This window comes from Bacteroidota bacterium (genome assembly GCA_016714535.1).
Lineage (GTDB): Bacteria > Bacteroidota > Bacteroidia > AKYH767-A > OLB10 > JADKFV01.
The window spans coordinates 1-208,841 of sequence record JADKDR010000012.1; the positions used below are offsets into that span (position 1 = coordinate 1).

At 39.0% G+C, this 208,841-nt stretch carries 155 protein-coding genes, 3 tRNA genes and 24 pseudogenes; 87 read left to right on the top strand and 95 right to left on the bottom strand.

Annotated elements, in window-relative coordinates; genetic code table 11:
- Nucleotides 1-1,182: 1,182 nt before the first annotated feature.
- From IPO27_14740 to IPO27_14750, 3 genes are all read right to left on the bottom strand, one after another.
- Nucleotides 1,183-1,323 carry a hypothetical protein gene (locus IPO27_14740; GenBank protein MBK8847723.1) on the bottom strand — a complete coding sequence of 47 codons (141 nt, stop codon included), beginning with the start codon at nt 1,321-1,323 and terminating at the stop codon, nt 1,183-1,185.
- Nucleotides 1,324-1,723: 400 nt separating this feature from the next.
- Nucleotides 1,724-1,864: a hypothetical protein gene (locus IPO27_14745; GenBank protein MBK8847724.1), complete on the bottom strand. Its 141-nt coding sequence runs from the start codon at nt 1,862-1,864 to the stop codon at nt 1,724-1,726.
- 141 nt (nt 1,865-2,005) lie between these two features.
- Nucleotides 2,006-2,170: a hypothetical protein gene (locus tag IPO27_14750; protein MBK8847725.1), complete on the bottom strand. Its 165-nt coding sequence runs from the start codon at nt 2,168-2,170 to the stop codon at nt 2,006-2,008.
- A gap of 413 nt (nt 2,171-2,583) precedes the next feature.
- Here IPO27_14750 and IPO27_14755 point away from each other — a divergent pair.
- Nucleotides 2,584-4,425: pseudogene (locus IPO27_14755) on the top strand (1-deoxy-D-xylulose-5-phosphate synthase).
- 165 nt (nt 4,426-4,590) lie between these two features.
- Here IPO27_14755 and IPO27_14760 read toward each other — a convergent pair.
- The gene (locus IPO27_14760) at nt 4,591-4,734 is read right to left on the bottom strand and encodes a twin-arginine translocase TatA/TatE family subunit (protein ID MBK8847726.1); all 144 of its coding nucleotides are present in this window, start codon (nt 4,732-4,734) and stop codon (nt 4,591-4,593) included.
- A 290-nt stretch (nt 4,735-5,024) separates the two neighbouring features.
- Nucleotides 5,025-8,047 (bottom strand): annotated as a pseudogene (gene secDF / locus IPO27_14765) (protein translocase subunit SecDF).
- A gap of 578 nt (nt 8,048-8,625) precedes the next feature.
- Between secDF and IPO27_14770 the strand changes: the two are divergent.
- The 3 genes from IPO27_14770 (at nt 8,626) to IPO27_14780 (ending at nt 12,865) form a co-directional block, all read left to right on the top strand.
- Nucleotides 8,626-10,278: a T9SS type A sorting domain-containing protein gene (locus tag IPO27_14770; GenBank protein MBK8847727.1), complete on the top strand. Its 1,653-nt coding sequence runs from the start codon at nt 8,626-8,628 to the stop codon at nt 10,276-10,278.
- 554 nt (nt 10,279-10,832) lie between these two features.
- Entirely contained in the window at nt 10,833-11,234 is a 402-nt protein-coding gene (locus IPO27_14775; GenBank protein MBK8847728.1) for a T9SS type A sorting domain-containing protein, read from the top strand.
- Nucleotides 11,235-11,968: 734 nt separating this feature from the next.
- Nucleotides 11,969-12,865 (top strand): 3-hydroxybutyryl-CoA dehydrogenase, encoded by an 897-nt coding sequence (locus IPO27_14780; GenBank protein ID MBK8847729.1) that lies wholly within the window; start codon nt 11,969-11,971, stop codon nt 12,863-12,865.
- 239 nt (nt 12,866-13,104) lie between these two features.
- Here IPO27_14780 and IPO27_14785 read toward each other — a convergent pair whose 3' ends face one another.
- From IPO27_14785 to IPO27_14805, 5 genes are all read right to left on the bottom strand, one after another.
- Nucleotides 13,105-14,127, bottom strand: a complete 1,023-nt coding sequence (locus tag IPO27_14785; GenBank protein ID MBK8847730.1) for a metal-dependent hydrolase — start codon at nt 14,125-14,127, stop codon at nt 13,105-13,107.
- A 381-nt stretch (nt 14,128-14,508) separates the two neighbouring features.
- The gene (gene efp, locus IPO27_14790; protein MBK8847731.1) at nt 14,509-15,069 is read right to left on the bottom strand and encodes an elongation factor P; all 561 of its coding nucleotides are present in this window, start codon (nt 15,067-15,069) and stop codon (nt 14,509-14,511) included.
- 102 nt (nt 15,070-15,171) lie between these two features.
- On the bottom strand, nt 15,172-15,621 hold the full coding sequence (locus IPO27_14795; GenBank protein MBK8847732.1) for a 50S ribosomal protein L9: 450 nt from the start codon (nt 15,619-15,621) through the stop codon (nt 15,172-15,174).
- Between the two features lie 31 nt (nt 15,622-15,652).
- Nucleotides 15,653-15,946 carry a 30S ribosomal protein S18 gene (locus IPO27_14800; protein MBK8847733.1) on the bottom strand — a complete coding sequence of 98 codons (294 nt, stop codon included), beginning with the start codon at nt 15,944-15,946 and terminating at the stop codon, nt 15,653-15,655.
- Between the two features lie 5 nt (nt 15,947-15,951).
- On the bottom strand, nt 15,952-16,317 hold the full coding sequence (locus tag IPO27_14805; protein MBK8847734.1) for a 30S ribosomal protein S6: 366 nt from the start codon (nt 16,315-16,317) through the stop codon (nt 15,952-15,954).
- A 374-nt stretch (nt 16,318-16,691) separates the two neighbouring features.
- Here IPO27_14805 and IPO27_14810 point away from each other — a divergent pair, with 374 nt between their 5' ends.
- Nucleotides 16,692-17,642 (top strand): mucoidy inhibitor MuiA family protein, encoded by a 951-nt coding sequence (locus IPO27_14810; protein ID MBK8847735.1) that lies wholly within the window; start codon nt 16,692-16,694, stop codon nt 17,640-17,642.
- Nucleotides 17,643-17,664: 22 nt separating this feature from the next.
- On the top strand, nt 17,665-18,363 hold the full coding sequence (locus tag IPO27_14815; protein ID MBK8847736.1) for a DUF4139 domain-containing protein: 699 nt from the start codon (nt 17,665-17,667) through the stop codon (nt 18,361-18,363).
- A 54-nt stretch (nt 18,364-18,417) separates the two neighbouring features.
- Here IPO27_14815 and IPO27_14820 read toward each other — a convergent pair.
- From IPO27_14820 to IPO27_14830, 3 genes are all read right to left on the bottom strand, one after another.
- A tRNA-Asp gene (locus tag IPO27_14820) sits at nt 18,418-18,491 on the bottom strand.
- Nucleotides 18,492-18,679: 188 nt separating this feature from the next.
- Nucleotides 18,680-20,308, bottom strand: a complete 1,629-nt coding sequence (locus tag IPO27_14825) for a hypothetical protein (protein ID MBK8847737.1) — start codon at nt 20,306-20,308, stop codon at nt 18,680-18,682.
- Between the two features lie 8 nt (nt 20,309-20,316).
- Nucleotides 20,317-21,660: a hypothetical protein gene (locus IPO27_14830; GenBank protein ID MBK8847738.1), complete on the bottom strand. Its 1,344-nt coding sequence runs from the start codon at nt 21,658-21,660 to the stop codon at nt 20,317-20,319.
- Nucleotides 21,661-22,231: 571 nt separating this feature from the next.
- Between IPO27_14830 and IPO27_14835 the strand changes: the two genes are divergently transcribed.
- From IPO27_14835 to IPO27_14855, 5 genes are all read left to right on the top strand, one after another.
- Entirely contained in the window at nt 22,232-22,777 is a 546-nt protein-coding gene (locus tag IPO27_14835; protein MBK8847739.1) for a sigma-70 family RNA polymerase sigma factor, read from the top strand.
- On the top strand, nt 22,774-23,346 hold the full coding sequence (locus tag IPO27_14840) for a hypothetical protein (protein MBK8847740.1): 573 nt from the start codon (nt 22,774-22,776) through the stop codon (nt 23,344-23,346). The genes IPO27_14835 and IPO27_14840 overlap by 4 nt, the downstream gene beginning before the upstream one ends.
- A gap of 6 nt (nt 23,347-23,352) precedes the next feature.
- Nucleotides 23,353-23,838, top strand: a complete 486-nt coding sequence (locus IPO27_14845) for a hypothetical protein (GenBank protein ID MBK8847741.1) — start codon at nt 23,353-23,355, stop codon at nt 23,836-23,838.
- 108 nt (nt 23,839-23,946) lie between these two features.
- Nucleotides 23,947-24,204: a hypothetical protein gene (locus IPO27_14850; GenBank protein ID MBK8847742.1), complete on the top strand. Its 258-nt coding sequence runs from the start codon at nt 23,947-23,949 to the stop codon at nt 24,202-24,204.
- Nucleotides 24,205-24,211: 7 nt separating this feature from the next.
- A complete protein-coding gene (locus IPO27_14855; protein MBK8847743.1) occupies nt 24,212-24,940 on the top strand; it encodes an SOS response-associated peptidase in 729 nt (242 codons plus the stop codon).
- A 6-nt stretch (nt 24,941-24,946) separates the two neighbouring features.
- Here IPO27_14855 and IPO27_14860 read toward each other — a convergent pair whose 3' ends face one another.
- From IPO27_14860 to IPO27_14870, 3 genes are all read right to left on the bottom strand, one after another.
- On the bottom strand, nt 24,947-25,303 hold the full coding sequence (locus IPO27_14860) for a TM2 domain-containing protein (protein MBK8847744.1): 357 nt from the start codon (nt 25,301-25,303) through the stop codon (nt 24,947-24,949).
- Nucleotide 25,304: 1 nt separating this feature from the next.
- On the bottom strand, nt 25,305-25,598 hold the full coding sequence (locus IPO27_14865; protein MBK8847745.1) for a DUF2752 domain-containing protein: 294 nt from the start codon (nt 25,596-25,598) through the stop codon (nt 25,305-25,307).
- Between the two features lie 67 nt (nt 25,599-25,665).
- Complete coding sequence (locus tag IPO27_14870; protein ID MBK8847746.1) at nt 25,666-26,547, bottom strand: bifunctional 5,10-methylene-tetrahydrofolate dehydrogenase/5,10-methylene-tetrahydrofolate cyclohydrolase; 882 nt, start codon at nt 26,545-26,547, stop codon at nt 25,666-25,668.
- An 89-nt stretch (nt 26,548-26,636) separates the two neighbouring features.
- On the opposite strand from IPO27_14870, the gene IPO27_14875 reads away from it, so the two are divergent.
- The gene (locus IPO27_14875) at nt 26,637-27,290 is read left to right on the top strand and encodes an ABC transporter ATP-binding protein (protein MBK8847747.1); all 654 of its coding nucleotides are present in this window, start codon (nt 26,637-26,639) and stop codon (nt 27,288-27,290) included.
- A gap of 34 nt (nt 27,291-27,324) precedes the next feature.
- Here IPO27_14875 and IPO27_14880 read toward each other — a convergent pair whose 3' ends face one another.
- Together IPO27_14880 and IPO27_14885 are read right to left on the bottom strand one after the other, a co-directional pair.
- Nucleotides 27,325-29,634, bottom strand: coding sequence for a patatin-like phospholipase family protein (locus IPO27_14880; protein MBK8847748.1), 2,310 nt, complete (start codon nt 29,632-29,634; stop codon nt 27,325-27,327).
- A 245-nt stretch (nt 29,635-29,879) separates the two neighbouring features.
- Nucleotides 29,880-30,512 carry a metallophosphatase domain-containing protein gene (locus tag IPO27_14885; GenBank protein MBK8847749.1) on the bottom strand — a complete coding sequence of 211 codons (633 nt, stop codon included), beginning with the start codon at nt 30,510-30,512 and terminating at the stop codon, nt 29,880-29,882.
- Nucleotides 30,513-30,601: 89 nt separating this feature from the next.
- Here IPO27_14885 and IPO27_14890 point away from each other — a divergent pair, with 89 nt between their 5' ends.
- On the top strand, nt 30,602-31,843 hold the full coding sequence (locus tag IPO27_14890) for a DUF1015 domain-containing protein (GenBank protein ID MBK8847750.1): 1,242 nt from the start codon (nt 30,602-30,604) through the stop codon (nt 31,841-31,843).
- An 83-nt stretch (nt 31,844-31,926) separates the two neighbouring features.
- On the opposite strand, the gene IPO27_14895 is transcribed toward IPO27_14890, so the two are convergent.
- Nucleotides 31,927-34,476, bottom strand: coding sequence for a T9SS type A sorting domain-containing protein (locus IPO27_14895; GenBank protein MBK8847751.1), 2,550 nt, complete (start codon nt 34,474-34,476; stop codon nt 31,927-31,929).
- A gap of 141 nt (nt 34,477-34,617) precedes the next feature.
- The gene (gene ffh, locus IPO27_14900; GenBank protein MBK8847752.1) at nt 34,618-35,946 is read right to left on the bottom strand and encodes a signal recognition particle protein; all 1,329 of its coding nucleotides are present in this window, start codon (nt 35,944-35,946) and stop codon (nt 34,618-34,620) included.
- A gap of 204 nt (nt 35,947-36,150) precedes the next feature.
- On the opposite strand from ffh, the gene IPO27_14905 reads away from it, so the two are divergent.
- The gene (locus IPO27_14905; protein MBK8847753.1) at nt 36,151-37,224 is read left to right on the top strand and encodes an Mrp/NBP35 family ATP-binding protein; all 1,074 of its coding nucleotides are present in this window, start codon (nt 36,151-36,153) and stop codon (nt 37,222-37,224) included.
- Nucleotides 37,225-37,298: 74 nt separating this feature from the next.
- Complete coding sequence (locus IPO27_14910) at nt 37,299-37,496, top strand: hypothetical protein (GenBank protein ID MBK8847754.1); 198 nt, start codon at nt 37,299-37,301, stop codon at nt 37,494-37,496.
- Between the two features lie 64 nt (nt 37,497-37,560).
- On the opposite strand, the gene IPO27_14915 is transcribed toward IPO27_14910, so the two are convergent.
- From IPO27_14915 to IPO27_14935, 5 genes are all read right to left on the bottom strand, one after another.
- Nucleotides 37,561-38,562 carry a PorV/PorQ family protein gene (locus tag IPO27_14915; GenBank protein ID MBK8847755.1) on the bottom strand — a complete coding sequence of 334 codons (1,002 nt, stop codon included), beginning with the start codon at nt 38,560-38,562 and terminating at the stop codon, nt 37,561-37,563.
- A gap of 101 nt (nt 38,563-38,663) precedes the next feature.
- Complete coding sequence (locus tag IPO27_14920; protein ID MBK8847756.1) at nt 38,664-42,713, bottom strand: hypothetical protein; 4,050 nt, start codon at nt 42,711-42,713, stop codon at nt 38,664-38,666.
- Nucleotides 42,714-42,735: 22 nt separating this feature from the next.
- Entirely contained in the window at nt 42,736-45,786 is a 3,051-nt protein-coding gene (locus tag IPO27_14925; protein ID MBK8847757.1) for a hypothetical protein, read from the bottom strand.
- Nucleotides 45,787-45,830: 44 nt separating this feature from the next.
- Nucleotides 45,831-46,397, bottom strand: coding sequence for a carboxypeptidase-like regulatory domain-containing protein (locus IPO27_14930; GenBank protein MBK8847758.1), 567 nt, complete (start codon nt 46,395-46,397; stop codon nt 45,831-45,833).
- Nucleotides 46,398-46,554: 157 nt separating this feature from the next.
- Nucleotides 46,555-46,992 (bottom strand): hypothetical protein, encoded by a 438-nt coding sequence (locus IPO27_14935; protein ID MBK8847759.1) that lies wholly within the window; start codon nt 46,990-46,992, stop codon nt 46,555-46,557.
- A 479-nt stretch (nt 46,993-47,471) separates the two neighbouring features.
- On the opposite strand from IPO27_14935, the gene smc reads away from it, so the two are divergent.
- A complete protein-coding gene (gene smc, locus IPO27_14940; protein ID MBK8847760.1) occupies nt 47,472-51,029 on the top strand; it encodes a chromosome segregation protein SMC in 3,558 nt (1,185 codons plus the stop codon).
- A gap of 85 nt (nt 51,030-51,114) precedes the next feature.
- Here smc and IPO27_14945 read toward each other — a convergent pair whose 3' ends face one another.
- Nucleotides 51,115-52,839 (bottom strand): M3 family oligoendopeptidase, encoded by a 1,725-nt coding sequence (locus IPO27_14945; protein MBK8847761.1) that lies wholly within the window; start codon nt 52,837-52,839, stop codon nt 51,115-51,117.
- 400 nt (nt 52,840-53,239) lie between these two features.
- Between IPO27_14945 and IPO27_14950 the strand changes: the two are divergent.
- Together IPO27_14950 and IPO27_14955 are read left to right on the top strand one after the other, a co-directional pair.
- Nucleotides 53,240-55,464 (top strand): annotated as a pseudogene (locus IPO27_14950) (transglycosylase domain-containing protein).
- 114 nt (nt 55,465-55,578) lie between these two features.
- Entirely contained in the window at nt 55,579-56,355 is a 777-nt protein-coding gene (locus tag IPO27_14955) for an alpha/beta fold hydrolase (GenBank protein MBK8847762.1), read from the top strand.
- Here IPO27_14955 and IPO27_14960 read toward each other — a convergent pair.
- The 5 genes from IPO27_14960 to IPO27_14980 all read right to left on the bottom strand — a co-directional run bounded on the left by IPO27_14960 (nt 56,347) and on the right by IPO27_14980 (nt 62,403).
- Nucleotides 56,347-58,503 carry a S9 family peptidase gene (locus IPO27_14960; protein MBK8847763.1) on the bottom strand — a complete coding sequence of 719 codons (2,157 nt, stop codon included), beginning with the start codon at nt 58,501-58,503 and terminating at the stop codon, nt 56,347-56,349. The genes IPO27_14955 and IPO27_14960 overlap by 9 nt on opposite strands.
- A 380-nt stretch (nt 58,504-58,883) precedes the next feature.
- Entirely contained in the window at nt 58,884-60,533 is a 1,650-nt protein-coding gene (locus IPO27_14965; protein MBK8847764.1) for a tetratricopeptide repeat protein, read from the bottom strand.
- A complete protein-coding gene (locus IPO27_14970; protein ID MBK8847765.1) occupies nt 60,530-60,994 on the bottom strand; it encodes a RecX family transcriptional regulator in 465 nt (154 codons plus the stop codon). The genes IPO27_14965 and IPO27_14970 overlap by 4 nt, the downstream gene beginning before the upstream one ends.
- A 4-nt stretch (nt 60,995-60,998) precedes the next feature.
- Nucleotides 60,999-61,403, bottom strand: coding sequence for a rhodanese-like domain-containing protein (locus IPO27_14975; protein ID MBK8847766.1), 405 nt, complete (start codon nt 61,401-61,403; stop codon nt 60,999-61,001).
- A 7-nt stretch (nt 61,404-61,410) separates the two neighbouring features.
- Nucleotides 61,411-62,403 (bottom strand): NAD(P)H-dependent glycerol-3-phosphate dehydrogenase, encoded by a 993-nt coding sequence (locus IPO27_14980; protein ID MBK8847767.1) that lies wholly within the window; start codon nt 62,401-62,403, stop codon nt 61,411-61,413.
- Between the two features lie 388 nt (nt 62,404-62,791).
- On the opposite strand from IPO27_14980, the gene IPO27_14985 reads away from it, so the two are divergent.
- From IPO27_14985 to IPO27_15000, 4 genes and pseudogenes are all read left to right on the top strand, one after another.
- The gene (locus tag IPO27_14985; GenBank protein MBK8847768.1) at nt 62,792-63,976 is read left to right on the top strand and encodes a T9SS type A sorting domain-containing protein; all 1,185 of its coding nucleotides are present in this window, start codon (nt 62,792-62,794) and stop codon (nt 63,974-63,976) included.
- Between the two features lie 56 nt (nt 63,977-64,032).
- Nucleotides 64,033-65,163, top strand: coding sequence for a hypothetical protein (locus IPO27_14990; protein MBK8847769.1), 1,131 nt, complete (start codon nt 64,033-64,035; stop codon nt 65,161-65,163).
- Nucleotides 65,132-65,536, top strand: coding sequence for a T9SS type A sorting domain-containing protein (locus IPO27_14995; GenBank protein ID MBK8847770.1), 405 nt, complete (start codon nt 65,132-65,134; stop codon nt 65,534-65,536). Before IPO27_14990 ends, IPO27_14995 begins: the two co-directional genes overlap by 32 nt.
- Nucleotides 65,537-65,690: 154 nt before the next feature.
- A pseudogene (locus IPO27_15000) lies at nt 65,691-66,979 on the top strand (aminopeptidase P N-terminal domain-containing protein).
- A gap of 23 nt (nt 66,980-67,002) precedes the next feature.
- Here the strand turns inward: IPO27_15000 and IPO27_15005 are convergent.
- On the bottom strand, nt 67,003-68,277 hold the full coding sequence (locus tag IPO27_15005; GenBank protein ID MBK8847771.1) for an HlyC/CorC family transporter: 1,275 nt from the start codon (nt 68,275-68,277) through the stop codon (nt 67,003-67,005).
- 419 nt (nt 68,278-68,696) lie between these two features.
- Here IPO27_15005 and IPO27_15010 point away from each other — a divergent pair, with 419 nt between their 5' ends.
- Together IPO27_15010 and IPO27_15015 are read left to right on the top strand one after the other, a co-directional pair.
- Nucleotides 68,697-68,954, top strand: a complete 258-nt coding sequence (locus IPO27_15010; protein MBK8847772.1) for a hypothetical protein — start codon at nt 68,697-68,699, stop codon at nt 68,952-68,954.
- 122 nt (nt 68,955-69,076) lie between these two features.
- Nucleotides 69,077-70,312: a 3-deoxy-D-manno-octulosonic acid transferase gene (locus tag IPO27_15015; protein MBK8847773.1), complete on the top strand. Its 1,236-nt coding sequence runs from the start codon at nt 69,077-69,079 to the stop codon at nt 70,310-70,312.
- 39 nt (nt 70,313-70,351) lie between these two features.
- Here the strand turns inward: IPO27_15015 and IPO27_15020 are convergent, their stop codons facing one another.
- From IPO27_15020 to IPO27_15030, 3 genes are all read right to left on the bottom strand, one after another.
- On the bottom strand, nt 70,352-70,789 hold the full coding sequence (locus IPO27_15020) for a hypothetical protein (GenBank protein ID MBK8847774.1): 438 nt from the start codon (nt 70,787-70,789) through the stop codon (nt 70,352-70,354).
- Nucleotides 70,790-70,791: 2 nt separating this feature from the next.
- The gene (locus IPO27_15025) at nt 70,792-70,944 is read right to left on the bottom strand and encodes a DUF5606 domain-containing protein (GenBank protein ID MBK8847775.1); all 153 of its coding nucleotides are present in this window, start codon (nt 70,942-70,944) and stop codon (nt 70,792-70,794) included.
- 121 nt (nt 70,945-71,065) lie between these two features.
- Complete coding sequence (locus IPO27_15030; GenBank protein MBK8847776.1) at nt 71,066-72,046, bottom strand: CPBP family intramembrane metalloprotease; 981 nt, start codon at nt 72,044-72,046, stop codon at nt 71,066-71,068.
- Between the two features lie 327 nt (nt 72,047-72,373).
- On the opposite strand from IPO27_15030, the gene gcvT reads away from it, so the two are divergent.
- The 13 genes from gcvT (at nt 72,374) to IPO27_15095 (ending at nt 90,204) form a co-directional block, all read left to right on the top strand.
- Entirely contained in the window at nt 72,374-73,456 is a 1,083-nt protein-coding gene (gene gcvT / locus IPO27_15035; GenBank protein ID MBK8847777.1) for a glycine cleavage system aminomethyltransferase GcvT, read from the top strand.
- Between the two features lie 24 nt (nt 73,457-73,480).
- Nucleotides 73,481-74,197 carry a 2-phosphosulfolactate phosphatase gene (locus tag IPO27_15040; protein ID MBK8847778.1) on the top strand — a complete coding sequence of 239 codons (717 nt, stop codon included), beginning with the start codon at nt 73,481-73,483 and terminating at the stop codon, nt 74,195-74,197.
- 247 nt (nt 74,198-74,444) lie between these two features.
- Nucleotides 74,445-75,653 (top strand): type IX secretion system outer membrane channel protein PorV, encoded by a 1,209-nt coding sequence (gene porV, locus IPO27_15045; protein MBK8847779.1) that lies wholly within the window; start codon nt 74,445-74,447, stop codon nt 75,651-75,653.
- A gap of 185 nt (nt 75,654-75,838) precedes the next feature.
- Nucleotides 75,839-76,633 carry a hypothetical protein gene (locus IPO27_15050; protein ID MBK8847780.1) on the top strand — a complete coding sequence of 265 codons (795 nt, stop codon included), beginning with the start codon at nt 75,839-75,841 and terminating at the stop codon, nt 76,631-76,633.
- Nucleotides 76,634-76,645: 12 nt separating this feature from the next.
- Complete coding sequence (locus tag IPO27_15055) at nt 76,646-77,614, top strand: hypothetical protein (protein ID MBK8847781.1); 969 nt, start codon at nt 76,646-76,648, stop codon at nt 77,612-77,614.
- Nucleotides 77,611-79,356 (top strand): T9SS type A sorting domain-containing protein, encoded by a 1,746-nt coding sequence (locus IPO27_15060; GenBank protein ID MBK8847782.1) that lies wholly within the window; start codon nt 77,611-77,613, stop codon nt 79,354-79,356. Before IPO27_15055 ends, IPO27_15060 begins: the two co-directional genes overlap by 4 nt.
- 394 nt (nt 79,357-79,750) lie before the next feature.
- The gene (locus IPO27_15065) at nt 79,751-81,391 is read left to right on the top strand and encodes a hypothetical protein (protein MBK8847783.1); all 1,641 of its coding nucleotides are present in this window, start codon (nt 79,751-79,753) and stop codon (nt 81,389-81,391) included.
- A complete protein-coding gene (locus IPO27_15070) occupies nt 81,392-81,886 on the top strand; it encodes a gliding motility lipoprotein GldH (GenBank protein MBK8847784.1) in 495 nt (164 codons plus the stop codon). It abuts the gene before it with no gap.
- 369 nt (nt 81,887-82,255) lie between these two features.
- Complete coding sequence (locus IPO27_15075; protein ID MBK8847785.1) at nt 82,256-85,798, top strand: T9SS type A sorting domain-containing protein; 3,543 nt, start codon at nt 82,256-82,258, stop codon at nt 85,796-85,798.
- Nucleotides 85,799-86,607: 809 nt separating this feature from the next.
- Nucleotides 86,608-87,435: a TIGR01777 family protein gene (locus IPO27_15080; protein ID MBK8847786.1), complete on the top strand. Its 828-nt coding sequence runs from the start codon at nt 86,608-86,610 to the stop codon at nt 87,433-87,435.
- Nucleotides 87,436-87,583: 148 nt separating this feature from the next.
- Nucleotides 87,584-88,891, top strand: coding sequence for a deoxyribodipyrimidine photo-lyase (locus tag IPO27_15085; GenBank protein MBK8847787.1), 1,308 nt, complete (start codon nt 87,584-87,586; stop codon nt 88,889-88,891).
- A gap of 263 nt (nt 88,892-89,154) precedes the next feature.
- Entirely contained in the window at nt 89,155-89,781 is a 627-nt protein-coding gene (locus IPO27_15090) for a deoxynucleoside kinase (protein ID MBK8847788.1), read from the top strand.
- A 12-nt stretch (nt 89,782-89,793) separates the two neighbouring features.
- The gene (locus IPO27_15095) at nt 89,794-90,204 is read left to right on the top strand and encodes an OsmC family protein (protein ID MBK8847789.1); all 411 of its coding nucleotides are present in this window, start codon (nt 89,794-89,796) and stop codon (nt 90,202-90,204) included.
- Nucleotides 90,205-90,274: 70 nt separating this feature from the next.
- On the opposite strand, the gene IPO27_15100 is transcribed toward IPO27_15095, so the two are convergent.
- Complete coding sequence (locus IPO27_15100) at nt 90,275-91,264, bottom strand: hypothetical protein (protein ID MBK8847790.1); 990 nt, start codon at nt 91,262-91,264, stop codon at nt 90,275-90,277.
- 84 nt (nt 91,265-91,348) lie between these two features.
- Between IPO27_15100 and IPO27_15105 the strand changes: the two genes are divergently transcribed.
- Genes IPO27_15105 through IPO27_15115 form a run of 3 tightly spaced genes read left to right on the top strand, consistent with a single transcriptional unit; the run spans nt 91,349 to nt 93,332 of the window.
- Nucleotides 91,349-91,654 carry a (2Fe-2S) ferredoxin domain-containing protein gene (locus IPO27_15105; GenBank protein ID MBK8847791.1) on the top strand — a complete coding sequence of 102 codons (306 nt, stop codon included), beginning with the start codon at nt 91,349-91,351 and terminating at the stop codon, nt 91,652-91,654.
- On the top strand, nt 91,651-92,988 hold the full coding sequence (locus IPO27_15110; protein MBK8847792.1) for a dihydroorotase: 1,338 nt from the start codon (nt 91,651-91,653) through the stop codon (nt 92,986-92,988). Before IPO27_15105 ends, IPO27_15110 begins: the two co-directional genes overlap by 4 nt.
- Nucleotides 92,989-92,990: 2 nt before the next feature.
- The gene (locus IPO27_15115; GenBank protein ID MBK8847793.1) at nt 92,991-93,332 is read left to right on the top strand and encodes a DUF4296 domain-containing protein; all 342 of its coding nucleotides are present in this window, start codon (nt 92,991-92,993) and stop codon (nt 93,330-93,332) included.
- A gap of 105 nt (nt 93,333-93,437) precedes the next feature.
- Here the strand turns inward: IPO27_15115 and IPO27_15120 are convergent, their stop codons facing one another.
- On the bottom strand, nt 93,438-94,823 hold the full coding sequence (locus IPO27_15120) for a T9SS type A sorting domain-containing protein (GenBank protein MBK8847794.1): 1,386 nt from the start codon (nt 94,821-94,823) through the stop codon (nt 93,438-93,440).
- 9 nt (nt 94,824-94,832) lie between these two features.
- Nucleotides 94,833-95,537, bottom strand: coding sequence for a hypothetical protein (locus IPO27_15125; GenBank protein ID MBK8847795.1), 705 nt, complete (start codon nt 95,535-95,537; stop codon nt 94,833-94,835).
- A gap of 130 nt (nt 95,538-95,667) precedes the next feature.
- Between IPO27_15125 and nadB the strand changes: the two genes are divergently transcribed.
- The 10 genes from nadB (at nt 95,668) to IPO27_15175 (ending at nt 107,041) form a co-directional block, all read left to right on the top strand.
- On the top strand, nt 95,668-97,239 hold the full coding sequence (gene nadB, locus IPO27_15130) for an L-aspartate oxidase (protein ID MBK8847796.1): 1,572 nt from the start codon (nt 95,668-95,670) through the stop codon (nt 97,237-97,239).
- A gap of 71 nt (nt 97,240-97,310) precedes the next feature.
- Nucleotides 97,311-98,231, top strand: coding sequence for an acyl transferase (locus IPO27_15135; GenBank protein MBK8847797.1), 921 nt, complete (start codon nt 97,311-97,313; stop codon nt 98,229-98,231).
- Between the two features lie 85 nt (nt 98,232-98,316).
- Nucleotides 98,317-99,564, top strand: coding sequence for an ATP-dependent Clp protease ATP-binding subunit ClpX (clpX, locus tag IPO27_15140; GenBank protein MBK8847798.1), 1,248 nt, complete (start codon nt 98,317-98,319; stop codon nt 99,562-99,564).
- A 180-nt stretch (nt 99,565-99,744) separates the two neighbouring features.
- Complete coding sequence (locus IPO27_15145; GenBank protein MBK8847799.1) at nt 99,745-100,350, top strand: hypothetical protein; 606 nt, start codon at nt 99,745-99,747, stop codon at nt 100,348-100,350.
- Nucleotides 100,351-100,360: 10 nt separating this feature from the next.
- The gene (locus IPO27_15150) at nt 100,361-100,684 is read left to right on the top strand and encodes a YbjQ family protein (protein ID MBK8847800.1); all 324 of its coding nucleotides are present in this window, start codon (nt 100,361-100,363) and stop codon (nt 100,682-100,684) included.
- 12 nt (nt 100,685-100,696) lie between these two features.
- Complete coding sequence (locus IPO27_15155; GenBank protein ID MBK8847801.1) at nt 100,697-101,482, top strand: hypothetical protein; 786 nt, start codon at nt 100,697-100,699, stop codon at nt 101,480-101,482.
- A gap of 18 nt (nt 101,483-101,500) precedes the next feature.
- A complete protein-coding gene (gene kynU, locus IPO27_15160; GenBank protein MBK8847802.1) occupies nt 101,501-102,766 on the top strand; it encodes a kynureninase in 1,266 nt (421 codons plus the stop codon).
- Nucleotides 102,767-102,816: 50 nt separating this feature from the next.
- Complete coding sequence (locus IPO27_15165; protein MBK8847803.1) at nt 102,817-103,758, top strand: flippase-like domain-containing protein; 942 nt, start codon at nt 102,817-102,819, stop codon at nt 103,756-103,758.
- On the top strand, nt 103,758-104,891 hold the full coding sequence (locus IPO27_15170; GenBank protein MBK8847804.1) for a glycosyltransferase: 1,134 nt from the start codon (nt 103,758-103,760) through the stop codon (nt 104,889-104,891). The genes IPO27_15165 and IPO27_15170 overlap by 1 nt, the downstream gene beginning before the upstream one ends.
- Nucleotides 104,888-107,041, top strand: coding sequence for a hypothetical protein (locus IPO27_15175; GenBank protein MBK8847805.1), 2,154 nt, complete (start codon nt 104,888-104,890; stop codon nt 107,039-107,041). The genes IPO27_15170 and IPO27_15175 overlap by 4 nt, the downstream gene beginning before the upstream one ends.
- 45 nt (nt 107,042-107,086) lie before the next feature.
- Here IPO27_15175 and IPO27_15180 read toward each other — a convergent pair whose 3' ends face one another.
- Nucleotides 107,087-107,839, bottom strand: coding sequence for a response regulator transcription factor (locus tag IPO27_15180; protein MBK8847806.1), 753 nt, complete (start codon nt 107,837-107,839; stop codon nt 107,087-107,089).
- Between the two features lie 139 nt (nt 107,840-107,978).
- On the opposite strand from IPO27_15180, the gene IPO27_15185 reads away from it, so the two are divergent.
- Entirely contained in the window at nt 107,979-109,181 is a 1,203-nt protein-coding gene (locus IPO27_15185; GenBank protein ID MBK8847807.1) for a histidine kinase, read from the top strand.
- 39 nt (nt 109,182-109,220) lie between these two features.
- Here the strand turns inward: IPO27_15185 and IPO27_15190 are convergent.
- Nucleotides 109,221-110,124 (bottom strand): annotated as a pseudogene (locus IPO27_15190) (SDR family oxidoreductase).
- A gap of 70 nt (nt 110,125-110,194) precedes the next feature.
- Complete coding sequence (locus tag IPO27_15195) at nt 110,195-113,077, bottom strand: histidine kinase (GenBank protein MBK8847808.1); 2,883 nt, start codon at nt 113,075-113,077, stop codon at nt 110,195-110,197.
- Nucleotides 113,078-113,727: 650 nt separating this feature from the next.
- Between IPO27_15195 and IPO27_15200 the strand changes: the two genes are divergently transcribed.
- The gene (locus tag IPO27_15200) at nt 113,728-116,043 is read left to right on the top strand and encodes a polysaccharide biosynthesis tyrosine autokinase (protein ID MBK8847809.1); all 2,316 of its coding nucleotides are present in this window, start codon (nt 113,728-113,730) and stop codon (nt 116,041-116,043) included.
- A gap of 106 nt (nt 116,044-116,149) precedes the next feature.
- Here the strand turns inward: IPO27_15200 and IPO27_15205 are convergent, their stop codons facing one another.
- Nucleotides 116,150-116,866 (bottom strand): NRDE family protein, encoded by a 717-nt coding sequence (locus IPO27_15205; protein ID MBK8847810.1) that lies wholly within the window; start codon nt 116,864-116,866, stop codon nt 116,150-116,152.
- A 348-nt stretch (nt 116,867-117,214) separates the two neighbouring features.
- On the opposite strand from IPO27_15205, the pseudogene IPO27_15210 reads away from it, so the two are divergent.
- The 5 genes and pseudogenes from IPO27_15210 to IPO27_15230 all read left to right on the top strand — a co-directional run bounded on the left by IPO27_15210 (nt 117,215) and on the right by IPO27_15230 (nt 121,515).
- Nucleotides 117,215-118,728 (top strand): annotated as a pseudogene (locus tag IPO27_15210) (GH3 auxin-responsive promoter family protein).
- A 132-nt stretch (nt 118,729-118,860) separates the two neighbouring features.
- A complete protein-coding gene (locus tag IPO27_15215) occupies nt 118,861-119,190 on the top strand; it encodes a winged helix-turn-helix transcriptional regulator (protein ID MBK8847811.1) in 330 nt (109 codons plus the stop codon).
- Nucleotides 119,191-119,246: 56 nt separating this feature from the next.
- On the top strand, nt 119,247-120,089 hold the full coding sequence (locus IPO27_15220; protein MBK8847812.1) for an arsenite methyltransferase: 843 nt from the start codon (nt 119,247-119,249) through the stop codon (nt 120,087-120,089).
- 14 nt (nt 120,090-120,103) lie between these two features.
- The gene (locus IPO27_15225) at nt 120,104-120,868 is read left to right on the top strand and encodes a metallophosphoesterase family protein (GenBank protein MBK8847813.1); all 765 of its coding nucleotides are present in this window, start codon (nt 120,104-120,106) and stop codon (nt 120,866-120,868) included.
- Between the two features lie 2 nt (nt 120,869-120,870).
- A complete protein-coding gene (locus tag IPO27_15230; protein ID MBK8847814.1) occupies nt 120,871-121,515 on the top strand; it encodes an aquaporin in 645 nt (214 codons plus the stop codon).
- Here the strand turns inward: IPO27_15230 and IPO27_15235 are convergent.
- Nucleotides 121,512-122,078 (bottom strand): adenylate kinase, encoded by a 567-nt coding sequence (locus IPO27_15235; GenBank protein ID MBK8847815.1) that lies wholly within the window; start codon nt 122,076-122,078, stop codon nt 121,512-121,514. The genes IPO27_15230 and IPO27_15235 overlap by 4 nt on opposite strands.
- A gap of 616 nt (nt 122,079-122,694) precedes the next feature.
- Here IPO27_15235 and IPO27_15240 point away from each other — a divergent pair.
- Nucleotides 122,695-122,892 (top strand): DUF2132 domain-containing protein, encoded by a 198-nt coding sequence (locus tag IPO27_15240; protein MBK8847816.1) that lies wholly within the window; start codon nt 122,695-122,697, stop codon nt 122,890-122,892.
- Nucleotides 122,893-123,614: 722 nt separating this feature from the next.
- Here IPO27_15240 and IPO27_15245 read toward each other — a convergent pair.
- From IPO27_15245 to IPO27_15290, 10 genes are all read right to left on the bottom strand, one after another.
- A tRNA-Asn gene (locus IPO27_15245) sits at nt 123,615-123,688 on the bottom strand.
- 198 nt (nt 123,689-123,886) lie between these two features.
- Nucleotides 123,887-124,825, bottom strand: a complete 939-nt coding sequence (locus IPO27_15250; GenBank protein ID MBK8847817.1) for a sulfotransferase — start codon at nt 124,823-124,825, stop codon at nt 123,887-123,889.
- 64 nt (nt 124,826-124,889) lie between these two features.
- The gene (locus IPO27_15255; protein ID MBK8847818.1) at nt 124,890-125,726 is read right to left on the bottom strand and encodes a sulfotransferase domain-containing protein; all 837 of its coding nucleotides are present in this window, start codon (nt 125,724-125,726) and stop codon (nt 124,890-124,892) included.
- Between the two features lie 156 nt (nt 125,727-125,882).
- Nucleotides 125,883-127,136 (bottom strand): glycosyltransferase family 4 protein, encoded by a 1,254-nt coding sequence (locus IPO27_15260; protein MBK8847819.1) that lies wholly within the window; start codon nt 127,134-127,136, stop codon nt 125,883-125,885.
- Entirely contained in the window at nt 127,133-127,483 is a 351-nt protein-coding gene (locus IPO27_15265) for a hypothetical protein (protein ID MBK8847820.1), read from the bottom strand. Before IPO27_15265 ends, IPO27_15260 begins: the two co-directional genes overlap by 4 nt.
- Before the next feature lie 25 nt (nt 127,484-127,508).
- The gene (locus IPO27_15270; protein MBK8847821.1) at nt 127,509-128,573 is read right to left on the bottom strand and encodes an O-antigen ligase family protein; all 1,065 of its coding nucleotides are present in this window, start codon (nt 128,571-128,573) and stop codon (nt 127,509-127,511) included.
- Between the two features lie 3 nt (nt 128,574-128,576).
- Nucleotides 128,577-128,918 (bottom strand): hypothetical protein, encoded by a 342-nt coding sequence (locus IPO27_15275; GenBank protein MBK8847822.1) that lies wholly within the window; start codon nt 128,916-128,918, stop codon nt 128,577-128,579.
- 57 nt (nt 128,919-128,975) lie between these two features.
- Entirely contained in the window at nt 128,976-129,491 is a 516-nt protein-coding gene (locus IPO27_15280; GenBank protein MBK8847823.1) for a sulfotransferase domain-containing protein, read from the bottom strand.
- A gap of 123 nt (nt 129,492-129,614) precedes the next feature.
- Nucleotides 129,615-132,359: a 2-oxoglutarate dehydrogenase E1 component gene (locus IPO27_15285; protein MBK8847824.1), complete on the bottom strand. Its 2,745-nt coding sequence runs from the start codon at nt 132,357-132,359 to the stop codon at nt 129,615-129,617.
- Nucleotides 132,360-132,473: 114 nt separating this feature from the next.
- Nucleotides 132,474-136,856, bottom strand: coding sequence for a T9SS type A sorting domain-containing protein (locus IPO27_15290; GenBank protein MBK8847825.1), 4,383 nt, complete (start codon nt 136,854-136,856; stop codon nt 132,474-132,476).
- A gap of 274 nt (nt 136,857-137,130) precedes the next feature.
- On the opposite strand from IPO27_15290, the gene IPO27_15295 reads away from it, so the two are divergent.
- From IPO27_15295 to IPO27_15340, 10 genes are all read left to right on the top strand, one after another.
- Nucleotides 137,131-137,367, top strand: a complete 237-nt coding sequence (locus IPO27_15295; GenBank protein MBK8847826.1) for an acyl carrier protein — start codon at nt 137,131-137,133, stop codon at nt 137,365-137,367.
- Between the two features lie 58 nt (nt 137,368-137,425).
- Nucleotides 137,426-138,679 (top strand): beta-ketoacyl-ACP synthase II, encoded by a 1,254-nt coding sequence (gene fabF / locus IPO27_15300; GenBank protein ID MBK8847827.1) that lies wholly within the window; start codon nt 137,426-137,428, stop codon nt 138,677-138,679.
- 83 nt (nt 138,680-138,762) lie between these two features.
- Complete coding sequence (locus IPO27_15305; GenBank protein MBK8847828.1) at nt 138,763-140,982, top strand: T9SS type A sorting domain-containing protein; 2,220 nt, start codon at nt 138,763-138,765, stop codon at nt 140,980-140,982.
- 78 nt (nt 140,983-141,060) lie between these two features.
- The gene (locus IPO27_15310; GenBank protein MBK8847829.1) at nt 141,061-141,486 is read left to right on the top strand and encodes a hypothetical protein; all 426 of its coding nucleotides are present in this window, start codon (nt 141,061-141,063) and stop codon (nt 141,484-141,486) included.
- Nucleotides 141,487-141,490: 4 nt separating this feature from the next.
- Nucleotides 141,491-142,978 (top strand): hypothetical protein, encoded by a 1,488-nt coding sequence (locus IPO27_15315; protein MBK8847830.1) that lies wholly within the window; start codon nt 141,491-141,493, stop codon nt 142,976-142,978.
- Entirely contained in the window at nt 142,975-144,537 is a 1,563-nt protein-coding gene (locus IPO27_15320) for a glycosyltransferase family 39 protein (protein ID MBK8847831.1), read from the top strand. Before IPO27_15315 ends, IPO27_15320 begins: the two co-directional genes overlap by 4 nt.
- A 92-nt stretch (nt 144,538-144,629) precedes the next feature.
- On the top strand, nt 144,630-146,762 hold the full coding sequence (locus IPO27_15325; protein MBK8847832.1) for a M3 family metallopeptidase: 2,133 nt from the start codon (nt 144,630-144,632) through the stop codon (nt 146,760-146,762).
- Nucleotides 146,763-147,089: 327 nt separating this feature from the next.
- The gene (locus tag IPO27_15330; protein ID MBK8847833.1) at nt 147,090-147,518 is read left to right on the top strand and encodes a hotdog fold thioesterase; all 429 of its coding nucleotides are present in this window, start codon (nt 147,090-147,092) and stop codon (nt 147,516-147,518) included.
- A gap of 12 nt (nt 147,519-147,530) precedes the next feature.
- On the top strand, nt 147,531-148,283 hold the full coding sequence (locus IPO27_15335) for a 1-acyl-sn-glycerol-3-phosphate acyltransferase (GenBank protein ID MBK8847834.1): 753 nt from the start codon (nt 147,531-147,533) through the stop codon (nt 148,281-148,283).
- Nucleotides 148,284-148,411: 128 nt separating this feature from the next.
- Nucleotides 148,412-149,629: a phosphoglycerate kinase gene (locus IPO27_15340; protein MBK8847835.1), complete on the top strand. Its 1,218-nt coding sequence runs from the start codon at nt 148,412-148,414 to the stop codon at nt 149,627-149,629.
- Nucleotides 149,630-149,662: 33 nt separating this feature from the next.
- On the opposite strand, the gene IPO27_15345 is transcribed toward IPO27_15340, so the two are convergent.
- From IPO27_15345 to IPO27_15370, 6 genes are all read right to left on the bottom strand, one after another.
- Nucleotides 149,663-150,547, bottom strand: coding sequence for a PKD domain-containing protein (locus IPO27_15345; GenBank protein MBK8847836.1), 885 nt, complete (start codon nt 150,545-150,547; stop codon nt 149,663-149,665).
- On the bottom strand, nt 150,523-150,921 hold the full coding sequence (locus IPO27_15350; GenBank protein ID MBK8847837.1) for a hypothetical protein: 399 nt from the start codon (nt 150,919-150,921) through the stop codon (nt 150,523-150,525). Before IPO27_15350 ends, IPO27_15345 begins: the two co-directional genes overlap by 25 nt.
- A 35-nt stretch (nt 150,922-150,956) precedes the next feature.
- Nucleotides 150,957-152,891 (bottom strand): OmpA family protein, encoded by a 1,935-nt coding sequence (locus IPO27_15355; GenBank protein MBK8847838.1) that lies wholly within the window; start codon nt 152,889-152,891, stop codon nt 150,957-150,959.
- A gap of 5 nt (nt 152,892-152,896) precedes the next feature.
- Nucleotides 152,897-153,880: a PorP/SprF family type IX secretion system membrane protein gene (locus IPO27_15360; protein MBK8847839.1), complete on the bottom strand. Its 984-nt coding sequence runs from the start codon at nt 153,878-153,880 to the stop codon at nt 152,897-152,899.
- Nucleotides 153,881-153,912: 32 nt separating this feature from the next.
- Nucleotides 153,913-155,808 (bottom strand): gliding motility-associated C-terminal domain-containing protein, encoded by a 1,896-nt coding sequence (locus IPO27_15365; GenBank protein ID MBK8847840.1) that lies wholly within the window; start codon nt 155,806-155,808, stop codon nt 153,913-153,915.
- A 183-nt stretch (nt 155,809-155,991) separates the two neighbouring features.
- A complete protein-coding gene (locus IPO27_15370; GenBank protein MBK8847841.1) occupies nt 155,992-156,606 on the bottom strand; it encodes a fumarylacetoacetate hydrolase family protein in 615 nt (204 codons plus the stop codon).
- 117 nt (nt 156,607-156,723) lie between these two features.
- On the opposite strand from IPO27_15370, the gene IPO27_15375 reads away from it, so the two are divergent.
- Together IPO27_15375 and IPO27_15380 are read left to right on the top strand one after the other, a co-directional pair.
- Entirely contained in the window at nt 156,724-157,194 is a 471-nt protein-coding gene (locus tag IPO27_15375) for a DUF4293 family protein (GenBank protein ID MBK8847842.1), read from the top strand.
- An 820-nt stretch (nt 157,195-158,014) separates the two neighbouring features.
- The gene (locus IPO27_15380) at nt 158,015-158,413 is read left to right on the top strand and encodes a response regulator (GenBank protein MBK8847843.1); all 399 of its coding nucleotides are present in this window, start codon (nt 158,015-158,017) and stop codon (nt 158,411-158,413) included.
- A gap of 18 nt (nt 158,414-158,431) precedes the next feature.
- Here IPO27_15380 and IPO27_15385 read toward each other — a convergent pair whose 3' ends face one another.
- The 5 genes and pseudogenes from IPO27_15385 to IPO27_15405 form a co-directional block, all read right to left on the bottom strand.
- Nucleotides 158,432-158,782 carry a DUF3276 family protein gene (locus tag IPO27_15385; protein ID MBK8847844.1) on the bottom strand — a complete coding sequence of 117 codons (351 nt, stop codon included), beginning with the start codon at nt 158,780-158,782 and terminating at the stop codon, nt 158,432-158,434.
- A 308-nt stretch (nt 158,783-159,090) separates the two neighbouring features.
- Nucleotides 159,091-159,971: pseudogene (locus IPO27_15390) on the bottom strand (flavin reductase family protein).
- 18 nt (nt 159,972-159,989) lie between these two features.
- On the bottom strand, nt 159,990-160,931 hold the full coding sequence (locus tag IPO27_15395) for an NAD-dependent epimerase/dehydratase family protein (protein ID MBK8847845.1): 942 nt from the start codon (nt 160,929-160,931) through the stop codon (nt 159,990-159,992).
- Nucleotides 160,932-160,951: 20 nt separating this feature from the next.
- Complete coding sequence (gene rfbA / locus IPO27_15400; protein MBK8847846.1) at nt 160,952-161,815, bottom strand: glucose-1-phosphate thymidylyltransferase RfbA; 864 nt, start codon at nt 161,813-161,815, stop codon at nt 160,952-160,954.
- A gap of 95 nt (nt 161,816-161,910) precedes the next feature.
- The gene (locus IPO27_15405) at nt 161,911-162,633 is read right to left on the bottom strand and encodes a DUF4197 domain-containing protein (GenBank protein ID MBK8847847.1); all 723 of its coding nucleotides are present in this window, start codon (nt 162,631-162,633) and stop codon (nt 161,911-161,913) included.
- Between the two features lie 119 nt (nt 162,634-162,752).
- Here IPO27_15405 and IPO27_15410 point away from each other — a divergent pair, with 119 nt between their 5' ends.
- From IPO27_15410 to IPO27_15455, 10 genes are all read left to right on the top strand, one after another.
- Nucleotides 162,753-163,265, top strand: coding sequence for a DUF2480 family protein (locus IPO27_15410; protein MBK8847848.1), 513 nt, complete (start codon nt 162,753-162,755; stop codon nt 163,263-163,265).
- 979 nt (nt 163,266-164,244) lie between these two features.
- A complete protein-coding gene (locus IPO27_15415) occupies nt 164,245-168,633 on the top strand; it encodes a hypothetical protein (GenBank protein ID MBK8847849.1) in 4,389 nt (1,462 codons plus the stop codon).
- Nucleotides 168,608-170,032 (top strand): hypothetical protein, encoded by a 1,425-nt coding sequence (locus IPO27_15420; protein MBK8847850.1) that lies wholly within the window; start codon nt 168,608-168,610, stop codon nt 170,030-170,032. Before IPO27_15415 ends, IPO27_15420 begins: the two co-directional genes overlap by 26 nt.
- Complete coding sequence (locus IPO27_15425) at nt 169,986-170,390, top strand: hypothetical protein (GenBank protein ID MBK8847851.1); 405 nt, start codon at nt 169,986-169,988, stop codon at nt 170,388-170,390. The genes IPO27_15420 and IPO27_15425 overlap by 47 nt, the downstream gene beginning before the upstream one ends.
- Nucleotides 170,344-170,661, top strand: coding sequence for a hypothetical protein (locus tag IPO27_15430; GenBank protein ID MBK8847852.1), 318 nt, complete (start codon nt 170,344-170,346; stop codon nt 170,659-170,661). Before IPO27_15425 ends, IPO27_15430 begins: the two co-directional genes overlap by 47 nt.
- A gap of 60 nt (nt 170,662-170,721) precedes the next feature.
- Complete coding sequence (locus IPO27_15435; GenBank protein MBK8847853.1) at nt 170,722-171,414, top strand: hypothetical protein; 693 nt, start codon at nt 170,722-170,724, stop codon at nt 171,412-171,414.
- A complete protein-coding gene (locus IPO27_15440) occupies nt 171,399-172,085 on the top strand; it encodes a T9SS type A sorting domain-containing protein (GenBank protein MBK8847854.1) in 687 nt (228 codons plus the stop codon). Before IPO27_15435 ends, IPO27_15440 begins: the two co-directional genes overlap by 16 nt.
- A 171-nt stretch (nt 172,086-172,256) precedes the next feature.
- Complete coding sequence (locus IPO27_15445) at nt 172,257-173,555, top strand: T9SS type A sorting domain-containing protein (protein ID MBK8847855.1); 1,299 nt, start codon at nt 172,257-172,259, stop codon at nt 173,553-173,555.
- 428 nt (nt 173,556-173,983) lie between these two features.
- On the top strand, nt 173,984-175,204 hold the full coding sequence (locus tag IPO27_15450; GenBank protein ID MBK8847856.1) for a hypothetical protein: 1,221 nt from the start codon (nt 173,984-173,986) through the stop codon (nt 175,202-175,204).
- Nucleotides 175,201-175,473: a T9SS type A sorting domain-containing protein gene (locus IPO27_15455; GenBank protein ID MBK8847857.1), complete on the top strand. Its 273-nt coding sequence runs from the start codon at nt 175,201-175,203 to the stop codon at nt 175,471-175,473. Before IPO27_15450 ends, IPO27_15455 begins: the two co-directional genes overlap by 4 nt.
- Nucleotides 175,474-176,009: 536 nt before the next feature.
- Here IPO27_15455 and tatC read toward each other — a convergent pair.
- Nucleotides 176,010-176,834, bottom strand: coding sequence for a twin-arginine translocase subunit TatC (gene tatC, locus IPO27_15460; GenBank protein MBK8847858.1), 825 nt, complete (start codon nt 176,832-176,834; stop codon nt 176,010-176,012).
- 78 nt (nt 176,835-176,912) lie between these two features.
- On the opposite strand from tatC, the gene IPO27_15465 reads away from it, so the two are divergent.
- The 4 genes and pseudogenes from IPO27_15465 (at nt 176,913) to IPO27_15480 (ending at nt 180,961) form a co-directional block, all read left to right on the top strand.
- The gene (locus IPO27_15465; GenBank protein ID MBK8847859.1) at nt 176,913-177,920 is read left to right on the top strand and encodes a flippase-like domain-containing protein; all 1,008 of its coding nucleotides are present in this window, start codon (nt 176,913-176,915) and stop codon (nt 177,918-177,920) included.
- A gap of 81 nt (nt 177,921-178,001) precedes the next feature.
- Complete coding sequence (locus IPO27_15470; protein MBK8847860.1) at nt 178,002-179,282, top strand: aminotransferase class I/II-fold pyridoxal phosphate-dependent enzyme; 1,281 nt, start codon at nt 178,002-178,004, stop codon at nt 179,280-179,282.
- 33 nt (nt 179,283-179,315) lie between these two features.
- Nucleotides 179,316-180,399, top strand: a pseudogene (locus tag IPO27_15475) (NTP transferase domain-containing protein).
- 145 nt (nt 180,400-180,544) lie between these two features.
- On the top strand, nt 180,545-180,961 hold the full coding sequence (locus IPO27_15480; protein MBK8847861.1) for a hypothetical protein: 417 nt from the start codon (nt 180,545-180,547) through the stop codon (nt 180,959-180,961).
- Nucleotides 180,962-180,963: 2 nt separating this feature from the next.
- Here the strand turns inward: IPO27_15480 and IPO27_15485 are convergent, their stop codons facing one another.
- Entirely contained in the window at nt 180,964-181,815 is an 852-nt protein-coding gene (locus tag IPO27_15485; protein MBK8847862.1) for a class I SAM-dependent methyltransferase, read from the bottom strand.
- A 129-nt stretch (nt 181,816-181,944) separates the two neighbouring features.
- On the opposite strand from IPO27_15485, the gene IPO27_15490 reads away from it, so the two are divergent.
- The gene (locus IPO27_15490; GenBank protein MBK8847863.1) at nt 181,945-185,313 is read left to right on the top strand and encodes a hypothetical protein; all 3,369 of its coding nucleotides are present in this window, start codon (nt 181,945-181,947) and stop codon (nt 185,311-185,313) included.
- Between the two features lie 87 nt (nt 185,314-185,400).
- Here the strand turns inward: IPO27_15490 and IPO27_15495 are convergent, their stop codons facing one another.
- Complete coding sequence (locus tag IPO27_15495) at nt 185,401-185,976, bottom strand: nicotinate-nucleotide adenylyltransferase (protein MBK8847864.1); 576 nt, start codon at nt 185,974-185,976, stop codon at nt 185,401-185,403.
- A gap of 2 nt (nt 185,977-185,978) precedes the next feature.
- Complete coding sequence (gene gmk, locus IPO27_15500; protein MBK8847865.1) at nt 185,979-186,539, bottom strand: guanylate kinase; 561 nt, start codon at nt 186,537-186,539, stop codon at nt 185,979-185,981.
- 155 nt (nt 186,540-186,694) lie between these two features.
- Between gmk and IPO27_15505 the strand changes: the two genes are divergently transcribed.
- Nucleotides 186,695-187,651: an NAD-dependent epimerase/dehydratase family protein gene (locus IPO27_15505; GenBank protein MBK8847866.1), complete on the top strand. Its 957-nt coding sequence runs from the start codon at nt 186,695-186,697 to the stop codon at nt 187,649-187,651.
- A 107-nt stretch (nt 187,652-187,758) separates the two neighbouring features.
- Nucleotides 187,759-188,490, top strand: coding sequence for a capsular biosynthesis protein (locus IPO27_15510; GenBank protein MBK8847867.1), 732 nt, complete (start codon nt 187,759-187,761; stop codon nt 188,488-188,490).
- Nucleotides 188,491-188,815: 325 nt separating this feature from the next.
- On the opposite strand, the gene IPO27_15515 is transcribed toward IPO27_15510, so the two are convergent.
- The 27 genes and pseudogenes from IPO27_15515 to IPO27_15645 form a co-directional block, all read right to left on the bottom strand.
- Entirely contained in the window at nt 188,816-190,165 is a 1,350-nt protein-coding gene (locus tag IPO27_15515; protein MBK8847868.1) for an FAD-dependent monooxygenase, read from the bottom strand.
- Between the two features lie 14 nt (nt 190,166-190,179).
- Nucleotides 190,180-190,923 (bottom strand): 23S rRNA (guanosine(2251)-2'-O)-methyltransferase RlmB, encoded by a 744-nt coding sequence (gene rlmB, locus IPO27_15520; GenBank protein MBK8847869.1) that lies wholly within the window; start codon nt 190,921-190,923, stop codon nt 190,180-190,182.
- A gap of 30 nt (nt 190,924-190,953) precedes the next feature.
- On the bottom strand, nt 190,954-192,207 hold the full coding sequence (locus IPO27_15525; GenBank protein ID MBK8847870.1) for a GWxTD domain-containing protein: 1,254 nt from the start codon (nt 192,205-192,207) through the stop codon (nt 190,954-190,956).
- A 75-nt stretch (nt 192,208-192,282) separates the two neighbouring features.
- Nucleotides 192,283-193,281 carry a tRNA dihydrouridine synthase DusB gene (gene dusB / locus IPO27_15530; GenBank protein MBK8847871.1) on the bottom strand — a complete coding sequence of 333 codons (999 nt, stop codon included), beginning with the start codon at nt 193,279-193,281 and terminating at the stop codon, nt 192,283-192,285.
- A 95-nt stretch (nt 193,282-193,376) separates the two neighbouring features.
- On the bottom strand, nt 193,377-194,429 hold the full coding sequence (locus tag IPO27_15535) for a T9SS type A sorting domain-containing protein (protein ID MBK8847872.1): 1,053 nt from the start codon (nt 194,427-194,429) through the stop codon (nt 193,377-193,379).
- Between the two features lie 127 nt (nt 194,430-194,556).
- Nucleotides 194,557-194,632: transfer RNA gene (locus IPO27_15540), tRNA-Phe, on the bottom strand.
- Between the two features lie 230 nt (nt 194,633-194,862).
- The gene (locus IPO27_15545) at nt 194,863-196,158 is read right to left on the bottom strand and encodes a T9SS type A sorting domain-containing protein (GenBank protein ID MBK8847873.1); all 1,296 of its coding nucleotides are present in this window, start codon (nt 196,156-196,158) and stop codon (nt 194,863-194,865) included.
- 359 nt (nt 196,159-196,517) lie between these two features.
- A pseudogene (locus IPO27_15550) lies at nt 196,518-196,922 on the bottom strand (hypothetical protein).
- A 318-nt stretch (nt 196,923-197,240) separates the two neighbouring features.
- Nucleotides 197,241-197,672, bottom strand: a pseudogene (locus tag IPO27_15555) (SprB repeat-containing protein).
- Between the two features lie 36 nt (nt 197,673-197,708).
- A pseudogene (locus IPO27_15560) lies at nt 197,709-197,858 on the bottom strand (SprB repeat-containing protein).
- 69 nt (nt 197,859-197,927) lie between these two features.
- Nucleotides 197,928-198,527: pseudogene (locus tag IPO27_15565) on the bottom strand (adhesin).
- 114 nt (nt 198,528-198,641) lie between these two features.
- Nucleotides 198,642-199,184: pseudogene (locus IPO27_15570) on the bottom strand (SprB repeat-containing protein).
- Nucleotides 199,185-199,343: 159 nt separating this feature from the next.
- Nucleotides 199,344-199,715, bottom strand: a pseudogene (locus tag IPO27_15575) (SprB repeat-containing protein).
- A gap of 129 nt (nt 199,716-199,844) precedes the next feature.
- Nucleotides 199,845-200,192, bottom strand: a pseudogene (locus tag IPO27_15580) (SprB repeat-containing protein).
- A 111-nt stretch (nt 200,193-200,303) separates the two neighbouring features.
- Nucleotides 200,304-200,645, bottom strand: a pseudogene (locus IPO27_15585) (SprB repeat-containing protein).
- Nucleotides 200,646-200,762: 117 nt separating this feature from the next.
- A pseudogene (locus tag IPO27_15590) lies at nt 200,763-200,855 on the bottom strand (hypothetical protein).
- Between the two features lie 123 nt (nt 200,856-200,978).
- Nucleotides 200,979-201,122, bottom strand: a pseudogene (locus IPO27_15595) (SprB repeat-containing protein).
- A gap of 174 nt (nt 201,123-201,296) precedes the next feature.
- Nucleotides 201,297-201,608: pseudogene (locus IPO27_15600) on the bottom strand (SprB repeat-containing protein).
- A gap of 105 nt (nt 201,609-201,713) precedes the next feature.
- Nucleotides 201,714-201,869: pseudogene (locus tag IPO27_15605) on the bottom strand (SprB repeat-containing protein).
- Between the two features lie 300 nt (nt 201,870-202,169).
- Nucleotides 202,170-202,826, bottom strand: a pseudogene (locus IPO27_15610) (SprB repeat-containing protein).
- Between the two features lie 93 nt (nt 202,827-202,919).
- Nucleotides 202,920-203,210: pseudogene (locus tag IPO27_15615) on the bottom strand (SprB repeat-containing protein).
- 233 nt (nt 203,211-203,443) lie between these two features.
- Nucleotides 203,444-204,235, bottom strand: coding sequence for a SprB repeat-containing protein (locus IPO27_15620; GenBank protein MBK8847874.1), 792 nt, complete (start codon nt 204,233-204,235; stop codon nt 203,444-203,446).
- Nucleotides 204,236-204,583: pseudogene (locus IPO27_15625) on the bottom strand (SprB repeat-containing protein).
- A gap of 114 nt (nt 204,584-204,697) precedes the next feature.
- Nucleotides 204,698-205,000 (bottom strand): annotated as a pseudogene (locus IPO27_15630) (SprB repeat-containing protein).
- Complete coding sequence (locus tag IPO27_15635) at nt 204,952-205,677, bottom strand: SprB repeat-containing protein (protein MBK8847875.1); 726 nt, start codon at nt 205,675-205,677, stop codon at nt 204,952-204,954. Before IPO27_15635 ends, IPO27_15630 begins: the two are co-directional and overlap by 49 nt.
- 272 nt (nt 205,678-205,949) lie before the next feature.
- Entirely contained in the window at nt 205,950-207,236 is a 1,287-nt protein-coding gene (locus tag IPO27_15640) for a hypothetical protein (GenBank protein MBK8847876.1), read from the bottom strand.
- 1,068 nt (nt 207,237-208,304) lie between these two features.
- On the bottom strand, nt 208,305-208,841 hold a 537-nt coding region (locus IPO27_15645; protein ID MBK8847877.1), incomplete at its 5' end, for a hypothetical protein.

The window sequence follows — 208,841 nt, forward strand, 5'->3', positions numbered from 1 at the left end:
TTCCAAGGCATGGCGATTTGATTAAAGCAACAAATAATTTTGAGCCGCAATCTTTCAACTTACTTATGTCTCCGACCCTTTCGCATTGGCATGGCGAAGTGCTGGATAAATACCCATTCATTCATCTTACACTTTCCGGGCACACATGGAATGCAGTTTGGCATTGAAATACCGGGGAATAAAATGGAGTCCGTGCAATATGTTTACGGGCAATGGGCGGCATACTCGAAAGAAAACCAACACTTGTATGTTAACAGGGGCTTGGATTTATTGGTTATCCGGGCCGTGTAGGCATTATGCCTGAAAGTTACAGTATTTGAACTTGTAGCAACCTCCTAATCTGCAGCATATTCTTTTAATGTAAACAAGCATATTCTAATTTGAATAAAATGCAAATGCATTTTATAATGTTATCCAGTATGCTATTAGATTTTCTCTCTTATAAAATAAAAATACAATCTGAAACACCAGAAAATCTTTTGCGTGAAGGTATATACACCCTGTTAACAACCCTTGCATTTTTCAACATGTCAAACATGCAAATTACAAAGAAAAAATCCTACTCGCATAGAGTGTCACCCCTTTGGGTATTTAACCATATAGGTAAAGTCTTTCTTTATGGTTTCGTTCGGATTAATTTTAAAACCCATTTTAGTTCGTTGTTTTCCAGGATTAACCACTGCATCTGACTTAATAAGATTGACAACAATATCGCTGGTGCTGCTAATTGGATATTGGTCGTATATATAGTAACCGTAACAGGAGTATTGACCATCGACTTTACACTGATTTCAATGGAGGTTTCGCGTTTACAATATTTTATTAAAAACTTCTTACTGCTGAATTCTTTCAACTTGGTACGTTTTACCACAAACCGCTTGTCAATACCTAAACTTCAATGACGAGTGTATCTTCCTGTGATTTTGGATTTAACATTACGTTGTGCTCAGGAAAACTGTTGTTTAAATATACATTGGCTTTACCGGGCAGCAAATCAAGCGATTCGAAATTGAGAATATTTGCCCGAGGAGAATATTATTATCAACTTTGGAACGCAACGATATTCAAATTTACATCGAGGGTAAATGTTTCTACATCAGCATAAACTCAGATGATTCGTTGGCAATGGTTACCGGAGTACTTGAATTACATAATCGCTTGCTGCAAGGCTTGATACGGTGGTCATGTGTACGTAGCATCTGCATTGGTAAGCAGCTGCCGTTGTTTCGATTTTTCATCTTCTTTGTCTTTATACAAAATTTGATTACCTTGAGTATTGCCATCATACGTTGTTTTGTGTTGCATAATACCCTGCGGCTTCATTGCTTTTATAATCGCCATCTTCCTTCACACTAAACGCGAGCAGTAATTCCAGTTGCTTGATTTAAAATCCACTTGCTAAATACGGGCACCTCGCCACAGCGAGGGCTTCCACTGGCAAGCGTAAGTTTGACGTTGCTCCAGTTTCGCCTGTATACTGATTGATAATGGCCTTAAACTTCAAGCTTAATTGTTCATATCGCTGTGTTTTTATATCATATACGGATACCAACTTACACCGGATACAATGTATGAAAGCTCAAACTGTCCATTAGCTTTTGCTTTAGACTCAATAGTAAGTACAATATTACCTTCAGGCTTTTATTTCCTTGTCCCAACTCCGATATCTGCATATTTAGTTTTTCATAATCTTCTGATTTAACTTATCAACTTAGCGCTATAGTCAAGATTTTTGCGTTCTTAAGCGAAAACGTTCGGTGTAAACATCCATCACATTGTCAAGCTGATCTGCCTCCACCAGTTCTCCACCAATCTTCGATTTGCCACGCACATTTAGCTCCTCATCATTCATGTTTGTTTTCAAGCTGACACTAACTCCTAATTGCTCCTGTGGTGCTTTACACTATCTTGGAAGTAACTTTACTGCGGCGGTATTCTTTTCACCACTCAAAAGTTTTTTTGAAAAAGTACATTCATCAAATTTACTTCTGGCGGAAAAGTAAGGCTAATGCTCTCTTACCCTGTCTCGTAAGCAGGTCCCTGACACCACAATGCGATTGATGCCCGGCTGTACTGTGGCATTAAACTTCCTAACTACTAATGCTCCGCTCGAGTAAATTTTTACGGATAACACTTCGCTTGTGCTTACCTTTATTTCACTTTGCGACATACTGACAAAACAAAAAAGATTACAAATTAAAATCAGAAGAAAATTTTTATTACTCATATAGAATTTTGTTTAAAAGAGAAGTTAACGCAAAGTAGCGGAATAAATTATGATTGCAAAATAAATGCATTTAAACAGGGCAGGTAACACATGTTTAAAAGACATCAATCAAAATTAAAATCCTGAAAAGTAGCTGCACAAAAATGCATAATAAACTGTTAACCTATATTGTTGGTAACAGGAAACACGTTCAATTAAAAAAATCACAGTATTTATTTATTAAATTAACTTTGTGGCTTCGCCATAAATTTAGAATAAGAAAACGAAAAAACCATGGCTCAACAAGTAGTACCCGGAGCGTTTGCTAAGCACCATTCAATATCCCGAAGATTTGCGCAAACTAAAAAGCAGATCAATTGGAGCGGGTTGCACAAAGAGTTACGCAATTTTATCATCGACATTGTTCGGTTAATGGAGGCCATTTTGGCGCCAGCGCGGTGTGGTGGAACTAACCGTTGCCTTGCACTATGTTTTTAATACTCCCAACGACCAATTGGTTTGGGATGTAGGGCATCAGGCTTATGGCCATAAAATACTTACCGGCAGACGCGATCAATTTCACCAACGGGCTGTATGAAAGGCATCAGTGGATTTCCAAAACGCAGCGTGAAAGTGAGTTTGATACTTTTTGGTGTAGGGCATTCATCACATCCATAAGTGCGGCTTTGGGTAGCCCGTTGCTTCGCGTTTAAAGGAGATAAAAAAAAGCAGCATATGGCCATCATTGGTGATGGAGCAATGACCGCAGGTCTTGCTTTTGAAGGACTTAATCATGCCGGGTAGAAAACTCCAACTTGCTGGTAGTACTCAACGATAATTGTATGAGCATTGATCTAATGTGGGTGCATTAAAGAATACCTTACCGATATTACGACTTCTGAAACCTATAACAAAAAGTTAAAGATGAAGTATGGAAGCTTTTGGGTAAAATTTCAAAATTCGGACCCAAATGCGCAATCCGTAGTTGCCAAAGTTGAAAATGCCATAAAAAGTTCTTTGCTTAAGCAAAGTAGCATTCGAATCGTTGCGCTTCCGCTACTTTAATCCTATTGATTGGACATGATGTAAATCACCTGGTGAAGGTGATGAACGATTTGAAAAAAATTCCCGGGCCAAAATTTTGCATTGTGTTACCGTAAAAGGTAAAGGCTATTCCCTTGCCGAACAAGATCAAACAAAATGGCACGCACCCGGATTGTTTGATAAGATTACCGGAGAAATTTTTAAGCCTGTAGTTAATAAGCCAAAGCCACCTAAATATCAAGATGTTTTTGGACACACCATAGTTGAATTGGCTGAACGTAATAGTAAGATTGTAGGAGTTACGCCTGCCATGCCTTCGGGTCATCACTTAATATTATGATGAAAGCAATACCAGATCGTGCTTTTGATGTAGGTATAGCCGAGCAACATGCAGTTACTTTTAGTGCAGGCATGGCCACACAGGGGCTCATTCCATTTTGTAATATTTATTCATCGTTTATGCAACGTGCTTATGATCAGGTGGTGCATGATGTGGCATTACAAAAACTGAATGTGTAGGTATTTTGCCTTGACCGTGGCGGCCTTGCTGGTGCCGAGGGCCTACTCATCACGGTTCGTTCGACCTGGCTTACATGCGTTGCATTTAAACATGATAGTAGGTGCTCCAATGAACGAGCAGGAACTACTGCAATCTAATGTACACTGCTCAGCATGATAATATGGGGGCTTTTGTTATCCGATATCCGCGTGGCAATGGTGTGATGGTAGATTGGCGTAACCCGTTCAAGCAATTAAAGTAGGTACAGGACGTAAATTACGTGGTGGCGAACAAGTTGCAATATTAAGCACAGGGGCATCCCGGTAATTTTGTAGTGGAAGCTTGCGACTTGCTTGCTAAAGAAAATATCTACCCCGCACATTTACGACATGCGCTTTGTTAAGCCTCTCGATAGTGTTTTGTTGCACGAAGTTTTAGTAACTTCAAGGAAGTTATAACTATTGAAGATGGATGTATTCAGGGTGGTTTTGGCAGTGCTGTTGCCGAGTTTATGATTGATAATAATTACGCTACCAATATTACCCGCCTTGGTATTCCCGATAGCTTTGTTGAACATGGTGAGCAAAGCGAGCTATATAATGAATGTGGTTTTGATGCAAAAGCAATAATCAAAACAGTACGTCAAAAAGCATCTGTGAAGGTAAAAAAGTACTAATTGCAATTTATTGTTTTTCGCTTGAAGGCTCTCCTGCCTGATTCAAGTTTTTAATTTCTTCAGCAATAACTTCTTTGCCTCCGGGCACGGGCAAATCGGGACGTTTATTGTCACTCAACTGCGCCCCTTAGTTCGATATCGGATTTTACTTCATTCATTGCATTTTTAAAAGTGCATTGCATTGCCCATACCACGCATAAGACCTGGTAGTTTATCACTTCCAAAAAAGAGCAAGGCAAAAAATATAACCACAAGCAATTCGCCTCCTCCAAGGCTATCGAGAAATAATATGACTGAGAGTAACTTCATTGTGGCAAAATTAGAATTAATATGTTGTGATTAATAACGAATAATATGCAAGTGCTCGTGTTTCAAAATTGCTATAACCATAAAACATATAATCAAACCTAAGAAGAACTTGTTTTTTGCTCTCACATCTAATTGATATTTGAGCATGACCCACTAAAGAATTTTACGGATTATTTTCTTTCAAGAACAGCGAAATAAAAGGCGATTAGAAGTTTTCAAAAAATAGAGAATAAACAAAAAAGCCCCGAAATAAATTTCAGGGCTCATCAATTATATCGTAAGAAACCAGATTACTTTCTAACCGGAATAGGCTCTAACTCCTTCTTGCCTTCTAAATCAATTACAATTGGTGTAGCTATACAGATAGATGAATACGTTCCCACAATAATTCCCAATAATAATGAGAACGAAAATGCGCGTATTGTTTCGCCACCAAATAAAAATATAGCTGCCAATACGAAGAAAATTGTAAGAGAAGTATTAATTGTTCTTCGTATCGTTGCGTTCAAAGCTTTGTTTATTACCAATGATATTTCGCCCTTCTTATGAATGCAAGATATTCACGAATACGGTCGAATACAACCACCGTATCGTTAATAGAATATCCCATAACGGTAAGAATAGATGCGATAAATGCCTGATCAATATCCATAGAGAAAGGCATAATATTTCGGAATAAAGAAAACACTCCAAGAATAAATAATGCATCGTGTGCCAAGGCAATAATGGCACCTGCAGCAAATTGCCATTTGCGGAAACGAGCAAGGATGTAAAGGAATATTACCAACAATCCAAATATTAATGCCAACACAGCTTCCTTTTTAATATCATCAGCCACGGTAGGCCTACCTTTTGTGAACCTAAAATCTGATCTTTATTAATTTTCAAACTTTCTATCAGCTTTTGTTCAACCTGATTATCGGCTTCAGCTTCTTTACTATCAATTAAATAGGCTGTGGTGATTTTAAATGTCTTTGCATTTTCGAGTGTCTTTACTTCGGGAGTTTTTCCAAAGGCTGTTGTTAAGGATGATCTTATTTCTTCAGCATTACGTTCTTCTTTAAATTCAACACGATAGGCACGGCCTCCACTAAAGTCAACTCCCTTATTAAATCCAACTGTAAAAATTGAAATCAAACCAGCAAGTATAAATGCACCTGACACTAAATAGTAAATTTTGCGTTTGCTTACGAAATCAATGTTCACATTGCTCAACCAGTTTTCGGTCCACTTCGTTGAAAACCTAATTACTTTATTCTTGCTCAACATCCATTCAAATATTAATCGAGAAATAAATATTGATGTGAATAAGGAAGTGATAATACCTATGATAAGCGTGGTTGCAAAACCTTGTATAGGTCCGGTACCAAAAATTGCGAGTACAATAGCTGTGAGAATTGTAGTTACGTTGCTATCAATAATAGCGGACATGGCATTTTTGAAACCATCGTTGATGGCTAACCTAACCCCCTTGCCGTCAATCAATTCTTCGCGTATTCGTTCATATATAAGAACGTTGGCATCAACAGCCATACCCAGGGTAAGCACAATTCCGGCAATACCTGGTAAGGTAAGTACTGCATCGATAGGATGTCATTACTCCAAATAAAAACAGGATATTGACAAACAATGCCAGATCGGCAACAGCCAGCATTGCTATAATAAAATACCATGAACAGCAATACCAATATAAGGGCTATAACAAATGACCATAGTCCGGAGCTAATTGCTTTTTCGCCTAAAGATGGCCCCAACAACAGCCTCCTCAATAATGCGGCAAGGTGCAGGCAATTTTCCAGCTTGTAATATATTAGCCATATCAGCAGCTTCCATGTCGGTAAAATCACCGGTTATTTGTGAATTTCCATTGGGAATTTCTCCCTGCACGGTAGGATAAGAATATACTTGCTCATCAAGCACAATTGCGACTTGCTTGCCAATATTTTCCGAGGTCATGCGCTTCCATTTTTGTGCACCCTCAGGATTCATTTGCATGGTTATTTCTGGCTTATTGGTCAATACACTGCGATCGCCACGTGCACTGGAAACTGCGCCTCCATCTAACGGTGCTCTACCATCACGGCTGGCAACTTTTATGGCTACTAATTCGCGTATTGTTTCATCATTTGGAAAAGGAGATTTTGCACTCCATAAAAACTTTAAGTCACCTTTTAACAAAGTCTTTATTTCGGGCCTTGAAAATATGGCATTCACTTCGGCCGTATCACGAATACTGGCAAAACCAACGCGTGAATTTTTGTAGACTGCATCTTGATCTTCTTTTGTTTTCACTTGAAAATCGGAAGGCGTCAACACACTAAACAATGGATACTCCTTCTTGAATTGCTCTGGAGTCATGGTTCCTTTATCTGCTGTAGAGGTATCATTCTTGGCGCTGTCGGTAGCCACAGGTTTATTTATTTCATTTAATAATGCATTAGCAGCTGAGTCCTTGGTTTCAACTTGAGTTGCAGCAATGCTGGCCGATGCAGCACTATCTGGCTGGGTTATCGGATTGCTTCCGCTTTAGCAAGCGAATCGCGATCGTTCAAGGTTTTAAGAGTCTTGTTAACTTCAATAATTTGCGAAACAATGTCACCAAATTGATACGTGGGCCAAAACTCGAGTTGTGCAGTTCCTTGCAATAACTTACGAACACGCTCTTTATCTTTTACACCGGGCAATTCAACCAAAATACGTCCATTTGCTGCTTGTTGCACATTGGGCTGGGTTACTCCAAATTTATCAATACGTGTGCGGATAATATTATAGGAGCGCTTTACCGCATCATCAACCTCACCACGTATCACTGCAAGTACTTCGTCATTGGTGCTTTTGTAGTTTACTTTACTTTGCAAGTCAGCGGTGCTAAATATGGCTGCAAGTTTATTGTTTGGGTTTATTTTGGTAAATTCCTGACCGAACAAGGTTACCAAATCAGTTTGCGAGTTGGTTTGTTGTTTTAATGCATTTTCAAGGGCTAAATTAAAATCCTTATCCGTGTTGTAGTTGGATAACCCACGAATTACATCGGCTGAATTTAACTCAAGCGTTACATTCTTACCTCCTTTAAGATCTAGCCACAGTTGTTGCTCACGCTCCTTGCACTCGCGATAGGTGTACATTAAGCAAGGAGGAATACCTTTTGGTTTTTCATAGAGTCGAGGTAGCGGGCTTCCTTATCCGCATCACCTGCCGCATAGCCACGGGCATCGGATTCCACCTTTTTGGTCATCCAGGTGTAGCTTAGTTGAAACAAGCATACTACAGCCACTATGATTGCCAGTATCTTGATTGCGCCTTTATTTTGCATCAGTAAAAAATGATTAAATAGTTTCCTAAAATTTTTAAGCGCGCAAATATAGAATTTTGATTTTAGATACAGCAAAATGGCAAAGTTTTAGTTTGGTGCTTTTTAGTGAGGATTTGGGTGGAGTTTGGAACCAGCCTTTTTCAGGGCAAGTGTGTTTGACTTGAAGATTAGCAAGGCCTCTTCATTGGGTTGATTGACTTGAAATAATAAAGCTGTGATAAAAGAAATTCAAACAATTTGGAGATAAACATAAAAATTAATTTTCTATTAATTCATATAACCACAAGCGGTTAAATTTTTAAGTCGATTAACAAAAAAAAATAATGAATGCTCTAAAAATATCTTACATTATATACCAGCGGTTTTAAAATTATTTACCATCACGAAAAACAGTATGTATCCCCATGCAAATGCTTTTATGCCTTTTTACACAGGAAATTGCATAACAGCAAATTATACGCTAGGGGAGCTATTGTATTTATATCGCAAAAAATTAGTGAGGGAGAATAATAAGAGAAATTGTAGATAATCGCATTTTATTGGAACCAATATAGTTTTTACTGCATTACAATTCAGAATTGAACCAGAATTTTGTTTATGATGTTCAAATTGACACTAACAATAACATTTGGGCATCATTGTTTTATGGTGCATTTTATAAATATGATGGTAACAATTGGGAAGAATTTTATTCTTTGAATGGTACAGATACCATAGGCGGCATACTAAATTTAATTGATAATAATACCTTCAACACATCAGCCAATGTAACCCAACAAGCTTTTGCTGCCGTGCGCTTGGCCAACCCATTTGGATTGCCTACAATATTTGGAAACAATCAAAATATTACCAACAATACCATTAAAAGGGTTAGGCGTGGTGTTGTAACTACCAATTGGGATAATATCAACATTGCAGAAAACAGCATTAACCTTACCAATAGTGATATAGTTGCAAACCCTACTTTAGATTATATAGGTATAAATGCGAGCAGCTGCGCTAACCTTAGTATAGAACGCAACTATATTTACAAAGATGGTCCTAGCCCCACCCTCGCACTTGACGACCGTGTACTGGGCATTAACGAACAAAGTATTACGAATTGCAATATAACGAGCAACCTGCTTACACGCATGGGCAGTGCCATCCGTTTTTTTAACACTCAACAATTAAACACCGTACACTGCAACCAAATGGACACTTGCCGGCTTGGGGTGCGCTTTGATGCCAGTAGCATTGGCGATCAGGGCAGTGCAGCAGCAGCACAGGATAATGCGTGGTATTTTCCTTTAACAGGTTTTTTTGCTTTTCAAAGAGATAATTTAAGCCCAAATGCAAATTGGTTTTTTAGATCAGGACCAATTGTTTTACCTTATAAACCAAATGGACTTCAAATGATTCCGTCCAATTTTGTATCCGTCTCGACAGGTAATGTAACCAATGATTGCGATGTCCTCTGTCCCGGTTGCCCTCATCAGCGGATGGCAGATATAGTAACTGAAAATGGTGATTTTGCTAACCTAACAATGGATGAAAAATATTTGTTTAAAAAAGAAGTTTATCAAATTCTTGATGCCGACAGTAATTATATGTATGGAGGCTATACAAGTGATGTAGTGTTGCAAGACTTTTATGATAGCGCAGCTACTACCAATCTTGCCATGTTTGGTTTTGTTAATTCATTTATACAAGATTCACTTAATGTATTTGCTTCGGTAATTGTGAGTTGGATTAGTCCAATTAATCACTTCGAAGAAAATGAGAAAAAGGTTAATGAAATCTATCTAAATACATGGGGAATGAGTGTTTATAAATATACTCAACAGCAACAAGAAATACTTGAATTGATTGCTGCTGAAAACTCTGTTAGTGGTGGTACTGCCGTATATACTGCGCGTGTTATGTTGGGTTGGGATATGGCTGATTTCTCAGGCAATACTGCACGTAAGAGCAATGTCATTAGTAATCAATTGCTACAATTGACAGGCGATTTTTATTTACTTCCTAATCCGGCTGATGATAATACACAAATTTTTATAATTAAGGGTGATGACATTATAAGCGTAATAAAAGTGTATAATGCAATTGGAGAATGTATTTTCAATTTGTCAACTGACCAATCGAACGTTTTGCTTCCGACAAAACATTTTTCTAATGGAATTTATATAATTTCAGTTGAGTCAACGGGGCAGATAAAAGCTACTAAGAAACTAATTGTAAATCATAATTAATTTCGTATTAATTATGAAAACACTAATATGCGCAATTGCATGTCTATTTTGTTTGCATGTAAAGGGACAAAATCTTGTATTTAATCCAACCTTAGATGATACAATGAGTTGTCAAACATAGTATAATATAAAAATGGCCTACATTACCATGTTTGGGTTGGTATGAATCATGGTTAACTTCTGATTATTTTAGTGCTACCTATACTAAATGGTGTGGTAGTACGCCATTGGAATTTAATGTTGATACCAGCTTCCACACTCCAGGTCATGGTTATGCTGGATTTACCACGTTTCAAGATAATCCTTTTCACCTTTATCGAGAATTTGTAAGTGGCAACTTAATTGATAGTTTAAAAAGCAGGACATTTATATGAAGTAAGTTTTTATACTTCCGCTTCAAATAGATCGCAATATTTTACGGACAGAATTGGAGTTTTTTTTCTCATGATAGCATATTTATAGATACTTCATACTATTTTAATATCATTCCTCAAATAGAAAGCACGGCTGGTGTAATACTAAAAGATACTATAAACTGGGTAAAAATTTCAGGGATGTTTACTGCACAAGGCGGAGAGCGATATTTATGTATTGGTAACTTTAAAGACTCTGCTGACACCAAGGTAGATAGCAACTATAATACTAACGGTTCCTTTAATTTTGCTTACTATTTAGTAGATAACGTCTCAGTTATAGACTGCACCGCCATTGCCCTAAACGAGCTACCAGAGTTACAAATAAACGCGTGGTACAATGCCATAGATAAAGCAATTAAAATAAATACCACAGAAAATAATCTTAGCTTTACGCTAATAAATGCGATGGGCAAAGTAGTAATGCAAGATAACCTAGTACAAAATGAAATAAGTGTAGCAACATTGTCACGGGGAGTGTATATGTTGGTTGTGGAGGATAAGCGTTATAGGAAACGGGTTTTTAAAGTGGGGATTTATTGATTTTAAAAATAAATACAATGTTTAATCAAATAAATACAAGTGCAGTTGGTGGTAGCGCCATCCGCTTTTTTAATGCCCAAATGGTTACTCTAAAATGCATATGAAATAATAAAGCTGCTGTGGTGGATTTGATAATTCAGATTCAATTTATACGAGCTTTGTTATGTAATGGTTCTATTCTTGAACTTTTATGTTGCTGTAATATTCAACCAGAAAAATGGAAGAGCAAAAAATATTCACGAAAGGGAGAACGACTATTTCAACTGCACTTGAACTGATTTTGATTTTATACAAGGCGTTATGAAATAAATATAAAACGTCATCTGTAGATAGCTACTTGAATTATGTTCTCAATGATTAATGCTTGGCAGAATTTCAGTCAACTCATTTGGACAAAAAACGAGTTTTTTTGGAACGACTATCTACCCGAAGCAGCAAATGTATATCACTAACCCCGATTGCAATGGAAATCCTTTTTTTTCATTTTCGAACACAATAAAAAAGATTGTAATGAAAAGCGGGACGGAACCGTTATTAGCACCTTGAATATCGCAGTTTCTAAACTACAGTAGCATGGAAAAAGTAGAATTTTGTCAATTTTATGGTTTAACCAGCGGATACAAAAGAAAATACGTCCGAACTTGGCTACAGTATTAATAATCTCACTTGCAATTCGGATTAATTTATTTCATTTGCGCCTTCAATTTTTTGAGGAAAAGATTTTTAGAAATAATATGAGACACATTGAAGTAATTGGTTCGGGAACGATGGGTAACGGAATAGCGCAGGTATTTGCCCAGTACGACTATAAAGTATCGCTTATAGATATTAATCAAAACGCCCTTGATAAGGCCATAGCTACTATAACAGCCAATCTTGACAGGATGATTGCCAAGCAAACTCTAACTGAAGAAGTGAAGGCCATGGCATTAAATAATATTACCACACATACAGATTTATCGAAGGGCGTAATCAACGCAGACCTTGCGATTGAAGCGGTTTCTGAAAGGGTTGATATTAAGATAAAGGTATTTGAAGATCTTGATAAACATTGCAAACCTGAGTGTATATTAGCATCAAACACTTCATCAATAAGTATTTCGATGATTGGTGCAGCTACTAAGCGTGGCGATAAAGTAATTGGAATGCACTTTATGAATCCGGTTCCGGTAATGAAATTGGTTGAAGTAATCCGTGGTTATTTAACTTCGGACAGCGTGGCAGGTGCGATAAATGAGTTATCGGTGCGAATTGGTAAAATACCAACCGAAGTAAACGATTATCCGGGTTTTATTAGCAATCGTGTTTTGATACCGATGATAAACGAAGCCATATTTGCCTTGCATGAGCGTGTGTCTAATGTTCGCGATATAGATACGGTAATGAAGTTTGGGATGAACCATCCAATGGGTCCATTGCAGTTGGCTGATTTTATCGGCTTAGATGTAGTATTAAATATCCTCTATGTATTATATGATGGGTTTAAAAATCCGAAATATGCTCCTTGTCCGCTTTTGGTAAATATGGTACGAGCAGGGCATTTAGGAAAAAAATCCGGCCACGGGTTTTATCAATATAAAGAAGGCAGCAAGGACCTTGTGGTGGCTGATGCTTTCAGGAGATGGTTGTAAGGGATAGTGTTGTGATTGTTGGCTGGTTGTAAATATTAATTGACATTCATTTTTTTTCAAAATAAGCACACACTCATAGATTAAAATATATTCGTTGTCATTCGATTCATCAATTTGTAAGAAGATAAATTGTTTGGAGTAAAAGCATTTACCTTAAATGATTTTATCGTCTCATTTAATGTAACATTGCTCCGAAGAGGGATGTGAGTATATAATTACAGATGTGCGTAAAATAGTAATCAATAGTAAAATATTCTTCGCCATAATTTTGCAAAGGCTTCTTTGAAATTAATTTCACCTTCGGAAGGCTCATGCGAAATTACTTCTACTTTATTGTCGCCATGTTTTATAAGTGTAAAGTAAAAACGGAATGCATCGAGTGGTTGCTTTTTATCATAATCAAAACGGCCCCATTTTACCAAATATAAACGTGCTGTGGTATCATTCACATGTTCGAAGATATACTGGCCTTGAGAAAACCACATTAAGGTTGAAAGTTCGGGGCAAGTGAATTTTTCTTTTAAATGTTGATTGGTTGGGAACGAAACAAATTCCACATTCTTGTCCTTATCCCATACTGAATATTCGCCAACATGCAGCGAATCGCGGTTATAAGCAATGCCTGCCCAAAGCATCCCATTAAAGATGGAAGGTGTTGTCCTAAGCGTAGTATAGGCCACATGGTTATTCTGTAACGAAGCAGACATGGCAGTATATGCAGCCTTTTTGCAGCCTATAACCATCACCATATATGTTGCACTTACAATAAATGAAGCAATTGCAATTTTTCTACGGACAGCGCTTTCTCTTCGTTTAAACAAGCAGATGATAAGTAATACCATAAATGGAATGGTGTACAAAGGGTCAATGATAGAAATGGTATTGAGCCCAACAAGGTAACGCGAGAACGGGAGAAAGAACTGTGTGCCATAGGTAGTGCAGCAATCGAGCATGGTATGAGTAACCAATGCCAACGCCCATAATGTGTAAAAGGCCCAATAGCTATGCTTACGTTTGAAAATTATGTGAGTGAGGTATGCCAGTGGGAATGCTGCAAGTATGAGTGGAAACAATGCATGCGAATAGGAACGATGAATCTCGAAGTATTCGACACTATTTTTTAAGTGTAACGTGAACAGCACATCAAGGTCGGGCAGGGTGCCGCCAATAGCACCAATCAACTGGGCACGATTTCCGATCTTGCGGCCCATAGTTAATTCGCCAATGCCTGCACCAAGCACTATTTGTGTGAGTGAATCCATATTTACTTAGCGATCATGTTGATCATTTTTCTTTTAAAGTTTTAAATTTCGAGGAAACTTGGTCTTATATTATTCGCAAAATTATAATTTGACCTTACCTCCCCTTACCATTAGTGATGTAGTTAATTTCTACAGAAACCCTTCTATCAATTTATTGCACCTTATAAAAACAATTGCTACTGAAAACCAAATTAAAACCAAGCATGTGCTATTAATGCTATTCAGTTATGCTTAGTAAGTATATGCTTAGTGTTACGATTTAACACTAAATTCAGGTTTATCAAACAAGTTAATCAGTGTACTGTTGAATATGAAATGTCGGCAAATGATATAAAAAAACCGGCTAAAGCCGGTTTTAAATATTGTCGATTCAATTCAAAATTACTTTACACGTTCCATGTACGACCCTGTGCGGGTATCAACACGAATAGTTTCGCCTTCGTTTACAAACAAAGGCACACTTACAATGGCCCCTGTTTCGAGTGTAGCAGGTTTAAGGGTGTTGGTTGCGGTATCTCCTTTTACTCCTGGCTCGCAATAAGTTATGGCAAGAGTTACAAAATTGGGCGCTTCGCCTATGATTGGCAAGTCGCTTTCGAAAGCCACCTTAACCTTATCGCCTTCTTTCATAAATTGCATACCATCGCCAAAATATTCTTTTGGCACCGGCACTTGTTCAAAGTTTTCGGGATCCATACAAATCAAACTTCCATTTTCCTCGTATAAGTAATCCATTTCTTTAAATTCAACCCGGGCTATATCCACCTCTTCGCCACTGCGGAAACGGTTTTCAAGGTTTTTGCCGGATTTCATATTGCGCATTTTACCCTGATAAAATGCTCGCAAATTTCCTGGTGTACGATGTTGCCATTCGGTAACTATGCACAATTCGCCATTATACCTGAGTATGGTGCCTACGTTTACGTCTGATGTTGTTGCCATTTTAATTCCTTATTTTTTGAAATTCTGCATTCGTTAGTACTTTTTCCTGATAGTCGGTTACTTAAACCAAACTCAGGGTATACTGAATGGTGAACTTAAGAATTACTCTTGTTCTATTACATCAAAATTTATTGGCCCCTTAACATCGCGATGCAATACTAACTCTGCAGTATAGCTTCCTAATGTTTTTACATGCTCAGCTGGCATTGAGATTTGCTTGCGATCGATAGAATATCCAAGCTTTTTCAAAATATCAGCTAAATGTTGTGAGGTTACACTACCAAACAACTTGCCTTTTTCTCCGGCCTTCATTGGTATGGTAAGTGTTATTGCACCTATCGCATCTAAAATAGCTTGAGCATCGTTACGAAGCTTGGCAATTTTATGTGCGCGTTGTTTTACCGTTTCTGCATGTACCTTCTTATTTGTTTCGCTGGCTATTATTGCATATCCCTGAGGAATAAGGTAATTGAGGCCATAGCCATTCTTTACTTTTACCACATCATTGGCAAAGCCAAGATTTTTTACATCTGATTTTAAAATTACTTCCATTGGTCTTTGGTTTTGTACGTTTAGTAAAGAATTATTTTAACAAGTCGGCTACATAAGGCATCAAAGCTAAGTGGCGTGCACGTTTTACGGCCTGCCCAACTTTACGCTGATACTTAAGTGAAGTACCTGTTAACCTGCGTGGCAATACTTTGCCCTGCTCGTTTACAAAGCGAAGTAAGAAACTTGCATCTTTGTAGTCAATGTACTTGATACCTAATTTTTTAAAACGGCAATATTTCTTGCGTTGCATGTCTACTGCCGGAGGATTCAAATAACGAATCTCTGAATTGCTCGGTGGAGCTTGTGTTGGTGTTGAGTTTTCCATCGCGATTAAGAATTAACGGTTTCACTTTCTGCCTTCTTTAGTTCGGCATTCTTTCTTTTCTTTTCGTTGTAAGCAATTGCATGCTTATCCAACACAACTGTGAGAAAACGCATTACTCTCTCATCGCGCTTATATTCTAACTCTAACTTTTTAATTGCCTCTCCGGGGCTCTTAAACTCGATTAAATGATAGAATCCCGTATTCTTTTTCTGAATAGGGTAAGCTAATTTGCGTAATCCCCAATTGTTTTCAAAAACAACCTCGGCACCTTGATCGGTGAGGATTTTCTTAAATTTTTGAACCGTATCGCTCAATTGCTCCTGTGAGAGTACAGGGTTGAGAATCATTACGGTTTCATACTGTTTTGTCATTTTTTTTTAATTAGCTTTAAAAAATTGAGGCGCAAAGATAATATCTTTTTCTTTCCAAAAACAAGAAAAATAACAATGTTGCAAACGGCCTCTCCTGAATAAGCTTTTGCCCCTGCTTATGTGCTCCAATGCCTCTATAGTCCTGCAAAACAGAAGACTGCCTTCCTGCCTGTTACCCTAAAAAACAAAGCATGAGTCACTCTTAAGGTCATCAAAGCATTTTTTGGAATGGCATTTACCATCTAAAAATATGAAATCGTAATAGCCTCAGTTGCATACCTTTAAATATACTAAAATTTTATTTTCCTAATTTCCCTTATGGAATAAATTGAAGCTCGGCATCTCCTATTCAACAAATCAAAAATTTTAATTTTATGAAAAAACTAATTTTAATGGCAGGTCTTTTTGTGACCATGCAGGCGATGGCCAACGAGAAAAAGGTAAAATCAGACGTAACCAATGTAACCGTGTTTACACAAGGGGCACAGGTTTTTAGAAAAGCTAACATTACAGCAACACCCGGAGTTACTAACTATGTATTTAATGGACTGTCAAAATTTATAAATCCACTTAGTATACAAGCCGGAGGCAGCGGCAACTTCACCATACTCGAAGTAAAACATAGCATTGCCTACCCGCAACCTGCAGCAAAAAAAGAAACCAAGTTGCCACAAAATATACTTAAGGATATAACTTCGATTGAAGATTCAATTACAGAAATAAACTTTAGTGTGGCCGAGGTAGCGGAGCAAAAGAATGCACTACTCCTTGAAAAAGATATGATTATAAAAAACAAGCTTGCAAAAGGTGAGGGCAAAAGCGATTCGCTGCCGGTGTTGAAGCAAGCAATGGAATACTTCCGTATAAAACTTACTGACATAAATGCTCAGCTAGCAACTATAAACCGGTCCGAATGGAAACATCAAAAACTACTTACTCGCTTAAACGAGCGCTTACAGGAGCTGCGCACATATAGAAATAGCGAGGAGCCAACTATAGTATATGAGCCCGAACATCAGGTTGTAGTTACCATTAGTGCAGAGGCTGCAACACCTGGCACTTTAACGATAAACTATATGGTTCAAGGGGCTGGTTGGGTTCCATTATATGATTTGAGAAGCACATCGGCCGGAGCCCCCATGCAGCTTACCTATAAGGCTAATGTGTATCAAAGTTCTGGCGAATTATGGGATAATGTAAAGCTTAAACTAAGTACTTCAAATCCAAACAAAGGCAACCTAAAGCCCGAGTTACCTACCTGGTATGTTGACTACTTTAATACGCAACCTGCGAAATTAAAATCACCTCAAGGGGCGCGAACTTAGCCAACTTAACTCAGTAAATGAAGTGCGCATCTTAGACAAGAAAACTAGCGAAGACATGGATGAATTAAGTGCAGCCCAATCATCGGCAAATTATTCGCAACTAATTGAAACTATGACGAATGTTGAATTTAATATTAACCTTAACTACACCATTCCATCGGACGGAGTTAACCACCTGGTGGCAATCAAGTCAGATGAGTTACCAGCTAAATACTACCACTACCTGGTGCCTAAGTTGGAGAGCGAAGCATTTCTAATTGCAAAAATTGCAGGCTGGGAATCGCTAAGTTTGTTACCAGGTACAGCCAATGTTTTTTACGAAGGAACGTATGTAGGCCAAACCGTTTTAAACCCATCGGTTATAAATGATACACTTCAACTTGCTCTGGGCAGAGATAATGGCCTGGTTATAACAAGAACAAAACAACCTTCTAAGCAAAATTCTAATTTCCTTGCAGGCACAATAACCAAAACGGTAGGATATGAGTTGCGAATAAAAAGCAACAAATCGAAACTGATAAATCTGGTAATTGAAGATCAGATACCTGTAACCAATAATAAGGAAATTAAGATTGAATTATTGGAAGCTCAAAAAGCAAATCATGAGCTAAGTACAGGATTATTGAGCTGGACCATTGACTTGAAACCGCGCGAATGGCAATCGCTCAAGTATAGCTATAACATATCCTTTGATAAAAATAAGCCTGTAAGCTTAAACTGAAACTGGAAAGATAATTAATGATAAAAGGAAGCCTCGGCTTCCTTTTGTTTTTTGCGGTCGGGACGGGACTCGAACCCGCGACCCCATGCGTGACAGGCATGTATTCTAACCAACTGAACTACCCGACCGTCTGATTTTTTTCAAAATCGAGGCGCAAAAGTACTTATCTTTTTGATTTCTACAATTTTTTATCAAAAAAAACGGAATTCTATGGCTTTGCCTGATGGATTACTGAGGTAAACAATCAATCATTTATAATCAATGGCCAGAGGGCAGGCTTTATCATGAAACCAAAAATAAAACTTCAGCTTTATACTTACTCAATTTTAAGAATGGTGGCCTTTTTAAGTTGTTCAAATTCTACTTCAACCGCGTAGGTACCGGCACTTAATCTAACCTGGTCAATCAGAAATTTATTGCTTCCTTTAAGTAGTTGTATTTTCTTTTTCCAAATTGTTCGGGTAGAACCTACTTCATATAAGGTTGCTACCGCCTCCCCTGCATTAATTGCGTTAAATTGAAATGTAAAATAATCGGCAGCCGGATTGGGATAAACGATAAGATCGTATATGGTATTAGTTACAGGTAAATCGTTTATTTTGGTTGCCGAAGGATCTACCCAAACCCGGTACACCGTGCTTACTGCTGAACTCACCCATACTCCGGTTTTACTGATATTGGGTGCCGGACTTTTAATACCGCCTGCTATATATCCAACCAGTGTATTGCCCGAAAGGGCATTTAATTTTATCACTCCATTATCATACATATCAACACCATCTGCCGGAATAAAATGGGCATTGGTACCAAGCAATGCAGGCATGCGCACGCCAAAAGCGGACTCAACCATACTGCTGTCGGATTTACGAACTACCTTGCTAATGGTATTTACAAAAGGCACCATGGTGTCAATAACTGGTTGCGAGGTAATACTATCGAGGTAGTACAAACTCATGCCACCAAAAAATACGTTATGCATGTCGTTGTTCACAGCATCGTATACAGGCATAGTTGCTGTATGATACTGATTCAGATTTTGATTAAAATTAGGTATCAATTGCCAACTGCCGGCACTGTCAATATTAATGCAATCTAAAAAAGGCAGGTCGGCTTCATATCTGAAAACTCCTGTAAAGGCTGTATGGCCTGGTTTACCATTGGGAAATATCTGTGGTACCAGATTATAATCTCTGCGGTGAAAATTAAGCGAATCGTAAACAGTAGTATAATTGGCTATTCCCAAATAATTGTTGGTGTCTATAATTTCAAAACTGCGAATTTGATTCGTATAATGTTGCACATAAAATCCGGAAGAATCATTCTCTGAATAATAACCATCGAACCGATGTCCAAATACAATTGAAAAGCGGTTATCGCGCAACATCATTTGCCCGCCTGTTACGGCCATAACGGTGTCGGTATAGGTTTTAAACAAAGCTTCGGCACTGGTCTGCGAAATCACATCACTTATTAAGCGGTTTAGATTAACAGCAGTAAGCAAAGGAAAGGTAATATAATCGAAACTAGCCGAGCCGAAGCCATACCCTCCTGAAATGTACAAGATGCTATCGCGTTGCAGAAACTGATAAGATGATGCGGTTAAATGGTCGTAAAGGGCTGAGTTATAAGCGGCAACAGATTGGCTATAGACCACATCATTTTTATAATCAATAACATAAATATTCTGATTTGCTCCGGCCAATGGAAATCCATTGGCGGGTTGAAAACCATGCAATCCATTAACTCTCCCTCCTATCAATATCCAATATCCATTATGATGTGAAACTGCACCCGAATGCCATGCCGGCATTACGGTTATTGGAGCGGTATCTATTTGTATGGCAAAAGATGACTGCGCATAAACCACCGGGCTATTGCAAATAAAAAAGGTGGTTAAAAAAAAACAAGGCACTAAAAATGCCTTGTTAAATAATGTTATTCGCATATAACTAGTTACTGCTTAGGTTTAAGTAATTGTTGTGTTTGATCTGTTTCTTGCGAGGCCGTATTTTCGTCATCTTCATTTATCAACTGCTTGTCGGCAGTTGTTCCGGGATGTGGGCCATTACCCCCTTGCTTGGGTGGCGAAGGAACCTGATTAGTAGGCTTAGACGTTCCCGACTTGGGAGCCTGTTGCTTTTGAATTACTGCATCTCCCGATGTACCAAGAATGGTTTTCATAGCTGTGCGTATCATGTCAAGTGAATCGCGAAGCTGCTGATTATCTGTTGTAAGCTTTACGGTTTTCTCTCTTTCTTGTTTTAAGGTTTTGCTAAGGGTGATTAATAAATCTCCATTTTCATCCCCTTTAATCATGTCACGATATTTAGCAAGGTCCTTGGTGGCAAAGATGGTGCTATCTACCCGTGCCTTTTGTATCGACACTTCGTTTTGCAATACGGCAATCTGTGCTTCGTATCCCTTCTTCATAGCCTCCAAATCATTGTCTTCGCCTTTCATGGCATCAATGGTCTTGCGCAACATGTTGTTATCCTCTTTTAGCTTGTTGATTTGAGTTTTCAATTGAATAATAGACTCTGCCAATGCCGAAATATCTACGTCATCGGTATTACCTCCACTGGTTTGCTGATTCGAATTTTGGGCTTTTGTTTCAGTAGCTGTATGTGTTGCCTGATAGGAATTATTATTCGTAAAAAAGTACAAAAAATCTACTTTGCCTTTAGTGGTTTGTCCTATCACCACACCTACCTTACCTGAGGCATAGGTATTATCATTTAAAGTCTGTACAAAAGTATTGTTTATGAGCAGATCGAAATTGCTATTAGAAGTTCTAATTTCAATCAGGTTGGGCATACCAACTTCAACAATTGCAGAATGCTTAAGCCATCCACCATTTTTAGGGTCACCGGTAAGAAGTTTGTAGGTGCTTCCATCTAGGCGCCTAACCCGATATTCTTTGAACTTATTAAGTTCAAACAAATAACAACCCTTGTTGCTCGGTTGCGAATTAAATATTAACCCAATTGCGGTTTCATCGGTTCCAGATTTTTCTATTTTGAGGGACGTGACTAAACGATACGTTTCGTAGCCGGTTTCATAATTTGAAACTACTGCATACGGAGAAACCATAATCTTACGATTAAGGATGTATTCTCCATCCTGTATCACAAATAAATTTTCATTGTTAGAAACGGTTGACCAGTAACTATTACTGGATGTTTCGAAATTTTCTGATACAATCAACTTATCAAACTTTTCATTTACAAGCTGAGCATTTGCCGTATTGTGCCACATCCAAGCACCAAGGATTACTGCACATTGATAAATTCTCTTCATTCCTTTTAGGTTTTTACAAACAACATTCAATTAATTTAATATTTAAGGAGAAGGGAGGGTAATGGGGGAGCAATATAGAATTAATTTTTGAAACAACAAGTCAATAGGCTATAATTGGTTCAAAGTTATAAACAAGTGTAGCGGTTTTTCTACGCATTGATAATTCTACTGCTTACCTGTAAGTATGTTAGTAACCCATGCACCTCGGGGTTATATATTAAGTAAAAATCATGCCAATGCATTTTTGCTTCCATTTCTTTTACCACATAAAGCATAACCTTGACCATCAACAGTTGCCTTTACAAGATTTTCAACAGATAAATGCAATGTTTACAACAGCTTATAGTATTGGTGAGGCAATTAAATCCTAAAAAATTTATTCATCTGTAATGCGAAGGCGACTAAACGCTAAAAAAAATAAAATCTATCAATTACCCAAGAGTAGCTGCAACTAAAAACATATACGGTGTTAGTTACAACAGCTGGCAAATAATAAATTCTTAAAAAAACCAACAACAAGGCATTGCATTTTAATCTGAATTTCCTTTAATTTACCATTCCAATTAACCTAATGAATAACCCTGATACCATTTCCGAAGAAGCTTTTGTGCATCAACTACGCGAAGGAAACCGCGAAGCATATGAGCATTTATACAAACATTATAGTGCGATGTTGTTTGGCATTATTTTGCGAATTGTAAAGGATGAAGAAGATGCCCAAAACCTCTTACAGGATTGCTTTGTTAAAGTATGGCGCAACATGAGCATATATGATCAAACCAAAGGAAGATTTGCAACCTGGCTTATTAATATTGCCCGCAACACATCTATCGATTTTACCCGCTCGGCTTATTCTATAAAGAAAACGCAAAACAAAAGCATCGAAAATTACGCAATTCAGGAAATGAAGTTTTTACAAACTACCCACGAAGATGCCATAGGTGTAAAAAAAATGGTGCATGGTTTACAACCTGAACACAAGCAAATGATAGCGTTAATGTATTTTGAAGGATATACTCAACAAGAAATATCGGATGAATTTAGCATACCCCTTGGTACGGTAAAAACACGAACGCGTGCTGCCATGCAGGAACTGCGTAAAATTTTTAATTCATGAGAAAGAAAACAGAGATTACAAAAAAGGAAATTGGAGATTGGATAGACAATTCATCGGCCGAAGAAGTGAATGCAGTAGAAAATATACTTGTCGATTTTGCAAGCACCTATGCCGAAAAGGTACCTGAAGATTCAGGCAAAAAAATACTGGCAAACCTTGAAACGCTAATTGCCATGCAACAAAATTATGTGAAACCCAAGGCCGGTCAGTATCCATGGTTAACCTCGGATGCCAATTTGCTAGTTTGGGAAGAACTGGTGAAAGAAATAAAACCACCAACTGATTTTGATAATATCCATTTGCATAAACTTTTATCTGATGATAAACGCGATTTGTTCGTAGCCTGGGTAAAACAAGAAGTCCCCGAAGAAGTACATCACGATTTAAACGAAAGCTTCATCATACTTGAAGGATCATGCAACTGCAACATCACAGATACAATAGGAGTTAGTCGGAAAGTACATATGCGCGAAGGAGATTATATTGCTTTTGGTCTTGGCGAGAATCATGATATTTTGATTACCACAACCAAACCTGTAAAAGCCATTTTACAATGGGCCAAAGTTTAAATAAGCATGAGCGAAAAAGATTCTATATATGAAAATTTGAAAGCTGCCACCACCGACACGCTTGATACAATTTCTGCAGGTATCGAATCATCCATCGAATCGTTTAAAAAAACAATAAACAACATTCCCGATTTTGCACAAATGGGTCGTGAAAAGATGTATGACTTTACAAATCATCTGCTCAACTTTAGCCCATTAATTGAAAAAGCGGGTTACCAAACCACCGGAGTAACCGTTAATATCGGGTTGCCACCGAAGATAATTTTTCATCTACGCAAATTTGCCGACCTTAATGATTATGAAATAGAAACTATTCTAAAAGAAAACAGCGATAAAGAAATATTGGTAATGATGATACGTGCCATAGAAGCAGCCGATAAGTTTCAACAAAAAATTACTACTGGTAATTTTAAGGTTGCCGAAATAAATATCGAAGTATCCATTCCACCAGCAGTTGAAGTAACGCTTAAGAACATGGATTTGAAACAGTAAACTTATCAGATGAAAAATCTTTTATTAGTTGTTACCATACTTTTAGTGGGTACTTGCCGCAAAGCCATCGACTGCAAGCATTTTGACGAGAATAAAATTCCTACTTGCATTCAAAATAAAATAACTGAATATAAAAGTAAGGCAAAAAAAAATCCTCCAGTAAGCATATATCAATATTGTTATAATGGAAAAAAAGTTTTCTACGTAACATCTTACTGTTGCGATATTCCATCGGAATTGCTGGATGATAACTGTAACACCCTTTGCTATCCGGATGGAGGCATAACAGGTAATGGCGATGGTAAATGCACTGATTTTTTCGACAAGCGAAGCGATGAACATTTGGTTTGGAGAGATAACAGGTAAGTAATTTATGTGCTATAATATCAGCTATCTGGAAGCACGTGCAGAACGCGTAAAAAAACATTACGGAGTACAACATAAGTTGCCGTTACTTATAGAAAACGTATATCATATTAGTGGATTCGCGCATCCCCAGGTGCCGGTAATTACTAGCGAAGAACCACACTTGTTGCAAGCAATGCAATGGGGTCTTATTCCTAACTGGTGTAAAGATGAGGAACAGGCAATGCAAATTCGTGATCAAACATTAAATGCAAAATCAGAAACGATATTTGAGAAGCCATCCTTTCGCGCTGTAGCGCGAAAGCGTTGTTTAATTGTGGTTACAGGATTTTATGAGTGGCACACTTTAAATAAGCACAAGTACCCTTTTTATATTCACCTTAAAAATCGTGAGTTCTTTTCGCTTGGTGGCATCTATGATACATGGCTAAATAAGAATACAGGTGAGGTCATTAACTCATTTGCCATTATTACTGTTGCCGCAAACCCGCTGATGGCTCAGATACACAATACCATGAAACGGATGCCCTTTATTGTTCCTATTGCGAAGGAACAGGAATGGCTACAAAGCGATTTATCGAAAGATGATATAAAGGCTATGATGCTTTCTTACAATGAGCAAGAAATGGAAGCTCACACAATAAGCAAAAGAATTACTGATCGTAGTCAGTCAAATAATACTCCTGAAGTTATGGAACCGGCTATTTATCCGGAACTTGCTATGTTTGGTTGGTAGTTAAAATTAAGCACTCATTTTAGTAATGCTTAGAACTTCCATTGCTGTTTTTTGATTGTACTCGTTGGCAAGTTTCTTATAATTTACAAGGTCTATGATGGTGCCTATTAAACAAAGGCCACCAGTAAGCAGATATAATATTCCCATTCCAATTTGATTGGTTATAAAGCGCTGAATACCTGCAACGGCAAACAACCCAACAAGGGTACAAATCAAAATTGTTTGCGAGTCTTTTCGTTTACTTCCATACATTGACATAAATGTTCTAAGTTGATTATCACTCAGGTCTTTGGTGTATTCATTCAAAAATAAAATCTCTTCAGGCTCTATGCCTGGAAGCATCATCATAAAGTTTCGTTCCATATTAAGTTGATTTAAGTTTGTTACTGTTAAAAATATTGGTGGATAATGATTTGATACGCCAAAGTAAAATTATTGTTGCGGGAATTCCTAATTTATGATATTGCCATGATGCATGAAAATCAAATCGTAAGGCACACCCAATGCTTCGACCAATACCGCAACCAGGGCAATAGTGAATTAGCAGCCATTGCGAAGGGCAAATGGGGTAATAGGTATCAGGAGGATTAATGGCCAAAAAAATAATAGCTGTAACCCAACTTATTAATTCGAAGTTATTAGCTATGACTTGCTTCAATGCTTTCCTTTCTTTTAATGCCTTTAAAAAAATCAACTTCTGACTACAATGTTAAGCATTGATAATATTAACTGAACACTTCTTTGATTGCCGCGCTATACGTATTCTGCAATAAACCTACTATGGTCATAAGCCCTACTCCACCGGGCACTGGAGTAATGTAACTACATTTATCCTTTACATTTTCGAAATCTACATCGCCTGCAAGTCGGTAACCTTTGGTATTGGTTGTGTCTGTAACACGGGTAATCCCTACATCAATAACAACTGCGCCTTCCTTTATCATATCTGCCTTTACATAATATGGTTGACCAAGCGCTGCAATTACAATATCGGCTTGCTGAACAAAGTGCGTAATATTTTTACTTCCGCTATGGCAAAGTGTTACAGTACAATTGCCGGGCGATGCTTTGCGCGACATAAGTACGCTCATTGGGCCTCCTACAATATTACTACGACCAAGTATTACGCAATGCTTGCCCTGTGTATCAATTTTATAGTAGTCAAGCAATAGAAGAATGCCCTTGGGTGTAGCAGGTAAATAACAAGGCTGTTGCTGCATCATACGACCGTTGTTTATTGGATGAAATCCATCTACATCTTTTGCAGGCTGAATAGCCTCGGTTACCTGTTGCACATTAATCTGCTTTGGCAATGGCATCTGAACAATAAATCCATCAATGGCCGGATTGTTATTTAATCCATCTATATGTTTAAGCAATTCGGATTGTGTAACATCTGCTGATAAGCGAATGAGGGTAGACTCAAATCCTATTTCATTGCAGGTTTTAATTTTGTTACCTACATATGCCTCCGAAGCTCCATCATTGCCGGCAATAATGGCGGCCAGGTGTGGTGCCTTCTTGCCAGAAGCAACGTGTGCGGCAACCTTAGCTTTTATTTCCTGTTTATAAAATGAGGAGGCTATTTTTCCATCTAATAATTGCATTGTCTTTTTTTTACAAATGTATTTATTCATAATTCAAATCGCTAACAAACGTCTTTCGTTAAATAAAAAAAATCTATGTTTGCCACATGTTGCTTAAGGTAATAGATATTACAAAATCTTACGGTGCCGTTAAGGTACTACAAGGTGTAAGTATGCAAATGCAAGCTGGCGAAGTGGTTGCACTAACGGGTGCTTCGGGTGCGGGAAAAACAACATTGCTGCAAATTACCGGAACGCTTGACCTTCCCGATAGTGGTAAAATACTATTTAACGACAAAAATATTCTGGACTACTCTTCTACTCAGCAATCGCGATATCGCAATTGCGATATTGGTTTCGTATTTCAATTTCATAACCTGCTACCGGAATTTAGTGCACTAGAAAATATTTGCATACCAGCATTTATATCGCAACAAAAAAAACATGTGGTAGAGAAACGTGCTCAGGATTTACTCAATTATTTTGGGCTGGCACATCGTGCAGAAAATAAGCCCTCCCAACTATCAGGTGGCGAACAACAACGCATAGCCTTTGCACGGGCATTAATTAATAATCCAAAACTTATATTGGCCGATGAACCTACCGGCAACCTTGATAGTGCCAATGCCAACGAAATGCATCAGCTTATTTTTAAACTTCGTAAAGACTTTGGTCAATCTTTTCTGATTGTAACACACAACCAAACATTGGCACAAATGGCCGACCGCAGCCTGCACATGGTAGATGGAAAAATAGTGGAATAATTACTTTGGCAAAACGTATATTATTACAGTTATACTAATCTATCACCCTTCTATTAAACAAGATATACCCAACATGAAACATGAATGTAGTGGGCTTTGGTTCGTTGGCATAATAATTAAAACCTATACTGATTGGGCATAAAGGCGTATTGTAAACAAGGTAGGCGGCACCAATCAAATAGCGCTTATTAAAGGGAATACCATAGGTGGCTTTTAAATCATTGGCTCCACGCAATATTTCCTGAAAGGGCTGAAAAATATATCCCTCAATACGAAAATCAAAACTGCGATTGATGCTAAATACATTTTTAATTCCCAATCCAACGTAATTGTGTGCTCTGAATTTATTAAGGAAGATGGTTTTACTTTCTTGAGTAGGTTCAAACACCGGTGCAGATAAAATACTTGCCGTATAATTTGCAAAAAACTGTTGGCTACTTAGCATCAATTCGCTATAAATGCCAAGGCTGTAATAGCGCTGTTGAAAAAAATAATTATCCCATACCACACGCGCACGCACCCACGAGTTAAACTGTGACGAGGTATCGCGCACTATGGCTGACGTGCCAAGTACCGTTAACTCACGGCCCTGTACCTGCTTTATCGAAAAAATGAAATTGCTGCCACGGTTAGCATACATTTTACGATTGAGCTGATTGCGCTCAAATTGAACACCATAAATGGTGCCTACAAAAGTTGTTTGGTCTGCGGTATCAGCTGTGCTAAACTGTTGCGACTGAAAATATTTATTATCGATTGAAAAAAATGCAGCATTACCAATAACCTTTACCCTGTTGCGAATAGGAATAGAGAAATCAACACCTGTTTTTTGTTCATCTGTTATCAGATAGCTTGGCTTTACATCTTCAAAGAAAGAACTGCTGCTCCTGAAATAATCCCACCTGCCAATAGAGTAATAAGGCTCTATATAAAAATTATACCGCCCCGGATTGGCAACTCGCAGCGATGCATAGGCAGCATTATACAGTTTACCAAAATATACGTTTCCATTTATGGAGAGAGCCTGTCTTCCTAAAAAATTATATTGAACACCAACAAAACCTTCGTTTACCGGACGTGATGAAAAGTTTCCGCCAAAATCTACTATCAAGTCTTTTTCTCTGCGAACTTGTAACTGCAATGTATAGGTGCTATCATCAAGATTCCTTTTTAAAAAGGGAAAAACATATTTTATATTTTGATCTTGTGCGAGCCTAAAAAAACCAACCTTAATTTTATCTAAACTTACAGGGCCCTTTGATGGCTTAACAACCGATTTGATATAAAACGCCTGATCGACATTTACACCTGAAGTTTTAACTTCGGTTATAATAAAAGGTTTGAGCGCCTTATGAAATTGAGAGCGATTCAGTTTTCGCTCGTCAGGCACCAGACATCGGGGAATACGAGCTGCAATGCTGTCAATCATGCGTAAGGTTTGCACATAGCCAGAATCAATAGCTGCCTTTACTTTTGTAAAATCAAAAACATCCATAAACTGCACATTGCTCTGAACTAAAAAATCCTGCTTGCGTTGCACATTATAGTAGGTGGTTTGAGTGAGCATGGTTCGCGTTTGCGAAATGATATTATCCTCAAAAGGAATTTCGATGGGGCCTGCAGCGCTGCTTCCAATAACTACATCAGGCATGAACTCGTTAAGCATTACATCAACCGGAAAATTATTATACATTCCTCCATCAAACATTATTTTACCATCCGCATTCACACTTGAAAAATAAAATGGAAATGCCATAGATGCACGCACAGCAAGACCAAGGTCGCCATCTTTAAACACAACCTGCGATTTCGATTTTATATCGCTCGCCACACATCTGAATGGCACAAAGAGGCTATCAAAATTATAACCGGCCGCAGCTATTGGCTTGGCATAATACTGTATTAAACCAAAATCAACTGCTGCTGAGTTGACTATGCTTGATGGTACGCGTGCCCGTAATACGGAATCGATTCCAATTTTTAACGTAATCCACGATGCATTGGGATTTTGTTTCAAAAAAGTATAAACCATTTCCTCAGGAAAAATACCTTCGCCAGCATTGGCAAATTCTTCACTGGTAACAATAGCTTCTATTTCGTACCCACTATAGCCACAGGCATAAAGGCTTCCTACCAAGGCCCCGCCCGATGTCCCTGTAATGTAGTCGATGGGAATATTATTTTCCTCCAGCGCTTTTATCACCCCAATATGTGCGAAAGCACGTACGCCTCCTCCGCTAAGCACCAAGCCAACCTTTTGCGCATTTGCCTGATTATCATCTACCATAAACAAAGCAACAATTGCAAGGCAAACTTTGTAACTGAGGGTATATACTTTGTTCATGAGGCTTTTATGATACTAAGGTCAGCAAATATAAGCTTAGAATGTATTTAAAATATATTGCTTAACAGAATAAACCACCTAACGTCATATGCCAGCACTTATTGAACATAAATCTAAATAAATTAAGGAAAAGGCGATTATCAATTTGGACTTTTAAAAACAGAATGCAAAAAAATTTGAAATGGCTAAAGCAATTTTTCACAGGTAACTCTTTTCCTGTAAATTTTTGAACTAGCTGATACCATTTATACCCCTTCAAAATCAAAAGTCAAAGGTTCATTCTGTATGATATAGTCTTCATTTAAAATGCAGGCATTTATATACGTAACACCCTCTAGTATTCGAATACCATAACTCTCGTGTATGTGGCCAAAAATGTGGAACTTTGGTTTAATTTTCTCAACTGTTGTTTTCAGATTTTCGCAGCCAACATCAATACCCATTGCAAGGCGATCAAGCATTCCGGCTGGAGGTCCGTGGGTTATTAGTATATCCGTATCAGGTGGTATTAAATTCCAGTGCCGTTGTATATCTTCTCCACGTTGCCTGTTAAAAGCCCAATCGTGAAACCATGGTTGAATAGGTGATCCATGAATTTTAATTCCTTCTATAGTTACTGATTGGTCAAAAAGATAAATCAGATTTTGTGGAAGTAGATCTTCTATAACTTCGGGATTTTGCTCAAACAAAAAATCGTGATTACCGGCAATAAATATTTTGTATTTGAAATCTAGCTCCGTATACCATTTTAAAAAATCAATCACTTCTGACCTGTACCCTCTTTTGGTAAGGTCTCCTGCATGTATAATGGCATCCCCCTGAGGCAATACAAGCTTTTCATGCTGACCATGGGTATCACTTATTACAACAAATTTCATAGGTTATTAAGCGGGTTTCGGTAAAAGTATAAACAATATTTTATCCTAAAAATAAATTATGCTTTTCTTTGTCCGAAAATATTAATTCAATGGCAATATTAAAACCATTCAGGGCTGTGCGCCCACGTCCTGAATTTGCAGCAAATGTGGCTTCGCGACCTTATGATGTGTTAAATGAGATGGAAGCAAAAACCGAAGCTGGTGACAATGCACTTTCGTTCTACCATGTAATTAAACCCGAAATAGATTGCCCCGATGATATGGATCACTATGCGCCTGAAGTGTATGCGAAAGGCAAAGAAAATTTTGATCGAATGTTGAACGAGGGAGTCTTTCTTCAGGAAGAAAAACCATGTATTTATATCTACCGCCAAACGATGATGGGACGCGAACAATATGGCATAGTTGGATTAGCCAGCATCGAAGATTATTTTAATGACATTGTTAAGAAACATGAGCTAACCCGACCCGAAAAAGAGGAAGACAGAAAGAATCATGTGCGCGTGGGCCAAATGCATTCAGAACCGGTTTTTTACGCCATCAGGCAAGTAGCAGCACTTGATCATATGGTGAAGCGCGCTACAGAAAAAAATCCTGTGTATGATTTTATTGCTGATGATGCCATTGGCCATACCGTGTGGGTGGTAGATGATGATTTACTCATATCTGATATTGTTGAAGCTTTTGCCGCCATTCCATATACCTACGTAGCCGATGGGCATCACCGCACTGCTGCTGCTGCTTTGGTGGGGCGTGAGCTTGCCAAGGCAAACTCAACTCATACAGGAAACGAGGCTTATAATTTTTTCCTGGCTGTGCATTTCCCCGACAATCAATTAAGTATAATTGATTACAACCGAGTGGTTAAGGATTTGAATAGTCTAACTACCGCACAATTTTTAGAGAAGCTTAATCATGGTTTTAATGTTGAAAACATGGGTAATGAAATTTATAAACCACAAAAATTGCATGAGTTAAGCTTATACTGCGAAGGTATATGGTATAGGTTGACAGCGCGGTTGGGCACTTATAATGATAGCGACCCTATTGGTGTTCTCGATGTTACGATATTATCTGAGCAAGTATTGTCACCATTGCTTGGCATTCATGATTTACGTACGGATAAGCGTATTGATTTTGTTGGAGGAATCAGAGGTCTTGGTGAATTAAAAAAACGTGTGGATAGTGGAGAAATGAAAGCCGCTTTTGCCTTATATCCTGTAAGCATGAAACAGTTGATGGACATTGCAGATTCAGGAAAAATAATGCCTCCCAAAACCACGTGGTTTGAACCAAAACTGCGAAGTGGCTTACTGATACATAAGTTTTGAAAAAAATAAAAGTGATTAATTAAAATCATCAGGCATCAATATGCTTAATAATTTTTGTTGATTAGATTTAACAACGGGTAGTGCTATTCGATTTTTGCTACGCGCTGCTTGAATACTTTGTTTGCAGTTTCAATGACAACCGTATACATTCCCGGAGCACATGAACGCAAATCTATTTCCGATGATTGATTTAGAAAAGGAGTATAACAAATTTTACCTTCTGCACTTAATACTTTTACTATCATATTAGTCTGGTGTAAAGCAGTTGATTTAATGAAAACAAAATCATGCGTAATAGCAGGATAAATTAAAAAACCGGAAGAAGTATTCTCATCTATAGCAGTACATGATGAAACAAAAATAGTTCCTGCTGCACTTGCATTGCATCCATTAATATCTGTATAGGTGTAGTTAATACTGTTAATGCCAAACTGCGCCTGTGCCGGGTCAAATACATTGTTGTTAACCCCCGGGCCTGCATATACTCCGCCTTGAGGCAAACCACCAAACAGTGTAAAAGGAGAAGCATAATTACAAACAGTATCGTTTATACCACAGGTTACTAATGGTAACGATTGTAAATGAACCACCACCGGCATAATAGGCGAATAACATTGTGTAGCGGCATCGTAAGAAGCAACAAAGAAAGTGTCGTCAGTTGTAAGAAATGGCGTTATAAAACTTAAGCCGCTATCAACCGGATTATTCGTGTACGGAAAATTGAACCAGTATACCGGCATAGTGGATGTAACGGTAAGGGTATATGTCCCCTGCCCGCAAGCAACAAACGGCTGCACAACGGGGCTTAAAACTTGAGGAGTAATTTTGACAATTTTTCCAAAATAACCACACGCATAAAGCTCGCCCTTATGCAAGGTTAAGGTGGTTAATTCATCACCAATATTAAAGTCGGTGTAAGTCCAGGTATCTCCACCATCAGCGGTGCGTAACAGGTTAGCATTGCTTAAATCGCTTTGCAAGTAATAGCCAACCTGCTCATCCATAAAAGCAAATTGCTCTACCGGAGCACCCCATCCATCATAAATTTCTGTCCAGGTTTGTCCGGCATCATACGTCCGATATATATATTCGCCATCGTTACCACATAGCCCATACATACCATTAAAAAAATGCAAGCCGGTAATTCGCGCATTATTATTAGTAAACGTTTGAACCCATGTTTGCCCTCCATCAATTGATCGAAGTACCCTTCCTGAATCAGCTGCTACATACATTGTATCAGCATTGACCATAAAAATTTTAGTCAACAAATGGTTCACACCACTGCTAACTATATTCCAGGTGTCTCCGCCATTTGTACTTCTGCGTATCAAACCAGCAGCACCACATAGCAGGCCAAGTTGATTATTAATAAATTGAATATCGTATTGATATAAACTGTTTTGTCCGTTTTTAGATGACCAGGTATTTCCTGAATTAGTAGTTTTAATAACCGTACCCAGATCGCCAATGGCTATCCCGGTAGAGTCATTAATAAAGTGCATGGCTTTAATTTGCTTTGAAGTGCCGGTGGTAAGCGTAGTCCAGGTAGCTCCCAAATCGGTTGACTTATTAATAAAGCCGGTTGAAGAGCAAACGTAAATCGTACTATCTCCTACAAACTGCATATCGTATAAGTAATTATAAAAGCCACTGCTAATGCTATTCCACGTTGCTCCTCCATCGGTAGTCTTCATAAACTTGCCTGCTGAAGCAGCAAGGTATCCAATATCTTTATTTCCTGGCGAGAAGGCCAGTTGAACACCATTATACACCGTTGCCACTATTTGCGAAGTCCATGTTGCCCCACCATCCACTGTTTTCGACACCTGTACATCGAAACTTGAACTTGCAACATAGCCCGTATCTTTACTAGTAAAATACACATCGCGCCTAAACCATGGGAGCGCGTGAGCGATTGTTGTCCATGTATTACCACCATCATTAGTTTTATAAGCATCTGTATTGGCACTAGTTGTAATAAAACCATTAAGGCTATCTGCAAAATGCATGGCTGTTATAGTTGGGTTTCCAGGAAGATTTTGTTTAGTCCAGGTATCGCCACCATCGTTAGTTATGCTAACTTGTGAATTAGCAATCATTGCAATTCCCCTGTTAGAAGTTATAAATTGTAAGCTGTAAATATATCCTGTACCACCACTTGCTTTGCCCGACCATGTTGCTCCACCATCTGTAGTTTTATAAATGGTACCGCCCGGCCACCCGGCAGTAAAACCGGTATTTGCATCTATAAAACATACTTGATACAAAGCCTGTTGCGGGCCGGGTGTAACAAATACTTCAAACCAGGTTTGCCCGGCATCTTGTGTTTTGTATACACGTCCATAACTTGCCCCAAAACCACATGCAAAGCCAACATTACCTGTAACAAAATTAATGTGGTACAAATCAAAATACTTGATTCGATTATTAAACCAGGTCTGCCCACCATCGTATGTTCGCAAGAAGGTACCACCTTCTCCTACACAATATACTGTATCGTCACTTACTACTTGCAAGCCCACTATATGGTTTCCTTGCGGCAATGGGTTTATCCAATTTATATCCATGCATTGTGATAGTGCAACCGTAGTGTTAAACAATAAAATTATCAGAACAAAAAATTTTCTCATGTTGATTTATTATTCTACAAAAGTAAAATCATCTGCAAGCAATTAAAACTAATTAAATTGCATTAATAAAAATATTATCAACCTGGATAAATTAGAGGATACTTGTTTTTTCAGAATGGAAAATGAGGGACTATAATAAGTCTACCTGCGTGGTTTCATATTCTGTGCCATTCCCTTCATGTTGCCAGTAGTAAAGGCTTTCATCATTTTCCTGGTTTCTTCAAATTGCTTGAGCAATTTGTTTACTTCAGCAATATCGTTTCCACTACCACCTGCTATTCGTTTTCTACGGCTGCCACTTATTTGATCGGGGTTCTCGCGCTCGTAAGGGGTCATCGACTTAATGATGGCCTCAATTTTATCAAATGCTTTGTTATCAATTTCCACATCCTTCAAGGCCTTGCCCATTCCAGGAATCATGCCAACCAAATCCTTCATGTTGCCCATTTTTTTAATCTGCTGCAATTGTTGAACAAAGTCGTTAAAGTTAAACTTGTCCTTAGCTATTTTCTTTTGCAACTCGGCTGCTTCCTTGGCATCAAACTGCTCTTGGGCACGTTCAACCAACGAAACAATATCGCCCATTCCCAAAATGCGGTCGGCCATACGCGAAGGATAAAACACATCGAGGGCTTCCATTTTTTCACCGGTACCCACAAACTTAATAGGCTTATCCACCACCGTTCGTATAGATAGGGCTGCACCTCCGCGGGTATCGCCATCCAATTTGGTCAACACCACTCCATCAAAATTAAGTATGTCGTTAAAAGCCTTGGCGGTATTCACAGCATCTTGCCCGGTCATTGCGTCTACAACAAATAATGTTTCGGTGGGCTTTATCGCTTGCTTAATGCGTGCAATTTCATCCATCATTTGGGTGTCAATTGCTAAACGACCTGCTGTATCAATTACAACTACGTTCTTGTTTAACTCCCTGGCTTTTGCAATACCTTCTAGGGCTATTTTAACCGGATCGTTTGTGTCTCGGTTACTATATACGTCTACACCAATTTGTTCGCCAAGTACGGTAAGCTGGTCAATTGCAGCAGGGCGATATACATCACATGCCACAAGCAATGGCTGTTTCTGCTTCTTTGTTTTCAGATAATACGCCAGCTTGCCGCTCAAGGTAGTCTTACCCGAACCTTGCAATCCGCTCATCAGAATTATACATGGATTGGATTTCAAATCAATATCTGAATGCTCACCACCCATTAATTGCGCTAGCTCATCGTGTACAATTTTAACCATCAACTGAGAGGGAGAAACAGCAAGCATTACATTTTGCCCCATTGCCTTTTGCTTTACCCTATCTGTAAAATCTTTGGCAACTTTATAATTAACATCAGCATCGAGCAACGCTTTCCGAACTTCCTTTACGGTTTCGGCTATATTTATTTCTGAAATTTTTCCCTGACCCTTAAGTACTTTAAAGGCCCGGTCTAATTTATCGGAGCGATTCTCAAACATGGAATATTATCTATTTTAGAAAATGAATTAAAGAGGCGCAAAAATATAAATTGAGCCCGACTTTCATGCATTTAAAGCCGGATTGAAAATTCTAATTTCAGACTGGCAAAATTCCCTTAGGAATTAGGTGACAACATTTACGCTTTATTACTTGTTATTAGTAATTGAGGCTTTACTTTCGTGCAAAATTTAAAAACAGCCAACGTGATAAAAGAAGAAGAAGTATGGGATGCCCTAAGGCAGGTAGATGACCCTGATTTAAAAAAGGATTTGGTCACCCTTGGTATGGTGAAAGACCTTAAAATTGAAGGCAAGAAAGTTTCATTTACCGTAGTGCTTACTACTCCGGCATGTCCCATGAAAGACTTGATTCGAAATGCATGTATTAACGCAATTGTGCATTTGGTAGACAAAGAGGCCCTGGTTGATGTGCTAATGACGGCAAATACCACCGGAAAATCTGAATCGACCGAAGAAAGTTTAAAAGATGTAAAAAACATAATTGCCATTGCCAGCGGCAAGGGCGGAGTTGGAAAGAGCACCGTAGCCACTAACCTGGCTATAGCTTTGGCACAAACAGGTGCTAAGGTTGGATTAATTGATGCCGATATATTTGGACCTAGCATACCAATTATGTTTGGTATGGAGCATGAGGTTCCGGCCGTGGTCGAAAAGAATGGCAAACAACTTATGGTGCCTGCCGAAAAATATGGAGTAAAATTATTATCCATTGGATTTATTGCCGACCCTAATCAGGCAGTAGTTTGGCGCGGCCCTATGGCATCGCGTGCATTAAAACAGCTAATTACAGATGCTGATTGGGGCGAATTGGATTATCTGCTGGTTGATTTGCCTCCAGGCACAAGTGATATCCATCTTACACTTGTTGGATCGGTGCCGCTAACCGGTGCTGTTATAGTAAGCACTCCGCAGCAAGTAGCGATCGCCGATGCACGAAAAGCAATTGCCATGTTTCGTATTCCTTCTATTAACGTACCTATTATTGGCCTTGTGCAAAACATGGCCTATTTTACTCCGGCTGAATTGCCTGACAATAAATATTACTTGTTTGGAAAAGACGGGGGAATCGCACTAGCCAAAGAATTATCTATTCCTTTTGCTGGCGAAATTCCAATTGTGCAAAGCATTTGCGATGGCGGAGACAAAGGCACTCCTCTAATTTTGGATGACACACATCCTGCTTCGCTTGCATTTTATACCATTGCCGGAAATATTGCACAACAAATAGCTATACGTAATGCACGTATACTTAATTAATATCTAATTCCACCATTACTTGGCACAAAATTTTCATTGCCGGCATTGTAATAAAAAAACAATTAATAACTTATATGAAGGAGGACAACGAAGGCGAGAATTTTTACGAAATGCGATATGATTTTGAAGCAAAAATGAACATCATGGTCGAACATATTCAAGAGTATATTGATAAAGGGTTTTCCAATGAGCGTATTTCACGATTAATGGAAATGGAAAATGAAGAACTGGAAAAAATTATTTCCACTCATAACTTACGCGAGCCGAATTAAAAAATAAAGGCACAAAAAAAAAGCTTCTCGGTTGAGAAGCTTTTTTTTTGATGTTCGATAAACGCTATAGATTTAAACGTGCTCCAATAGAGTGTGTACCCTGAAATGCGCTGATGGTTGCTCTGTAGCCATAATCCAGGCCAAGGCTTTTTCCACCTTTTCCAAAAGGCACTTCAAAAGATACTCCTGCATTTAAACCAGTTAATGCGGTAGTACGTAATTCGCTATCAGTAATATCATCTTCATAGCAATAACCTGCGCGTAGCATAAACAAACTTTTGAATGCATACTCTAAACCTAACGCATATTGATTGCGGCTAAATGAATTGCCGGTAAAGTTAGCTGCAGCAGTCAATCGGTGCATTTCGGCAAGTTTGAAATCATATGATGCTCCAATATTTAGCAAAGAGGGCAATTCAAAATTGGCTGACTTTTGTTGCAAACTGATTTGAGCACCGGTGTTTAATGTTCCCTTAATTGCCAAACCATCACCTGAATATTTCATAGGGGCCGAAACATTCTTAAGTGCTATACCAAATTTCAAATTATCCTTGTCAGCATTAAACCCGGTAACGTATTGAATACCTGCATCGAAGGCAAATCCCTGAGCTTTTACGTTGGCAATCTGTTGTGAAATAACTTTTAAGCAAACACCTCCATAAATACGATTCGAAAACTCCTTGGAATAAGACAATCCAAGATTGAAGAATTGTGGCGAGAAGGTTCCAATACCACCCTCAGGTAAATCGGTTGTTGTAATTGGAATATCACCAAAGTTCATCGACATAACCGAAACACCAATTACACCACTTTGTCCTACATGCTGCGCAAGGCCAAATTGATTTATGTTGATTTCGGAATTCTTTAACCATTGGGTATGATTAAATTGAATTTCGGTCTTCTTCACAAATGCTAATCCGGCTACGTTCCAAAATTGGGCCTCTAAACCACGAACACCTGCAGAGTTTGCACCACACCACCCGGCAGAACGCGCAAATGGGTTAATGAGCAACTCCGAAGCACCGGAAGACCCGGCACGGTCTGGGTTGCCCGCCACAGCTACCATTGAAATTGCTGATAATCCAATTACCGCAATTCGCTTTATACTTAATTTCAATATCCTTTTCATAACTTTTACTTTTTAATAATTGTGGTTATAATTACTTTTTAGAATGTGTCAATATCAACAGGACGCATAATTAACATGGATTTTAATACTCGTGATCCTACACCTTCTATATCTACATGTATAAGATAAATTCCGCTTGCAACCGGCACTCCTTTTGTGTTTTTCAAATCCCAATCTATTGAAGTATCCAGATTATCATTTGCTTTTGATAATCCACCCTGACTAACATCAGGAGAAACAGCACGCTTAAACTTACGGATGATAACACCACTTGTATTCATTATGGTAACTACGCAGTTTGAGGGAAGATTGGTAATCTTTACTGTATTGTCCAATTGGTTTTTCTCATAGGAAGAATAACCATAATATGGATTAGGAACTACGTTAAGCAAATCTAAAGCCGACTTAGCAGTCTCTTCATCATTGGTAGTAATTTGCAATCCATCGGTTGAGAACTTATAGTATGGATTTTGTCCATTCTTATGCTCACCACCAACAACAGTACCATATCCTGTAAAAGTAGTGGCATTTGCAACCGCTGTAAATGTGCTGCCAGAAGCCAATTTTGCGGAATTGTACTCAATAGAATCTACCCGTACTTCATAAACAGTACCCGGAGTTAACGCTTCTCCTGCCTTCATTTCGTTGCGGGTATCGTATGTTTTATAGGTTTTTGAAACATTAATCTTTACAGTTATGTCTCCGGCATTTAAAGAGTTACCTTTTGCAAGCATAGGTAGTCCTACCCACATACAATCTTTAAATACACCACGCTTATTAGCAGCATTTGCCGAAGCAAGTAACTTATACATTACTCTACCATGATCATAGCGTGGCACATCGGTATTTTTATTTCCATTATGTCCAAAGATGTATATATAATGCATGTTTCCAATTACAGGTTTGCCATTTGCATCATACTTGCTCGAAGTTGGATTCCATTTCATGTCATTATCTAATGCAGAGTTTTCACTGTATGCAATATTCAAACGCTCACCGGTTTCAAGATTTACTGCATACCCAGGGAACCATCCCATACCTGTAGGTGCCACAAAGTTTCCATCATTTGGATTATCGCTAGAAGTGTTCGATGATGTTTTATTTCCATTTTTGTCTATACTAGGATCTTTACGCAAATTCATTTTCTCAGTTACCGCAGCATCATTCATTTCAAGCACAGGACAACGAGTCCATTTGCTTTGGTCGCTTGTCAAAACAAGTTGGGTAGATGCAAGGAAATCAATGCTGGTAAAATTATTTACAAGAGAAGAGTTTGAATAACGTGGTGCGAAATCAGTATCAGAACGGTTACAAACCATAAATGGAGCGAATTTTCCACCTAGTATACCTTCAAATACGCCATCATCATCAATGCCAAGGTATGGTGCCTCGTTCGATAAAATCCAGTTATCTTCATCAACACCACCATTTACATCTGCAAGGAAGTCTAACCATTTTGGACCACCGTAAGAAATGGTAGAAGATAAAATCGGGCTTGTCATTTCTGTTACTACCTTATCTAACTTGGCAACCGGACGAATGTCTGCTGTCAATCCAAACTCGGATATTACCTGCTCATTAGCATAACCATAAGTATACTCAGATTTAATGGTATCTGCCATAGAAGCTTCTTTTAATCCCCAGTTTGAAACATTCTCGGTAACACCATCAAAACGTAATTCAAATGTCCCTGGTTTAACACGCACCGGGTCGAATACTGAAATGTTTATTGGACTGGCATTCTTAGAATATACAGGGAAATAGCTTCGGTAATCTTCGGAAGTAACGGCTTCGTTTATAGAAGAAGAAGTCATAGATAGCATAAGACCTCCATTACCTTGACCTTCGATACGTTGCATTTCGCTACGATCACCATATTGAGAATTAAAAACTGTTCCTCCATTTTGCACTTGAGGCTTGTGAGGAATAGCAGTGTAGGTTCTTACATTTAAGCGACCAGCCAAGTATGGTTTTTGTTGCGTAGTATTGGGTGATGGAACGGGAGTATGCATAAATGGAAGGTAGTTATTATAAGCATAAGCTATAACCACATAATAATAAGTTTTGTAGTTGGTCATAAATCCTTCGCCACCACCAAACAAATCTTTCCTCACCCTGAATACGTGTTTAATTCCTTTATCCTCGCCATTTACCATTTCCAAATCTTCCCAATCATTTAATGCCCCATTCCAGGTATGATTAACTATTTGAGCAACACCATTTTTTACATCTACCTGAGCAAGCAAGCGCGCTCTGTCAGGATTATTTAAATCTACCGGATCGTAGGTTACATCTTCAGCGGCAAGTTGATATATTAAATATCCTTCAAACCTAAACTTACGTTGCTCCTCGGTTAGAGTAAGTGTGTAGGAAGAATCCCAATTTGTATTCACGGTGTCTCCATTTACAACGATTACCCCTGGTACCGAAACTGTTAGTGGAATTTCCTTTGGAATAGTAACATCCACTTCATTATAAAATTCGGTTAAAGGCGATGCATAATTTTCAAGCGTTAAAATTATTTCACGATCCAACTCACGTATTGCTACATCGGGAGCGCGAGGTCCATCAATAACCTTAAAACAATTATCAAACACAGCTTGTGCTTTAAAATCAGCCAGCTTCATTAACGCTACCGACTGCAATTGACCACCGCTTGCGGCTTTAGCCCAAACAGCACCTATAGTAATATAGTTTACAGCACCAGGCAACAGCGTAAACTCTCCGGCAGACTGTAAAAATCTGCGGTCGCCAGGAGGATTTGCAGCATCATGTTCTGACCAAGGGTAAAATTGGTTGTTTGTTTTAGAAAGATCGGTATCCCAAGAGAACATATAATCGGTTGGTTCGTTTGCGGGATTAAAGCCGTCTTCTCCATAAGTCATGATCTGCCCGTTACCCCATGCACCCGTCAGGTAGTTATAGTGATGTTGTGGTCCATCAGGATTTCCATTAGGTGTAGCATTTACGTTATTGTAATACATGTATTTAGACATGATAATTTGCTCACCTGGTTCATCAACCTGACCATCGTTATCGTTATCAATTCCATCACCTCCATCCGCAAGGGGCCCCTGAAAAAAGTCAACTCCTATAGATGGAGGATTAGCACCGTAAGCACCGGCACCTTCATCATCGTTATCAGAGTTGTAAACAAAACCCAATCCCAAATCAATATCGCAACCGACATAGTCATCCTGATATTGTCCCAAATCCGGGTCAACCCAATATCCAAAATAGGTGCTATCTAAAGACAATGAACCACGATTGATAATTTTATATTTACAGAAGGTCATGTTGTTGATTTCATCATTTGTTCTAAAAGCAAATGCCTGACATTGAATTTCAAGACCTATTGGGCTTGCACTTAATGTGGCAGTGTGATCATTACCCACATCATTTATTACCCACCAAATTGTTTGATCACCAAAAAGGAAATCATTACATCCACCATTGGCATCAACTGTGTCATTAAAATTATAGTAAGGATAATCGCCTTCGGCAACACTATACTCTCCATTGCCATTGGCATCGTAAAATGGAGCAAGAAACAATTCCTCATTAAATGCCTGATCACCATTTCCAGGCCAGTCTTTAATGGTATTTGTAGCATTCGCAGGATTAGCTATTGTGGCCAATACTTCTTCTTTAGATATTTTCCAAAATCTATCGTAAAAGGCACAACGTTGTGGCGTTATTGATGCATTTGATTTATCAACAGCACCAGGCCAGAAATCCAAACCTGTTTGACGATACGTTTGAGCTGCAACCTTAATATTGCCGCTGGCATCCAAACCACCTACCCATACTGAGCTGGCATAAATGGAGTGCTTACCTGAGTTGATAGGAATTTCGTAACGAGGCTGAGCTGCAAATGGATCCCACCACTGATCGCCTCCTGTAGTAAAACCGCAACGAACATTATTTATTTCCATATCTATTTTGGCAGTGGGGGTTAAGCATCCTGCAACAACTTTCTGATTAAGCCCCCCTGAGGCCATTTTCTTGCCTCCAACATTTTCTTTACCATAACTTACAAATGCAATAAGCATTGTAAGCATTGTTAAGTGATAAAATTTATTTTTCATTTATGTTAATTTGTTATTGTTATTAAAATGTGAATTCAACGCCTAAACGAATCCTTCTAGGAAGACTATAATTAGCGGGGTTATTAGCCATTACACGATACATTTCGGTATAGGCATCCGGGTTAGGCTTGGTTGCTACAAGCTGCTGTCCTATAGCCGAATTCAAGAAACCATCATCTTCAGGGTTTCCGGTAAATCTGTAAACATTTACAATGTTATCCGTATTAAATAAGTTCAGAATTTGAGCATAAACCATTAATCCAAACGCTCCTTTTTTCTCTCCTTTATCAAACATAAACTGTTTATCTACACGTAGATCTACACGATTTTGCCAAGGCAATCTTGATCCATTGATACTGCCTCTCAACTGCGAAGAACCTGCCTGTTGCAAGCCAATATTATCAACCTCGGTGCGGATATTACGTAACTGAGAATATGGTGTACCAGAACCTGCATTGAAAATAAAATTGAAGCCAGCATTAGCAAAAAATTGCTTGCCAAACCATATTGGGCCGTTGTAGTCAGTGCCGCTGCCATAGTGGTAATCAAATACCGTAACTAATGTATGGCGTTGATCAAAGTCAAGTGGAGCAATTGAGCGAAGGTTTGGTTGACCTAAGTTAATCAATTCCAAACCAGAACGATCTCCCGAACCTGTACCATCAGCAAATTGAAGCGTATAGCTAACATTCATACGAACATTTCCGGTTCTGCGTAAATCATAAGTAAGCACTAATCCCTTGGCTGTACCAAAATCGAAATTGTCATAGGTTACATAGTTATTAGGATATGCAAAAGCTATGTTACGTAACTGAATCATATCCTTAAACTCGCGATAGAATGCCGAAATAGAAAGTGAAGAACTGCGGCTTAACGCTTGTTTAAATCCTAATTCATAATCGATGGTTTTTTCAGGCTTTAAATTCGGATTATTGATGGTACCACCTAATAAATCAAAATAATCGCGTGGAGTAACCCTCCAACGATCGGGTGGGCGTTGTGTTAAGATATCATAATGTGCAAAGAATAATGCCATATCGCTAATAGGGAATGAAAATGCGATACGAGGCATAAACGTAATTTGCGGATCATAATCTTTAAAAGATGATGATGTATTAAATGATCCGCTACGGATATCATCGCTTGGGTTTACTAAATATGGAGCAACCGTTCCGGTAGTTGTGGCATTACTCAATACACGTGGGTCAGATAATAAGTTACCTTCGGCATCATACCAATCTTCGCCATTACGGTAACCTACCACATTGTTTTCACTTGGATTCTTTACATCTGCAACATATACAACATAGTCATCGCCTATATTTGAAGGGCGGTTTGCAATGTTTAACTGACCTGCAGTTTTTGTTTCATATAATACAAATTTATCTTTTAATACCTTTTGGTTTGCATCAAAGCGATCTACACGAACACCAATATTAAAAATCAAATCATTAACCGCAAATTTGTCCTGGATATAACCGGCCATATAGATAGGTGCAAACGGTGCATTTTCGCGAGTGAAATTCCCATCTTCATCTACTTTATTAAAGTAGTCATTAAATGATGGTCTGCTGGTTAACTTCTTACCAGTGTAGCTGTAACCTGCATAGTCTACTAAGCCGGCTTGTAATAATTCTTCTGCGTTAAAATAGTCAATCTTAAATGTTTCGGGGCCGTAAGAATCAATGTCAATATACGCATCATTAGAAAGTCCTAACGCCTCGCGTATATTTTCGTAGAAACCTACCTTACCATCATCCACATATCGCACAGGGAATGTCCAGGTATCTGTTCCCACATCATAAGATGCACCCGGATCATTCTGAAAACGATTTACACGGTTTTTCAAATTTTGCAATCCGCGCATTCTGTTCCACAAGCCAATAGGCGCTGTGGCATAAAATGCATCAGTCCGTTGCTCATACTCAAACCCTAATTGAATATTGTGATTTTTAATATCGGCTGAGCCTGTGGCTGTTAAACGCAACGATGTATTATCATCAATGCGATAGCTGTTAGGTTCACGGCCTGTATTCCATGCAAGTGCATAAACCGGGTCGGCACGGGTACCATTTATTAATGCTCCATCGTTAATTAATTGCACAAAATTGCGAGGGTTGCCAAACAAGTCATAATATTGTTGAGTATACGCCTGAATATCAGGATTTATATCACCCGCGGCAAAGGTGATAGAATCATCTATAAATGATGTGGTTCCGTTTACTGAAACCGTATCATATTGGTCATCAGGCGTGCCATTTGGATCAAACACGTAACTGTCAACTGTTCCAGTACCAAGTCTTCTGTATGATTTGAACTGACCTAGGTATCCATATTCAAATAAGTTGTCGCGATGCGATTCGTCTTCTCTAACTTCTTTTGATTTGGAGTAATCGGCCTGCAAAACATAAAATGCATTTTTGATAACTGACGAGCTGCTTTCTTTAGTTTCAGCATTACCTCCAAGTCTGTGTAATAAACGAACAAATCCACGATAAGCAGTACGAGTAATCTGTGGATTGTTATAAGGGTTGAACAAAGCATAGGAGTATGTAAACTCATTGAAGCGCTGGTATTCCCCACTTCCACCTACTGTTATGGTGAAATTTTTTGCAGGTTGAATATCAATTTTTCCATTTAAACGAACCGCACGATTTTTTACATTTTGAAACGCTTTAATAGGTTCGAGATCAGAAAGACGAACATCTTCTGCACGCCTAATAAAACCATTACCATTTGGATTAGCAGCAATTGGATTTTTCCTTAAATCATCTAATACATCATCCTTAACTTTGTAAAATCCGATAGCCGAAGGACTTGGGTCCTTATCAGCCTGAAACTCACCAGCCACAAAGAAACCCACTATTGGGCGTTTTGTACCATCATCTGATTTTTTTGAATAGATAGGACCACTTACATTTAAACCCACCAGGTTATTATTGTAGGGGTCGGTTAATGCAGATGAATAAATCTCCAATCCTCCTGAAAATTTCCTTGAAGGCCCACGGGTGGTGATACTAATGATACCACCGGTAGCATCGCCATATTGGGCAGGCACACCGCCTGTTACCACAGTAATTTGTTCTATACCGCTTTGAGGTAATCCTGTTGATCCTCTTACACGTATACCATCGATGAAGTAATCGGTGGCATTACCCTGGAACCACGTACATTTATATCATCTCCTTCTTTCTTTTGAAACACCCCGGCAGTAGTAGTGGCTAACGATTTGACATCACGCACCGGAGCTGCTTTGATATCTTGTGCCGTAATTGTAGCCTGGGTAGAAGGGTTACCTTTATCAATTACAGGAACCTTGTACTCTGTAATGGTTACGGCATTGATATCTACCGCACCCTTGCCCATCTTGATATCGGTAAAAGTAATTTTACCCGATGATACTACCACTCCGTTTATCTGTGCGCTTTGATAGCCCACATACGAAGCTTTAATGGAGTACTTTCCGGGGTTTAAAGGCTTGATGGTATAATTACCATCAAAGTCGGTTTGCGAACTTCCGGCAAGGTTTCCATTTAGTTCGGCAACCACGCTGGCAAATGGCAGTGGCTCATTTGTAGTAGCATCTACTACTTTTCCCTTTATCGAACCTTCGTTAAGCTGGGCATGTACCGCAGCAAAAGATCCCATAAAAATTAGCAAGATAAGGTACAGTTTTCGCATCATAGCGTTTGAATTATTTGGTTTGAATTATTGTTCGAAAGAGATTAATTTTATGTTAAAACTTGCGCTAATGTAATCAGATTAAAAATTAACTTCCAAATGTTTTTTGCATTATGACGTAATTTTTACTTTGTCAAATAAGCAATACCGCTCTGAAATGCTACGCGCGTAAGCATTTTGGGGCTGAAAGTATTTCATAATGGAGAATCATTGTTCGTAAGTCGTGACCATTGTTAATTACATTTTGTGAAGTTTCATTTATAATAGATTCTACACTATCAGCTAACTCATAGGCAAGATGAGTTTGAGTTTCATGTTGATGTTGAGCAGCACGAAACATGCCTTCTTCTTCAAGATTATGATAGGTTGTTGTTAGGCTTTCGAGTGAACTAATGGTTGGAGTTGCAGCTTTTCTGGCCGGTCTGGTTACTTGTTTTGTCATTTTAACTCGAGGCTGTTTAAGCGCTTGAGGCTTGGGGAGCTCCTTTTCGATTTCCGCCTTGCGTTTTAATGCTTCGCTTTGCTGAATATTATATTGCCTGTATATATAATAAACAGCCAACGCAACCAGAGCAATTATGGTTTTAAAGTTTTCCATTAAGATACTAATTTGAGGACTTTCGTAATTTGAGGTTCGAAAGGTAATTTCTTTTTGTTAAACCGAGCAATTTTTTTTCTATATCATTTATTTTTTTGAAGGCTCGGAGACTGTTTAACCTTTACACTTATCTTAGGAAAGCTTCTTTTACAAGCAATAGCTGTGCACTATATTTAGCTCCATTGTCCTTTGGCAATGGAGCCAGCCCTTTGTGATACATAATTTTTATAATCAGAAAATTCACAATCGTAAAATAATCAGATAAAACCTAAACCGGCTTATAATCTTAAAACAGATAATAACTTACAGGTTTTTGTTAATTAATTTTTACTCATGTTGAATTGCATAAAACTAACTTTGCCGGTTCTTACAAAAACTGACTTTCTATTTTGCTAAAAACTGATATAAAATTTCATCAGTTTCAAAACCTTAACGTTGAATAGCAGAAAATAGAACAGTCCTATACCTTACATATTAGTATGAAATTAAACACTTTAGAAATTAAAGGCTTCAAAAGTTTTGGAGACAAATGCACCATCCATTTCGATAAAGGAGTAACTGCCATAGTTGGACCAAACGGTTCAGGAAAATCGAATGTAGTAGATGCCATGCGTTGGGTACTAGGCGAGCAAAAAACCCGAATGCTGCGAAGCGAAAAAATGGATAATATTATTTTCAATGGAACCCGCACTCGCAACCCGGCTAATCTGGCCGAGGTTTCCTTAACTTTTGAAAATACCAAAAATGTATTGGCTGTAGAATATAGCACTGTAACCATCACACGAAAATTGTACCGCGATGGCGAAAGCGAATATTATCTTAACAATGTGCAATGTCGCTTGAAAGATATTACCGATTTGTTTTTAGATACAGGCATTGGCCCTGATTCGTATTCGATTATCGAATTGAAGATGGTTGATGAAATATTGAATGACAAGCACAACACCATCAGCCAACTGCTTGAAGAAGCTGCCGGAGTATCAAAGTATAAAATCCGCAAAAAACAAACCCTAGCCAAGCTTAACGAAACCGACAATGATCTGAATCGTGTAAACGATTTGATGTTTGAAATAGAAAAAAGCCTGAAGCAATTGGAACAACAAGCCAAGAAGGCTGAAAAATTTGAAAGGTTAAAAGGTGAATACAAAGATTACAGCATAGCACTTTCTTTATTTACGATAAAGAACTATAAACAAACATTTATAGAGCTGCAACAAAACGAGACCACCTACCAAGACGAAAAAACTAAACTTGCTGCTCAAATTGATACCCTGGAAGCAGCATTGCAACAAAGGAAAACAGAAGCTATCGAAAAAGAGCGTACACTGAGCACCTCACAAAAGCAGTTTAATGAAAAAATTGTAGAGGTTAACCAAGCCGAGAATAGCAAAAACAGCATTCAGGATAAATTGAATAATCTGCTGCAACGTGCCAATATCTTGCAAACACAAAACCGTGAAGATGAATCGGCAATCATGTATCTTGAAAATGAAATTGCGACTCTACATGATAAGAAAATTGCCGCTGACGAAAAACTAATAACTCAAAAGGCGGAGTTAGAAAAGTTGAAAACAAATGTCGATGAATTGCGACAACAGTTTGCCCTATCGCAAGAGGATCTCAAAGAATTGAACGAGAAAATTTTTAAGACCCGTCAGGATTTAAATGCACATGAAACACGCATAGCTGTAAACCAGGCAAGATTCACCTCGCTAAACGATGAGCTCTTGCGTATCAATCAGCAAAATCAGCTTAGCTTGCAAAAGCTTACCGATGTAGAAGGCGAATTCACTTCTCAACAATCGCAAAAAACGTCTCTTGAACAAAAGGTGTTACAACTTAAAGAGCAAAAGAAAAATGCTGAGCAACTGCAAAAACAGAGTCAGGATGAGTTGAAGGAATTGAATGCAAAATTGCTGGATCAATCGAGAGCAGCCGATAAAAAGCAAAACGAATACAACATCACTAAAAACCTGCTAGAACAAATGGATGGCTATCCGGCCTCTATCAAGTATCTTAAAACCCAACACGAAAAATCGAAACGGGCACCGCTGCTTAGCGATATCATAAGTTGTAAAGAAAATTATAAAATAGCCATTGAAAATTACCTCGAGCCTTATTTGAATTATTTTGTTGCCGACTATACAAATGATGCCATTGAGGCATTAAATATGTTGAAAGAATCTTCAAATGGAAGGGCTCATTTTTTTGTGTTAGATAATTTTGCTAATGAAGCCATTGTAGTTCCAACCTGCCCTGCAGGTTGCTTGCGCGCACTGGATTTAGTAGAGTTTGAATCTAAGTATGAAAACATATTCCGCTATCTTCTTGGTCACGTTTTTATTTTAGAAGAAAATGTATCGATAACTGAAGTAGAAAATTCATCTGAAAAAAGGGTGGTGTATCTATTACAAAATGGAAGTCTTGTAAAGCAACGTTACTCCTATAATGGAGGATCGGTAGGATTGTTTGACGGAAAACGTACCGGTAAACTTAAGAACCTGCAAGACATGGAAACATTGCTGCAGAAAATGCATACAGCCATTGACGAATTACAAAAAGAAGTTAGGAGCAAAGAAACAAGTGTAACACAAAATACTAATGAACTGCGCGAAGTATCTATTGCATTGAGTGCTGCCGAAGTAGATTATTCAAAAGTATCTGCTACAGTTACATCATTATCTAACAATAAAAACTTTTTGCAATCGGGCATCGACTCATTTACCAAGACCATAGAAAAACTGGAAAGTGAAATACGTGTGTTGACTGCCTCTGATGATGGTGCCGAAAACACCAATTCATTTAGTGATGAGATAAGAAAGGCACTCAACGAGATGATGGATAGCCAAAAACTGCAACAAGAAAAAGTTACGAGTTTGCAACATCAATCATCCGAAGCTTCGCAAAATTTTAACCAACACAATATACTATGTATACAACAACAGAACCTTTGCGAAAATCTTGGCCGCGATAGTGAGATAAAAAAGAATCAGCTGGAAGGTGTAAACAAACGGAAAGAAAGTAACACCCTTGAATTTAATAGCACGCAGGAGTTGTCATCACAATTGAAAATGGAACTTGAAGTACAGACAGAAGCATTGGTAGCATTATTGGCAGAAAAGAACGTGATGGAACAAGGACTTGGCGAGCAAGAGAATGCATACTTCGGTTGGAAGTCTACGATAGATGGAGATGAAAAACAGGTACATGAATTACGAAAGCAAAAGGAAGATAAAGATCATCGCGTACAACAAGTGCATGATAAAATTAATGAACTTAAGCTTTCGCTTAATTCGCTAAAAGAAAGACTTAGTTTAGAATTTGAAGCCAATCTGAATGAGCTGCTCGAAATGGATCCTGATGAACAGTTGGAGGAAGTAGAATTGATAGCGAAAGTTGAAAAAATAAAAAAGCAGATTTCTGATTTTGGTCCGGTTAATCCGATGGCTTTGGAACAGTTTAAAGAAATTAAGGAGCGTCATGATTTTATTTTAAAAGAACAAGAAGATTTGCGCAATGCCAAAATTTCGTTGTTAAATACCATTGCTGAAATAGATCAAAGTGCACATGAAAAATATACAGAAGCATTCACAAAAGTGCGCGAAAATTTCATAACCGTTTTCCGTAGCCTGTTTCGCGAAGAAGATAAGTGTGACCTAATACTTACCGACCCTGCTAATCCGCTTGAGTCGGATGTGACCATCATAGCACAGCCAAAAGGTAAAAAGCCTTTGACTATACAGCAATTATCGGGTGGAGAAAAAACGCTTACAGCCACTGCATTGTTGTTTGGTATTTATTTATTGAAACCTGCACCGTTTTGTATTTTCGATGAAGTAGATGCCCCGCTTGATGATAATAACATAGACAAGTTCATTAATATCATTAAAAAGTTTAGTGACGACACGCAGTTCATTATTATTACACACAATAAAAAAACAATGACTGCAACCGATGTAATTTATGGCATTACCATGATTGATCAGGGCATTACACAAGTTGTGCCGGTTGATATAAGAGAATTTGAAGAAGTGTAATCGAAATATTTGTAATATAGTTATTGTTACTAAATACGATTAACATGATACCCACTGAAAATTCAGTGGGTGTTTTTTTTTCAATCTATGAGGCTTGCTCAATTTTTGAAATCTCAGATTTTACAAACTCGCATAGCTCACTAATATAAGTTGCGCTAAAATCAAATTGTACACCAGCCGTTTTATAAATCTCTTTTATACCTGATGTATAACCTAACCTAAGTGCATCAAGATATTGCTTTATGGCTTGCTGTGGATTTGCCTTATAGTTGCGCCAAACAGCTATTGCACCCAACTGTGCCATGCCATACTCGATGTAATAAAAAGGCACTTCGTAAATGTGTAACTGCTTTTGCCAAAGATAACTTCGTGCATCTGCATAGTTTGCCCAATCTACTACCTTGCTGCTAAACTCGCTATGCAGTTGTGTCCAGTATATTTTACGCTCAGCAGCTGTGTGCTCAGGGTTGGTATATATCCAATGTTGAAATTTATCTACACAGGCAATCCAGGGTAAAATGGTGAGCACATCTTCGAGGTGTTGCAAGCGGGCGCGCTTTAAGTCTTCCTTGTTTTCAAAAAAACAATCCCAATGTTCCATGCTTATAAGCTCCATGCTCATGCTTGCAAGCTCTGCTACTTCGCTCGGAAAATTTTTAAAATCAATTTGCTGCAAGGGGTGAGTTACAATGGAATGCACTGCATGTCCCCCCTCGTGCACTATGGTTACCAAATCGCGTAGCAATCCCGAAGCATTCATAAAAATAAATGGCACTCCGGTTTCATACAAGGGATAGTTGTAACCTCCGGGAGCTTTGCCAATGCGCGAATCAAGATCGATGCGGTTCATGCTTTTTAGTTGACTCATGCAATCGCCCAGGTAAGTATCTGTTTTATAAAAACATGCAATAGCCTTATCCATCATTTCGGTTCCCGTTTTAAATGGCTTGAGTGGCGTATCGCCATCTATATCTACATCCAAATCATATGGAAGCAGTTGCTCGTAATTCAAAATTTGTTTTCTGTGATCATCGTATTTTTTAACAATGGGCATGATGCTCTTGCTTATGGCCTCGTGCATTTGCATGCAATCGCTTACGGTATAATCAAAGCGGCACATGGCGGCAAATTTATAATCGCGAAAATTATCGAAGCCTGCATTGTGCGCTATTTGAGTACGCACTTTTATAAGTTCATCAAATAGCTGATCTAACTTTGTTGCATCTTGCAATCTGCGGGCAATTATTTTTTCATACACCAACTTTCTTTCTTCGCGGTTTTTACTTTTTAAAAGTACTGATGCCTGTTGCAAGGTAAGTTCCTTGTCGTTATAATGAATAGTCATGGCACCGGCTATGGCTCCATATTTTTGTTCCTTTTGTTGCATATCGGCAATGAGCGGTATGTTCTCATCGCGATAGATTTGGATGGCACGTTGTGCACTGCGAATGCTATTTTGAAAACGCGAATCATTCAGCTCATTTAAAAAAGGTGACTGAATAAATTTAATATTCAGCTTATTGTTGTAAGGCGAAATCTTGGGATCTAACTCGGTAATAAAAAAGGTGTATGCCTCTTCATAGGTTTTATTATCGGTATAGCATGTCATGCGAATGTATCGCCAGGCAAGGTTTTCGGCAATTACGGTTTCGAGCTCGCTACGGTTGGTAAGCCATAGCAAAAAATCAGAAAGCGAATTTATTTGGCGTTGTTCGAGGTCGATAAAGTAGTGCTCGATGTCGCTCCATGTTTTTATTTCGAGCGAGTTAGAAACAAATGTGCGAGCGGGTGGTGCTATGTTTATTGGCATAATTTTTTTTTTGGCAAAGGTAATTTTCAATTCTTAAAATTTTTAATTAATCATATGCGCTTTACAATGCTAAACGAAGAAGACGCGAAGCCACGTAAAGTAAACTAAAAGAGAAAGATCTGAATTGAATTCCCCTTGTGAACCTTTGAAAATTCCTTTGAGAACCTTTGTGGTACAACATTTTAATTTTGTAAATGTATTGGGCACAAAGTTGCACAAAGAAGACACAAAAGGCTCAAAGTTTTACTCACTTTATGAAACACTACTAAAAATATTTTTTTTGGTCATGACTTTTTCCAATTCATGAATCACAACTTGAAATGTGAATGGAATATAGAAACAAGAATTTTGCTAAACCAATTATTCAAAATCTTACTTTTGTCCATCTCAATTAAATTAAATGCAAACTTCGCTTCGCAAACGTTTCCGTATTTTCACCTTATTGTTTTGGTTTTTTGTTTTTGCTCCCATCGTAGCATTGGTTGCACTGCTTGCATTGATAGGTAACGGCTACTATGGCAAACTTCCCGATTTTAAAGATTTGGAAAACCCCGACATCAATCTAAGTTCGGAAATTGTAAGTGCCGATAATGTGGTGCTTGGCAAATACTATTATCAAAACCGCAGCAATATAAAGTACAGCGACTTGTCGCCCAATTTGGTAAAGGCCTTGAAATGTACCGAAGATGTGCGTTTCGAAGAACATAGCGGTGTGGATATAAAAGGACTTTTCCGCGTATTGTTTAAGACCGTAATCTTAAGGCAAGATGCCGGAGGTGGCAGCACGCTATCGCAACAGTTGGCAAAAAATCTTTTTCCCCGAACGCGGAATCATGGTTTTGCACTGATTATTCAAAAGATGAAAGAATGGATTACTGCCACGCGCCTCGAGCGAAATTATACCAAGGAAGAAATTATTGCCATGTATTTTAATACCGTAGAATTTGGTAATAATGCATATGGGATAAAATCAGCCTCACGCACTTATTATGATAAAACTCCGGCACAACTTTCTATTTCCGAATCGGCCCTATTAGTTGGCATGTTGCAAGCACCATCGCGCTACAATCCGCGTATGAATGAAAAAGCAGCTATGCAAAGGCGTAATGTTGTACTTGCACAAATGCACAAGTACCAGGCTATTGATCAACTTCAAAAAGATTCGCTGCAAAAAACGAAACTCCTAATTAAGTTTACCAAGGATGATCATAATGCCGGACTGGCTACCTACTTCCGCGAGGAGATACGTGCCGAATTACAAAAGTGGTGTAACGATCACAAGAAGGCAGATGGCAGTGCTTATAATTTGTATCGTGATGGATTGCGTATTTATACCACCATTGACTCTCGTATGCAAAAGTATGCCGAAGAAGCAATGCGAGAGCATATGATAGTTTTGCAAAAACAATTCTATGATCACTGGAAAGGGCGCGAACCATGGTATGATTATCCCGAAACTATTATAGATGCTATGCGCAAATCGGAACGATGGGCAAGTATGAAAGAGGAGGGCATGAGCGACAAAGAAGCAGAAGCAGAATTTAAGAAGAAGGTGCCTATGACAATCTTTACCTGGAAAGGTGATCGCGACACTGTATTGAGTCCGTTAGATTCCATTAAGTATTTTAAAAAATATTGCAGTGTGGATTTATGGCCGTTACTCCACAAACCGGAGAGATAAAAGCATGGGTAGGCGGCAATGACTATCGATACTTTAAATATGATCATGTAAAAGAAGGAAAGCGTCAGGTTGGAAGTACGTTTAAACCTTTTCTGTATGCCATAGCCATGCAGGAACATTACTCGCCATGCTATAAAGTTCCTAATGAAAAAATAACCATACATCTTGAAACTGGCGAAGATTGGACACCAGATAATAGTGATAACAAATATGGAGGAATGCTTACCCTTAAAGAGGCGCTTGCAAACTCAGTAAACACGGTGTCGGCTTATTTGATTAAACAATTTGGTCCCAATGCTGTGGTTGAAATGGCGCGAAAGATGGGAGTAACCAGCAAACTTGATGCAGTGCCTTCCATTGCTCTGGGTTCGGCTGACTTATCGGTGTATGAAATGACAGGAGCCTACGCAACCTTTGCCAACAAAGGGGTTCATACCGAGCCGGTGTACATTACACGAATCGAAGACAAAAATGGAGTGGTGCTGGAAGAACGTATTCCGAAAAAAATTGAAGCTATAAGTGAAGAAACAGCATACCTGATGCTTAACCTGATGCAGGGCGTAGTGCAATATGGCACCGGAACAAGGCTTAGAGGAAAATACAATTTGACCAATGCAATTGCCGGTAAAACCGGAACCACACAAAATAACAGCGATGGCTGGTTCATTGGCATAGTTCCCAACCTGGTTGCTGGTTGTTGGGTAGGTGCAGAAGACCGTGTGGTTCGTTTCCGCAGCACCAACCTCGGGCAAGGCGCCAATATGGCTTTGCCGATTTGGGGTTTGTTTATGCAAAAATGTTATGCTGATACAGAACTTGCAATTTCAAAAGAAAATTTTGAGCTACCATCATCTCCATTAACCACAGAACTTGATTGCAGCAAATATGATGACAATAAATCGGTCAATGACAAAACCGATGAATTCGGTTTTTTAACTTGTTAACCATAACCCTATTAGTTAACAATTTTTTAATTCCGGCTGGCAACATATTAGTATTTCTGAAAAATAGAATACGCTAGTTGTTTCCAACTAAACAAAATACTTAACTACACCCCAATGATTTTACATACGAAAATCGAAGGCACCGGCAAGCCAATTGTAATACTTCATGGATTGTTTGGTATGCTTGATAACTGGAATGGTATTGCGCGGCAATTGTCCACCAAAGGCATTGCTTGCATACTGATGGACCTGCGTAATCATGGACATTCGCCATGGAGCGATGAGTTTAACTACCATGTCATGTGTGAAGATGTTTTGGAAACCATAGCACACCTTGAATTAAATTCATATGTGCTTGCAGGACATAGTATGGGCGGTAAAGTGGCCTTGCAAGTTGCAGCATGTAAACCTGCAGGTTTACTGGGCCTTTGCGTTATGGACATAGCACCACGTTATTATGCACCTCATCACGAACATATTATTAATGCCTTGTACAGGGCAGATGTGCACAAGATAAAATCGCGCAAAGAAGCAGAATCAAACATGAAACCCTTTATTGCCGATAACGCAACGTTGCAATTTCTTTTAAAAAATCTGCATTGGAAAGATCACAATACATTAGCCTGGCGTTTCAACCTGGATGCAATAGCACGTAATATTGAAGAAGTTGGAAAATCTTTTTCTTTAGAAAATAAAATGGACACCCCTACTCTTTTTATGCGTGGCGAAAATTCTTCGTATATCAATAAGCAAGACGAAGAACATATACAGCAACTGTTTACAACTGTAAAACTGGTTACCATATCTCATGCCGGACACTGGCTACATGCCGACCAGCCTGAAGTTGTTATAAATACATTGGAAGCTTTTGTAAACGAATGTTTACTTTAGATACGTATCAAAGTAATCGGTTATCTTTTGAAACAAATGTGCACGGTCTTTTCCTGTTACATTATGTAAGTGGCCGGGATAAGCCATGTAGTCCACTTGCTTACCGGCATCAATACAAGCTTTTAAAAAATTGAGCGAATGTTGCCACACTACCACATCATCATTTGTACCATGTATGAGCAGCAGTTTTCCCGACAAATTCTTTGCTTGCTTTGTTAGGTCAGCATTTTCGAAACCTTCCTTATTTTGTTCAGGCGTATCCATGTATCTTTCGGTGTACATAACTTCGTAATATTTCCAGTCGATAACAGGCCCACCAGCAACACCTGCTTTAAAAACTCCTGGATGCTTTGTCATAAGCGAGGTTGACATAAAGCCTCCGTAACTCCAGCCAAAAACACCAATACGGGAGGCATCTATGTATGGTAACGTTTTCAGGTATTCCACTCCTCTCAACTGATCATCAAGTTCTATTGTGCCCACCTGCCTGAAAATGGCCTGCTCAAAGTCGAGCCCGCGATTGTCGCTGCCACGATTGTCAAGAGTAAATATTACATAACCCTGCTGTGCCATATACCGAAACCATAAATCACCACCACCGTTCCATGTATCATTTATCATTTGTGCATGAGGGCCACCATATACATAAACGATAGCCGGCAACTTTGCAAGGCGCTCAGTACTTAACCCCGGTGGTAAGTACATACGGCAATATAAACTGGTACCATCGGTTGCATTTAAGGTAAACAACTTCATCTCGCCTAAGGCATATTCCTGCAAAGGATTTTCGGCAGTAAGTAACGATTGTTTTGTTTCACCTTTATCATTGATAATGGAAATGACGCGGGGCACCGTAATACTTTGAAAATTATCAATAAAGTATTTTCCATCGCTGCTCATTTGTGCGGTATGAGTGCCTCCGGTTTGTGTTAGCTGTGTTATCTTACCTGTTGCCAATTCAACACTACACAGATGTCGTGTAACAGGGCTTTCAATAGTTGCCATAAAAAATAATCTTTCGCCTCGGGCACTAAAGCCCAACACATCGGTTACTTCCCACTGCCCCGTGGTTAACTGCTTTACCAATACACCTTGTGTATTGTAAAGGTATAGGTGCTTATAGCGACTGCGGGCACTTTGCCAGATAAACTGTTCGGGGTTTCCCTTTACAAACATTACCGGATTCAATGGCTCTACATATTTTGTATCGGCCTCCTCGAACAAAGTTTTTACTAAGGTTCCATCCTTTGCATTGTAACATTGCAGCATCATGTGATTCTGATCGCGATTGAGAACAGCTACATAAATAAATTTTTCATCGGGACTCCATGCAATATTCGTAAGGTACTGATCTTTGGGCTCACCAGTTTGTAAGGTTACTTTACCGCCTTCGAGAGGATCATATACAACTACCGATACATGGTGGCTGGCATCGCCAGCCATAGGATAACGTATAAGCGATGACGCTGCAGGACGCTGCTTAAGATCTACCAGCGGGTATTGGGTAACCATGTTTTCGTCCATGCGGTAATAAGCGAGGTAAGTGCCATTTGGCGACCAAAAGGTACCTTTGCTTATTCCAAACTCATTGCGGTGTACCGATTGCCCATTAACCACACCTTCGTTATCGATGGTGAGGGTGATTTGATTGGCACCATCCTGCATATACAAATTATTTTGCAGCGTATAGGCTATTTTTCCAGTTACACTGCGATCAATATTCTCTGCTTTTTCGGGTAACTTGTTTTCCTCTATGATACTAATCTGCTTTGTGGCCAGATCAAATCCATACTTAATTTTCTTGTATTCAAATTCAAAGTGAGTTTCATCAGTAAAAGTAAGTGAAGGAAATTTTGCTAATGTATCGGCACCGGAAGCACGCATGGCCGTACTCAATTCAATCAGGTTGCAAACCGGTGATTGCCCTTCGCGATCGACCAAGCCTTCGAGTAAGGTTTCTACATTGTCTCTTTTTTCTACATAAAAATATTTTGCACTATTGGGAATCCAGTTTAATTGTTGCAATCTCTTTGGTGCAAGGGTTGTGCGTTGCTTAAGCACCGCATCTTCCAATGTAAATAATTTATCCTGCCCATTTACCTTGGTGACGAGAGCAAAAATCGCCAAGACAATAATTACGTTTTTCATAAAATAATAATAAAGCTATAAGAGTTAATTCTAAAATTGAAAAATAAAATATGAGGTAAATGTATGGAAAATAAAATTTCATACAACCTCCATCGCCTATCTCCCCTTTGTTTCTAATTAGCTGCATTTATTAAGGCCCCAACATTGTTAAATTAATTACATGCAATAACCAGACTAAAGGTTGAAAGACCTAAAAGTCATGATCATCGTTTTAATGATATGTAATGATTGTAATTTTCAAAATATAATGAAAGCACCACCTCCCGCTTAAGTTTGAATTTGCAAACAAAATAATTTTTTGAAACCACTAAACTCCTACTTCGTGATACACTTCTTCAAAGTGGCGCCTTAAGTATGTTTATCGAAAAACCAAAAGATGATTACTTCTTATTTTGCATCAATTCTTTCAGCATTGATATATTTCGAAGTGCCGGTTCGTACTCGGGATTGATGGAAAGTATGCGGTTGCAATAGTCCAAAGCCTGCACATACTGTCCCTGCTGTGCCAACAAGGCAGCAAGGTCATTGAGTGCTTCAATATTATTGGGGCTATGTTGTACCGACTCTTGTAAATAGCCGACTGCCTCTGGCAATTTATTTTGCTCAATTCGAATTGTAGCAAGGTTATAATATGCCATGCTGTTAGTGCTATCTATCTGCAACTCTTCAATTAAGAGTTTTTCTGATTGAACATATTCTTTCTGATTAATAAAAAGTCGCGCAAGGTTATTACGAACTTCCGGAATTTTTATATTTAAAGAAAGTGATTGTCGGTAAGCGCTCATAGAACCTGATACATCTCCCTTTGCTTGTAAGCAAACCCCAAAACCCTTCCATGCAAATGATGACGTAGGAGAGTTGGTAGTTGCATTGGTATAAAAATCCAGCTCCGATTTAAAAGCTTCGGTATACTTACTATTTAGAAGGCAAAAAAATATCAGCACTCCGAGCGCTCCATATTGCCAATAAGATTTGTTCCAATAATTCTGAATCAGTGCAGCTGAACAAATTAATAATCCCATTAACGGTAGGTATAAACGATGATTAAGAAAAATCATTTCGTATGAAAACGTATTGGGTATAAGTGCAGGCAGCCCGGCACAAAAAAACCACGTAGCGCCAATCATTAATTGCTTTGAGAAAAACCTGTTTCTATAAATAAGGTAAAGCAGGATAATCATAAATAATGCGCCAACAACCGCCATGCTTGCACTAAACACTGGCAATACACTAAGCTGCACAGGCAACATGGCCTGTGCCATAAACATTGGAATAGCGGGAATATTTTTAAAAACTAACTTACAAAGCACTGCATAGGGCAAGGCAACATCTGTTGCCATAACCTGGTTGCGAGCTATAAAGTAGATTGCACTTGTAACTAAAACAATTGCCGCAAGAATAATTATTTGACTTTTGCTTTTCGAAAAGAACAAAGTTAGAGCAACCAAAACGGGTATAAAAAACAAAGTGCTTTCTTTAGTAAGTAATGCGGCAAAAAATGAACAACTAAAAATGAACAACTTGATTTTGGAGGATGTCTGCAAATAGTCAAATAAACTAAGGATAGCTGCCACCATAAACAAAGCCAGAAGACTATCGTTACGTCCGGGTATCCATGCTACCGCCTCAGCCAAGAGCGGGTGTGCTGTGAAAAGTAACGCAATCATTAATGCCATACTTTTATCGAAGCTCAATCGTACAAGCAACAAGTAAAATAGCAAACATGCGGCAATGTGAAAAAGTAAGTTGCTAAAACGAAAGGCAATTGGCGAATCGAAAAAGCTATCGAAATAAAATGTGAGTGAAAGCAAAGGCCTATAATAGGAATCTTGCTTTGCACCTGCGCCAAATGCTCCCTGCGAAAATAAATCGGCTATGGGTGTTTTGCTCTGCGACACTTGTTTGGCCGACTCTATTAACGATACATCATCGTAGTAGATATAATCAAAGCGGAAGGTGCGAGCATACAATAAAGAGGCAAGCAAGGGGATGAACAGCCAACTAAATTTATGACTGAGTGCGGCTTTCAATTTTTGTCTTCTTTAATAAGGTTCCAGATTAATTCAGGCTCAAAGCCTTTGGCAGTAAGCGATTTGCTGATACGATCGTTTTGTATGAAATAATCCAACTCCTGCAATTGATTTCGTTCCTTTCTAATTAATGCCTGCAAGGTCTCCAAATATTCGGCTTGATCTAATGCAGCAAGGGCTTTGCTAATGCAATAATCCGAAATTTCTTTTGCCTGTAAGGCATGTCGTATTTTTAGTCGTCCCCATTTTTTCTGCCTGAATTTGCCATTGGCAAATTCACCAGCAAATCGTTCTTCGTTTAAGAAATTTTCACTGATAAGTTGTACCATCATTTCTTCAAGTGCCTGCCCACGTGCTCCTAAGGCGAGCAATTTGGTGCGCACTTCCTGGTGGCACCGCTCCTGATACGCGCAATACCTGGAAATTTTTTTATACGTGGATGCTAATTCTCCTTGTTGCATAAACTTATTTCTCCATCGGCATTTTATTTTCTATCCAGCTATCGTAACCATCGGTAAGGTTATACACTTTATTAAATTTATTTTTTACGAGCAATTCGGCAGCTTCGGAACTACGGCCTCCTGCTTTACAATATACCAATATGGTTTTTGACTTGTCAAGTTTTTCAATTTGCTTATTGAAATCGTCATCATAAAAATTGATATTGATGGCATGCAACAAATGACCTTTGGCAAATTCTTCAGGCGTGCGCACATCAAGTATTACCGTAAGGGTATCTTGCATTTGTTGAGCAAACATTTCCGGATTTACATTGTATAAAGCCTGCGTTTGTTCTGTTTGCGCACAACCCACATGTGCGGCTACAAATAGCAACATGAGCAGTTTTACTATCTTCTTTAAATTCTTCATTTTATAATTAGTTAAGGTGATTGGTTAGCAATTTCATTTCTACACGTGGCGCTATTTTTTCGTAACATACACGATATACTGCCTCGCAAATCGGAATAGCAACATTATACTTTTTATTAATCTCCATAATGCATTTTACAGCATAGTATCCTTCGGCAATCATATTCATTTCGAGTTGAGCAAATTTTACAGGATAGCCTTTGCCCAACATGGCACCAAACATACGATTACGGCTGAATTGCGAATAGGCTGTTACCAGCAAATCTCCAAGATAGGCACTATCATTGATATCGCGGGTAATGGGGTGCACAGCTTGAATAAACCTTTGCATTTCGCGCACCGCATTTGATATTAATACCGCCTGAAAATTATCGCCATATCCCAGCCCATGAAATATTCCGGCAGCTATGGAATAAATATTTTTGAGTACAGCTGCATACTCGGTGCCATATATATCATCGCTTAGTGTGGTGCGTATATAACGGCATGCAAGTAAATCAGCCATGCGCACGGCATTTTCTTTATGCTGACAGGCAACTGTTAGGTATGAAAGTTTTTCGAGTGCAACTTCCTCTGCATGACAAGGACCGGTAAGCACTCCAATGTTTTGCGGCTTTACCTGGTAATGTTGTAGCAACATATCGCCAACTATGAGGTTATGCTCGGGCACTATACCTTTTATAGCACTGAACACCACTTTGTTTTCAAAGTCCTTTGATGTTAATGGCTTAAGGGCAGTCATTAAAAATGCCGATGGAATATTCAGTATTACCATGTCTGACGATGACAACACCGTAGCTATGTCATTGGTAGGGATCACCTTTTCAAGATTGATTTCAACATCGGTAAGGTAATTTGGATTGTGCTTATACTTGTGTATAAACTGCACCGTGTCTGCACTGCGAACCCACCAATGAATTTGCCCGGCATGGTTGCTCAGCATTTTTACATTAGCGGTAGCCCAACTTCCTCCCCCTATAACTGCCACATTTGTATTCATAGATTGGTATGGAATTTAATAATTACAAACAAAACTAAATAAACCTGAAGAACCAAACAGATTTATTATAAAAAGAAAAAAATCAGTTTGACTTATATTATGAAATAAGGAAAAGCGTTCTTTAGTTGGCATACCAACAAGGGTAAGGATTTCTTTTTGATTAAAAATAAATTTGCATAGCAAAAAAAAATACTTAATTTTACATCACGCTCTTTGAAAAAACTTGACCTTTTGCCTTAAAATCTTTTTGCAGCGAGAAATAAAAGCAACCGCTATTTATTATCATGCTTAACAAACACGCCCTGTGTTTATTTTATTTTAAAACCCTTTATTAGTGTTTTCATAACAATGGTTTGTCTGAGTTTAATTTAAAAAAATTATTAAGATTATGTTTACAAAAAAATCAGCGTTATCTTTAGAAATTAATTCTAAAGCACAGCACCTGCCTATTGCAGGCAGGCACAGCACACAGCACACGAATAAAGATTGCGCAATGCATTGCAATATTATGGATGGATGCCTACGTGGAGTAAATTTACAAAATGCTGACTTACCTGCGCAGGGTGTGCCGGGCACAGGGCAATTTGATGGCATACCATGGGATAACCAATGGCTCAATATGGGCAATGCAGGTATGAGGGTGAATGGGACTAATTTTAATTTAGCTTCAATTAATTGGTATCACAAAAACAACACTGCATTTGCTAACCCTTACTATCCGGGGAATATTGCAAATGTTGTTACACCTTGGAGCAATCAAACAGGCGCAAATAATTGTGTAGTATGGATTGCAAATAATGACAGTGATAGGATAGAAGATGAGGTACTTGATGTAGTAGATGGCAGTGGCCAAAATAATAATGGTAGTGATGGCGATGCTTATTATAGGGACGACTTTGCATACCGCCAATTGCGCGAAAATGGTGCTATATTAGACAGCCTAAGCGCAAACTTTGCCGAGCGTATTCAATTTTTGAATGAGCAAAGTAATACTGCCATTGGCAAGTTTTATAACGTAATATCCCATTTGCAAAAAGATGAATTAGCTATGGCTGCAACATTGCTAAATTCAATAGTACCCGCCAATACAATTGAAGATAATTTATACCAAACATTGTTTATTTACATGCACACTTTTGCAATGGATATTGAACTCAATTCTACTCAAATAAGTATATTAGAATCAATTGCCCAACAAACAACAAATGCAGGTGGGCCAGGAGTTTATAATGCGCGAGCAATGATAGGTTGGGAACAAGATGATGGACCTGGAGTATTGAGAATGTTGAATATAGACAACACAGTGGATGTAGCACTGAATGTTGCTGTGCATCCCAATTTTTATCCTAATCCATCAACTGGAAAAATAACATTGCCTTATATTATTAATGAGAATGAAATAATAGACGTGAAAATAGTTGATGTATTAGGCAGAATAATTTATTCAAGGCATTACAATTATGAGCAAGAAATATTAGTTGATATGAATAAATATGAAAAAGGTATTTATACAATAAGTGTTTCACTTAATACACAACCTTGGTTTACTTCAAGAATTACTTTGTTAAAATAATTTTTAATTTAAAGGAGGTAGTATTTGCTACCTCCTTTTTTATTTTAATAATAAAAATGAGAAATATTTTTTTATTCCTTTTAGTAATTGTTCATTTGAATCTTAACGCTCAGAAATGCAACAATAATTGGTGTTTTGGGGATAGTGCTGGTATAAATTTTGACAATACAATAAATCCGCAAACATTTAACTGTGCAGCAAAATCAAGAGGCAGTTGTTGTTCTGTTTCTGACAGTCTTGGTAATTTGTTATTTTATGCTTTTACCCGTGCAGCGATGGCACTAAAATCAACCCGAATATTTAATGCACAAAATAACATAATGGTAAATGGTGATACAATAGTAGGCGAAGGATGGTATCAAGAGTTAGTTATTGTTCCAAATCCTATTGATAAAAACCAGTATTACTTATTTTCTATATCCGTTACAGGCACTTCTGGTTACGGCCTGTATTACTCCACCATAGACATGAGCCTTAACAATGGCTTAGGAGAAGTAACACAAAAAAATGTGCAATTAAATTCACTTGTAGCTACTGATTGCCTTAATGCGGTTAAACATGGCAACGGCAAAGATTGGTGGATAATTTTTCGGTCAGCAAAGGATACCCAGAACCCTAACAATAAATTTTGGGTTTATCTTATCGACAGTAACGGAATAAGTACACCCTCTGTTCAACAACAAGGGATAAATTTAAACTATCATTCATTAGGTAATTTAGAATTTAGTAAAAGCGGGGATAAATTTTGCCATGTGATGGCCGGAGACAGAATAGAAACTTATAATTTTGATAGATGTACTGGGATCATTACTGTAGATAAAACTATCGACACATTAAATTTTCAAAATCTACAATATCAATATTATATTTCGGTTCAGTTTTCTCCATCAGGGAGATACTTGTATGTTGGTCAAATTGATACCACATCCTATTTGCTTCAATTTGATTTGCAAGCAACAAATATAAAAGCAAGTAGAGTTATTATTGACTCCTTTCCATTTCCTGACTACTGTGTAGGCAAAGTTAAACTTGCACCTGATGGCAAAATATATTTGAGCAACTGGTATAATGATGGCTTGAATTTCCCATACCCTTATCCTGATACCACCTACAACATATACAATACTTACCTAAGCGTAATAAACGACCCCGATAGTGGGGCTAAAATGCAACTTTACACCATATAGTTTTTACCTTGGTGGCAATAGAACTTACTTGGGTTTGCCCAATAATCCTGATTATGATTTGCCGGGAGATAGCGCTTGTATATATGCTAACCTCACCCCCGGCCCTTCTCCACATGGAGAGGGGAGAATACAATGCACGTACATTTCGGCTTGGGAGAAGTTGTTTGTTAATGCAAGTAGATTGAATGGGAAGAATGTAACAGTAAGTGTTTATGATGGCAGGGGAAGTTTGATGTTTGAAGTTCAAAGTTTGAAGAGTAACGCAGGGTATTTTACTTTGGATGTGGATTGTGGTGGTTGGAGTGATGGGTTGTATATTGTAAACTTGAATACAGAAAAAGAAATGTTGGGTACCAAGTTTATTAAAAATTAATAAAAAGAGTGCAATTAATCTTGCCAGTTTTATTATAGCGTTACCTGCTTAGCGAAGCGTTGATGTTGCAACACTAAATTAAAAAAACCTAATGTAAATCAAATTACAAAATGGTTACATTTGGCATTCAAAATTTTTATTAAAAAAAATCCTAATGAGATATAATCCAATTCCATTTGAATTATTTGCAGATAACCGCAGACGCTTTGCTGCTGAACTACAACCGGGCGCCCTTGCTGTTTTTAACAGCAACGATATACTACCTACCAATGCCGATGGCAGCATGCCTTTCAGGCAAAACAATGATTTGTTTTACTTATCAGGTATCGATCAGGAAGAAAGCATTCTATGCATTTTTCCAGATTGTGCAGATGAGAAACATCGCGAAGTATTATTCTTAAAAGAAACCAGCGAAACCATTGCTATATGGGAAGGTGCCAAACATACCAAGGATAGCGCATGGCGCGCTTCCGGAATAAAAACGGTTTATTGGTTACAGGATTTTAAACGCATTTTTAAGGCATTAGCTTGCGAGGCCACGTGCATATATCTGAACTCGAATGAGCACTTGAGGGCCAGCATTGAAACCGAAACCCGCGATTCGCGCTTCATAAAATTTATAAAAGAAAACTATCCACTTCATATCCTATATCGCAGTGCTCCTATTTTACATGCACTGCGCAGTATCAAATCTTCCATCGAGATTGATTTGTTGCAAACCGCCATTGACATTACTGAAAAAGGTTTCAGAAGAGTGGCGCAATTTGTGAAACCTGGCGTACAGGAGTATGAAATCGAAGCCGAATTTGCTCACGAATTTTTGTGCAACCGCTCAAGAGGTTTTGCTTACACACCCATTATAGCTAGTGGTTTTAATGCTTGCGTTTTACATTACATCGAAAATGAAAAAGAATGCAAGGATGGCGATGTGATTCTGCTGGATGTTGGTGCAGAGTATGCTAACTATGATGCAGATATGACACGTTGCCTGCCGTAAATGGCACATTTACCAAACGCCAGAAAGATGTGTACAATGCCGTGCTGCATGTGATGCAACATGCAAAAAAATTACTGCGTCCGGGAACCATGCTTGCAGACTATCACAGAGAAGTAGGTAAATTAATGGAAGAGCAATTGTTGAAACTAAAATTAATTACGCAAGAGGAGATAAAAAATCAAAATCCCGATTGGCCTGCTTATAAAAAATATTTTATGCACGGCACATCGCACTTCCTTGGTTTGGATGTGCACGATGTAGGTTTGTGGCATAAGCCCATACAACCCGGCATGGTATTTACTTGCGAACCCGGTATTTATATCCGCGAAGAAAACCTCGGCATTCGCCTTGAAAATAATATTCTTGTTACTATGGGCGAACCTCACGACTTATTTAAGAATATTCCGGTAGAGGCAGATGAGATAGAGGCACTAATGAAAAAATAAGTAGAGAAAAATAAGCAGGTTGCTTAATCATTCGATTCGTTTATCACTAACCTTAATTGATCAATGCGGTTGTTTTTTACCGATTGTATAGTAATGGTAAATCTATTTATATAAATAACTTCGTTTACTGTAGGAATAGATTCGTGATGATGTATAATGAAACCACCCAGGGTATCATAGTCTCCATACGGCAGATTAATGCGATAAGTAGTGTTGAGGTAATGTATTTCATGGCGTCCGCTTAGTATATACTCTGTTTCAGAAATTTGCTTTTCAGTTAAGAATTCTACATCGTGCTCATCATCTATCTCACCAAAAATTTCTTCAATAATATCTTCTACGGTAACCATGCCAGAGGTAAGGCCATGTTCATCTACAACTACGGCAACGCTTTTGCGTTGCTGGGTAAATAAGGTCATCAATTCACGTGCATGCATCGACTCAGGGATCACGGCAATAGGCATAAGAACATTACTAATGTTTTGAGGCCGCTTAAACATTTCGAAACTATGTACGAAACCAATAATGTAATCGATACTTTCTTTAAAAATTAATACCTTGGATAAGCCGGTGCTAATAAATTTTTCGCGAAGCGTGTCTATACTTTCTTCTATGTCTATGGCAATAATTTCGGTACGTGGTACCATGCACTCGCGCACACGCAAACGGTCAAAATCAAGTGCATTTTGAAACATTTGTATTTCGGAATTAAATTCGCTCTTATGCGATGAGGGTGATGCATTAAGTTCAGTGATGTATTTATCCAAATCGAGTCGTCCGAAAATAGGTTTATCTTCAACAAAATCAGTTTTAAATAAAAGTTTAAGTATCAGGTGTGAAAGCTTTAATATAATCCACACCAACGGAAACATAATAACATGAATAATAAATATGATGTAGGCAAAAAAGTTTAGTATCTGATTCGGATTGATTCGAAAGAGTACTTTGGGAATAAACTCTCCGGCTATCAGCATAACTAGTGTACTGGCAAATGTTTGTAACAATAAAATAATTACCCCTTTAGTATAAGCAACCGGTAAGAATGCTGAAAATAAATTTTTGAGGGCATCGTCCATGTAATTACCATAAATTACTAGAGCCAAATTTACTCCCAACAGAATGGTAATAATAAAGCGGCTTGGCGATTTAATAAAATAAGAAAGAATGCGTGCCGAAAGGCTGCCTTGCTTATTATCTAATTCGATGCGAAATTTATTGGCACTCAGATAGGCAATTTCTATTCCTGAAAAAAATGCAGATACCAATAAGGTGCTTAAAATGATTAGAGTAGTATCCATTAATAAGATTAACGGCACGAATATATACAAAAGATGGGATGTTACAGGAATTAGCTTGATATGATCAAAGTGCAAAAAAGTTTTTTCATGCTCTTTCTGCATTATGAATGGTCTTTTCTGAACAAGAAATTGATAAAAAAAAGGCTGACTAACATAACCTGCAAGGGATATTGGATTATCAATAGGTTTACTTTTGGCACAACCCAACAAAGACATATGCCCGACAAGCAGGCACCTTCTTAAACTTTCATTTCTAATGCATTGACAGTATGTTCTGTTCAAATTTATTTGATAAACACTTTTAATAACCTAATCAAAAATAGAAGTTTGTGCAGGATATTGATTAAGAATTCCAAATGCATTAACATATATACCATTTCTATTTGAATTATAAAATTACATTGTATTATATTTGCACCATGAAAAAGATAGTAGCAGTTATTATACTTTTAGTTTTAAGCATTGCACAAGTGTACAGTCAATGTGCTATGTGCCGTGCCAATGTTGAGTCTAATATGAAAAGCGGAGAGAACAGTATTGGTGCCGGATTGAACTCTGGAATTTTATTTTTAATGGCTATCCCATATCTACTTGCTGCAGTTGGTTTTGGTATATGGTTCTACCACCGCAGACGCAATCGATTATCCCTACTAAATCTTGCCAGGCAAAATAACTAGGTCACTACTTTTATTAGGCAGCAATCTGGTTTCTATAACTATTCTTTTACTAATTGCCTTACTATTCATTTTTATTTTTTTCATTTGTGCTCATCCTTTAAATATAAACCATCAAATAAATCATGTGGCTTCTTTATTATGCAGGAATGCAATGCTATGGCTTAGCCATATATTTTGCTTCCTTTTTTAATGCTAAAGCCAAAGCCTGGATTACAGGTCGAAAAAACTTATTAGACAACATTGCCTCACAACTTAAAAGTGGTGAAGAACGCATATGGTTGCATTGCAGCAGCCTGGGCGAGTTTGAGCAAGGCAAGCCTTTAATCGAACGATTGCGTGCCGAGTACCCTCACTATAAAATTGTACTTACATTTTTTTCGCCATCGGGATATAATCAAAAAAGAAATGACCCTTCGGTTGATTACGTGTTTTACATTCCTTTGGATGGGCCCGCTGTTTCAAAAAAATTTATAAAACTGATAAAACCTCGCTTAGCATTTTTTGTGAAATATGAATTTTGGCATTTTTATATTTTCTATTTAAAAAAATACAAAGTTCCCTCGTTTGCTTTTTCAAGCAATTTCAGACCCTCGCAAATTTATTTTAAGTGGTACGGATTTTTTTTCAAAAAAATTCTTCAACGGCTAACACATATTTTTGTACAAAATCAAGATTCGCTTGCGTTGCTTTACAAACACAATATTTCAAATGTAACGGTTAGCGGAGATACCCGTTTCGACCGGGTGGTGGCAAATGCCAACCAATCAAACAGGTTGCATGCCATTGAAGATTTTATTCAAAATAAACAAACATTGGTGGCCGGCAGCACTTGGCCGGCAGATATGGAACTACTTACCCGGCTGATTAATGAATGTAATGATGATTATAAATTTATTATCGCCCCTCATGAAATTGACGAAAGTAAGTTACAACTACTCGAGCAAAAATTTACAAAAACCTGTGTACGCTATTCGAGGTTTGATGCAAGTATGTCCAACAATCAGGTATTGATAATTGACAATATTGGCATGCTTTCAGCTTTATACCGCTATGCTACATTGGTTTATGTAGGTGGTGGTTTTGGTAACGGAATTCATAATATTCTCGAAGCAGTAGTGTTTGGCAAACCAGTCATAATTGGCCCACGATACAAACACTTTTCGGAAGCAAATGAACTAGTAAAACTAAAAGGAGCTTTTAGCATATCAACTTATAACGATTTGAAAAAAATATTCGATGCGTTAAAGTTTGACTACGATGCATTGCAACAAATTTCTTCCATCAATAAAAAATATATTGAGGATAAAAAAGGAGCTACCACTATCATCAGTAATTATCTAAAGCTAAACGGATATTAATCCATCGCTATATTGGTTCTGGTAAAGTGCGAGGATAAATTATTCTTCCTTCTTTTTTGCTGCTCTTGGTTTTTTGGGCTTTTCTGCTGTGGCTGTATCATCGGATAATTCATCCGAATCTTTCTTTTTTCTGGTCTTCTTAGGAGCAGCTTCTTCTATAGTTTCGGTTGTTGCAAGTTGCGGATCCTGGGTTTGAGCAGTAACGTCTGAAGCAACTTCTTCTTCTGTTGAAACCTCTTCCTCTTTAAGCAGTTCATCTATATTATCACGGTTGCGAAGTATCTGATACCATTGCACCAGTTTTTTAATATCCGATGCATAAATGCGTTCGCTGTCATTATCTACAAATACTTTGTTCAGGAATGCTTTTAATTCGGCCGCCTCAGCTTTTGGATTTACGGCAGCAACTTCTGCATCCATACCACGCATGCTAGTAAATATTTCGCGTAACCTCTTATCTTCAGTTTTGCCATACATGGTCACATCTTCCAGTATAGAAATTTTTGAAACGATGAAACAGCCTGACGTTTGCAATCAACCAACGACTCAACAATAAATCCATTTTTAGTTTGTGCAACCACTTGATATAATCCGGGCATTCCCGATATCGACATTATCTTTTTTAAACTCATGATAAATAATTAAAAAATAAACAAAACATTTTTGAGAGGGCGAAATAATAATAATAATGTAGATTTTACAAAAGAGGTTAATTTTAAAGATTTAGCGCCTGTATCAACACAGAAAAATGAATTACAGAAAAGTTTGGCTATCAACTTCAGCGCTTTCAGAAAAGAGCGTCTTATTTTTTTTTGCAAAATCATACATAGCGTATAGCACCGCCACCGTTGTTACTGCTGATGCAATAACCCAAATCAGGTCACCGGGCTGTGTACCTACGGTATCGAATATACTGCTGCTATTTCCCGATTTATCCTTCTTGAATAAAAAAAAAGCAATTAACACGGCAGAGGCATTGTTAACAAAATGGGCAATAATGGGGACCCATATACTACGGCCATACTCCATAAGCCAACCGAGCATGAGGCCTAATAAAAGGCGGGGCAAAAAACCATAAAACTGCATATGTATGGCACTAAAGATAAACGCAGTGATAAAAATGCTGATAAACCTTTTTCGAAAAATCGTATTAAGTGATTGTTGTATGCATCCTCTAAAAAATAATTCTTCGCCAATAGCCGGTATGAGCGCCACAGTTACCAGGTTAATAACAAGACCAGCGACTGAGGTATCAGACAAAAATGCATGCGTAATTGCTGCTACCTCATCTTCACTATGACGAATAAAATTTTCAAGTGCTCGTAAGCTTTCAGGGAGATTTAATTGCTGGTTCAGAAATAAAAGGTAATTGACCAAAGGCACAACCATGAAAGAACAAAGGATAGCAGCAGTAATCATTACCGGCATAATGCCTGTATTTAATTTAAGAAATGCGCATGGCCTTTTGTTTAAGAAAAAAACGCCAGCCAAACTACCTACAATAAATCCGCTAGTGGCCAAGGCCAGTTGCATCCATCGCACTAAATTTCTCGATTGGGGATTATTAAAATCCTTTAATGCAGTTGCTTCTAGAAATGGATTAATGCCATAAATAAGCTGAATAATAAAACCCGCCACCAGGCTACCTGCTATGGTAAATGAAAAAAACATGGTGAAATAAAACACCAGTTTAAAACTTACAGGCATAAAATGTAATCGTCCCGGAGCTAGCATACTTAAATAAAATGGAGCGCGAATATAGAAGATAAAGAGTCAGTAAAGATTTAAATTTTGAATTTACATTAATCGTGTTTTTTATTATCAATGCATGTTTTGATGGCCTTAGCAGCGCTACCGTTAAGGCAATTGATTTTATCAACGGAGCTTGTTTTGTGGAATATAATATGTCTTTAAATGGAAAATTTGCTCTAAGAAAAGAGCTAGATAAATCTTAAACAGTTCGCTAAATTTAAACCAGAATCCCAATTAAACAGCCGTAAGTTTTATTAATTGCAGGGGTATGATATATTTGCCGCCCCAAACAAAAATAAAAACCAATAAATGAAAAATACTGCCTTTACCGATATTCATATAAGCCTTGGTGCCAAAATGGTACCTTTTGCAGGCTATAACATGCCTGTGCAATATGAGGGCATAAACGCAGAACATCTTGCAGTGCGCAATAGTGTAGGCATTTTTGATGTTTCGCACATGGGCGAGTTTATCCTAAAGGGAGAACACGCCTTTGATTTGCTTCAATATGCAACATCCAACGATGTAAGCAAACTCGAAGATGGCAAAGTACAGTACTCCTGCCTGCCCAATGCTATGGGCGGCATTGTGGATGACTTATTGGTATACCGTATAGATAGTAAAACATATATGGTGGTAGTTAATGCCAGTAATATTGAAAAAGATTGGAATCATCTGCAATCGCTAAACAAATGGAATGTAGAGATGCACAACATAAGCGACAAAACATCGCTGCTTGCAGTGCAGGGCCCCAATGCCATCAAGCTTTTACAAAAGCTTACCGAAATGGATCTTTACAACATTCCTTACTACCACTTCAGCAAGGGAATTATTTGCGGCCTCGAAAACATTCTTATTTCAAACACGGGTTATACCGGAGCCGGGGGCTTCGAAGTATATTTTGACAATGCACATGCCTCAACTATATGGAATGCCATTATAGAAGCCGGTGCAGAATATAACATAAAACCGTGTGGTCTTGGCTGTCGCGATACGCTACGATTAGAAATGGGATTTTGCCTCTATGGTAATGACATAGATGATACTACATCACCTATTGAAGCCGGTTTGGGCTGGATTACTAAATTTACCAAAACCTTTGTAAACAGCGAATCACTACAGAAGCAAAAACAAGCAGGTGTTGATAAAAAATTGGTCGGATTTGAAATGATTGATAAAGGTATTCCGCGCCACAATTACGAAATATATAACGGTGCAGGCGACTTAATAGGTCGTGTAACCTCGGGCACACAATCGCCTGTATTGCAAAAAGCCATTGGTATGGGTTATGTTACTCCCGCTTTTGTAATGCAAGGAAGCGAAATCTTTATTGCCGTGCGCGATAAAAAACTAAAAGCAATGGTAACCAAAATTCCATTTTTAGCCGGTTAATTTTTTAATAAAATTCAAAATCGTATGCATAGACCAGTCTTAGATGTTTGCCTTACTCCAGCGCTGTTTCCTCTTATGCAATCAGACGATGCCATTGTAGTGGTTATCGATATATTGCGAGCTACGAGTAGCATGTGTATAGCCTTTGAATATGGTGCAACAGAAATTATTCCTGTGCGCACGGTAGAAGAAAGCCTTGCCTACAAAGCCAAGGGATACCTTATTGGAGCTGAGCGTCATGGCGAAAAAATTGAAGGCTTCGATTTGGGCAACTCTCCATTTAGCTATATGGAGGACAGGATAAAAGGAAGTAAAATTGCCTTAACCACTACCAACGGCACACAGGCTATTAATGCTGCAAAAAATGCAGCCGGAGTAGTGATAGGCAGTTTTTTAAATGTGGATGCACTATGCGATTATTTACTTCAACAAAATAAAAAGGTAATTTGCTTATGCTCAGGATGGAAAAACAGTTTTAACCTCGAAGACACCTTGCTAGCAGGATGTGTGGTCGAAAAACTGCATTCCCATTTTGGTCAGAGTGATATGCGCGATGCAGCTATAGCTGCTCGCCATTTGTACAACATGGCTAAAGGAGACCTGTACGCCTTTCTCGACAATTCATCGCACCGTAAGCGTTTGGCTAACTTGCATATTGAAGATGATGTACGATATTGCCTGCAAACTGGAATGACAAGCAAAGTACCTTTCCTTGATCAGCAAAAACTTATTTGTTGCTGACAAAAAAAAATGGTAACGAAACAATAAACTTACTGCTTAACAGTTTATTAATTACAAATCGAAAGCTTATTGGTAGTCATTAACCTTTTGCAAAGCAAGAACAAATTTGAATTATTACATTCCAATGTTATTTGTTAATTTAGTTTATATTTGCGCTCCGCTTTCACCATTTGATAATCTATATAGTAGTTAAAAGAAATTGTCCGATTGAGAAAACAATCGTTTATAAAACAGAAATAAAAAAACTATGAATTCGTTGAAGAAAAAAATCTGGTTGGGTATATGTATTGCCATGTTTACTAAAGGCAGTTTTGCTCAAAGCAGCACACTTACTACCAGCCAGTTAACAGGCCAGATAAACACCATTACAACAGCAGTTCCCTTTTTATTGATAGGCCCCGACTCGCGAGCCGGTGGTATGGGAGAAGTAGGTGCAGCTTCTACTCCCGATATCAATTCTATCCACTGGAATCCTGCCAAACTTTCTTTTGCTAAGCAAAAAGCAGGTTTTGGAATTAGCTATACCCCATGGTTGCGTCAATTGGTACCTGACATCACCCTTGGCTACTTAAGTGGCTATAAGCAGATAGACGAAAATCAGGCACTTGCTGCTTCGCTTCTATATTTTTCGCTTGGCAACATTACCTTTACCGATATAGTTGGAAATGTTACGGGCCAGTTTAATCCTAATGAATTTGCTGTAGATGTTGCCTACTCACGCAAACTTAGTGAGTATTTTTCGGGAGGGGTATCATTGCGCTATGTTAATTCAAATCTAACCGGAGGTATCGAAGTGCAAGGCACACAGACCCGTCCGGGGCGCACCATGGCAGCAGATTTAAGTGGCTATTATGAAAAGGAAACCGATTTGGGCAAAAAAGATGGAACGCTCGCCTTTGGATTTAATATCAGTAATATAGGCGGAAAAATATCGTATAGCGAAACCGGCACAAAAGATTTTATTCCTATCAATTTGCGCCTGGGAGGTGCCCTGCGTGTGAACATTAATGAGTTTAACGAAGTTGGATTTATGCTCGATTTCAACAAGCTATTAGTTCCTACACCACCAATATACTCTGATACAGGATCTGGTTCGGCACAAATTGTTGCTGGTAAAGATCCAAACCGTAGTGTTGCTTCGGGCATATTTGGCTCCTTTAGCGATGCCCCGGGAGGATTTAAAGAAGAAATGAATGAAATTAATATCAGTACAGGATTTGAGTATTGGTACGATAAACAATTTGCATTTCGTGCAGGATACTTTTACGAGCATAAGTTAAAAGGTAACCGCAGATTTTTTACACTTGGTGCAGGATTAAAGTACAATATATTCGGACTAGATTTCGCTTACCTGATTCCAACACAACAACGTCATCCGCTAGAGAACACATTACGTTTTTCATTATTGTTTGATTTAGGAGTGAAAAAAGCCAAGAAAGAAGACACCAGCGAGTAATTTATAAAGCCTAATAAAATTTAAAACCTGCATCATAAAATTATTGGTGCAGGTTTTTTTTATGACCATCAGCTATCTAATTATATATATGGAAAACAATACATTAAGTCGTATGCATTTAATAAGATCAATACTTGTCAAATTCTTTGTTAGCTTTACGAATTCTATCTATAAACTAATTAATTTTGAAAAAGGACATCAAACAAAATGGTAGAACACTTACAGGGGCAATCTTAGTTGCTCTTAGTTTAATTTCAAACGTGATGGTTGCACAATTTCAGCCAGCAACAATTAATGAAACTAATTACCCGATTATCCAACAGGCTAATTCCAGCCGCACGGGAAATGACATTCAATCTGAAACTATAGAAGGTACGAAGTATGAAATGGCAGTAACAGTATGGGAAGCAACAAATGGGCAAGGCTTGGGATATACTTTTACAAACTTAACTACTTCAACCGTAATTTCTGGAATTGCTCCATTGCCAGTAAATACTAGCTTTTCCACTCCAGATGTATGTTTAATGCAACGTAATAATAATTGGCATGCGCTTGTTGCATATACTGAAGGGTTTCCATCATTTGGTCATTTAATGATTTTAAAGTTTGATATCATTACTCATGTGTGGACTCATGTGTCCACAACACAGTTGGGTCCTGTTGTATCTACTATAAATATTGATAGTGACCAACACGAGCATTTTTTTATAGTGTGGGATGAGAACCTAAACCCCAATATAGTGGTAAAAGGTGCTGCAGGTGCATTTAATGCGGTATCCAACACAGTCGTAGTGTGCATGACTAATTATCAATTTCCTCAATTTAAAGATGCTAATGGAAATTTAGTTCAATATCCATATTTACGACCAGATGTATCCGTTATGGATTTACCTATATCTAATAACAATCCTGGGCAAGTTAAAATTACCTTTGAAGGAGGTCAATGTTTAAGCGAGCCAACTGCCATACAATCACTTTGAATCTCACAAGAAATGAAATTTGATAAATTTGGGATGTGCGTATTTACTCCTATGCCGGATGTATTACAGTACATCACCTTTGCATTGCCAGCGTACTGGTGTCAGTTTGCAAATCCTCGTATAGCATGTAATAGACGAAATGGCAACTTTAATAATTTGCAAGAAGGATTTACAGTAGTTTATGAGAAACATAATTACCTTAATAATCCACAATCATTTGATATTGCAGGGGTAACTTGTTTTTATGATTATGCTACCAACTTCCCAAACCCTAATCCTATTGTTACTTTTACAGAAAATAATTATACAGATGGATTGTCTGAGTTTTTTCTAAGTCAATCTCAACAATTTCTTCCCGATATTAACTCAAATGCGAATTTAAATCCTTTTTTCATAATAAATCATAATCCAGTAGTATCATATGAAAGAAAAAGTGGTTCAACCAATCCAAACGATTTACAAATAATGTGTATTGCATTTGTGCATCACTTAAGCAGTACCCAAAATATTGTTGCATCCTTTTACGCTCATAATTCAAATGGGCGACCTTTTACACGAGATGTGGGTTTTACACCTAATTATAATTTTTATCGGGTATCAACTGCAATAAATGACAACACTGACGCCATTTCGGTATCAGGTGAATTAAGTGAAAAGTTTATGTATTCATTTGCTAATGAAACTCAGTTTACAATCTGCCATAAAGAAGTACTTTCATTTGAACATTTGAAACATGGCCATTTTGTTGGCAATAATACTGGATTACCTATATCGAGCGAGATGTTGTATGATAATTTTACACCAATGTTTTTCAACGAAATAGCAGGAGATGTGGCATGGATTGATATACAGGGCAAACTGCTTTGCAATAATGTTGCAGATTTAAGTGCGACCAAGGAAAGAATAGAACCTGGTATATCATTTTTAAGTTTTCTCAATAGAGATGGCCTTTCACAAAAGGTTAAACTCATCAAATTATGAAAAAAATAGTTTGGGGCAGTATTATGATATGCTGCTATATATTGCCATGCAACATTTTAGCCCAAGTACCTATTTTAGTAAAAGAATGGGAAGTAATGCTTGGCAGCCAAGGGGAAGAGTTAAATATTGGTCCTCAATATATGATGCAAGATAAAAATGGTGATGTCTATATTATGTCCACGAGCCTATCAAACGCGGCATCAGGTAATAAAACCGATCCAAATTGCTATATTCAGGATTCCATTGCAATTACTGATATGTGGCTGGTAAAGATAGACACAAATGGAAACATACTTTGGAATCGGACCCTTGGTGGAGAATTAGGCGAACATGCCAATTGTATAATGTTAAATAGTGCAAAAGATAAGATTATAGTAACTGGTGGTTCTAATTCGGATATGAGTTGCGAAAAAACTCAGAACCGCTATGACTCTAAGGGCGATACATGGACATTAGAATTAGATTTGGATAGTAATATTATCTGGGACAAACGATATGGCAGTAAATCATTTGATGTGTTCTACAATGGGGCAACAGCACCAGACGGAAGCGTATTAATTGGAGGATTTTCAAATGCGTATGCTCCTAACAAAGACGTATCTGATAGTGCCATAGGAATTCTCGAGGATATTTGGCTTGTAAAAATTGATAGTGCAGGCAATAAAATTTGGGATCAAAAATATGGGAGTTTCTATTCGGAGTTTCCCTATGAAGTTATTGCACTATCAAATGAACAGTATCTTTTACTTAATTACACGAATGGACAAAAATCGGGTGATGTAAGCGACTCTTCATTTTCTTCAAAATTTGACCCCAGTTATTTTAAAGGTGATAATTGGCTATTAAAAATTGATTCTTCCGGGAAAAAAATTTGGGATAAAAGATATGGATGTTTAAAAGCAGAAGACCATCCAAATTGTGGCATGATGAATTCGGACGGAGAAGTAGTAATAGGGGCATCGTTAGGTTTGTCTTCCCTTAACGGTAATTTCTACCCATGCAATGATGGAGTAGCTGATACGACACCCCGTGGCGCATTTAATGCATGGCTTTACAAAATAGACACTTCTGATGGACACATTATTAAAGAAAAAAGATTTGGTGGAGAGCTAAATGATGCAATCATGCAAATAATTGAATTGAACGATAAAGGATACTTGATTGCTTTAAAATCAAATTCAAATGCAAGTTTTGAAAAAAGCGAAAATCGCATAGGCACCAATCTGCAGAACACAAATAATTATGATATATGGTTGGTCCGTATGGACTCAGCATTTAATATATTGTGGGATAAAACACTTGGAACCGATGGGTATGATGATACACCAAATATTATTGCCTTGTCTGACAGCACTTTTATTTTAGCTGCTAAAATCAAGATCAACAACAATGATGTTGGTATACCTATGTTTGATACTGCAAACTATGCATTGGGTTGGCCTCGTGGCGACATCTGGGTTGCCAAATGGTTTATCGCTAATCCCGCACAGGTAGATGAGCTAAACCTTGCAAGTATTAATCTATATCCAAATCCTGCTTTGGATTTATTGTATATTACACTTCAAAATCCAAAAAACAAAAATTATCAAATACAGATACATGATATGCATGGGCGAAAAATGGAGCAAAAGTCAATTTCATTTTCTAAATCAAACTCCATTATGATTGAAACTCAGAATTGGCCACCAGGTGTATATGTTGTAAATATTGAAAGTGTAAGTAAAAAGGTAGTGAAGTTGTAAGTTCTTTGCCGGTGATCCTATAGGTTGCACTTGTCTCTCAACTTATTCATATGTAAAACTAAGTTGAATAATATTTACTTTGATTAAAAGAACCTTGAAAGAAGACACCAGCGAGTAATTTATATAGCTTAATAATATTTAAAACCTGCATCATAAAATTATTGGTGCAGGTTTTTTTTATGATTTAAACATTTGTAAAAGAGCAAGTAGAGCACCGATGAAACCACTGGTAAACAATTACATATAAATGTTTTTGTTCCTAGTTTTATGCCAAGTCTGCCTCTAATTGACTCCAATTAAATTAATAATCTATATTTGCGCATCGTAGAAAATTGCTTGGTCAATTTTCAATCTATATAAATTTAATTTTGAATAAAAAGTACAAAATAGCAAGATGGGATGTGGAACGTGTGCAACCACAGGCGACCAAGGGTCGCCTGCAGGATGCAAAAACAATGGAACTTGCGGTACCAGCGGATGTAATAAACTAAACGTATATAATTGGCTGGCCGATATGGAACTGCCAACCGGACAAGAGCCTTTTTCGATAGTTGAAGTACGATTTAAAGGAAGCCGCAAGGAGTATTACCGTAATACCAATAATTTAGCCCTCAAAGAAGGGGATGTAGTAGCTGTAGAAGGCAATCCGGGACATGATATAGGAGTAGTGAGCCTGAAAGGCGAACTGGTTCGGATGCAAATGAAACGCAAACGGGTAGATGAATCATCGGCAGATGTAAAGACACTTTACCGTACCGCTAAAGAAGGCGACCTTGCCAAGTGGAATGAAGTAAAAGAAAAAGAACATGATACGATGCATGTAGCGCGAAAGGCAGCTCTTGAACTTGGCCTCTCAATGAAACTAAGCGATGTAGAATACCAAGGCGATGGCAAAAAGGCTACTTTTTTTTATACAGCCGATGATCGTGTTGATTTTCGCGAATTAATAAAACGCCTTGCCGATAAATTTAAAGTGCGCATAGAAATGCGTCAGATAGGAATGCGTCAGGAAGCAAGCCGCTTGGGTGGTATTGGTTCTTGCGGACGTGAATTGTGCTGTAGTACCTGGCTTACTGACTTTAAAGCGGTAACAACCTCAGCAGCACGATATCAAAACCTTTCGCTCAACCCACTTAAACTTGCAGGTCAGTGTGGTAAATTAAAATGCTGCCTCAATTATGAACTAGATAGTTACATAGATGCTATCAAAGATTTTCCAGACACCAATGTGGCACTGCACACCGAGCAAGGATTGGCTCGCCACATCAAGACTGATATATTCAGAGGAATTATGTGGTATGCCCAGGAAATAAAATTGGGAGGCGATGGCGAAGGCTCATCGTTTACCACTTTAGGCAAATGGATACCGATAAGTGTAGAGCGGGTAAAGGAACTTATTGCCATAAACAAATCGGGCAAAAAAATCAGTGATCTTGTAGAGGAGGCCGACTTTGAAGAAGAAGAATATACACCGGATTATGAAAATGTGGTAGGTCAGGATAGCATTACCCGGATGGATAAATTGAAAAAGAAAAAGAAAAAGAAGAGAAATCCGGAGCAAACGTCACGCTTTAAAGATACGAGGACAGAATCGAGTCCGGGACAATCATCGGTGCCAAGGCCACCACAAAATAAGCCCAAAGAAGGTGGAGAATTGAAACTTCCTGCCACTATAAAAAGTCCTGAAAGGCCCCAACAAGGCGGACCACCGCAACGAAATCAGCAACAAGGTAATAGAAACCGTCCACAGCAGCAACAGGAGCGTAGGCCACCACCTCAACCTGGTGCTAAACAAAACAATCCTGGCCAAAGTTCGCAAACACCTGCTGCAAATCATGCCAAGCCACAAACACCTCCGGCAAATCAGCCGAAGCCACAACAGCCGCCAAGGAATGAGCCCAGAACAACGCAACCTCCTAAGCCACAAGTGCAACAGCCGCCTCAACAGCCTAAGCCTGCAGCTAATCAGCCAACTAATAATCCTGCCAACAATAGCAGACAACGTATTATTCCACCCGATGCAGATAAAGAGTAAATGATTACATTTTTGAAAACTCAGTCGCGCTTTGTCTCTTGCTCCTTTGGAGTACTTATTATGAGCTTGTTTTTAATTTCGTGCGAAAAAGAATTATTATTTGAAACCTATGCACCCATTGCTGATAAAAGCTGGAGCGCAGACAAGCCGCTTGAATTTGCGGTTAAGGTTCTGAGCGACAGCAACACGTATAATATTTACCTTAATATCAGGAATTCGCACGATTACAAATTTTCGAACCTTTACCTGTTTTTGGAAACTACCTTGCCCAATGGCAACAGCGATATGGATACGATAGAGTGCGAACTTGCCGATTCGCATGGCCGATGGCTGGGAAGCGGACTGGGCGACTTACATGATAATCGAATCCTGTTTGCCGAAAATGTGCGCTTTAAATACAAGGGCACCTACAAATTTAAATTTACCCAAGGCATGCGTATCAATCCGCTTTATGGTATTTCGGATTTTGGCATGAGGATAGAAAAAAACAAATAATGGCAGATGCTTGTATTTCCCATTGCACTATTTAAATTTAATTACCTGCGTGGGAAGCGCCCTGTTTTACAAAAAATTGAAAATAGATTTACGTTAGTGCAGGCCGTGAGTTAATGTATCTGTGGCAAATAATAGTTTTTCTAATTATAATTTCAGCAGAGTAATTAGGATTTTTCTTACGCTCCTTTTTCATCCAAAATAATTGCTACTTCTAATCATTATTGCTGGTTTAAGTGTTCATAATTTATTAATGTACTAAACACAATGGTTTAATTGCAAAGTAGTACTTTTGGTACCAATAAAACTCCATTGTCAGGCACGAGATTTGGAGGTTTATAATGGTCCTCAACTTGCTAGGTAAAACAACTAATGAAGAACACTAAAATAGATACTATTTTTCGAAAGCTAAATGCTTTGTGCTTGATGTTCCTTTTATCTTCAACATTTTCTTTTTCACAAATAATATACCAGCATAACTTTGGCACCACAACGGGTGCTCAAGCAAATCCTTATACGGTAGCACCTCCTGTTATTGATGCCAATTTGAATACTTCACAATGGCAAGCTGTGGGAGCAACCTACAGTTTTACTGCTGGAAGCACTGGTGCTGCTTTGGCGTTTCCTGCGCCCAGTACTTCGGCACTAAATATTAACCTCACATTTAATGTTGCTGCTGGCTATGCATGCGATATTACGAGTTGCAGCTTTTGGCGGGTACGCAGCGCTACAGGTTATCAAAATTATGCATTAAGCATTAATGGTACCAATGTTACAGCAGGCACGGTGCCAACATCAGCAGCAAATACAGGCTCGCTCACTTGTACTGGTTTTACAGGACTTACTGGCACCGTTACCGTAACGCTTACAGTAAGTACAGCGAGTGCTGGCGGAACCATTCGTATTGATGATTTCACGTTAAATGGCTCTGTATATGTGCCATGTACTTTACCAACCATTACCTTACAACCGGCTAACACCGGCACATGTGCTGGCGGTAATGTACAGTTTGCAACTTTTTGCACCGACCCCACTCCTACTTATCAATGGCAGGTAAGCACCAATGGTGGAATTTCTTACTCTAACTTAGGCAATATAGCGCCATACTCCAATGTAACTAATAGCACAATGGACATTACTGCGGCCACTGTAGGTTTGAATAACTACAGATACCGTTGTGTAGTAACTGCCGGAGGGTGCTCATCAACATCCAATGCGGCTATTTTAAGTGTAGGCACCACGCCAACCATAACCTCACAGCCTGCTAACAGTGCATCTACAGCGGGCAGTAATGTTTTCTTTTATGTTAACTCGCCAAATGCAGCAACGTATCAATGGCAAGAAAGCATAAATGGTGGTTCATCATGGACTAACCTCACGAATGTTCCACCATATACTGGGGTCACATCACATACATTATTCATTAATGGAGTAACTGCTGCGATGAACAATTTTCAATACCGATGTGTACTTAATGGTTGTGCAGCTACTGTATATTCAAATGCAGCCATACTTACTATAGTTGCCGCTACTGGAACTGTATTTCTGCCTGGCGATTTAGTTTTAATAGGTTACGATTCGAAATTTGGAACAGGTGTAGGATGTGGTACCAACACAGCTACAGATATATATTACCTCACCAATTTTGTTGATGTAACTCCCGGCACTCAATTTAAAATAATCAACTCACGATTTGAGGCCGGAGCACCCGCCAATACCAGAACCAATAGGTGGTTTGGTCCCGGTGATAGTGCATATATGGATCCTGCTTATATCAACTTCACCTGGAATGGGCCTGGTAATATTGCCAAAGGAACCATATGGGCCATAAACACGTTGGGAGGTACTCCGTTTAATATCCGATTAAATGGCACATCATTTTTATCAAATTTCTCTACAACAGCTAATAGCCTTTGCAATATTTCAAGCAACGATCCCGATCAGATATTCGTTGGTCAGGGAACCTTCACAGCCTTTGGAACAGCTACTGTAGACAGATATAATTTATTTGCAGGAAAAGTACTTTTTGGTCTTACCAATAAAGCGGCATGGGTTCCGATTACATCGCCCGTATCAGCCGGCAATGGTGGAGCAAACCGCGTTTCGCGGTTGCCAGATGACATAGAATGCTTTAATCTTGAGAGCGCTACTAACCGCGAGGTGTATTATTATATGAATAGTGCAACGCATACCGGTTCGCAACGATCGCTGCTTGGAGCTATTATGAATACTGCTAACTGGGGCACTCCTGCATCTACCGCATGTCTTGACGTTACCGAAGATTGGACCGGTTTTACAGCCTCAGCTACAGGCAAAGTATTTTCTTTGGTTGCCGGTAACCCTGCCGGATTTTGGGTTGGCGATCTTAACAATGACTGGTTTAACTGTCGCAACTGGGAAGGATTAATTGTGCCAGACCCAAGCATTGATGTAACCATACCAACTACCGCCTATAATAATTGCCACATAGATATAAGCGCCTACCCTACTACAGCTGCAAAGTTTTATAACCTGGCTCAATGTAAAAATCTTACTATCAGTGGTTGGAAAGTGCAATTAGCCGGTGATAACAATGATCGTTTACAAGTAAATGGAAATTTATCTATTAACCTAACCGGACAATTGGATATGGATGATGGAAACAATGGCACCAACGATGGTCAAATATATTTGCTTGGTAACTGGACCAATACCACCGGAATGACAAATTTTCAATGTGGCAATGGCGCTGTACATTTTTTGGGAAACACGCTACAAACCATGGCTGCCACAGTATCCGGAGTTGAAGTTTTCGGAAGAGTAATACTTGATAATCCGTTAGGCAATATGGCCATTAATGGATCTTTGCATATTGGTGGCGATTTTAATTTTGTAAATGGCATAGTTAACCCTGTTTCGCTGGCTACCGATGTGGTTGGTTTTTTTGATGATGCTACTTCAACTTTTAATAACATAAACAGCTACGTAGCCGGCCGCGTGCATAAGCGTGGCAATGATGCCTTTATATTTCCAATTGGAAAAAGTGCGCGATGTGCCCGTGCAGCTATAAGTGCTCCTTCGGCAATAAATGCAGAATTCTCTGCTGAGTACTTTAAAACCGGATATGGCACGTATACTATGATATCGCCATTGATAAACGTGAGCAATTTAGAATACTGGATAATTGACCGCGAGAATGGAACCGATACTCCCAAGGTAACGCTATATTGGGAAGATACATATAGTTCGGTATTTACGCCTACTGCCAATTTAGTTGTAGCCAGGCATAATGGTACTGATTGGGAAAGCGAAGGGCAAACCGCCTTTACTGGAAATGTAACTAAGGGGACATTAACTTCTACCTTTGTTTCCAATTTTTCGCCATTTACGCTCGGCTTAATAGATCCAACGCCATTACCAGTTACCTGGCTAACCTTCACAGCTACCAAGGAGCAAGAACATGTGCTTTTGAAATGGAGTGCCATCGAAAACGATATGACTCAATCCTATCAATTGCAACGGAGCAATAATGGAATTAATTATCAGTCGATAGATTACAAAATTGCCACAGGTGGTTTAGTAATCAGCAACTATCAATATGAAGACCAACATCCTTTTAACGGAAGAAATTATTACAAGATAATGCAAACAGATATTGATGGAAGGGTGAGTTTCAGCAATGTGGTAACATTAGATTTTAACCATCAGGAAGTGCCATCGGCCTTCAATACTGACAATGAAATAATTATTAGCGGCCTCAATTCGAAACAAACATATACGATTACCGTTATAGACGCGTTAGGAAAAATAATTACTGTGCAGCAGTCGAATGAATCGAATTTCAGAATTAATACAACAACATTTGCATCCGGAATTTACAATGTAACAATAAACGATGGAAATACGATTCATGTTTTTAAGTCTGTGATTAGGTAAATATTTCCCGCTTATTTTTTTGCTTACTATTCATCGGTGCGATATCACCAGTGAAAATTTATTTCGTTACTTAGGACTAACTGACTAATCTCCATTTTCAACAAAATCAATAATTTGGTCGTGAAAATAAAAAAATTAGTGCAGTGACAAATGACCAAAGTGTCAAAAAATCATGCATCATCTCATTCATAAGTGGGTTTGAAAACTATCAAGCTTATAAGGATTTTCAACATACAACAATCAGCCACTATGCTCTAAGAATTGCAAGAAATTTATGGCCCACCAAATAACTTCTATTAAATTGATTCTATAATTGAATGCATTTTCGCAAAAAACGGTGTCGCTCCTACGGAGCTAAACAACAGGGGTGTTGATTCATTCAATTAACAGGTCGCTCCTACGGAGCTCTATGATTTTTTACTTAGCCATTAAAACGCAAGCAAGTTAGCATCTTAATATAAAATGAAAAGAAAAAAATATAAAGTCCCTGCAGGACGAAATGTTTATACTTATGCAACCAACAAAAAACAGTGACCTCTAAATATAAAAAGAAATTCTCCGTGTTCCTCCGTGTCTCCGTGCGCCCTTGCATTTAATCATCAAAGAATACACACGCAACCTATAAAAAAATGCAAGCCCTATTTACAATCAGCACATATTCATTATTAATTCAAGTGTTTCAAACCTTTTGTATATACGTTTGTTGGGTTTATAATAAATCATATTATGCCACATACTGTATTAATAGCCGGAGGCTCAGGGCTTGTAGGCTCAAGGCTTACTCAACTGCTGCTTGCAAAGGTTACACGGTGCATTGGCTTTCGCACACAGGCAAAAGCTTTCCGGATGTTAAGGTATTTGAATGGAATGTAACCAAGAGGCAGATTGAAGAAAATGCCTTTGAAAATGTTAATACGGTAATTGCTCTTAATGGCTGCGGCATTGTAGACAAACGTTGGACCGATCAGCGTAAAAAAGAAATTATCGATTCGCGGGTCGATGGCATTAAACTGCTGCATGCTTATATTCAGAAAAAAAATATTCCTGTTAAGAATTTTATTTCTACTTCAGCTACTGGTGCATATGGTATAAAGTCGCGCAACGAAGTAAGCGAGCAGGATGCTTTTACATCGGGAGACTTCTTAAGCGATTCGTGCCGGATGTGGGAAGATGCTAACTTAAACGCAACTACTCAGTTAAGAAAAGTGGCCTTGCGCTTGGGCATTGTGTTTACTACAAAGGGAGGTGCTTTGTACGAAATGCTTCGAACATTTAACTTATTTACAGGTGTCACCTTTGATAATGGAAATATGCAAACTCCATGGGTGCATATAGATGATGTGTGTAATGCATTCATTTTCGCTATCGAAAATGAAAACATGATTGGGCCCTACAATTGTGTTTCGCCCGAAACAGCTACCAACAAAACCATTATTAAAAACTTAATGGCTTTAAAAACCAGTTTTTTTTGCATACCGGCTCCGGCCGTTGCTCTTAAACTAATCTTGCAGGAACGCGCACTGTTGCTGTTACAAAGCCTTGTAGTGAAACCTGATAAATTGATAAATGCCGGATTTCGATTTTCGTTTGCCGATTTGTCGGTTGCATTGCGCGACCTTATTAAAAACGAAAAGTAGTTTCAGTATTTACTTTTCGCAGGCTTAATTTAAATTTTCATTTTAGAAATATTGTAAGTGTGCCTTATCATTCTGAATCAAAAGATAAACAATACAAATAACGAATATGTTCCTTGGTTGAAATCTCAATAAACTTTAAAGAAAGAATATGCAAGAAATAGCTCTGTGGTGGCTAAGGCGTGATTTACGATTACAAGATAATGCAGCATTATTTCATGCACTGCAATCTGGCATGCCCGTTTTGCCGGTTTTTATTTTCGATAAAAACATATTGAATAAATTAGCTGACAAGCACGATGCACGTGTTCATTTTATTCATAATGAACTCACAGCATTAAACCAACAACTTAAACAAATTGAAAGCAGTTTGCATGTTGCATACGGAACTCCACTCGAAGCATTAAAACAAATAATATCGTCTTATGAAGTGAAAGCAGTTTTCACGAATCATGATTATGAACCTTATGCTACCTCGCGCGACAATGAAATTGGTGATTTCCTAAAATCTAAAAATATCAGATTTCAAACATATAAGGATCAGGTAATACTTGAAAAAAATGAAGTGCTTAAAGATGATGGTACCCCCTACACCGTTTTCACACCTTACAAAAACAAGTACCTCAAGTTAGTAAATGCTTCGCATTTACAATCGCATAAAACAGAAACGCTGTTTCATAATTTTTTAAAAACAAGCCAACAACCAATTCCTGAATTGCATGAAATGGGCTTTCATAAAACTGCAATAAAATTTCCATCGCGCAATACGAAAAAGCAATTAATTAAAACGTATGATGAAACGCGCAATTATCCTGGAATAGAAGGCACCTCGCGGCTGAGTTTACACTTGCGCTTTGGCACCATCAGCATTAGACAATTGATGTGCGAAGCCATGCAACTTAATCACGTATATCAAAACGAATTGATTTGGAGAGAATTCTATATGATGATACTGCATCATTTTCCGCATGTGGAGCACAATTCGTTTAAGTCCAATTATGATCAGATAACTTGGATAAATAACGAAAAACACTTTGAAGCATGGTGCACAGGCAATACCGGCTATCCCATTGTAGATGCAGGTATGCGTGAGTTGAATGCAACCGGGCATATGCATAATCGCGTACGCATGATTACAGCAAGTTTCCTGACCAAACACCTGTTAACAGATTGGCGCTGGGGCGAATCCTATTTTGCAAACAAACTACTCGACTTTGAACTGGCCAGTAATAACGGAGGATGGCAATGGGCAGCGGGATGTGGAGTTGATGCTGCTCCCTATTTCCGTATTTTCAGTCCCTACGAACAAACTAAAAAATTTGACCCTCAACTTTCTTACATAAAAAAATGGGTGCCCGAATTTTCGGAATTAACGTATGCAAAGCCAGTAATAGAGCATACTGCAGCCAGGCAACGATGCTTACAGGTTTATAAGCAGGGATTGACTATTTCAAGGTAGCCGTTTTTTTGCACCCTGTATGGATGAAATAAATTAAAATTTTAATTTTAATATTTCTATTCCAAATAAACAGCGATTATCCATGATGCTGACTGTTTATATGGCTAATTATGGCTGTTTCATACGCAGTTTATAGCATGGCCACGAAAATTAGTTTCTAACAATCTTTGCGCACCTATGTGATTTTTTTTTACTTCGTCACCCCGAATTTTAAAAGACGCTCAATTCGTCTTTTTGTAAACCTTATAAATTTAAAATAGCATATGCATATTGCAGTAGCAGGCAACATTGGTAGTGGCAAAACCACCTTAACTAGTATGTTGGCTAAGAATATGAAGTGGGAGCCACACTATGAGGCTGTTGACAACAATCCTTACCTCACCGACTTTTACGAAGACATGCAACGCTGGTCGTTCAACCTTCAGGTATTCTTTCTTAACAGCCGTTTCCGACAAGTGATCAACTTTAGTAAAAGTAACAAAACGGTTATACAAGATCGCACCATTTACGAAGATGCTTACATATTTGCGCCTAACCTGCATGCCATGGGACTGATGACTACGCGCGACTATAACAACTACCTTGAATTGTTTAGTCTGATGAGCAGTTTTATTAAGCCTCCCGATTTAATGATTTACTTGCGAGGATCGGTTCCTGCTTTGGTTAATCAAATTCAAAAGCGTGGCCGTTCGTATGAAAATAATATACGCATCGATTATCTTAAGCGACTTAACGAACGTTACGAAGCATGGATTTCGCAATACGATTTAGGAAAGTTAATGGTAATAGACATAGATGAAATAAACTTTGCAGATAATCCCGAAGACATGGGAGCAATAATTGATAAGATAAATGCAGAGTTAAACGGATTATTTAAAACAGTAAAATAAAAAATATAAACGATGGTTAGAAATGCAAATGCTGTTTGGAATGGCAGCGGTAAAGAAGGAAGTGGAACCGTTAGCACACAAAGTGGAGCAATAGACAATATGCAATACAGTTACAATTCGCGATTTGCCGAAGGTACAGGCACCAATCCCGAAGAGTTAGTAGCTGCGGCTCATGCAGGATGTTTTAGCATGAAATTGAGTTTTGTGCTAGGTGCGGCAGGCTTTACGCCTGACGCAATCAATACACGTTGCGAAATAACACTTGACAATGGTGCTGTAACAAAAAGTCATTTGATAGTAAATGCTACCGTGCCGGGTATTGACAAAGAAAAGTTTGAAGCCTGTGTAGCAGAAGCTAAAGCCAATTGCCCCATATCGAAATTATTTACCGCAGAAATTACAAGTGAATCTACGCTTAATTAATAAAGCGTAAGGTAACTACTTGTTGCCTGTTATAAGAAACGATTGAAGTCCTGCCTTTGGCAGGATTTTCTTATTCAATAGCGTTTAGAAAACTACGGTGCCCTACTCCAAAACTTCTCAAAAACTTAAATGCATCTGTGCTTTCACTTTGGTATCTTTTACCCAAAGCTATCGATAGAGAAAACACCACATTGTTGAGCATGTTTTTGTTTGTGTTGTCTATTCCATTGTTGAACCTAACCCGCTGCAATATTGCATAACCAATCATTGGTGTTACTATTCGGCCCTTAGCAATGGTAATTTCTGTTCCCGATGAAATAACTAATTGCCTGTGCAAAAACCCAGTGGTAGAAAAATTTTCATTTTTATAATATTCGCGGTGCAAATCAATGTTATAACCCAAAAACTGTGCATTAAGAGCAAGTTCAAGATTATCGTTTAACTGTACTGCCGCAGAAATGCTTCGCGGAAAAAACGCATTCAATGAAAAGGGATACTTCCTGACATAAAAGCCAAGTAGCGGCAAACAAGGAATACCGGGATTATTTTCGCTACAAACAATACCTGCGTTAATACCGAACGAATTGGAAATCCTGCCATGCCATAGTAAATAACCATTGTAGTTTATTTGCGCCTGACGCACAACAACTTGATCGCCTTGTTGCACAACGCTGGCCCCGCCTACGAACAGGTTTTTTCCACCTTTGAAATAAATAAATCGCAATCCGACTCTTAACTGATATAAATCGTGTGTAAGAAAAGTTGCTGCATAGCGAGGTTGAATAAAACCTGCGCGCACTGCCAATTGGAGGCTCTTGATAGAAAAACGTCCGGCATCAGACCCTTTGCGCACATGATTAATCAAGGGAATCATCACGTTGAGCGCAGTACGATGCTCTGTTATAACTTTTTCTGCATTGTTGGTCAAAGGCATGGAGTAAGAAGAATTTATTGCCAGGGTCGATGTAAAAAATTTCTCCTTTTTAAATTGCGCTATACAAAACGTAGTAAGACAAACTAAGGTGATAGTCTGACATAAGAATATGATCCATTTTCTCATAACCGATAGTAAAAGCACAAAATATGATACGTGCTTCAACAGCAAATATTACATTTGCTGCACAACAAAACAATTTTTAGATAAATGAAATTTGAAAAGCATATTTTTATTTGTGCCAACCAACGCGAAGAAGGCGCTCGCAAAAGTTGCGGCAATGAGCATGGAATGCAATTGGTGCAGGCATTTAAAGCTTCTATCAAGAAACATGGTATAGACTATCCTATACGTACACAAAGGGCCGGCTGCCTAGACGCTTGTGATACCGGACCAACCATTGTAGTATATCCCGATGGAATTTATTATGCCAATGTGCAACTAGACGATGTAGAAGAAATAGTAACCAACCATCTTATAAAAAATGAACCTGTTGAAAGACTGAGATTAAAATGATAAAGAAAATAATTCGTAATGCTCAAATTGTAAATGAGGGTCGGTCATTTTATGGCGATGTTCTGGTGCAAAATGGTATTATAGAAAAAATTGACTCGTCCATTTCGTTACCTGAAGCAGCTACAGAGATAGATGCCGAAAATCTGGTGCTAATACCCGGTTGTATTGATGATCAGGTGCACTTTCGCGAACCGGGACTAACACATAAAGCAAACCTTTATACCGAATCGCGTGCTGCTGCTGCAGGAGGCATCACCTCTTTTATGGAAATGCCAAACACGCAACCGCCAGTATTTACACAGCAACTATTACAACAAAAATATGATCTGGCCTCAACCTCTTCGCTAGTCAATTATTCTTTTTTTATGGGCACATCAAATGATAATTTGGAAGAGCTGCTAAAAACGGATAAAAAAAATGTGTGCGGGATAAAAATATTTATGGGTTCGTCTACGGGTAATTTGTTGGTGGATAATGAAGATGTGCTTGAAAATATTTTTTCGAAAGTAGATATGCTTATTGCTACCCATTGCGAAGATGAGCATACCATTCGCAGTTGCACCGAAGAACTTAAACAAAAATATGGCGATGCTGCCGATGCCCGCATACACCCATTGGTACGTAATCACCAGGCCTGCTACCTAAGCAGCAGCCGAACAATTAACCTGGCCAAAAAACACAATACACGCCTCCACATACTGCATATAAGTACGAAAGAAGAAACAAGTCTTTTTGATAATACCATTCCTTTATCGCAAAAAAGAATTACTGCCGAAGCATGTATACATCACTTGTGGTTTAGTGATAAGGATTATGCAACAAAAAAGAATTTTATAAAATGGAACCCTTCTATAAAAACAGAAGAAGACCGCACTGCAATATGGCAAGCGTTGTTGGATAACCACATTGATGTACTTGCTACCGACCATGCCCCACATACGATTGACGAAAAAAATATGCCCTATTGGAATGCACCATCAGGCGGGCCGTTGGTGCAACATGCGCTGCCGGCCATGCTTCATTGCATGCAACAAGGTAAACTAACGCTGGGGCAAGTGGTTGAAAAGTTTTGTCATGCTCCTGCCCAATGCTTTCAAATTGAAAAACGCGGTTTTTTGCGCGAAGGATACTTTGCAGATATGGTATTGATAGACATGAATAAACCAAGTACCGTAACCAGGGAAAATATTTTATACAAATGCAACTGGTCGCCCTTTGAGGGTCAAACTTTTGGAGCATCGGTCGTGCACACCTTAGTCAATGGCAACCTGGTATACAGTAATGGTAACATAGTAGAAGGCAACACCGGTGAGCGCTTAACATTTAATCGTTAATCATGCAAAAGAAATTGCGTCCACTCTTCTTGCTTTGTGCTTTTTTTCTTTGCGCTTGTGGCAACAATCAGGTTGAAAAAGAAAACGTTATTCCTCCCGACATACTAAAACAAGAGCAGATGGTAGCTCTTTTAAAAGATTTGCAAATGGCAGAAGCGGCCATTTCGCTTCGCAATCAGGATACAACCAATGCTCGCAGCCTTGCCCCGGGAGTTTATAAATTCGTGTTTGAAAAACACAAAATTACCCCTGCCCAATTTGAAAATAATATGAGCTTTTACACTTCGCATCCAGTACTCATGCATAAGGTGTATCAGGAGGTAAGTGATGAGTTGGGAAAATAATTTTATTGGTGTATAATTTTGGTTTTCACGCAAAGCCAAAATTTCTTAAATCATCAATTGACATCTGCACTTTCAAAAATTTTTTTTTTGAGCAAATTATCAGAATCACTGTTTTAATACCACAAATTTCACTTGCCTTTGTATCTCGTTATTGCTTAGTGTGGCAATATAAAGGCCATTTGGCACATGACTGATATCTACAGCCTCTCCAACAGTATAAGTGCCTTTTAGAATTTGATTGCCAATTCCATCGTATATGGTAAGGGTTACTTGCCTGCTTTGCATGGCAGTTGGCAATGCAAAAGTTACATACTCATTTGCAGGGTTTGGAAACGCACTCACCTCATCTTGCTGTGGCAATTCTATTTGATTGGTGAAAATGGTGTTGCCGAGGGAGTCAAATTTTATTAAGGTTATTTGCAATTCCCAATTCGCATCGTACATTAGACCTAACAAGGCTATTCCTCCATCATGAGTTGGCTTGAGCGATTGTTTTCCAAAGTCTAAGCCAGTATTTACCGACCAAAGTGAATCACCATTGGCATTAATCATTCCCAATTTTCTATTTCGAAAAGTAATATACCTATCATTTGAATATTGAGCAAATAAAGTATGTGCAGAGCTATGATTAATGCCATTTGGTACTATCAAAAATGAATACCTCTTTGTCCACATAGTATCACCATTGTATCTATTTACTTTCATTAGCTGCCAATCGTTCCCATTTGTGCAAAACAAATAATTGCTATCGGGTAACATGCAGCCACCGTCAACCGAATACAAATCCAGATCCCATACAGGAGAATTGCCTAATTCACGTTCCCAAAGAACATTTCCAAAATTATCGAGCTTGGTGATATAGTAATTACTATCCGGATCGAAAAATCCAGCACCATAGGTAATAAAATTTCCATCAAAATCCTGCATGGAGCCAATACCCAAATAACAAAATACTGTATTAAACCATTCCATATTTAACAACGAATCAAACTTATGTACATTCGGAGTGCCATCACATGCAGAGGTAGTTAAATATCCACCATCGCTGCACTCGATTAGGCGACTAACATAATTTGTTTTAACCGAATTTGTATTTGTCCAAATTGAATCCCCATTAAAATTTAGTAATGTAAATGTATGCTGACTATTCGGAGGTTGATGGTAATACATACCAGTTGCCAAGAGTAATGTATCTTGGTAAAGTTGAATTCCAGCTAAAAATCCTGGTAAATAATAGTACTTCTTCTTCCAAATCAAGTCTCCGAATTTATCAACGCGAAGTAAAAAGTCATATCCAGCTGAATCTAATGCGATACCAATAATTACAAAACTAGAGTCTGGAAGCTCAATAAATTGGTATGGTTCTTTTGAACCAATATAAGGATACATTTTAGCAAATGTAATTTGTTGGGCTTGCGCTAAATTGATTGAAAAAAAAATTAGGCATGATAGTCCTATTATTACAGCAATATTAATATTTGAGCGTTTCATAAACTGAAATTAATTTAATTGAAACGGTATGTTGATTACATTCCGCTCAGTTATAACTCTTAATATATAATGACCTGTAACAGCTTTTAATCGCAGAATGCTTAGAGTGCCTTTTGCTCCGGAAATTGATAATTCGAAATCACTACTACAATCTTCCCCAACCATATTGTATATTCTATTATCAACCATCTTTTCATCTAAGGTATTTTTAATAGTAACTGTTCCCGTTTCTGTTATAGGATTTGGTTCAATCTTTATTTCTATTTGATTCTTGAGAGACACATTAAGCAACTTTTGTGGTTCCGTATTAATTATTTGTGTTATTATTTGAGCGTTACCGGCACAATTTTCATGACTCATTATTGCCGACCATGTATCTTCTAATCGAAGTATTGTATTGGGAAAAGCAACTAATGCAGGATAGTTTGTTGATAGAATATTTACATCATTTAATCCATATTGAAAATATTGGAAACCAGCATTGATATTTACATTCCCCCATTTAGGCAATTGATTGGAAATATTAAGGTAAGAGTTATATATTGGATCGTAATTATCAGTATTGTCAAATTGTTTGACAAATACTGTTTCAATTTCAGGAAAAAAATGTTCGCCCACATCACCATTTACATCAGGCCATCCATTTGTGCTCCATTCGCATTGCCCTGCAAAAAGGTCGCCAAGCCATGAAGGATCGGTGCAATTACCTGACACGTTGCCAACTGTTCTTAACCAAGGGGTTATGGTTATTTTTTTATTAGAAGAATTATTATCAATACATCAATGGCAATTCGCCTTACCAACTTCCCCAACAAAAAACTATTATTGCACATTCAAATTAATTATGGCTGGAAAAAGAAGACAAGTTGATTTTTTGGTTATAGGCAGTGGAATTGCTGGCCTCACCTATTCGCTCAAAGTGGCGGACAAGGGGAAGGTGCTAATCATAACCAAAGCCAACGAAGACGAATCGAATACCAAATATGCGCAGGGAGGCATTGCTGCTGTTACGGTTGCTTCCGATAGTTTCGAAAAACATATAACAGACACCCTGATAGCTGGCGATGGTGAATGTGATGAGCACATTGTACGCATAGTTGTTACCGAAGGCAGCGAACGTGTACAGGAACTGATACAATGGGGAACAGAGTTTGACAAGAAGCACGATGGCACCTACGACCTTGCCATGGAAGGTGGGCATAGTGAGCATCGCATACTACATCACAAAGATATTACCGGTTACGAAATTGAACAGACCTTACTCGAGCGTGTGCATGCCCATCCAAACATTGAATTGGTAACACACTACTTTGCCATTGATGTAATTACACAACATCACCTGGGTGTTGACGTAAAACGCGGCACACCGGGAATAGAATGTTATGGTGTGTATGCATTAAATCTTAACACCAATGAAATTGATACCATACTTGCACGCGTAACCTTGATGGCCACGGGAGGCGCAGGGCATGTATATAAAACCACAACCAATCCAAAAATTGCTACCGGAGATGGAGTTGCCATGGTATACCGTGCCAAAGGCACGGTGGCAGGAATGGAATATATACAGTTTCACCCAACAGCATTGTATAATGCGGGCGATAATCCATGTTTCCTCATTAGCGAAGCAGTGCGTGGCTTTGGTGGGATATTAAAAAACGAAGAAGGCAACGAGTTTATGCATTTGTATGATGAGCGCAAATCTCTGGCCCCACGCGATATAGTAGCACGTGCCATTGATAATGAAATGAAAAAACGCGGTGAGCCAAATATGTTTCTCGATTGCAGGCATACTGACATCGAAAAATTTAAAGAACACTTTCCCAATATTTATAACAAATGTCTGAGCATAGGAATAGATTGTGCTAAAGATATGATACCTGTGGTACCTGCCTGTCACTATATGTGTGGAGGTATAAAGGTTGATGAGCATGGGTTAAGCAACATAACTTCGTTGTATGCAGTAGGCGAATGTGCAAGCACCGGTTTGCATGGTGCCAACCGACTTGCATCTAATTCCTTGCTCGAAGCAGTAGTTTTTTCGCATCGCGCAGCTATGCATTCGCTATCTTTTTTTAATACCATGCAATTTAAAAACGAAGTCCCCGATTGGAATGCCGAAGGAACTACGCAACCCAACGAAATGGTTTTGATTACCGAAAACATGCACGAGCTTCAAAATGTGATGAGCAATTATGTGGGCATAGTAAGGAGCAATCAGCGGCTAAAGCGAGCCATGGACCGCTTACGCATTATATATGGAGAGACCGAGGCCTTGTATGGCCGCACGGTGGTATCACAAAGATTATGTGAACTGCGTAATCTGATTAATGTAGCTTATATCGTTGTAAAGTCTGCAATGATAAATAATGAAAACAAAGGCTTACACTATAACATAGATAATATACGTTCCTGATTTTGAATTTTGATAGCACGGTTTTTACAAAAAATATTTTCGGCACTTCATTAGATTTTGAAGTTGCTGCAATGGAGCTATTCCATTATCAAGCGAAGCATGTTCCCGTGTATGCAAAATACCTTTCGCTATTAAATAAAAAGCCCGAACAAATTACATCCATTGATGATATACCATTTATGCCGGTACAATTTTTTAAAACACATCAGGTACTTGCAAATGGACGTGAGGCAGAAATCACTTTCGAAAGTTCGTCAACCTCCGGCACTGGTGTGAGCAAACATGGTGTGGCTGATGTAAGGTTATACATGGATTCCTTTATTAACTGCTTTACGCATTTTTATGGCAACCCTGGCGACTATTGTTTTCTATGCCTGCTTCCATCTTATTTGGAAAGAGAATCTTCGTCACTGGTGTATATGTGTAATGAATTAATAAAAAGAAGCAACCATACAGCAAGTGGCTTTTATCTTGATAATTATAAAACGCTGGCATCGGTTCTTAAGGAAATGAACAGCAAAGGAGTAAACACCATTTTGTTGGGTGTAACGTATGCCTTGCTCGACCTTGCCGAGCAGTTTCCACAAACATTAGAAAATGTGATTATAATGGAAACCGGAGGCATGAAAGGTAAACGGCAAGAACTCTTGCGCGAGCAAGTGCATCGGCAATTGCAACAAGCCTTTGGTTGCAGCACCATACATTCGGAATATGGCATGACCGAACTACTTAGTCAGGCATACTCGAGCGGCCTAGGCAAGTTTAAATGCCCGCCTTGGATGCACGTATTAACGTATCAACTGAATGATCCCTTTACTAAATGTAAGCCTGAAGAAACGGGTGGTATTCAAATTATTGATTTGGCTAATGTCTATTCATGCGCTTTTTTGCAAACGCAGGATATCGGAAAAATCCATTACGATAACACGTTTGAAATACTTGGACGACTAGAATACAGCGACTTACGAGGCTGCAACCTGATGATTAATTAAGAAGCAGGCAACCCATTTGAATTGGCATTAAAAAATAGCACCTTTGCGTGCTGAAACATGAAATAATAAGGAGAAAGAAAACAGGATGAAAAATAAAAATACAGCAGACGACAAGTGCAGTTTTTGTGGACGCGATAAGGGGCCTAACACGATATTAATTGCAGGTCAAACAGGTAACATATGTTCGGAGTGTGTGGGGCATGCAGCCAATTTATTAAAAGAAGAAACTTTATCAAAAAGCCATAAATCATTTGCACAAAATCTTCTACTGAAACCTACCGATATTAAACAGCACCTCGATCAATTTGTTATTGGACAAAATCAGGCAAAGAAAGTATTGTCGGTAGCGGTTTATAATCATTACAAACGCATAAATTACAAATCGAAATCTAAAACCGAAGTTGACATTGATAAATCAAATATCATTGTTGTTGGCGAAACGGGAACAGGCAAAACCTTGCTGGCGCGTACCATTGCAAAAATATTAAATGTACCATTTTGTATAGCTGATGCCACGGTAATTACCGAAGCTGGATATGTGGGCGAAGATGTAGAGAGTGTGCTCTCGCGCTTGTTACAAGCTGCTGATTTTGATGTGGCTGCCGCTGAGCGCGGCATTGTATATATTGACGAAATTGATAAAATTGCCCGTAAGGGTGATAACCCTTCTATTACACGTGATGTAAGTGGCGAAGGGGTGCAACAAGGTCTATTGAAATTGCTTGAAGGGTCTATTATCAATGTGCCTCCATATGGTGGTCGCAAGCATCCCGAACAAAAGATGATTGCTGTGAATTCTGAAAACATCCTTTTTATATGTGGTGGTGCTTTTGTTGGTATTGATAAAATAATTCAACGCAGGTTAAACACACATTCACTTGGGTTTAATAAGCAAAAGGATACCGAAAGTATAGATAAAGAAAACCTATATAAATACCTGGCACCAACCGACTTAAAAACTTTTGGACTGATACCTGAACTTATCGGCCGGCTTCCGGTAATTACTGCGCTCGAACCTCTTGACAGGGCAGCACTGCGGGCCATCTTAACCGAACCAAAAAATGCGTTGATTAAACAGTATCAGCAACTTTTCGACATGGAAAAAATCAAACTTGATTTTGATGAGGCAGCCCTCGACTTAATAGTTGATAAGGCTATCGAATTTAAATTAGGAGCACGTGGGTTACGTTCTATTTGCGAAGCAGTAATGTTAGATGCTATGTATGAGTTGCCAAGCGAAAAAAATAAAAACATTCAATTGCTAACCATCAATGATGATTATGTTGCAAGCAAACTGCAACAAGCTAATCTAAATAAAATGCGTGTGGCCTAAGTTGGTACAACAGGGAAACCCGCATGTAAAAAACAACCTGAAGGTTGTTTAGCTTCGAAATAGCTATCGACATTATTGTGCCTACCTCACTTTTACAGCACAATTATTGTTAATTAATATTTGAACGGCAATAAAAACACGGCATTAAAAACAACATATTTGCCAACTAAACTGCGAGGTATGATCAAGTTTCTAACTATATGCTTCATCTCTTTATTTGTATTGCAAAATTGTGCTGCGCAAAAAAAGATACTATTGCTTAATGGCAAAGAGCGCACAGCGGCTACTTTTTCACTTGTTGGTGAAAATGCATTGTACAAAACTACCGATTCAACCAAAGCAAAAAAAGTAGATATGTATCGTGTTTTTTCGGTGATAGATACAGTGACTGGCATAGAACAAATTATCTATAATCCCGACACAACTGAAGGCGATTTAACCATAGAAGAAATGCGTGAGTTTGTAGAAGGAGAACAATTTGCCATAAGAACGTATAAAAGCAAGGGCAATAATATAGCAAGCGCAGCAGTTGGATTTTCAAGCGGCATACTAGCAATATACGGAGTGGTGCTGCCTCCGGTATATTCGTTAATTAGCGGCAGATTCGATCCAAAAATTCCTTACGACCATCCACAAGCACCTCTCCATATCAATAATGAATATTTTAAATATGGCTATCAGTACAAAGCACGAAAAATGAAAACCCAAAAATCGCTCATGTTGGGAGGTATTGGATTTGCAGTGGGTGTTACAACATTTGCAGTAATATTTTCTAACCTTAAATAATAAAATTAAAATGGATCGTAAATTAATTACCACCTCTACACATTTAGAAGGCTATAAGATTAATAAGCATTTAGGAGTAGTGCGCGGCATTACCGTGCGCTCGCGCAGCATATTTGGAAACATTGCAGGAGGTCTTCAATCATTGATAGGCGGGCAAATTTCTATTTACACCGAACTTTGCGAAAAAACTCGCGAAGAAGCTTTTGGTATGATGATTCAACATGCTGAGTCGGTTGGTGCAAACGCAATAATCAATATGCGCTACGATGCCAACGAAGTAATGAACGGTATAACCGAAGTGCTTTGTTATGGAACTGCCGTTGTAGTAGAATAAAGCAACGTGTACATGTTTGCAGCAAAACAACTACCTGCAATCATGCATGCTTTACTGGTATCAATTGCTGCCTTTTTTTTCTGTCTTGTGGTTGCACAATACAATCAGTTTGCCCCCAACTATGCCTATAGCTGCGCCCTTCTTATTTTTACTTTTATTATTTATTACCCCGTTAGTAAAAAAGCAGTTACGCAGTTGCTCCAACATTTTCCAACTGCAAAATGGTTGCTCTTAGGTGTTGCCATCTTTATAATTTCAATTGGCTATATAAATTATTCATGGCAGCTATCGCTTAGTATAGCAGTACCGCTTATTACCGGTTACTTCTACCTCAACCCCTCCAATAAATTTTATCTGAAAAAAACATGGTGGGCAAAGCCCTTTGCTATCGCTGCAACCTGGTGTATTTGCTGCATAGTTATTCCACAACAAATGGCAGACTTAACTATGCTTAGACAGCCTACGATGTTTTTGTTGCACATGGCAACGCTAATTTTCACACTTTCGATTGCGTATGATATTGTAGATATAGAAAAAGATACGCTGCTACATTATAAAACCTTTGCTACAAGGCTTGGAACCGCACCATCTACCAGGATAGCATTCGCCCTGTTAATGATAAACTTCCTTTTTGCTGCGATTGCATTTTATTCAACACCTCATCTTACGTTTGTTCTAATATATAATGCCGCCATTCCGGTGTTGGTGTACGTTGGCCTGGCTTGCCCTCCCCGCTTTTATGCTTTATTTGACCTTGTATTTGCTTCGTATTTGGTTGGCTTATTTTTTTCTATATAAAGAATATATCTTTGCTGCATGTTTAGCTATCATAATACAATGGAATTTGCGCAACAGATGGATGCGCAGGATAATTTAAAGGACTTTCGAAAACGGTTTATTATTCCACAACATAATGGAAGTACGGTAGTATATTTTTGTGGCAACTCGTTAGGATTGCAACCAGGCACAACCCGTGCATATATCAACCAGGAGTTAGACGACTGGGCTGCATTGGGCGTAGAAGGTCATTTTAGAGCAAAGTATGCATGGTTTCCATATCATAATTTTTTGCGCGAGAGCACTTCGCGATTGGTAGGTGCACTGCCGTCAGAAGTCGTGATAATGAATCAGCTTACGGTCAATTTGCATTTAATGCTTGTATCGTTTTATGTACCAACTGCTGAGCGGTACAAAATAATTATTGAAGCAAATGCATTTCCCTCTGATCGTTATGCAGTGCAGTCGCACGCGTTTTTGCATGGCTTCGAAAAAGATGACGCTATTATAGAACTTACTCCGCGCTCTGGAGAATATATATTACGTGCCGAAGATATTTTGAAAGCCATAGCCGAAAACGAGGAATCGCTTGCGTTGGTCATACTGGGAGGCGTAAATTATTATAGTGGACAATTATTTAATATGAAAGAAATTACCCTTGCGGCACACAAAGCAGGGGCATACTGTGGTTTCGATTTGGCACATGCTGCGGGCAATGTTATGCTCGACTTGCATAAGTGGAATGTAGACTTTGCGGTGTGGTGCAGTTATAAATATTTGAACAGCAGTCCAGGTGGAGTTGCGGGATGCTTTGTACATCAGCATCATGGTAGCAATTTCAACTTGCCACGATTGGCAGGGTGGTGGGGCAATAATCCTGATACGCGTTTCGAAATGCCTCATGATTTTATTCCTACTGAGGGTGCTGATGGATGGCAGTTGAGCAACGCTCCCATTATGGCCATGGCTTGCTTGCGTGCAAGTATGGATATCTATGAAGAAGCAACGATGCTGCGCCTCACGGCAAAAAGTAAATTACTTACCGGTTATCTTGAGTTTATTATTGATGATGTAATTCAAAAATTAAACCTCTCAAACAAGGTTTCCATCATTACACCCCGCGATGAGAATGAACGTGGTAGCCAGCTTTCGCTCATTATTAAAAAGAACGGTAAAAAGGTTTATCAATATCTGGCTGATAATGGTGTAATAGTTGACTGGCGCGAACCCGAAGTATTGCGCATGGCACCCGTGCCTTTGTACAACTCTTTTGAAGATGTTTATCGCCTTTGGTGTGCTTTTTGAAAAAGGATTATCAGGGTAACATTGTCTCCCTTTATTAATCCAAAAACCACATGCAATCCGGTAATAAGAACTTCCTGCTTGTTTTAAAATCTCTTATTACAATTTCGTGTATTGCGTTTCTGACATTGTGGATTCGCGATCATGTCAACATTTTTTATTTCCCAAAAAAATTCAATCTGATAATGGCATTGGCAGCAGTTGTATTGATGGCATTAAACTATTACATCGAATCAATAAAATGGCAAAAAGCTTTGCAACCATTATTTAGAATAAAAATCAGCACGGCTTTTAAAGGTATTTGTATCGGCATCGCTTCAAGTATGTTAATGCCTAATCGTAGTGGCGAATTTGCCGGACGTATGTTTGTTGTTCCATCGGCATGGCGTGTTCAGGCTGCTGTGCTCACTATCATCAGCAACATGACTCAATTATTAGCTACCATTCTTATAGGCGGTATCGGCATGTATTTCTGTTTCGAAAAAGTTGTTTTAAAAAATATTATACAAGCTAAAATTGCTCCCGGAATTATCGCAAGTGTTTTTTGGATAACGATAGCACTATTGATTTCGACCATTCTATTTTATTTAGTTTTTGTTTTTGCAAAAAAGAAAATTATTAAGTCGTGGAGAGAAGTACGTAAGATAAAAATAAATAAAAGTAAGGTTGGGTATTTGTTTCTGCTTTCAACTTTAAGATTTCTGGTTTTTACAATCCAATTTGTGTTATTGCTATTATCGTATGCAATGCCTTTACCCCTGCTTGAATTAGTATCAGCAAGTGCCGCAACTTTTTTTCTAATTACATCAATACCATCCTTTGCATTGGTAGAATTAGTAGCACGTGTAGGTATTACAAGCTTTGTTTTTAGCACCTTAGGTGGCGATGGAAATTCGGCTGCTGCTGCTGCGTTACTATTGTGGTTAATAAATGTGGCTTTGCCATCTATAGCCGGGCTTTTATTTATTTGGCGTATAAAAAGCGAAAGAGCCTGATGAATATCGTAATAGGTATATTGTCATTTGCCATATACTTGTATATGGTCATGATGATATTTTATATCATTAAAATATTTATTCGAAAAAGAATAAGCAACCACGCTTCACAAAATCCTGCCATATCCATCGTAGTGGCTATGCGCAATGAGGCAAGCCATATTAGTAACCTTATTAATGCTGTATGTAAACAAAAGTACAATGCTCCATTCGAAATAATAGTTGTAGATGATAACAGCACAGATGATAGTATTGCAAGGTCAAATGAGGCGCTGCAAAATAATCTCCCGACTAAATTTCAAATCTTGAAATTAAGCGATGTACAACAATCAGGAAAAAAACAAGCTGTTGCTTATGGCATATCGCATGCCACACACGAAGTAATAGTATGCACCGATGCAGACTGCCAAATGGGTGAATACTGGCTTCAAAGTATGGCACATTACTTTGTTGAATTTAAATGCAAGCTGCTTGCCGGCCCGGTATGTATAAATTCTGGAACACTCTTAGAAAAAATGCAAACGATAGAAATGGCCTCGCTACAAGGTCTTACTGCTGCCAGTATTTTTGCAGGTAAACCATTGATGTGTAACGGTGCAAACATGATGTTTGACAAAAAAAGATATCTATCGTTACAGCAAATATTTTTAGCAAATAAAAATCCCAGTGGCGATGATGTGCATCTGCTTTATGAAATAAGCAGGCAATTAGATGCTGTAGCTTATGCATTTGATAAAAGCGCTGTCGTCTATACATCGGGCGTCACTACTATTTCTGAACTGATTAATCAGCGTACCCGTTGGGCTGGGAAAATAAATTATACCGTACCGTTGCATGTGTACCTGCCCGGCATAAGTATATTTTGTGGTAATGTGGCCGTGCTTTTTTCGTTTGCATTATTACTAACACCTAACTGGAACAATGCAGTTTTAATTATTCTAATTAAGTTTGTAATAGATTGGCTGTTGTATATTGCCTCATCAAAATTTGCCGGCAAACTTAAGTTTGCCATATTTCCGTTTTGCTGCACATTTTTTGCTTACCCTTTTTATTCTGTGGCAATTGGAATAAATGTATTAAGAAAACAATATACCTGGAAAGGGCGTGTTATAAATTTAAGAAATCAAAAATGAATCATTTAAAAAAAATACTCTTTATTATCGTGGTTTTCCTTGCAGGAAATCCTATACGGGCACAATACAACAAAGCCGCCAATAGCCGCAACGGAAAAACATTACCTTGTCATGGCACCTTGCGCATACTGGTAATTTATGCAGAAATGGAATATGACGTAAACCCTGATAAAGATCCATGCAAAATTACCGGCTTCGAAAACTGGCGAGCACATCAATTGCCTAAGTGGAAAGATGAGTTGCTAAGTCATGATACCACCGATTTAAAAAAAGGAAAGCTGACAAATTTTTTTGCCGAGTCATCATTTAACGATTACAAGGTGCTTGGCGATTACTATCCCAAAGTTATCACCATAAAAGAAAGCGAAGTAAAAAATGCGGCCGATGGTGCTTACCATGTTACAAAAATTATTGAGAAAATAAATGCTGACAGCAGTTTTACTACCATGCATGGTAATACCATTGAAGACTTCGACCTTGTTACTCTAACCGACCCTGGCATGCCTAAAATATCTCCAAGTACTGATAAGCCAATAAAAATAGACCATGTTATGTTCATATTGCGCAATCTGGTAAATTTACCTGATGGCAATGGGCGTGCAGTGCCCGGCAATTGCGGTAATATAGCAGGTTGTGCCGCGAGCAGTTTTTCAACTTTTGGTGCGCACAATGGAATGCCATTTGGCATTGCCAAACATGAGTATGTACATTTATTTTTTGGTGACAATAATTTTCACAGTGGTGGTGGTGGAGAAAAATTCGGTAATGGAACCTATCAGATGGGAATTCAACATATGTGGTCGGTAATAAGCAGTGCATTTGCATCGCTGATGACGTGTAATGCCTGGGACCGTCACCGCCTGGGATGGAAAGCACCAGGCAAAGAAAATTATATCTCTTGCCTTAGCGAACAAAAGACCGAAGTAAACACCGATTTTAAAGCAAGTGAAAACAGTGAAGGAACCTACTTGCTTCGAGACTTTGTTAATACAGGTGATGCTATACGTTTGCAACTTCCTTATATACCTGGCAATCAGTATGCGCAATATCTGTGGATAGAAAATCATCAGGCTACCCAAAAAAATGGTAGCCTGTTCGATAAATTTCAATTTGAAGAAGATGGCTGCCGTGAGCGCGCCAAACCGGGGCTCTATATGTATTTGCAAATAGACAAAGACCAATTGGAAGGCGGAAACTTATATGGAGGATTTGCCGAATACCTGCGCCCATTGCCTGCCCGTGGCAGCTATGACTACCTTATAGATACCAACAAGGTGCAAAACAATTGCATTAATGATGTTTACTACAAACCATTTACTATTGAACAAGACTATTCGAATCCACTTACAGGAACACATCAACTTGAAGACCCCATACTTAACCTAAACATGGATGCCTCCATTAATGTGCCCGACCTGGTATATGCCAATGTGCAAAAGCAAGGTGACACCATTATTCGCAATCTTCCCAATTTTGGCAGTGCTACTGTTCCCTTCAATTATTATACAAAAACCAAAATTGGAATAGGCACTAATCCATCTACTGCGCCAACATATACAGCTACCGTTAGCGATTTTGGAGCTAACCGTAGGCAACAACTACACACTGCCTACTTAAATGGCATATCCATCGACATGCTTAAACAGGAAATGGATGGTAGCATAAAAATAAAAATACGCAACCACGACTATACCATAGAAAATGATGTACGATGGTGTGCCGATACGATTATGTTTCCGGTGGATGCTAATGAACAAAACCCCGTAATACTTGCTGCCGGCAAGAGCATGCAAATTACGCGTGGGCTTACGCCCACGCGCGCGATAAAACCCGATACTGTGAATGGACAATTCGTATTTACATCGGCTTCGGTGGCCATTATACCGGCAGGTGGCAAGTTTGTGCTGCAAGAGAATGCCAACCTACTACTTGACAAAAAATCTAAACTCATACTAATGCCCGGAAGCCAACTTGTGCTTGAAAAAGGTGCAAGTCTAAAAACCAAAGAAGATGCTCAACTGATTATTCAGGATGCGACTGTTGTACTAAAACAAAAGGCAACTATTACTATTAAAGGGCGTCAAAATTTGACATTGCAAGGCAATGGCAAAATAAATTCGACTAGTAAGAAACAAGTAAAGATTAAGTGATGGTTGGTTAAATGAAACTGATACCTTACTAATATTTAGTTGAAATCACGGATTAAGTTTCGAAATCGTTTCGATTTTTCTTCTTCGTGCAATTTCGATACGCACATCATTTTGTAATATCAGTTCTTCCTTTTGCACCGATTTTATAAATGCCCTATTCACCAGGAATGAACGGTGAGGCCTAATAAAATCGGGCTGATCGCGCAATAACTCCTCATACTCCTTTAATGGTTTAGATACAATAATGCGTTTGTCATTTATCATATAGAACATTGTATAACTTCCATCGGCTTTGCAATACATGATATCTCCCGGTTTAATAAACAATAGCCCTTCGCTGGTATGCAAGGTGATCTTAAAATTCTTTTCGGTGGTTTGTTTTACGTTTTCTAATAGTCCATTTATAAATTGCTGACGATGTTGCAGGGTATCCTGACGAGCCAAATAACGATCGACAGCTGCTTTTAGTTCATCCACATCAATGGGCTTAAGAAGATAGTCGAGTGCACTGTATCTGATTGCCTTAATGGAATAGTGTTGATAGGCGGTAGTAAAAATCACTTCAAATGTTTTGTGTTCAATCATATTGAGCAAATCAAAACCTGTGTTTACAGGCATTTCAACATCTAAAAACAAAAGATCGGGTTGGTGTTGCTCAATTAATGCCTTGGCCTCCAGAGCACTCAAAGCAATATAGGTTTGCTTTACTGCCGGCACATGCAGTTGCAACATGCGCTGAAGGTTTAATGCAGGCATTTCCTCATCATCCGTTATTACTGCAATTAGTTTCTTCCCCATAAAGGTTAATGGACAATTTTTTTATTTGCGTCCAAAATTACATATAACATCTTGCCTGCCATGTATAATTGCTAAACGGCACGTTTTGTTTATTAAGTGGCATAATCTATTTAATGCTTCTCGTTACTTTTGACCGCTTATGGAGATGCAACTTAAAAAGCATGATTACAAATACCTGCTCGAAGTGGAGCAATCCATTAACTATTTTACTTCACGCATGCTTGATGGGAGCACGGTGGATGATGTTCTCTGGGGCGTGGCTAAAGATTGCATAAGCAGGCTCGCTTTTGAGGATTGTGTAATCTATCTGCTTGATAAAAACAAAAACGTATTGATTCAAAAAGCAGCCTTTGGTCCCAAAAGTCCCGAACATTACGAAATTCTGAATCCGATAGAAATTCCAATTGGTAAAGGTATTGTAGGTACGGTAGCAGCCACCGGCATGCCCGAAATTATTCATGATACCCGTAAAGATGTGCGTTACATACAGGATGATGAAATGCGCCTTTCAGAAATTGCCGTTCCAATAAAACTTAACGATGAGACGATTGGTGTAATTGACTGCGAGCATAGTAAACAGGGCTTTTTTGACGAAAAGCATTTATACATACTAACAACTATAGCCTCGCTGTCTGCAATACGAATTAATAGAGTGATAACTGAAGCCGATGCACAAGAGAGCAGATTGCAACTAGAAGCTGCCAAAACTCGTATTGCCGAAATTAAGATGCTGTCGTTGCAGTCGCAAATGAATCCACATTTTATTTTCAATTGCTTGTCGGTGTTGCAATACCTCATTAATGAGGGCAATACGTTAAAAGCAAATGAGGTTGTTATAAAACTTTCGCGACTAATGCGCAATGTGATGAATGTAGCGCATAAAGAAACGGTTACCTTGCACGAAGACCTTGCTATAACTGCAGAGTACATTAATCTGGAACAAGTTAGGCAGAATAATTTTTTTACTTATAAAATTGCTGTAGCACCTTCTATTGACAGTGACTACACACAGATACCACCCATGCTGTTACACCCAATTATTAATAATATTTTGTGGCAAGGCTTTATGACTCGAAAAGCAGATAGCAAACTCGATATATCCATCAAAGAAAGTAATGGCCTATTGAAAGTTGTTTTTGAAGACAACGGAGATGCACGAAATATTTTTTACACCACCGAAACCGAAAAGCAGAGCAGCGAACTTACCGGAATAAACCTTGTGCTTGAGCGTCTTCAACTTCTTGCAGAAAAATATGATGACCCGCGCATTGGGCTTCACAGCGAAGAAATAATGAATACAAAATTCAACTTTCGTACGGTTTTGTCGTTACCGTTGTTGTAATTTTTCAAACTTGATATAAAAAAAAGCCGGAACTAGAAATTATCCTTCGAGCTGTTGCTTTACTATTTCAAGACCCTGCAAAAAAGTATTGTGGCTGGTAACCTAACTCTGTTATTGCTTTATCAATAATAAAACCGGTAACAAGTGGTCGGGCCGCTGGCTGTTGTAACATTTGAGTGGTTACAGGTTTCATTAGATTGCCATCGAGTCCAAAAAAATTGCACACGTGTTGGCAAGCATCCCAAATGCTCATCATTTCTCTACCGCTTATATGATATATACCATTTGCATTGCGAATGGCGCATTGCATGCAAGCTTCGGCAAGGTCTTCGGCAAGCGTTGGCATCCGGTATTGATCGGTTATTACTTTTATTTCCTTTCCCTGCTCGAGTGAGTTTTTTACCCACAGTACAATATTGCTGCGCTGCCCGTCATCCACCACCCCATAGATGATGATGGTACGTATAATGGCATAGTTAACAAGCGAATTAATGATAATCTGTTCGCCCTCCCACTTTGTTTTTGCATAGTGGCTAAGTGGGTTGGGCCTATCAGTTTCTGTATAGGGTCCTGCTGTTCCATCAAAAACAAAATCAGTGCTTAGGTGAATAAAATGTGTTTGATATTTTTTGCATGCTTCGGCAAGATACTGCACCGCAGTAACATTTAATAAGGTTGCTTCCTCCTTATTGACTTCGCAGGCATCTACATTGGTTGCTGCAGCTGTATTTATAAGTATGTGTGGCTTATAAGTTTCGAAAAGTTTATTAATATCATCTTCGTTGGTAATGTCGAGTGGCGCATAAGTATAGCCGGCTTTAAGGGTGGTGCGATTAGCACCACGGGCAGTAGCTATTAAGTTAATTTCCGGTTTGGAAACTGCATTATAAATTATTTTTTGTCCCAATAGGCCATTGCTGCCTGTAAGTAAAATAGTGCGCATTGTCTACATTTAATTGAACAGCAAATTACATAAAACTTTTTCGTTTTAGAGTAAACTATAACTCACAAAATCAGATGGAGGCATTTACTTCATTGTGCATAGGAAACTCAATACGCACAAGTGTACCATGGGCGGAAGGAGAACGTGATAAATCAACAATCTCGCATTTGATGGGTTCGGGATAGGCTTTATTAAGCGATTCGATACGTTCGAAAGTAACAGCTAGTCCAACCGAACGATGTGCTGAAGGCGAAATCCGCTCCTTTGTAAAATTTATGCCCTCGCCATTATCCCTGATTTCAACCAAAATGTAATTGTGGTCTTCCTTTAAAAAGTTTATCTCTAACAACCCATCACCCTGCTTGGCCGACAGGCCATGTATAATAGCATTTTCAACAAATGGTTGTATGATCATTGGTGGTATCATCACTTTAGAGGTAATGATATCAGAATCTACCTTTACGTTTACCGTGAACCTGTTAGAAAAACGAATAGATTCCATTGCAATGTAATTATTAAGCATTTCTAACTCATCCTGCATGGAGACAAATTCAGATCGGCTATGGTTTAAAATCTGCCTGATTAATCTGGCAAACTGCGCTAAGTATCTATTTGCTTCTTCTTTTTGATTGCTCAGTACAAAAGCCTGAATACTATTTAACGAATTAAAAATAAAATGAGGATTAATCTGCGAGCGCAGTGCCTTCAGTTCTGATTCGGTAATTTTTTGCATTAGGCGTGCTTGTGCGCGTATTCCATTTATTCTTCGCCTGTATAAAACGTATACGGTAACCATTACTAAAAAAGTGGCAAGGGTGATAAACCACCACGTGCGCCAAAAAGGTGGCTTAATCTCAAAACTGAATGTGGTTGGTATGGGATTCCACCGGCCGGTATTACTTCGGCTTCGCAATTTGAAAGTGTACTTGCCTGCCGGTAAATTGGTAAACGAAGCATTGTTGGTATTGTCTACCTCCGACCATTTGTTTTGCAACCCTTCCAGCATGTAGGAGTATTTTACTTTAAACGGATTGGAATAATCGATACCAATAAACTCAAACGAAATATTATTATGCTTATAGTCTAATATCGCATTTCGTGGTATTAAGGTATCGTGATAATTGACCTTTATGTTTACAACATGAGTGTAGTTTTGCTGCAGCTTGTTTATTTCAGGTTGGGGCACATAGCGCACCAACCCGTTTACGGTACCAAACCACATGGTGTCGGCATCTTTATATATCCCATACGAATTAGACTCAAGAGGCGAAAATCCTTCTTCGGATGCATAGTAGGTTATATCAATTTCATTATTGGCATAAAATGCCTGGAGATTTATTTTATTTAATCCCTGATTGGTACCCACCCATAATTCATCATCATATACAGCCATGGTATACACAAAGTCGCTGTTGAGTCCATTGCGTTCATCAAATCGAAAAATTCGATTTTGATACATCATCACCACACCTTCAAAAGTAGCCAGTAAGATGGCTCCCCTTTTGTCTTCGGCAATAGCAAGTACGGTTTTTTCTTTCAATTCAAATTTGTCTGACATCTCATGCCATTCATCTTTTTCAAAACAATACACGCCCATATTAGGAAACCCTCCTGCCCACAATCGCCTTTGTTTGTCTTCGAATAAATACCAAACATCAAAATCGGAGGCAGCTTTAAAAGTAAAAGAGGAAGTATCGTTACCACGGATGCGTGTTATTTTTTTATTTCCCCCTACCCACAGTGTTTTATCGTGGGCAAGCAAGATGGCGGTAACACTGTCGTTGCCCAATTTTAATTCTGTACCTGAAATAAAAGAAGTTGCACCACCTCGAATAATATTTAGCCCTTGATCGGTACCACAGTATAGGTTAGTTCCATCAATAAATAGCGCATTCACCATGTCGCCCTTAAATTCAGGATGCTCGTATCGCTCTATATCGGTTCCATCGTGCTTGTTTAAGCCATCAAGTGTACCTATCCATAAATTTCCATTGGTATCTTTTGAAATTGGAAAAACACTGCTGTTAGAAAGCCCCTGCTTTTCATTAATAATCTGAAACAAACTACCTCGATGTCTGTACATTCCATAATAAGTACCTACCCACAATACATCTGAATTGTCTACATACAAACTTACAATTTGGTTGCTGTTGGTATATAAATCTACTTCTTCTATCATTAGCTCTCCGTTCTGATAGCTTAGTAGTCCTTTTATGGTTCCAATCCATAAAGTGCCGTTCTTTTGCAAAACCAATCGCTTAATATTGGTGATTGACTCAATAAGTTCAAAGTTTTGTGGCGAAACAAAATCGAGGGCGGTAAACAAGCCATTAATGGTAGCAAGGTAAATCCGGTTTTGATATATACCTATATCATTTACCTTTCCTTGCATGAGAATTGAAATTTTTATGTTGGTAATTCCCCCATCCTTGAATGAATAGGTCAGTTGAAAAAGACCTTCATCGGCACATATATAAATCTGGTTATTCTTACATTGGTAAAAATTATTGATGGTAAGGTGTTTTAAGTTTTCTATGCTGTAAAACTTTTCATTGAAAAAGTACCCGGCATCTTTGGCCGCTTCTACCCAAAGCACATTATTGCTGTCGCAATAAAGTTTGGTTATGTTGTTAAAGGGTAATTTATAAATAGAAAATATACCATCATTAAGCTTGTTTAATTTTTCAGGGGTGGCAATCCAAAGGTTGCCACGGCTATCACCCACAATATCTTTTACATAATAATCTGACAGCCCTTGCTGATGCCCGAATTTAGTAACCGAGCGTCCGTCTAACTTATTGAGGCCACCATAACCTCCACTCCAAATAAATCCTTGTTTATCCTGGTAAATGGCATTTACAATCAAAAAACTCATACCATCCTTGGCTGAGTAATGATGAAAATTGCCTTGCTGAGCATTAAGTACCGTAACCTGCAACGAAATACAGGTCATAATCAAAATTGCGCTTATCTTAAGCATAATCCTTTGAATTCAAACGCTGTATAATTAGCTTTAATTTTTGATATTACGGAAGAGAATTCATTCTGGCTTAAAAAATTATTGAAATATGACAGAACGGCTATGGTAAGAAATAAAAAAGCCTCCTTTGCAGGAGGCAAATCAAATAAATATGATTTAGGTTTGTGGAACCAAATTGGAGTAAATCACCCTTAAAACTTGGATACGAATTGCTGGAGAAACCGGGAGAAGTATTGTTTAAGTAAGAGGTAGATTTAGCTTGCAAATATATGAGCAAAATCAGAATGGCAAAACTATTTTTTACCTTCCTTTGGCACGATTTATGATTCCTGCTTGGACGTGTAAATTTTACACAAAGATTCTCATAAGTATTAAGATTTAAGGGTTAGTAATGGTTCAGTCCCGCTTGTTTCCAAAACAACGGGACTGCTTTTTTTTGAATAAATAGAAAGAAAATTTAGCGACTATGCAGAAAATCAACCTGTAATTTTACTTTTGCCAATTCATTAATAAAAGCTATTCTATTCAAAACCAATGTATGAGTAAAATATTAAAATATAAACTTAGGTTATTATTAATATTTTAGCTTCGAATATTGGGCTACGCTAAAAGGATAAACAATTATGCAAAATAATCAGGCTACTGCAATGCCCCGACCCGGAGGGCACCTTATTGAACAAAAAGATATTAAGAAAACGATCAGTTTGTTTATAAAAAACTGGTACGTTTTTGCCCTGTTAATAGCTATGGGAATTGGGTTTGCCGTGCTATTTTTATACAAATCGACCAAATATTATGGCGCTACCACAACCATTTTATTAAAGAAACAAGACAATGCTCTTGAAAATGCTTTTAAAGGTACAATCAAAAACGAATCAGAAAAAATAGAGTCGGCCAATGAGATACTTTTGCTGTCATCGCGCAGGCTGATTGGCGATGCCATTAAGAAACTGAATCTGGAAGTAAGCTATTATATTGAAGGTCGTATAAAGACAGTAGAAGTTTATAATGGAACACCGTTTATAATAGAAGGCAGATTAATAGATCCTACACTTTACAACAAGCCATTTAATATACAAGTAAACTCAAACAATACTTGCCGCATATGGCTAAGCGAAGAACATGGAGAATTTAATAAATCGGTAAGTTTTGGTCAGGCAGTGCAATCACCACGTTTTTCATTTTCAGTAATTGGAAATGATGAGATACTAAAAGGAAACAATTCCCTTAATAATGTCAAATACAAATTTGTTTTTAACGAAAAGCAGGATTTAATATCGCGTTACCGGAAGGCGTTAAAATTTACACAAGAAAAAGATGCTTCGGCAATAATTGCCGAAGTAGAAGATGTGGTGCAAGACCGAGCTGTAGACTTCCTAAAAGGACTGACCGAAATTTACATTGAAAATTCCATTTCGGCCAAGAAGGAAGTAAACGAAAAAACGGTAGACTATCTTGAAGATGAGTTAAAGATTGTTACAAGCAACTTAGGGCAGGTGTCGATTATGGCAGCGCAACAAAAATCGTCAACCGGAATAATTACCGAAGGAGTAGCGGATGCAAAATTGCAACAGCAAATGCAGTTGCAAAGCGAATTGAGCAGAAAACAAGTTGAATACGAAAACATTGAGCGCCTAAACGAGCTATTGAATAATGAGGGTGAAGACGTAAGTGCTATTTCGTCTATCTTGATGACACAAAATAACGTTGGTCTATCAAGCACACTTAATGAATTGCAGCAAAAAATTCAGCTAAAACAGACCTATGATTTGCAGTACACGGCTGCAAGTCCGCAAGTAAAAGAAGTAGAGCGACAAATAGGAAACCTAAAAGCTCAAATGATAACCAATGTAATTACAATAAGACGCTCATTGGTTACACAGATAAATTCTTTGAAGTCGCAAATTGCCAGTTTGGGAGGAGCCATATCAAACATTCCTGAAGCAGAGCGTACCATTCAAAACATAACCCGCAATCAGGCTTTAACAGAAAGGATGTACACCTTCCTGATGGAAACACGCACGCAAACTCTTATGGCCAAAGCAGCTATCATCCCCGACCGTATTATTCTGGAACCCGCTATAGCACAGGGCTTGATACGACCTATCCCAATGAAAGTTTTTGTTTCCGGTATCGGAATTGGAATTGCTTTATCGTTGTTGACTATATTTTTCCGCAGCATTTATTATAATTATGTAACCTCTCGCGATGATATTAAAGAGTTATCATCCTTACCAATATTAGGTGTTATAGCAAAAACCAAAGAAGCCGAAAAAGAGTATATGCTGGTTGACAAGCATCCGCAGTCAATTGCTAGCGAAGCCTTTAGGGTAATACGTAGCAACCTCAATCATTATGGGCCTAAAGAAGGTTGCAAGATTGCCATGTTTACTAGTACCGTTGCGAGTGAAGGAAAAACTTTTTGTGCGGTAAATACCGGCACCATCCTAGCCAAATCTAAAAAGAAAGTAATCTTACTCGACCTTGACTTGCACAAGCCTAAGCAAGCCAATGCTTTCAATATGCAGAATGATACCGGTGTTACAACTTTCTTGTCGGGTAAAGCAAATTTGAAAAGTGTGATAAAAGAAAGCTCAGTACCTAACCTTGATGTAATGCTTTCTGGCCCACGCGTTCCAAATGCATCCGAACTTCTGCTTGATCCTGCATTGGATATGATGATTAATCAACTCAAGCAACAATACGATTATATCTTGTTTGATACCGCTCCTGTTGGGCTTATAAGTGATGCACTTGAGCTAATGAAGTATGCTGACCTTACCTTGTTTGTAATGAAAGCAAATTACAGTAAAAAAGATTTTATTGAGGTTGCACATCACGTAGCAGAAAAGAAAGATTCGAAAGGTTTTGGAATCATTTTAAATGCCGTAAGCCAAAAAAATATTACTGCCGGTTATGGTGGCGGTTATTATAAATAAGCTATCGCTTCAAGAGACCCAATACAGAAAAATGGCTCTGCCTTGTTTTAACAGCGGTTGGAGCTATTAATAAAAACATATTATAGCTTTTAAGAGATAACTCAATTTATGAAACCTCTTTGATAAAAGTTTTGTTTGTTATTAAATCACGATACCACAACTTGCTTTTGTCTGCTTGCACATGAATGCTGCTAATACTAACGGTGTGTTTCATTCCATCTCTAAAAACTAAATTGCGGGCTTGGTGCCCATCACCGGCAAACAAATGAAAATCGGTAATGCGATCATATGTTTCATGGGTTTGTTGTTGTAGCCATTCATTAAACCATTTTTCTCGCAAGTCAATAACCGGTTGAGGGTATAACATTACAGATGACCAAATTTTTGGTTCACTGCTGTTAAACTCGCGCTGATGCATTTGTTGTCCATCCCATCTTAGTTCAGTTAAAGCAATTTTATTCCCCACTTGCTCAACTACTATGAGTGTAAAAGGTTCAATATCATTAAACCGATAATTATGGATAAATTTAGCTGTGTTGTTGTGTTCAAAAAAATCAAGCAACATAATACCGCGACTCAATCGATAAGGTGGCATATGTTTATGTGGCTCAAAAGCACCATTGAGCAAACATAGAGTAAAGGCTCCTCTATTATGAGCAATCCAACTGCCATGGGCATGCGTATCTTTTGGAAAATAAACTTCAGAACCATGAATTTCATATTTGGCAAATGGCAAGGCCGGTTTGCGAGCAACGTGTTCATCGCGATTGCTTGTAAGCAAGTACGAGTCAGCATCTATAGGTAAGTAGGTAACGGTACACATATGCTAAGTAAAAATGCAATCAATTTTATGTTATAAGAAAAGAAAATGATTTGGTCATTTTTTCGGGGGCAAAATTACACAATCATTATTTAAAGGCACAATCACTGCGATAGCAAATTCAATTTCAAGGCGACAAGGTTCCTCCGTTACATGAGCTAACGAATGCTTTTTATAAAAGACATACACCCTATCTATGGTTTGCAATAAATAGCTAACATTTTCCTTTCATCAACAATGCCGCCTGCTAAGCTTAGCATTGAAAATAGGGCTCGCAAACTAAATTTTCAAAATCATAATCATCACATTAAAATATTTTATTTACTTAGTGCCACTAACAATCTATCCTTTATGCCGATCATAAATTCGTTGTTATCGTGGCTCATTAAAAAGAGAATTCATCAAATAGAATTATTCTTAAAATACCCGCACAATGTGCAGGAAGAATGGCTGCGTAAACTTCTGAATACCGCTCGCAGCACAGAGTTTGGACGCGAATACGAATTCGCAAGCATCAAAACACATGCCCAATTAAAAGAGCGCATTCCGGTACAAACCTATGAATCGCTCAAGCCCTATATAAAAAGATTGATGGAGGGCGAGCAAAACTTGCTATGGCCATCAGAAACTAAATGGTTTGCAAAATCATCAGGCACCACCAGCGACAAAAGCAAGTTTATACCAGTAACTCAGGAGTGTATGGAGGAGTGTCACTTTAAAGGCGGCAAAGATTTATTGGCCATATACTTTTCCAATAATCCAGAGTCGCAGTTGTTTAATGGCAAACTGCTTTCCTTGGGAGGATCGCATCAACTAAATTCGTTTAGCAACGAAAGCTTTTATGGCGACCTCAGTGCTATCATTATGCAAAATCTTCCATTGTGGTTTCAACTATTCCGCACTCCCGATTTATCAATTGCCTTAATGGATGAATGGGAAACTAAAATTCAAAAATTGCCGAAACAACCATCAATGAAAATGTTACAAACATAAGTGGAGTACCCTCCTGGACTTTGGTACTATTACACCACATACTTGATATGACCGGAAAGTCTAATATATGCGAAGTATGGCCTAATCTGGAATTATTTGTTCATGGTGCTGTAAACTTCGAACCGTATAAGGATCAATTTCTAAAATTGATACCTTCCCGAAAAATGAATTACCTCGAAACCTATAATGCATCTGAAGGTTTTTTTGGAATTCAAGATTCGATGCATAGCACCGAATTATTGCTGATGTTGGATTATGGAATATTTTACGAATTTATTCCCGAAGAAAATTTATCATATAATTACGATAAAGCTATTGGCCTATCTGAAGTACAAACCGGTATTAATTATGCCATGCTTATAACTACCAATAGCGGCTTGTGGCGCTATATGATTGGCGATACCATCACGTTTACAAGTATTAGTCCATATCGAATAAAAGTTACCGGACGCACCTCGCACTTTATAAATGCCTTTGGCGAGGAGGTTATTGTTGATAATGCCGAAAAAGCAATAGCACATGCTTGTACACGCACCAATTCAACCTTAATTGATTACACGGCTGCCCCCATTTATTTTAACGATACTGAAAATGGTGCACACGAATGGCTGGTAGAGTTTGAACATGCGCCCGATGATATCCATTACTTTGCACATGTATTAGACGAAAAGCTTAAAGAATTGAATTCGGATTACGAAGCCAAACGATATCACAGCAAACTACTACGCAAGCCCATTGTAAGACAATTACCTGCTGGTACATTTCTCGAATGGCTTAAGAGTAAAGACAAAGTTGGTGGTCAGCATAAGGTGCCACGCCTTAGCAACAATAGACGATTGGTTGAAGAAATATTGAGCATGATTCCTGCATGAGTTCAGGTTGCTTGTTATCCCTTCATGCGTAAAATCAAATTTCACTTTTAAATAAACTGTTAAATTTTCCTCCTTATTAGATTCGTAATTTATTTTATCGTAATATTGCGATATAATTAATAAGGCTATAAAATGGGATTTGCCAAAACAGATGAATTCACCGTTAGAGATAACAACATTGCACGGATAGCAAAAGCACTTGCACATCCTGCACGGATAGCTATTATCAGGCTGCTTTTAGAAAATAAATCGTGCATGTGTGGCAACATCGTGGAGGTGCTGCCACTATCGCAAAGCACAGTATCGCAGCATTTGAAAGAATTGAAAGATGCAGACATTATTACCGGAGACATAACCGGCACCAAGGTTTGCTATTGTATTAATCCGAAAATGTGGAAACAAACTGGTGAACTCTTTCGCCTCTTCTTTTCAACAAAAGTAAAAGGAAAAAATTGTTGCTAAAAAAATGGAATTAAACTCACCATCGTATATATACGATAGTATAAATCTAAAATAAAATGAATACAGACCAGGAATTAAAAGAAATTGTAAAACAAAAGTACAGCGAAATTGCTTCACAGAATAAAGAAGAAAATCAAACTTCGTGCTGTGGCTCGGGTATTTGTACTGACGAAGTGTATAACATTATGACCGATGATTACAGTGAACTTAAAGGTTATAATGCAGATGCTGACCTTGGCCTTGGATGCGGGCTGCCTACTCAATTTGCAAAAATTAATAAGGGTGATACAGTGGTAGATCTGGGCAGCGGTGCCGGTAACGATTGCTTTGTTGCGCGTGCTCAAGCCGGAGAAACCGGTAAAGTAATAGGTATTGATTTTACACCGGCTATGATTGAAAAGGCTCGGGCTAATGCTGACAAATTAGACTATAACAATGTCGAGTTCAGGCAAGGCGATATTGAAAAAATGCCCCTTACTTCGAACGTGGCTGATGTGGTAGTAAGCAACTGTGTGCTCAATCTGGTACCTAATAAAAAGAATGTTTTCGGTGAAATACACCGTGTTCTTAAACCCGGGGGCCACTTTAGTATTTCAGATGTAGTGCTAATGGGTGAGTTGCCGAGTCAATTGCAAAAGAGTGCCGAAATGTATGCAGGATGCGTATCGGGTGCCATCCAAAAAAATGATTACCTACAACTGATAAAAGAAGCCGGCTTTGTTAACATACTATTGCAAAAGGAAAAGCCAATAATCGTACCTGATGATATTCTTAAAAACTATCTTTGCGTTGACCAAATTGAAAAATACCATGGAGGTGAGTTCGGTATTTATAGCATCACCGTTTATGCTGAAAAACCAAACGACAAAACCTGCTGCGGACCTGACTGCTGCAATTAGTTTTAGTTAGCACTATGACCATTGCTCTGTTTTCTGATATACACGCCAACTTACCGGCACTAGATGCTATGTTTGACGATATGCAAAAACATCAGATTGATAGTATGTATTGCCTGGGCGATCTGGTTGGTTACAATTGTTGGCCCAATGAAGTTATTGAATTAATCCGCAGTAAAAATATTGCAACCATTGCCGGCAATTATGATTATGGCATTGGTCGTACGAGTGACGATTGCGGTTGCGCCTATAAAACAGAAGAAGAAAAAGCCAATGGAAAAATTTCCATTGCTTATACGAACAAAGCAGTATCCCGTTCCTCAAGGCAGTATTTACGATGTTTGCCCATGCAAATACAAATTGAGTTACACCTTGCTACTAAAATCAATTTGCTATTGGTACATGGAAGTCCGCGAAAAATAAATGAATATTTATTTGAAGATCGCGATGAAAAAAGCATGTTGCGCATTATGCAACATGCACAGGCCGATATCATGTGCTTTGGGCATACCCATAAACCGTATCACAAAGTACTGATTGACGAATCAGGAAAAAAGTTTTATCATGCAATAAACACCGGCTCGGTTGGGAAGCCAAAGGATGGTAACCCTAAGGGCTGTTATGTATTGATTTCCTTTAATGAAAACTCAGGTACCCAAGATGCAAGCAGTGTTGATGTAAAATTTGAACGCTTCAACTATGATACAGAACGAGCCGCTGCGGCCATTGAAAACTCAGAATTACCAAACACCTATGCCATCTCACTAAGAACAGGTTTTTAATTATGATAAAAAAATTAGTAGCCGAAGCGCTAGGCACCTTTGGGATTGTTTTTTGCGGAACAGGAGCTATCATTATTAATCAGCATACGAATGGAGCCATTGGTCATGCAGGTATTGCCATCACCTTTGGTTTCATTGTTACGGTTATGATATACGTTTTTGGAAACATATCAGGGGCACATTTAAATCCGGCAGTTAGCATTGCACTGTCGGCCATAAAACTTTTTCCAGTAAACCACCTTGCAGGATATGTAACTGCTCAATGCATAGGTGCATTATGTGCGAGTGCACTGTTAAAATTTTTGTTTCCGCTAAATGAACTATTGGGCAGCACCACGCCTGCAGGTAGCTTGATGCAGTCTTTGGTTTTCGAATTTATACTTACATTTATATTAATGTTGAGTATACTATTTGTTGCCAAGGGCGAGTTTTCGAAAATAGCAGGCATCGTTATAGGAATGGTAATATTACTTGAGGCCATGTTTGCAGGGCCTGTAAGTGGTGCTTCTATGAATCCGGCACGTAGCCTTGCCCCTGCGCTGCTTAGTATGCATATGAGTACCTTATGGATTTACTTGCTTGCACCAATTACCGGAGCCATTGGTGCTGCGTTTTTATGGCGATGGCTTACAGCAAACAGGAATTAGCCAATAGCTGCGCAAAGCTTCTCAAAAATGTTATCGATAGTTCCAATACCATCAATGGCTTTGAATTTTCCCTGTTTACTATAATACTCCTTGAGCGGTGCTGTTTTTGCATTGTACTCACGAATACGTTGTTCAATAATGGCAGGGTCCTGATCATCGGCACGTCCCGAATCTTTGCCACGCAACAAAAGTCTCTTTTTTAATTCCTCCTCCTCTACTTCAAGTGCCAACATCATAGTGATGGACGTATTTTTTGACTCTAAAAAATTATCCAAGGCTTTGGCTTGTGCCGCAGTGCGAGGGAATCCATCAAATATAAATCCCTGTGGGTCAACATGTTTATCAACTTCGGATTCGAGCATACGTATGGTTACTTCATCGGGTACTAAATCGCCTTTGTCCATATAGCTTTTGGCAAGCAAACCCAACTCGGTTCCACCCTTTATATTGGCTCTGAAAATATCACCGGTACTGAGGTGTACCAAATTATACTCTGCAATTAATTTATCGCTTTGTGTTCCCTTGCCCGCACCCGGAGGGCCAAATAATACTATATTAAGCATGCTCATACGATTTTAAAATGGAGCGCAAAAGTAATGAGTTTATTGTTCGATAAAAGCTCAACACCTTGAAAAATAATTAATTTAATGGCAATCAACGTTCTCTGTCAGCTTTCAATGACTATCTGGTGCAAATAGCATTTTATTCCATTAATATCTTATACGGGCTTTTACCAATGATTTGCTACCTATCAACACAACTTGTGTAAACCTTAGCAGGGCAGCTAAGCCCGGATGTTAGAATCAACTCTGCGGTTTGATTTACATTGTGCCGCCCGGCCCAAATAATATTGTCATCAAGACTGTGGTATCTATTTTATTTCTATTAATTGAATCGTTACGGTAAGTATATACGTTGGCTTAGTTCTTTACATTCTGCACAAGTCATCTGCCTATAGGCTTTGTTAAAAGAGTCGCTCAGTAGAGCGCTTGTTTGCATAAACTATAAAAGCTACATTTTAAATTACAACGAACAGTCAATTTTCAATTCTACCTTTTTGGGTTTCGTGTATTCGAATTCTCAACTAAGTAATTTTGTAATTAAAAAAGCTTTTAGCAACTTTGAACAACCTTCTATCTATGTAAATATAAAACAACGGCTACACAAAAAAACAACCCCTTGCATGGAATTACCTTGCAATCAATCGTTGAACATTTACACAAACAATATGGCTGGGAGAAACTTGGTGAACTCATCAACATCAATTGTTTTAAGGAAAACCCTAGTGTAAAATCGAGTTTGACTTTTTTGCGCAAAACAGAATGGGCTAGAAAAAAAGTAGAAAACTTATACCTGAAATCATTAAAAAGTAAATGAGTTTATGTTTCCATTGGATGACTTACATGCCTTCTGGTCATCCTCTGCTCCTACAAGAGATTTGCAAGTTGAGAAACATTGAATTTGAACCTCACCCCCGGCCTCTCTCCTTTAGGAGAGGGGAGAATAGAATGTATGTGCCTTTCTATTTGGGAGAAGTTGTTTGTAAATGCAAGTGGAACGGGAGTGGAATTAGGAATTACAAATGGGTAGGTAACTTGGATACATAATGCTGTGGTTGGGCAAGTGGGTTGTGCGTGGTGCTTTTGGAAACGGCAAATGCTATGTTGAGTTGGAAGTTTACTAAAGAGTAGTTGGGAGAGCTTTGACATTTCAAAGTAACTGCATCAAATTGGCTCTAAGGACACCCTTAGATGTTTCAAACCCGGCAGAGCAAAGGCAAGCCTCTTAAGGGGTTTGGGGTGTATTTGTGTTGAAATGCGCTCTATGTTGTACATTTAGAAATACAATAAAAATGCTGAGTTAGAAATTTGAATAGGAAAAAATGACATACCTAATTCTTTTTAAGATAGTTTCGTTATTGCCGCAAGTTTGGATACTGCGGCATTGGGTTCAACTATTTTATATTCTCCAATTAATGGATTAACATTCTAATGAAACCCACATAAAATTTGCCAGCAATTTTCGGATAAATGTTGAACGTATAAGGACTTTAAATCCTCATAAAAAAGAAAAGCCGATGATTGTTCACCGGCTTTATGCTCCCCCTCCTGGACTCGAACCAGGGACCCCATGATTAACAGTCATGTGCTCTAACCAGCTGAGCTAAGGAGGAATTTTTCTTTTCCTTTTCGGATAAATCGCACTTGATGCGCTTTACCCGAATTGATTCCTTGGTCTCAAACCTATTCCAACAACAGTTGGAATATAGAACACGTGTAATCACGTATTTCCTTTAAAGGGAGCGCAAAAGTAGAATTTTTATATAAATTCAAAAAAAATATTGATTTTTTTATAAAAAATCTGCAGGCTATCACACAGCGTATCCCATTTCCTGCATGATTCTATTAAAAGGTGCTTGCAATAAGGGATTAAGGGCTATCGGACTTTTTGAGGGTGCAGGGCTTAAGGTTCTGTGGGCATACCCCATCAATCGGTTGTCGTTTGGCAAGTTGCAAAACTTAACGATTCTGGCAATTGTTTCTTCCGGCTTGGAGGTAAGGTCTTCGTAGCTGATGCCAATTATTTGTTTCGGATATTTCTTACAAACATCCATTCCGTATTTCATACTTATAATCCACTCTACTATCGACTTGTCAACCTCGTTTTCAAACGCACTTATCTGCTTGCTGTGCTGCCCCAGTTCATCGTCAATAGCTATTACCTGATCGCAAAGCAACTTCCATTTGCGGTTATTTACTCCCCACCAATTATGGGTTTCGTCTTTCACCTGCTCACCGTGTATGGTGCTCCATCCCGCACTTGATATGGCGGTATCCCATCCATTTCGATATAAAAAGATGGCCTTAAAATCGGGGAATATACTTTTTAAAAAAGGGATTCTGAAAACCAATTCGGGATATTTGTCGAGTACGCGCTTCGAAAAAACTGTTGACAAGTAATATCCAAAAATGTGATGCATCTTTTTTATGGAGGAAGCATCAGAATCCTTTTCAGTCATAATATACTTGGCATCGCCACGCGAGTAACTTCCTATTAAATCCTCATTTGGAAAAACAGAATGCCAAAGTGCTTTGGGCTCATTCAGGAAAGCAATATCACGATGCATACTCATCACAATTCCAAGTATTGTAGTGCCACTGCGGCCGGTACCTAAAATAAAAATGGGTTGCTCTACCTTTTTCGTTATCAATCCCATTTTGGCTAAACGCATATTTGCAAATACCAATGGATTCATCCATTGGCCTTTGGTGGTTACCGGACGGCCTTCTACAAACGCATAGGACCACAAACGCGAAAACAACTTTGTTGGCCGTGTACGTATATAGTCACCGTTAATCTGAGCAATCATGGGTTTAGTTTTGCAACCATCCCGGCAATTTAGTTATGCCGTTTTTGGTTAGTATGTCTGCTAACTGCTTATTGTAAGGTTTGTAATGTTCGCGCAATTTATTTTTTACAATCGTTTCAGAATCATCTGCCGAAACTTTTTTATTACCGCGATTGATAGAATAATAAGTATCGCGCAATTTCTTTTTAAGCTGTGGATTGTTGCGCCAAAAACGTTGTAAGCCAAAATTCAGTTTTACGGCAACGGTATGTATCAGCTTATTCTTGTATTTGCCCGATTTGTTTTTTACATCAAAATTATATGTATCGTAAAAGGAAGCGTCTATTCCTAGCCAGGTTGAGAGTTCTTTCATAAACTTACGAGGTTCGCGTAAGTCATCGAAAAAAGAAACGCGAAGATTGGAGCCAAATGCTTGGTACCACTCGTTGAGGTGCTTACTGTAATGTCCAAAAACTACTCCCGTGTACATATGATTTTTTTCCTCCACCAACTGTGCATCCGAATATGAATTGCATTGGGCAATATACTTTTCGAGAGAGATATCTTCAGGCAAAAAAAGCATTTCTTTTTTTCGTTGAAAAAAAGAATACAACCGGTCAGCAGGTTCGCGCAACATTACTAGTATTTTAGGATTGTTGCACTTGTCTTTTATTTCGGTAGCCGTTGCATTACCACCGTAAAAATATCCCGGAGAAGCTTCCATTATTATCTTCTCGTTTTTATAGTCTGGCCATTGCAAAGCATACTCGCTTAGTGGACGAGCATTGGTTTTATACTTGGTATAAATAAAAAAATTGGTCTCTTTATCCTGGGAGCATATCACTTCCGGATGATCGCTCAACCAAAAAATAAGGAGGTTGTTCCTGCCTTATGTACGCCTGCTATTATAAAATTTGGTAGCACTTATTTTATTTGTTGTGGTAGTTACTTGGTATCAATATCAGATTTTGTATCCTTTCATTTGCCTTTCCCTTTTAAAGGCTACAAACTTCCCTTTTTATACTTTCTGCTTTCTCTTTTCTATTACTCCATTGTAAATCTCCATCAATCGCTTATAAAAAACAGTATCATTAAATTTAGCATCTACTAATTCTTTTGCGCGCAATCCCATCTTAACAGTACCTTCTTTATTTTCCCACATTTTTTGCATTAGCTCTGCCAGTTTTTTATAATCATAATTAGGGAATACATAACCTGTTTCGCCCGGTATAATATTCTCGGGAGTTCCACCGGTATCGCTTCCCAGCAAGGCTTTGCCTAATGCAAATGTTTCAGTTATTACGTATGAAAAATTCTCGTGCCAAACCGAAGGCAATATTACAAATCGGGATTTACGAATCTGATCTTTTGCCAAATCGCCCCACATGCTTCCAGCAAACTCAACATTTGTCAACTGCAACTGAGTTGCTAGTTTTTTTAATTCTTCTTCGTAAGGGCCCTTGCCAACAATTTTTATTTTTACTTCGGGTGCAAGTTGTGCAGCCTTTAGCAATATATCAATTCCCTTTTCATCGCTAAGCCTTCCCATAAAGAGTGCATAATCATCTGCCTCGGGGTGGGCCTGATAAGTAGGGGCATGAAACGGTTTTCCTAAAAATTGCAAGTCATACTTTTTGTTACCCCAAAATGATCGGGTAGCATTCATCATAAACTCGCTTTCGAATAAAAAGGCATCAATATTTTTACGATAAATATCCATCCACTCATGCACATACGATTCGATGGTTGATGCTACACTAAATGCAAACGAGTGCTTACAACAATTATTTACCAATGGCTTCCATAGCTTACCTCCTTTGCAGTCCATACAAATTTTGCCATGATGATACAGGCGATAATTGGTGCAAATGTGTTTGTAATCGTTGCACGACATTACTACGGGCACTCCCTCTTCGCGACAAGCATCGAGTAAACTTGGAGATAGCACAATGTAGAGCGAAAAGCAATGTACCATATCCGGTTTAAAATCGCGAAGTAATTTTTTGAAAGCTGCTTTGTTCTTTTTGTTGTAAATTAAATCGGGCAAATTAGTAATACGGCTAAGCATTGAACCTTTGAGGTAATTAGCCGGCTCACCATAGACAACATCGTCTCGCACTTCTTTTTCATCAATTCCGCCTTCGCAATTATAATTAGTGGTAAACACTTTTACATCGTTGCCTTGTTGTCGCAAGAGGCGTTCCACATCATGAAAATACATTTCAGCACCGCTAAGTGTGCGCCAGAATTTATGTACTAATAATATCTTCATGCGGTAACTACTGTTTTTTGTTGTTCAGCAAGTTCATCTAGTTCAAGTTCCATCATAGCTGTTTCCTTTATAGTTCGATATTCGCTTGCAACTATGCCTGCAAGCATCCAAAAATACATGGCAAACATACGAAATGCGAAAGTTCTGATAACGGCAGTATACGGAATGGCCAAAATAAGGATGGTAATAAATGCAAGTGCCAGATATTTGGCATAGGTATTTGGTGTATTTTTAAAAACATACATACCCATTCGAAACAATCGATATAGAATGAAAAGAAAAATTCCAACGCCAATTATGCCATAGCAGGTTATCATCCCAATCCAATAAACATCATTAATGATCATATAATTAGCAAAGGAGTGGCATTGTCTAAATCTTTTGCACGAGCTTATATAAGGAGTTGTCTACATCGGGGCCATAGCCGATAAGATTGAGACTTTTAATTAGAGCAGGCAAGGCATTTGCAATCACATAACCCCGCGATGTTTCAAAAGATTTTTCGGCAAGGCTCGATGAAAATATTTGTGTAAAATTTTCGATGGGCGAAGTTTCCTTTAAACGCGGATTATAATAAGTGCTGCTTTTATTACTTGGCACTACTGCCACTACTGCCAAGGTAATGATAATAATTAAAGCACCGGTAATGGCAATTGGAAACAGGCGCTTAAGCTCGCGCGCTGCAATAAAAGTAATGAAGATAGAGAGCAAAGCAAATAAGGTAGAGATGCGTGAGTAGGACATAAATATTCCTACCAGAATTAATCCAAAGGCAATCAGATTGAACATGCGCTTATACAATGTAATACGCGAGTAATGCAAAAACAGGGGAACAACAACTGCCAGGCAAATAAGCAGGTAATTGGCCAATTGCACTGCATCGCATATCGTTCCAACGCCTGATCCTTTTTCATAGGTTTTATTATTCTCTGCTAGCAACTTATAATTGGTAACCTTGCCTGCAATTTCTACTGTGGTGGCGCGAGGCAAAAAGAATTTATCGATTCCGGCAAAATGCTGATACAAGGCAATTGCGCCTTGCATGCAACCAATGACGACAAACATGGTTATCACCTTTCGATGAAATCGCTCATCTAAATTTATATTGGTAAGTATATAGAACAAGACCACAAATCGCCACAAATCGCGCCAACCCACCAACGCGGGCCCTATGGGCACGCGGTTTACAATGATGGATAAGATACTTACCGCAAAAAATAACACAAGTGGAATATCAATGGGAGTGCGCGTTAGCAATTTGCCAAACACCATGTTGCGCAAAATCAGGAAGAAGAAAATGCCATAAATGGAAAACTCTACACCAAAGCGCGCAAAGCCATAAACTTTTTCGGGTAAAGGCAAAAACTTGAGCACAAGTAAATCGAATGGTGCAAACACCATCAACAATAAAATAATTGTGCTGAATTTAAACTTCACGTGTTATACCCTTGTTATTTTTGTGTTGAGATTTTTTAATTCCTCCTGATCAGTTTTATAATATTCGTTAAGCTTTTGAAGTAATGCTGCTTCTATATTTACATCACCCCATTCGCTTGTGGCCATTTGCATTACCGCACTATCCATGGGCTTGGCCACACTCTTAATAGGTTTACTTATAAAACCCGGCAACGCTTTTACCAACTTCCGTATGCCTCTGCGAAAGGTGCGGTATTTGTCAAATTGCCCTGCATTTTTTGCATTAACTGATTTATTGAGAACTTTAAAATCATAATTGTTATAAAAACTTGCATCTATATTCAACCACCTACTAACTTGCTCCATAAAGTGCTTTGGATTTTCCGATACTACCTAATAATTGCCAATCAATAATTGTTCAGGCTACAATGTATGCGCATATTTTTTAAGATAAAACGCATATCGTCCTTGCTCCATGGCACGCAAATGCTGCGGAGTTATGGCATCAGGCTGCATAACCTGCATATTCACATACTGCTCAAAAGTGGTTTGGCTATCAAACAAATTTCGTTGTGCGGCAAACTTGTACCACGACACCAAGCGGTCCACCGGATGGCGTAACACAAAAATTATTTTCACTCCACTTATCGCTGAATTAATAATGGAAGCAGTTGTATCGCCATACATATAGTCGGGAGTAGCTTCAAGGAGTATGGTTTCGTTCTTCTCACATTTGAAGATTGATTGAAAACTGCTGATACCATTACTATAATGATATCCTGTTGAAGGCATGGGATAAGTATTGTCCCAAAAAAAACGGCTTTCCTTAACAACCGAACCACATACCATAGGGTGGTCGGCTAACCAGGCAAATACCGAAGTGGTGGCGCACTTGGTGCTACCAGCTATAATGCAGTATGAGTAATTGTGCGAAGCCATTTTTATAGAGCGCAAAAGTAATTTTATACTAATGCCTTTCAATACATCGCAGGGGAAATTTGTACAAAGAAATTGTTAATAGCAATGCCATTAAGGTAACTATGTATGCTGCCTGTTTCGGTTTTAAAAGTTAAAAACCGACTTTACCAAGTCGTGCTGTTCGTTCTCATGAGCTTTATGCGATCCCGTAGCCGGGCTTGCACTTTCGGGCCGACATATATAGTGTATGTTGTATGCTCGCAATTGCCTCATGAGGAAGGTACATGCACCCATGTTTTCAGGCTCTTCCTGCACCCATACCAGGCGGGTGGCTTTATCATACTTTTTCAAAACAGCATTAAATGCTGCTTGAGGAAAAGGATAAAGTTGCTCTATCCTAACAATCGCGGTATGTGCGTTTCGTGAGGGCAATAAGTCGTAATAAATTTTGCCACTGCAAAATACCACTTGTTCTACATTGGCAGCCTTAGCATCTGCATCATCTATCAATGCCTGAAACTTTCCTTTTGTAAAATCGCTTGCAACTGAAACGCATTGCGGATGCCGCAGTAAGCTCTTGGGGGTTAATACCACCAGGGGCTTTCTGAAATTACGCTTCAACTGTCTGCGTAAGGCATGGAAAAAATTGGCTGGCGAAGTGCAATTTACTATTTGCATATTATTTTCGGCACAAAGGCTTAGCCATCTTTCTAAACGTGCGCTGCTATGCTCTGCTCCCTGTCCTTCGTAACCATGCGGCAACAACATGACCAGCCCATTCATTCTGCGCCATTTATCTTCGGCACTACTTAGGTATTGGTCAATAATTATTTGTGCCCCATTCATAAAATCTCCAAACTGTGCTTCCCAAATAATCAATGAGTTTGGCGAACTAAAAGCATATCCATACTCGAAACCCAACACACCATACTCGCTCAATAAGGAATTGTAAATGGAAAATTTTGCTTGCGATGGGTTAATATTATTTAATGGAATGTACTCCTCTTCGCTATCTTCTACACGCACCACTGCATGGCGGTGACTAAAAGTACCCCGCTGCACATCCTGCCCCGACAGGCGCACAGGAAAACCTTCGTTAAGCAAGGTTGCATATGCCATCAACTCTCCCATAGCCCAATCTATCTTATCGTTAACAAGCATTTGCTTTCTGTCATCAAATAAGCGGGTTATTTTATTAAAGAATTTCTTATCTGCTGACAAGGCGGTTATTTTTTCAAAAATAGTATTGAAGCTTTTAAGATCAACAGCGGTATCAGGTTCCTGGAATAAATCGCTATCCGTAGCAACTCGCAATCCGCTCCATGAACCATCTAAAACCTCCGTGATTTTTGTTTTTTGATTTTGCTTTGCTTTGTCCAAGTCTTGCTGCAAAAGCGCCTTAAATTCCTTTTCCATTTCCTTGGCAAGGCTGGCCTCTACTGCACCTGATTGCAATAATTTCTGATTATATATTTCGCGTGGATTAGGATGTACAGCAATGGCTTTATAAAGTAATGGTTGCGTAAAACGTGGCTCATCGCCCTCATTATGTCCATACTTTCGGTAGCCAAGTATATCAACAAATACATCGCGATGATACTTTTGACGATATTCAATTGCTAATTTGATGGTATATACGAGTGCCTCCACATCATCGCCATTTACGTGAAACACAGGACTCTTGGTAACCTTGGCTACATCGGTACAATAGGTACTTGAGCGTGCATCCAGGTAATTGGTGGTAAAACCAATTTGATTGTTAACTATCAAATGAATGGTGCCTCCGGTGCGATAACCATCGAGCATACTCATTTGTATTACTTCGTAAACAATACCCTGCGCTGCAATTGCTGCATCGCCATGTATAAGAATAGCGGCTATATCATCTTCTTTGCCATTTTGATTATCAATTTTACTGCGCACTATTCCTTGTACCACCGGATCAACTGCTTCGAGATGTGATGGATTTGGCGCAAGGCTTAAATGCACTGTATGACCATTAGTAGTTTCTACATCGGTACTATATCCTAAGTGATATTTTACATCGCCATCAAATCCGGTTAGTTCAAATTCCTTTCCTTCAAATTCAGTAAAAATCTGCTCACGGGTTTTTTGCAAAATATTGCTCAACACATTTAGGCGGCCCCGGTGCGCCATGCCTATCACAAATTCCTTTATTCCCAGATCGGCTCCATAATCAACCACCACATCCAGAGCAGGAATTAGCGTTTCGCAACCCTCGAGCGAGAATCTTTTTTGCCCAACAAATTTGGTGTGCAAAAAATTCTCAAAGGCAACTGCCTCATTTAGTTTTTGTAAAATTCTGCGCTTCACATCAATGGAAAAGTTTTCTTCGTTGCGACAACGTTCCATTCGTTCTTCAAACCATTTTACTACATCAGGGTTTGGAATATATTTAAACTCTGCACCCACACTGCGGCAATAGGTTGCTTGCAAATGAGCCACTATATCTGACAACTTTGCCGGGCCAAGTCCAATTTCGTTACCTGCCTGAAAGGTTTGTTGCAAATCATCTTTTGTTAAACCAAAGTTTTCAACGTCTAATGTAGGTGTATACTTTCTGCGCTCACGAACAGGGTTGGTATGGGTAAACAAATGTCCGCGCATGCGATAACCGTTAATCAGGTTGATTACATTAAACTCCTTTTGGAGTTGAATTGAATTTTCGCCAATAGCAGTAAATCCCTGTGTGGGGGCTTGTTTTAAACTAAGTTGCGATAAATCGGTTTGTGCAAATTCGAAACCTTCGAAAAACTTCCTCCAACCCAATTCGACCAATTCAGGATTGGCTAAATATTGTTTATATATATCTTCAATAGCCCTTAACTCACCATTGCTTAAATACGATTTGCTTTCTACTTGTGCCATTATTGTGCTTTTTTTTGCAGGTGCAAAGATAGGGAATGCAGCCTTGAATAAAAAACAAAAGAGCGAACCAATTGGTTCGCTCCCTTTATAACTTTTTAAATTTAAAATTAAACGCTACTGTTTAATAAATCGTGCATAGCTGTTGGCTCCATTTTGTGTAACTACCACTATATATGTTCCACTGTTGAATGTTGAAATATCAATGGATTCATTTGTAAGTGATGTTTCACGGTGCATCATTTGGCGACCTTGCATATCATATATAGCAACCGTAGCCAGCTCAAACGAAGGATTATTAATAAAAAGCACATCCTTAGCCGGATTAGGATAAACGGAAATTTCATTTGTGGTAATATCGCTTGTAAACTCGTCTGTCTCGCGTGCTCCGGTTTTAAAGGTGAAGCGTGCATAGCTTTGTTGCGACAAACCATTAACTACGGAGAATGAGCCTCCTGCTTTAATGGAGCTGTCTGGAAATTCCATATATGAAAGAGCAAAAACGGTATTGTCAAAAATTGGTTTAAACGTACTAACGGCTCCTGTGCTTGAGTTGATGGCGGCAAAGCGCCCAACTGTAATGCTGTTAGCTAAAGTAAAATTGCCACCACAATAGATGCTAGTTCCACGTTGAGCAAGGGAATAACAAGTGCTATTTAAACCGGGATTCCATGTTGTTAAGCTGCCATTGTTTTTGTTGATGGCGCATAAATAGTTTCGTGCACTACCACCTACTAACGTAAACTGGCCTCCTGCAATAATCGAATTTCCATTGACAAGTAATGTATAAACATAGCTATTAGCATCGGGGTTCCAGCTTTTTAACGCACCATTGGCAAGACTAAATGCTGCAAGGCGGTTGCGTGCGGTGGCATTGCTGGTTGTAAACCACCCACCAACATAAATCAACGAATCGGCTATCGTAATTGCATTCACCTGATTATTAAATGCAGGGTTAAAAGCATTTAGAGCAGATGTATTTGCATTGTAAGAGCACATGTATCCGCGGCTATTTCCGTTAGCTGTTGTAAATGTCCCTCCCAGGTAAACGGTAGTTCCATTCAAAGCAATGGAATAAACTGTGCTATTCAATTGAGGGTTAAATGTTCGCAAGGTGCCATTATTAGTATTAAGAGCGGCAGCATAAGGGCGGCTCAAGCCTTCGATGGTTGAAAATGATCCTCCAAGATATAGCGCTGTTCCACTCAGGGCAAGCGCATACACTGTGCTGTTTATTGCAGGGTTAAAATTAGAGCGCAAAACCCCTGTCGATTTAGTATAGCTAAACAAATTGGTACGAGTAGTATAGTTACACATGGTGAATGCACCTTGGAGCCAGAAATTGTTTTCAAAATAAAGTACTTTAATAGCACTACTATTTAAAGATGGCGCCCATGTCTGCAAAGCAGCATTGCTAACTGCCAAAGCAGCCACGCGATTACGCTCAGTAGAATTAACGGTTGTAAAATTGCCTGTGAAGTATACATTGTTATTTATTACTGCCACTGAGCTAACTATGTTATTTAAAGTAGCCGTCCATGTGGTTGCACCACCAGTGGTATTGTTTAATACCGCTATATATGTTCTGCTTTGCCCGCCAATAGTTGTAAAGGAGCCTCCAACATAAAGTTTAGAGTTAGAATATTTAATATCATTTACACTGCCGTTAACCGCTCCGGCATTCCATGTTTTTGTGATAAGTGTAGTTGATTTTATAGCCGCAATATTCTTGCGGAACGTATTATTTACAAGTGTAAATACACCACCTGCACATATGGAAGTGCCAAATGAAGCCAAACTATACACAGCACCATTATACTCAGGTGCCCATGCGTTTAATGTTCCTGCACCGGTTGTTGACAATGCAGCCGCATAGTTGCGTGCTGTGCCGCCAACCAAAGTGAAATCACCTCCCAGGTAAATCAGATTGTTCGAAAAATTAATAGCCTTTACTTGTCCGTTACACGTTGGATTCCAGTTTTGTGTAGCAGCTGTATTTGTGCTTGATGCTGCTGCATAACTTCTTGTCAAATTGTTAACCGAAGTAAAACTTCCTCCATAATAGATATTATTACCCGAAACAACGGCATCATATACAAAGCCGCCATTGGCTATAAGCGGGTTCCAGGTAGTTAGCGCTCGTGATGATTTTTGCACCTTGCAAAGCCCATTTTGATAGACAACTTTAGCAATATTGAAAGAACCTCCAATAACCACTGCATTACCATTTACTCCAAAAGCACGCACTGTGTTGTTTAAATCGGGGGCCCAGCTTTGCAGGGTTCCTGCTCCGGCAGCGCTATACGAAGCACAAAAATAACGAGTGGAGCCGTTGCAGATAGTAAATTCACCTCCCAGGTATACATTTGTTCCAACTGCGATTGCAAGTACAGTAGAGTTCAATTGTGGCGCCCATGATAGGATATTTCCATTGCCAGTATTAAAAGCTGCTGCATAGGTGCGCGGGCTAGCTGCAATGTTTGTAAAACTGCCACCAACATATAAAGTGGTACCTGATAAGAACAAGGAATAGATAAAACTGTTTGGCGTAGGATTCCAAGTTGTAGCATTATTATTTGCAACATTTAATGCCGCAAGGTATGTGCGTGGCTGTCCGCCTATGGCCGAAAAGGTGCCGCCTGCATAAACTACTGCACCATTTAATGCTAAGGAATATACAATACCATTAGCATTAGGATCCCAACTTTGCAATGCGCCATTGCTTAACGCAACCGATGCTACCCGATTTCGTGCTGTAGTACCTACTGAGGTAAATGCTCCACCTATTAACAGATTAGATCCGCTTATTACCATTGTATAGACTATATAGCCCGGCTGTGCCGCAAAAGCACCAACTAAAGCTCCATTGTTTTTATTAACCGCAGCAAGATAATTTTTTGCCACCCCATCAATTGTGTTGAATAAGCCTCCAACATAAAGATTATTGCCATTTAGCGCTAGTGAGTACACATAACTATTCGGGTTTGGATCGAACGTTAAATCAATCGATTTATCTGCCTTAATACGTACAAGGTTGGTTAAGCCCTGTGGCGTAGTAAAATTACCGCCTACATACCAACCACCAGCGCCATCGCTTATGGTTACATTTATAATTCCATTTACTCCGCTAAACGATGGATCGGCTGAAGCATTTGCTGTGGTAACACTTGCAATTCCGGGAGCCGAAACGCCTATATTAGAAAAATCACCGTATGGGTAGATATTTAGTGAATCCTGCGCTATGCCTCGTCCTGTTGAATTATAACCAAATGTTTTTGATACCGCACCTGTAGTACCATGGATAGTTGCAGCATACGATACAGCAAGATTACCCATTTGTGTAAAAGAGCCTGTGGCAACCACTACAGAGTCCATTGCAGTTAAACCATAAACAACATTATTTGCCTTGGGGTCCCATACCTGAACTACTCCGGTATTTTTATTTAGCGATGCAATATACCTGCGTGTTTGCCCTCCAATACTTGTAAATGCTCCGCCTACATACAACTTGGTGCCCACCAAGGCTAACGCTTCAACCGTAGAGTTTGGATTTGGTTTAAAACCTGCATCCAAAACTTTTGCAGCAGTTATATGCACTAAATGATTTGCACCAAAAGTACCCGTATTAAAAAAACCTCCCACATACCAGCCTCCTGCACCATCGCTAATCACTGCATTTACCTGACCATTAACCCCAGGAAAACCTTGGGCTGTTGTTCCAGATACATTGTTTACTTCTGACACATAATTAGCAGGATTACCAAATGAATTGAACGCACCACCAATATATAGGTCTTTGCCTAGACTATCGTGTTCTAATGTATAAACACTGCCATCAAAAGATGGCGTTCGCACTGTATTTCCATTACTAAGCAGGCAAGCTGCTAAACGTCCCTGATTTAAACCATCCACAGCAGTAAATTCGCCTCCATAAAATAAAGTATCTCCCTTTGTCTCAAAATCATATACAAGATTGTTAAGCTGATGATCGGTAGAGAAAATAGCACCTGTGTTTTTATTAATGGCCGCCAGATAAGGTCTGCTTACCCCAGATATAAAGGTAAAACCTCCGCCTACATAAAGTCGGTTTCCAGCCAACTTTAATGCATAAACGGTGGTATTTGGATTGGGCGTAAACGTATTTACAACTGCTTTTGTTGAGTTAACACGTATCAGATTTGATTTACCAGTGCGGCTTTCAGTAAAATTACCACCTATATAATAGCCTCCTGCACCATCTGATTCGATGGCATATATATATCCATTGATATTTAAGTTTAGCGAGTCAAGTTGCAATGAGGCCGATGCATTATAGGATGCATTGTTTCGAACTCTTACTCCAACCTGGCTGAAACTCCCACCAACATATACATTGGTACTATCTTCAGCTATGGCATATACGGTGCCATTGGTACTAATTCCGGGGTATACTTGTTTCTGTCCATTGACAGCTAAAAGGCCGCCAATTAAAAATGCGCATGATAAAATTAATCTTCTCATTAGTTTATTTATTAAAATTTAAAATATTAGTCAGGTAATGTGAATTGCAAAGGTATAACACAAAGCCCTGAATACCCATCCTAGTTAATAAACGGTAGCTAATTATTTTTAAATGGTAAATTAACTTGAAGGGGAATTGATACCTAAAGGGAGAATATATCAGGCCAATTATTTATGGATTAAATTACTAAGAAATATATGGAAAAAAATATTTTGATAATGCCATTTCAAATTTATTACATTTGCCCCCTTAATTAAAAAACCTTTTAAAAAAATGGCAGACATTGAATCACGAGTAAAATCGATAATTGTAGATAAACTAAGTGTAGAAGAAAGTGAAATTACAACCGAATCAAGTTTTACAAATGACCTTGGCGCAGATTCGTTAGATACCGTTGAATTAATTATGGAGTTCGAAAAGGAGTTTAACATTGCTATTCCTGATGATCAGGCCGAAAAAATACAAACGGTAGGGCAAGCAATAGACTACATAAAGGCAAATGCAAAATAACTACCCCGTTATTCTGATTGCTTAAGCAACTTATCAAATAAATTTAGTAGTAAAGACAATGGAATTAAAAAGAGTTGTCGTAACGGGCCTTGGGTCGCTTACGCCATTAGGTAATTCAACAGCTGCTTATTGGCAGAATTTACTTAATGGGGTAAGTGGATCGGCTCCAATTACTAAATTTGATGCAAGTAAATTTAAAACGCAATTTGCCTGTGAAGTAAAAGACTTCGATCCCACTGAGTTTATTGATAAAAAAGAGGTCCGCAGAATGGATGCTTTTTCGCATTATGCAATTGCTGTAAGCGAAGAAGCTGTAATAGATGCCGGCCTAAAAGACAATACTGAGTTAGATGTTGACCGCATAGGAGTAATATGGGGCAGCGGAATTGGAGGATTACGCACTTTTCAGGATGAAGTTACAGCCTTTGCCAAAGGCGATGGTACACCTCGTTTCAATCCATTCTTTATTCCAAAAATGATTGCTGATATAGCTTGTGGCCATATCAGTATGCGTTATGGTTACCGAGGCCCAAACTATACAACAGTATCGGCATGTGCAAGCAGCACCAATGCATTAATAGACGCTTTTAACTTAATCCGTCTTGACAAGGCCGACATAATTCTTACCGGAGGCAGCGAAGCGGCTGTAAACGAAGCCGGAGTTGGTGGCTTTAATGCTTGCATGGCACTTAGTGTACGAAACGATAGTCCACAAACTGCTTCGCGCCCATTTGACAAAGACCGCGATGGATTTGTACTTGGCGAGGGTGCCGGTTGTGTGGTTGTTGAAGAATTGGAACATGCCCTAAAACGTGGTGCTAAAATATATTGTGAACTTGTTGGAGGTGGATTAAGCGCTGATGCGCATCATATAACCGCCCCTCATCCCGAAGGGCTTGGCGCCATGAATGTGATGAAAAATGCACTTCGCGATGCACAATTAAAACCAACTGATATTGATTACATAAATGTTCACGGCACCTCTACTCCACTTGGTGATATTGCCGAAACAAAAGCTATACAAAAGGTTTTTGGCGATCATGCCTATATCCTGAATATAAGCAGTACCAAGTCGATGACAGGTCACCTGTTGGGAGCTGCTGGTGTTATTGAAGGCATTGCAACCATTTTGGCTATTCAAAATGATATCGTACCACCAACTATCAATCATTTTACCGATGACCCTGAACTTGACTCTAAATTAAATTTTACATTTAATGCATCGCAAAAGCGCACCGTGCGCGCTGCGCTAAGCAACACTTTTGGTTTTGGCGGTCACAATGCCAGCATCATTTTCAAGAAGTACAATTAAAAAATCTTTTACAAGTTTCTAACACTTGCAATTTATTTGCAGTGAACATTTGGTTATCTTTGAATCTTCAAATTGACAACTAAATGAAAATAAAACCGGCTTATTTACTGCTGCTATTAATTTTTTCTCATCCTCTTTTTTCACAAAACACTTTCTTTAAAAGCACCAATGTGCCTGTTTCACATTTTGGAACATCTATTTCTTTTCCATGGACCGGTGGTTATGACCATCCTGCTTTTTTTAATATCGATTTAAATAATGACGGCATCCTTGATTTATTTTCATGGGATAGAAACAATCAAGGCCACCCCGGACGCATCACTACGTTTATCAACAACGGTACTGCCAATACATTCGATTACGAATACGCTCCTGAATATGCTGTGTATTTTCCAAAAGTGCTCGATTGGTGTGTGTTGTATGACTATAACTGCGATAATAAAATTGACTTGCTGTCCAACTCATCGCAAGGAGTGCGAGCCTATAAAAATATTTCGCAACCGGGACAGCATGTAGCGTTTCAGCTTGATTATCCCTATATACCGGCCGATGTTACAAGTAATGTTTTTGTTTTGCGCACCGATCACCCGGCCTTGGCCGATTTTGATAATGATGGTGATATGGACATTATCGCTGCTTATATTCTTGGTGGCTTTTATGTGCACTACAAAAATTTTGGAATAGAAGTACTCAATCGATGCGACACACTTCTATATTATACTCAGGCTAACTGTTTCGGTAATGCTTATTTAAGTGCGTTTAACAATTCGGCCTTATTAAATGTAGGCTGCAAACCTCAACCTCCACTTATTATTACTCAGGAAATGATAGACACCCTTGGTGAGCGACATGCCGGTGGTTGCCCAATGGCTTATGATTTTGATAAAAATGGAATGTATGATATTTTCCATGGTGATGTGCTGGCCTCTACAAACCTAATGCTCTATAATGGCGGCACTCCCGGAAATGATTTGTTTACATGGCAAGATTCTGTTTTTCCGGTTTACGATTCCAAGCCTATTGACATTTATAATTTTCCGGGTGCCTATTTTATTGATATAGATAATGATGGTCAGCGTGAATGTATAGTAGCCTGCTGCGATAAAGTTGATACCGGAGAAAACTACAACAGTGTATGGATGTATGAAAACACACCTAATGGCAATGTCGATTCTTTTCATTTTGTGAGCGATGCGTTTTTGGTTTCAGAAACCATTGACCTTGGCAGCGGGGCTTGCCCCCGTTTCTTTGATGCGGATGCAGATGGGTTGATGGATATTATTATAAGCAACATGGGAAAATTTATCCTCTCTCCCGATTCTCAAAATTTTCCTCAGTTTGCCTTCTATAAAAACATAGGCACAGCAACCGCACCTGCTTTCGATTTACAAACTATGGACTATGCAGGAATGAATCAATATGGCTGGCGAAATATTAAACATTGTTTTGGCGATATGGATGGCGATAGCGATATGGACATGCTCGTTGGCACGACTAATGGTAAATTTCAATATTTTGAAAACACAGCGCCACAAGGCAATCCTGCAAGTTTCGTTTTAACGCAGAACAATTACTTTGGTCTTGATGTAGGAAAAAATGCAGCACCCTACCTATATGATTTTGATAATGATGGGCGACTAGATATTGTTGCGGGTAATGAGTTAGGCACGCTCACTTATTATCAAAATTCAGGAACACAAACAGCACCAAACTTTTCATCGATAGCTGTAAATTTTGGAAATGTAAATGTTACTCCACCATTTAGTATTGCTGGCAATGCCGTACCGTTTGTCTTTAATGATAGTGGAACGAAATTATTGGTAGGTAATGAATATGGTGTCATCTACTATTACGATAATATCGACAATAACCTCAATGGTAACTTTGCTTTATTGGATAGCACATTTCAGGATATTTACGAACCTGTGCGCGCATGTCCGGATGGTGCCGATATCAATGGCGATACTTACCCCGACCTGGTAGTAGGCAACTATGCTGGTGGACTAGGTTTATATATTCAGAGCAGTCAGGGAAACAATGAATTACCGGGTGATGAATGTTTTCTCGAAATATTTCCAAATCCTGCAACAGATTACATTGCATGCAATGTTCGTAGCTGCAATTTTAATGATGGCGTTACCTTGCAACTTTATGATATAAGAGGTGCATTGGTGGCGCAAAAGAATATAACATCCAGCTATACTTACTTTAATATTGATGAATTTGCCAATGGCTTATACCTGCTAAAGTTAAACACCCGCGAGGGAAAACAGCATGGAATAAAATTCCAAATTATGCGTTAAATGATAACTATCAGATTGCCAAATAGAGTTCTATACTCGATATTTGCAGCTATGTTAAACCAATAAAAAATAACTTCAATGAAAAAAACTTTTTTAAAAACGCTCACATTCATCTTGTTAACTATGACCGTATACAATGCTTGTAAGCCAAAGGAAGACTGTGAAGCCGGAGGTGATGGAGCGTTAACCTTGATGGTAAAACTTCAACATCATGGTGTTACCATTTACAATCAGCCAACTTATAAGGACACCGTTTATTTTGTATTTAATACACAGGAAGCACCCGCTTTAAATTCTAATTTAATTCCTGTGCGCTACGATAAAATGATAGTAGGCACCGGCACCGAAGACCATGTGCATGTAACAAACATGAAATGTGGCAATTATTATATTTATGCTGCCGGGCTTGATACCGCAGGTCCATATCGTGTTACCGGAGGCATTCCATTCAGTACCGAGGAAACAACTGGAGAAATTTCGGTGATAGTACCTGTAACCGAATAACCACATGAACCGATTAGCGGCAATATTATTAGCAGCAACGCTTTGCCTAAATGGTTGTGCAAACGATAAACAAGAAGTACCACAACTTGACCCAGTGCTCGACTCAAACTTTCCGAAAGCGATTGGCGAAATTATAGTCAATAAATGTGCTACAGCAGGCTGTCATAATAATGCCAGTTTTCAGGCAGCGGCAGGCTTAAATTTATCTACCTGGGATAAGATGCTTAACGGAAGCCGAAGTGGTGCCGTAGTTATTCCTTTTGCAAGTGGCCAATCAAGTTTATTTTTTATTTGCAACACCTATGCTGATTTGGGTGTGCAACTATTACCTACAATGCCAATTAATAGCCCAAAACTTTCGAGGGAAGAAGTAATAAGTTTAAAAGCATGGATTGACAATGGTGCTCCTGCTGCCGATGGAAAAATTTTCTTCAAAGAAAATGCAGGCAAAAAACTTTTGATTACTAATCAAGGTTGCGACCTCATGGCAATATATGATCTTGAACGAGATGTGGTTGCTCGCTACCTGCCTATTGGGGCAAGCACAACACTTACCGAATCGCCTCACTATGTAAAAGTATCTCCAGATGGCAAATCTTATCTAGTGGTTTATTATAATAGCACCGCTCTCGAACATTATGATGCAGCAACCGACTCATTAATTGGCACAGCAACATTGCCTATGGCTACTGGTTGGAATGTTGTTGCCTTTACACCGGATAACAAAACAGCCATTGTATCTAACCTTACCGAAACTCAAGGTATAGGAGATGGAGGCGGTATACAAATGGTAGATTTAACAACGTACACACTCACCGGACCTTACATCTATCTGGCTCATGATGCCCATGGCATCATGATTAATTCAATTAATAATAAACTGTATGTTTCAAATCAATACAGTAACTATCTGTGGAGAATGGAATTAAATGATCCGGTAAATACGATTGAACCGGTTTCATTATCAGCAGACAAAAGTATTGTCAACTCAACACAATCGCTCAACCCGCACGAAATGATTTATATACCAGGTACGGGAAAATATTTTGTTACCTGCGATTACAGCGATGAGGTGCGCGTAATGGATGCCACCACCGACACCTTAATTGCCGTTATACCAACACCTGAAAAACCGCTTGAATTTGCGTACTCTACTAAGCGTGGTTTGCTCTTTGTAACGTGTAACGAAACTCCATCAGTAATACCGGCAACCAAAGGTTCCGTTTACGCTATTGATGTAAATACATTGCAGGTTGTTAAGCACTTTGAAACCGGATTTTACGAACCACATGGCATAACCATAGACGATGCGGCAGATAAACTATTTGTTATCAGCCGAAATATTGCAGCCAATGGCCCTGCTCCACACCATGCCTCTGAATGCGGTGGCCGCAATGGTTTCATGACCATTATCAACTTAATGAACATGCAAGTGTTAAATAAGAGACACGAACTCTCTGTAGACCCTTATGCTGCTACTATTATACAATGACCGTATATGCAGTTTGTAAAGCGCGGTTGCCTCAACTGTTAGCTGTAACTTTATTTACATTTTTTTTTATTTCGGGCATAGCCGCTTATGATGATTTTGGAATAAGTTGGGACGAATGTTATTCTCGCGACTTAACAGGTAAAGTGTCAACTCAATTTATAAAAACACTCAACGCCACACCCTATCTTGAAAACACAGAAAAATATCATGGCCCTTTATTTGAAAATTTATTAATCCTTGCTGAAGATATTTCTGGCTTTACCGATGTGCGGCAGATTTATCTACTCAGGCATTTAATGACTTTCTTACTTTTTTTTGGCGCATGCTTCGTATTTTATATGCTGGTGCACACGTGCCTTCAATCTCACTGGATGGCGCTTGCAGCCTGTGGTATGCTTATACTCTCGCCTCGCATTTTTGCCGATAGTTTTTACAACACCAAAGACTTGCCCATGCTTTCATTTTACATTTTCTGCATGTGTACCATGCTTCGGGTTATTCACTATTCATCAATCAAATGGATTGTGGTGCACGCCATTGTTTGCGGAGCATTGATGGCAATACGCATCAATGGGGTAATTGTGCCCTTGTTAACTATAGCTGTATTAGTTTATAAAGTGTTTGCTTATAAAATGCATTTTTACCGTTTACTCAAGCTATCGTTCATTTATATTTTGGCTGTTGCAATTGCCGTTACTTTATTCTGGCCCATATTGTGGCTTAATCCACCCGAACATTTTGTTCGTGCTTTTTTGGAAATGGTGCGATATCATTGGAGCGAAACCGTAGTTTTCAGAAATGCCATTTACCCTGCACAAAATTTGCCCTGGTATTATCTTCCTTGGTGGATGGCAATTTCTATTCCTCCACTTTATATGTTGCTTGCCTTAATAGGCTTTGCATACACACTGAGTTTACTTATCTATAAAAAATTCTGTTTAAATCATCACGAACTAGGCACGGTTACGTTACATGCTATGCTTTTGTTGCCCTTAACAGCTGTTATTATTTTACAGTCGGTAATCTACGATGGCTGGCGGCACATGTATTTTGTTTACCCTTCGCTGATATTGATGGCAACTTTTGGACTTAGCAAATTACTAAATGATCTAAAAAGCAGAATCATAGCAAAAGCTACTTTACTAACTTCGCTTTTAGCAACATATACAGCTATGGTTATATTTTTATTTATAAACCATCCTCATCAAATGGTATATTTTAACGTGCTTGCAAGTATTAAACAATACGAAGCTCCATTTCAATATGAAATGGACTACTGGGGATTGAGCTACCGTAATGCATTAGAGTTTATTGTGCGCTCCGATAAAAGAGATCATATTAAAATTGCTGTTGCCAATCAACCAGGAATTAATAATTGGAATATGCTCCCCATACAAGACCGCAGCCGCCTGCAGGTTTCGGATACACTAAGCGAGTATGACTATTACCTAACCAATTACCGTTTTGCCAACCGCAAACCCGAGGGCTTGATTGAAATTTATACCATAAAATCAGACGGTATAACTATTGCTGGTGTGTATAAAAGCGGAGTTAAATGAATTGATATTTTTTAGTTAAACAACTTCTTCCCTCATTTTATACAACAATAGAATGTACATTTACCACACCTAAAACCAAATTAATTTATAAGATGAATAGAAATAAAGCATTTAGCTTGTTGTTAATTATTTCAGCAGCTATCAGTGCATGCACTAATCAAAAAGAAAATAAAAAAGTGAACGAAAACAAGTATTCAGGTTCATTGACGCAAGCATGGCAAGGTCCGTATAATGGAGTACCGCCATTTGACAAGGTAACCGTTGATGATTTTATTCCGGCTATGGAAGATGCCCTGGCAGAAAAGAGAAATGAAATAAATGCTGTTGCCGAAAATTCGGAAGCAGCAAATTTTGCAAACACAATAGATGCTCTTGAAAAATGTGGCAATAAATTAAAACGTGTGCTGGCAATTTATTATGTATACACCAGTAATATGAATACCCCAAAGCTTGATTCAATTAAAGAAATTATTGAGCCTCGCCTGGCCGCTTTTAATGATGAAATTTTTCAAAACACAAAATTATTTGCTCGTATAGATGCAGTAAATGGACAAGACAAGAGTAAACTTACGCCCGAACAGCTGCGTGTGTTGTGGAGATATTATACCACGTTTGAACTTGCAGGTGCTAAGTTGGATGCGCAGGCAAAAAATCGTGTTGCCGAGATAAACCAAAAACTTGCTTCGCTTTTTACACAATTTCAAAAACATCAATTGGCTGATGAGTCTGAAAAATTTCTTGAAATAAGTGAAAGCGCTGATTTGGCCGGACTACCCGATGATGTGCAAGCAGCAGCGGCTGCTGCTGCAACCGAAAAAAACAAAACTGGCAAATGGGTAATTTCAAATTCACGAAGTGCTGTTGAACCCTTTTTAATGTACTCGAATAATAGAGCGCTGCGCGAAAAAGCATGGAAGATGTTTATTAACCGTGGCGATAATGGCGATGCGAATGATAACAACGCCATCATTCCCGAAATACTAAAGCTGCGTGCTGAGCGGGCAAAACTTTATGGCTATGCGACACATGCACATTGGCGCCTGGCAGATAAAATGGCAAAGACACCCGAAGCAGCCATGAAACTTCTTGAAAGTATGTGGCAACCTGCCGTAGGACGGGTTAAACAGGAAGTGGCCGATATGCAAGAATTGGCTGATAAGAATGGTGATAAAATAAAAATTGAACCTTGGGACTATCGCTATTATGCAGAGAAAGTGCGCCTTGCCAAGTATGATCTTGATGGCAATCTTGTAAAGCAATACTTGCAGGTAGAAAAACTTAGAGAAGGAATGTTTTATGTTGCAGGTGAATTATTCAATTTGGCATTTACGCAGGTAACAGATGTGCCCGTGTTCCATCCTGATGTGCGTGTATATAAGGTTAGTGATAAAACAAGTGGCGATTTGGTTGGGCTATGGTACTTTGACCCATATGCGCGTGAAGGCAAGCGCAGTGGTGCATGGATGACTGCTTATCGTGAACAAGAAAAACTTAATGGTAACATTACCACTATTGTTTCAAACAATTGTAATTTCATTAAAGGCGAAGCAGGTAAACCCATTCTGATTTCGTGGGAAGATGCTGAAACATTATTTCATGAATTTGGCCATGCCTTGCATGGCTTGTGCAGCAAAGTAAATTATCCATTACTGTCTGGCACCAACACTGCAACCGACTATGTGGAGTTTCCATCACAAATTTTGGAACGATGGTTGTCGACACCCGAAGTATTAAAAACGTATGCATTGCATTATCAAACTGGTGAGCCTATGCCTGAAGCACTTCTTACTAAAATAAAAAATGCATCGAAGTTTAATCAAGGCTTTACAACTGTTGAGTATTTGGCAAGCGCACTTATAGATATGAAGTTGCATTTGGCTGGAGAAGCTACGATAGATGCTGATAAATTTGAACGCGAAACTTTAACACAATTAGGCATGCCTGCCGAAATAGTTATGCGTCATCGCACGCCACAGTTTGGACACATATTTGCCGATGATGGTTACAGTGCCGGCTATTACAGCTATCTCTGGAGCGATGTACATAGTGCAGATGCCTACGAAGCATTTACCGAAGCAGGTGGCCCTTACGATAAAGAAGTGTGTAAGCGATTGCACGATTATGTATTTAGCATAGGTGGCACTATGGACGAAGCTGAGGCTTATAAAAAATTCAGAGGCAAAGAACCTAATGTAGCTGCATTGATGCGGGCAAGAGGTTTTTAATAAAAGTTTTTTTATCCACAAAATTCTGATTTGCAATCAACTTGTAATCATGAATTTCAAACAAGTTGATGACATATAACTAAAAAGGGTATAGAAGCATCCTGATAATTATCAGGATGTGTAAACGTTTGCCCTTCGGCTTCGCTCAGGGCGCCAAACACTGCTTGTTATATATAGCATTAAATTCCCAATTATTCAATTCGCTCATTCATTTGATTATATCATTATACCAACTAATAATCACCACCACCTTTCCGTACACTATGTTATTTAATACTTAAGCTAATAAAACTATTCTCTTATACTTGCATCAAAAAGAAAACAACAATGGAATGGAATGAATCGCTCGCGCACCGAGTAGTGAAAAAGATGATGGATAGTGATTGGTTTAGTCAATGGTTAGAAATTGAAATATTGGAGCTGGAAGCAGGCCGTTGCAAACTTGCCTGTAAGGTAACACATGCTATGCTAAACGGATTTGCCATTGCTCATGGAGGCATTAGCTACAGCCTTGCAGATAGCGCATTGGCCTTTGCCAGCAACTCGCATGGCATTAAGGCCATGAGTATAGAAACTACCATTTCGCACACGCGAATGATGAATGAAGGGGATGTACTAACGGCCACTACCGAAGAAAAAACCTGCGGAAAAAATACTGCCATCTATCATATTACTGTTACAAATCAAGATGGTAAAACCTGTGCCTTGTTTAAAGGTATTGTATTCCGCACCGGAGAAAACTGGTTTAACGATTAATCAACTATAGTCATGATAAAGAATATACTTCTATTCCCCTATCGCTTTTATGCCATCGTAATTTTCTTTTTGCTTTCGAGCATCATGATGCTAGCGTTTGTTATCGGCTTCAATTTATTTCCTGGCGAACGTGGCGAGCGTCTGGTTCATAAACTAACTGCAGTATGGGCCAAACTTACCTTTATTGTTTTATTCATTCGAGCACGAATAAAAAACAAAAACATCATAGATACCAACCGTCAATATGTTTTTATAAGCAATCATCGTTCGTTGCTCGATGTTCCTACATGGGCATTAAGCTGTGGAAATTTTTTAAAGTACTTATCAAAAGAAGAACTTACCAAGGCTCCTGTATTTGGCTATGTAATTAAGCGCATGTATGTAACCGTTCAGCGCAGCGATAGAGGCGACCGGTACCGAAGCATCGAAAAAATGCGCAACGCCTTGCGCAATGGTATCAGCATTTTTCTGGCACCCGAAGGAACACGGAACAAAACGAAACAAACCATACTCGAATTTAAAGATGGGGCATTTAGGCTCGCACTGCTCGAACAAAAACCAATCGCTATACTTGCTTTGTATAATTCGGATAAATTAATGCACCCTTCTAACCCGCTGAGCTTGCAGCCCGGCACCATTTACGGAGAGTGGTGTGCCATAATGGATACAACAGGTTTAACAGAAGATGATTTACCAAAAATAAAATCCGAAGCTTACGCAATAATGGAAAAGAGCTACAACCAAATGAAGGCGCAGCATCAATAATAAAAAGGATAATTTTCTTACACGGTTTTTAGACTGCTTCGCTTGGTTAAACTAAGTGTTAATATTTTTATCGAAAAGTTATTTTGCAAAAATAATTCATCTTTGTACCCTAAAATATAATTATGTTTATGAAACATTCTCTCGATACTTATAACTTTAAAGGTAAGCGTGCGCTTGTGCGTGTTGATTTCAATGTACCATTGCATAAAGAAACTTTGGCTGTAACCGATGATACACGCATACGTGCAGCCATACCAACCATAAAAAAAATATTGAATGACGGAGGCAGTGTAATCTTAATGAGCCACCTTGGCCGCCCATTAAAAAAGTTGAAAGAAGATGGAAGTGTAGATGTCAAAAAACATACCTTGAAAAATGTAATTGCTGTAACAGAAGAATTGCTTGGTAGTAAAATACAATTTGCAAACGATTGTATAGGCGAGGATGCAAAACATGCGGCTGCAAACTTGCAGCCGGGACAAGTGCTACTGTTAGAGAACCTTCGCTTTTATAAGCAAGAAGAAAAAGGTGAAGAAACCTTTGCGCATGATCTTGCCTCGATGGGCGATGTGTATGTGAATGATGCTTTTGGTACAGCACATCGTGCACATGCCAGCACTGCTATTGTTGCCAAATATTTTCCTAATGATAAATTGTTTGGCTATGTAATGGCAAACGAACTTGCCAATGCCGACAAGGTATTGAATAATGCAAACAAGCCTTTTACAGCCATTATGGGTGGTGCTAAGGTGAGTGATAAGATATTAATCATTGAGCAATTGATGCACCGTGTTGACAATCTTATTATAGGTGGAGCCATGGCTTATACTTTTGCAAAAGCACAAGGCGGACAAATTGGAAAATCACTTTGCGAGGATGATAAGCTGGAGTTGGCTTTGCAAATAATTGAAAAAGCCAAACAAAAAAAAGTAAACCTGCTCCTGCCAATTGATAGCATTAATGCCGAATCGTTTAGTAATGATGTTACCACGAGCACATCTCCTATCAATCAAATTAGCGAAAACTTAATGGGGCTGGACATCGGGCCAAAAACAATAGCTAAGTTTACAGATGCGATAGCAAATTCAAAAACCATCCTATGGAATGGACCAATGGGTGTATTTGAATTCTCGAATTTTGAAGCAGGCACCAAAGCTATTGGCGATGCGGTCTGCAAAGCTACTGCCAACGGTGCGTTCTCTCTTATTGGAGGTGGCGATAGTGCTGCGGCAGTAAATCAATTTGGAATGACTTCAAAAGTTAGCTATGTAAGTACTGGTGGAGGAGCACTTTTGGAATACATGGAAGGAAAAGAATTGCCCGGTGTAAAAATGATTTTACAATAGCTCTTGAAAATCTATTGAGCACAGTGCAATAAATTATCTAAGAATAATTTTTTGTTGTACGATGTGGTCACCCACCAAAGCTTCGATTAAATAAATTCCCATAGCCAAGTTACCGGTATTAAACTGATGTTTCCTGTTCCCTGATTTAGTCATCCAAACTGTTGCTCCGACCATTGAAAGCATTTTTACCATACCAATAACCTGACTTGCTTGTATTGTAATCTGATCTCCATTTTGTTGAATAATCAAATCAGAGTTTGGCTGTGCTTCATTCAGGTTTAGGTTTATAACCCCAATCTGATTTGAAAAAGTATGCTGCTGCTTACAAAATGAAGCTGTTAACGTAACCGTATACGTTCCTGTAGCATTGTATTGATGTGTTGGATTTTCTAACGTGGATGTATCGCCATCACCAAAATCCCATAGATAACTGTTGGCAAAAAGGCTGGTATTGGTAAAAGAAACACTTGCATTGGTATTAGCCGAAAAGCTAAAGCCGGCTTGTACATCATACGCTCCTACATACCATTGTGGCAAACTGTCGTAAGCTACAAGACGTGTTGCATGCTTTATCGAATCAGCATCGGCAAGCGAAATTTGCGAATTAAAAGTGATAAGCTCTGGATTCTTTCTTAGCAAGGTGGTATAAAAACTACAGGCCGCTGCATACGAACCATGCAGCGATGGATGGCTCTCGTCAGGCGAATATAAATCGATGGACGTTATGGTGTTTCTAATATAATTCCAAACTGCACCTACAGGAGTCACCACAGCGTTATTATTGGTTGCCATCATCATATACCGTAACCGTAACAAACTATCCATGCCCGCATACGTGCAAACCGGAGGCCAGTTAACGCAATTGGATGCGTCCCCATTCTTGCGTCCCCAGGTCATAAAAACATGGTCTCGGCACATGGGTTATGATGTTTTATGATGCTGTCAAGTGCGGTTGCGTAAGGAAAAGTTTGAGCTGCTACCTGTGCAATCGGAAATGACGGCCGCTGACTTTGCTCTTGTAAAATCACATAATCAAAATTCCCCTGCTTAATCTTATGGATGCAATTGGTATCACTAGCATGTAATTGAAAGGTATATCCTCCGGGAGCATAACTATCGAAAAGGATTGTATCACCGGTTGAAAACGCCATGTCGGCCACTAGTTGTGGCAATGAATTGAAATAGGTATAACTATTGCCAATAAACAATACACGCAGCGACTGTTGTGCATTGAGAAGTGTTGGACAAATCGCTAAGCATGCAATGGTATAAAAAAGTAAATGTCTTTTCATAGGAGTTTAATTGGGCAATGTTTTTTTTCAAACTATTATTCAACAGTAACTTCGGTAATTTCTATATATCTGCTACCGGCAGCTTGCGGGCTATAAATGGTAAATGCTTTGCTATCATTTTTTTCGGGAGTCTCCAACGCGTTGGTTTCACCACGCGGGTCATCCTCTAGCTTCAGTGCTTGTTCTCCTTCGAAAAATTGCTTTAACGCACCATTGTTATAAGCCATCAGATAATTCTTAATGCTCGAAATTCTTCGTTGCGATAGTTTATAATTATAACCTTCGTCAGCCAGCGAGCTCGCAGCACCCCGTACCATAATCGTAAGTGTTTTACCATTTTCTAACTTTTTCTCAAGGTACTCGCATAGCTTATCCAATTTTTCATAAGATACTTTAATGTCATTATCAAAAAAATTATTTATTCGCTCGGCAGCTTCTGCTTGTTCTATGGGTGGATAGGCGGCACTGTAATTTTTTACATACTCTCCTTGTTTGCCAACATATTGCTTGTAGAGTTCCTCATAGTTTCGCTTGCTAACAATCTTTAATGAATGTGGGTCGGGATAATCGTTATCAAAATACAACTTGAGCGGGAATACAAAACCTACTGCCTTCTCTATTTCGTTTCCTGCTTTCTTTACATTCTTCTTATCTGCAATAATTTCCTGTTTCTGCTTCTTATAATAATAGATATCATAGCAGCAGGTTTCACCTTTTAGACTGAATGAGCCAGGGCGATTTGATGTAAGCATTCCTGTACTGTCATTATTATCCTGTGTATAAAACAAATCGTGATATCCCGAATTATAGGGGACGCCTACATTAACAGGAACGGCAAGCGTTTGCACATCCGACTTGTAAATATCAAACCCACCAAAACCCGGATGTCCCATTGAGCTAAAAAACAATTCTCCCTGCGGGCTCACCCAAGGTGACTGTTCATCTTCGAAGGTGTTAATGGCATTTCCCAGATTAACAGGTTCGCTAAATTTAAATTCTTTGCTGATGGTGGATTTCCATAAATCATTCTTGCCATAACCTCCCGGACGATTACTTGCAAAGTAGAGTATATAGTCACCGTTACCATCCTGCACTATGCATGGTTGTGTGCTTGTATATTGATATGAATTAACATTGCCTCGTATTTTGCTTGCTTCCTGATAACCTTTCTTAAACTGCGTTTGGTATAAGTTACAAATCTGCGAGCCTGTGCTATCGTACCTGCATTTACAAAATACTGCAAAAGATTTGTCAGGACTAATGGCCATGTTGCTACTGCCAAGGTCTTCGGCATTAATGTTAACATCCATTGCTGAACTCTGTTTCCAGCTGCCCGGCTTTCCTTTGCTCATCATCACTTTGCTGATGTACATTTTTTCATTCTTGTTTTCACTATCAATGGAATAACGCATGCTTGTATAATGCATGGCGGTGTCATTAATAGTTACCGCTCCAAAATCAGAATACATGCTATTTATATTCTTTCCGGCATTCCTTACTTCCACATAACGCGAATTATCAGGAAAATTTGTCAACTGCTCACATGATTGCAAAGCCAATTTTGTTTTCTGCTGATAATAACCCTCCATGTATTTTGCTTTAGGCTCAAACTCGGCAAAATATTTTTTAGCAGTTTCATATAAGCCCATGTGCATTTTGCACATGGCTGCATAATAGGTTGCTAAAGGATACGCCTCACTGCTATCGGCCTTTGCTTGTTCAAACATAAGCCCGGCATTCTTGTAATCGTTATAATTATAATAGGCAAGGCCCGCATTGTACATGTATTCCACTTTGGCGGCATCCAGATTGCCGGCCTGTGTATAGTACCAGGCGGCATTATAGTAATCGCCTATGGCAAAACTCTTTTGTGCCTCTTTAACATAAGCAACGGGAGATTGCGCTATAGTAACAACTGCCGGAAGCAATGCTGCGATAACGATGACCATATATGTTTTAAACAACTTCATGCTACTCAATTAATAATGCATGGCACCGAAGGTTTTATCTTCTTAATTTTTGAAAATGTATAAACCAAACTCACCTCTGTAGCTCCGCGATTGTTGGTGGCCCTTTTCCAGTCGGAGATATTTACATCATAAGAAATGCCTGCATCAAAATTTCCTATCATACATCCTACCATAGCTATGGCTGCATCATTTAAGCGATAGTGCAAACCGGCCTTTACTCCGCGTATCAATGCTGTTGCCTTTTTGGTCTTCCAAAAAGCATTCGCTCCTGCCATGACTTCGGTAAGTGATTGCTGCTTCATATAAGCCACCGAAGGCGTAAGAGTAAACTGTCGGTTAACTTGATGACTAGTAAAAAGCGATGCCATAAGATGCATGGGATATTTTGCATTTGCAGAATTAACAAACCTAAATTGCGGGCTATTGATATGCATCGCTCCTGCACCAAAGCCGATGGAGAAGTTTTCTTTAACCCTTTTTAAAAAACTAAAACCTGCACCAAGGTCAATTGCACCGGCATTGTCTGAAGACAATGCCTCACCGGTGGTTAACAACGCATCATATTTTTCTCCATCAAACTGATTATCCCATGTGTATTTAGAAAAATTAAAACCCTTCATCAGGTATCCTAACGAAACCCCAATATTAAGAAAGGTAGTACTGTCGCTTCCGAGATGAATGCCATATCCAGGCATTAACTGTATGGAATTAGAAACCAGGTTGCCATCGCCTGCCTTGTCCTGATAAAGACTTAAGCCAAGATTAAATGATTTGCGGTCGTTACTTTTTATCTTGCCATCAAGTGCAAGGCCGGTGGTAACAAATGGAACTGTAACCGAACGCCATTGTTGACGGTACAACAAGGCACCTCGATAGTTGCCACTAAACGCGCCAACATTGCCCGGATTAAAAAAGCTCAACCCCGCCTGATATTGACTGAAATGAATGTCCTGACCAAATGCAGTTTGCCTGGTCACAAAAGTGATCATTACGCAAAAGAGGATATATATTTTCCATCCACTCATCTCAACAAAGTTATATTGCCCTTACGGACAAATAATTTTTTATTTAAACACACTGCCTCAATATAATAATCAAACACACCGGTGGCAAGGGGGCTTCCCTGATGTGTGCCATCCCAACCGGTTTCTATTAGGTTGGTTTCAAATAATTTCTGACCCCAGCGGTCATATATGATCATGGTTATTTTTTCGAGCACCTGACTACGAACAAACAACGTATCATTTTCTCCATCTCCATTTGGCGTAAATGCATTTGGAATAAAAATATATGGCTCTTCGCATTCATCGCCAAAAACCTTCACGGTTATAGTTGCCGAATCGCGGCAGTCTAACGAATTAGTAACATACACCGTATAGGTTGTAGTTTGATTTGGCACTACCAGTATGGTAGACAAGTTAGGATTCGGAATTCCAACAGAAGGCTGCCATAAATAAGAAACGGCACTGCTGCTGCTTGCAATAAGCGATGCAGGGTCGCCACTTTGCACGATGGCAGGATTTGCTGTAGCGGTAACATTCAAGATCGGGTAAGGAATATTTACTGCTTTTATTACTGTATCACGACATCCTTTATCTGAAATAAAATACCCGGTAACTTGGTAGCTACCATCAGCCAAATAAGTATGCGCGGTATTGTTACCAGAGCCAGTATTGTTATCTCCAAAATTCCATTGATGATTGATGGTAGTTTGATTGGTAAGTTCAAACTGTGAAAATGAAACTTTGCCCGTGCAACTATCAACCAAGAAATTAAAATCAACCTGGTATTCTCCGACTATCGAAATAAGTTTAATAATCGTATCGTTGCAAGCAGGGTTATTATTAAAAGCAATTAAGGTTACGGTATAGGTGCCGGGAGCAGGAAAAGTATAGACAGGATCTTGCAATATACTTGTATCAGCAAGTGTTGTGTTATCGCCAAAATTCCAGAAAAAGCCGGTGGCATTGTAGCTAACGTTCGAAAACTGCACGGTGGTGCTATTCTGGCAAAGTATATCATCACCTCCTATAGATGCAATGGTTATGTTTGGGCATGGAGTGACATTGAACTGAAAATCGCGTTTGGTTGCCCCAAGCAAAATACCATTGCGAAATTCCTTTATACATACACTATATACAAACTGTCCTTGATTGTCAGGAGTTGCTGTGAGCTTTCCAGTAAAAGGATTAATTGCAAGCGGCCCACCACCCATTACATTTACAAGGCTGAAACCGGGCGCCCATACAATATTCAAGTACGGTGGAGCCCCTGGTGGCTGTGGATTAGGCATGCCCTGATTGGCGCCATTAAAGGGAGTGCATATTTCATAAAAAAGCGAGTCTCCATCGGCATCGGTGGCGCTATTGTCAAACTCAAAATACACATCCTCGCAAATAAAAGGTGCAGGTAACTGTTTAATTACCGGGTTGCTGTTGTTGGGGAACTTTTCGGTGCCGGGTATGGTTGCGTAAATGGTAATCCCCTGAGCATCGGGCGAAACAATATTATCTAAACTCGCATTTCGGCAACATCGCTGGTAGGCAAGCTGATATCCACCGGCAATGGCAGGCAATTGCAAAATGGTATCATACGTAGCCTTACGGTAACAGATATCGACAGGAGGCGGCAGGCAATTGGTAGAAATTACTGGCGGAATCAAAACGGAGTCAGCATTTACGTTTACTCGTAAATCATACATCAATACATTGCTGCTATTGAAAACACCTATGGATGCAACCGGGTCAAAAGGAGGAACTCCATAATAACAATCACGGTATACGATAAGCGTAATTTTGTAGGTATCGTTACCTAAGAATTCATAATTAATTTCGCCACCTACTATATGTGTTGCACTTACTGCACCGGGCAACAAGGCATACAGTATAACTAAAAAAAATGCCCTTAACTTTTTCATTGTATATTGGCAGCTAAAATAGAAAAATCTTTGGTACACTCTTATGTTTTAGGCCAATATGTAAAAGCATTAAAAATAGGGCAAAGCTGATTGACCTATTGAATACATCATTTTTTAAATAAAAGAGTATGCATTAGCTTAAGAGAAAAAGAACAGGTTATGAGTAATTTATTCATATGTGAACTACTTCACCTTAATCTCCAGCATCATTTCGTTTTCGATAAATGCATGGAGCACATCGCCTACCTGCACCGGTCCTACACCTGCCGGAGTTCCCGTAAATATTAAGTCACCCTTTTTGAGCGAAATAAATTGCGAAACATAGTGAATAAGGTAATCTACTTTAAAAATCATCAACGCTGAGTTGCCTTCTTGCACACGCACATCATTCTTGTGTAAGGAAAAGTGCATGTTATTTAAATCAGGGATTTCATCCTTGCTTAAAAACTTTTTTGATACCGGGGCGCTGCCATCAAATGCCTTGGCCAACTCCCAGGGCAGCCCCTTTGATTTTAATTCTGCCTGTAAATCGCGGGCAGTAAAGTCTATGCCTACTCCAACCTCCTCGTAATAGTTTTTTGCAAATCGCTCTTCAATGCATTTGCCATTTTTGGAAATTTTAATAACCAACTCCACCTCATGGTGCAAATCCTTGCTAAAGTCAGGATAAAAAAAAGGCATTCCTTTTATAGGAATAGCAGTTTCAGGTTTCATAAATATAACCGGACTCTCATTTACCGGATTGTTCAACTCCTTGGCATGGGCTGCATAGTTGCGACCAACACAAATAATTTTCATTCCCTTTTTTTTGTAAAGCAAAAATAATGTATGGCAAAAAGCAAACACTTTTAAAAAATATGCCTTGCAATATTGCCTTAACATAGCACATATTTGCAATAAAATTTAATTCCGGTTATGCTTCAACGAATTCAAACTGTTTATCTTACACTTGCCGCATTGGCATGTGCTGCCATGTTTATATTAGATGTGGCGCTGGTGCGCAATGCCACAGCACAACAACAATTAATACATGTACGATTATTCAATTCAGATGCTGTGGGTAATACCTGGCAAGCCCCTTCGGTGTTTTTGGTTATCCCTGTATTGGTAGTAATTATTGGCCTGTTATTAATTTACACCGCATTAAAATATACCAACCGTAAACAGCAAATGATGTTTTGCAAAATTATTTTACTGCTTACGCTAGTTTGTTTGCCATTCATATACTTCCTGGTAGAAAGTGCGATAAAGGCTGTAAGCCCGGCACAGCAGTTCTATTTATATGCTGCGTATATGCCCATAGTTATTTTGCTATTTACCTTTTTTGCACTCCGTGCTATTCAGCGCGATGACAACCTCGTAAGAAGCGCTGACAGACTGCGTTAAGCTTTTTTAAACGCTTGCTGATTTATATTGGTATTAAGCAACAGCAATAATTTAGCTCCAGAAAAAAAAGTGCGCGGAAAAATGGCCAAAGCATTAAAAAACTCATACGTCAAGACAAGCGTATGTGAGATCAAAAAATTCGCCTTGGAAAGAATTTAAGCACGCTGCAATCATCATCTAGCAACTAATAATCGCTAGGAATTTTTGAGTCATCAAATAAAATCTATCAAATTGATTCTTGAACAGATTGGATTTTAGCAGAAAACGGTGTCGCTCCTACGGAGTTAATTAACCGGGGCGCGAACTCATTCTATTAACAGGTCGCTCCTACGGAGCTCTAAGATTTTTTATGTAGCCGACCAATCTCCAGCGGGGTGGCTGGTTAATACATATGCAATCGACAAAAAACAGCAAGTCCTAAATATAAAAAAAGAAACTCTCCGTACCCTTCCGTGTCTCCGTGCGCCCTGCATTTAATCTTCAAAAAAAAGAAACTCTCCGCACCCCTCCGTGTCTCCGTGCGCCTTGCATTTAACATCAAAAAAAAGCAACTCTCCGTACCCCTCCGTGCGCCCCTGCATTTAATCTTCAAAAAAAAGAAACTCTCCTTGCCCCCCCCCTCTTCTCTGAAGGCATCTGCATTTTTTCGCCCAAATTGTATTGATGCTTTTGGCTAAGGGTTAATCTTTATTAAACGAGGCTTTTACTTTTGTCGCTGTTTCAATTTTATTGAAAGTCAATTATTGATTTTCATTTTCGATACATTCCAAAAGGAATTTTTTTTTAATGCTACTACACTTTTCAAAATATAGGTTATAACATGAATGCAACACGAATACTGTTGGTTGAAGACCACCCGGTAAACAAAATGCTTTGTAAAAACATCCTTAAGAGAAACGGATACCATGTAGAAACAGCCGAGAATGGGCTTGTTGCTCTGGAGTTTTTACAAAAAAATCCGTTTGATTTAATTGTAAGCGATATTAAGATGCCGGTAATGACCGGACTGGAAATGACAACATACATACGCACACGGTTTCCTAAGCCTGTTTGCTTAATTCCGATTATTGCTTATAGTTCGTTTGATACGGACTACGATCGTATAAAAGCTAAAGAATGCGGGATGAATGAATGCTTAACAAAACCTTCTTATCCGGAGGAGTTATTGCTGGTAATAAAAAGATTAACCGATCAACATCTTGTATTGAAAGCTTCTTAAGATTAAATAAAAATCAGATTATTTTAAATCGTCAAAGTTGAGGCTTGCGTCAGGATTTTCTCCTTGGGCATGATCGCCTTGATTGTTGCGAGGTTGACGTGGTTGCAGCGGTGGCGCGTTTTCGTGTATGTGAGTGAAAGCTGCTTCCAGGCCGTCCATAAATTTATCAAAATCTTCGCGGTAAAGAAATATTTTATGCTTTTCGTAAAATGGTTTTTCATTTTCATTGCCACTGAATTTTCTTTTGCTCTCGGTTATGGTGAGATACATATCATCGCCACGCATTCCACGAACATCAAAAAAATAAGTCCGCTTTCCCGCCTTTACAGCTTTCGAAAATAACCCATCACGGTTTTCATTAAAGTCCATTTCGCTCATATACTTTCGTTAAGTTTTGTGAATTTAATTTTACTAAGGTCACAAATATATAAAAATATACATACTGCAATTATTTAAAAAAACTGGTAATTATTTCAAGATGATACAACTATCTGACAGTGGAAAATGGTTTACTAATACTACCATATTGGGTCTTGATAGTTGCAAAATAATACCCCAGCGCCAAATTGCTTAAATCAACCGAGGCTTGCTTATTGGCACCTTCAATTTTAGAACGTTTAACAAGGCGAAAGCAAATATCTTTTGCTGCCTCTAGTTATAGAATTAGTTCGAACTCGCTATGCATTTATCATCAGCAAACAAAACGCATTGCGTACCTCACCTTTATCAAGTAACTCCTTTGCTTTATCATGACACGATTGTTCGCTCATCGGGGTGCTGCTAAGAATCGAAAATTGAGGTGATGCCTTAAAGGCAGCCATTTCTTCTATTGAAGGAATGGTATGGCTGTTTCCCAATTGCCCAAGATGATTGCCGGTAAGTACCTTACTGTTTTTAATATGTTCAGGCAAGGCATCAATACCAATAGCAAGCACCTTGGCGAGTGGCTTAGCCACTTCGAACAATGCAGAACCTGAAGCCCGGCAATACCAATCGCCACCAAGTCGTGCAACCAAATCTATTTTTTGTTGATCTATTTTTTATTGGCATCAAGAACATCTTCGCTAATATGCATGAGCAATATTTCGCAAACTATCAAATTGCCTGCACCTCCCTCCTGCCCTGTTTCTATAACTTCTTTTACTATACACTCTATTTGTACAGGCGACTCCTTTACTCTAAATGGCTTTACTATTTCCGATTTTAATTTAGTAAAACCAGACTTAATAAATTCGTCAACACCTTTGGGATACTCGGTACTTGCAAGGCTTTGCTGCTGCACCATGGCATAATTTACTACATTAATTACCACTTCTTTTGTTTCATAAACATTTTCGAGTGTATGCTTAATGGTATTGTCTCTTACTCTGCGGGCAGGACTAAAAATTAATGTAGGAGGGTTGCTTCCAAAAGCATTAAAAAAACTAAACGGACTTAGGTTGCAGTTACCATTAGCATCAATGGTACTGGCAAATGCAATAGGTCGAGGAGCAATAGCACTAAGCATATAGCTGTGCAACTCCATTGTTTTTACTTCGCGCGGATTTATGGTGAGCATGATGTTATGGTTGATTTATTATTTAAACATTCCCGATTTGATAAGAAGTTGAATGCCCTGCTCCAGCGAAGTCATAGGCCTTCTCATTAATTCTTTCATTTTACTGTTATCGGGTTTTCTGCGGGTCATATCGCCTTCTTTAAGCGCGTGTGTATGTACAATTTTCGACTTCGAGTTGGTTAGTTTTACAATGATGTTAGCTAATTCAAGAATGGTAATTTCATTATCGCTACCAACATTAATAACATCGTTTATAAACTTGTTTTGATAAAAAGCATTTGTGCATGCCTCAATATTATCTTCTATGTAGCAAAAGGTGCGGGTTTGCATTCCATCGCCATAAATAACGATGTCCTTACCTTTAAGGGCCGCTGCAATAAATTTACTCATAACAAAATCAACACTTTGTCGTGGTCCATACGTATTGAAAAATCGGAAAATAGTAAAGTCAAGATCAAACTCTTGTTTGTAGCTGCGCAGGTATGCCTCGCCAACATTTTTTACAATGGCATACGGAAGGCGTGAGTTTAGCGGTGTGGTAAGCTCATTCTGAGGAAACTCTACCGGCTCGCCATACACTTCGCTCGATGATGAAAAGTAAACACGACTTACTCCTGTATTTTTTGACAGGTTGAGCACATTGCGTATTCCCTGCAAATCGTTTAGTACCATCACGGGATTATCCAAGGTGCGCTTTACTCCTACCACTGCAGCATAATGAAAAACATAATCGAATTGATACGCATAAAATATACTTGCGAGGTCGTTAAAATCATTTGCATCTGCTTTAATAAATTTCAGGTTGGCATGCCTATGCAAATTCAGATTTTGAGCATGTCCGGTTAAAAAATTATCAACGGCAACTACGGTGTTATTTTTATTATCGGCTAGTTTTTCGGTAAGCCAGCTGCCAACAAAACCGGCAGCACCTGTAACTAATATTTTATTTTTCTCACTCATACTTATTGTAATTTGATTTTTTAATTCTCGCTTATTTCCATAAGGTATTGTCCATATCCGCTCTTCACTAATGGAAGAGCAATTTGCTTCAACTGGGTCAGGTCTATATATCCCATGCGGTAGGCAACTTCTTCTATACAACCAATTTTTAAACCTTGCCGTTCTTCAATTACTTGAACAAACTGCCCTGCCTGCATGAGCGATGCAAACGTGCCGGTGTCTAACCAGGCAGTACCCCGGTCCAATATACCTACTTTCAATTTGCCACGTTCGAGGTAAACTTTGTTTACATCGGTAATTTCATATTCTCCGCGTGCACTTGGCTGTAAGTTGGCAGCTATATCTACAACTTCATTATCGTAAAAATACAGGCCGGGTACGGCATAATTCGATTTGGGGTGCTGCGGCTTTTCTTCAATCGATATGGCTTTTTTATGATTGTCAAATTCAACTACACCATAACGTTCGGGGTCGCTAACGTGGTAGGCAAAAACTACTCCTCCTTGTGGATTTTTATTTTCTTGCAACAACCTGCCTAACCCGCCACCATAAAAAATATTGTCTCCCAAAATTAATGCCACTGCATCGCTACCAATAAAATCTTTGCCAATTACAAATGCCTGTGCAAGACCATTGGGCACCGCTTGTTCGGCATAGCTGAACTTGCAACCCAACTGCTGGCCGGTGCCAAATAATTTTTTAAAAAGCGGCAAGTCGTGTGGGGTGCTAATAATTAATATCTCATTTATGCCTGCCATCATCAGAACTGATAGCGGGTAGTAAATCATTGGCTTATCATACACCGGCATGAGTTGCTTGCTCATTGCTAACGTAAGCGGATGCAGACGCGTACCTGAACCTCCGGCTAATATTATTCCTTTCATTTGTTTATGTAAGGTAGCAAACATACAAAGTAAAAGCACAAAAAAAACCGGAAGCAAATTTTGCTTCCGGCTTCTGATACAAACCACACTAAACTTTATCCCTTTTTTCCAAAAACCTTTTTTAGCAAGTCGCTAACTTGTGCCATAGGGTCTTTGCGGATTTTGGTTTCTTCCTGTGCTATGAGTTTAAACAAGCCTTCGATGGCCTTACCTGTAACATAATTCTCCAGATTGGGATTTACCTTTTTTGCTAATGGAATTTTATTGTACTTGGTAGCAAGGGGGTTCCAGTATTTGGTAATTTGAACCTTGCTCAACGATGCTTTTACAATTGGAGTAAAAGCGGCAAGCAACTGTGCATTGGTTCCCTTTTGCAAAAATCGTGTGGCGGCATCATCGTTGCCGTTCAATATTTGCAGACCATCGTTAATAGTAATTTTCTTAATAGCATCTAAAAAAATAGGAGCAGCACTTTTACTGGCATCCTCAGCTGCACGGTTAAGTTGCATAACAAAAACATCTACTTGCTTCCCTGCACCTACCTTACGCAACATGGCTTCCATGTTTTTGGCTTCGGGTGGCATCAAGATTTTAATAAGCGTATTTTTAAAAAATCCATCTGTTTTGCTTGCCTTGGAGCTTCCGTTATTGGCTCCTACTGTTAAGGCTTCGCGTAAGCCTTTTATTACCTCATCGTTGCTGAGGTTGTTGCCATTAAATACGCCTGAGGCGGTATTAATAATGTCCTTTATAGTTTGTGCTTTTCCTTCATTTATAAAGAGGGATAAAACTAAAACAGCTAAAAATATTCTTTTCATATGCGATAACGTTTTTAATTAGTTAATTATGTGGGGAGCAATTATACTGCCATCGGTTATGTTAATTGTGAATGGACTATGAACCGGGAAGCACACAAAATTATACTTTTGCATTTATTATGGAAGAAGGAATTATCAATAAAGTACAAGAAAGCGGAATAATCACAATAAACCTGGATGACTATTATCAATCGGGAGAGCGTGTGCAATATGACCTTAGACAAAATCTGGTAGAAGATGTATTGTTGCGCGAAAAAGATTTTCGCGCTTTTATCAAAGAAAATGATTGGAGTAGCTATCAGGATAAATTAGTGGCCATCCATTGCAGTGTCGATGCGGTAATACCTCAGTGGGCATATATGCTGCTTGCCAGCGCCTTGCAGCCATATGCAAAGGTTGTGGTGGCAGGCAACATAGAACAACTTGAACATTTTCTTATACAACAATCGTTACAATCTATTAACCCCGAAGATTACAAGGACAAGCGTGTAGTAATTAAAGGTTGCGGAAAATATGATTTGCCCCTAAGTGCACTAACCGTATTAGTGACTCTGCTCCAGCCTGTTGCCAAGAGCATTATGTATGGTGAGCCTTGCAGCACAGTGCCGGTGTATAAGAGGCAGGTTTTATAATCATACCAGCGTAGTAATTCGGGTCTATTTATTTTTTCTAAGAAATGACTAGTGCAAACAGTAATTAAAGCCGGCATATTCACTTTAATCCCTTAGCTGTAGTGCGCATTTATTTTGTTTTTCATTTTGTAGTAAAAAAATGGAGAAGAAAATCATATAATTTAGAATGTATGCTTTTTCATTTGATTGTGTTTCGTTAAGCTAATCAGAGATGAATTGGATTCATTTATAAGTAAGACCAATTCATAATACGAGAGTATGGTGGTCACAGCAGATGCAAAATAGAAGTAAATTAAATTGGTTGAAAAATAAATAATAGCGTACTAATAAGTAATGGGCAGGTATTAGCAAACCCCAAGCAAGTTGGAGGGAGTGTTGTTGCTTATTCGGGTCTTAATTTTTTTATGAAATACCGGCTGCCAATTAATGATTCTTCTGACACATCTTTATTATTTTTATAATCACCAAATATGGAATTCGTATAATTTGAACCATACTTGAAGCCAATAAAATCATAGCTTTATTGTAATTTATGATTCGCCTTTGAGCTAATTGCAAGAGTTCCGCCTTTAAGATTTACGAAGCTCTTTACTTTGCCCGTCTCCTATACTACTATTGAATCAATGAATTCAAAAATCTGAAGTGCTTTTTAAGCATAATAATGATGGGACTTAGTTTGCATTGGTTAAATAATATTGAGATGATTAACAAAGTTGCTGTCTGCTTAAATACGATTTAACAAAAATTATTTATTAAAAAGTATGCCTCTTTAAAATAAAAATTATATTTGCATTAGACTAATAACTAAAAAACTTACATGTGCCTTCATTAAATACAATATCAATAAAAGCAGTTTTAGGTTTTTTCACGCAAACGATATCAATACTCAAGTATCATATTATTTATTTTAGTTTAACAATTTAACACCTCCGTATTATGAAAAAAAATCAATCGTTTTTAGTTTTCTTTATCGTGCAATTTGTTTGCTGTAGTTATTTTATTAACTCCGCTGCTGCTGCCCCCCCCCCCGCAAAATAATTGTAGTAGCAATCCTGCTTTAATTGGAATATGCGATGAAGATGGTGCCACAATTCAAGTATCGATAGCCCAAGATGTTACTAATTGGAAAATGGCTTTATCAATAACTGACAATCAAGTAACAGTCTTTCCTGATGGAAGCAACAATTTTCCGGAATGCACTGGTACAAATCTCCAAAATGCAAAAATGCCTTTCGATATAGAAATTATAAGTTCGGGAATTAATATGAACCAAAACGGAAATGAATATACTTTTTCTCGAAGCACCACGGGGCCGATTACATTTGAAATAAAAATAAAGCTAGATTGCTCTTTATCTAAATTTATAAAAGACCCAATGGCATTTCAATATACATACAGCAATGCGACATTTTACCTAAAACACGTCTGGCAACAAAAGGTGCAGGGCAATTATATTGCGCTATGTGATGGCAGTATAGCCATAGACCAAACACAAATTAATGAAAACAATGGTACGGCATACAATAATGCAATAGATATTGGATATAATGAAACCAAATTTTTATTATTTAAATACATGTATAAAGCGGCAATTAATGGAGCAGACATGGCATTAGCATTTGGTATGCAGGCTAATGGAACAGTTTGTAACAATTTGCCATTTAGCATTGATAGATTGCGATATTCGATAGATGCGGGACAGAATTGGGTGGCGTTAACAACGGGAAATTCCGTTACTTGGGTTGAAGCGCTTACGGGTGATAACGAGCTGTGGGTAGAAGTCGAAATAACAATGAATGAATGTGCTAATAATTGTGACAATAATGATATTGTTGCCACATTGTCTTATGGTTGTGATCAAGCAACATATAGCAGCCAAAATTTTTGTACAGAATGCGATGAGTTAATTACGACTTTTGTAAATTTTGAAAATAAAGAACCTGCCATTGAATATGAGCGCATAAGTCCTGTGGATTTAAATACTACTTTAACCAATAATGACAAAATATTGTATGAACACCCATATGATGTAAGTTGCGAGGGTAATGGCGTTGCATGGCAATATAAAGTTGTAAACACCGGAAGTGTTACAGCAAAATATATTAAGGTTACAGTACAAGAGCCTATACAAAATGCTGGTTTAATATTAATGGATGGTGGCGTTGAAGCTGATTTTATAGATGCTAATGCAACGAATGCAAGTATCGATAACTTCACTACTATTGGATATACAGGCACTTTGCCGGCATGTAGCCTTCAATTACAGCAATATAATCCAATATCAGGCTTTAGTTTTGAAATATTGGAATTGAAACCTAATGATTATGTTTTGGTGAATTTTAAAACCAGAAAATGCTGCGCAAAAGACAATGTAGATTTTGAAAATCTTTTTAATAATCCTAAAAATTATAACCAGTTTTATTTAACCTTCATTACGCTAGGAATTTGTAGTGATAAGTTTGTGCCTAAAGCGACAAACAATGATAATATCTTATCTAGTGGTGCTGGAATAAGTACTTATCGAACTCAAGATTCTAAGCCAGAGGATATCAATATGAAAACCACTTTTTTTCCAAGCATGAGTAATACCATTGTTTTTCCTGCGAATGAATACACACAGCCCAATTGTAGTTTAAAATCAGCAAGCGTGATACCCAATGTAATAAATGTAAACGACTTTGTTGGCAATATAGGAACACTGAACGAATACGATTTACAGGCATTGGGTTATGAGGGTCTATTGCAAGGCCCATCCCCCTTTAAGCCCGATTATAAATCCAGCATAAAGTTGAAATATGCGTATTTAAAAGTAAAGATTACGTGTGAATCAGGATTGCAAATGGACGTAAGCAACAGCAATATAAGTTTTGCCACAAAATATGATTTCATCCCCTACTTTATAAGTGGCGCAATAAAGTGGGTGCCAAATTACAGTGTAGCAATTGAACCTTCTTTTAATTGCTCACTGAGTCACTCCTATTTATTTTTTTTCAGAATGGATGACTTGCTTCAAAACTCGGCTTGGGGAACCATTACCCCAAACCCTATTACATTTATTGAAAACAGTGCTTTCAGGTTTAATATGTTTCCTTGTTGCACGCTGGATGGAGGTAACGTAGGAGGTACAGATGCAGGAAAGTATAAAGTAGAATTCTCCATGCTTGGCAATTGTGGTAATAACCCTCCAGACATAAATGCAATAAATTATAATAGCCCTTTATTTTGTTGGCTTCCATTGAAACGTGAAGAAGATCGAGTGCAAATTAATTGCCCAGGATGTTTTGCTCCGGGTCTCATAACAGAAAACTACTATATGCGAAGAACCAATTTAGGCTACAAAGATGCAAACGACAATCAACTTGCCGATTTAAGCTCTACCAAAATTACTTATGCACCTACTATTGCAGCCGGCCAAGCTAACTATACTAACTTTGACTTGCTAACCCACAGTGCTGTAACACATGGTGATGAGGTAGAAGACCATTTTGTATCGTACTTTAAGGATGGGGATAATGGTGCAGGCAACTATAATTATGCAACCATGACGAGCAATCAGGCATCTCTAAAATGCTTACAAATATTGCGCAAAATACCTAGTGCCGGTTCAGCAGATATGAACTTGCAAGTGACAGGTTTCGACTTTTATATTGATGATGTTAACAGTGTTAGTACCAACTGCGTTGATTGCGATAAATTTGAAAGTTATACAGGCTATGAAACGAAATTTGTAATGCAGGTAAATGATATGGCTGCCGCATTCAACATTAATATTAATTTAATGGAGCAAGACGGAAATGGCAACTATTTATTTACCATAAATGATTTTGATATTGCTAACGGAAAATCAAATGCGAATCATTTCTTTTCTCAATCAGCAAATAACACTACCACTTATCATTCGACCTTCCCAAGTAGTAATTATAAATATGCAGTGGACGAAAGATACCGTTTAGTAATAAGGTATCGAGCTTGTGGCAATATCGTATCCTTAGAAAATTATATTAATGCCATTACAAAAGCAGAAATTGAAAACGATGCTTATCTAATAGGAACAAAATTGTCCTTAATAGACGCATTAGGTTTTGGTTATCCAAAAATGCCTAACAATATTGAACTAGCGTGCATGGAGCCACAGCATTGGACATTTAACGGGATTGACCCGTGTACAAATGCAAATTCCGTAACACCAGTTGACCAAAGTTTTGCTAATGCTTACAAATTCAAATGTGAAGTGTACGGGTGTAAAATATATTTTATTTCAACAGGTGTTTCGGCACATACTAAATATTGGACATCAGGTTGCGATGCAAATTTAGAGACCAAAACTGTTAGCACATTAGGAGACCCAACCAATGATTGTTTTGCATTTGAAGTAAAGCCCCCACCTTTTATTGAAACCAATTGGCATTATAACTTACCATCATTGCTTGATTATACACATACCATATCAACATTTCGCGCGTGGGACAAAGCAGGCAACCTTTCAAATTCGTATACATCTACCATTTCTCCGGGTAATAATTTTATTGATATTAAATTGACAGATAATAATGGAGCCAACCAATTTTTTGATGATTATGTTATTGCGGATGAAAACTTTTCATTTTTAAACCCACGCATTCATGATCAAAGAAGTACCATGTTTGTAAAGTCCGTGTTTGCACAAAAAACTTGTACACCCCAACTTGCAACATATATTTATACTGATTTGGATGCTAATGTTCATTTTATTGAAAGTAATGCTGCAAATACTATGTGTGCACTTAGCTTTGATAAAAATATTATTCCTACAGATCCACCTGTGCCAAACAAATGGAAAGCTGTCAATCCAAATGTAGCATTAAAAATACTACCACCAACAGATGATATCGACACCAAAAAAGTAACATGGACATTTACAATTACAAATGATAACACATCAGGTAATCATTCAAACGCTCCATTTGTTTTTTTAACAATGCCACCAGCTATGACTTCGCATTTTATAAATATTGCTCTCACTCAACTTAATTACAATAGTGTTGCTGTACCTCCACCATTAATTAATAACAGTGAATTTCAATTGGGATTGTTAGAAACTGATGGCGTATATACAGGCACAATAGAAGCGGACTACGCTCCTTGTTTTACGGCAAACCATTTGCAGCTTGATTTTAGCGCGCGTTGGGCATGTTTATCAAATGGTCCTGCATGTACTCCACCTTCCACAAGTAGCAGTATCTTAACTAATTCACCAACTCAAATTCTTGTAACACTTAATAACCCCAACAGCACCTTTACTTTGTGTAGCGCAAACAATACTTTGGCGGCTGATTTCACAAATTATTCGGGAAAACAATGCTGTGTTTCCGCAAGATATAGTACTTAATACCAACAACGGCATTTTTAATATCACAGGGTGTGAAATTACCGATTGCAATGGTGGCTCCCCACAGTCGGTAATGCCCGTAAATAATATTATTTTAGCCACTGATGTAAATGCCGCCTTAACTAATTTGGGATTAATTGACCAAACCGGATTATACTTAATAAATGGCGCATGCTTTAGTGTAAACTTAGTATACGAAATTAATTGCACCAGTATATCGCCCCTTGCACCACCAAATATTACTTTTAATTACCTTAATTACTGTGGCGACCTTAAAAGTGCTAAGGCTAACTTTTTGCCTATTCCACGTGATTTTGATAATCCAAGTATTTGCACCGATTGCTACACTATTGTAAAATCTGCAAACCCCGGTAGTGCAGTTATCAATCAAGAAACTGTAACGTATACAATAACTGTTACAAGCTTTAATGGTGCATCTACAACTGTTTCATTAAATGACGATATACTTTCTTTAGGCTCATATAGCGGCTACATGGGGCCAGTTTTTCCTATCAACAATTTAAACTTTTCAGGCTGGCAGGCAGTTTCTACCACTACTTATTCTCTTACTTGGATAAGCCCAACACCAATTGTCAATATTAAGAATACTGCCACATTAAGTACAGGTTTAACTGCACTCCAAAGCGATACCGCAAATGTACTATTACTTACTGATTGCGATGCCACTGGAATTGGTGTTATAGGCACCAATGCACAATCAATATCATACATGAGCAATGCTGCAGTAGCTGCAGCATCGAGTAATAATACTGTACTCATAAGAGGAACTTTATATTTAGATAATCCTGTAAACAATTTTTCATTCGCCAACAAAACTTTTATTATGGGTGCCGGTGCCGAAATAATATTGCCGGAATATAAAATCTTAACCATGAAAAATTGTACTTTGAGTGCTTGCAATAAAATGTGGAAAGGTATTACACAAACATACAATGCCAACAATACAGGCTGCATGCTTAGCATGGCTAACTGCATAGTTGAAGATACGCAATATGGCATCACATTAAATGACTATTGCTTTGGCATGTTTCAACAATGCACTTTCAACAATAATTTTGTAAGCATTTATATTCCAGTGCCAGTATCAGCACAAGTAGATGCAATGAACCAAAACCTATTGATAGTAGATAATTGCATTTTTAAATCCACAGCACCATTAGCTACAAACTATGCTAGTCAAACACCAACAGCACTTGTAAAACCGCTTGCAGGCATACTTATCAACTCGGCCGATTTTCAAAATTGCACTTTTAATGGTTTCGATGGTTTGAGCAATGGAATAATTTCCTACCGCAGTAATTTAACTCCGCGCGATTGCTGGTTTCACAACATTGCACCTTATAGCAATCAGTACAGCGATTTTACAAAGGATTTTTAATGCAGACTATAACGGCAGTGGTATCTATTGCCAAAGCGGACGTACTTTTTCTACATTGCATCAAACCGGACTTGGCAAACAAGGTAATTACAGTTTTAATAACTGTATCTATGCAATATTTGCCGATAGAATGAATATAGAATCTTCGCAAAATAATATGACAAATGTTGCAAAAGGATACCGAATTACAGCTGGGCAAGGCTGCAATATGCAGGTGTACGACAACACTATTGATGCGCAGCACGATGGCATGCAACTATTGCAAAATGATGGCGCATCAAGGCTTGCTGTGCATAACAACACCATCACGTTTGGCGATAATTTATTGGGCACAATATGCAGGAGTGCGTGTTTATGAAGCCAATGGCAAAGGAGCAAATACTTTATCATACATTACAAATAATAATATCACACACAGATTAGGTGCAAACTCTGCATACAATGGTATAGACATGATGTCTGCAAACAGATGGAGTATTGCAAATAATTACATTACGCTTACCGATAACAATACAAACAAAAATGGAATATTGGTAAAAGATGGCGAGTCTGCAACTATAGGCTGTAACCATATGAAGGCAATGCTGTGTATGGCAACATCGACCAAAGTGCTATCACTTCTTTTATAGTGCAACGGTGTAACCATAGCTTGCAACTACACCGACAAAACCGAATATGGTGTTCTTGTTATGGCATCTCCAAATAGCACACAATACAAAGCGGAAATAAAAGCTAACGAATTTAACCATCATTCTTATGGCTTGCATTATACCTTGCATGCACTTATAGGTAACCAAATAGAAACCGGTAACAAATGGATGCTACCTGCAAATAGTTATATAAAACAGGCTTTACACGATGATAATGCATTAAATACTTTCATTCATTTTAACACAACACATGCTACGCTATGGCCTGATTGCTCACCTGTCAACTGGTTTCAAGCTGTTTTCGGTGTAAATAATGATAGTACATGCACCCCAAATGCCCAAAACAATATGGTTGATTATTGTATGGATAATTTTGTTTTCCCAAAAATAAGTAACGAGTTAGATGAAATAGACGATGTTTACTTGAAAGGTGAATATGCAGGGTCGGCATACGGTAATGAATTAGCTTGGATGTTAAAAAACAGTATATACCGCAAAGCAGAAAATAACGCAGCCTTGCTTGCCGATAGCTTGGTACAAGCAATATACAATGAGGCAGCAGCAGGATATATGGGCAGTTTGTATACCATGGACAATGAAAAAAATGAATGGTATATAAACGATAGCCTTGCAAATTGGAAGATTAATTTTAACGACAGCCTTGCAAAAAACATAAGCAAGGATATTGACATTAAACTTATAAATTTAGCAACAAAATGGATAGCAACTTAAATGTAAATTCTGTGTTGAGCGATCTGCAACTATTGCAAATGCAACGAATGATGAAACAAGCATATATGGACAGCATAACAGCTTATGAGAATAATATAAAGTATGCAAAAGGCGAAGATATAGCAGACATGGCCGATGCGCTAAATGCACAAAATGAAATAGAGACAAACGAAAAACTTTATACCGAAATTTATGCTGGTACTATTTTGCAAGGCATTTACGAATTTACGCAAGACCAGATTAATACTTTGATATATATAGCCAACCAATGCCCTTTAGCGGGTGGTGCAGTTGTTTTTCGTGCAAGGTCATTATTATTTATGGTTGATGAAACATACACTTACAACGACCGCGAAATATGCAATGCCGTTGGCATTACATTGCGCCAAGGGCAGCAAGTGCCAGTAGAAAATATTGATGCACGCAGGTTTATAGTATTTCCAAACCCTGCCAACGATGCAATTAATATTGTATATCCGTATACATCAGATTGTACCATGCTATTTGTATTGTATGATGGTTATGGCCGCTCTATAACTTCTATTAAATTAGACAATAAAAATGGTTTACTTACACTGCCAACAAAAGAAATAAACTGTGGTGTTTATGCTTATAAAATAAGCTGTAATTACATTGTAAAAACCAATGGCAAACTTGTAATAATACATTAATATGAGAACAATATTATTTGCTTTCATTTTGCTTAATTTTAATTTGGTGAAAGCGCAAGGGTTAATAATTTATGGATTGGTGGTTACTATTCATACCAAGGCAAACCAGCAGGCATCAATTGGATTGATTTTCAAAGTGGAGTTCCAGTTGCTACTTATGATAGTCTTGAAATGGATTTTCGCTATACTAATGCTTCAATATGTGATAGCAATGGTAATATGTTATTCTATACAAATGGATATTATATTGCTGATGCAAACAATGATACCTTGCTTAATGGAACTGGAATAAGTCCAGGACAATATGCGAATATGTTCCCTGATGGCTTTTTAATACCACAGGCAGCATTAGCGATACAGAAACCGGGTTCAGATTCGTTATATTATTTATTCCATTCAACAGTTGATAATCCACCTGACTTTACAGAATCCCATTTTCTTTATTACTCAGTAATTGATATTTCAACTAATAATGGTTTGGGTGAGGTTATATCTAAAAACAATATTGCTATTACAGACATTATGAATGGGGGTAAAATAGCAGCAACAAAACATGGTAATGGCCGCGATTGGTGGATAATGGTCCATAGAGCGTATACCAATATTTTTATAAAAATATTGGTGACACCTTATGGTATTGATGGCCCATTTTACCAAACAATCGGAAGCGTTAGAGATTGGGATGCAGGTCAAGCAAAATTTTCGCCTGATGGTACTCGATATGCTTATTATCACTATCGAAATAATACAGATTTAGATGTTTTTGATTTTGACCGCTGTAGCGGATTATTAAGTAATTGGCGTAACGATACCATTGAGCAAATTGTTGGTAATGTAGGTATGGAGTTTTCACCTAACTCGCAATATGTGTATGTGAGCAATATTGTTAATCTTTATCAATATGACTGCAATCCGGCCAACCTTGCAAGCGGCCGTATATTAGTTGCTACTTACGATGGATTTTATGATAGTTTTCCACCCGCGGGTACTTATTTTTGTCAAACACAAATTGCCCCAGATGGAAAGGTATATGTGGCAACTGGCAATAGCACTCGCTACTATCATATAATAGCCCAGCCTGATAGCCCCGGGCTTGCCTGCAATGTTATACAGCATGGATTGATGGTACCCTTTTATTTCAATACCATTCCCAATCATCCTAATTATTTTTTGGGGGCAAATGGGTTGTGTAATAATTTGAGTTATGAAAGTTTAGAAAGTGGGAAGGTTAAGAAAGTTACGGTGTTTGGTAACCCTACCCACGATAAATTTACATTGTGGTTTCCGCCTGATAAGGATGTGGGCGAGTTGGAGATATATGATGTTAACGGTAACCATATACGCAACGAGCGGGTTGCTCAATGGAGCCAGTATAAGACTGTGGATATTGGTGAGTTTAGTGCAGGGGTTTATTTTTGTAAGATGCGGTGGCCGAGTGGGGAGGGGAGTTGTAGGGTTGTGAAGTTTTGAAAGTTTTGAAGGTTGAGAAAGTTTTAAAATTTGTGTAATCTGTTCAATCAGCTTAATGTGTGGTTCAGACAATTGGCAATTCACCCTAAATCCCCTTTAGGGGACTTGCCTATTCTCGGCTTGGATTTTCGTGAATATTTGATTTTTTAATTGAATAAAATTTGAAAACTAATACTAAATAATAAGAGAAACCCAGCGTAGCAAAGGTAAGCCCCTTAAGGGGTTTGGGGTGTATTTTGGTGCCGAATGCGACTACGCTTGTGGTTGCATCTATGTCAGTTGTGAATAACAAAATTTTATATTTGCTTAGTAAAATATTTATGTTATAAAATGAATGAACAATGCAAAACTATTTCACGAGCTGTAAGCGAGGGTGCTTGCGGGAACGGGGGGCTTTACCATGGTAAACTTATAAAACTGAAGTAGCCATGAGAAAATCTTGCTTTTTAGTTTTATTGCTTTTTGTTGCAAATAGTTGCATGGCACAGTGGTTAAGTAATATGTGGTTGATGGGATACCAATCTTGGGGTGGATTTCCATACGAAACTTACAAAATAGATTTTAAAACTGGAGTTCCCAATGTTTATCTTGACAGCATAGGAATGAATATAGCGGGTGCCACTCATGCAAATATTACAGATACAAATGGAAGTTTGCAGTTTTATTCAAATGGTTATTATATAGCTAATAATGCAAATGATACTATGATAAATGGCACCGGTATCAATCCAAGCCCTTATACTACCGAACAAGGAAATAAAACTATAGGGCTCAATATCCCACAAGCTAATTTAATATTACCAATGCCCGACCATCCTAATTTGTATTATCTGTTTCACAATACAGTTGATAATTTTCCGTACAATAGCCTTGCACATTTCATGTATTATAGTGTAATAGATATGAGTTTAAATAATGGGCTTGGCGAGGTGGTGCAAAAAAATGTAGTGATAAGCACTGATACAACTAATGCAGGTAAAATAACAGCCTGCAAACATGGTAATGGCCGCGATTGGTGGATAACATGGTTAGGTACTGGCAATAATAGGATTTATAAAACACAATTAACTCCTTATGGTGTATCAGCTGTAACAAGTCAAAATATTGGTAGTGTACGTAACTTCTTTATTGGCCAAGGAAGATTTTCGCCCGATGGCACCAAATATTGTTTTGCGCATACCAATTTTGTTGCTGATGCGATTATTGATTTTTATGATTTTGATAGATGTACAGGAATGTTTAGCAATGCACAAACAGGCGTAAATTATGAAAGTCATTGTAAAAATGGTGGGGTTGAATTTTCTTCTAACTCCCAATTTGCATATATAACTAATTGCGATAGCATCTTTCAGTTTGATGTAACTCAGCCAAATATTTTTGTTACCAAAACCTTGTTAGCCGTATGGGATAGTTTCATTTCTTTTGGTTTCGGTACTTTTTTTGCTTATCCCGAGCTTGCCGATGATGGTAAAATTTATATTACCACAGGTAACAGCACTATGCACTTACATGTAATTAATAATCCGGATAGCCCCGGGCTTGCTTGCAATTTTGTACAGCACCAATTACAATTGCCGGGTATTATTCTAATAGTCTGCCTAATCATCCCAATTATTTTTTGGGGGATAATGGGTTGTGCAATAATTTGAGTTATGAAAGTTTAGAAAGTGGGAAAGTTAAAAAAGTTACGGTGTTTGGTAACCCTACCCATGATAAATTTACATTGTGGTTTCCACCAGATAAGGATGTGGGTTGGTTGGAGATATATGATGTTAACGGTGAGTGTATACGTACCGAGCGGGTAAGCCAATGGAGCCAGTATAAAACTGTGGATATAGTTGGGCTTGGTGCGGGGGTTTATTTTTGCAAGTTGCGGTGGCGGAGTGGTGAGGGGAGTTGTAGGGTTGTGAAGTTTTGAAAGTTTTGAAGGTTGAGAAAGTTTTAAAATTTGTGTAATCTGTTCAATCAGCTTAATGTGTGGTTCAGACAATTGGCAATTCACCCCTAAATCCCCTTTAGGGGGACTTGCCTATTCTCGGCTTGGATTTTCGTGAATATTTGATTTTTTAATTGAATAAAATTTGAAAACTAATACTAAATAATAAGAGAAACCCAGCGTAGCAAAAGGTAAGCCCTTAAGGGGTTTGGGGTGTATTTTGAATGCCGAATGCGACTACGCTTGTGGTTGCATCTATGTCAGTTGTGAATAACAAAATTTTATATTTGCTTAGTAAAATATTTATGTTATAAAATGAATGAACAATGCAAAACTATTTCACGAGCTGTAAGCGAGGGTGCTTGCGGGAACGGGGGGCTTTACCATGGTAAACTTATAAAACTAAAGTAGCAATGAGAAAGGTTGTGCATACATTAGTGCGGTTAAAATGTCTAATTAAATTATCCTAAGCGACATGTGTTTACTGAAAACACTAAACATAAGCAGAATATGGCAGATTACTGTTCCTTACTTTGTTGATTGTAAACAAAGTTACTGATGAGTATGGATATTTCGAACAGTAAATATAGAGGCACTGCAACCAGCATTTGACTTGTTACATCGGGCGAGGGGGTAATTACAGCAGCTATGATAAGAATAATAACAATAGCATGCCTCCTGTAAGCACGCAAAAATGCCGGGGTTACAATTCCAATTTTTGAAAGAAAATAAATTACAATAGGCAACTCAAACACAATACCCGAAGCCAACGTCATAAATACGATAATGGAAATAAAAGAGTCGAGTGTAAAAATATTTTGAACCTGGTCGCTTACTGTATAGGTGCCTAGAAAATTGATTGATAAAGGTGCAATTACAAAATATCCAAAAAAAACACCGGTAAGAAATAACAAGCTGGTAAAAAAAACCACACCGGTAGTGTACTTGCGTTCCTTAGGACTTAGTGCCGGTTTAAAAAACTGCCACAACTCCCAAAAAATGTATGGAGCAGCTAATATAAACCCTGCCACAAAAGCTACCCACATGTGCAAGGTAAACTGCTTGCTCAGCTCGGTACTCTGCAAACTAAACGGAATTTCGCTTATGCAAAAATCAACCTCTACCTTGCGGGCAAGCCAACAAAAAAAACGATAGGTTATAAAACTACTTTTTTTAGGAGCGAGTATAATGCCATCAAACAACAGCGCCTTATTAAAAAAAGCTACAACGGCCAGCACACACACTGCCACCACACTACGCACCAGATGCCAGCGCAGGGCTTCCAGGTGTTGCAGAAACGACATCTCATCGGGATTCGATTTTCTATTGAATAAAGCAGCCATCAGGTTTGGGTTGCAAAATACCATATTTGAAAGTGCATAAACAAATTGTTCCGAAAAGAATATTTTCGCATGCTCATAATGAACGAAAAACAAAACTATATTCGGTTACTAAGCTCAACACTTTATTTATTTATAGGTGTGGTTAGCGTTTACTTGTTTGTAAGAAATGCAAACTTCTATGAAATTAAAGAAAATATTGCCGGTGCTGACTTACGATGGTATATAGTGATAGTTATAACCACCACATTAGGCTATATGGTACGGTGTGCGCGCTGGAATATGCTTATAAAAAGCGCAGGAGGCGAAGCCACTGTTTATGCATCATTTATCAGTTTATCGATAGGCTATTTTGTAAACCTTGCTTTGCCACGTGTGGGCGAGTTTACACGCTGTGCCACCCTGCAACAAAAAAAGAAAATCTCTTTTGCTGCGCTAATTGGTACCGTAATTACTGAGCGGCTGGTCGACCTGATTTGTTTAATACTAATGCTAATAGCTACGTATGCCATGCAAAGCACGGCTATGAAATCGTTTTACAATCAAAACATTATTGAACCATTGAGCCATACCTTGCAAAATAAAATGTCCGGAACTTCAACCCTGTTCTGGTTAATAATTGTTTTAACAATTATCGTTTCAGTCTATATTTTTATTAAGGTATTAAGACCTCGGTTGCCCGATAAATTAAATGCAATTACCAGGCAGGTAATGGATGGCATTGGTAGCATTATGAAAATTAAACAACCCATGTTGTTTGTATTTTATAGCATGCTCATCTGGTCAGGGTATTATTTTATGACATGGTTTTGGCTGCAGGCATTTGATGAAACCAGCAACAATTCGTGGGGACTGTGTCTAAGCATTATAAGTATTGGCAGTGTGGGGCGCACTATTCCCATTCAGGGTGGTGGCATGGGTGCCTATCATTTTCTGGTAGAAAAAGTGGCAGCGGCATATAACATTGCCCCTAGTATGGGCAAAACTATTGCTATCGTAGTGCATGCCGGACAAATGATTTATACCACTGCCATCGGTATTGTTTGTTACATTATTTTTATGGGACGAAAAAAATCTAACAAGCCTTGAAGCAATCCAATTAAAAAATAATTAAACCGAAAGATGGTATGAAAAACTTCTACCTTTGCCACTATATTAAACAATAACCAAATGACAATAGTAACCGCACCGGTAAGCAAATTGAGCAATATGGCCGAAACGCTTATAGGTTCAGAAATATTAAAAATTGCAGGCGAGGTAAACGAAATGATACGCAATGGTGAAAAGGTATACAACCTGACCGTAGGCGATTTTGACCCCAAAGTTTTTCCCATACCTACCGAATTGTGCGAAGAGCTGATAAATGCCTTGCGCGCTGGAGCTACCAACTATCCACCAAGCGATGGTATTGCCGAGTTAAGACAAGAAGTTGCCAACCTGATAAGTACACGTGAACACATTACTTATAGTCCGCAAGAGGTAGTAATAGCCTGTGGTGCCCGGCCTATTATCTATTCCATTTTCCGCACCATAGTAGAAAAGGGAGATAAGGTAATATTTCCGGTACCCTCATGGAACAACAATCATTATTGCCACATGAGTGAAGCCATAGGTGTAGAAATACAAACCCTTCCTTCAAATAATTTTATGCCATCGGCCGATGAATTGCGGCCACATTTAAAGGGTGCAACATTGCTGGCATTATGTTCACCGTTGAATCCTACCGGAACTGTATTTACCGAGTCAAACCTTGGAGAAATTTGTGACCTGATATTGGAAGAAAATGCTCGCAGAGGGGCAGATGAAAAACCGTTGTACCTCATGTACGATCAAATATATTGGGCATTAACATTAGGACAAACACAACATTTCAATCCTGTATCGCTGCGCCCCGAAATGCGCAATTACACCGTGTTTGTTGATGGCATAAGCAAATGCTTCGCTGCTACCGGCTTGCGTGTGGGCTGGGCGTTAGGACCCTCCTTTATTACAAGTCGTATGCGTGCCATACTCTCACATGTAGGCGCATGGGCACCAAAGGCCGAACAAGTTGCAACTGCTAAGTACCTTGCCAATACCGATGCAGTGGATAGTTATTTAAGCAATATTAAAACTGAAATAAAAAATCGCCTTGACGGTTTATATGAAGGATTTGTTCGATTGCAGGAAAAAGGATTGAGGGTAAAAGCAATAACTCCACAAGCTGCTATTTATCTTACTATACAATTTGACCTTGCCGGAATGACTACGCCCGAGGGCAAGCAACTTGGCAATGCAAAGGATGTTTACAAATATTTATTAAAAGAAGCTAAAGTTGCCATTGTACCTTTTTATGCTTTTGGTGCACAGGAGGATAACAATTGGTATCGTATTTCTGTAGGAACATTGCCGGCAGGTGATGTGCCGCACATTATTGATGCAATTGAAGCTGCACTTAGTAAATTAAAATAAACGGATTAAAATCCTTTCACATACTATTACTGAATGAAAAATAATTATTGTGTAATTATGGCCGGTGGTGTTGGAAGCCGATTTTGGCCTATGAGTCGCAATGCCAAGCCTAAACAATTTCTTGATATTTTTAGGCAATGGCAAATCGCTCTTGCAACAAACCTATGATCGCTTTACAAAAATATGCCCACCTGAAAATATAATTGTAGTAACCAACGAATCGTATATCAAGCAAGTCATAAAACAACTGCCACAGCTGCCCAAAGCAAATGTACTGAGCGAGCCACATCGTAAAAATACGGCTCCTTGTATAACCTATGCTACATTTAAAATTATGGCAAAAAATGCCGATGCCCGTATTATAGTAGCACCCAGTGATCATGTTATAGAAAACGAAATAGGGTTTCATTCAGTACTTAATCAGGGACTCGCTTTTTGCGAAAAAAACGATGTGCTTCTAACCATTGGCATACAACCCGGTCGGCCCGATACAGGTTATGGATATATTCAGTTTGTTCCAAACACCGATAAGGAAAATACAATTTATAAAGTCAAAACATTTACAGAAAAACCTGATCTTGAAATGGCAAAATTCTTTTTGCAATCAGGCGAGTTTTTTTGGAATGCAGGCATCTTTATTTGGAATGCCAAGGCAATTGCAGCCGCGCTAGCGCATTACCTGCCTGATGTGTATGACTTGTTTGCCGCGGGAAAAGGTAAGTACAATACCAGAGCAGAAAAGGAATTTGTAAAAAAAGTATATGCGCTAAGTCCAAACATTAGCATTGACTATGGCGTAATGGAAAAAGCCAAAAACGTTTACACTTTAGGTGCAGATATTGGCTGGAGCGACCTGGGCACCTATGGTTCGCTGTACGAGCATATTAAACATGACCAAAAACAAAATGCCATTGTTGGCTCCAATGTGATGGTTTATGACACCGAAGGTTGTATGATTCAGGTACCGAAGAATAAACTGGTTGTAGTACAGGGTCTTAAAGATTTTATAGTAATCGAATCAGATGACGTACTGCTCATTTGCCATAAGAAAGACGAGCAACAGATAAAGCAATTTGTGAATGATGTAAAGATTCAGAAGGGTGATGAATTTATTTAGAACTCCTGATCGGCATCAAATTAGTTTCTGGGCATAAATGCATTTGCTTACAAAGTTGAATAACACATGAACCCAATAGAAAAATAAATAATTCGGCATACTGCTTGATAAATTCTTTATTCGAAAAAATTTAAAACCAAAAAATATGAAATCATTAAACTTAACTGCATTCCTAATTTTATTTTTTGCAGCAATGGCAGTAGCGCAAACAGCAGCTACCGAAGAAGATTATAACTACATGATAAAAGGTTACAACCTTGGTGTAAAAAGTGGCATGGGCTTAAAAGAAGGTTATAGTGTCATAGAATCCAAAGAGTTTGACGAAAGCCATTTTCATTTTACCTATATATCACTTGGGCGCAAGGTAGGCGACAAAGTGGAGCACGTAGGATATATTTTAAAAATGAATGATAACGAAAGTAAGAATGAATATTTCTTTGGGTTGCCACATAACAATGCGCCCTTGCTTGAACGTAGCTTTTTAAATATACGCACATTGAGTGCCAATGCGCTTGCCGCTTTCTTAAAAACTTACATCAGACTCGATCAGGGAATTAAGTAAGGTTATTTGATAACCACCCAGTAAGACCCACCATGTTGTTCCACATTGTGTAGCTTGGGATTATTCCATATAGGTGCGGTGATGGCGTGCAATTCCTTATCTGTATAAACAAAGTAATTAGGCATAATCGTATGGTATCGTTCTGGATTTGCCATTAAGAAAAAAGCCAGTCCATACTGTTCGTTATAGGCGCGGTTACACATATCCTGAGGATAGTCAAATGGTAGATATACATCGTGCACTTGTACCAACACTCCCTTGGGAAGTAAAGGAAGCACTTCCATAAAAAACACCATTGCATCAGAATTTGGTAATATGCGATGCGAGTTATCAATAAACAAAATATCATTAGGTTTCAAAGCAAATAGAAAATCAAAATTGCTTTTCTCAAAAGGTTCGCGAATTATCTTGTTGCTTAATGCATCAATCTCAGCTCGCGGATAGGGATCCATGGAAATTATTTTGGTGCTTAGCCCTTGCTTTTTTATGGCATGATAAGCCACCTTGGTACTATTACCGGAGCCCACTTCGACATACGTGGCTGGTTTATATTCCGATAGAATGGTGTAAAGCATTACAATATCAAGACCCGGCAAAAAGTTGTTATTATAAACGGGCAACTGAGCATTTTGCTCTTCACTCATTTTATTAAGTGAATGAAACACATCGAAGTACTTCAAACTTGCCTGCAACAGTCGTGCATATTCATTCCTGTTTCTATTAATCAGCTCATTCAATAGCCGGTGGGGAGCTGTTGATTCAGTATAACGCGGCCCGAAATCAACTTTATACTCCAAAAAAATATTCTGGAAACGCGGAGAAATAAAACGGTACAAGGACTTAATAAAACTCATCGTTAAAGGTGCTTTTATGAACGCGCAATATTAGCCTTTTTATTGAAGGCGAATTACATGGTTGTAGCGTTTATTTTACCTTTCGGCTTAAAATTCTTTACTAAATTCGGCCTTTAAATTCAATTCCAAATGAACTATTTTTTCAAAGTTATTTTTATTGTCCTAGCGTACTTGGGTTGCTCCTTTGCGCTTTATGCGCAAAGCGGTGATACAACCGTAGTGCAAACACTCAGGTTCGATAGTACAATGCGGTCAGGTGTTTTTAACTTTCCTAATGATAGCACCAAGACCTATGAGAAAATACTCATGTTGTATAGCATGCGTTGTAAAAACGGGCAAATAAGCACAGGGCAAAATCCAAACCTTGGTTGTGGCGAGTGGGACTATAACTGTTATACCTATGTTATTGACAGCACACAAACTGATTCGCTGCGCAGTACTGCTAAATCACACATCGTCAATAATTTTAATGGGCCTGTTTATTACTATACCAATCAACCGGTTTATCAATACACCGTTTCATACCAAACGCAGGTTAATTACTTGTCCATTATATCTCAGGATTCTGCAATTATAGGCAACGGTAATATGGGAGTACACTACCCTTTCGATTCATCAGCTAATGCAAAAACACAATTTCTGTATACAGCGGCAGACCTTACAGCAGCAGGATTGTTTGCCAATATGGATATAACCGGCCTTCGTCTTGATGTTGCACTTGCAGGCAGTAGTTTTAACCACCTTCGCATACGCATGAAACACACATCAGCTAGCAACTTAAGTTCAGCCTTGCCTGACTTGGGTGGATATCAAACCGTATACTACTTTAACAATACCATTGCAGGTGCCGGTTGGAAGCAGTTCAACTTCAACAATAATTTTAATTGGGATGGAATTTCTAATGTATTAGTAGAGTTTAGTTATTCAAATTATAACACCGGTTCCGAAAATACCGTAAACAGTACCGCATCATCGTATATCAGTACCGTTACAAGCAACCGCACCGATAAGCACCTAACTTGTGGCAATAACCTGAGCCTGATAAATCCGGGCAATGGATTTGCAAATTCTATTTCGAATGAAATTACCATTGCCTTTTGGAGCAAAGGTGACAGCACAAAAATCCCATCAAACAACACCACCATTGCCGAGGCGGTAGGCCAAAATAATGAGCGACAAATAAACATACATATGCCATGGAGCGATGCAAATATCTACTGGGATTGCGGTAATGATGGCAGTGGCTATGATAGAATTAACAAGGCCACCACGCCTCAGGAAAGAAGCGGGCAATGGAATTTTTGGGCCTTTACCAAGAATGCGCTAACCGGTGAAATGAAAATTTTTCTTAATGGTAAACAATGGGCTGTGGGTACAGGCAAATCGAAAAGCATTGATATAAAATCAATGGCCATTGGAAGCGATTTCGGTCATAGCATTTTTTACTACGGTGGCATGGATGAATTCAGCATCTGGAATAAAGCACTCGATTCAGTAGCACTCAATCAGATTATGTACAAGGATATTGATAATACACATCTCAATTACAGTAACCTACTGCTTTACTATCAACTTAACGAAGATGCAGGAAATACCGTAGTTGATGCCTCTCCCTTGGGCAATCATGGAAATATATTTAACCCCGACTACCGCATAATAAAGGGTGCTGATTTATTCCGTAATTTTAGTGAGAGCAGCAACCTGGCAAATTGCACCTTTTTACAGGGAACGTATACTACCTCTGTTGTAAACAATTTAGTAACCGACTCGGTGCAGTTAATACCAAACAGTATAATCAGTTATACAACCACTAATGGCAACCTTGTAATTGTAGATACTACCTATTCGTGGCTACAGGGCTATTATTATATTTATAATGACACCAGTGCAATTATAGACTCAATGTATGTTTCAGGAAATGACTCCATTGTAATTGGCACGCTTACCTATTATCAAAAACGACCTATGCGCGTGGAACTAATTAATTTTATTACTCCCTATGGTCTCAATCTTAACCTGAATGGGCTGGTGGGAAAAACATGGGTATTTGATGTAACAGATTTTGCTCCAATATTAAAAGGACCACGCTTCCTTGCTATGGAAGATGGCAAATATCAGGAAGACAACGATATCACTTTTGTATATTATGAAGGCACACCTCCACGCGATGTAAAAGCAATGCAACAGATATGGCCAAGTGGCTCATGGGTTTCTCCATCGTATACTGATATAGTTAACAACACGTTTTTTGAACCACGCGATATTGTGTTAGACAATACAGCAAGTTTTTTTAAAGTAAGAAGTGCCATAAGCGGGCATGGTCAACAAGGCGAATTTGTGGCACGCAATCATATCATCAGCCTTGATAGTACCATCAACTTTACCCGCTCGGTTTGGACTGAGTGTAGTACCAACCCCATTTACCCGCAAGGTGGCACTTGGATATACGATCGTGCAGGGTGGTGCCCCGGTGCTGCTGCTGTAACCAAGGAATATGACCTTACTCCTTCGGTACAGGCTGGCGATACCATTACGCTTGATTACAGTTTACCTCCTCTTGGCAACCCCGGGCAATCAAACTATCGTGTCAATAATCAATTAGTAACCTATGGTGCAGCAAACTTTAATCTGGATGCATCCATCGATTTTGTAAAAGCTCCTACCACACGCACCGAGTATCAACGCATAAATCCGCTGTGCGCAAATCCAGTTGTAGTCTTAAAAAACACAGGAGTTACATCACTTACCAGTGCTACCATAACCTATGGCAGAGTGGGAGGCATTACGAGTACGTACTCATGGCAGGGCAACCTCGCTTTTTTAGATACGCAGGAAGTAACATTGCCTATTCCCGATTGGGCATCTTCGCCCTCCGACAAATTTATTGCCTATGTAAGCTTGCCTAACGGCAATGCCGATATGTATGCCAATAACGATACATCTTACAGCACTTTCACTGTTCCGGTGCAATTGCCTTCGTATATCTATTTTGAATTAAAAACCAATAACCTGCCGGGACAAAACAATTATACCCTGAAAGATGATGCAGGAAATATTTTAATATCACGCAGTGGCCTTTCGGCCAATACGGTTTATCGCGATACGGTAAATCTTGTTAACGGCTGCTATATACTACGCCTAAAAGATAATGCAGGCGATGGCCTCTCTTTTTGGAATAATCCCAATCAGGGTTCCGGATATATCAGAGTAAGAAGTGCTGTCAATAATGCTTTAATACGCTCTTTCACAAGCGACTTTGGCGATAATATTTATTTTCAATTTACGGCAGGCTTCTTGTTGCCTGTTGCAGAAACTGCATCAGAAGGCATTAGCGATATGACCATATTTCCAAATCCCGGAGCGGATTTGATTATGGCAAATATAACTGCAAGCCAAGGACAAGTGATGCATTTGTATATTTCTGATTTGCATGGAAAGATGGTATATACTGATACGTACCTTCAAAATCAGGAGCAGGAAAAATTGAATTGGATGTAAGTAAATTGCCGCAAGGTGTTTACCAGGTTAGCGTACTTGGCAATGGTACTAAAATATGCCGCAAACTTGTATTGATTAAGTAAGCAATTACTTACGATAAAAGTTCATTTCGTCAATGTAATTATAAACACTTTCGGGAAGCATATATCGAACATCCTTGCGCGCCTTTATTTGTTCGCGAATAAAACTCGAGCTCAATTCTATGATAGGTGCGCTGGTGTAAATTACATTTTTGTGCTGCTCGTAAGTGCGCGTGGTGGCAGTAGTGCGGGGATAAACATAGATGCGATAATTGTCAAGAATTTGCTCATAATTTTTCCACTTATGTATGGTTTCGATATTATCGGCACCCATAATCAAAGCAAATTGCTTGTCGCGAAATCGTTCTTGCAAATACGTTAGTGTATGAATGGTAAAAGATGGTTTAGGCAAAGAAAATTCAATATCCGATGCTTTAATTTTATTATAGTCTCCTATGGCAGTGCGCACCAATTGCAGGCGATGATAATCCTGCAAGAGCGTCCCAATGGGCTTTAGCGGATTGTGAGGACTAACAACCATCCATACTTCGCTCATGCCTGCAAATTCACACATATATTGGGCAATAATCATATGACCGTTGTGCACAGGATTAAACGAACCAAAAAACAATCCAATTTCCATCACTATTCGTTTAAAAATTTTGTTACCAGTTGACCGGACATTTCGCAGGCTAAATCAAAATCATTGTTAATAATAACCCGGTCAAAATATTTCTCATAGGTCATTTCCAATTCAGCTTTGGCTACACGCTTGCGCAGGCTTTCGTCCGTTTCGGTGCCACGCTTTACCAGCCGCTTGTGCAACTCGGTTATGGATGGCGGCCTTACAAATACAGCCAGACATTTATCACCAAAGCTCTCTTTAATATGCAATCCTCCTTCAACATCTACATCAAACACAGTAACCCTGCCCGCTTTGTTTATGCGCTCAATTTCCGACTTTAATGTTCCATAGAAACCATTGGCATAAACTTCTTCCCATTCAATAAATTCATTGTTAGAAATTTTGGCCTTAAACTCTTCTATAGAAATAAAATAATAATCAACACCATGTTTCTCAAACTCACGCATCGGGCGAGTTGTGGCCGACACCGAAAAGGCAAGCTGACTGTTGGTAGCCAATAAAAAATTCTTGATACTGGTTTTACCACTACCCGAAGGCCCACAAAAAACGATAAGTTTCATGCGGTGAAAATACAAAAGGAAACCAAAAGATTTTCGCAACCGGTATTAAAAGATTAGGCTATGAGACTGTTTAATTGCTATTCAACAAGGATTAATTTCTAAAGTCACAAAAAAATAAATACGTTTGTGCACATCCATTCACTATAAAGCATTTTATGACAGACACTATTCTTGTATTAGGTTCATCGGGTCAGATTGGAACCGATCTTGTTCATACCCTGCGCATGCAGCTTGGTAATGACCGCGTAATTGCAGCCGACTTAAAGGCGCAACCCATTTTGCTTGGCGATACCGGCCCGTTCGAATTTGTTGATGTGTTAGATGACAAAAAAGTTTTTGAAATAATAAAAAAACATAAAGTTACCCATGTCTATTTGCTGGCAGCATTGCTATCTGCAACTGCCGAACAAAAAATAAAATCGGCATGGCGACTGAATATGGAAGGTTTGTTCAACCTGCTTGAAATAGCACGTGAGCATACCTACCTCAAAATATTTTGGCCAAGCAGTATTGCCGTATTTGGGCCCACCACACCCAAAGTGCACACACCACAATATACGGTAATGGAGCCTAGCACGGTATATGGCATAAGCAAACTGGCAGGCGAGCGTTGGTGCGAATATTATTTCAATAAATTTAAAGTGGATGTGCGTAGCATTCGATACCCGGGATTAATTAGCTATAAAAGTGATCCGGGAGGCGGCACTACCGACTATGCAGTGGCTATCTATCACGAAGCGCTTAAACATAAAAAGTATAATTGCTACCTGCGCGACAATACGCGCATGCCTATGATGTATATGCCCGATGCCATACGTGCCACCATACACCTTATGCATGCCGTTGCTGATAAAATAAAAATACGATCCTCGTATAACTTAAGTGCAATAGATTTTACTCCGGCAGAAATTGCAGCTACTATCAGGCATCATATTCCCGATTTTACAATGACAAACGAGCCTGACTATCGTCAGGCCATTGCCGATAGCTGGCCACAAAGTATTGACGATGCAGAAGCACGCTCGCATTGGGGCTGGAAGCATGAATATGATCTGGATAAAATGACGGCAGATATGATGAGCAACCTCAGGCAGCAATTAAAAGTAAGTTGATGCACTTATCTTTATTCACTTACAACAATTAACAGAAAAAGGCATTTCAAAATCAATCGTATCTTAGCAATCAATACACAAATAAGCAATTGGGACTCTTCTCTAACATATTCGGCAAAAAGGAAATAGTACCTGTTACAGATTTTTCATCTATTAAAACCGATATACACTCGCACCTCATACCTGGCATAGATGATGGAGCCAAAACGATGGACGATTCCATTGAACTGATACGTGCGCAATATGCTCTTGGCATACGAAATTTTATTACCACGCCTCATATTATGAGCGACTTTTTTAAAAATACTCCCGAAATAATTATTGGCGGACTGAATGAATTGCGCTTAGTGCTGAAGCAGGAAAACATTGAGGTACAAATAGATGCAGCAGCCGAATATTACCTTGACGAGGGCTTTGTAAAAAAACTTGATAGCGAACCTCTACTTACTTTTGGTGATAATTATTTATTGTTTGAGATATCTTACATCAATGCACCTGAAAACCTGCGCGATATAATTTTCCGCATTCAAACCAATGGCTACAAACCCATACTTGCACATCCCGAGCGCTATCCATTTTTCTACAACCGTTTCGATGAATATAAAAAAATACGTGATCTTGATGTTAAGCTACAGCTTAACATAAATTCGCTATCGGGCTATTACGGTGCCGATGCTAAACGTGTAGCCGAAAAATTAATTGATGCCAATCTGATAGACTTGATAGGTAGCGATATGCATCATCAGCGACATGCAGCAGCCATGCGCCTTGTTTGCAACGAAAAATATTTTAGTAAAGTTGCATCCATAGATTTGTTGAATAAGACCATCTTTTCGTAATCGTGTGCAATGCTAAATCACACTGTTACCTCCTCCACAAAAATTTCTGAGAATTTATTCCTCTTTGACCCAAATGAGGATGACTTAAAGTCGCTTTATTATAAAGTTGCTATCAATAACTTGCAACATGAAATTTACAGAGTGTGCCACTCAAAACTTTAAACCAATGCATCATATATACTCATAGTTACATCATGGTTTTGCTTCACCTCATACACTGACTTGGCTACTGCTTCATCTTGCTGTTTGGGTTGCAAAGGGTGAATAAATCTTTTAAGTATGCTATGGCGACTTTAAATATTTTTTATCTATAAATATTAAGTAATTACAATTTAGCAACCACTAACTCCATCATCCTGCTCATCACTTCATCGCTATCAAATTTATTTTTCACATCCGGTATTTGCAATAGTTCATTCATGATAACATCTTGCTTTTTGCTTACTGCCAGAGCTTCGTTGTAGGGGATGTGGCTAAATGACACCATGCTATAAAGTGGCATCCATTTATCCGGATGTTTTGCAAAAAAAGCACCTTCTATTTTCTTTCGTAGCAAAAACTGTTCATCATTAACCAGGTCGCGCATTTCAATAAAATTGTTTAAGGCAAGTTCGGCAATGCCATCGCCTGCAGGTTTGCGCTTTTGCTCGTATTCCTTACAAATATGTTCCCAATTGTGGTCGTGTTTTGTAATCAGTTCATTAAGTGTAAAGCAATCTTCGAAACCACAATTCATACCTTGACCATAAAATGGCACAATGGCATGCGCAGCATCGCCTATCAGCAGCATGCGGTTGCGAAAAGTCCAGGGTGCGCACCGCACAGTCATTAGTGCCCCGGTTGGGTTTTGAAAAAAGTCTTTCGTTAAGTTAGGCATCAATGGCACCGCATCGGGAAACTGTTGATTAAAAAACTTCAACACATCCTCTTCGGTTTGAAGTGCTTCAAACGAGGTGTCGCCTTTATGTGGAAAAAACAACGTACACGTAAAACTTCCATCCGGATTAGGAAGTGCTATGAGCATATAGCCTCCACGTGGCCAAATGTGTAGTGCATTTTTTTCAATCACAAAGTTTCCTTCGTAGCCTGCTTCTATGCACAACTCCTTATACCCGTGTTCCAGATATTGCTGCGAGTAATTGAATTTTTCGGTAAACTGCATGGGCAAGCGTGATGGTGAATATGCACCATCACTACCCATTATAAAGTTACATGTTTTCTCCTCTGTTTTCTTTGTCTGATTGTTATTAATAACAATGGTATTCGTTTCCAAATCTACTTTGGTAATAGTTTCATCAAAACGTATAATAGCACCGTTACGCTCGGCAGCATCCATCAATAAGCAATTGATATCTCTTCGCGAAATGGAATAAATAGCCTGCCCTTCTTTGCCATAGCGTTGAAAATTTTGTGTGCCATCGGGAGCATGCACTTGCCGGCCATGCATGGGTATTGCATTATCGCGTATAAATTGGTCGAGACCCGCTCCTTGCAACCCTTGCCAACCGCGGTCGCTAAGGGCAAGGTTTATACTCCTGCCTGCCGATATATCGGTTTTGCGCATATCGGGCCTGCGCTCGTGCAGGGTAACTTTGTAACCCTGCTTACATAAATATACTGCCATGAGCGAACCTACAAGTCCGGCACCTAATAATGTGACTTCGCGTTTTTCCATTTTTTTTATTTAATTTAAATTGATGCACGTTGGCGCTGTGCCTCATACATAATGATAGATGCAGCTGCTGACACATTGAGCGACTCAATGGTCCCTTGCATGGGTATTTTAAACCGCACATCACACAATCTCAAATACTCGGGCGATATTCCTTTGTCTTCGCTTCCCATTATAATTGCAACAGGTGTAGTTAAATCCACAAATGGCAATTCCTTATTCGCCTTTTCATTACTGCCTACAATGGTTACTCCACTTTGTTTCAAAAAGTATAGTGCCAGCTTTAAATTCGCTTCGCGGCAAATGGTAATCTTATGCAAGGCTCCAGCACTTGTCTTTATAGAATCTGCATTAACCGGAGCATTGCCCTGAGCAGGAACTATGATTGCATGCACACCCATGCACTCTGCCGTGCGGGCTATTGCGCCAAAGTTGCGCACATCGGTCACTTTATCCAACACTAACAAGAAAGGCACTTTACCTTCTTCAAACAATTGAGGCACCACATGCTCCACTAGTTGATATTGAATCTCGGAAATAAAAGCAATAGCTCCCTGATGATTAGCACGTGTAAGCCGGTTTAGCTTTTCTACAGGAACCTGCTGATACAACAAATTATTTTTTTTGATATGCGCACGCAGTTCATTCATTAGCGGATTGTTGATGCCCGACTGTATAAATATTTTTTCAAACTCCTTTCCTGCGTCTATTGCTTCTATAATGGCACGTATGCCATATACTGCTTGTTCATTCATCACCACGGTATTATCGGTCAAAGATGGGAATGCATATTAGTTTTTCAAAATTTTGATTTCACCCTTTCGCCACATATCCACCATGCCGGTCCAGGGATACTCATAACTTATGGAACGAATGAGTTGATAATCGTTGTCAGAAAAAGGATTTTTTACACGAGCAAAGGTAAACCTCACACTATTTTGATTGAATAGTGTGTACGCCCAGGTTTCTTCTTTATTGTTACGGTACACCTCGGCAGGAGGTCCAAACACAATATACATCATACCTCTATCCGTTTTCCATCCCGAAGTATAACTCGTAAAAAATTTATTTGTCTGCTGCACCCGCTGAAAATAAAGCTCTTGCAACTTCTTCACATCGGACTCATTCCCTGCACATTTCAACCAGAAATCATCAAAGTGCTTGCTTCCCCCATCGCTATTGATAATCGAATTATACTCTTCGTTGGTGGTAATATATCGCATTTGCTGTTTCATCTGAGCAGCGCTACGTATACGAGGATAGTCATTGTCTTCATATATCAGGGTAAGGCCATCCTTTATCAAAGTATCGTATTGAAAATGATACAGTCCTATAAAATCGGGAGCAAACACATCTGTATCAAATGTGAAACGATATGCGCTATCACTTTTATAAGAAAATTTTGTTAGATCGGTTTGTTTGAATGGTGGAGCTGCAATGGGGAAATCATCCTTGAAATAACGTACCCAACATTGCTGGTGAAGACCATCTCCTGTTATCTTATACGCTGCATTATTGCGTACCCAATTGGTATATTGCCAACTGCTGTCATTTATGCTCCATATAGAAAAGTTTATAGCACTCTGCATAGACGAAGCATCTACCCTGATATTTTTTTCTGTGTGCTTACTTCTGTGCAAGTCATGTAAGGAAGCATGAGCAATATACGATGGCAATGCAGGTTTGGGTAGGCGCAATTGCAAGGTTAATGGATTTGCAAGGTTATTCTTTTTTAAAGTATAGCGTTGGCATACAGAATCTATCACTTTTGAAGATGTGTAATTTTCGTAAACCGAAAAAGTAAAATAAACCGAAGCTTCAAATTCACCACTCCCATTTTTAAATAACAACTCGGCAGGATTAATTATTAAAAAAAGAATGGCACTATCCTGAGTATGCTTTACAAATAAATCAGGATTAAGTACCGAAATACCCTGATTGTACATGTTGTTATAATTGAAAGAAGATAATTTTCCCGAATTGCATGACATCAAGAGCCATGAAACAACCACAATAATTGAAATATTAATACTACCTTTTAGCATGAAGAATAAATAGGGGGGGCAAGGTATTTAATATATTACATTAGCTATTTAAGCATATAAAAAATTACAATTCCATCATACTGTAACCGGTATCTCTTCATAGTACTTTAGTATCTCATCAAAAATGGAATAAATTTCTTGCAGGGAGTTTGATCTTACAAGCCTCATTCGGAAATCTTTAAAATGATCAAGCCCCTTAAAATAATTGCTATAATGCCTGCGCATTTCTAAAATACCAACCACACCATTTTTCCATTTAATAGAAAAATCGAGGTGCTGTTTGCAAACCTCAACACGTTCAGCTACGGTGGCTGCAGATAACAACTCCCCGGTTTGCATATAATGTTTGGTTTGATTAAAAATCCACGGATTGCCAATGGCTCCGCGGCCAATCATAATGCCATCAACCCCATAAGTATCGCGCATTTGTTTCGCTTTCTGCGGACTATCAACATCGCCATTTCCAAAAATTGGAATCGTAATAGCAGGGTTGTTTTTCAACTCTCCAATAAGTGTCCAATCTGCCGCGCCCTTATACATTTGTGCTCGGGTACGTGCATGAATGGTGAGTGCTGCTATGCCAATATCTTGAAGTCGCATGGCCACTTCAAGTATATTCTTGGTATTATCATCCCAACCTAACCGCGTTTTTACAGTTACCGGTCTTGTTGCCTTGTTAATTACTGCCTGTGTCATGGCAACCATCTTATCAATATCTTGCAACAATGCTGCACCTGCACCCTTACATGCAACGGCTTTTACCGGACAACCATAATTAATATCTATTAAATCGGGCTGGGCGGCATCTGCGATAGCAGCAGCCTCCTCCATGGAGTGAATATCACTGCCAAAAAGCTGAATTCCAATAGGACGCTCATATTCGAAAATATCAAGCTTCTTTACACTCTTGGCAGCATCACGTATCAAACCCTCGCTCGAAATAAACTCAGTGTACATAAGGTCTGCACCTCCTTGCTTGCATACTGCGCGAAAAGGCGGATCGCTTACATCTTCCATAGGGGCAAGCAAAAGTGGGAATGTCCCCAGGTCTATATTTCCGATTTTAACTCCCATTATTTTGTGAATGCAAAAATATTCAAAAACGAACAAACATCAGCAATAAAAAAGCCGCGCATGTTGCACGGCCTCTTCATTACTTTTTATTTACCTTATTGCTTTATGATTCGTGTGGTATAATTGGTATCACCACCTATTACGGTAACTGCATAAATTCCCTTTTGCATACCATCCGTATCAAATACGATGTTGAACTTACCTTTAGCTAAGTTTTTTGTTGGTATTGTTCTTACTAATTTGCCGGTAACATCGGTTACATTAATCTGCACATCACCTGCTGGCATTTCATTTACCAGTAGTTGCACCATATTGATGGTAGGATTAGGAAAGGTTACAATCGAATTCTCCTGCTGCATAACTTGATTGATTGATGTTGAATTAAGCGATTGATAAAAAGCGGTTTTGTTATCGCTGTTACCCTGTTGTGATATGGTTGTATCGTACGAAATAAAAAACTGATTAAGTAAATCTCCAGCATCAGCCGAAAACCAATTATAAGAAGTTGAACTGTATGTTGAAATTTCAGGAGGCAAAGGTATTCCAACATAAACCATGGAGTCTGTATGGGCTTGTTGCGTTTTTACGCGTAACACATTACTGTAGGTTGCTAGTGGTGTAATTAGGGTGCCATATCCATCGCTTGCAAAATTCGCTATTCCTGACCGATAAGTTGATACGGTTATACCCAAATTAGTTATGGAGTAAGAAGCCTCATAGGTATCGCTCCATGTCGTAGTGCTATTTGTTGGAAACTGCATTACCGTTTGTGGATTGCTAAATGTAAATATTAAATCTATTCCTTGTTGATTTGCGGCTACTCCTAACAATTCCACCAATGTTGAAGTTGCATTATAATACGAATAGGCAACTGTTCCGTTTGGATCAATAGCGCCTGCTATAGTAGCCAAGGGAAAATTTGACGAAAACGGTGTTACCGAGGCTACTACGTAATCAACTTGATTTGCATTGCCTAAACTTACTGCATTCATAAAGTTCCAGGTCTGATTGGCTCCTCCGCTGCCTTCGCTCAGTGCAGCTGCATCTAATTCTGTATCAACTATGGTAGTTCCGATGCCGGGAAAATGCGAACTATTAATAACGGGTTGGGCATATACTAAACTTGTAAGAAGTATAGCCGGAATCAATGCGTAAAATTTTTTTCATTTTTTTGGATTAATTATTTTCACAAAAGTAAGTTTTAATAACGAAGCCTTACACTACCTAACCAAAAAACTTAAACAAAAAAAGCCACATGCATTATGTGGCTTATGGTGGTGGTGACAGCTGGAATCGAACCAGCGACACAAGGATTTTCAGTCCTTTGCTCTACCAACTGAGCTATGTCACCGTTATTTTGGAGGCGCAAAAGTAAATTTTAAATTTTTATGTGCAAATGTAAGTGTGAAAAAAACCTTTCGAATACGATTCTTGCGATTTCTTTCGGTTTTTAATGGCGTTTTGCCGGTTTTTAAAAGGATATAAATGCCGCAAAAAACATTCATAATTATCCAACAAACTAGCAAAAGAAATGCCCTGTACTTCTACAGGGCATTCTCCAAATATTACAATTCAATAATTTTAATTCATAATCACTCTGAACGATTGTTCGAATCCTGAAACTCTTGCTCGTAAAATGTATGCGCCCTTTGCCAAATGCTGCATGTTATAGGTACGCATATTCTCACCCTCAAAAGAAGCTTCAGACTTTACGAAAACGGCTCTTCCGGCTAAGTCGTAAACGGCTATTTCAAGTGTTCCACTTTCCAATGCTTCAAAGCTCAGATTTACAATTCCATCGCTTGGATTTGGGAATACACCCATACCAATAATCATGCTGCTGCTTTCAATATCCTTTGCATTTCCAAGAGGACAAACAATCGAAATAGCGTTAGAAGTATTTTGTACGATACCAAAATATTCAAGGTTTAATTGCTCTATTACATTTGCAAACTCAGTTAATGTTGGAGTAAGTCCTGCACAGCCACCTAATTTCTTTTGAGCATCCAGGAATATCGTATTAACGCTTTGGCCGTTGTATACCGCCATGCTACCTGTTAAGCCTTGCACAAGCGCATTACCATACCATACGGTATTAAGCGGAGCAAAATTAGGATCATACAGATCGAACACCAAATTCAGCTTCATTGCAACCAACTGAGCAGCAAGTTTATTATTTAATGCTACCCCAGTTGGATTTGTAAAGTTAATAGGCAACACTGCTGAGCCTGCATTACTTTGTCCATTTAAGAAATTACGTACAGCCGTTACACTTGTTAATGTAAGTGTTTTGCTTCCTACACAACCACCACCTACAACAAGCGAACCTGGGAATGCTGCTGCAAAATTATTTTGCAAGTAGGTACCCGCTTGTGTAGCGTTGCCGTTTGGATTAATATTCCATGTATCAATTTTTTCTGTTCTCCAAGGCTTAGTTGCAGGATTACACGAATAATTTGGCGATAATACGGTTACCGTAGCCTGTGATATACATCCACTTGCATCTGTGACATTAACCAGGTAATTGCCTGCAGTTAATCCAACTGCCGTTGCATTAGTCTGAGCAGGCACTGTATTCCATTGATAAATGTAAGGAGCAGTACCACCTGAAACAACTGCTGTTGCAGTACCATCATTTCCGCCCAGGGTAGATACAGGAGTAGATGACATCGTAATTGAAATAGCAGCCGGAGTGCTTACCACTACCGTAGCAGTTCCTGTGCAACCTCCGCCACTTGTTACCGTAACAGTATATGTTCCTGCAGGAAGGTTAATGATAGATGCCGTATTTCCAGAGTTACTCCACAAGTAAGTATAGGGCCGCCACCACCGCCACTTGCGGTTGCTATAGCCTGCCCATTGGTACCTCCAAAGCAACTTACGTTATTGTGTGCTATGCCTATATTTAAGGCGGCAACATTAGGCAATACGATACATAGGTCAATGGTACAACCATTGGCATCCGTAACGGTTACTGTATGGCTTCCTCCTGATAATCCCGAAATATCCTCAGTGGTAGCACCGTTAGTCCAGATATACGTGTATGGAGGTGAGCCGCCACTTACTGTAATATCTATTGAACCAGTGGTATTACACGTAGGATTAACATGCGTTTGGGTTAATACCATTCCGGATGCGGGCCCGCTAATCGCAACTGAACCGGTTTGAGTACATCCATTTGCATCACTAACAGTAACTGTATAGGTTCCTGCCATTACACCCGTCATGGTATGTCCGGTAGCACCGTTACTCCAAACATAAGTAAATGGACCTACTCCACCTGTAACTGTGGTGGTTGCTCCTCCATTGGAGCCTCCATTGCATGTTACATTCACTCCATTAACTAATACTGCAATTGCTGCAGGTTGGGTTAAAGTAATACTTGCTGTTTGTGTGCATATTCCGTTTGATACCGTAACCGTATATGTTCCGGTTCCAACTCCTGCAATGTCCTCAGTGGTTGCTCCTGTGCTCCAGGTATATGTATATGTACCCGGTGCAGCAATACTTAAATTGACCATGCCATCTAATCCGCCATTACATCGTATTTGGAAACCTCCTGCATACACAGGGCTTGAAAGAATTGGCGTAAATACGCCTTCACTTGCAACCTTTACGCAATAAGTACGTGTGCAACCCATAGAATCTTTTACGGTTACAAAATGACTGCCTGCTGTTAATCCGGTTGCACTGGCATTGGATGTAAAGGCTCCGTTATTCCAGCTATACTCATAGCCGGCAGCATGCACTCCACCTCCGGTCCAGGGAGTTCCTCCTGTAACCGTAATACTGGCAGTACCAACACTGGCACCACAGGTAGCTGGGGTATTGCTGCTTGTTACCGAATCTATTGCAGTAGGATTAATTAATTCAACCGTAGCGGTCACAGTACATGCGTGCGCATCTGTGACTGTCACGGTATAAACCCCTGCACCCAGATTACTTAAGTTGTTTGATAACGTGCCATTACTCCAGAAATATGAGTACGGTGATGTACCTCCGCTGGCCACCGCTGTAGCAGTACCATTGGTGTATCCATTACAACTGATATTTGTGAAGCTGGCATTAACTGCTAGCAAGGTTACATGTACTACCGAAATCGAGTGCGAAGAAGAACAATTGGCAGAATCCGTTATAGTTAATGTGTAGGTTCCTGAAGTATTTACAATTGCACTTAAACTATCCGGACCGATAGCGGTTGCCCCTGCACTCCAAATAAAATCGAAGTTACCTGTACCACCATTCAGGTTAACTACTTTAATCGTATCAAATCCTGCATTGCATAATGCATTCGTTACGGATAATGTAAATGATGGAGCAGTTGGACTCATAATAGTTGTATTGCAAGTTGTGGTGCATCCGTTTATATCTGTTACTAACACGGTATACATTCCAACTGCCAACCCATTAATAGATGCCGTGCTTAATCCGTTACTCCATTGATAGTTATAAGGACCTGATCCTCCGGTAACATTTACAGAAGCAAAACCATCATTTTGGCCGCAGGTAGTAGGTTGACAGAAAATGTTACAGCTTAAAGGAACTGCTGGTTGGTTTACCATAACCGAAGCTTGCATAGTACATCCTGTTGAGTCTGTTACGGTAACTATATAAGTTCCTCCTGTAAGTCCGGTAATGGTGCTGGTAGTGCCTCCATTACTCCAGGCATACTCAAATCCAGCTGCATGTACTCCACTACCTGACCAAGACGTACCGCCTGCTGCGGCTACCGAAGCTGATCCATTGCTTGCTCCATTACAGGTAACATGTATGGTATCTGTTACCAATGCAAGTTGAGTAGGATCTATGAGGGTTACTGAACAAGTGCTGGTACAACCTGTTGCATCCGTTACTAATACCTGATACACACCTCCTGGTAATCCCGTTGCAGTGGTTGTAGTTTGAACTGGAGCACTGTTCCATACATAAGTTGTAGGACCGTTGCTGCTGATAACATTTACAGTTGCCGTGCCGGTATTAGATCCATAACACAATGGATTGGTGCCGGTAGCGCTGCAATTCACGGTTATACTTGAGTTAGTAGTTGTGCTTGCAGATGTGGTACATCCATTCGCATCTGTTACCGTAACCGTATAGGTTCCTGCAACCAATCCTGTTATAGAAGCAGTAGTTGCCGCATTGCTCCATGCGAAAGTATATGGAGAAGTTCCACCACTTATAGTAGTAGTAATAGCTCCATTATTTAAGCCACAGGTAGTATGGGTAGTATTAAGCCCTACTGTAATAACTGCAGGTTGAGTAACACTAAATGTAGCACTTATTGAACATGCTATCGGCAACGATGCATCTGTTACCGTAACCGTATAGGTTCCGGCAGCCAGGCCAGTTAAATTAGCGGTAGTAACACCATTATTCCATAGATACGTATAAGGCATTGTGCCACCTACAGTTGTGGTTACTATACTTCCATTGCTTCCTCCATTGCACGAAACCGCGGTAATATTGCCGGATACCTGTAGTGTAACATTTTGTTCTACAATCATACATTTCACTGCCCAACATCCCAGGGAGTCGGTCACGGTGACATAATAGGTTCCTGCTACAAGTCCAATTGCTGTTGAAGTAGTTTGGCCATTCGACCAAACATATTCATATCCGGCAGGGTGTGCACCCAGACCAGACCATGGCGTTCCACCTACAACTAATCCTGCACTTGCAGTGCCATTGGCTCCTCCACATGAGGCATCAGTTACAAGGCTATCTATTGCAATTACAGCAGGTTCTATTATGGCAGCTGACCCAGTTATGGCGCAGCCATTGGCATCTGTTACTGTAACGGTATATGTTCCTGGAGCAAGGCCACTTATTGGGGTGCCATTGGCACCGTTGCTCCAATTGTAGGTGTATCCTGCCGTTCCTCCGCTGATAAGCGCATCAAGCATTCCATTATTAAAGCCATTGCAGGTTACATTATTTGCATTTATTGTCAATGCTAATGCTGCCGGTTGCGTTATTACAATACTACAAGTTACCGTGCAATTATTAGCATCCGTGGTGGTAACCGTATATGTGCCTGCCGCAACATTGCTTATAGACGCGGTAGTTTGACCACTACTCCATAGATACGTGTATGGCAAGGTACCACCAATAACCGTTACAGAAGCACTTCCGCTGGCATTGCCATTGCAGGTAAGATTTGTTCCTGTTATTCCGCAAACTAGTTGAGCTGGTTCTTCAATACAAACTTCTACCGTATCAATGCATCCGTTTGCTTCAGCCTCAACAATATACTTGCCTGGGCCAAATCCCATAAAGGTGTGACTTCCTGCTGCTGATACCGGGCCAGAAAGAATAGCACCGGTCGTATCCTTCAACGTATAATTATATGGGGCAGTACCACCCATAGCGGTAGCAGTTATTTCTCCATCTGCCAAACCAAAGCATGTAACATTAGCAACCACAGCAGTAACCATTACTGGCGAAGGTTGTGATATTGTAAATGATGCATTTGCTGCACAGCCATTGGCATCAATCACCGTAAGCGAATAAGCACCTGCTATAAGACTGTTTATGGTAATTGGATTAGGCATCAAGGCGTTCAAGCCGCCACCATTAATCGAATACTGATATGGGCCCGAACCACCGGTTGCTCCAAATGTTACCGAGCCGGTACCTCCATTGCATAAAATATTTACAACCGTAAGCGGGTCAATAGTAACTCCACTGGCAGGTTGCGTAAGAGTAATGCTAGCAGTAAAAGTGCAACCATTGGCATCTGTAACGGTCACCGTATAAGTACCTGCTGCCAATCCGGTTGCAGTTGAAGAAGCTTGACCGTTAGACCATAATAATGTGTAAGGCGGTGTGCCTCCGCTAACATTTGAAATGGTAGCACTTCCGGTGCTTGCTCCAAAGCAAAGGATGTTTGTTCCGGTAAGCGCATCAGCAATGATTGCCGAAGGCGCTGTTAATGTTACCGAACAAGAAGTAGTGCAACTATTTGCATCAGTAGCTGTTACTGTATAGGTTCCTGCACCCAATCCTGATATACTTTGATCCGTTAATCCATTGGACCATACATATGTATAAGGCATGGTGCCTCCAACTGCGGATACCGTAGCTGTTCCATTGGTTCCACCATTACAATTGATATTGGTTCCGGTTGCTACACAGCTAACAGCCGTTGGTTGACTTATTGTTCCACTACAAGTTGCTGTACAACCATTTATATCTGTTACAGTAACAGTATATGTTCCAGGTGCTAAGTTGGTGGCATTGGCATTGGTATCGCCATTGCTCCATAAATATGTTAAGGCACCGGTACCACCGGTAACCGTGCTGCTAATAGCACCGTTGGCTGCTCCAAAACAAGTTATATTGGTGGCAAGGCAACTAATGCTGATAGAAGCAGGAGCTGCAATAGAGATACTGCAAGTAGACGTACATCCATTCGCATCAGATACGAGTACGGTATAAACCCCGGCTCCTAATCCTGTTGCAAGTGCATTGGTTTGAATAGGGGCGGTATTCCATATGTATGTATAGGGAGGGGTGCCACCCGAAGCAGTAACCGATGCTTTGGCCTGCTGCGTGCAGGTTAAAGGATCTATCATGGCAATGCTGCACGTGCCAGCAATTGGCTGTGATATGGTAACGCTTCCGCTAACGGTACATCCACGAATATCTGTAACAGTAACCGTATAGGTACCAGCACCAAGGCTTTTAAGGCTTGCTTTTGTTTGCCCATTACTCCATAAATAAGTATATGGCGCTGTTCCTCCGGACACTTGTGCTTGCGCACTTCCATTTAATCCACCATTACATTTAACATTAGATGATGATATAGATAAAGTAACCGGTGACGAAGGCTCTGTAATCATGATACAAGAAATGGTTATGCAACCCTTGGCATCTCTAACTCTTACCCAATATGCACCTGCAGGTCCGCTAAGTACCTGATTGGTTCCCTGTGCATTATTAACGCCATTTAGAGTAGCTCCGAATGGAATATTATACCAATCAAATATATATCTCGGGGTTGGGCCACTTGCAAATGGAGTACCTCCCGATGGTGTGAGTGTAATTGTTGCATTGTTTCCACCGAAGCAGGATACATTGGTAGCCGTATGCAATACCAGAAGTGCTGGTGGCTGGGTGATGGTTACACTCAATGTTTTAGTACATCCTAATAAATCAGTAACCGTAACGGTATATGTTCCCGCTGCTAAACCGATTACATTTTTTGTAGTTTTTCCATTACTCCATAAGTAAGTATATCCGGGTGTTCCTCCATTTACTACTAACGAAATTGTTCCATTTTTAGATCCATTACAAGATGCATTGGATTTCTTTGATGTTAGCGTAATTGCTGTAGGTTGAGTAAGTACAACCGTGCAAGTAGCGGTACAACCGTTAGCATCGGTAACAGTAACCTGATACGTTCCTGCAACCAATCCTGTAGCAATGGCATTTGTTTGTCCATTACTCCATAAATAAGAATACACAGGCGTTCCACCGGCAGCAACCACCTGGGCTACTCCCGTTGCTCCACCATTACAATTGATAGTAGTTACTATTGAACAGGTAGCGGTCAGCAATGCAGGCTGCGTAACAGTCATTGCTGACATATGTGTACAACCATTACCATCGGTAATAGTTACCGTATACGTACCAGCTATTAAGCCGCTAATATTTTGTGTAGTTGCACCATTGCTCCAGCTAAAGGTATATGGCAAGGTACCACCAGTTGGCGTAATATTTATGGCGCCATTATTTCCGCCAAAGCAACTTACGTTAGTTATGCTTCCGGGGCACACACATCCCAATGCCACTGGCTGAGTCACCGTAAATGTTGCTGTCTTTGTGCATACACCATCAGTAACTGTTACCGTATATGTTCCGGCAACCAAACTTGAAATATCCTGAGTGGTAGCACCATTGCTCCATGCGTATGTGTATGTACCAGAAGGTCCTCCACTTGCACTAATATCAATCACACCATTTGTTCCGCCATTACAACTAACATTAGTAACAGTGCCGCTTATTGTGATGTCTGTTGGCTGTGTTAACGTGCATGAATCGGTTACACTACATCCATTTGCATCTGTTATCGTAAATACATACGTACCAGGTGCAAGACCAGTTAATGAACCTGCTGTTCCCTGCTGAATTCCGCCCGGTGTAAACGTGATGGTATATTCATTAGGAGCCGTACCCGGTGTTCCTCCGCTGATGCCTGTTACAAGCACTTGTCCATTGGCAGCGCCAAAGCAGGTGTTATTTACACAGTTCTTAGTATAGGTTATTGCAGTAGGTTGTGTTATGGTGATAGTATACGTAGTATCACATCCTAATGAATCAACAACGGTAACACTATATGTTCCTGCGGTTAAACCGGCAGCATTGGCAGTGGTTTGTACCGGAACTGTATTCCAGGTATATTCATATCCGGCAGCATGTGCGCCCAATCCGGTCCATGGGGTACCACCTGCGCTAATCGTAAGACATGCACTTCCATTGCTTCCACCATTACAGCTTATTGCCTGGCAAACAGAAATGGCACCGGTCCAGAAAGGTTTATTCATTACAGTAAAGGAACATGAATGTGTGCAACTATTGGCATCTGTAACAGTTACCGTATAGGTTCCTGCTACAAGGCCGGAAATGTTCTGTGTAGAAGCAGCATTACTCCATGTATATGTGTAAGCTCCGGTTCCGCCAGTAATATTGGTTTGTATACTTCCATCATTACCATCAGGACAGGTTACATCAGTTACACTTCCATCACAAACAAATGCCGGGGGAACTATAATCGTAAATACTGCTGTAGTAGTGCAACCTACAGAATCAACTATGGTAACCGTATGTAGTCCGGCTGTTAATGCAGTAAAGGTTCCGTTGTTTTGTGCAGCACCACCATCTATTGAATACTCATACCCAGCAGCATGAGGTTGGGTAAGGTTACCAATCCATGGGGTACCACCTGAGGCTACTACTGTAACACTTCCTGTACCTCCAGGACATGACGGTTGAGTTACTGTAACTGTTTTATCTAATATTGTAGGCTCTGTTATTGTGTAAACTGCGGTTGCACTGCAACCGTTTGAATCTGTAACGGTAACGGTATATGCTCCTTCCGGTAACATATCAAATGTATAATTTGGCACTGTATCCATCACAGATTGTCCATTAGGATCAGGGCTTATCGAGAGATATCATATGGAGCTACTCCATTGGTGATATTAATATCTATATACCCATCGGCACCACCATTACAAGAAACATTACCAATGGTAGCGGTTATAACAGGAGCCGCTATTACATTTACAGTGATAGATGCTCTGGGGCTCTCGCATCCCGGACCGGGGTCTTGCGATACGTAATGGGTAAATGTTCCCGTTGATCCGGTAGCAACTACAGGAGCAGTGGCGCTTCCCGTGCCACCAGTTTGCGAAGCATACCAGGTCAAATTAGTGCCTGTTGCATGTAATGCCAAATCAACAGCAGGGCTATTTTGGCAAACCGTAATCATCGCTGTAACAACAGGAGGGAGCGGATAATAGCACACATTACCTATAGAAATAACTTGCCCAACACTATCGGTTATGGTTATTGTATAAGGCTGTGCATCCACAGTTTTAAAAGTTATATAGGCACTATCGGGCTTTGCAGTTGGAATAAGCAAAGTGCCATTAGCTAATGGAACAGGAGGTGCAGGAGGTGCGGGACTCAAAGCAAAGTCGTACACGCCTGTGCTGGAAGTTACAGTGTATGGAGGAACGCCACCAAATACGGACACCGTTTCCGAAAATTGTCCATCACCCGGTATCAGTCCTGAAGCGTTATCGAGGCACACACATGGATCCGAAATATTGATGGTAAAGCAATTTTTCTGATGAATGGTAACAGATTGCGATAAGGTACAACCATTAGCATCTGTAACTACTACTGTATAAGTTCCGGCCATTAAGTTACTGCGGTCTTCAGTAGTCACAAGGTCATTCCAAAGGTAAGTATAACCCGGAGTTCCTCCGGAAACGGTTATATCTATAAGTCCTGTACCAATTCCAAAACATAGTGAATCAGTATGTGTTTCGGAAATACTTATAGCATCAGCCGGTTGTGTTACCGTATAGTCGCAGGTAGCTGTACATCCGTTTGCATCTGTTACTGTTACTGTATACGTTCCGGCTGCTAAGCCTGTGATGCTTGTGCCCGTATTTGTATTTGAATTGCTCCATACATAAGTTAATGTGCCTGTGCCACCCGAAGCTGTTACACTTGCCGAACCTGTTGATGCGCCATTACATAAAACATTGGTTCCACTGCAAGTGGTTGTTATTGCCGAAGGTTCTGTTACCGTGTAGCTGCAAGTTGTTGAACAGTTATTTGCATCGGTTACAGTTACTGTATACGTTCCGGCTGCTAAGCCTGTGATGCTTGTGCCCGTATTTGTATTTGAATTGCTCCATACATAAGTTAATGTGCCTGTGCCACCTGAAGCTGTTACACTTGCCGAACCTGTTGATGCTCCATTACATAAAACATTGGTACCGGTGCAAGAAGCTGTTATTGCCGAAGGTTCTGTTACCGTGTAGCTGCAAGTTGTTGAACAGTTATTTGCATCGGTTACAGTTACCGTATACGTTCCGGCTGCTAAGCCTGTGATGCTTGTGCCCGTATTTGTATTTGAATTGCTCCATACATAAGTTAAAGCGCCTGTGCCACCCGAGCTGTTACACTTGCCGAACCTGTTGATGCTCCATTACATAAAACATTGGTTCCACTGCAAGTGGCAGTTATTGCCGATGCAGGTTCTGTTACCGTGTAGCTGCAAGTTGTTGAACAGTTATTTGCATCGGTTACAGTTACCGTATACGTTCCGGCTGCTAAGCCTGTGATGCTTGTGCCCGTATTTGTATTTGAATTGCTCCATACATAAGTTAATGTGCCTGTGCCACCCGAAGCTGTTACACTTGCCGAACCTGTTGATGCTCCATTACATAAAACATTGGTTCCACTGCAAATGGTTGTTATTGCCGAAGGTTCTGTAACCGTGTAGCTGCAAGTTGTTGAACAGTTATTTGCATCGGTTACAGTTACTGTATACGTTCCGGCTGCTAAGCCTGTGATGCTTGTGCCCGTATTTGTATTTGAATTGCTCCATACATAAGTTAAAGCGCCTGTGCCACCTGAAGCTGTTACACTTGCCGAACCTGTTGATGCGCCATTACATAAAACATTGGTTCCACTGCAAGTGGTTGTTATTGCCGAAGGTTCTGTTACTGTGTAGCTGCATGTTGCAGTACAGCCATTGGCATCGGTTACTGTTACTGTATACGTTCCGGCTGCAAGCCCTGTGATGCTTGTGCCCGTATTTGTATTTGAATTGCTCCATACATAAGTATAACCGCCTGTGCCACCAGGCTGCCACACTTGCCGAACCTGTTGATGCTCCATTACATAACACATTGGTTCCACTGCAAGTTGCTGTTACTGCTGTTGCAGGTTCTGTTACCGTGTAGCTGCAAGTTGTTGAACAGCCATTGGCATCGGTTACCGTTACTGTATACGTTCCGGCTGCAAGCCCTGTTATGCTTGTGCCTGTATTTGTATTCGAATTACTCCATACATAAGTATAACCGCTTGTGCCACCAGCTGTTACCACACTTGCCGAACCTGTTCTTGCACCAGCAACAAAACATTGGTTAAGGTTCTGTTACTGTGTAGCTGCATGTTGCAGTACAGCCATTGGCATCGGTTACGGTTACTGTATACGTTCCGGCTGCAAGCCCTGTTATACTTGTGCCTGTATTTGTGTTCGAGTTACTCCATACGTAGGTATAACCGCTTGTGCCATCAGCTGCTACCACACTTGCCGAACCTGTGCTTGCACCAAAGCAAGCCACATTTGTTCCGCTGCAGGTTGCTGTTAATGCCGCAGTTGGTTCTGTTACTGTGTAGCTGCATGTTGCAGTACAGCCATTGGCATCGGTTACGGTTACTGTATACGTTCCGGCTGCAAGCCCTGTTATGCTTGTGCCTGTATTTGTGTTCGAGTTACTCCATACATAAGTATAACCGCTTGTGCCATCAGCTGCTACCACACTTGCCGAACCTGTGCTTGCACCAAAGCAAGCCACATTTGTTCCGCTGCAGGTTGCTGTTACTGCTGTTGCAGGCTGTGTTACTGTGTAGCTACATGTTGCTGTGCAACCATTGGCATCGGTTACCGTTACTGTATACGTTCCGGCTGCAAGGCCTGATATGCTTGTGCCTGTATTTGTATTTGAATTACTCCATACATAGGTATAACCACTTGTGCCATCAGCTGCTACCACACTTGCCGAACCTGTGCTTGCACCAAAGCAAGCCACATTTGTTCCGCTGCAGGTTGCTGTTACTGCTGTTGCAGGCTGTGTTACTGTGTAGCTGCATGTTGCAGTACAACCATTGGCATCGGTTACGGTTACTGTATACGTTCCGGCTGCAAGCCCTGTTATGCTTGTGCCTGTATTTGTGTTCGAGTTACTCCATACATAGGTATAACCACTTGTGCCATCAGCTGCTACCACACTTGCCGAACCTGTGCTTGCACCAAAGCAAGCCACATTTGTTCCGCTGCAGGTTGCTGTTAATGCCGCAGTTGGTTGTGTTACTGTGTAGTTGCATGTTGCAGTACAGCCGTTGGCATCGGTTACGGTTACTGTATACGTTCCAGCTACAAGGCCTGATATGCTTGTGCCTGTATTGGTATTCGAATTACTCCATACATAGGTATAACCGCTTGTGCCATCAGCTGCTACCACACTTGCCGAACCTGTGCTTGTACCAAAGCAAGCCACATTTGTTCCGCTGCAGGTTGCTGTTAATGCCGCTGCAGGTTGCAAAATTGTAGCACTCACGGTTGCAGTACATCCGTTGCCATCTGTTACGGTAACAGTATACGTACCTGCTGCCAAACCTGTGCGGTCTTCTGTTGTTGCACCTGCCATCACTCCATACATAAGTGTAAGGTGCTAAGCCCGGTGTGGTGGTTACATCTATTGTGCCTGTTGAAGCTCCGTTACACAATACATTTACATGTGTTTCGGATAGAGCCAAAGTTGTTGCCGATATTACTACCGACTCTATATCACTACATATAGGCGTAGTGCCGGTGTTTTTGCGTATATAATATGTGCCGGTAGCCGAAACAGGGTTAATAACAGCATTGGTTTCATTTTGTGCATCCAATAAGGTACCGTAATATGCGAGTGTGCCTGTAGTACTGTTGTTATCCGTTACCAGCGTTGACAAATCTTTTGTACCGCCAGCACATAATACTGCAGCTGTGGTAACCAAATCAGGAACCTGATTTAATGTTATTGTTAATGTACTTACTGCCGCAGGACATGTTCCGTTAGCATTGGTAGTAAGTGTTACTGTTATTGTTTTTGGGAAAGCGCCAACTAAATCAGAACCTGCCGGAGTGTAAGTTTCACCTGTGCCACTCCATGCACCACCATTGCTGAAAGTACCGCCACCGTTGCTTGTCCAGGTTGCAGTGGTTGCACTGCCGCCAATAGTACCCGTTACGGTAAACACTGTGCCGCAGCACACACAACCTGCTATGTCTGCACCTGCTGTTGCTGTAGGTGCAACATCAATAGTGGTTGTAGCCGAAGTGGAAGCCGTACAACCATTACCATCAGTAACCGTTACTGTAAACGTGCCTGCAGTGTTAACTGATATGGTTTGCGTTGTTGCTGTTGTTGACCAAAGGTAGCTAGAATAAGTACCGGCATCTAAGGTAGTAGAACCACCGGCACAAAATGCCAATGCACCGGTTATAGATGGTGTAGGCAAAGCATTTATTGTTGTTGTTACTGATGTAGAAGCCGTACAACCGTTGCCATCTGTTACTGTTACGGTAAATGTACCGGCAGTGTTAACTGAAATAGTTTGTGTTGTTGCTGTTGTTGACCATATGTAGCTAGAATAAGTGCCAGCATCTAAAGTAATAGAACTGCCAGCGCAGAATGGAGTGTTGCCTGTAATTACCGGTGTTGGTAATGGATTAATTACAAAGTTAACAGGAGTACGACAAGTACTATTGCTTGAACATGCGGCATATAATATGGTAGTAGCGGCGTATTGGTATTTGCCAATACCGAGGGTACGGGATTGAACGGAGAACCACTTCCAACTGGGGAACCTCCAGACGCAACAGTATACCATTCTACCGAACTGAGCGGACCAACTTGCATATTACCACCAACTGGTGGAGTAACCGCAATTGTAATACCTGTTACCCCAGCAGTACCACTAAAAGGTGTGTAAACCAAAATATAGGTTTGTCCACCAGTGAGCGATCTGGTAATTCTTGGGTCGGATGTACATATTGAAGTGTTACCGTCATCATTAGCTTCAACAAAGTTAGTGGCTGGTGTACCAGGTGTAAATGTTCCCTGATATAATTGCATGTGGGTATCACCACTACCACAGCCATTTAAGGTATATGTACCTGTTATTGTAGGTGTTATTTGAATTGTTGTATAAGATACTGTAAGGCTTGCAGAGTATGTAGTGCCACCAATGGACCTGACATCAGTGGGAGC

Bases quoted from the DNA above. Each gene is read 5' to 3' on its own strand.
- IPO27_14740 (MBK8847723.1), bottom strand. From the start codon at position 1,323: ATGAAGCCGCAGGGTATTATGCAACACAAAACAACGTATGATGGCAAT.
- IPO27_14750 (MBK8847725.1), bottom strand. From the start codon at position 2,170: ATGTCGCAAAGTGAAATAAAGGTAAGCACAAGCGAAGTGTTATCCGTA.
- IPO27_14760 (MBK8847726.1), bottom strand. From the start codon at position 4,734: ATGAAGTTACTCTCAGTCATATTATTTCTCGATAGCCTTGGAGGAGGC.
- IPO27_14775 (MBK8847728.1), top strand. From the start codon at position 10,833: ATGTTTACTGCACAAGGCGGAGAGCGATATTTATGTATTGGTAACTTT.
- IPO27_14780 (MBK8847729.1), top strand. From the start codon at position 11,969: ATGAGACACATTGAAGTAATTGGTTCGGGAACGATGGGTAACGGAATA.
- IPO27_14785 (MBK8847730.1), bottom strand. From the start codon at position 14,127: ATGGATTCACTCACACAAATAGTGCTTGGTGCAGGCATTGGCGAATTA.
- efp (MBK8847731.1), bottom strand. From the start codon at position 15,069: ATGGCAACAACATCAGACGTAAACGTAGGCACCATACTCAGGTATAAT.
- IPO27_14795 (MBK8847732.1), bottom strand. From the start codon at position 15,621: ATGGAAGTAATTTTAAAATCAGATGTAAAAAATCTTGGCTTTGCCAAT.
- IPO27_14800 (MBK8847733.1), bottom strand. From the start codon at position 15,946: ATGGAAAACTCAACACCAACACAAGCTCCACCGAGCAATTCAGAGATT.
- IPO27_14805 (MBK8847734.1), bottom strand. From the start codon at position 16,317: ATGACAAAACAGTATGAAACCGTAATGATTCTCAACCCTGTACTCTCA.
- IPO27_14810 (MBK8847735.1), top strand. From the start codon at position 16,692: ATGAAAAAACTAATTTTAATGGCAGGTCTTTTTGTGACCATGCAGGCG.
- IPO27_14825 (MBK8847737.1), bottom strand. From the start codon at position 20,308: ATGCGAATAACATTATTTAACAAGGCATTTTTAGTGCCTTGTTTTTTT.
- IPO27_14830 (MBK8847738.1), bottom strand. From the start codon at position 21,660: ATGAAGAGAATTTATCAATGTGCAGTAATCCTTGGTGCTTGGATGTGG.
- IPO27_14835 (MBK8847739.1), top strand. From the start codon at position 22,232: ATGAATAACCCTGATACCATTTCCGAAGAAGCTTTTGTGCATCAACTA.
- IPO27_14840 (MBK8847740.1), top strand. From the start codon at position 22,774: ATGAGAAAGAAAACAGAGATTACAAAAAAGGAAATTGGAGATTGGATA.
- IPO27_14845 (MBK8847741.1), top strand. From the start codon at position 23,353: ATGAGCGAAAAAGATTCTATATATGAAAATTTGAAAGCTGCCACCACC.
- IPO27_14855 (MBK8847743.1), top strand. From the start codon at position 24,212: ATGTGCTATAATATCAGCTATCTGGAAGCACGTGCAGAACGCGTAAAA.
- IPO27_14860 (MBK8847744.1), bottom strand. From the start codon at position 25,303: ATGGAACGAAACTTTATGATGATGCTTCCAGGCATAGAGCCTGAAGAG.
- IPO27_14870 (MBK8847746.1), bottom strand. From the start codon at position 26,547: ATGCAATTATTAGATGGAAAAATAGCCTCCTCATTTTATAAACAGGAA.
- IPO27_14880 (MBK8847748.1), bottom strand. From the start codon at position 29,634: ATGAACAAAGTATATACCCTCAGTTACAAAGTTTGCCTTGCAATTGTT.
- IPO27_14885 (MBK8847749.1), bottom strand. From the start codon at position 30,512: ATGAAATTTGTTGTAATAAGTGATACCCATGGTCAGCATGAAAAGCTT.
- IPO27_14890 (MBK8847750.1), top strand. From the start codon at position 30,602: ATGGCAATATTAAAACCATTCAGGGCTGTGCGCCCACGTCCTGAATTT.
- IPO27_14895 (MBK8847751.1), bottom strand. From the start codon at position 34,476: ATGAGAAAATTTTTTGTTCTGATAATTTTATTGTTTAACACTACGGTT.
- ffh (MBK8847752.1), bottom strand. From the start codon at position 35,946: ATGTTTGAGAATCGCTCCGATAAATTAGACCGGGCCTTTAAAGTACTT.
- IPO27_14910 (MBK8847754.1), top strand. From the start codon at position 37,299: ATGAAGGAGGACAACGAAGGCGAGAATTTTTACGAAATGCGATATGAT.
- IPO27_14915 (MBK8847755.1), bottom strand. From the start codon at position 38,562: ATGGTAGCTGTGGCGGGCAACCCAGACCGTGCCGGGTCTTCCGGTGCT.
- IPO27_14920 (MBK8847756.1), bottom strand. From the start codon at position 42,713: ATGAAAAATAAATTTTATCACTTAACAATGCTTACAATGCTTATTGCA.
- IPO27_14930 (MBK8847758.1), bottom strand. From the start codon at position 46,397: ATGATGCGAAAACTGTACCTTATCTTGCTAATTTTTATGGGATCTTTT.
- IPO27_14935 (MBK8847759.1), bottom strand. From the start codon at position 46,992: ATGGAAAACTTTAAAACCATAATTGCTCTGGTTGCGTTGGCTGTTTAT.
- smc (MBK8847760.1), top strand. From the start codon at position 47,472: ATGAAATTAAACACTTTAGAAATTAAAGGCTTCAAAAGTTTTGGAGAC.
- IPO27_14945 (MBK8847761.1), bottom strand. From the start codon at position 52,839: ATGCCAATAAACATAGCACCACCCGCTCGCACATTTGTTTCTAACTCG.
- IPO27_14955 (MBK8847762.1), top strand. From the start codon at position 55,579: ATGATTTTACATACGAAAATCGAAGGCACCGGCAAGCCAATTGTAATA.
- IPO27_14960 (MBK8847763.1), bottom strand. From the start codon at position 58,503: ATGAAAAACGTAATTATTGTCTTGGCGATTTTTGCTCTCGTCACCAAG.
- IPO27_14970 (MBK8847765.1), bottom strand. From the start codon at position 60,994: ATGCAACAAGGAGAATTAGCATCCACGTATAAAAAAATTTCCAGGTAT.
- IPO27_14975 (MBK8847766.1), bottom strand. From the start codon at position 61,403: ATGAAGAATTTAAAGAAGATAGTAAAACTGCTCATGTTGCTATTTGTA.
- IPO27_14980 (MBK8847767.1), bottom strand. From the start codon at position 62,403: ATGAATACAAATGTGGCAGTTATAGGGGGAGGAAGTTGGGCTACCGCT.
- IPO27_14985 (MBK8847768.1), top strand. From the start codon at position 62,792: ATGTTTACAAAAAAATCAGCGTTATCTTTAGAAATTAATTCTAAAGCA.
- IPO27_14990 (MBK8847769.1), top strand. From the start codon at position 64,033: ATGAGAAATATTTTTTTATTCCTTTTAGTAATTGTTCATTTGAATCTT.
- IPO27_15005 (MBK8847771.1), bottom strand. From the start codon at position 68,277: ATGGATACTACTCTAATCATTTTAAGCACCTTATTGGTATCTGCATTT.
- IPO27_15010 (MBK8847772.1), top strand. From the start codon at position 68,697: ATGAAAAAGATAGTAGCAGTTATTATACTTTTAGTTTTAAGCATTGCA.
- IPO27_15015 (MBK8847773.1), top strand. From the start codon at position 69,077: ATGTGGCTTCTTTATTATGCAGGAATGCAATGCTATGGCTTAGCCATA.
- IPO27_15020 (MBK8847774.1), bottom strand. From the start codon at position 70,789: ATGTATGGCAAAACTGAAGATAAGAGGTTACGCGAAATATTTACTAGC.
- IPO27_15025 (MBK8847775.1), bottom strand. From the start codon at position 70,944: ATGAGTTTAAAAAAGATAATGTCGATATCGGGAATGCCCGGATTATAT.
- IPO27_15030 (MBK8847776.1), bottom strand. From the start codon at position 72,046: ATGCTAGCTCCGGGACGATTACATTTTATGCCTGTAAGTTTTAAACTG.
- gcvT (MBK8847777.1), top strand. From the start codon at position 72,374: ATGAAAAATACTGCCTTTACCGATATTCATATAAGCCTTGGTGCCAAA.
- IPO27_15040 (MBK8847778.1), top strand. From the start codon at position 73,481: ATGCATAGACCAGTCTTAGATGTTTGCCTTACTCCAGCGCTGTTTCCT.
- porV (MBK8847779.1), top strand. From the start codon at position 74,445: ATGAATTCGTTGAAGAAAAAAATCTGGTTGGGTATATGTATTGCCATG.
- IPO27_15055 (MBK8847781.1), top strand. From the start codon at position 76,646: ATGAAATTTGATAAATTTGGGATGTGCGTATTTACTCCTATGCCGGAT.
- IPO27_15060 (MBK8847782.1), top strand. From the start codon at position 77,611: ATGAAAAAAATAGTTTGGGGCAGTATTATGATATGCTGCTATATATTG.
- IPO27_15065 (MBK8847783.1), top strand. From the start codon at position 79,751: ATGGGATGTGGAACGTGTGCAACCACAGGCGACCAAGGGTCGCCTGCA.
- IPO27_15070 (MBK8847784.1), top strand. From the start codon at position 81,392: ATGATTACATTTTTGAAAACTCAGTCGCGCTTTGTCTCTTGCTCCTTT.
- IPO27_15075 (MBK8847785.1), top strand. From the start codon at position 82,256: ATGAAGAACACTAAAATAGATACTATTTTTCGAAAGCTAAATGCTTTG.
- IPO27_15085 (MBK8847787.1), top strand. From the start codon at position 87,584: ATGCAAGAAATAGCTCTGTGGTGGCTAAGGCGTGATTTACGATTACAA.
- IPO27_15090 (MBK8847788.1), top strand. From the start codon at position 89,155: ATGCATATTGCAGTAGCAGGCAACATTGGTAGTGGCAAAACCACCTTA.
- IPO27_15095 (MBK8847789.1), top strand. From the start codon at position 89,794: ATGGTTAGAAATGCAAATGCTGTTTGGAATGGCAGCGGTAAAGAAGGA.
- IPO27_15100 (MBK8847790.1), bottom strand. From the start codon at position 91,264: ATGAGAAAATGGATCATATTCTTATGTCAGACTATCACCTTAGTTTGT.
- IPO27_15105 (MBK8847791.1), top strand. From the start codon at position 91,349: ATGAAATTTGAAAAGCATATTTTTATTTGTGCCAACCAACGCGAAGAA.
- IPO27_15110 (MBK8847792.1), top strand. From the start codon at position 91,651: ATGATAAAGAAAATAATTCGTAATGCTCAAATTGTAAATGAGGGTCGG.
- IPO27_15115 (MBK8847793.1), top strand. From the start codon at position 92,991: ATGCAAAAGAAATTGCGTCCACTCTTCTTGCTTTGTGCTTTTTTTCTT.
- IPO27_15120 (MBK8847794.1), bottom strand. From the start codon at position 94,823: ATGAAACGCTCAAATATTAATATTGCTGTAATAATAGGACTATCATGC.
- nadB (MBK8847796.1), top strand. From the start codon at position 95,668: ATGGCTGGAAAAAGAAGACAAGTTGATTTTTTGGTTATAGGCAGTGGA.
- IPO27_15135 (MBK8847797.1), top strand. From the start codon at position 97,311: ATGGAGCTATTCCATTATCAAGCGAAGCATGTTCCCGTGTATGCAAAA.
- clpX (MBK8847798.1), top strand. From the start codon at position 98,317: ATGAAAAATAAAAATACAGCAGACGACAAGTGCAGTTTTTGTGGACGC.
- IPO27_15145 (MBK8847799.1), top strand. From the start codon at position 99,745: ATGATCAAGTTTCTAACTATATGCTTCATCTCTTTATTTGTATTGCAA.
- IPO27_15150 (MBK8847800.1), top strand. From the start codon at position 100,361: ATGGATCGTAAATTAATTACCACCTCTACACATTTAGAAGGCTATAAG.
- IPO27_15155 (MBK8847801.1), top strand. From the start codon at position 100,697: ATGTTTGCAGCAAAACAACTACCTGCAATCATGCATGCTTTACTGGTA.
- kynU (MBK8847802.1), top strand. From the start codon at position 101,501: ATGTTTAGCTATCATAATACAATGGAATTTGCGCAACAGATGGATGCG.
- IPO27_15165 (MBK8847803.1), top strand. From the start codon at position 102,817: ATGCAATCCGGTAATAAGAACTTCCTGCTTGTTTTAAAATCTCTTATT.
- IPO27_15170 (MBK8847804.1), top strand. From the start codon at position 103,758: ATGAATATCGTAATAGGTATATTGTCATTTGCCATATACTTGTATATG.
- IPO27_15175 (MBK8847805.1), top strand. From the start codon at position 104,888: ATGAATCATTTAAAAAAAATACTCTTTATTATCGTGGTTTTCCTTGCA.
- IPO27_15180 (MBK8847806.1), bottom strand. From the start codon at position 107,839: ATGGGGAAGAAACTAATTGCAGTAATAACGGATGATGAGGAAATGCCT.
- IPO27_15185 (MBK8847807.1), top strand. From the start codon at position 107,979: ATGGAGATGCAACTTAAAAAGCATGATTACAAATACCTGCTCGAAGTG.
- IPO27_15195 (MBK8847808.1), bottom strand. From the start codon at position 113,077: ATGACCTGTATTTCGTTGCAGGTTACGGTACTTAATGCTCAGCAAGGC.
- IPO27_15200 (MBK8847809.1), top strand. From the start codon at position 113,728: ATGCAAAATAATCAGGCTACTGCAATGCCCCGACCCGGAGGGCACCTT.
- IPO27_15205 (MBK8847810.1), bottom strand. From the start codon at position 116,866: ATGTGTACCGTTACCTACTTACCTATAGATGCTGACTCGTACTTGCTT.
- IPO27_15215 (MBK8847811.1), top strand. From the start codon at position 118,861: ATGGGATTTGCCAAAACAGATGAATTCACCGTTAGAGATAACAACATT.
- IPO27_15220 (MBK8847812.1), top strand. From the start codon at position 119,247: ATGAATACAGACCAGGAATTAAAAGAAATTGTAAAACAAAAGTACAGC.
- IPO27_15225 (MBK8847813.1), top strand. From the start codon at position 120,104: ATGACCATTGCTCTGTTTTCTGATATACACGCCAACTTACCGGCACTA.
- IPO27_15230 (MBK8847814.1), top strand. From the start codon at position 120,871: ATGATAAAAAAATTAGTAGCCGAAGCGCTAGGCACCTTTGGGATTGTT.
- IPO27_15235 (MBK8847815.1), bottom strand. From the start codon at position 122,078: ATGCTTAATATAGTATTATTTGGCCCTCCGGGTGCGGGCAAGGGAACA.
- IPO27_15260 (MBK8847819.1), bottom strand. From the start codon at position 127,136: ATGAAGATATTATTAGTACATAAATTCTGGCGCACACTTAGCGGTGCT.
- IPO27_15265 (MBK8847820.1), bottom strand. From the start codon at position 127,483: ATGATCATTAATGATGTTTATTGGATTGGGATGATAACCTGCTATGGC.
- IPO27_15275 (MBK8847822.1), bottom strand. From the start codon at position 128,918: ATGGAGCAAGTTAGTAGGTGGTTGAATATAGATGCAAGTTTTTATAAC.
- IPO27_15280 (MBK8847823.1), bottom strand. From the start codon at position 129,491: ATGGCTTCGCACAATTACTCATACTGCATTATAGCTGGTAGCACCAAG.
- IPO27_15285 (MBK8847824.1), bottom strand. From the start codon at position 132,359: ATGGCACAAGTAGAAAGCAAATCGTATTTAAGCAATGGTGAGTTAAGG.
- IPO27_15290 (MBK8847825.1), bottom strand. From the start codon at position 136,856: ATGAGAAGATTAATTTTATCATGCGCATTTTTAATTGGCGGCCTTTTA.
- IPO27_15295 (MBK8847826.1), top strand. From the start codon at position 137,131: ATGGCAGACATTGAATCACGAGTAAAATCGATAATTGTAGATAAACTA.
- fabF (MBK8847827.1), top strand. From the start codon at position 137,426: ATGGAATTAAAAAGAGTTGTCGTAACGGGCCTTGGGTCGCTTACGCCA.
- IPO27_15305 (MBK8847828.1), top strand. From the start codon at position 138,763: ATGAAAATAAAACCGGCTTATTTACTGCTGCTATTAATTTTTTCTCAT.
- IPO27_15310 (MBK8847829.1), top strand. From the start codon at position 141,061: ATGAAAAAAACTTTTTTAAAAACGCTCACATTCATCTTGTTAACTATG.
- IPO27_15315 (MBK8847830.1), top strand. From the start codon at position 141,491: ATGAACCGATTAGCGGCAATATTATTAGCAGCAACGCTTTGCCTAAAT.
- IPO27_15320 (MBK8847831.1), top strand. From the start codon at position 142,975: ATGACCGTATATGCAGTTTGTAAAGCGCGGTTGCCTCAACTGTTAGCT.
- IPO27_15325 (MBK8847832.1), top strand. From the start codon at position 144,630: ATGAATAGAAATAAAGCATTTAGCTTGTTGTTAATTATTTCAGCAGCT.
- IPO27_15330 (MBK8847833.1), top strand. From the start codon at position 147,090: ATGGAATGGAATGAATCGCTCGCGCACCGAGTAGTGAAAAAGATGATG.
- IPO27_15335 (MBK8847834.1), top strand. From the start codon at position 147,531: ATGATAAAGAATATACTTCTATTCCCCTATCGCTTTTATGCCATCGTA.
- IPO27_15340 (MBK8847835.1), top strand. From the start codon at position 148,412: ATGAAACATTCTCTCGATACTTATAACTTTAAAGGTAAGCGTGCGCTT.
- IPO27_15345 (MBK8847836.1), bottom strand. From the start codon at position 150,547: ATGTGCCGAGACCATGTTTTTATGACCTGGGGACGCAAGAATGGGGAC.
- IPO27_15350 (MBK8847837.1), bottom strand. From the start codon at position 150,921: ATGAAAAGACATTTACTTTTTTATACCATTGCATGCTTAGCGATTTGT.
- IPO27_15355 (MBK8847838.1), bottom strand. From the start codon at position 152,891: ATGAAGTTGTTTAAAACATATATGGTCATCGTTATCGCAGCATTGCTT.
- IPO27_15360 (MBK8847839.1), bottom strand. From the start codon at position 153,880: ATGATCACTTTTGTGACCAGGCAAACTGCATTTGGTCAGGACATTCAT.
- IPO27_15365 (MBK8847840.1), bottom strand. From the start codon at position 155,808: ATGAAAAAGTTAAGGGCATTTTTTTTAGTTATACTGTATGCCTTGTTG.
- IPO27_15370 (MBK8847841.1), bottom strand. From the start codon at position 156,606: ATGAAAATTATTTGTGTTGGTCGCAACTATGCAGCCCATGCCAAGGAG.
- IPO27_15375 (MBK8847842.1), top strand. From the start codon at position 156,724: ATGCTTCAACGAATTCAAACTGTTTATCTTACACTTGCCGCATTGGCA.
- IPO27_15380 (MBK8847843.1), top strand. From the start codon at position 158,015: ATGAATGCAACACGAATACTGTTGGTTGAAGACCACCCGGTAAACAAA.
- IPO27_15385 (MBK8847844.1), bottom strand. From the start codon at position 158,782: ATGGACTTTAATGAAAACCGTGATGGGTTATTTTCGAAAGCTGTAAAG.
- IPO27_15395 (MBK8847845.1), bottom strand. From the start codon at position 160,931: ATGAGTGAGAAAAATAAAATATTAGTTACAGGTGCTGCCGGTTTTGTT.
- rfbA (MBK8847846.1), bottom strand. From the start codon at position 161,815: ATGAAAGGAATAATATTAGCCGGAGGTTCAGGTACGCGTCTGCATCCG.
- IPO27_15405 (MBK8847847.1), bottom strand. From the start codon at position 162,633: ATGAAAAGAATATTTTTAGCTGTTTTAGTTTTATCCCTCTTTATAAAT.
- IPO27_15410 (MBK8847848.1), top strand. From the start codon at position 162,753: ATGGAAGAAGGAATTATCAATAAAGTACAAGAAAGCGGAATAATCACA.
- IPO27_15435 (MBK8847853.1), top strand. From the start codon at position 170,722: ATGGCATCTCCAAATAGCACACAATACAAAGCGGAAATAAAAGCTAAC.
- IPO27_15440 (MBK8847854.1), top strand. From the start codon at position 171,399: ATGGATAGCAACTTAAATGTAAATTCTGTGTTGAGCGATCTGCAACTA.
- IPO27_15445 (MBK8847855.1), top strand. From the start codon at position 172,257: ATGGATTTTCGCTATACTAATGCTTCAATATGTGATAGCAATGGTAAT.
- IPO27_15450 (MBK8847856.1), top strand. From the start codon at position 173,984: ATGAGAAAATCTTGCTTTTTAGTTTTATTGCTTTTTGTTGCAAATAGT.
- tatC (MBK8847858.1), bottom strand. From the start codon at position 176,834: ATGGCTGCTTTATTCAATAGAAAATCGAATCCCGATGAGATGTCGTTT.
- IPO27_15465 (MBK8847859.1), top strand. From the start codon at position 176,913: ATGAACGAAAAACAAAACTATATTCGGTTACTAAGCTCAACACTTTAT.
- IPO27_15470 (MBK8847860.1), top strand. From the start codon at position 178,002: ATGACAATAGTAACCGCACCGGTAAGCAAATTGAGCAATATGGCCGAA.
- IPO27_15480 (MBK8847861.1), top strand. From the start codon at position 180,545: ATGAAATCATTAAACTTAACTGCATTCCTAATTTTATTTTTTGCAGCA.
- IPO27_15485 (MBK8847862.1), bottom strand. From the start codon at position 181,815: ATGAGTTTTATTAAGTCCTTGTACCGTTTTATTTCTCCGCGTTTCCAG.
- IPO27_15490 (MBK8847863.1), top strand. From the start codon at position 181,945: ATGAACTATTTTTTCAAAGTTATTTTTATTGTCCTAGCGTACTTGGGT.
- IPO27_15495 (MBK8847864.1), bottom strand. From the start codon at position 185,976: ATGGAAATTGGATTGTTTTTTGGTTCGTTTAATCCTGTGCACAACGGT.
- gmk (MBK8847865.1), bottom strand. From the start codon at position 186,539: ATGAAACTTATCGTTTTTTGTGGGCCTTCGGGTAGTGGTAAAACCAGT.
- IPO27_15505 (MBK8847866.1), top strand. From the start codon at position 186,695: ATGACAGACACTATTCTTGTATTAGGTTCATCGGGTCAGATTGGAACC.
- IPO27_15515 (MBK8847868.1), bottom strand. From the start codon at position 190,165: ATGGAAAAACGCGAAGTCACATTATTAGGTGCCGGACTTGTAGGTTCG.
- IPO27_15525 (MBK8847870.1), bottom strand. From the start codon at position 192,207: ATGCTAAAAGGTAGTATTAATATTTCAATTATTGTGGTTGTTTCATGG.
- dusB (MBK8847871.1), bottom strand. From the start codon at position 193,281: ATGGGAGTTAAAATCGGAAATATAGACCTGGGGACATTCCCACTTTTG.
- IPO27_15640 (MBK8847876.1), bottom strand. From the start codon at position 207,236: ATGGCAGGTGCAACAACAGAAGACCGCACAGGTTTGGCAGCAGGTACG.